196 protein-coding genes, 1 tRNA gene, 2 pseudogenes and 2 riboswitches (1 of these 201 only partly in view) are annotated in these 211,859 nt (G+C 65.5%); of the genes and pseudogenes, 91 read left to right on the forward strand and 108 right to left on the reverse strand.

Annotation, left to right across the window (positions count from 1 at the left end; translation table 11 throughout):
- The 5 genes from purB to DMX06_RS00860 form a co-directional block, all read right to left on the reverse strand.
- On the reverse strand, positions 1–77 hold the 5' end (the start) of the coding sequence (gene purB, locus DMX06_RS00840; RefSeq protein WP_110733629.1) for an adenylosuccinate lyase. Its footprint begins 1,294 nt before the window's first position; only the first 77 of its 1,371 coding nucleotides appear in the window; its start codon is at positions 75–77; its stop codon lies off the left edge, out of view.
- A gap of 245 nt (positions 78–322) precedes the next feature.
- Positions 323–949 carry a high frequency lysogenization protein HflD gene (gene hflD, locus DMX06_RS00845; protein WP_110733631.1) on the reverse strand — a complete coding sequence of 209 codons (627 nt, stop codon included), beginning with the start codon at positions 947–949 and terminating at the stop codon, positions 323–325.
- Positions 946–2,070, reverse strand: a complete 1,125-nt coding sequence (gene mnmA, locus DMX06_RS00850) for a tRNA 2-thiouridine(34) synthase MnmA (protein ID WP_110733633.1) — start codon at positions 2,068–2,070, stop codon at positions 946–948. Before mnmA ends, hflD begins: the two co-directional genes overlap by 4 nt.
- A gap of 59 nt (positions 2,071–2,129) precedes the next feature.
- Entirely contained in the window at positions 2,130–2,570 is a 441-nt protein-coding gene (locus DMX06_RS00855) for an NUDIX hydrolase (RefSeq protein ID WP_110733635.1), read from the reverse strand.
- Between the two features lie 220 nt (positions 2,571–2,790).
- Entirely contained in the window at positions 2,791–5,016 is a 2,226-nt protein-coding gene (locus DMX06_RS00860) for an NADP-dependent isocitrate dehydrogenase (protein ID WP_110733637.1), read from the reverse strand.
- Positions 5,017–5,466: 450 nt separating this feature from the next.
- On the opposite strand from DMX06_RS00860, the gene icd reads away from it, so the two are divergent.
- Positions 5,467–6,723: an NADP-dependent isocitrate dehydrogenase gene (icd, locus tag DMX06_RS00865; RefSeq protein ID WP_110733639.1), complete on the forward strand. Its 1,257-nt coding sequence runs from the start codon at positions 5,467–5,469 to the stop codon at positions 6,721–6,723.
- Positions 6,724–6,799: 76 nt separating this feature from the next.
- Here the strand turns inward: icd and cspD are convergent, their stop codons facing one another.
- Positions 6,800–7,054 carry a cold shock domain-containing protein CspD gene (gene cspD / locus DMX06_RS00870; RefSeq protein WP_110733642.1) on the reverse strand — a complete coding sequence of 85 codons (255 nt, stop codon included), beginning with the start codon at positions 7,052–7,054 and terminating at the stop codon, positions 6,800–6,802.
- 231 nt (positions 7,055–7,285) lie between these two features.
- On the opposite strand from cspD, the gene clpS reads away from it, so the two are divergent.
- Entirely contained in the window at positions 7,286–7,660 is a 375-nt protein-coding gene (gene clpS / locus DMX06_RS00875) for an ATP-dependent Clp protease adapter ClpS (protein WP_023630410.1), read from the forward strand.
- Positions 7,661–7,690: 30 nt separating this feature from the next.
- The gene (gene clpA, locus DMX06_RS00880; RefSeq protein WP_110733645.1) at positions 7,691–9,961 is read left to right on the forward strand and encodes an ATP-dependent Clp protease ATP-binding subunit ClpA; all 2,271 of its coding nucleotides are present in this window, start codon (positions 7,691–7,693) and stop codon (positions 9,959–9,961) included.
- Positions 9,962–10,129: 168 nt separating this feature from the next.
- On the opposite strand, the gene infA is transcribed toward clpA, so the two are convergent.
- From infA to aat, 3 genes are all read right to left on the reverse strand, one after another.
- Entirely contained in the window at positions 10,130–10,348 is a 219-nt protein-coding gene (infA, locus tag DMX06_RS00890; RefSeq protein WP_002553999.1) for a translation initiation factor IF-1, read from the reverse strand.
- Between the two features lie 104 nt (positions 10,349–10,452).
- Positions 10,453–11,160, reverse strand: a complete 708-nt coding sequence (locus DMX06_RS00895; RefSeq protein WP_110733649.1) for an arginyltransferase — start codon at positions 11,158–11,160, stop codon at positions 10,453–10,455.
- 57 nt (positions 11,161–11,217) lie between these two features.
- Complete coding sequence (gene aat, locus DMX06_RS00900; RefSeq protein ID WP_110733651.1) at positions 11,218–11,898, reverse strand: leucyl/phenylalanyl-tRNA--protein transferase; 681 nt, start codon at positions 11,896–11,898, stop codon at positions 11,218–11,220.
- 425 nt (positions 11,899–12,323) lie between these two features.
- Between aat and DMX06_RS00905 the strand changes: the two genes are divergently transcribed.
- The 6 genes from DMX06_RS00905 to cysG all read left to right on the forward strand — a co-directional run bounded on the left by DMX06_RS00905 (position 12,324) and on the right by cysG (position 19,866).
- Complete coding sequence (locus DMX06_RS00905) at positions 12,324–14,768, forward strand: DNA translocase FtsK (protein ID WP_181427760.1); 2,445 nt, start codon at positions 12,324–12,326, stop codon at positions 14,766–14,768.
- Between the two features lie 62 nt (positions 14,769–14,830).
- Positions 14,831–15,454: an outer membrane lipoprotein chaperone LolA gene (lolA, locus tag DMX06_RS00910; protein WP_110733655.1), complete on the forward strand. Its 624-nt coding sequence runs from the start codon at positions 14,831–14,833 to the stop codon at positions 15,452–15,454.
- A gap of 12 nt (positions 15,455–15,466) precedes the next feature.
- Entirely contained in the window at positions 15,467–16,792 is a 1,326-nt protein-coding gene (locus tag DMX06_RS00915) for a replication-associated recombination protein A (protein WP_110733657.1), read from the forward strand.
- On the forward strand, positions 16,789–17,163 hold the full coding sequence (gene crcB, locus DMX06_RS00920) for a fluoride efflux transporter CrcB (protein ID WP_110733660.1): 375 nt from the start codon (positions 16,789–16,791) through the stop codon (positions 17,161–17,163). The genes DMX06_RS00915 and crcB overlap by 4 nt, the downstream gene beginning before the upstream one ends.
- Positions 17,164–17,193: 30 nt before the next feature.
- Positions 17,194–18,474 carry a serine--tRNA ligase gene (gene serS, locus DMX06_RS00925; RefSeq protein ID WP_110733662.1) on the forward strand — a complete coding sequence of 427 codons (1,281 nt, stop codon included), beginning with the start codon at positions 17,194–17,196 and terminating at the stop codon, positions 18,472–18,474.
- The gene (gene cysG, locus DMX06_RS00930) at positions 18,475–19,866 is read left to right on the forward strand and encodes a siroheme synthase CysG (protein ID WP_110733665.1); all 1,392 of its coding nucleotides are present in this window, start codon (positions 18,475–18,477) and stop codon (positions 19,864–19,866) included.
- A 109-nt stretch (positions 19,867–19,975) separates the two neighbouring features.
- Here cysG and DMX06_RS00935 read toward each other — a convergent pair whose 3' ends face one another.
- The 8 genes from DMX06_RS00935 to DMX06_RS00970 all read right to left on the reverse strand — a co-directional run bounded on the left by DMX06_RS00935 (position 19,976) and on the right by DMX06_RS00970 (position 25,781).
- Positions 19,976–20,938, reverse strand: a complete 963-nt coding sequence (locus DMX06_RS00935; RefSeq protein ID WP_110733668.1) for a glutathione S-transferase family protein — start codon at positions 20,936–20,938, stop codon at positions 19,976–19,978.
- A gap of 97 nt (positions 20,939–21,035) precedes the next feature.
- Complete coding sequence (locus tag DMX06_RS00940) at positions 21,036–22,019, reverse strand: glycosyl transferase family protein (RefSeq protein ID WP_181427764.1); 984 nt, start codon at positions 22,017–22,019, stop codon at positions 21,036–21,038.
- A gap of 29 nt (positions 22,020–22,048) precedes the next feature.
- A complete protein-coding gene (locus tag DMX06_RS00945; protein ID WP_110733673.1) occupies positions 22,049–22,384 on the reverse strand; it encodes a TusE/DsrC/DsvC family sulfur relay protein in 336 nt (111 codons plus the stop codon).
- Positions 22,381–22,677: a sulfurtransferase complex subunit TusB gene (gene tusB, locus DMX06_RS00950; protein ID WP_110733675.1), complete on the reverse strand. Its 297-nt coding sequence runs from the start codon at positions 22,675–22,677 to the stop codon at positions 22,381–22,383. Before tusB ends, DMX06_RS00945 begins: the two co-directional genes overlap by 4 nt.
- Positions 22,677–23,036: a sulfurtransferase complex subunit TusC gene (tusC, locus tag DMX06_RS00955; RefSeq protein WP_110733677.1), complete on the reverse strand. Its 360-nt coding sequence runs from the start codon at positions 23,034–23,036 to the stop codon at positions 22,677–22,679. Before tusC ends, tusB begins: the two co-directional genes overlap by 1 nt.
- A 1-nt stretch (position 23,037) precedes the next feature.
- Entirely contained in the window at positions 23,038–23,430 is a 393-nt protein-coding gene (gene tusD / locus DMX06_RS00960) for a sulfurtransferase complex subunit TusD (RefSeq protein ID WP_028692375.1), read from the reverse strand.
- An 86-nt stretch (positions 23,431–23,516) separates the two neighbouring features.
- Positions 23,517–24,896, reverse strand: a complete 1,380-nt coding sequence (locus tag DMX06_RS00965; protein ID WP_110733680.1) for a nucleobase:cation symporter-2 family protein — start codon at positions 24,894–24,896, stop codon at positions 23,517–23,519.
- Between the two features lie 213 nt (positions 24,897–25,109).
- A complete protein-coding gene (locus tag DMX06_RS00970; protein WP_028692373.1) occupies positions 25,110–25,781 on the reverse strand; it encodes a Bax inhibitor-1/YccA family protein in 672 nt (223 codons plus the stop codon).
- Between the two features lie 147 nt (positions 25,782–25,928).
- Here DMX06_RS00970 and DMX06_RS00975 point away from each other — a divergent pair.
- Positions 25,929–26,016: transfer RNA gene (locus DMX06_RS00975), tRNA-Ser, on the forward strand.
- A gap of 111 nt (positions 26,017–26,127) precedes the next feature.
- Here DMX06_RS00975 and DMX06_RS00980 read toward each other — a convergent pair.
- Together DMX06_RS00980 and DMX06_RS00985 are read right to left on the reverse strand one after the other, a co-directional pair.
- A complete protein-coding gene (locus DMX06_RS00980) occupies positions 26,128–27,189 on the reverse strand; it encodes a tyrosine-type recombinase/integrase (RefSeq protein ID WP_110733682.1) in 1,062 nt (353 codons plus the stop codon).
- A 1-nt stretch (position 27,190) separates the two neighbouring features.
- Entirely contained in the window at positions 27,191–27,433 is a 243-nt protein-coding gene (locus tag DMX06_RS00985; RefSeq protein ID WP_110733684.1) for a DUF4224 domain-containing protein, read from the reverse strand.
- A 190-nt stretch (positions 27,434–27,623) separates the two neighbouring features.
- Here DMX06_RS00985 and DMX06_RS00990 point away from each other — a divergent pair, with 190 nt between their 5' ends.
- Positions 27,624–28,421: an HNH endonuclease gene (locus tag DMX06_RS00990; protein WP_258378783.1), complete on the forward strand. Its 798-nt coding sequence runs from the start codon at positions 27,624–27,626 to the stop codon at positions 28,419–28,421.
- Positions 28,422–28,686: 265 nt separating this feature from the next.
- Here the strand turns inward: DMX06_RS00990 and DMX06_RS00995 are convergent.
- Positions 28,687–29,352 (reverse strand): annotated as a pseudogene (locus DMX06_RS00995) (DNA cytosine methyltransferase); the annotation flags it as partial.
- A gap of 48 nt (positions 29,353–29,400) precedes the next feature.
- Between DMX06_RS00995 and DMX06_RS26050 the strand changes: the two are divergent.
- On the forward strand, positions 29,401–30,048 hold the full coding sequence (locus tag DMX06_RS26050; RefSeq protein ID WP_146232176.1) for a hypothetical protein: 648 nt from the start codon (positions 29,401–29,403) through the stop codon (positions 30,046–30,048).
- A 376-nt stretch (positions 30,049–30,424) separates the two neighbouring features.
- Here the strand turns inward: DMX06_RS26050 and DMX06_RS01005 are convergent, their stop codons facing one another.
- The gene (locus DMX06_RS01005; RefSeq protein ID WP_146232177.1) at positions 30,425–30,919 is read right to left on the reverse strand and encodes a hypothetical protein; all 495 of its coding nucleotides are present in this window, start codon (positions 30,917–30,919) and stop codon (positions 30,425–30,427) included.
- Positions 30,920–30,967: 48 nt separating this feature from the next.
- On the opposite strand from DMX06_RS01005, the gene DMX06_RS01010 reads away from it, so the two are divergent.
- Positions 30,968–31,621 carry a hypothetical protein gene (locus DMX06_RS01010; protein ID WP_110733694.1) on the forward strand — a complete coding sequence of 218 codons (654 nt, stop codon included), beginning with the start codon at positions 30,968–30,970 and terminating at the stop codon, positions 31,619–31,621.
- Here the strand turns inward: DMX06_RS01010 and DMX06_RS01015 are convergent.
- Positions 31,614–31,853, reverse strand: a complete 240-nt coding sequence (locus DMX06_RS01015; protein ID WP_110734040.1) for a phosphoadenosine phosphosulfate reductase — start codon at positions 31,851–31,853, stop codon at positions 31,614–31,616. The two genes, DMX06_RS01010 and DMX06_RS01015, sit on opposite strands and share 8 nt — an antisense overlap.
- A 273-nt stretch (positions 31,854–32,126) precedes the next feature.
- Between DMX06_RS01015 and DMX06_RS26055 the strand changes: the two genes are divergently transcribed.
- Positions 32,127–32,561: a hypothetical protein gene (locus tag DMX06_RS26055; RefSeq protein ID WP_146232178.1), complete on the forward strand. Its 435-nt coding sequence runs from the start codon at positions 32,127–32,129 to the stop codon at positions 32,559–32,561.
- Between the two features lie 4 nt (positions 32,562–32,565).
- Positions 32,566–33,018, forward strand: a complete 453-nt coding sequence (locus DMX06_RS26060) for a hypothetical protein (protein ID WP_146232179.1) — start codon at positions 32,566–32,568, stop codon at positions 33,016–33,018.
- 167 nt (positions 33,019–33,185) lie between these two features.
- Here DMX06_RS26060 and DMX06_RS01020 read toward each other — a convergent pair whose 3' ends face one another.
- The 4 genes and pseudogenes from DMX06_RS01020 to DMX06_RS26495 form a co-directional block, all read right to left on the reverse strand.
- Positions 33,186–33,503: a hypothetical protein gene (locus DMX06_RS01020; RefSeq protein WP_110733696.1), complete on the reverse strand. Its 318-nt coding sequence runs from the start codon at positions 33,501–33,503 to the stop codon at positions 33,186–33,188.
- A gap of 20 nt (positions 33,504–33,523) precedes the next feature.
- Complete coding sequence (locus tag DMX06_RS01025; RefSeq protein ID WP_110733699.1) at positions 33,524–33,907, reverse strand: helix-turn-helix domain-containing protein; 384 nt, start codon at positions 33,905–33,907, stop codon at positions 33,524–33,526.
- A 3-nt stretch (positions 33,908–33,910) separates the two neighbouring features.
- Positions 33,911–34,486, reverse strand: a complete 576-nt coding sequence (locus DMX06_RS01030) for a ParB/RepB/Spo0J family partition protein (protein ID WP_258378784.1) — start codon at positions 34,484–34,486, stop codon at positions 33,911–33,913.
- A pseudogene (locus tag DMX06_RS26495) lies at positions 34,408–34,581 on the reverse strand (integrase); the annotation flags it as partial. The gene DMX06_RS01030 and the pseudogene DMX06_RS26495, both read right to left, overlap by 79 nt.
- A 413-nt stretch (positions 34,582–34,994) precedes the next feature.
- Here DMX06_RS26495 and DMX06_RS01045 point away from each other — a divergent pair.
- The gene (locus tag DMX06_RS01045) at positions 34,995–36,107 is read left to right on the forward strand and encodes an acyltransferase family protein (RefSeq protein ID WP_181427761.1); all 1,113 of its coding nucleotides are present in this window, start codon (positions 34,995–34,997) and stop codon (positions 36,105–36,107) included.
- A 238-nt stretch (positions 36,108–36,345) separates the two neighbouring features.
- On the opposite strand, the gene DMX06_RS01050 is transcribed toward DMX06_RS01045, so the two are convergent.
- On the reverse strand, positions 36,346–36,675 hold the full coding sequence (locus DMX06_RS01050) for a DHCW motif cupin fold protein (RefSeq protein WP_110733704.1): 330 nt from the start codon (positions 36,673–36,675) through the stop codon (positions 36,346–36,348).
- A gap of 108 nt (positions 36,676–36,783) precedes the next feature.
- Positions 36,784–37,599, reverse strand: coding sequence for an alpha/beta fold hydrolase (locus DMX06_RS01055; protein WP_110733706.1), 816 nt, complete (start codon positions 37,597–37,599; stop codon positions 36,784–36,786).
- Between the two features lie 65 nt (positions 37,600–37,664).
- Here DMX06_RS01055 and DMX06_RS01060 point away from each other — a divergent pair, with 65 nt between their 5' ends.
- On the forward strand, positions 37,665–37,967 hold the full coding sequence (locus DMX06_RS01060) for an ArsR/SmtB family transcription factor (RefSeq protein ID WP_196590202.1): 303 nt from the start codon (positions 37,665–37,667) through the stop codon (positions 37,965–37,967).
- Positions 37,968–38,690: 723 nt separating this feature from the next.
- Here DMX06_RS01060 and DMX06_RS01070 read toward each other — a convergent pair.
- Together DMX06_RS01070 and DMX06_RS01075 are read right to left on the reverse strand one after the other, a co-directional pair.
- A complete protein-coding gene (locus DMX06_RS01070) occupies positions 38,691–39,734 on the reverse strand; it encodes a purine-nucleoside phosphorylase (RefSeq protein ID WP_110733711.1) in 1,044 nt (347 codons plus the stop codon).
- A 23-nt stretch (positions 39,735–39,757) separates the two neighbouring features.
- Complete coding sequence (locus DMX06_RS01075) at positions 39,758–40,714, reverse strand: nucleoside-specific channel-forming protein Tsx (RefSeq protein ID WP_110733714.1); 957 nt, start codon at positions 40,712–40,714, stop codon at positions 39,758–39,760.
- A 502-nt stretch (positions 40,715–41,216) separates the two neighbouring features.
- Here DMX06_RS01075 and DMX06_RS01080 point away from each other — a divergent pair.
- Positions 41,217–42,836, forward strand: a complete 1,620-nt coding sequence (locus tag DMX06_RS01080) for a carboxylesterase/lipase family protein (RefSeq protein WP_110733717.1) — start codon at positions 41,217–41,219, stop codon at positions 42,834–42,836.
- Between the two features lie 81 nt (positions 42,837–42,917).
- Here the strand turns inward: DMX06_RS01080 and DMX06_RS01085 are convergent, their stop codons facing one another.
- From DMX06_RS01085 to DMX06_RS01095, 3 genes are all read right to left on the reverse strand, one after another.
- On the reverse strand, positions 42,918–43,103 hold the full coding sequence (locus DMX06_RS01085) for a hypothetical protein (protein WP_110733720.1): 186 nt from the start codon (positions 43,101–43,103) through the stop codon (positions 42,918–42,920).
- 297 nt (positions 43,104–43,400) lie between these two features.
- Positions 43,401–44,429, reverse strand: coding sequence for an alpha/beta fold hydrolase (locus DMX06_RS01090; protein WP_110733722.1), 1,029 nt, complete (start codon positions 44,427–44,429; stop codon positions 43,401–43,403).
- A 297-nt stretch (positions 44,430–44,726) separates the two neighbouring features.
- Positions 44,727–45,656 (reverse strand): LysR substrate-binding domain-containing protein, encoded by a 930-nt coding sequence (locus tag DMX06_RS01095; protein WP_110733725.1) that lies wholly within the window; start codon positions 45,654–45,656, stop codon positions 44,727–44,729.
- A gap of 103 nt (positions 45,657–45,759) precedes the next feature.
- Between DMX06_RS01095 and DMX06_RS01100 the strand changes: the two genes are divergently transcribed.
- From DMX06_RS01100 to DMX06_RS01110, 3 genes are all read left to right on the forward strand, one after another.
- Complete coding sequence (locus DMX06_RS01100; protein WP_062573566.1) at positions 45,760–46,464, forward strand: SDR family oxidoreductase; 705 nt, start codon at positions 45,760–45,762, stop codon at positions 46,462–46,464.
- 78 nt (positions 46,465–46,542) lie between these two features.
- A complete protein-coding gene (locus tag DMX06_RS01105) occupies positions 46,543–47,034 on the forward strand; it encodes a GNAT family N-acetyltransferase (RefSeq protein ID WP_110733728.1) in 492 nt (163 codons plus the stop codon).
- Positions 47,035–47,081: 47 nt separating this feature from the next.
- Entirely contained in the window at positions 47,082–47,435 is a 354-nt protein-coding gene (locus DMX06_RS01110; RefSeq protein ID WP_110733732.1) for an SH3 domain-containing protein, read from the forward strand.
- 2 nt (positions 47,436–47,437) lie between these two features.
- Here DMX06_RS01110 and DMX06_RS01115 read toward each other — a convergent pair whose 3' ends face one another.
- Positions 47,438–48,004 (reverse strand): cysteine hydrolase family protein, encoded by a 567-nt coding sequence (locus DMX06_RS01115; RefSeq protein WP_110733735.1) that lies wholly within the window; start codon positions 48,002–48,004, stop codon positions 47,438–47,440.
- A 597-nt stretch (positions 48,005–48,601) separates the two neighbouring features.
- Between DMX06_RS01115 and DMX06_RS01120 the strand changes: the two genes are divergently transcribed.
- Positions 48,602–48,793 carry a hypothetical protein gene (locus tag DMX06_RS01120; RefSeq protein WP_110733737.1) on the forward strand — a complete coding sequence of 64 codons (192 nt, stop codon included), beginning with the start codon at positions 48,602–48,604 and terminating at the stop codon, positions 48,791–48,793.
- Between the two features lie 121 nt (positions 48,794–48,914).
- Here the strand turns inward: DMX06_RS01120 and DMX06_RS01125 are convergent, their stop codons facing one another.
- Positions 48,915–49,832 (reverse strand): LysR family transcriptional regulator, encoded by a 918-nt coding sequence (locus tag DMX06_RS01125; protein ID WP_110733739.1) that lies wholly within the window; start codon positions 49,830–49,832, stop codon positions 48,915–48,917.
- 103 nt (positions 49,833–49,935) lie between these two features.
- Between DMX06_RS01125 and DMX06_RS01130 the strand changes: the two genes are divergently transcribed.
- A complete protein-coding gene (locus DMX06_RS01130; RefSeq protein WP_110733742.1) occupies positions 49,936–50,697 on the forward strand; it encodes a sulfite exporter TauE/SafE family protein in 762 nt (253 codons plus the stop codon).
- Position 50,698: 1 nt separating this feature from the next.
- Here the strand turns inward: DMX06_RS01130 and DMX06_RS01135 are convergent, their stop codons facing one another.
- From DMX06_RS01135 to DMX06_RS01150, 4 genes are all read right to left on the reverse strand, one after another.
- On the reverse strand, positions 50,699–52,126 hold the full coding sequence (locus DMX06_RS01135; protein WP_110733744.1) for a GGDEF domain-containing protein: 1,428 nt from the start codon (positions 52,124–52,126) through the stop codon (positions 50,699–50,701).
- A gap of 115 nt (positions 52,127–52,241) precedes the next feature.
- Positions 52,242–54,071 carry an SLC13 family permease gene (locus DMX06_RS01140; protein WP_110733746.1) on the reverse strand — a complete coding sequence of 610 codons (1,830 nt, stop codon included), beginning with the start codon at positions 54,069–54,071 and terminating at the stop codon, positions 52,242–52,244.
- A gap of 243 nt (positions 54,072–54,314) precedes the next feature.
- Entirely contained in the window at positions 54,315–54,695 is a 381-nt protein-coding gene (locus DMX06_RS01145; protein ID WP_110733749.1) for a glycine zipper domain-containing protein, read from the reverse strand.
- A gap of 74 nt (positions 54,696–54,769) precedes the next feature.
- Positions 54,770–54,949, reverse strand: a complete 180-nt coding sequence (locus DMX06_RS01150) for a hypothetical protein (RefSeq protein WP_028691840.1) — start codon at positions 54,947–54,949, stop codon at positions 54,770–54,772.
- A gap of 177 nt (positions 54,950–55,126) precedes the next feature.
- Here DMX06_RS01150 and DMX06_RS01155 point away from each other — a divergent pair, with 177 nt between their 5' ends.
- Positions 55,127–55,477: a hypothetical protein gene (locus tag DMX06_RS01155; protein WP_110733752.1), complete on the forward strand. Its 351-nt coding sequence runs from the start codon at positions 55,127–55,129 to the stop codon at positions 55,475–55,477.
- A gap of 19 nt (positions 55,478–55,496) precedes the next feature.
- Here DMX06_RS01155 and DMX06_RS01160 read toward each other — a convergent pair whose 3' ends face one another.
- Entirely contained in the window at positions 55,497–55,949 is a 453-nt protein-coding gene (locus DMX06_RS01160) for an Lrp/AsnC family transcriptional regulator (protein WP_110733754.1), read from the reverse strand.
- A gap of 112 nt (positions 55,950–56,061) precedes the next feature.
- On the opposite strand from DMX06_RS01160, the gene DMX06_RS01165 reads away from it, so the two are divergent.
- Together DMX06_RS01165 and DMX06_RS01170 are read left to right on the forward strand one after the other, a co-directional pair.
- Positions 56,062–56,676 (forward strand): LysE family translocator, encoded by a 615-nt coding sequence (locus tag DMX06_RS01165; RefSeq protein ID WP_110733757.1) that lies wholly within the window; start codon positions 56,062–56,064, stop codon positions 56,674–56,676.
- Between the two features lie 61 nt (positions 56,677–56,737).
- Complete coding sequence (locus tag DMX06_RS01170; protein ID WP_110733760.1) at positions 56,738–57,205, forward strand: FAD/FMN-containing dehydrogenase; 468 nt, start codon at positions 56,738–56,740, stop codon at positions 57,203–57,205.
- Between the two features lie 78 nt (positions 57,206–57,283).
- Here DMX06_RS01170 and DMX06_RS01175 read toward each other — a convergent pair whose 3' ends face one another.
- Positions 57,284–58,033, reverse strand: coding sequence for an SIR2 family NAD-dependent protein deacylase (locus tag DMX06_RS01175; RefSeq protein WP_110733762.1), 750 nt, complete (start codon positions 58,031–58,033; stop codon positions 57,284–57,286).
- Positions 58,034–58,161: 128 nt separating this feature from the next.
- Between DMX06_RS01175 and DMX06_RS01180 the strand changes: the two genes are divergently transcribed.
- From DMX06_RS01180 to DMX06_RS01200, 5 genes are all read left to right on the forward strand, one after another.
- On the forward strand, positions 58,162–58,374 hold the full coding sequence (locus DMX06_RS01180; protein ID WP_028691834.1) for a PLDc N-terminal domain-containing protein: 213 nt from the start codon (positions 58,162–58,164) through the stop codon (positions 58,372–58,374).
- 110 nt (positions 58,375–58,484) lie between these two features.
- Positions 58,485–58,904, forward strand: a complete 420-nt coding sequence (locus tag DMX06_RS01185) for a RidA family protein (protein WP_110733765.1) — start codon at positions 58,485–58,487, stop codon at positions 58,902–58,904.
- Between the two features lie 87 nt (positions 58,905–58,991).
- Positions 58,992–59,492: a GNAT family N-acetyltransferase gene (locus DMX06_RS01190; RefSeq protein WP_110733767.1), complete on the forward strand. Its 501-nt coding sequence runs from the start codon at positions 58,992–58,994 to the stop codon at positions 59,490–59,492.
- 140 nt (positions 59,493–59,632) lie between these two features.
- Entirely contained in the window at positions 59,633–61,732 is a 2,100-nt protein-coding gene (locus DMX06_RS01195; protein WP_110733770.1) for a putative bifunctional diguanylate cyclase/phosphodiesterase, read from the forward strand.
- A gap of 277 nt (positions 61,733–62,009) precedes the next feature.
- Complete coding sequence (locus DMX06_RS01200) at positions 62,010–62,888, forward strand: DMT family transporter (protein ID WP_110733773.1); 879 nt, start codon at positions 62,010–62,012, stop codon at positions 62,886–62,888.
- Between the two features lie 12 nt (positions 62,889–62,900).
- Here the strand turns inward: DMX06_RS01200 and DMX06_RS01205 are convergent, their stop codons facing one another.
- Positions 62,901–63,809: an AraC family transcriptional regulator gene (locus DMX06_RS01205; protein WP_110733775.1), complete on the reverse strand. Its 909-nt coding sequence runs from the start codon at positions 63,807–63,809 to the stop codon at positions 62,901–62,903.
- Between the two features lie 102 nt (positions 63,810–63,911).
- Between DMX06_RS01205 and DMX06_RS01210 the strand changes: the two genes are divergently transcribed.
- Genes DMX06_RS01210 through DMX06_RS01230 form a run of 5 tightly spaced genes read left to right on the forward strand, consistent with a single transcriptional unit; the run spans position 63,912 to position 68,349 of the window.
- Positions 63,912–64,472: a carboxymuconolactone decarboxylase family protein gene (locus DMX06_RS01210; RefSeq protein WP_110733777.1), complete on the forward strand. Its 561-nt coding sequence runs from the start codon at positions 63,912–63,914 to the stop codon at positions 64,470–64,472.
- Positions 64,473–64,519: 47 nt separating this feature from the next.
- Entirely contained in the window at positions 64,520–65,584 is a 1,065-nt protein-coding gene (locus tag DMX06_RS01215; protein ID WP_110733779.1) for an acyl-CoA dehydrogenase family protein, read from the forward strand.
- Complete coding sequence (locus tag DMX06_RS01220) at positions 65,581–66,402, forward strand: ABC transporter ATP-binding protein (RefSeq protein ID WP_110733781.1); 822 nt, start codon at positions 65,581–65,583, stop codon at positions 66,400–66,402. Before DMX06_RS01215 ends, DMX06_RS01220 begins: the two co-directional genes overlap by 4 nt.
- Positions 66,389–67,594 carry an ABC transporter substrate-binding protein gene (locus DMX06_RS01225; protein WP_110733784.1) on the forward strand — a complete coding sequence of 402 codons (1,206 nt, stop codon included), beginning with the start codon at positions 66,389–66,391 and terminating at the stop codon, positions 67,592–67,594. The genes DMX06_RS01220 and DMX06_RS01225 overlap by 14 nt, the downstream gene beginning before the upstream one ends.
- On the forward strand, positions 67,594–68,349 hold the full coding sequence (locus DMX06_RS01230; RefSeq protein WP_110733787.1) for an ABC transporter permease: 756 nt from the start codon (positions 67,594–67,596) through the stop codon (positions 68,347–68,349). The genes DMX06_RS01225 and DMX06_RS01230 overlap by 1 nt, the downstream gene beginning before the upstream one ends.
- Before the next feature lie 290 nt (positions 68,350–68,639).
- Here the strand turns inward: DMX06_RS01230 and DMX06_RS01235 are convergent, their stop codons facing one another.
- The 3 genes from DMX06_RS01235 to DMX06_RS01245 all read right to left on the reverse strand — a co-directional run bounded on the left by DMX06_RS01235 (position 68,640) and on the right by DMX06_RS01245 (position 72,991).
- Complete coding sequence (locus DMX06_RS01235; protein ID WP_110733790.1) at positions 68,640–70,805, reverse strand: TonB-dependent siderophore receptor; 2,166 nt, start codon at positions 70,803–70,805, stop codon at positions 68,640–68,642.
- 105 nt (positions 70,806–70,910) lie between these two features.
- Complete coding sequence (locus DMX06_RS01240; protein ID WP_110733792.1) at positions 70,911–71,780, reverse strand: TIGR03915 family putative DNA repair protein; 870 nt, start codon at positions 71,778–71,780, stop codon at positions 70,911–70,913.
- Complete coding sequence (locus DMX06_RS01245) at positions 71,771–72,991, reverse strand: putative DNA modification/repair radical SAM protein (protein WP_028691821.1); 1,221 nt, start codon at positions 72,989–72,991, stop codon at positions 71,771–71,773. Before DMX06_RS01245 ends, DMX06_RS01240 begins: the two co-directional genes overlap by 10 nt.
- 530 nt (positions 72,992–73,521) lie before the next feature.
- Between DMX06_RS01245 and DMX06_RS01250 the strand changes: the two genes are divergently transcribed.
- The 3 genes from DMX06_RS01250 (at position 73,522) to DMX06_RS01260 (ending at position 79,286) form a co-directional block, all read left to right on the forward strand.
- Positions 73,522–74,724 carry a TolC family protein gene (locus DMX06_RS01250; RefSeq protein WP_110733794.1) on the forward strand — a complete coding sequence of 401 codons (1,203 nt, stop codon included), beginning with the start codon at positions 73,522–73,524 and terminating at the stop codon, positions 74,722–74,724.
- 173 nt (positions 74,725–74,897) lie between these two features.
- Entirely contained in the window at positions 74,898–76,124 is a 1,227-nt protein-coding gene (locus DMX06_RS01255; RefSeq protein WP_110733797.1) for an efflux RND transporter periplasmic adaptor subunit, read from the forward strand.
- A 15-nt stretch (positions 76,125–76,139) separates the two neighbouring features.
- Positions 76,140–79,286, forward strand: a complete 3,147-nt coding sequence (locus tag DMX06_RS01260; protein ID WP_110733799.1) for a CusA/CzcA family heavy metal efflux RND transporter — start codon at positions 76,140–76,142, stop codon at positions 79,284–79,286.
- 72 nt (positions 79,287–79,358) lie between these two features.
- On the opposite strand, the gene DMX06_RS01265 is transcribed toward DMX06_RS01260, so the two are convergent.
- From DMX06_RS01265 to DMX06_RS01285, 5 genes are all read right to left on the reverse strand, one after another.
- Positions 79,359–79,856 carry an HvfX family Cu-binding RiPP maturation protein gene (locus DMX06_RS01265; protein ID WP_110733802.1) on the reverse strand — a complete coding sequence of 166 codons (498 nt, stop codon included), beginning with the start codon at positions 79,854–79,856 and terminating at the stop codon, positions 79,359–79,361.
- 128 nt (positions 79,857–79,984) lie between these two features.
- Positions 79,985–80,716, reverse strand: coding sequence for a sel1 repeat family protein (locus DMX06_RS01270; protein ID WP_258378785.1), 732 nt, complete (start codon positions 80,714–80,716; stop codon positions 79,985–79,987).
- 92 nt (positions 80,717–80,808) lie between these two features.
- A complete protein-coding gene (locus DMX06_RS01275) occupies positions 80,809–81,909 on the reverse strand; it encodes a hypothetical protein (RefSeq protein WP_258378786.1) in 1,101 nt (366 codons plus the stop codon).
- A 26-nt stretch (positions 81,910–81,935) separates the two neighbouring features.
- On the reverse strand, positions 81,936–82,568 hold the full coding sequence (locus tag DMX06_RS01280) for a LysE family translocator (RefSeq protein WP_110733804.1): 633 nt from the start codon (positions 82,566–82,568) through the stop codon (positions 81,936–81,938).
- A 2-nt stretch (positions 82,569–82,570) separates the two neighbouring features.
- Entirely contained in the window at positions 82,571–83,347 is a 777-nt protein-coding gene (locus tag DMX06_RS01285) for a YqcI/YcgG family protein (protein WP_110734046.1), read from the reverse strand.
- A gap of 186 nt (positions 83,348–83,533) precedes the next feature.
- Between DMX06_RS01285 and DMX06_RS01290 the strand changes: the two genes are divergently transcribed.
- On the forward strand, positions 83,534–84,454 hold the full coding sequence (locus tag DMX06_RS01290; protein WP_110733807.1) for a LysR substrate-binding domain-containing protein: 921 nt from the start codon (positions 83,534–83,536) through the stop codon (positions 84,452–84,454).
- On the opposite strand, the gene DMX06_RS01295 is transcribed toward DMX06_RS01290, so the two are convergent.
- The gene (locus tag DMX06_RS01295) at positions 84,435–85,346 is read right to left on the reverse strand and encodes a LysR family transcriptional regulator (protein ID WP_110733809.1); all 912 of its coding nucleotides are present in this window, start codon (positions 85,344–85,346) and stop codon (positions 84,435–84,437) included. The genes DMX06_RS01290 and DMX06_RS01295 overlap by 20 nt on opposite strands.
- A gap of 114 nt (positions 85,347–85,460) precedes the next feature.
- Here DMX06_RS01295 and DMX06_RS01300 point away from each other — a divergent pair, with 114 nt between their 5' ends.
- The 7 genes from DMX06_RS01300 (at position 85,461) to DMX06_RS01330 (ending at position 96,757) form a co-directional block, all read left to right on the forward strand.
- Complete coding sequence (locus DMX06_RS01300) at positions 85,461–86,666, forward strand: MFS transporter (protein WP_110733812.1); 1,206 nt, start codon at positions 85,461–85,463, stop codon at positions 86,664–86,666.
- Positions 86,667–86,773: 107 nt separating this feature from the next.
- Positions 86,774–89,140 carry a DNA polymerase II gene (locus DMX06_RS01305; protein ID WP_110734048.1) on the forward strand — a complete coding sequence of 789 codons (2,367 nt, stop codon included), beginning with the start codon at positions 86,774–86,776 and terminating at the stop codon, positions 89,138–89,140.
- An 89-nt stretch (positions 89,141–89,229) separates the two neighbouring features.
- Positions 89,230–93,750 (forward strand): NEL-type E3 ubiquitin ligase domain-containing protein, encoded by a 4,521-nt coding sequence (locus DMX06_RS01310; RefSeq protein WP_110733814.1) that lies wholly within the window; start codon positions 89,230–89,232, stop codon positions 93,748–93,750.
- 159 nt (positions 93,751–93,909) lie between these two features.
- The gene (locus tag DMX06_RS01315) at positions 93,910–94,476 is read left to right on the forward strand and encodes a DUF4174 domain-containing protein (protein WP_110733816.1); all 567 of its coding nucleotides are present in this window, start codon (positions 93,910–93,912) and stop codon (positions 94,474–94,476) included.
- A gap of 167 nt (positions 94,477–94,643) precedes the next feature.
- A complete protein-coding gene (locus DMX06_RS01320; RefSeq protein ID WP_110733818.1) occupies positions 94,644–95,135 on the forward strand; it encodes an HvfA family oxazolone/thioamide-modified RiPP metallophore in 492 nt (163 codons plus the stop codon).
- Between the two features lie 94 nt (positions 95,136–95,229).
- The gene (locus tag DMX06_RS01325) at positions 95,230–96,063 is read left to right on the forward strand and encodes an HvfB family MNIO-type RiPP peptide maturase (protein WP_110734050.1); all 834 of its coding nucleotides are present in this window, start codon (positions 95,230–95,232) and stop codon (positions 96,061–96,063) included.
- On the forward strand, positions 96,056–96,757 hold the full coding sequence (locus DMX06_RS01330) for an HvfC family RiPP maturation protein (RefSeq protein ID WP_110733821.1): 702 nt from the start codon (positions 96,056–96,058) through the stop codon (positions 96,755–96,757). Before DMX06_RS01325 ends, DMX06_RS01330 begins: the two co-directional genes overlap by 8 nt.
- 12 nt (positions 96,758–96,769) lie before the next feature.
- Here DMX06_RS01330 and DMX06_RS01335 read toward each other — a convergent pair whose 3' ends face one another.
- The 3 genes from DMX06_RS01335 to DMX06_RS01345 form a co-directional block, all read right to left on the reverse strand.
- On the reverse strand, positions 96,770–97,975 hold the full coding sequence (locus DMX06_RS01335) for an NAD(P)/FAD-dependent oxidoreductase (RefSeq protein ID WP_110733824.1): 1,206 nt from the start codon (positions 97,973–97,975) through the stop codon (positions 96,770–96,772).
- A gap of 132 nt (positions 97,976–98,107) precedes the next feature.
- Complete coding sequence (locus DMX06_RS01340; RefSeq protein ID WP_110733826.1) at positions 98,108–99,163, reverse strand: GlxA family transcriptional regulator; 1,056 nt, start codon at positions 99,161–99,163, stop codon at positions 98,108–98,110.
- A 90-nt stretch (positions 99,164–99,253) separates the two neighbouring features.
- A complete protein-coding gene (locus DMX06_RS01345) occupies positions 99,254–101,380 on the reverse strand; it encodes a TonB-dependent receptor (protein ID WP_110733828.1) in 2,127 nt (708 codons plus the stop codon).
- A gap of 109 nt (positions 101,381–101,489) precedes the next feature.
- Positions 101,490–101,694, reverse strand: a riboswitch (cobalamin riboswitch).
- 160 nt (positions 101,695–101,854) lie between these two features.
- Between DMX06_RS01345 and DMX06_RS01350 the strand changes: the two genes are divergently transcribed.
- Positions 101,855–102,601 carry an outer membrane beta-barrel protein gene (locus DMX06_RS01350; protein WP_110733831.1) on the forward strand — a complete coding sequence of 249 codons (747 nt, stop codon included), beginning with the start codon at positions 101,855–101,857 and terminating at the stop codon, positions 102,599–102,601.
- A gap of 115 nt (positions 102,602–102,716) precedes the next feature.
- On the opposite strand, the gene DMX06_RS01355 is transcribed toward DMX06_RS01350, so the two are convergent.
- The 3 genes from DMX06_RS01355 to lpxO form a co-directional block, all read right to left on the reverse strand.
- A complete protein-coding gene (locus DMX06_RS01355; RefSeq protein ID WP_110733833.1) occupies positions 102,717–103,286 on the reverse strand; it encodes a GNAT family N-acetyltransferase in 570 nt (189 codons plus the stop codon).
- A gap of 79 nt (positions 103,287–103,365) precedes the next feature.
- On the reverse strand, positions 103,366–103,710 hold the full coding sequence (locus DMX06_RS01360) for a carboxymuconolactone decarboxylase family protein (protein ID WP_110733836.1): 345 nt from the start codon (positions 103,708–103,710) through the stop codon (positions 103,366–103,368).
- Positions 103,711–103,868: 158 nt separating this feature from the next.
- Complete coding sequence (lpxO, locus tag DMX06_RS01365; protein WP_028691801.1) at positions 103,869–104,768, reverse strand: lipid A hydroxylase LpxO; 900 nt, start codon at positions 104,766–104,768, stop codon at positions 103,869–103,871.
- Positions 104,769–104,983: 215 nt separating this feature from the next.
- On the opposite strand from lpxO, the gene thpR reads away from it, so the two are divergent.
- Positions 104,984–105,529: an RNA 2',3'-cyclic phosphodiesterase gene (thpR, locus tag DMX06_RS01370; protein WP_110733839.1), complete on the forward strand. Its 546-nt coding sequence runs from the start codon at positions 104,984–104,986 to the stop codon at positions 105,527–105,529.
- Positions 105,530–105,536: 7 nt separating this feature from the next.
- On the opposite strand, the gene DMX06_RS01375 is transcribed toward thpR, so the two are convergent.
- The 4 genes from DMX06_RS01375 to DMX06_RS01390 form a co-directional block, all read right to left on the reverse strand.
- A complete protein-coding gene (locus DMX06_RS01375) occupies positions 105,537–107,954 on the reverse strand; it encodes a TonB-dependent siderophore receptor (RefSeq protein ID WP_258378787.1) in 2,418 nt (805 codons plus the stop codon).
- Positions 107,955–108,045: 91 nt separating this feature from the next.
- Positions 108,046–109,023 carry a FecR family protein gene (locus DMX06_RS01380; protein WP_110733843.1) on the reverse strand — a complete coding sequence of 326 codons (978 nt, stop codon included), beginning with the start codon at positions 109,021–109,023 and terminating at the stop codon, positions 108,046–108,048.
- Positions 109,020–109,526: a sigma-70 family RNA polymerase sigma factor gene (locus DMX06_RS01385; RefSeq protein WP_110733846.1), complete on the reverse strand. Its 507-nt coding sequence runs from the start codon at positions 109,524–109,526 to the stop codon at positions 109,020–109,022. Before DMX06_RS01385 ends, DMX06_RS01380 begins: the two co-directional genes overlap by 4 nt.
- A gap of 122 nt (positions 109,527–109,648) precedes the next feature.
- Positions 109,649–110,248, reverse strand: a complete 600-nt coding sequence (locus DMX06_RS01390; RefSeq protein WP_110733849.1) for an NAD(P)H-dependent oxidoreductase — start codon at positions 110,246–110,248, stop codon at positions 109,649–109,651.
- A 93-nt stretch (positions 110,249–110,341) separates the two neighbouring features.
- On the opposite strand from DMX06_RS01390, the gene DMX06_RS01395 reads away from it, so the two are divergent.
- Complete coding sequence (locus DMX06_RS01395; protein ID WP_110733852.1) at positions 110,342–110,938, forward strand: TetR/AcrR family transcriptional regulator; 597 nt, start codon at positions 110,342–110,344, stop codon at positions 110,936–110,938.
- A gap of 303 nt (positions 110,939–111,241) precedes the next feature.
- Here DMX06_RS01395 and DMX06_RS01400 read toward each other — a convergent pair whose 3' ends face one another.
- Positions 111,242–112,147 carry an AraC family transcriptional regulator gene (locus DMX06_RS01400; RefSeq protein WP_110734052.1) on the reverse strand — a complete coding sequence of 302 codons (906 nt, stop codon included), beginning with the start codon at positions 112,145–112,147 and terminating at the stop codon, positions 111,242–111,244.
- Positions 112,148–112,325: 178 nt separating this feature from the next.
- On the opposite strand from DMX06_RS01400, the gene DMX06_RS01405 reads away from it, so the two are divergent.
- Positions 112,326–113,378 carry an NAD(P)-dependent alcohol dehydrogenase gene (locus tag DMX06_RS01405; RefSeq protein WP_110733854.1) on the forward strand — a complete coding sequence of 351 codons (1,053 nt, stop codon included), beginning with the start codon at positions 112,326–112,328 and terminating at the stop codon, positions 113,376–113,378.
- Between the two features lie 39 nt (positions 113,379–113,417).
- On the opposite strand, the gene DMX06_RS01410 is transcribed toward DMX06_RS01405, so the two are convergent.
- Both DMX06_RS01410 and DMX06_RS01415 read right to left on the reverse strand, forming a co-directional pair.
- Positions 113,418–114,077: a DUF3313 domain-containing protein gene (locus tag DMX06_RS01410; RefSeq protein ID WP_110733856.1), complete on the reverse strand. Its 660-nt coding sequence runs from the start codon at positions 114,075–114,077 to the stop codon at positions 113,418–113,420.
- On the reverse strand, positions 114,074–114,412 hold the full coding sequence (locus DMX06_RS01415; protein WP_110733858.1) for a hypothetical protein: 339 nt from the start codon (positions 114,410–114,412) through the stop codon (positions 114,074–114,076). The genes DMX06_RS01410 and DMX06_RS01415 overlap by 4 nt, the downstream gene beginning before the upstream one ends.
- A gap of 154 nt (positions 114,413–114,566) precedes the next feature.
- Between DMX06_RS01415 and DMX06_RS01420 the strand changes: the two genes are divergently transcribed.
- Together DMX06_RS01420 and DMX06_RS01425 are read left to right on the forward strand one after the other, a co-directional pair.
- Positions 114,567–115,280 (forward strand): response regulator, encoded by a 714-nt coding sequence (locus DMX06_RS01420; protein WP_110733860.1) that lies wholly within the window; start codon positions 114,567–114,569, stop codon positions 115,278–115,280.
- On the forward strand, positions 115,277–116,611 hold the full coding sequence (locus tag DMX06_RS01425; protein ID WP_110733862.1) for an ATP-binding protein: 1,335 nt from the start codon (positions 115,277–115,279) through the stop codon (positions 116,609–116,611). The genes DMX06_RS01420 and DMX06_RS01425 overlap by 4 nt, the downstream gene beginning before the upstream one ends.
- 5 nt (positions 116,612–116,616) lie before the next feature.
- On the opposite strand, the gene DMX06_RS01430 is transcribed toward DMX06_RS01425, so the two are convergent.
- Both DMX06_RS01430 and DMX06_RS01440 read right to left on the reverse strand, forming a co-directional pair.
- On the reverse strand, positions 116,617–117,924 hold the full coding sequence (locus DMX06_RS01430) for a phosphate ABC transporter substrate-binding/OmpA family protein (protein ID WP_110733865.1): 1,308 nt from the start codon (positions 117,922–117,924) through the stop codon (positions 116,617–116,619).
- 326 nt (positions 117,925–118,250) lie between these two features.
- Positions 118,251–119,648 (reverse strand): purine-cytosine permease family protein, encoded by a 1,398-nt coding sequence (locus DMX06_RS01440; protein WP_110733870.1) that lies wholly within the window; start codon positions 119,646–119,648, stop codon positions 118,251–118,253.
- 262 nt (positions 119,649–119,910) lie between these two features.
- Here DMX06_RS01440 and DMX06_RS01445 point away from each other — a divergent pair, with 262 nt between their 5' ends.
- Positions 119,911–120,798: an EamA family transporter gene (locus tag DMX06_RS01445; protein WP_110733873.1), complete on the forward strand. Its 888-nt coding sequence runs from the start codon at positions 119,911–119,913 to the stop codon at positions 120,796–120,798.
- Between the two features lie 16 nt (positions 120,799–120,814).
- Here the strand turns inward: DMX06_RS01445 and DMX06_RS01450 are convergent, their stop codons facing one another.
- The 4 genes from DMX06_RS01450 to DMX06_RS01465 all read right to left on the reverse strand — a co-directional run bounded on the left by DMX06_RS01450 (position 120,815) and on the right by DMX06_RS01465 (position 123,926).
- Positions 120,815–121,399: a LysE family translocator gene (locus DMX06_RS01450; RefSeq protein ID WP_110733875.1), complete on the reverse strand. Its 585-nt coding sequence runs from the start codon at positions 121,397–121,399 to the stop codon at positions 120,815–120,817.
- Between the two features lie 49 nt (positions 121,400–121,448).
- The gene (locus tag DMX06_RS01455) at positions 121,449–122,279 is read right to left on the reverse strand and encodes an AraC family transcriptional regulator (RefSeq protein WP_110733877.1); all 831 of its coding nucleotides are present in this window, start codon (positions 122,277–122,279) and stop codon (positions 121,449–121,451) included.
- A 77-nt stretch (positions 122,280–122,356) separates the two neighbouring features.
- On the reverse strand, positions 122,357–122,971 hold the full coding sequence (locus DMX06_RS01460; RefSeq protein WP_110733880.1) for a LysE family translocator: 615 nt from the start codon (positions 122,969–122,971) through the stop codon (positions 122,357–122,359).
- 34 nt (positions 122,972–123,005) lie between these two features.
- Positions 123,006–123,926: a LysR family transcriptional regulator gene (locus DMX06_RS01465; protein WP_050706153.1), complete on the reverse strand. Its 921-nt coding sequence runs from the start codon at positions 123,924–123,926 to the stop codon at positions 123,006–123,008.
- A 103-nt stretch (positions 123,927–124,029) separates the two neighbouring features.
- On the opposite strand from DMX06_RS01465, the gene nfsB reads away from it, so the two are divergent.
- A complete protein-coding gene (nfsB, locus tag DMX06_RS01470; protein ID WP_110733882.1) occupies positions 124,030–124,683 on the forward strand; it encodes an oxygen-insensitive NAD(P)H nitroreductase in 654 nt (217 codons plus the stop codon).
- 187 nt (positions 124,684–124,870) lie between these two features.
- Here the strand turns inward: nfsB and DMX06_RS01475 are convergent, their stop codons facing one another.
- The 3 genes from DMX06_RS01475 to DMX06_RS01490 form a co-directional block, all read right to left on the reverse strand.
- Complete coding sequence (locus DMX06_RS01475) at positions 124,871–125,503, reverse strand: LysE family translocator (protein ID WP_110733884.1); 633 nt, start codon at positions 125,501–125,503, stop codon at positions 124,871–124,873.
- Positions 125,504–125,771: 268 nt separating this feature from the next.
- Entirely contained in the window at positions 125,772–126,779 is a 1,008-nt protein-coding gene (locus tag DMX06_RS01485) for an aldo/keto reductase (RefSeq protein ID WP_110733888.1), read from the reverse strand.
- A gap of 89 nt (positions 126,780–126,868) precedes the next feature.
- A complete protein-coding gene (locus DMX06_RS01490; RefSeq protein WP_110733891.1) occupies positions 126,869–128,401 on the reverse strand; it encodes an FAD-dependent oxidoreductase in 1,533 nt (510 codons plus the stop codon).
- A 182-nt stretch (positions 128,402–128,583) separates the two neighbouring features.
- Between DMX06_RS01490 and DMX06_RS01495 the strand changes: the two genes are divergently transcribed.
- The 3 genes from DMX06_RS01495 to DMX06_RS01505 are packed head-to-tail and all read left to right on the forward strand — an operon-like array spanning position 128,584 to position 134,273.
- The gene (locus DMX06_RS01495; RefSeq protein WP_110733893.1) at positions 128,584–129,726 is read left to right on the forward strand and encodes a MexC family multidrug efflux RND transporter periplasmic adaptor subunit; all 1,143 of its coding nucleotides are present in this window, start codon (positions 128,584–128,586) and stop codon (positions 129,724–129,726) included.
- Between the two features lie 15 nt (positions 129,727–129,741).
- Positions 129,742–132,870: an efflux RND transporter permease subunit gene (locus tag DMX06_RS01500; protein ID WP_110733895.1), complete on the forward strand. Its 3,129-nt coding sequence runs from the start codon at positions 129,742–129,744 to the stop codon at positions 132,868–132,870.
- Positions 132,870–134,273: an efflux transporter outer membrane subunit gene (locus DMX06_RS01505; RefSeq protein WP_110733898.1), complete on the forward strand. Its 1,404-nt coding sequence runs from the start codon at positions 132,870–132,872 to the stop codon at positions 134,271–134,273. Before DMX06_RS01500 ends, DMX06_RS01505 begins: the two co-directional genes overlap by 1 nt.
- A gap of 117 nt (positions 134,274–134,390) precedes the next feature.
- Here DMX06_RS01505 and mobA read toward each other — a convergent pair whose 3' ends face one another.
- On the reverse strand, positions 134,391–134,966 hold the full coding sequence (mobA, locus tag DMX06_RS01510) for a molybdenum cofactor guanylyltransferase MobA (RefSeq protein ID WP_110733900.1): 576 nt from the start codon (positions 134,964–134,966) through the stop codon (positions 134,391–134,393).
- Between the two features lie 220 nt (positions 134,967–135,186).
- On the opposite strand from mobA, the gene DMX06_RS01515 reads away from it, so the two are divergent.
- On the forward strand, positions 135,187–135,426 hold the full coding sequence (locus DMX06_RS01515; protein WP_110733902.1) for an HU family DNA-binding protein: 240 nt from the start codon (positions 135,187–135,189) through the stop codon (positions 135,424–135,426).
- 56 nt (positions 135,427–135,482) lie between these two features.
- Entirely contained in the window at positions 135,483–135,755 is a 273-nt protein-coding gene (locus DMX06_RS01520) for an HU family DNA-binding protein (protein WP_110733904.1), read from the forward strand.
- Between the two features lie 69 nt (positions 135,756–135,824).
- Here DMX06_RS01520 and DMX06_RS01525 read toward each other — a convergent pair whose 3' ends face one another.
- Positions 135,825–138,947, reverse strand: coding sequence for an efflux RND transporter permease subunit (locus tag DMX06_RS01525; protein WP_110733905.1), 3,123 nt, complete (start codon positions 138,945–138,947; stop codon positions 135,825–135,827).
- 11 nt (positions 138,948–138,958) lie between these two features.
- On the reverse strand, positions 138,959–140,134 hold the full coding sequence (locus tag DMX06_RS01530) for an efflux RND transporter periplasmic adaptor subunit (protein WP_110733907.1): 1,176 nt from the start codon (positions 140,132–140,134) through the stop codon (positions 138,959–138,961).
- Between the two features lie 158 nt (positions 140,135–140,292).
- Between DMX06_RS01530 and DMX06_RS01535 the strand changes: the two genes are divergently transcribed.
- Both DMX06_RS01535 and DMX06_RS01540 read left to right on the forward strand, forming a co-directional pair.
- Positions 140,293–140,994 carry a response regulator transcription factor gene (locus tag DMX06_RS01535; protein WP_062360827.1) on the forward strand — a complete coding sequence of 234 codons (702 nt, stop codon included), beginning with the start codon at positions 140,293–140,295 and terminating at the stop codon, positions 140,992–140,994.
- Between the two features lie 6 nt (positions 140,995–141,000).
- Positions 141,001–142,299, forward strand: coding sequence for an ATP-binding protein (locus tag DMX06_RS01540; protein ID WP_110733909.1), 1,299 nt, complete (start codon positions 141,001–141,003; stop codon positions 142,297–142,299).
- A 70-nt stretch (positions 142,300–142,369) separates the two neighbouring features.
- Here the strand turns inward: DMX06_RS01540 and DMX06_RS01545 are convergent, their stop codons facing one another.
- The 5 genes from DMX06_RS01545 to wecB form a co-directional block, all read right to left on the reverse strand.
- Positions 142,370–143,458: a GGDEF domain-containing protein gene (locus DMX06_RS01545; RefSeq protein WP_110733911.1), complete on the reverse strand. Its 1,089-nt coding sequence runs from the start codon at positions 143,456–143,458 to the stop codon at positions 142,370–142,372.
- Positions 143,459–143,705: 247 nt separating this feature from the next.
- Positions 143,706–144,551 (reverse strand): DUF4434 family protein, encoded by an 846-nt coding sequence (locus tag DMX06_RS01550; RefSeq protein ID WP_110733913.1) that lies wholly within the window; start codon positions 144,549–144,551, stop codon positions 143,706–143,708.
- Positions 144,551–147,553, reverse strand: coding sequence for a phage receptor (locus DMX06_RS01555; RefSeq protein ID WP_110733915.1), 3,003 nt, complete (start codon positions 147,551–147,553; stop codon positions 144,551–144,553). The genes DMX06_RS01550 and DMX06_RS01555 overlap by 1 nt, the downstream gene beginning before the upstream one ends.
- Positions 147,550–149,724 (reverse strand): cyclic di-3',5'-guanylate-activated glycosyltransferase NfrB, encoded by a 2,175-nt coding sequence (gene nfrB, locus DMX06_RS01560; RefSeq protein WP_110733918.1) that lies wholly within the window; start codon positions 149,722–149,724, stop codon positions 147,550–147,552. The genes DMX06_RS01555 and nfrB overlap by 4 nt, the downstream gene beginning before the upstream one ends.
- On the reverse strand, positions 149,721–150,875 hold the full coding sequence (gene wecB / locus DMX06_RS01565; RefSeq protein WP_110733920.1) for a non-hydrolyzing UDP-N-acetylglucosamine 2-epimerase: 1,155 nt from the start codon (positions 150,873–150,875) through the stop codon (positions 149,721–149,723). The genes nfrB and wecB overlap by 4 nt, the downstream gene beginning before the upstream one ends.
- A 315-nt stretch (positions 150,876–151,190) precedes the next feature.
- On the opposite strand from wecB, the gene DMX06_RS01570 reads away from it, so the two are divergent.
- Both DMX06_RS01570 and DMX06_RS01575 read left to right on the forward strand, forming a co-directional pair.
- Positions 151,191–151,628 carry a PACE efflux transporter gene (locus DMX06_RS01570; RefSeq protein WP_110733922.1) on the forward strand — a complete coding sequence of 146 codons (438 nt, stop codon included), beginning with the start codon at positions 151,191–151,193 and terminating at the stop codon, positions 151,626–151,628.
- Between the two features lie 89 nt (positions 151,629–151,717).
- Entirely contained in the window at positions 151,718–152,470 is a 753-nt protein-coding gene (locus DMX06_RS01575; protein WP_110733924.1) for an AraC family transcriptional regulator, read from the forward strand.
- On the opposite strand, the gene DMX06_RS01580 is transcribed toward DMX06_RS01575, so the two are convergent.
- Entirely contained in the window at positions 152,440–153,870 is a 1,431-nt protein-coding gene (locus DMX06_RS01580; RefSeq protein ID WP_110733926.1) for an efflux transporter outer membrane subunit, read from the reverse strand. The genes DMX06_RS01575 and DMX06_RS01580 overlap by 31 nt on opposite strands.
- 16 nt (positions 153,871–153,886) lie before the next feature.
- On the reverse strand, positions 153,887–154,639 hold the full coding sequence (locus tag DMX06_RS01585; RefSeq protein WP_110733928.1) for a helix-turn-helix transcriptional regulator: 753 nt from the start codon (positions 154,637–154,639) through the stop codon (positions 153,887–153,889).
- A gap of 418 nt (positions 154,640–155,057) precedes the next feature.
- On the opposite strand from DMX06_RS01585, the gene DMX06_RS01590 reads away from it, so the two are divergent.
- Positions 155,058–161,402 (forward strand): non-ribosomal peptide synthetase, encoded by a 6,345-nt coding sequence (locus DMX06_RS01590; protein WP_110733930.1) that lies wholly within the window; start codon positions 155,058–155,060, stop codon positions 161,400–161,402.
- Positions 161,403–161,550: 148 nt separating this feature from the next.
- On the opposite strand, the gene DMX06_RS01595 is transcribed toward DMX06_RS01590, so the two are convergent.
- Positions 161,551–162,195, reverse strand: a complete 645-nt coding sequence (locus DMX06_RS01595) for a helix-turn-helix transcriptional regulator (protein ID WP_110733932.1) — start codon at positions 162,193–162,195, stop codon at positions 161,551–161,553.
- Positions 162,196–162,505: 310 nt separating this feature from the next.
- Here DMX06_RS01595 and DMX06_RS01600 point away from each other — a divergent pair, with 310 nt between their 5' ends.
- From DMX06_RS01600 to ribD, 7 genes are read left to right on the forward strand one after another with little or no spacing between them, the layout of a single operon-like run.
- The gene (locus tag DMX06_RS01600) at positions 162,506–163,549 is read left to right on the forward strand and encodes a methyltransferase (protein ID WP_110733934.1); all 1,044 of its coding nucleotides are present in this window, start codon (positions 162,506–162,508) and stop codon (positions 163,547–163,549) included.
- Entirely contained in the window at positions 163,549–164,442 is an 894-nt protein-coding gene (locus tag DMX06_RS01605) for a VOC family protein (protein ID WP_110733936.1), read from the forward strand. Before DMX06_RS01600 ends, DMX06_RS01605 begins: the two co-directional genes overlap by 1 nt.
- Before the next feature lie 56 nt (positions 164,443–164,498).
- Positions 164,499–165,509 (forward strand): formylglycine-generating enzyme family protein, encoded by a 1,011-nt coding sequence (locus tag DMX06_RS01610; RefSeq protein WP_110733938.1) that lies wholly within the window; start codon positions 164,499–164,501, stop codon positions 165,507–165,509.
- A gap of 34 nt (positions 165,510–165,543) precedes the next feature.
- A complete protein-coding gene (gene ribA, locus DMX06_RS01615; protein WP_028691687.1) occupies positions 165,544–166,140 on the forward strand; it encodes a GTP cyclohydrolase II RibA in 597 nt (198 codons plus the stop codon).
- A 23-nt stretch (positions 166,141–166,163) separates the two neighbouring features.
- On the forward strand, positions 166,164–167,855 hold the full coding sequence (locus DMX06_RS01620) for a WD40 repeat domain-containing protein (RefSeq protein WP_110733940.1): 1,692 nt from the start codon (positions 166,164–166,166) through the stop codon (positions 167,853–167,855).
- Between the two features lie 12 nt (positions 167,856–167,867).
- Positions 167,868–168,527, forward strand: a complete 660-nt coding sequence (locus tag DMX06_RS01625) for an SAM-dependent methyltransferase (protein WP_050705865.1) — start codon at positions 167,868–167,870, stop codon at positions 168,525–168,527.
- The gene (ribD, locus tag DMX06_RS01630) at positions 168,524–169,438 is read left to right on the forward strand and encodes a bifunctional diaminohydroxyphosphoribosylaminopyrimidine deaminase/5-amino-6-(5-phosphoribosylamino)uracil reductase RibD (protein WP_110733943.1); all 915 of its coding nucleotides are present in this window, start codon (positions 168,524–168,526) and stop codon (positions 169,436–169,438) included. Before DMX06_RS01625 ends, ribD begins: the two co-directional genes overlap by 4 nt.
- A 156-nt stretch (positions 169,439–169,594) precedes the next feature.
- On the opposite strand, the gene DMX06_RS01635 is transcribed toward ribD, so the two are convergent.
- Together DMX06_RS01635 and DMX06_RS01640 are read right to left on the reverse strand one after the other, a co-directional pair.
- Positions 169,595–170,323 carry a class I SAM-dependent methyltransferase gene (locus tag DMX06_RS01635; RefSeq protein WP_110733945.1) on the reverse strand — a complete coding sequence of 243 codons (729 nt, stop codon included), beginning with the start codon at positions 170,321–170,323 and terminating at the stop codon, positions 169,595–169,597.
- Complete coding sequence (locus DMX06_RS01640) at positions 170,320–171,747, reverse strand: MFS transporter (RefSeq protein WP_110733947.1); 1,428 nt, start codon at positions 171,745–171,747, stop codon at positions 170,320–170,322. Before DMX06_RS01640 ends, DMX06_RS01635 begins: the two co-directional genes overlap by 4 nt.
- Before the next feature lie 134 nt (positions 171,748–171,881).
- On the opposite strand from DMX06_RS01640, the gene DMX06_RS01645 reads away from it, so the two are divergent.
- The 3 genes from DMX06_RS01645 (at position 171,882) to DMX06_RS01655 (ending at position 173,051) form a co-directional block, all read left to right on the forward strand.
- On the forward strand, positions 171,882–172,202 hold the full coding sequence (locus tag DMX06_RS01645) for a heavy metal-binding domain-containing protein (protein ID WP_110733950.1): 321 nt from the start codon (positions 171,882–171,884) through the stop codon (positions 172,200–172,202).
- A 140-nt stretch (positions 172,203–172,342) separates the two neighbouring features.
- Positions 172,343–172,531, forward strand: a complete 189-nt coding sequence (locus tag DMX06_RS01650) for a hypothetical protein (RefSeq protein ID WP_028691681.1) — start codon at positions 172,343–172,345, stop codon at positions 172,529–172,531.
- A gap of 205 nt (positions 172,532–172,736) precedes the next feature.
- A complete protein-coding gene (locus tag DMX06_RS01655; RefSeq protein ID WP_110733952.1) occupies positions 172,737–173,051 on the forward strand; it encodes a hypothetical protein in 315 nt (104 codons plus the stop codon).
- A 53-nt stretch (positions 173,052–173,104) separates the two neighbouring features.
- Here the strand turns inward: DMX06_RS01655 and DMX06_RS01660 are convergent, their stop codons facing one another.
- The 3 genes from DMX06_RS01660 to ampC form a co-directional block, all read right to left on the reverse strand.
- Positions 173,105–173,437 carry a hypothetical protein gene (locus tag DMX06_RS01660; protein ID WP_110733954.1) on the reverse strand — a complete coding sequence of 111 codons (333 nt, stop codon included), beginning with the start codon at positions 173,435–173,437 and terminating at the stop codon, positions 173,105–173,107.
- Positions 173,438–173,744: 307 nt separating this feature from the next.
- The gene (locus tag DMX06_RS01665) at positions 173,745–174,368 is read right to left on the reverse strand and encodes a glutathione S-transferase family protein (protein WP_110733956.1); all 624 of its coding nucleotides are present in this window, start codon (positions 174,366–174,368) and stop codon (positions 173,745–173,747) included.
- A 1-nt stretch (position 174,369) separates the two neighbouring features.
- Positions 174,370–175,509 carry a class C beta-lactamase gene (gene ampC / locus DMX06_RS01670; protein ID WP_110733958.1) on the reverse strand — a complete coding sequence of 380 codons (1,140 nt, stop codon included), beginning with the start codon at positions 175,507–175,509 and terminating at the stop codon, positions 174,370–174,372.
- Positions 175,510–175,651: 142 nt separating this feature from the next.
- On the opposite strand from ampC, the gene DMX06_RS01675 reads away from it, so the two are divergent.
- On the forward strand, positions 175,652–176,647 hold the full coding sequence (locus DMX06_RS01675; protein ID WP_110733960.1) for a bile acid:sodium symporter family protein: 996 nt from the start codon (positions 175,652–175,654) through the stop codon (positions 176,645–176,647).
- 29 nt (positions 176,648–176,676) lie between these two features.
- Here the strand turns inward: DMX06_RS01675 and gspI are convergent, their stop codons facing one another.
- On the reverse strand, positions 176,677–177,036 hold the full coding sequence (gene gspI / locus DMX06_RS01680; RefSeq protein WP_110733962.1) for a type II secretion system minor pseudopilin GspI: 360 nt from the start codon (positions 177,034–177,036) through the stop codon (positions 176,677–176,679).
- A gap of 148 nt (positions 177,037–177,184) precedes the next feature.
- Here gspI and gspG point away from each other — a divergent pair, with 148 nt between their 5' ends.
- From gspG to gspF, 7 genes are read left to right on the forward strand one after another with little or no spacing between them, the layout of a single operon-like run.
- Positions 177,185–177,631 (forward strand): type II secretion system major pseudopilin GspG, encoded by a 447-nt coding sequence (gene gspG / locus DMX06_RS01685; protein WP_110733964.1) that lies wholly within the window; start codon positions 177,185–177,187, stop codon positions 177,629–177,631.
- A 24-nt stretch (positions 177,632–177,655) separates the two neighbouring features.
- Positions 177,656–178,588, forward strand: a complete 933-nt coding sequence (gspK, locus tag DMX06_RS01690) for a type II secretion system minor pseudopilin GspK (RefSeq protein WP_258378788.1) — start codon at positions 177,656–177,658, stop codon at positions 178,586–178,588.
- Positions 178,585–179,505 carry a GspL/Epsl periplasmic domain-containing protein gene (locus tag DMX06_RS01695; RefSeq protein WP_110733968.1) on the forward strand — a complete coding sequence of 307 codons (921 nt, stop codon included), beginning with the start codon at positions 178,585–178,587 and terminating at the stop codon, positions 179,503–179,505. The genes gspK and DMX06_RS01695 overlap by 4 nt, the downstream gene beginning before the upstream one ends.
- Positions 179,495–180,016 carry a type II secretion system protein GspM gene (gene gspM / locus DMX06_RS01700; protein ID WP_110733970.1) on the forward strand — a complete coding sequence of 174 codons (522 nt, stop codon included), beginning with the start codon at positions 179,495–179,497 and terminating at the stop codon, positions 180,014–180,016. Before DMX06_RS01695 ends, gspM begins: the two co-directional genes overlap by 11 nt.
- The gene (gene gspD, locus DMX06_RS01705; protein ID WP_110733973.1) at positions 180,013–182,382 is read left to right on the forward strand and encodes a type II secretion system secretin GspD; all 2,370 of its coding nucleotides are present in this window, start codon (positions 180,013–180,015) and stop codon (positions 182,380–182,382) included. Before gspM ends, gspD begins: the two co-directional genes overlap by 4 nt.
- Positions 182,379–183,800, forward strand: coding sequence for a type II secretion system ATPase GspE (gene gspE / locus DMX06_RS01710; RefSeq protein ID WP_110733975.1), 1,422 nt, complete (start codon positions 182,379–182,381; stop codon positions 183,798–183,800). The genes gspD and gspE overlap by 4 nt, the downstream gene beginning before the upstream one ends.
- On the forward strand, positions 183,800–185,005 hold the full coding sequence (gene gspF / locus DMX06_RS01715; protein ID WP_110733976.1) for a type II secretion system inner membrane protein GspF: 1,206 nt from the start codon (positions 183,800–183,802) through the stop codon (positions 185,003–185,005). Before gspE ends, gspF begins: the two co-directional genes overlap by 1 nt.
- Here the strand turns inward: gspF and DMX06_RS01720 are convergent.
- Positions 184,986–185,912 carry a LysR family transcriptional regulator gene (locus tag DMX06_RS01720; RefSeq protein WP_110733979.1) on the reverse strand — a complete coding sequence of 309 codons (927 nt, stop codon included), beginning with the start codon at positions 185,910–185,912 and terminating at the stop codon, positions 184,986–184,988. The genes gspF and DMX06_RS01720 overlap by 20 nt on opposite strands.
- 87 nt (positions 185,913–185,999) lie before the next feature.
- On the opposite strand from DMX06_RS01720, the gene DMX06_RS01725 reads away from it, so the two are divergent.
- Complete coding sequence (locus tag DMX06_RS01725) at positions 186,000–186,305, forward strand: putative quinol monooxygenase (RefSeq protein WP_110733981.1); 306 nt, start codon at positions 186,000–186,002, stop codon at positions 186,303–186,305.
- Positions 186,306–186,319: 14 nt separating this feature from the next.
- Positions 186,320–187,165: a type 1 glutamine amidotransferase domain-containing protein gene (locus tag DMX06_RS01730; protein ID WP_110733983.1), complete on the forward strand. Its 846-nt coding sequence runs from the start codon at positions 186,320–186,322 to the stop codon at positions 187,163–187,165.
- Positions 187,166–187,242: 77 nt separating this feature from the next.
- On the opposite strand, the gene DMX06_RS01735 is transcribed toward DMX06_RS01730, so the two are convergent.
- On the reverse strand, positions 187,243–187,731 hold the full coding sequence (locus tag DMX06_RS01735) for a signal peptidase II (protein ID WP_110733985.1): 489 nt from the start codon (positions 187,729–187,731) through the stop codon (positions 187,243–187,245).
- 193 nt (positions 187,732–187,924) lie between these two features.
- Between DMX06_RS01735 and DMX06_RS01740 the strand changes: the two genes are divergently transcribed.
- Positions 187,925–188,971 (forward strand): class I SAM-dependent methyltransferase, encoded by a 1,047-nt coding sequence (locus tag DMX06_RS01740; protein ID WP_110733987.1) that lies wholly within the window; start codon positions 187,925–187,927, stop codon positions 188,969–188,971.
- Positions 188,972–189,040: 69 nt separating this feature from the next.
- Here the strand turns inward: DMX06_RS01740 and DMX06_RS01745 are convergent, their stop codons facing one another.
- Positions 189,041–190,285: a saccharopine dehydrogenase family protein gene (locus DMX06_RS01745; protein WP_028691662.1), complete on the reverse strand. Its 1,245-nt coding sequence runs from the start codon at positions 190,283–190,285 to the stop codon at positions 189,041–189,043.
- A 30-nt stretch (positions 190,286–190,315) separates the two neighbouring features.
- Positions 190,316–191,413, reverse strand: a complete 1,098-nt coding sequence (nspC, locus tag DMX06_RS01750) for a carboxynorspermidine decarboxylase (protein ID WP_110733989.1) — start codon at positions 191,411–191,413, stop codon at positions 190,316–190,318.
- Between the two features lie 506 nt (positions 191,414–191,919).
- On the opposite strand from nspC, the gene katG reads away from it, so the two are divergent.
- Entirely contained in the window at positions 191,920–194,166 is a 2,247-nt protein-coding gene (gene katG / locus DMX06_RS01755) for a catalase/peroxidase HPI (RefSeq protein WP_110733991.1), read from the forward strand.
- Positions 194,167–194,276: 110 nt separating this feature from the next.
- Here katG and DMX06_RS01760 read toward each other — a convergent pair whose 3' ends face one another.
- The 6 genes from DMX06_RS01760 to DMX06_RS26245 all read right to left on the reverse strand — a co-directional run bounded on the left by DMX06_RS01760 (position 194,277) and on the right by DMX06_RS26245 (position 199,689).
- Positions 194,277–195,611 (reverse strand): MFS transporter, encoded by a 1,335-nt coding sequence (locus tag DMX06_RS01760; RefSeq protein ID WP_110733993.1) that lies wholly within the window; start codon positions 195,609–195,611, stop codon positions 194,277–194,279.
- Positions 195,612–195,761: 150 nt separating this feature from the next.
- Positions 195,762–196,331, reverse strand: a complete 570-nt coding sequence (locus DMX06_RS01765) for a hypothetical protein (protein WP_110733995.1) — start codon at positions 196,329–196,331, stop codon at positions 195,762–195,764.
- Positions 196,328–197,107 (reverse strand): DNA/RNA non-specific endonuclease, encoded by a 780-nt coding sequence (locus DMX06_RS01770; RefSeq protein ID WP_181427762.1) that lies wholly within the window; start codon positions 197,105–197,107, stop codon positions 196,328–196,330. The genes DMX06_RS01765 and DMX06_RS01770 overlap by 4 nt, the downstream gene beginning before the upstream one ends.
- Positions 197,108–197,262: 155 nt before the next feature.
- On the reverse strand, positions 197,263–198,846 hold the full coding sequence (locus tag DMX06_RS01775; RefSeq protein ID WP_258378789.1) for a sensor domain-containing diguanylate cyclase: 1,584 nt from the start codon (positions 198,844–198,846) through the stop codon (positions 197,263–197,265).
- A gap of 149 nt (positions 198,847–198,995) precedes the next feature.
- A complete protein-coding gene (locus tag DMX06_RS01780) occupies positions 198,996–199,475 on the reverse strand; it encodes a hypothetical protein (protein WP_110734000.1) in 480 nt (159 codons plus the stop codon).
- Positions 199,476–199,533: 58 nt separating this feature from the next.
- The gene (locus DMX06_RS26245; protein ID WP_181427763.1) at positions 199,534–199,689 is read right to left on the reverse strand and encodes a hypothetical protein; all 156 of its coding nucleotides are present in this window, start codon (positions 199,687–199,689) and stop codon (positions 199,534–199,536) included.
- Between the two features lie 167 nt (positions 199,690–199,856).
- On the opposite strand from DMX06_RS26245, the gene DMX06_RS01785 reads away from it, so the two are divergent.
- The 3 genes from DMX06_RS01785 (at position 199,857) to DMX06_RS01795 (ending at position 201,314) form a co-directional block, all read left to right on the forward strand.
- On the forward strand, positions 199,857–200,228 hold the full coding sequence (locus DMX06_RS01785) for a GFA family protein (protein WP_110734002.1): 372 nt from the start codon (positions 199,857–199,859) through the stop codon (positions 200,226–200,228).
- A 222-nt stretch (positions 200,229–200,450) separates the two neighbouring features.
- Positions 200,451–200,885: a bleomycin resistance protein gene (locus DMX06_RS01790; RefSeq protein ID WP_110734004.1), complete on the forward strand. Its 435-nt coding sequence runs from the start codon at positions 200,451–200,453 to the stop codon at positions 200,883–200,885.
- Positions 200,886–200,993: 108 nt separating this feature from the next.
- Positions 200,994–201,314 (forward strand): hypothetical protein, encoded by a 321-nt coding sequence (locus tag DMX06_RS01795; protein WP_110734006.1) that lies wholly within the window; start codon positions 200,994–200,996, stop codon positions 201,312–201,314.
- Between the two features lie 299 nt (positions 201,315–201,613).
- Here DMX06_RS01795 and DMX06_RS01800 read toward each other — a convergent pair whose 3' ends face one another.
- The 5 genes from DMX06_RS01800 to DMX06_RS01820 all read right to left on the reverse strand — a co-directional run bounded on the left by DMX06_RS01800 (position 201,614) and on the right by DMX06_RS01820 (position 206,950).
- The gene (locus DMX06_RS01800) at positions 201,614–202,399 is read right to left on the reverse strand and encodes an ABC transporter ATP-binding protein (RefSeq protein ID WP_110734008.1); all 786 of its coding nucleotides are present in this window, start codon (positions 202,397–202,399) and stop codon (positions 201,614–201,616) included.
- The gene (locus DMX06_RS01805) at positions 202,396–203,412 is read right to left on the reverse strand and encodes a FecCD family ABC transporter permease (RefSeq protein ID WP_110734010.1); all 1,017 of its coding nucleotides are present in this window, start codon (positions 203,410–203,412) and stop codon (positions 202,396–202,398) included. The genes DMX06_RS01800 and DMX06_RS01805 overlap by 4 nt, the downstream gene beginning before the upstream one ends.
- Positions 203,409–204,422 carry an ABC transporter substrate-binding protein gene (locus tag DMX06_RS01810; protein ID WP_110734012.1) on the reverse strand — a complete coding sequence of 338 codons (1,014 nt, stop codon included), beginning with the start codon at positions 204,420–204,422 and terminating at the stop codon, positions 203,409–203,411. The genes DMX06_RS01805 and DMX06_RS01810 overlap by 4 nt, the downstream gene beginning before the upstream one ends.
- Before the next feature lie 114 nt (positions 204,423–204,536).
- A riboswitch (cobalamin riboswitch) is annotated at positions 204,537–204,734 on the reverse strand.
- A gap of 27 nt (positions 204,735–204,761) precedes the next feature.
- The gene (locus DMX06_RS01815) at positions 204,762–205,931 is read right to left on the reverse strand and encodes a DUF1624 domain-containing protein (protein ID WP_110734014.1); all 1,170 of its coding nucleotides are present in this window, start codon (positions 205,929–205,931) and stop codon (positions 204,762–204,764) included.
- Between the two features lie 98 nt (positions 205,932–206,029).
- Complete coding sequence (locus DMX06_RS01820) at positions 206,030–206,950, reverse strand: LysR family transcriptional regulator (RefSeq protein WP_110734017.1); 921 nt, start codon at positions 206,948–206,950, stop codon at positions 206,030–206,032.
- A 112-nt stretch (positions 206,951–207,062) separates the two neighbouring features.
- Here DMX06_RS01820 and DMX06_RS01825 point away from each other — a divergent pair, with 112 nt between their 5' ends.
- Positions 207,063–208,250, forward strand: a complete 1,188-nt coding sequence (locus tag DMX06_RS01825) for an MFS transporter (protein WP_110734019.1) — start codon at positions 207,063–207,065, stop codon at positions 208,248–208,250.
- 101 nt (positions 208,251–208,351) lie between these two features.
- Here DMX06_RS01825 and DMX06_RS01830 read toward each other — a convergent pair whose 3' ends face one another.
- The 3 genes from DMX06_RS01830 to DMX06_RS01840 all read right to left on the reverse strand — a co-directional run.
- Complete coding sequence (locus tag DMX06_RS01830) at positions 208,352–208,606, reverse strand: PAAR domain-containing protein (protein WP_110734021.1); 255 nt, start codon at positions 208,604–208,606, stop codon at positions 208,352–208,354.
- Positions 208,607–208,621: 15 nt separating this feature from the next.
- Positions 208,622–209,515: a hypothetical protein gene (locus DMX06_RS01835; RefSeq protein ID WP_110734023.1), complete on the reverse strand. Its 894-nt coding sequence runs from the start codon at positions 209,513–209,515 to the stop codon at positions 208,622–208,624.
- Between the two features lie 2 nt (positions 209,516–209,517).
- Positions 209,518–211,859: T6SS effector BTH_I2691 family protein (locus DMX06_RS01840; RefSeq protein WP_110734025.1), on the reverse strand; the 2,342-nt coding region annotated here is incomplete at its 5' end.

The following is a 211,859-nucleotide window of genomic DNA, read 5'->3' on the forward strand; positions in this document are numbered from 1 at the left end:
ATGGGGCGCAAGGCCTGGGTTTTGCCGGCATAACGGCCGTCTACAGGGGAAACCGCAGTGAGCGAGGAGAGCTGCATGGGGTGTTCTCGGACAGTCAGGCTTTTGGAAGGGCGCATATCATACATGAAAAACGCGCCCGAGTCGGGTGGCTGACCAAAGGTCGGGCCAGTATTCAGCAAACCGTGGGCCCTGTGGGAGCGGCCTTGTGTCGCGAAAGGGCTGCGCAGCAGCCCCAACAATATTGAGTCAAGTCGAGCCCCTAGGACCGCGTTGCGGTCCATCGCGACGCAAGGCCGCTCCCACAGGGGCCGATATGCGCCCGTCAATCAGCGGTACGCATCATCCCGTACAGTTCATTGAGCAACTTGCGTCGGCTGAACACCAACTGCCAGCGATGCCCGCCCAACTGGCGCCACAGGCGCGCGGCGCGGATGCCGGCCAACAGCAGGGCGCGGATCTTCGAGGCATTGCTGGCCTGCTGCAGGAAACGCATGTCGCCGTGCACCTGGATGCGCTGGCGCAGGGTGCTCAGGGTGTCCTGGTACAAGGCTCCGCTGGAAGCGATGACGTTTTCGTGAACCAGGCCGAAATGCTCGGCCTGGGACTGGATCTGCGGCAGGCGGTTGCCGATGGTGTCAAGCAGGTCGCCACGCTTGTTCAGCTGGCGCTCCAGGCCCAGCATCGACAGGGCGTAGCGCAGCGGTTCGCGCTGCAGGCTGCTGGGGTCGCGTTCCAGGGCGCCGACCAGCGCGCGGTAGCCGTCGCGCAGGTTGAGGTCGTCGCCGCCGAACACCTCCAGCGTATCCTTCGGGTCGCGCACCAGCAGGCTGCCGAGCATGCAGCCGATGTTGGCTTCGCTGGCCTGGCCGGTGCGGGCGATGCGGTCGACCAGCACCGCGGCCTGGAACACGCCGCCCAGGGCGACCAACTGCTCCTGAAGGTTGTTCATCGACGCGGGCTCCACGGCTCGGCGTTCTCGATCACGCCGCCGCCCAGGCATACCTCGCCGTCATAGAACACCACCGACTGGCCCGGGGTGACGGCGCGCTGCGGCTCGTCGAACACGGCGCGGTAGCCGCTCTCGGTGCGTTCCAGGGTGCACTGCTGGTCACCCTGGCGGTAACGCACCTTGGCGGTCAGGCGGCGCGGGCTGGACAGGTCGACCGGGTTGACCCAGAAGATCTCCGAGGCCAGCAGGGCGCGGGAGAACAGCCACGGGTGCTCGTTGCCCTGGCCGACCACCAGTACGTTGCGCGAGAGGTCTTTCTCCAGCACGTACCACGGCTCGTCGCCGGCGTCCTTCAGGCCGCCGATGCCCAGGCCCTGGCGCTGGCCGATGGTGTGGTACATCAGGCCATGGTGCTGACCGATCACTTCGCCCTCGGTGGTCTGGATCTCGCCGGGCTGGGCCGGCAGGTACTGCTTGAGGAAGTCGCTGAAGCGGCGCTCGCCGATGAAGCAGATGCCGGTGGAGTCCTTCTTCTTGGCGGTGGCCAGGCCGTGTTTCTCGGCGATGGCGCGTACCTCGGGCTTTTCCAGCTCGCCCACCGGGAACAGGGTGCGGGCGATTTCCTTGCCGCCGACGGCGTGCAGGAAGTAGCTCTGGTCCTTGTTCGGGTCCAGGCCCTTGAGCAGTTCGGTCAGTTCACCGGTGTCGCGACGGCGCACGTAGTGGCCGGTGGCGATCAGGTCGGCGCCCAGGGACAGGGCGTAGTCGAGGAACGCCTTGAACTTGATCTCGCGGTTGCAGAGGATGTCCGGGTTGGGCGTGCGGCCGGCCTTGTACTCCTCGAGGAAGTGCTCGAACACGTTGTCCCAGTATTCGGCGGCGAAGTTGGCGGTGTGCAGCTTGATGCCGATGCGGTCGCACACGGCCTGGGCGTCGGCCAGGTCTTCGCGGGCGGTGCAGTATTCGGTGCCGTCGTCCTCTTCCCAGTTCTTCATGAACAGACCTTCCACCTGGTAGCCCTGCTCGATGAGCAGAAGGGCGGAGACGGAAGAGTCCACGCCGCCGGACATGCCGACGATGACGCGGGTCTTGGCGGGGTCTTTGAGTGCTGGGCTGGTCATGGCTACCGGTGTGTATCAGAGGGGAAAAACGCCGATTCTATCAAACCCGCGGGCTGGCGTCAGTCGCGCAGCAGATCGAGGCTGTGCAGCGGGCCTGCCAGGTAGTCGTCGAGGCAGCGCGGTACCAGCTCGCTGCGCCAGCGCGACGGCTCGGCCAGCAGCTCGTCGCGGGTCAGCCACACGGCGCGGACGATGTCGCTGTCCAGCGCCAGGTCAGCGTGATGGCGCACGGGGCGGGCGGCGAAGCAGATGCGCTGGTAGGTGACGCCGTTGCTCGGGGCGGTATAGAGGTAGATGCCGACCACTGCGGTGAGTTCGACCTCCCAGGCGGTTTCCTCGAGGGTTTCGCGCAGGGCGGCCTGGGCGATGGTTTCGTTGGCTTCGAGGTGGCCGGCGGGCTGGTTGAAGACGTGCTGGCCGGCTTTGAACTCTTCGACGAAGAGGAACTTGCCGTCGTGTTCGACAACGGTGGCGACGGTGATGTGGGGTTGCCAGGTCATATGCGATTCCTATGGTAGGCGCGTGCCTTGTAGGAGCGGCCTTGTGTCGCGAAAGGGCCGCAACGCGGCCCCGGCAATTTCCGCTGCGAAGCTGAAATCCTGGGGCCGCTTCGCAGCCCTTTCGCGACACAAGGCCGCTCCTACAGGGGTTGAGGCTGTCCTTCAGAAAGCACAAACCCCGGTGCGTGGCCGGGGTCTGTGCTGTTACGTCAAGCGAACCTTACAGTGCGGCGATGGCGCTGTTCAGGGTCTGGCTCGGGCGCATCACCTTGGCGGTCAGCTCGGCATCCGGGGCGTAGTAGCCACCGATGTCGGCCGGCTTGCCCTGGACGGCGTTGAGCTCGGCGACGATGGTCGCCTCGTTCTCGCTCAGGGTCTTGGCCAGTGGGGCGAAGCGCGCCTGCAGGGCGGCGTCGTCGGTCTGGGCGGCCAGGGCCTCTGCCCAGTACAGGGTCAGGTAGAAGTGGCTGCCACGGTTGTCGATACCGCCGACCTTGCGCGAAGGCGACTTGTTGGTGTCGAGGAACTTGCCGGTGGCCTGGTCCAGGGTATTGGCCAGGACCTTGGCGCGCGGGTTGTCGTAGGTGTTGCCCAGGTGCTCCAGGGAGGCGGCCAGGGCCAGGAACTCACCCAGCGAGTCCCAGCGCAGGAAGTTCTCTTCGACCAGCTGCTGCACGTGCTTCGGTGCCGAACCGCCGGCGCCGGTCTCGAACAGGCCACCGCCGTTCATCAGTGGGACGATCGACAGCATCTTGGCGCTGGTACCCAGCTCCATGATCGGGAACAGGTCGGTCAGGTAGTCGCGCAGCACGTTGCCGGTCACCGAGATGGTGTCCTTGCCTTCGCGGATGCGGGCCAGGGAGAACTTGATGGCGTCGACCGGGGCCAGGATGCGGATGTCCAGGCCGGAGGTGTCGTGATCCTTCAGGTACTGCTGCACCTTCTCGATCATCACGCCGTCGTGGGCACGGGCCGGGTCCAGCCAGAACACCGCTGGGGTGTTGCTCAGGCGAGCGCGGTTGACGGCCAGCTTGACCCAGTCCTGGATCGGCGCGTCCTTGGTCTGGCACATGCGGAAGATGTCACCGGCCTCGACGTTCTGTTCCAGAACGACCTGGCCCTTGCCGTCGACCACGCGCACGACGCCGTCGGCCTTGATCTGGAAGGTCTTGTCGTGGGAACCGTACTCTTCGGCTTTTTGCGCCATCAGGCCGACGTTCGGCACGCTGCCCATGGTGGTCGGGTCGAAGGCACCGTTGGCCTTGCAGTCTTCGATGGTGGCCTGGTAGATGCCGGCGTAGCAGCGGTCCGGGATGATCGCCTTGGCGTCCTGCAGCTCACCGGCGGTGTTCCACATCTTGCCCGAGTCGCGGATCATCGCAGGCATCGAGGCGTCGACGATGACGTCGCTCGGTACGTGCAGGTTGGTGATGCCCTTGTCCGAGTTGACCATGGCCAGGGCCGGGCGAACGGCATACAGGGCCTGGATGTCGGCTTCGATCTGGGCTTGCTTTTCAGCAGGCAGGTCCTTGATGCGGGCGTACAGGTCGCCGATGCCGTTGTTGGCGTTGAAGCCCACTTCGGCCAGGGCTGCAGCGTGCTTGGCCAGCACGTCGTTGTAGAACTCTTCGACGATCACGCCGAACATGATCGGGTCGGAGACCTTCATCATGGTGGCTTTCAGGTGCACCGACAGCAGCACGCCGGAGGCCTTGGCATCGGCGATCTGCTCGGCGATGAAGGCTTTCAGGGCCTTGCGGCTCAGGGTGGCGCAGTCGATGACTTCGGCGGCCTTGACGGCGGTCTTTTCTTTCAGGACGGTGGTGCTGCCGTCCTTGCCGACCAGTTCGATGCGCAGGCTGTCGTCAGCCTCGATCAGCGCGGCTTTTTCGCTGCCGTAGAAGTCGCCCTGGGTCATGTGGGCAACGTGCGACTTGGAGTCGGCGGCCCAGGCGCCCATCTTGTGCGGGTGCTTGCGCGCGTAGTTCTTGACCGACAGCGGGGCGCGGCGGTCGGAGTTGCCTTCGCGCAGGACCGGGTTCACGGCGCTGCCCTTGATGCGGTCGTAGCGGGCGCGGGATTCTTTTTCCTCGGCGCTGGCCGGCTCGTCGGCGTAGTCGGGGATGTCGAAGCCCTTGGCTTGCAGCTCCTTGATCGCGGCCTTCAGCTGTGGAACCGACGCGGAGATGTTCGGCAGCTTGATGATGTTGGCTTCAGGGGTGGTGGCCAGCTGGCCCAGTTCCGCCAGATGATCGCCTACCTGCTTACCTGCACCCAGTTGCTCCGGGAAGGCGGCAAGGATACGGCCGGCCAGGGAAATGTCGCGGGTTTCGACGGCGATGTCGGCCGAAGCGGTGAAGGCCTCGACGATCGGCAGCAACGAGTAGGTGGCGAGGGCGGGGGCTTCGTCGGTGAAGGTGTAGATGATCTTGGAACGGGTGGGCATGCGGGTTAACTCTCTATGTGCTGAGCGTACTCGAGTCTCGAGGTGCGCAGGGTAGGCGCTTCGCCCTGGCGACGCCATGAGCGGAAAGTCGAGAGGCTGCGAGCGGTGATGGTGGATGCATCAGTCGAGCGTCAAGTGCTGGGCCGCGGTAACAACCCAGGCTTTGCGGTCATTCATGACCAAGGGCGAGCCGCATTTTCCTAGGGTTCGCCCCGATGACCCTATGGTCGCGCCGGAGTATATCAAACCCTTTGGGCTATTCAGCAAGGCGAAGTGGTATCAGCGCATTTATAAGACCAAAGACGTAGGAGCAATGTGGCGTGTTGCCGCAGGCCTGGGCGGTGCTTTTTCGCGAGTCCTAGCCTGCCGCCTTGCGCGTGGGCGGATGTGGTTTAGGCTCAGTGGATCGCACGATTTCCAATCACCCCAGGAAAAGCGGAGTAGTGCAGCATGGGATACCAGAAAATCCAGGTTCCGGCTGATGGTGCCAAGATCACTGTCAATGCAGACCATTCGCTCAACGTTCCCGACAACCCCATCATTCCCTACATCGAAGGCGACGGCATCGGCGTGGATGTCTCGCCGGTGATGATAAAAGTGGTCGATGCCGCCGTGCAGAAAGCCTACGGCGGCAAGCGCAAGATTGCCTGGATGGAAGTGTACGCCGGCGAGAAAGCCACCCAGGTCTACGACCAGGACACCTGGTTGCCCCAGGAGACCCTGGATGCGGTGAAGGATTATGTGGTGTCGATCAAGGGGCCGCTGACCACCCCGGTCGGTGGCGGCATCCGCTCGCTCAACGTGGCCCTGCGCCAGCAGCTCGACCTTTATGTCTGCCTGCGTCCGGTGGTCTGGTTCCAGGGCGTGCCGAGCCCGGTGAAAAAACCGGGCGACGTCGACATGGTGATCTTCCGCGAGAACTCCGAGGATATCTATGCCGGCATCGAATGGAAGGCCGGCTCGCCCGAGGCGAACAAGGTGATCAAGTTTCTCAAGGAGGAGATGGGCGTCACCAAGATCCGCTTCGACCAGGATTGCGGCATCGGCGTCAAGCCGGTCTCGAAGGAGGGCACCCAGCGCCTGGTGCGCAAGGCCCTGCAGTATGTGGTGGACAACGACCGCAAGTCGCTGACCCTGGTGCACAAGGGCAACATCATGAAGTTCACCGAAGGGGCCTTCAAGGACTGGGGCTACGAAGTGGCGCGCGACGAGTTCGGCGCCGAACTGCTCGATGGCGGCCCGTGGATGAAGTTCAAGAATCCGAAGACCGGCCGTGGGGTGATCGTCAAGGACGCCATCGCCGACGCCATGCTCCAGCAGATCCTGCTGCGCCCGGCCGAGTACGATGTGATCGCCACCCTCAACCTCAATGGCGACTACCTGTCCGACGCCCTGGCGGCGGAAGTGGGTGGGATCGGTATCGCGCCGGGGGCCAACCTGTCGGACACCGTGGCCATGTTCGAGGCCACCCACGGCACTGCGCCGAAGTACGCCGGCAAGGACCAGGTCAACCCGGGGTCGGTGATTCTGTCGGCTGAGATGATGCTGCGGCACATGGGCTGGACCGAGGCGGCCGACCTGATCATCAAGGGGGCCAATGGCGCCATTGCGGCCAAGACCGTGACCTATGACTTCGAGCGCCTGATGGACGGCGCGACCCTGGTCGGTAGCTCGGGCTTTGGCGAGGCGCTGATCAAGCATATGTAAGCGGGGCAAAAAACCGGTCGCCTCTTCTATTAAAGGGGCGACCGGTTTTTTCGTTTACCGGCAGACAGGTCGGGGATCAGACTTCGACAGTGTTGCCCGGGTTCGTCGCGCTGGCATGGACACTGCTGGTGGCGCTTCTGATGTCGGTCGCGTGCAGCCCTTTGGGGCCCTGGATGATCTCGAAGTTCACGGCTTGGCCTGCTTTCAGCGTTTTGTAACCGTCCATCTGGATCGCTGAATAATGGGCGAACAGATCATCAGTCTTGCCGTCCTCGTTGATGAATCCGTAGCCCTTGGCATTGTTGAACCACTTGACTTTACCGCTTGCCATCCCTATGTCCCTCTGCAAAGGACTCCATCACTGGAGTATCATCCACTTCATCCGCATACGAACCTTGCGAGAAAATCTGGTTGACTGCGCGGATCTTTATCGACCACGGTGGGTTCTTATTGGTTGTAACACCGTTTTGCCGATAGTCAAGGTCAGCCGGCGCCCGCGCCGGGACAGGCCTGCGCGGTCAACCCACAACCTTAACTTGTCGATCATGATGAAATTCTTTCCATGCATGTACTCAGTGAGATTCGACTAACATTCAATCAGGATCGCCCCCAGTCGCATGAGGACGGGCATGAGGACGATGGCGCGGGCCTTGCTGTCCAGGAGGCCAAGCCGATCCTGCAGGCACCGCCGATGTACAAGGTGGTTTTGTTCAACGATGACTACACGCCGATGGATTTCGTCGTCGAAGTGCTCGAGACGTTCTTCAATCTGAACCGCGAGCTGGCGACCAAGATCATGCTGACCGTCCATACCGAAGGACGGGCAGTGTGCGGATTGTTTACCCGGGACATCGCCGAGACAAAGGCCATGCAGGTCAACCAATACGCCAGGGAAAGCCAGCATCCGCTACTCTGTGAAATCGAGAAGGACGGTTAATCGCCGACCACTTGGGTATGAGGTGAAGCTATGTTAAACCGCGAGCTCGAAGTCACCCTCAATCTGGCCTTCAAGGAGGCCCGTTCGAAGCGTCATGAGTTCATGACTGTCGAACACCTGCTGCTGGCACTCCTTGACAATGAGGCTGCCGCGACCGTTCTGCGCGCCTGTGGCGCTAATCTCGACAAACTCAAGCACGACCTGCAGGAGTTCATCGATTCGACCACCCCGCTGATCCCCGTGCATGACGAGGACCGCGAGACGCAACCGACCCTGGGCTTCCAGCGTGTGCTGCAGCGTGCCGTGTTCCACGTGCAGAGTTCCGGCAAGCGCGAAGTGACCGGTGCGAACGTGCTGGTGGCGATCTTCAGCGAACAGGAAAGCCAGGCGGTGTTCCTGCTCAAGCAGCAGAGCGTGGCGCGCATCGACGTCGTCAACTACATCGCCCACGGCATCAGCAAGGTGCCGGGCCACGGCTCGCACAGCGAAAGCGAGCAGGACATGCAGGACGAGGAGGGCGGCGAAGCGTCGTCCTCCAGCAACCCGCTGGATGCCTATGCCAGCAACCTGAACGAGCTGGCCCGGGCCGGGCGCATCGACCCGCTGGTCGGGCGCGAGCAGGAAGTCGAACGCGTGGCGCAGATCCTTGCCCGCCGGCGCAAGAACAACCCGCTGCTGGTTGGCGAGGCCGGCGTGGGCAAGACCGCCATTGCCGAAGGCCTGGCCAAGCGCATCGTCGACGGCCAGGTGCCCGACCTGCTCGCCCAGAGCGTGGTCTACTCCCTGGATCTCGGCGCGCTGCTGGCCGGCACCAAGTATCGCGGCGACTTCGAAAAGCGCTTCAAGGCGCTGCTCGGCGAGCTGAAAAAACGTCCGCAGGCCATCCTGTTCATCGACGAGATCCACACCATCATTGGCGCCGGCGCGGCTTCCGGTGGCGTGATGGATGCGTCCAACCTGCTCAAGCCGCTGTTGTCGTCCGGTGAGATCCGTTGCATCGGCTCCACCACCTTCCAGGAGTTCCGCGGCATCTTCGAGAAGGATCGCGCCCTGGCGCGGCGCTTCCAGAAGGTCGACGTCACCGAGCCGTCGGTGGAGGACACCGTGGGCATCCTGCGCGGGCTCAAGGGGCGCTTCGAAAGCCACCACAACATCGAGTACAGCGACGAGGCCCTGCGCGCCGCCGCCGAACTGGCCTCGCGCTACATCAATGACCGGCACATGCCGGACAAGGCCATCGACGTGATCGACGAGGCCGGCGCCTACCAGCGCCTGCAGCCGGAAGCCAACCGGGTCAAGCGCATCGATGTGCCGCAGGTCGAGGACATCGTTGCCAAGATCGCGCGGATTCCGCCGAAGCACGTCACCAGCTCCGACAAGGAGCTGCTGCGCAACCTCGAGCGTGACCTGAAGCTGACCGTGTTCGGCCAGGATGCGGCGATCGACTCGCTGGCCACCGCCATCAAGCTGTCCCGTGCCGGTCTCAAGGCGCCGGACAAGCCGGTCGGCTCGTTCCTGTTCGCCGGCCCCACCGGGGTGGGCAAGACCGAGGCCGCCCGTCAGCTGGCCAAGGCCCTGGGCGTTGAGCTGGTGCGCTTCGACATGTCCGAGTACATGGAGCGGCACACCGTGTCGCGCCTGATCGGTGCGCCGCCCGGCTATGTCGGGTTCGACCAGGGTGGTCTCCTGACCGAGGCCATCACCAAGCAACCGCACTGCGTGCTGCTGCTCGACGAGATCGAGAAGGCCCACCCGGAAGTCTTCAACCTGCTGCTGCAGGTGATGGACCACGGCACTCTGACCGACAACAACGGGCGCAAGGCGGACTTCCGCAACGTGATCCTGATCATGACCACCAACGCCGGTGCTGAAACCGCCGCGCGGGCCTCGATCGGTTTCACCCACCAGGACCACTCGTCCGATGCGATGGAGGTGATCCGCAAGAGCTTCACGCCGGAGTTCCGCAACCGCCTGGACACCATCATCCAGTTCGGCCGCCTGTCCCACGAGACGATCAAGAGCATCGTCGACAAGTTCCTCATCGAACTGCAGGCGCAGCTGGAAGACAAGCGTGTGCTGCTTGAGGTCACCGACGCCGCTCGTGGCTGGCTGGCGGCCTCGGGCTACGACGTGCAGATGGGCGCGCGGCCGATGGCGCGGCTGATCCAGGACAAGATCAAGCGGCCCTTGGCCGAAGAGATCCTGTTCGGTGAGCTGGCCGAGCACGGTGGCGTGGTGCACATCGACCTGCGCGATGGCGAGCTGGTGTTCGACTACGAGACCACGGCTGAAATCGCGTAAGGCTGGGGCCGCTGGGCGGCCCTTTCGCGGCGCAAGGCCGCTCCTACAGGGGATTTCATATTTCTGTAGGGGCGGCCTTGTGCCGCGAAAGGGCTGCAAAGCAGCCCCGCTTTATGAGGACCCACAAAAAAGCCCGGCACATTGGCCGGGCTTTTTCATGGCTGGAGCTTAGCGCGCACGGTAGGTGATGCGGCCCTTGCTCAGGTCGTACGGTGTCAGTTCGACGCGGACCTTGTCGCCAGTGAGAATACGGATGTAGTTCTTGCGCATCTTGCCAGAGATGTGCGCGGTAACGACGTGCCCGTTTTCCAACTCCACGCGGAACATGGTGTTGGGCAGGGTGTCGACGACAGTGCCTTCCATTTCGAAGCTGTCTTCTTTCGACATGCAGTAAAGCCCTCGGTATCCAGTGATGGCCCGACGCACGACTGCACCGGGCAAAAAAAGTGGCGTGGATTATGCCCGAAATTTGTGTTTCAAGCCAATGTCTTTCAGTTGAGGGTGACCCAGCGCTGGTTGATCAGCAGTTCAATGGGGCGGTACTGGGTCTTGTAGTTCATCTTCTTGCAATTCTTGATCCAGTAACCGAGGTACACCGCCTCGAGGTCCTGGCGCAGGGCCTCGGTGATCTGCCAGAGGATGGCATAGCGCCCCAGGCTGCGGCGTTCCTCCTCGGGTTCATAGAAGGTGTACACCGCCGACAGGCCGTTGGGCAGCAGGTCGCACACCGCCACGGCCAGCAGCCGGCCCTCCAGGCGGAACTCGTAGAACCAGCAGAACGGCAGGTCGCGGACCAGGAAGGTGGAGAACTGGTCGCGGCTGGGCGGGTACATGTCGCCGTCGGCGTGGCGCTGTTCGATATAGCGCCGGTACAGGTCGAAGTATTCTTCCTTGAAGCACGGTCGGGCGGCAGTGACGGTCAGGTCGGCGTTGCGCTTGAGGATACGGCGTTGCTGGCGGTTGGGAATGAAGCGCGCCGCCGGGATGCGCGCTGGCACGCAGGCGTTGCATTGCTGGCAATGGGGGCGATAGAGGTGGTCGCCGCTGCGGCGAAAGCCCATTTCCGACAGATCGGCATAGACGTGCACGTCCATCGGCTGACTCGGGTCGAGAAACAGCGTGGTCGCCTGCTCGTCCGGCAGGTAGCTGCAGGAGTGGGGTTGAGTGGCATAGAACTTCAACCGCGCCAGCTCTGTCATGATCAACCCCTTAGGTGAGACGTTGTCTCTAAGTGTAAGCCAGCTCCGGGAACTCGCCTAGGCAACCCAGCGGGCGCCGCTGGGCTGGTCCAGGTACTGCGCCAGATGGCTGGCGAAGTCGGCCCGGCTGATGGCGCGCGCGCCCAGGCTGTGCAGGTGGTCGGTGGGCATCTGGCAGTCGATCAGCACGAAACCGGCCTGCCTGAGGTGCTCGACCAGGGTCACGAAGCCCACCTTGGAGGCGTTGTCGGCGCGGCTGAACATCGACTCGCCGAAGAACAGCCGGCCCATGGCCAGGCCGTACAGGCCGCCGACCAGCTCGCCGTCGCGGCGCACCTCCACCGAATGGGCGATGCCGCGGTGGTGCAGCTCGCAGTAGGCGGCACGCATGTTGTCGGTGATCCAGGTGCCGTCGGCATAGTCCCGCGGTGCGGCGCAGGCGGCGATCACCGCCGCGAAGTCGCTGTCGAAGCTCACCTGGTAGCGGCCCTGGCGGATCAGCTTGGCCAGCGAGCGCGAGACGTGCAGCTCGTCCGGGAACAGTACGGTGCGCGGGTCGGGCGACCACCAGAGGATCGGCTGGCCGTCCTGGTACCAGGGGAAGCAGCCATGACGATAGGCCGCGACCAGGCGGTCCGGGGTCAGGTCGCCGCCGGCGGCGAGCAGGCCATTGGGGTCGTGCAGGGCCTTTTCCAGGGGCGGGAAGGTCAGCGAGTCGCGGGTCAGCCAGGTGAGCATGGGGTTCTTGAGCGGCGGAGGAGGGGAGAGGGCAGCATGGCGTGCGTGCCTGGCAGGGTCAACTGCTGTGGCGCCTTCGCGGGTAAACCCGCTCCCACAGGCGTGCCGATAACCCTGTGGGAGCGGGTTTACCCGCGAAGGCGCCGGATCAGGCGAAACCCTTGGTAATTGCCCTGCCATTGACAGGTCACTTGGCACCATCTGGCGCTTTTGCTGTCACACCTGTGCAAAAACACAGCATAAGCCTTTGTCACAAAAGAAAATGCATGCTCAAATTGCAGCTATATGAAAGTAGCCCCCGTTCACGCTCCACACGGCGTGCCGCCATGGCGGCTGGTGGGCAGTAATGTTAAAAGTAGTGGTTCATTGGCCAGTGACCGGCCAATCACTATTGGACGCGCACCACGCGCAGGAATAGACGCGTTTTGAAGAAATCCACCGCAACCCCAGCCCCCTTGCCAGTGCCCCTGTGGCGGCAGCAGCTGCACTACCGCCTGAAGGAAGGTGCGCTGATCGCCGTCGGTGCCCTGTGCCTGTACCTGTGGATGGCACTGGTCACCTACGACACCGCCGACCCGGGCTTCAGCCACACCAGCAACGCCGAGCAGGTGCAGAATGCCGCTGGCCGCGCCGGGGCCTATTTCGCCGATATCCTGTTCATGGTGCTCGGCTACTTCGCCTATATCTTCCCGCTGCTGCTGGCGATCAAGACCTGGCAGATCTTCCGCGAACGCCACCAGCCCTGGCAGTGGAGCGGCTGGCTGTTCTCCTGGCGCCTGATCGGCCTGGTGTTCCTGGTGCTGTCGGGCGCGGCGCTGGCGCATATCCACTTCCATCCGCCGGCGAGCATGCCGTTCTCCGCCGGCGGCGCCCTGGGCGAGAGCCTGGGCGACCTGGCGCGCAACCTGCTCAACGTGCAGGGCAGCACGCTGATGTTCATTGCCCTGTTCCTGTTCGGCCTGACGGTGTTCACCGACCTGTCGTGGTTCAAGGTGATGGACATCACCGGCAAGATCACCCTGGACCTGTTCGAGCTGGTGCAGGGCGCCGCCAACCGCTGGTGGGAGGCGCGCAACGAGCGCAAGCGCCTGGAAGCCCAACTGCGTGAAGTCGACGATCCGGTCTTCGACCTGGGCGGCAAGAGCGACAAGCGCGAGCCGGCCAAGCCGCAACCGCGCGAACGCGCCGAGCCCGTGGTGATGCGCGACGAGCCGCCGGCCCGCCCGGTCGTGCCGCGCGAAACCGTGGTAGCTCGCACGCAGCCCGTCGCCCCGGTGATCATCCCGCCGACCGCGGACAAGGCGCCGGAGCCGAGCAAGCGTGTCATGAAGGAAAAACAAGCTCCGCTGTTCATCGACAGCGCAGTGGAAGGCACTTTGCCGTCGATTTCCATCCTCGACCCGGCCGAACAGAAAAAGATCGAGTACTCGCCGGAGTCTCTGGCCGGTGTCGGCCAGTTGCTGGAGATCAAGCTCAAGGAATTCGGCGTGGAAGTCGCGGTCGACTCCATCCATCCGGGCCCGGTGATCACCCGCTACGAGATCCAGCCGGCCGCGGGCGTCAAGGTCAGCCGTATCGCCAACCTGGCCAAGGACCTGGCGCGCTCGCTGGCGGTGACCAGCGTGCGCGTGGTCGAGGTCATTCCCGGCAAGACCACCGTGGGTATCGAGATCCCCAACGAGAACCGCCAGATGGTGCGTTTCTCCGAGGTGCTGTCGTCGCCGCAGTTCGACGAGAACAAGTCGCCCGTCACCCTGGCCCTGGGCCACGACATCGGCGGCAAGCCGGTGATCACCGACCTTGCCAAGATGCCGCACCTGCTGGTGGCCGGTACCACCGGTTCCGGTAAATCGGTGGGCGTGAACGCGATGATCCTGTCGATCCTGTTCAAGTCGGGCCCGGAAGACGCACGGCTGATCATGATCGACCCGAAGATGCTCGAACTGTCGATCTACGAAGGCATCCCGCACCTGCTGTGCCCGGTGGTCACCGACATGAAGGACGCCGCCAACGCCCTGCGCTGGAGCGTCGCCGAGATGGAGCGCCGCTACAAGCTGATGGCGGCCATGGGCGTGCGCAACCTGGCGGGCTTCAACCGCAAGATCAAGGACGCCCAGGAAGCCGGCGAGATCATCCACGACCCGCTGTATCGTCGCGAAAGCATGGATGACGAGCCGCCAGCGCTGAAGACCCTGCCGACCATCGTGGTGGTGGTCGACGAATTCGCCGACATGATGATGATCGTCGGCAAGAAGGTCGAAGAGCTGATCGCCCGTATCGCCCAGAAGGCCCGTGCCGCCGGTATCCACCTGATCCTGGCCACCCAGCGTCCGTCGGTGGACGTGATCACCGGCCTGATCAAGGCCAACATCCCAACCCGCATGGCGTTCCAGGTGTCGAGCAAGATCGACTCGCGGACCATCATCGACCAGGGCGGCGCCGAACAGCTGCTCGGCCACGGTGACATGCTCTACATGCCGCCGGGCACCAGCCTGCCGATCCGGGTGCATGGCGCGTTCGTTTCCGACGACGAGGTGCATCGCACGGTCGAGGCCTGGAAACTGCGCGGCGCGCCGGACTACAACGACGACATCCTCAACGGTGTCGAGGAGGCCGGCAGCGGCTTCGACGGCGGTGGCGGGGGGGGCGGCGATGGCGACGACCCGGAAGCCGACGCCCTCTACGACGAAGCCGTGCAGTTCGTCCTGGAAAGCCGCCGGGCGTCGATCTCGGCGGTACAACGCAAGCTCAAGATCGGCTACAACCGCGCCGCGCGGATGATCGAGTCGATGGAGATGGCCGGCGTGGTCACGCCGATGAACAGCAACGGTTCGCGGGAAGTGATTGCCCCGGGCGGCCCGCGCGACTGATGAACAACCTGCCGGGCGCCATTGACGGCGTCCGGCCCCTTCACTGTGCAATGAGGATTTCCATGCGCGCGATTCGCATGCTGTTGGTTTCTGCCCTGGCCGCGGCCAGCCTGCCGGCCCATGCCGGCGAACAGGACGTCCAGCGCCTGACGCAATTGCTGGAAAAGTCGCAGACCATCGAGGCCAATTTCTCCCAGCTGACCCTGGATGCCGGCGGCACCAGCCTGCAGGAGACCAACGGCAAGATGACCGTCAAGCGCCCGGGCCTGTTCTACTGGCACACCGACGCGCCCCAGGAGCAGGTGGTGGTGTCCGACGGCAAGAACGTCACCCTGTGGGACCCTGACCTGGAACAGGCCACCGTCAAGAAGCTCGATGTGCGCCTGAACCAGACCCCGGCGCTGCTGCTGTCCGGCGATGTGTCGAAGATCAGCCAGAGCTTCGACATCACCTCCAAGGAACAGGGCGAAGTGATGGACTTCACCTTGAAGCCCAAGACCAAGGACACCCTGTTTGACTCGCTGCGCGTGTCGTTCCGCAGGGGCCTGATCAATGACATGCAGCTGATCGACAGCGTCGGCCAGCGCACCAACATCCTGTTCAATGGCGTGAAGGCCAACCAGGCGGTGCCGGACAGCAAGTTCCAGTTCGACATCCCCAAGGGCGCCGATGTCATCAAGGAGTAAGCGGAGCCTGTGATGGACCTGTTTCGAAGCGAACCCGTCGCCCAGCCCCTGGCCGCACGCCTGCGTCCGTCCAACCTGGACGAGTATGTCGGCCAGGAGCACCTGCTGGCGCGCGGCAAGCCGCTGCGCGAGGCGCTGGAGCAGGGTGCGCTGCACTCGATGATCTTCTGGGGGCCGCCGGGGGTGGGCAAGACCACCCTGGCGCGGCTGCTGGCGCAGTTCTGCGATGCCCACTTCGAAACGGTGTCGGCGGTGCTGGCCGGGGTCAAGGAGATCCGCCAGGCCGTCGAGGTGGCGAAGCAGCAGGCCGGCCAGTATGGCCGGCGCACCATCCTGTTCGTCGACGAGGTGCACCGCTTCAACAAGTCGCAACAGGACGCCTTCCTGCCCTACGTGGAGGACGGCACGCTGATCTTCATCGGTGCCACCACCGAGAACCCGTCGTTCGAGCTGAACAACGCGCTGCTGTCGCGGGCGCGGGTCTATGTGCTCAAGAGCCTGGACGAGGCCGCGCTGCGCAAGCTGGTCGATCGCGCCCTGAGCGAGGAGCGCGGCCTGGGCAAACGCAACCTGCGGGTGGGCGACGAGGCGTTCAAGATGCTCATGGCCGCCGCCGACGGCGATGGCCGGCGCATGCTCAACTTCCTCGAGAATGCCTCGGACCTGGCCGAAGACGGCGGCGAGATCGGCGTCGAACTGCTGCAGAGCCTGCTCGGCGACAGCCGCCGACGTTTCGACAAGGGCGGCGAGGCCTTCTACGACCAGATTTCGGCGCTGCACAAGTCGGTGCGCGGCTCCAATCCGGACGGCGCGCTGTACTGGTACGCGCGCATGCTCGACGGTGGCTGCGACCCGCTGTACATCGCCCGGCGCGTGGTGCGCATGGCCAGCGAGGACATCGGCAATGCCGACCCCCGCGCCCTGAGCCTGTGCCTGGCGGCGTGGGACGTTCAGGAGCGCCTGGGCAGCCCCGAAGGTGAACTGGCGGTGGCCCAGGCCATCACCTACATCGCCTGCGCGCCGAAGAGCAACGCGGTGTACATGGGCTTCAAGGCGGCCATGCGCGAGGCTGCCGAGCACGGCTCGCTGGAAGTGCCGCTGCACCTGCGCAACGCGCCGACCAAACTGATGAAGCAGCTGGGCTATGGCGAGGAGTACCGCTACGCCCACGACGAGCCGGATGCCTATGCCGCCGGCGAGGACTATTTCCCCGAACAGCTCGAGCCGCGCCAGTACTACCAGCCGGTGCCGAGAGGGCTCGAGCTGAAGATCGGCGAGAAGCTCAAGCACCTGGCCGAGCTGGACCGCAACAGCCCCCGCCAGCGGAGAAAACCGTGATCGCACTTATCGCTGCCGTCAGCGCCGGCGGGGTTGCCGGCACGCTGCTGCGCTTCGCCACCGCCAACTGGGTCGCGGCCCACTGGCCACGGCACTTCTATGCCGGTACGCTGGCGGTCAACCTGGTCGGCTGCCTGCTGATCGGCCTGCTCTACGGCTTGTTCCTGCACAAGCCGCTGGTGCCGGTCGAGCTGCGCGCCGGGCTGATCGTCGGCTTTCTCGGCGGCCTGACCACCTTTTCCTCCTTCTCGCTCGATACCGTGCGCCTGATGGAAAGCGGGCAGGTCCCGCTGGCCTTGGGCTATACCATTATCAGCGTGGTAGGCGGCCTGCTCGCGACCTGGGCCGGCCTGTCCCTGACCCGATTCTGAACCAACATCTACACATAACGAGAGAACGACATGCTCGATTCCAAACAGTTACGCACTGAACTTCAGGTAGTGGCGGAGCGCCTGGCCACCCGTGGCTTCAGCCTGGATGTCGCGCGCATCGAATCGCTGGAAGAGCGCCGCAAATCGGTGCAGACCCGCACCGAGCAACTGCAGGCCGAGCGTAACGCCCGTTCCAAATCGATCGGCCAGGCCAAGGCCAAGGGCGAGGACATCGCGCCGCTGATGGCCGACGTCGAGCGCATGGCCAATGAGCTGGCCGCCGGCAAGACCGAGCTGGATGGTATCCAGGCCGAGCTGGACGCGATCCTGCTGACCATCCCCAACCTGCCGGACGCCAGCGTGCCGGTCGGCGCCAGCGAAGACGACAACGTCGAAGTACGCCGCTGGGGCACCCCGGCCAGCTTCGACTTCGAGATCAAGGACCACGTCGCCCTGGGCGAGGTCAGCGGTGGCCTGGACTTCGAAGCCGCGGCCAAGCTGTCCGGCGCCCGCTTCGCCGTGCTGCGCGGCCCGATCGCCCGCCTGCACCGCGCCCTGGCGCAGTTCATGATCAACCTGCACACCGGCGAGCACGGCTACGAGGAGCACTACACCCCGTACCTGGTGCAGGCGCCGGCCCTGCAGGGCACCGGCCAGCTGCCGAAGTTCGAGGAAGACCTGTTCAAGATCAGCCGCGAAGGTGAGGCCGACTTCTACCTGATCCCGACCGCCGAAGTGTCGCTGACCAACCTGGTGGCCGGCGAGATCCTCGACGCCAAGCAACTGCCGCTCAAGCTGGTTGCCCACACCCCGTGCTTCCGCAGCGAAGCCGGTGCCTCAGGCCGCGACACCCGCGGCATGATCCGCCAGCACCAGTTCGACAAGGTCGAGATGGTGCAGATCGTCGAGCCGGCGAAATCCATGGAAGCCCTGGAAGGCCTGACCGCCAACGCCGAGCGCGTACTGCAGCTGCTGGAACTGCCGTACCGCGTGCTGGCGCTGTGCACCGGCGACATGGGCTTCGGCGCAGTGAAGACCTACGACCTGGAAGTGTGGGTGCCGAGCCAGGACAAGTACCGCGAGATCAGCTCCTGCTCCAACTGCGGTGATTTCCAGGCGCGTCGCATGCAGGCCCGCTGGCGCAACCCGGAAACCGGCAAGCCGGAACTGGTGCACACCCTCAACGGTTCGGGCTTGGCCGTCGGCCGTACCCTGGTGGCGGTGCTGGAGAACTACCAGCAGGCCGACGGTTCGATCCGTGTGCCGGAGGTGCTCAAGCCGTACATGGGTGGCGTCGAGGTCATTCGCTGAATGGACTACCTGCCGCTTTTCCATAAGCTGCAGGGCGGCCGCGTGTTGGTCGTCGGCGGCGGCGAGATCGCCTTGCGCAAGGCGCGCCTGCTGGCCGATGCCGGCGCCGCGCTGCGGGTGGTGGCGCCGGAGGTCGACGGCCAGCTGACCGCGCTGGCCCGCGAGGGCGGTGGCGAGGTACTGGTGCGTGGCTACCAGGCGAGCGACCTGGAGGGCTGCCGCCTGGTGATCGCGGCCACCGACGACTCGGCGCTCAACGCCCAGGTCTCGGCCGAGGCCCAGGCGCGCAGCCTGCCGGTCAACGTGGTGGATGCCCCGGCCCTGTGCACGGTGATCTTCCCCGCCATCGTCGACCGTTCACCCCTGGTGGTGGCGGTCTCCAGCGGTGGCGACGCCCCGGTGCTGGCGCGCTTGATCCGCGCCAAGCTGGAAGCCTGGATCCCGTCCGCCTACGGCGAGCTGGCCGGGCTGGCGGCGCGTTTCCGGCACAAGGTCAAGGCCTTGTACCCCGACGTCAACCAGCGCCGTGGCTTCTGGGAGAGTGTGTTCCAGGGCCCGGTCGCCGAGCGCCAACTGGCCGGGCAGGGCGCCGAGGCCGAACGCCTGTTGCAGGCGATGGTCGATGGCGCGCCGGTGCAGCAGGGCGGCGAGGTGTACCTGGTGGGCGCGGGGCCGGGCGATCCGGACCTGCTGACCTTCCGTGCCCTGCGCCTGATGCAGCAGGCCGACGTGGTGCTGTACGACCGCCTGGTGGCCCCGGCCATCATCGAGATGTGCCGGCGTGATGCCGAGCGTATCTATGTCGGCAAGCGCCGCGCCGACCACGCCGTGCCACAGGACAAGATCAACCGCCTGCTGGTCGACCTGGCCCGTCAGGGCAAGCGCGTGCTGCGGCTCAAGGGTGGCGATCCGTTCATCTTCGGCCGGGGTGGCGAGGAGATCGAGGAGCTGGCTGACGAGGGTATTCCGTTCCAGGTGGTGCCGGGCATCACCGCGGCCAGTGGTTGTTCCGCCTATGGCGGGATTCCGCTGACCCACCGCGATTATGCCCAGTCGGTGCGCTTCGTTACCGGTCACCTTAAGGATGGCACCAGCAACCTGCCCTGGGATGACCTGGTGGCGCCGGCCCAGACCCTGGTGTTCTACATGGGGCTGGTTGGTTTGCCGACCATCTGTGCCGAGTTGATCCGTCATGGGCGCGCGGCGAGTACTCCGGCAGCCCTGGTGCAGCAGGGGACCACGCGTAATCAGCGGGTGTTCACCGGCACCCTGGCTGATCTGCCGGAGCTGGTGGCGCGGCATGAAGTGCATGCGCCTACCTTGGTGATCGTTGGAGAGGTGGTGCAACTGCGCGAGAAGCTGGCGTGGTTTGAAGGGTCGCAGGACGCCTGAGCCGTTGATCCACGTGGGAGCGGGCTTGCCCCGCGATGGCGCCAGATCAGGCAACAATGTTGCCGCCTCTGACGCCATCGCGGGGCAAGCCCGCTCCCACGTTGGGTCTTCATCCTCTCTGCCAGATCCCTTTCCCCGACAACCGCTCCCGATCATGCGGCAAGCCAAAATCCTGCAACGGCCCCTTGGGCACGATCCCGTTTGGGTTGATGGTCTTGTGGCTCATGTAATAGTGCTTCTGGATATGCTCCATGTTCACCGTGCCCGCCACCCCCGGCCACTGGTACAGCTCGCGCAGCCAGTTGGACAGGTTCGGGTAGTCGCTCAACCGGCGCAGGTTGCACTTGAAGTGCCCGTGGTACACCGCGTCGAAACGCACCAGGGTGGTGAACAGGCGCACATCGGCCTCGGTCAGGTACTCGCCGGCCAGGTAACGCTGGCGGCCCAGTAGCCCCTCCAGATGATCCAGTTCGTTGAACACCTCGTCGAAGGCGGCCTCGTAGGCGTCTTGCGAGGTGGCGAAGCCGGCGCGGTACACGCCGTTGTTCACCGCCGGGTAGATTCGTTCGTTGAGCGCATCGATGGTCGCCCGCAGCGGCTCGGGATAGAGATCCAGGGTATTGCCGGTCAGCTCGTCGAAGGCGCTGTTGAAGATGCGGATGATCTCGGCCGACTCGTTGTTGACGATGCGCTTCTCCTGCTTGTCCCACAGCACCGGCACGGTCACGCGCCCGGTGTAGTGCGGGTCGTCCTGGGTGTAGCGCTGGTGCAGGTACTGCAGCGCGTCCAGTTGATCGCCGCTGGAGCCCTGCTGCTGGTCGAAGGTCCAGCCGTGCTCGCCCATCAGCCAACTGACCACCGAGACATCGATCAATGGCTCCAGGCCCTTGATGGCGCGGAAAATCAGGGTGCGGTGCGCCCACGGGCAGGCCAGCGACACGTACAGGTGATAGCGGCCGGCCTCGGCGGCGGGCAGCGGGTTGCGCCGCTGGGCGTTCTCGCGCTGGAAGGCGCCGTCCTTGCTGCTCTGGTACCACTGGTCATGCCAGCGGCCATCGATCAAAAGGCCCATCTCGGAGCTCCTCGAAACACAATCGTTTGTCGTTGGAGCTCAGTCTAGGGCAAAGCGTTCGAAGAAATAGCGCAAAGACTGCCCTATTCCTATCGGTTTATTCGATGTCTTTACGGGCGGCCCAGTAGGCGCGGGCATTGCCGAACGCCTGCTCGCGATCCTGGCCGAGCCCGCGCAGGGCCAGGGCCATGGTCGCGACCACGGCCAGTTCGCCATAGCTGTCCTGCGCCTCGCCGCGCCACACCGCCAGCAGGTGCTCGGGCTGCAGGCTTGCCGGCTTCACATGGCGCTGGGCGCTGAGCGCCGGCCATTCCTCGTCCCAGGCCTCGCCGGCCGAGGTGCCGTACAGGTGGCTGATGACATCCGGGTTGACCTCGATCTCGCCACCGTCGCCCTTGATGACCACGGCATGATCGCCGAGCAGGCGGCTGGCTTCGCGGTGCACGGCCTGGTAACCGGGGTGGAAGATGCTCTGCAGGCCGCAGCGCGCGGCAAGCGGGTTGAGCACCCGGGCCAGCGAGTGGATGGGCGAGCGCAGGCCCAGGGTGTTGCGCAGGTCGATCATGCGCTGCAGTTGCGGCGCCCAGTCCTGCAACGGGAAGAAGGCTAGCCGGCGGCTGTCCAGGGCCTGCTCCACGGCCGTCCAGTCACGGCAGAGCGGGATATCCAGCAGGTCGAGCAGTTGCTCGGTGTACAGTCTTCCTGCCGTATGGGCGCCGCCACCATGCATCAGGATGCGCACGCCATTGCCTGCCAGGCATTTGGCCGCCAGCAGGTACCAGGGCAGGTGGCGCTTCTTGCCGGCGTAGCTCGGCCAGTCGAGGTCGACGGCGATGCGCGGCGCCTGCAGGTGGGCGCGCAGGGCCTCGGTGAAGCCGGCCAGCTCCTCGGCGCTTTCTTCCTTGTGCCGCAGCAGCATCAGGAAGGCGCCCAGCTGGGTGTCCTCGACCTTGCCCTCGAGCAGCAGGGTCATGGCGGCGCGGGCCTCCTCGCGGGTCAGGCCGCGGGCGCCGCGCTTGCCCTTGCCGAGGATGCGCACGAATTCGGCGAACGGGTGTTCGGCCGGGGTTTCCAGGGTCAGCGGGCGGATGTCATTCAGCTGTGGCTCGGTCATATGCAGTTGGTCGGCTTGGGCAGGCCCGCCAGCTTGGCGGCAAGTTTGGCGGGAGTGCCGTTGAACAGGCGGTTCAGGTGCGGGCTGTTGCCTTTTTCCGCACCGAGCTTGAGCGCGGTGTACTTGATCAGCGGGCGGGTGGCCGGCGACAGCTGGTACTCCTGGTAGAACTGACGCAACAGCTCGAGGATTTCCCAGTGGTCCGCGGTCAGGGCGATGCTTTCGCGGGTGGCGAGGGCCTCGGCGACTTCGTGGGACCAGTCCTGCAGCTCGACCAGGAAGCCGTCCTTGTCCAGGGCGATGTGGCGATCGCCGACAATCAGGGTACTCATAGCCAGCTGTTGACCTTGTCGTGGTGCAGGGAGAGCTCGACGAAGGCGGCGTAGTCCACGGCCTTGGCCAACTGGCTGTCGAGGGCGCGGGCCTGCAGGTCTTCGGCGAGGGCGAACAGGCGCGCGCCGAGGTTGGCGGCCTGCAGGGCGGCGAACGGCTCGCTGCCGGCCTTGAGCGCGTAGGTGGCGTCGCCGCACAGCAGCAGCGCGTCTTGCGGGCCCAGCAGGCGCAGGCAACTGGCCAGGCGCTCGTCGCCGAAGGGCGAGTGGGCGATTACATGCAGGGTTGTCATCAGAGCGTCACCACCTGGTCGAAACGGGCAATCAGCGCGGTCAGCGCACTATCGTCGAGCACCTCGACCGGCAGCGCCAGGGCGTCGCCGTCCAGCCCACGACGGGCCAGGCTGTAGCCGCAGGCGAACAGTTCCTCGACCCCGAACATCGGCAGGGCCTGGAGGTTGGCGGTCAGGTTCTTCTGCTGCAGGACGTCGGGTTGCTGGGCGGCGGCGAGCTGGAACACGCCGTCATCGAGGAACAGCATGCCCAGCGGCAGGTCGAAGGCGCCACCGGCCAGGGCGATGTCCAGCGCCTCGCGGGCGGACGGGCCGCTCCACGGCGCCTGGCGGCTGATGATCAGCAAGGACTTGGCCATCTCAATCACCTCCGAAGCAGACCAGGCGGTCGGCCAGTTGCGCGGCTTCGTGCAGTTGGCCCAGGCCGGACAGCTCCCACGGCATCGGCAGGTTCACCGCCGGGCGCTGGTAGCGGTTGGCCTCGGTGTCGTCGAGCACGCCCCGGCGCAGGGCCGCGGCGATGCACACCACAGCGTCCAGCCGATGGTCGCTGACGAAGGCGCGCCACTGCGCGGCCACGTCGAGTTCGTCCTGGGGCGTGACGATATTGGCCGAGGCGCTGTGCACCCCGTCCTGGTAGAAGAACAATCGGGCGATTTCATGCCCGCCGGCCAGCACCGCCTCGGCAAAGCGCAAGGCGCGGCGCGAGGAGGGCGCATGGGCCGGGGAAAAGACCGCGATGGCGAATTTCATGGAAGGCTCGTGCAAATGAATGCGGCCATGATAAAGCAAAAAGCCCGCGCTGGTGGGCGCGGGCTTTGTGCTCAGGCGGGTACGGCTCAGGCCTGTTCCTTGCCCTCAGGCAGGAACCAGTTGAGCAGCAGGGCGCAGATGCCGCCAGTGGCGACGCCCGACTCCAGCACGTTGCGCAGTGCCGCCGGCATGTGCGCGAGGAACTCCGGCACCTGGGCCACGCCCAGGCCCAGCGACAGCGACACGGCGATGATCAGCAGGGCGCGGCGGTCGAGGCGGGTGCTGGCGAGGATATTGATGCCCGAGGCCGCCACGGCGCCGAACATCACCATGGCCGCGCCGCCGAGCACCGGCTCCGGCACCGCCTGGATCACCCCGGCGACGCTGGGGAACAGGCCCAGCAGGATCAGCATGACGGCGATCCAGATGCCGATATGGCGGCTGGCGATGCCGGTCAGCTGAATCACGCCGTTGTTCTGGGCGAAGATCGAGCTGGGGAAGGTGTTGAACAGGCCGGCCAGCAGCGAGTTGGCGCCGTTGACCAGCACCCCGCCCTTGATCCGTTGCATCCACACCGGGCCTTCCACCGGCTGGCGCGAGACCTTGCTGGTGGCGGTCACGTCACCGATGGCTTCCAGTGAGGTGACCAGGTAGATCACCAGCATCGGGATGAACAGCGACCAGGAGAAGCCCAGGCCGAAGTGCAGCGGCGTCGGCACCTGGAACAGCGCTGCCTGGTGCATGCCGGTGAAGTCCAGGCGGCCCAGGTAGCCGGCCAGGGCATAGCCCACGGCCAGGGCGATGACGATGGCGCAGCTGCGCATCCACACCACCGGAATGCGGTTGAGGATGACGATGATCGCCAGTACCACGCCCGACAGCAGCAGGTTCTCGCCATCGGCGAAGGTGCCGTTGGCCATGGCGCCGAAGCCGCCGCCCATGCTGATCAGGCCGACCTTGATCAGGGTCAGGCCGATCATCAGCACGACGATGCCGGTGACCAGCGGGGTGATCAGGCGCTTGACGAAGGGCAGGATGCGCGACACGCCCATTTCCACGAACGAGCCGGCGATGACCACGCCGAAGATCGCCGCCATCACGCTCTCGACCGGCGTGCCCTGCTTGACCATCAGCGCGCCGCCGGCGATCAGCGGGCCGACGAAGTTGAAGCTGGTGCCCTGGACGATCAGCAGCCCGGCGCCGAACGGCCCGAAGCGCTTGCACTGGACGAAGGTGGCGATACCCGAGATCACCAGCGACATCGACACGATCAGGTTGGTGTCACGCGCCGACACGCCCAGCGCCTGGCAGATCAGCAGGCCCGGCGTGACGATCGGCACGATGATCGCCAGCAGGTGCTGCAGTGCCGCCAGCAGGCCGATCAGCAGGCGAGGCTTGTCCTCGAGGCCAAGGACCAGTTCATTGGCAGGCGCCGCCGCGCCTGGGCCGTGTTCGTGTGAACTCATGGGAAAATGCCGCCCCGGAAGAAAAAAGGAGCGCATTCTACGGGCAGAAAGCCCATAGGGGTAGAGGCAAGCACGATGGCCGCACAATCGCGGCGCAATGGGGTAATAAGCTGACTTTTAAGTCAATCTTCGTCGGCTTTGCTACTGCTGTTCAGCAGGCACGAAAAAGCCCGCCGAAGCGGGCTTTTTGTGAGGCGGTGCCGACCGATTCGATCAGTCGTCGCGGCCCATGATGCCGAACAGCTGCAGCAGGCTGACGAACAGGTTGTAGATCGACACGTACAGGCTGATGGTGGCCATGATGTAGTTGCGCTCGCCGCCATGGATGATGGCGCTGGTCTGGAACAGGATGCAGACCGACGAGAACAGTACGAAGCCAGCGCTGATCGCCAGTTGCAGGCCGCTGATCTGGAAGAAGAAGCTGGCCACCACGGCACCCAGCAGGACGAAGAAGCCGGCGGTGATGAAGCCGCTGAGGAAGCTCATGTCCTTGCGGGTGATCAGCACATAGGCCGACAGGCCGCCGAACACCAGGGCGGTCATGGCGAAGGCCGAGCTGACCACTTCGGCGCCACCGGCCATGCCCAGGTAGCGGTTGAGGATCGGGCCGAGGATGAAGCCCATGAAGCCGGTGAGGGCGAAGGTGGACACCAGGCCCCAGGCCGAGTCACGCAGCTTGTTGGTGAGGAAGAACAGGCCGTAGAAGCCGATCAGCACCACGAAGATGTTGGGGTAGCCGACACGCATCTGCTGGGCGACGAAGGCCATGATGCCGCTGAAGGCGAGGGTGAGGGCCAGCAGGCTGTACGTGTTGCGCAGGACCTTGCTGACCTCCTGCTGCTCGACCTGCTGGCCGTGTTGGACGGCGTAATCCTGTTCGCGCATGGCGCACTCCTTTGGGGTGAGACCGCGGTTCGGGACCGGCGGTAGTGGAACGTATGAGGCAGAGCATATCAGAGCTGTCGCAGGGCGCGACACAGAGAGTTTGACAGCTTGTTACATTACGGTATGATTGCCGCCGCAAAACAAGCTGGAAGCGTGGCCGAGTGGTTTAAGGCAACGGTCTTGAAAACCGTCGATGGGCAACTATCCTAGAGTTCGAATCTCTACGCTTCCGCCACATTCAAAGCCCTGATTTTTCAGGGCTTTTTGCGTTTTTGGGGCATAGTAAAACCACCCATGGGAACGCCCTTGGGAATGGTATTATTTGTCAGCGCTGGCAAAACTTTCCCTATTTGGTGGGTTTCGCCAGAGCTCCAACGCGGCGGTAGACCCGTTCGGTGATGTCGCCCTTGGTGTGCCCGAGCAGCAGGCTGGCGTGGTCGATGTCAGTGATTTCCGACGCAGCTTTTGGGCGGATGTCTCGGAACTGGAACTGGCTGATCCGGCCGGCCAGGACCTGGTCACCGGCTGCGACTGCTTCCTTCACAGCTTCCTCCCTGGCATCGTCCCATCGATGGCGAAGCATGGCCGCCGAGACCCGTTTGCCTGAATCAGTCAACAGCAGGTAGGGCGATCCATGGGGTGTGTTCCGCTCCAGAATCTTTCTGATCAGGCTGCCCAGGCCACTTTCCACTCCATCCACCTCGAGCATGATCCGCAGCTTCTTGTTGGTTTTCTTCTGTTTCACGCCGAGGGCATTGCCCTCGATGTCGTCCCGCCTCATCACCAGCACGTCCGCCGGCCGCTGGCCCGTCAAATACGCTAAGTCCATGGCGTCCTTCAATTCACAAACCGCTTTCGCGTAAACCGCGCTCCAGATTGCGTCGTTCGCGTAGAAGTCTCGCGGCACCTCCTTATTCTTGCGTACACCCTGGCAGGGGTTCTCCCGGTTGGTCAGGCCCCATTCACGGGCGATGTTGAAGATGTGCGACAGGGTGGCGATCTCTCGGTTTGCCCGGACCGGCGCCGTCCTGGCGTCGCGGTACTTCGCTACGTGAGCGGGCGTGATGCCGTCGATTGGAGCCTTCTCGAAGTAGCTGCGCAACTGGCGTATCTCCGCCAGGTTGTCTTTCTGAGTGCGCGGCGCCTTCTTCGGGATGATGTCGCGCTCGTATCGGTCAAAGATCGCACCCATGGTGACCAGGTCCTTGGGTTTCTCCTTGGCTTCCAGCTCGGCCCACTTCAGCCTTGCCAGATTCAGGTCAGTACCCAGCGGTACCGGCTTCCCAGACTTATCCAAGTAGAAGTAGCTGATCCACTCCTTGCCAGGGTTTTTCTTGCTCTTACTAGTGCGCTTGCGCCGGTACATGCCGGGCGGCAGGTCACGGTTCTCAGTCTTCCTTGGGCGCATTTCACCTCACCTTCGAAATGTCAGGTGTCCACGCAGGGACTACTGGTGGTGGCGACGCCGTTGGCATTATTCCAAGGCCCACGCCCAGCTTCATACGGACGTAGTAGCGGCCAACCAGTGGCCGCCCGCTGTGGGTTTCGACGAATGTCCAGCCGCGCTCTTCAAGCCAGCGGCGCTGGTAGCTCCTAGCTTTGTAGCCGGTCAGTTCGGCAAGTTCTTCATCCGAGAGAATTTCGGTCTTCATGGAGTGCTCTCCGAGCCGCCGAAGCGGTAGTGTTTGTCGCCTTTGTGATGCTCAACTGACTGCTGAGGAAAGAAGGCTTTATTTATTGAACTATTCTGTTAGCGTTGTTGGTTGAGTTGGTCATGCCTGCAGGCCACCAGAGCTTGAGGCATTGCGAAGTGTGATGATCTGTTTGTATTGGGGGTGGGTCGTGGAAATAAATTTTCTTGATTTGATGGACGCTGATGTTAGGGGGCTGATTCCGAAGAGAGATGTATACACTTTGGTTAAGATGTCTAAGGTTCATGGTTCCGATTGGTGGCATGGGGAACATCTAAAAATCGGCAATACGCCGCAGCAGGGAATAAACTGGGTTGGCCAGTTTCCTTCATTAACGGGGGTGATAGTCAAGGTGTGGGAGGGCAGCTATAAGGATGACGGATGGATAAAGGATAGGGAGTGTTTTAGATATTCGCTGAAGGCTGTTAAGGGAGTGATTTCCTTAACCGAAAAAGCGAATAGAGCGCTTATACAGCAACCTGCTTTCTCCTACCCAATCGCGTTACTGACTGAAAGAGGTGCTTTCTGGCGTTTCGAGGGTGTATTTAGGGTTTCAAGTGTTAGTTCCAGTTACGTCGAGCTTTCGCGTTTTGAACTGAATGGCCGTAAGGGTCGAAAAGTTGATGTAAGTGGCTTTGAGGAAGGGTCTAGGCGGTATGTCGAGCATCTAACTGTTGAGCGAAATAAGGAGGTTGTTGCACTGTTAAAGTCCAGAGGGGGCTGTGTGTGTGATATTTGTTGTGTGGACTTTGAGGCTAGATATAAGGTTAGCTACATCGAGGCTCATCACAAAGTTCCTATTTCGGCTTGTGAAGGCAATAGAGTTGTTACGGTAGATGATTTTGCACTGCTTTGCGCTAATTGCCATTCTGCGGTCCATCTGCATATGCGAGATACCCCATGCTATGAGCAGGTCAAATCCCTGATTCAATCTCATATTTTTGACTAATAATGCTCTGTATTCGTAGACCTACCCAGCGAACGATAGGCACAGCTTTACTGTTCCCTAGTGCTCGATAGCGGAGGCCGTCGGGGCAGTGAGCGGGGGATTTTCCGCGCCAAGAAATTTGGGTGTAGTTATCTGGTAATCCTTGGCATCGCTCCCATTCTGTAGGGGTTGTTCGACGTATTCCGTCCGCTTCCAGTACATATGCCTCTCTGTCATCGAGAGCGCCTCCCCCCTGGGCCGTGAGAGTAGGATGAAGTGCGAACTCCTCCGGCCGTCCCGGCGGGCTATTCCGGCGAGGGCTTTCTCGCTCAAAAAGTACTTCAAGCGGATCGAACCTTGCTCGAGCACTTGCGACAACGAACACACGGCGGCGTCGTTGGGCCAGGCCGAAATATTGGGCATTCAGAATCCGCCATGCAACTGTTCGCGTGGGTCCATACACACAACCAGCGTCCTTCCATTTGCCCCCTGGCGGTTGGAGTTCTTCGGATTCGCCCACCAGGGCGCCGAGGAAGCAGCCAAACGCGTTGCCTTTGTCGGAGAGGACTCCAGGGACGTTTTCCCAGAGGCAGACGGCCTCGGGCTCGCCGCGCATGGTTCGAACATGGTCAATTGCATCAAGCAGCTCCACGTATTTGATGGTGAGGGCGCCTCGGGGGTCGGCCAGGCCTTCGCGCATGCCAGCCACGCTGAAGGCCTGGCAGGGCGTGCCGCCGACCAGCGCGTCGGGCGCCGGGATTTTGCCGGACAGCACCATGGCTGCTAGGCGGGTCATGTCGCCGTGGTTCGGCGTGTCGGGGTAGTGGTGAGCCAGCACCGCGCAGGGGAATGGCTCGATTTCGGCGTACCAAGCGGCACGCCAGCCCAGCGGGTGCCAGGCTACGGTTGCAGCTTCAATGCCGCTGCAGACGCTTCCGTAAGTGATGGGCATGATGGCTCCTGGCCGGTATAGTTTGTCTTCTACAGGAGGATGGGTCGAATGGATATTTGCTTTGCAATTACTGATGCTGACTTTGGACTGACGAAAGATGTGTTTGGGTTGGCGTTCTCTGGAATTGCTGCGGTTGCAGGACTACTTGCGGCCTGCGCCGCAATACGGGGTGTCAATACTTGGAGAAAACAATTGCGTGGCCAAGCGGATTATCAGCTTGCTGAAGAGATGTTGATTGCAATCTACAAATATCAAGAGCTCTTGGAAGTGTCGTGGCAGGTAGCTGAACATGCAGTTCATAAGATTGAGAGTGACGGTTGGATGGGGGGCGAGGACAATGGGCTTCCAGAAAGCTACTTCACTCATTGGCTGTGCGAAATGAAAAAAGTACGATCAGAGTTTGATCTAACGGCTACAAAATGCGCTGCACTTTGGCGTGGGAATTTTAAGGGTGGATTTAAGTGGTTGCATCACTTTGAGTATTACTGCTCTAACGCTATAAGTACATGTGTTGAGTTGTATGATGGGTCTGGATACAAACCTGAGAAAGAATATGAGGCTGATCGTGTGTCTGCGAGCTGGCTTGCTCTTGGGAATAAAATTAATTCGATTGATAAGGATCCAAATTCTTACCTTGCAAGACTTTTCCTTCCTCTGGTCACTGATTTGGACGAAAAACGTAATGTTAGGAATTAAGGTTGACTGATTGCCCGATCTTACAATCAAGGCTGGTTTTTGGATACTCGTATCCGCCGGTTTAAGCCCATCCCCAGCTAGAGTTGAGCGCCGGTTTGAGTATTTTTTGAGGCATGACGATTCCTTGGCCGCCATATCGCGGCAGTGAATAGAGGGGAGAGGGGGTACAGCTGGGTGGAGTACAAATGTGCTCTTTCCGATTTAACGACCAGCACGGTGTGCTGGCCGCCCAGACCGTCGAGCACTACCGCTAGCGCATCGTCAGCTTCGAGCGCCAAACAACTGCTTGGAGCAAGCCATGAAGCGAACAACCGAAGTGATCCACCTGGCGACTGCTGTCGTTTTTCTGATCGATGCTCTTGTGCGTGCTGGCCGGCTAGGCGCTGGCGGATAGGGCTTTGATCCGGGGAACGAGATCAGCAGGCAGATCGAAATCGGCGCCGGACCAGTGCCGCTTCTCGATCTCAGTCAGCAGCACATCCCGCTCGGCAAGCTGGGCGCGCAGGCCTGATATCACCTGCATCTGTTCATCGGCCACGGCTTTCCAGCGGACGTTAGGATCGGCGTGCTGGTAAAGCGGAACGCTGTAGTCGCTTGTATCCCAGCCTTGTCGATCGCTTAACGCTTTCATCTTGGCGTGGGTGGCACTCAGGCCATTTTCGGTCATATACCACGCCGGCTCGCCCTGGTGCTGCTCGACTGGCTGGGCCAGAAGGGCGCGTAGCTTCTGCGGGATATCGACCCATGCAGCAGCTGAAACGGCCGACACGTCATCAGCCAATAGGTCATCGATTGCATCGGCAGCCATTTGGGTCAGCTCACGCGGCACGCTGACCATCTCTGTGTTGCTGGATCGGTTTTCTGTGGGCATAGGGATACCTCGCGGTTATAGTGCGGCCAAATTTCCAAGGAGGGCGAAATGTCCATTTGCTTTGCGATCACGGATGCGGACTGGGCACTTACGAAGGATGTGTTCAGCATCATTAGCACAGTCGTTAGCGCGATAGGTGTGGGGTTGGGAGCCTGGGTCGGATTCTCTGGTCTTGCGACATGGCGCAGACAGAACAAAGGTACTTCAGATCATGACCTGTCCCGGCGGCTGCTGATTGACCTGTATAGGCTTCGCGATGGGATTAGCCATGTTAGAAATCCAGTAATTTTGAGCGGTGAAGGGGGAGCACAGGAGCAGGATAAGAACCTTACCTTTAACCAAAGGAACTACAGAGATACTGCCAAGGCCTATCAAAATCGATTTTCTCTGATTGATGAGGTGCGAGCGAGGCTGAATGCCGCTCTGTTGGAAAGCGAGGCTTTATGGGGCGAGGAGGCAAAGTCTCTATTCCACTCCATATTTAAGCTTCAGCATGAGCTCTGGAATAATGTGCGAACTTACTTGGTTACAATTAATCCGGATGAAAAGGATGATATAGTCCAGTCTTATGAGCGGATCCTGAAAAAGCGTCGAGACGTTCTGTACGAATCTCCGCTTGATGAGGGAGATGCCTTTAAAAACGAACTCGATACCGCTTTAGTCCGAGTCGAAGAATATCTTCGCCCAAAGCTCATCACGTGATCCGCTCGCATAGCCCATATGCCGATGAGCACTGTTGGCTGCTGTCGGCTTGAGCGATGAGGTCGATCATGTCGAACTGGCGCCCGCTGTGGCTGGTGTTCGCCCATTCGACCATGCGGTCGATGCCGTGGGTGGAGGCGCTAACCTTGTCGTCAGTCCTCGCGGTGGGATCTGTCACTGTGGCGAAGAAGGTCGCAGCGCCTCGTTTGCTGGCGATGTTGAAATCGGCCATCGCGTAGTCGTTGCGCGCAGGCGCCACCCGCGCCGGGGTGGCGTGATTCCTTGAAGTGGGGTATTGGTATACTACTCCGAGTGGAGTGGAGCTAAGGATTCTTGATGCTTACAACTTTGTTGACTAAAATTGCTAATTTTGTGGGGTGGCGACGTCGCCCAGAGGGTGCCTCAGCGTACGACCTATCTTGATAGAGGGCTCTGCGTAGATATATTGGGCTTGAATTTTTATAGATTCTTAGTATATTGCAATTTTAGATTTAGGGGTTTTGCAGTGGAGACTGATAAGGTTGTTGCTTCTGATGAAAGAGTTTCGTCAAAGTATGAAGCATTGCTAAAGGCTGCGGGTTTCGAAATTGTACATGTGTGGGAGGAGGTTATCTATTTTAAGCTGATTAGTTATGTTTACGCACTTCGTTTTGATGCCGGCTCAATGGAGTACATTTCTTTCAATCTTGGTGCTTCTATTGATCCGGAAAAGAGTAGGGATGTTTCTCGTCGATACGAGCTGGTGCAGTTTGTGAACTCGAACTATAAGTATGTTAAGTGTACATTTGATTTCGACGAAGATGGCGGTGATAGCATACAGTTTGCCTGTGATTTGATGTTTGTGAAAGATAGTGATTTTACGCGATGCGTTCACACCACTGTCCGCTCTTTAGATAATGCATATATCTCTGTGAGTGCCAAATATCCTGAACTGGTCTGAGTGAATGATGGGCAAGGAACGCGGTGATAAAGTACTCTCAACAGCCGATGCGTGCGCCGGATTTGTAGGTGCTGTATTCTTGTTTTTTATTCAAAAGCTTCCAGATGGTAGTGATGCAAAACAGCTTTTGCTTTATTCAATGACTGTGGTGGCACTTGCTGCTAATAATTTTCTCGCGATCATCTTCGCTTGGGGGCAGCGAAAATGGGAGCGGCACACGCTTAAAACACAGCATAGCGATTTGGAAGTTGGGCTGGCTGAATATTCTAAAAAGGAAAATCCAGATCCAGAAGTTATGGAGGGCTATAATGCGGCTTTGAAGAAAACGCAAATGGCTTTGTTGCATAATATTACATCTCGAGCAGATGAGGTTGTCACCTCCTCCGCTGGCTTGAAGAAAAGCCCTTCAAAAAACAAAATGAATAACAAGGCGAAAGTAAATGGCGTAGATGCTTAAAATTAGGGGTGCATGTGCGAGGATTGTCTAAGTTTGCAATGGCTCCTTGCGAGCCGTTGTGTGGTATTCAAGTTTGGCGCACTCTGGTCTGCTTGAAGTGTCCCAATTGAGCCGCACCTGATAGCCTCTGGGCACAAAGTTAACCACGGCTGCTTGGTTCGCCGTGATCAGAGCTCTACAGATTCGCTCCGTTGTGCAATTTGCGCTTCCTCATTGGCTGGGCGCGTGCCTGTCTTGCTTGCTGCCCCGGCCTCCATTGCATCGACGAAGCGCAGGGCTGTGCGGTAGCTGTAGGCGAACCCCTGCACAGCGCCGGTGGCGATCTCGACCACATCCCAGGTGCCGCCATGGCCTGAGGCCTGGTAGCGGGGACTTCCTTTCTCAGCCTTTGCGCGGGCTTCGTCTCGAACCGCCTGACTGCGTTCGAGCAGTGCCGCGAGCACGGCGAGATTCGCCTCGAAGGCGGGATGCATTGCTGTTTGCATGGAGCGTTCCTCGTGGGGAATCAGGCGTTGTATTCGAAGGCCTCGGCCTTGCGCACAATGCGAATCTGAGTAGTGCGCCGCTCTGGCGCCCTGCGGTCGCGGCGCAGTGGATCGCCGTCATCGATGACCGCATGCATAGCGATCAGGCCGGCGAGGGCGATGCACAGCGGGCTGATGATCTGCCGACGCATGGCTTCGGCTACTGCTGCGGCACGGCGGGCAACGCCGAGTTTGAACATTGCGTTCTCGATGCGGTTGGCGACTGTGCCCGGGGTGATCTGCATCTGCTGGGCTATCTGTTTGGCGGTCATGCCCTGGGCGACGCCAAGCAGCGCCTCCAGCTCGCGGGGAGCCAGCCCTTTGCCAAGGTGGCCTGTCCATGTGCCGCAGGTAATCGTTTCCATGAGTTATCTCGGTAGAGCGCCTTCTAGGGCTTTGCGCAGCTCAAGAACCAGCGCAGTCGGCAGGGTGAGGTGTCCGCTGTCCTCGTCAATGGAGTCCAGCGATGCAATCAAATTGCATGAGGCGGTGTGCACGGCCACGAGCCTGGGTTTCGGAATAGTCGGGCCTTTCATCGTGCCCGCCGTGACTTTCTTCTTTCCTTTGGCCTGAGCTTTTTCCAGCTCGGCGCCTAGCACTTTGCCGGCACGGTCTCCGTGCTCGCGGACAACCTGGGCAGCTGTCGTCGCCGATACATGTCCCGCTGCTACGAGGTTCTGCACGTCGGTGTTTGCATTGCCTACGGTAAGCACCTGCTCGACATGCTGCCGTGTCTTGCCGACCTTCTTGGCTATCTGCTCGGGCGTCCATCCGAAAGCTCTCAATCGCTTGTAGCCCTCGGCCAGCTCAAGAGGGGAAAGCTTTTCGTTTTCCTGGCTGGTGATGATCCGCGCTACTCGATCCGCATCACGTGCGCCGGACGCTGGCCTGTCATATATGCCAAATCCATAGCGTCCTTCAGTTCGCCCACCGCCTTCACACATACCGCGCTCCAGATCGCGTCGTTCGCATAGAAGTCCCGCGGCACCTCCTTGTTCTTGTGCGCGCCTGGGCTCGGGTTTTCGTCGGTAGTGAGCCCCGATTGAAGTTGACGCCGGAACCGTTGCCGCCCAGGGCTGTGGTGGTGGATGGGGCCCTATACGCCCAGCTTGACCCTGCGCATGTTCGAAGAGTTACCGCCATTTCCGACGAAGGCGATCGGGGGCTGACCGCGCTCCAGGCTTGTCGGGCCTAAGTGCGCGAGGTCACAAAGTAATCGCGCGGCGAGCCGGGAGGATGCGTCAACATCCAGCGCGGCCCGCCGAACAAGAAGGCCTTTTCTGCACCCAGCTGTGACCGCCGTCTTGTGCGCAGTGCGCGACAGGATGCCACCATCGACGTATGGAGCGACGCAATTGGCCGGCTTCCTTGATGAGCTATTGCCTTCCATATTGTGCTACAGATTTGTATCATTCCCGCGCACAGGATGTTCCGGATGGCCCAGGTCTTAATATGAAAGTTCCGCTGTATGCTTTAACATCTCTTCGTTTTTTTGCTGCGCTTATGGTTTTTCTCAGTCATTTGGACTTTTTTGAGAATAGTGATTCAGCATTTTTGGTTGATTTTTTTGGCTCGGTCATGAAGGAGGGCTACATAGGCGTCACGTTCTTCTTCGTGCTGTCTGGCTTTATCCTGTCGTACGCGTGCCAAGGGCGTGAAGTATTGCGGGGTGGGTACCTTGATTTTTTGATTTCTCGTATTTCCAGAATATATCCGCTCCACTTTATTACCTTTATCGCTGTGATTCCGTTCGCGGTAATGGCAACCTTGAAACGTGGTGAGACGTGGGATTTTATTGTCGGGCTCTTTGCCAATATCACGCTGACGCAAGCTTTTTTTTCAAGTGGTGATATTTATTTTTCTTTCAATGCGCCAGCTTGGAGTCTGTCGGTTGAGCTGTTTTTCTATGCGGTTTTTCCAGTGCTCCTGGTAATGACTACTCGGGCCTTGCTGTTGTCGGTGGTTGCCGTAATTTTGCTCAAGGCTCTGCTGGCGAGCTACGGACTCGCTAATAACGGACATTTCCTACTCTACATTTTCCCGCCGCTCAGACTTGCCGATTTCATGGTGGGGATCTTGCTGTTCAGATGTTTCAGTGCCAGGTGTGACATTTCAGATCTGAGCGCCACTTTACTTCAGGCTGGTTCAATTGCGGGGCTGGCGGTTGCTTGTGTGCTCGCCCCGTATGTACCTCAAGGTTATCGTTATGATGTCTATTATTTACTGCCCATGGCGGCTATTGTTCTGTCCTTCGCGTACAATAATGGACTGGCTGCAAGGCTGCTAAGTTTTCCTCTGTTGATTCTCTTGGGTGAGGCAAGTTTTGCATTCTATCTGGTGCATCAGCGTGTTATTCAAGTTGGTCAGATGGTGAGGGCGAAATTTGGGCTGCTCGGCTTTGCCTACTGGGATATTGTCTTCTCAGTGGGGTGTTTCTTCGTTGCCTTGGTTGTCAGTGTACTTTTGTACAGGTACTTCGAGATTTCGGCAAAAAAATGGACGGTTAGTAAACTCACGGCAATAAGTTCAGTTCTCCGGAATAGGGGCGGCGCGGTCAGTTCCTGATGATGGCCTGTTCTTGGATCCGTATTGAGTTGTTTGAGTAGCTGCTTAGCGTGGCGAGCTCTGCCTCAGACGGCATGGCTCTCCACGTCGGGTGCTTAGCGAGCGGTGCGGGTCTTGAATAGGACCGGTAGGTGTTTCGGCGACAATATTTCTTAGGTGTACGTTCCCTTTCCTTGGAGTGCCAGATTCAGTCCGCTTCGATTTTCTTCATGTTGCTCCCCTGCATAGACGCATCTGTTCAGTCCACAATGAAGAGTTTGGCCCCGGTAGGCGTTGATGACCGGTGTGCTTCAGCGTTGTCCCCCACTTGATAGCTCATGCCCGGCTGCAGGGTGAAAGTCCGACCATCCTCCAGCTCGGTGTCCAGCCGACCTTCCAGGCAGAACAGAATATGACCCTTCCGGCACCAATGATCGGCTACATATCCTGGGGTGTACTCAACCCATCGAGCCCGAACGTCCCCAAACAGACAGGTACGCCAATACGCCGTACCGTTTTCGCCCGGATAAGCGACAGGATCGATCTTTGACCAGTCCGTGGTACCAAACGGGATTGCTGTCAGCTCCATGACAACCTCGCAGAAACAGTGAGGCCTGAACCGTACCGATGAAATCGCTCTGCCGATAGGCACAGACCGCTGGGAATTTGGACATACAGACAGTCCAGCGAACCTGCCTCAGGGGCCAAGCTGCTTCAAGACCGCCGCCACAATCGCTTCCGGCCTGTCTTCCTGCATCAAGTGGCCCGAGTTCTCTACGCGCACGCAGGGCTGTCGGGAGATAAGCCCAGCAAGACGCTCCCCTTGGGAATAGGGAATCCAGGCGTCCTCCGAGCCCCAAAGCACCGATACGGGGCAATCCAGCTTCCCGTAGAGCGGTTCGATTTCGTCGGTGTAGCGCTGATCCATCTGTGCGATTTGCCTGTAGAAGGCCGCCTGGCCAATCGGCCCCAGCCATGGAGCGCTGTAGGCTTGCAGGGCTTCGTCACTGAGGGGATTGGCCGCTGCGGTTTGCAGATAGGCTGCCAGCAGCGCTCGGTGCATGTAGTCGGGCATCCCGGCAAAGGCGGCCTCATGTTGACGGACATGCTGAACGAAAGGAGAGCCCCAGGGTGCCAGGGCCACGGCATCGAAAATGGTGAGGGACGCATAGCGCAGACCGTTCAGGTAGTAGGCGCGCAGCGCTGTCGCGCCTCCAAAGTCATGGGCCAGGGCGTCAGGGCGCTCGATGCCCCATTCCTCGAAAAGCGCAGCCATGACGTTGTTCTGCATCGCCAATGAAACGTCCTGGCCTTCCCTCATTTCAGACAGGCCATAGCCAACCAGGTCGAAGTAATACACGGTTCTGCGGTCAGTGAGATGAGGTATGACACGCCGCCATACCTGCGAAGAGAAGGGGGTGCCATGGATGGCGACCAGCGGCGCGCCTGTTCCCATTTTTCCCCATCTGACGGTGTTGCCTTCGATGCTCGATGCGTAGGGTAGATCCAACATGGCTCACCTCACATTGTCATTTAGCTAAATGACTATATGATGCAGGCATGGACAGATCAATACAGATGAAAGCGATGAGCAGTGAGGTCCGCATGGCGATCCTTCGCCTGCTCGCAGCGCCTCGTGACCACTTCGCTGAACAATGGTCGGCAGACCCCGTCGAGTTCGGCGTCTGCATGACCCTTATCGCAAGTGCGCTGGGTATCGCCCAGCCAACAGCGAGCCGGCACCTTGAGATTCTCAAGCAGGCGAGGTTTATCTCGGTTTCAAAGCAGCAAAAATGGTCGTACTGCAAGCGTAACGATGCCGAGATTCTCGAGTACCTGGAGTGGCTCAGGATTGAGTTGTCGCCGGGTGGATGTGTCTAGCAATTTTGGTTCGCTGGTGCCTAGCAGCACCGCAGGCGATCCGCTTCACCGCAAACCAAACAAGGAGAGTGAGTGCCAATGGGCAAAAGGTTGGAAAAGGTCCGAGAGTGGCTCACGCCACGCAGACGCATCTGGGCAGGCGTAGGTCTGTTAGCCGCGTTTTTTTTGATTCCGGCAGTCAGTTCAGGAACGACGGTGGATTGGCTGATAGGGCCAGCAGCCGTTTTCCTCATAGGCGGCCTCATGCCCGAGGCGACCAGGAGACAATGAGGCGCTGACGGACAGTGCAGCGAGTCGAAGGAGGGCAGCAGGCATTTTTCGCCGCTGCCCTGTCTGTCGTTGCTTACCGCGAGGCTTGCCAGCATCACTGCGCTTATCACGGACTTGGCCGTCCTTGTTGCGAGAGCATGGTTGTTCACTACCGCCAGGTGTGGAGCTTTATGGCCTTTCCCGAATCAAGGAAGCGATAGCGGCAGATGCAAAAGAGGGAAGGGTTGGGCGACCACCATTTGGGCTTGAGGACCAGCCCTTTCAAGGTGTTGAGAATGGGCGTTCGACTTGGGCTTGCCGGGGTCGCTTTGCGACCCTTTCGCGACACAAGGCCGCTCCTACAGGTGACCGCGCCATCCTGTAGGAGCGGCCTTGTGTCGCGAAAGGGCTGCAAAGCAGCCCCGGCAATCTTGAATTGAAGTGGCCATCTCCTAGCCGGCCGGGGGGTGATGCTCAAACCTCCGGAACCCCTTCCTCCCAAACCGCCCAATTCTTCAGAATCTCCTGTACCAGCGGATTGGCAGTCCGATAGAGATTCTCCAGCGCCGGAACAAAACCGCCCTGGTCGGCATACTCGAGCAGGTTCTCAACCTCGCTGCCCCCCGGCTCAGGCCGATCAAAATCAGACCCCGCCCGCACCACCGCCACCCGCTGCACATCCACCAACCCTTCACGACTGGCCCGCAGCAGCGCTTCATAGGTGGAGTTATCTTCCTGCTGGGTCGTGCAGTACTCCCCCTCGTTATCCGTCAGCAACCGAGTCCAGACCTCGGCCCGCTCACTCAAGCGCGTCCCGGAAAACCAGGTGTTGCCCGCCACGGTGTCGCACCGGGTCACCACCGGCGGCTGGTTGGCCGGCGCCATCGGGTACTTGAGCCGCCAGGCCGTCGATTCCTTGCTTTCGCTCAGGCTCACCCCGCGTGACAGGGCATAGGCCTTGGCCTGCAGCTTCGGATTGAGCTCGAAGACCTCGGTCTTGTAGTCCAGCGGCGGCTTCTCGTTCGGCCCCTTGGTGTTGATCCCCAGGTAGCCCGTCGGCCAGTCCTTGGGCGCATCCCGCGAGTCCAGCTCCCACTGGGTGCCGAACTCCACCAGGTAATGGGCCCAGGCGGTGGTGCCGAGGGTCCCGTGCTTCGGGCTGATCCCGGCAATCCCCGCGACCAGGAAGTAGCTCTTGCGCAAGTCGAACTTCGGCGACAGCGCCAGTGCCAGGGTCGAGGCCGCAGCGTTGGTCTGGCCCATGCCGGTCACCAGCAGGCAGACGTCCTGGCTGTTGCAACGTATCACCGGATACTCCGCCGACAGGCCCGGTACACGCACCTCCTGCTTCAGTTCCAGGCGCTCGATCCAGTGCTGGGCCTCGGGGGCGAACATGGTGATGAGCATCACCTTGGGCCTGATAGGCGGCGCAGCCGTCTCGCCGGCTTGGGCCGTCGAGGTGAGCAGGATGCCGCAGGCCAGGCCCGCGGCGAGGGAAAGACGGTGCATCGGGTGCATGCGAGCCTCCATGGCGCAAGTGATCAGAACTGGTACCCAACCCCGGCGTAATACCCCCAGCCATCGGAGCGGCCGCGGAAATCCCCATCACCGAAATTCAGCTGGCTGCCATCCTGCCAGTTGCCGCCATTGTGGAAATGGCGGCCCACCAAGGTGAAGCGCAGGTGGGTAAAGGCGTACAGCAACACGTTGGTAGATACCGTGGCATTGGCCGTGCGGTTGGGGTTGTCCTTGTGCAGGTCCGAGCCGAAATCGAAGTTGGTGAAGCCGATGTAGGTCAGCGAGGCGCCGTTGTCGAACTTGCCGAGGGGCACGATGTACTTGAGCTGGGCCCGGTAGCCGTCCCACGAGTACTCGTTGCTGGCGCCATAGTTTTCCCATTGGTAGCGGCCATAGAAGTTGGCCGACAGGTTGACCCGCGACTGGGTATCGATGTCGGTGCCCAGGCCGCTGTACAGGGTGTTGGCGCGGTTGGCGCTGTTGCTGCCGTGGTCGTAGATCCAGTCGAAGGCCACATACCACTCCTTGAACGGGCCGACGGCCAGGCTGCGGCCGGCCAGGTAGTCGATGGAGATCCGCGGCTCGTGTTCCATGAACAGCGGCGAGCCGTGGTCCCACGCGCCCTTGTCATGGCTGTTGCCGATGTCGAGGATCTTCGGGATGTCGATGTAGCCGTACAGCTCGAACGGCCCCTTGCGGCCGAAGTACTCGTATTCGAGGTAGATATCGTCGACAGGGCGGGGGCCGAAACTGATGTCCTTGGTGCCGATCAGGGTGAAGTTCTGGTTGTACCAGTCCGACAGGTAGGGCCCCGATTTGGCCGGTGCGGCGGCCGGACTCAAGGTCTCGCCCTGGGCCGACTCGCTGGGGGGATTGTCTTGGGCGTGGGTGGTGACGCTGAGTAGTCCCGTAACAGCGCCCAGTAGCAGTTTGGCAGCCAGGGAGGCGCGGGCCGTTGCGCAGAAAGACGGTCGGTGCATTGAAAATCCTTGTTCATGCGGGGGTAAGCCCCTGGGGGCTGCGATGTGTCGAGAGTTGCGGCGATTGTTCGTTCAATGGCTCTGAGCAAACGTTTGCATAGTCTGTACCAAATCACCCAAGGTCGTTGAAATAAAAGCCGATTCGGCGTTTGAGTTGATCCTTTGGTTAGAAAAGCGCCCTGAAACCGGGCATGGCACGCACGCATGAGCGAATTGAGGGGCCTGATCTTCCTGCCTCGCAACAATCCGCTCGATTGAAATAATCCAGCAAAAAATGGGTTCTAGCATGGCCGCCGCCCAAGGAAGGCATGTGTGCCCAAGGAGGAAACGAGCGGGTCGAGGCCGCGCTGGGCCTCGCTTGCCACCAGGGAGGTATCCATGACAGGGATGCCCCGCGGCTTCGGCCGTGGGGCAGTTTCCCAGGCTGTCCGATCCCCTGACCAGGCCGCTGCCGAGTTGCACCATTTGAGTCTCTCAAGGAGAGCGCAGGATGAGATCGACCATGATCAAGAGATTGCACTTGGGGATACTGACTGCTCTATTGGCGGTATCGGCAGAGTCCGTCGCGCAGGTGCTTGTCCAGGCACCGGCAGGGCCGGTCCAGGGTGTCGTCATCGACAACGTGGCCGCCTACAAGGGCTTGCCCTACGCCCAGGCGCCTATCGGCCCGCTGCGCTGGCGGGCGCCGGTGGCCCTGGCGGCCTGGACGCAGACGCGTGTCGCGGACGATTTCGCCGCCGCCTGCCCTCAGCCAAGGCCGGCCGGCCCGAGCCTCTATGCGCCAACGCTGCCCAAGATGTCCGAAGACTGCCTGTACCTCAACATCTGGACGCCGCCAAAGGTCGAGAAGGCGCCGGTCATGGTCTGGATCCACGGCGGCAGCCTGATGGCCGGCGCCGGCAATGATGGCCTTTATGAGGGTGCGGCGTTGGCCGCCCAAGGCTTGGTTGTAGTGACGATCAACTACCGTCTCGGCGTGCTGGGCTACCTGGCCCATCCTGAACTGAGCGCCGAGAATCTTGAGGGCGTTTCGGGCAACTATGGCTTGCTGGATCAGATCCAGGCGCTGAAGTGGGTGCGCGACAATATTGCGGCTTTTGGCGGCGATCCGTCCAATGTGAGCATCGTCGGGGAGTCCGCCGGTGGTCTCAGCGTGCTCTACCTGATGGCTTCGCCCCAGGCGCGAGGGCTGTTCCACAAGGCGGTGGCGCAGAGCGCCTACATGATCTCCACGCCTGAGTTGCAGCGCTCCAGCCATGGCGATGTGCCGGCGCAGGAGAGTGGTCGGCGATTGGCGCAGCGCCTGAAGCTGGATATCGCGGGCCTGCGCAACATGGACGCGATGGCGTTGGTCAGGGCCGCCGAGGCCATCCGTTTCATGCCATCGGGGACTGTCGATGGCAAGATTCTGCCGCGCCAGTTGGTCGATACCTTCAACCGTGGCGAGCAGGCACCGGTACCGGTGCTGGCGGGCTTCAATGATGGCGAGATTCGTTCGTTGCCGTTCCTGGCGCCTCCGGCTCCGGCCACAGCGCAGGCGTATGAGGCCACCATCCGCGCACGGTATGGGGATCTTGCCGATACGTTCCTGGGTCAGCATCCGTCATCCGCGATGACAGAAAGTGTCCAGACTGCCGTGCGGGACGCCATGTACGGTTGGACGGCCGAGAAGCTGGTGCGCAGACAGACCGAACTCGGCCAGCCTGCCTACTTCTATTACTTCGATCACGCCTACCGGGCGACGAACGAAGCCAAGCTTCATGCGTTCCATGCGGCGGAAATCCCCTACATTTTCGCGACTTTCGACCGCACGCCGGCCGCTTGGCCGCGCCCCCCGCTGACCCGGGGAGAAGCGCGCTTGAGCGAAGCCATGAGCCAATACTGGGTTTCGTTCATCCGCACGGGCCAGCCGCGGGCCGAGGGGCAGGCGCAATGGTTGCCCTATGGGCAAGACCGCAATTACCTGGCCTTTGAAGACGTTCCGCGAACAGGCCGTCATCTGGCGCCGGGCATGTTCGAGTTGAACGATGAGGTGGTGTGCCGTCGCTTCAAGGAGGGCGGCGTACCCTGGAGCTGGAACGTCGGATTGCGGGCGCCTTCGGCAATGCCGCCTGGCTGCTGACCTGCGCTTGGGGCTGAGCGATGGGGTTGCGGTGTGTCTGGATGAGCGCCGCCTATCCATCGCCATTTGCCGGGGATCACTTCACTGCAACGTCTCGGGCTTCTTCCCCTTGGAGGCCTCCTTCAACCCCTGTTCCATCCGCCCGATCACCTGCGCCAGAATCGCCGCTCTTTCCAGCTCTCCCGACGCCTTCATCCGTGCATGATCCCGCCGCAGGTTCAGCAGGCATTTCTGCAATCCAAGCGCCGAGCTGTCGTAGTTGTCCATGTCGTTCTCACAAGCCGTGGGCATCCGTGCCGTTGTAGGAAAGGCTCGACGGTATCAGGTCAATTCCCCCGCCAATACTGATTATTCATACACTGGCTCACAAAGCAGTAGAAACGTCCTACGACGACAAAAGAGGGGTCTTACAAAAAGACAAGGGTGAATGTTTCGGCATGATTCCGCTCATTTTGCGGCAGGCCCCGGAGTACAAGGCCTGCCGCAGAACAGACGGGTCGCAGAGATAATCCATGCATCCCGGCACCCGACACGCGCTACTGAAACGATATGTTGCAATTGCCCTTACAGATGGTCCGCATCCAGCACCGCTTTGACGAACGCCTCGGGCGCCTCTTGCGGCAGGTTGTGGCCCACGCCACCGCTCACCAGGCGGTAGGCGTACTTGCCGGTGAAGCGCTTGGCGTAGGCCTCGGCCGGTGGATGCGGTGCACCGTTGGCATCGCCTTCGAGGGCGATGGTGGGCACGCCGATGGTGGGGAAGGTGGCCAGCTTCGCTTCCAGTGGGTCGTAGCGGGTCTCGCCCTGGGCCAGGCCGAGCCGCCAGCGGTAGTTGTGCACGGTGATGGCGACCTGGTCGGGGTTGTCCAGGGCCTTGGCGCTGCGTTCGAAAGTGGCGTCGTCGAAGGCCCATTGCGGCGAAGCGGTCTGCCAGATCAGTCGGGCGAAGGCGTGACGGTTGCTGTCATAGCCGGCGCGGCCGCGCTCGGTGGCGAAGTAGTACTGGTACCACCACTGCAGTTCGGCGCTGGGCGGCAGCGGGGCCCTGGCGGCTTCCTGGCTGCTGATCAGGTAGCCGCTGACCGACACCAGCGCCTTGACCCGCTCGGGCCACAGGGCCGAGACGATATCGGCGGTGCGTGCGCCCCAGTCGAAGCCGCCGAGCACGGCGCGCTTGATCCCCATGGCGTCCATGAACGCGATGACGTCGCTGGCCAAGGCGGTGGGCTGGGCATTGCGCGGGGTGTTCGCTGAGAGGAAACGAGTGTCGCCGTAGCCGCGGGCGTAGGGCACCAGCACCCGGTAGCCCTGGGCGGCCAGTTGCGGCGCCACCTGCTCGTAGCTGTGGATGTCGTAGGGCCAGCCATGCAGAAGGATCACCACCGGACCGTCGGCGGGGCCTTGTTCCACGTAGGCGACATCCAGCACGCCGGCCTGGACATGCTTGAGCGGGCCGAAGGGAGTGGCCTGACGGGCTGCGGCAGGCGTGCGGGTTTCCTCGGCCTGGCCTGGGGAGGCGGCCAGCAGGGCCAGGGGCAGCAGGGTGCAGGCGAGCAGGGCTGAGCGGTTGAGGCGGTTGGCGGTGGCGAACATGGTGCATCTCCTTGGCGGGCCATCGGTGTGGGCTGGATGGCGTGTAGTTAAGGAGGTGGCTGTGTCCGGGGTGTGTCGGGTGCTGGCGGGGTGGGCGTTTGTGTGTATCTGAAGGCGGTTGGTACACAGAAAGCTACAAAAGGGCAGGGGTTTGTTGGCGGCTGTCTGGTTATTCGGATTGCGTTGCAAGCTATCAGCGTGGCAGCGGGCTTGTCCCGCGATGCAATGGATGGCACCCGCCAGGCCGGGGATCGCGGGGCAAGCCCGCTGCCACGCTGATCTCGTCAGTCCGCTAGATCAGAGATTTGGGCGTCCTTGAGCATCATCGTTCGCCTGGGCCTGCAGCCAGCGCACCACCTGCTCGGCCGCCGAACCTGCCTGCGGAGCATGGCCGGCGAGCAGGTGGAAGCCGGCATCGCTGTGCAGCTCATGACCCTCCAGGGCCAGCACCAGGGTGCCGGCCTTGAGGGCATTCGCCACCAGCAGGCGGGGCACCAGGGCGATGCCCATGCCTTGCTCGGCGGCCTCGATGGCGAGGATGGTCTGGGAGAACACCGGGCCGCTGAAGCGCGTGCCGGGTAGCGCGTAGTGGTCGAACCAGCGCTTCCAGTTGTTGTGGCTGTCGGAGATCAGCGGCTGCTGCGCCAGATCCGTGGCTTGCCGCCAAGGGTGTTCGCCGCGCAACGCCGGCGCGCACACCGGTACCGCCACGCCGGGCAGCAGGGGCAGGGCGTAGGCGTCGGCGAAGGGCGGCGCTCCCCAGCGCACGGCAAGGTCCACGGCGCCCTTGCCGCTTAACGGGCGGGTGCTGTCGGAGGCGTCGATCATCAGGGCCACCTGCGGGTGGGCCTGGGCCAGCAAGCCCAGGCGCGGGATCAGCCAGCGGCTGGCGAAGGCGGGGGTGGTGCTGAGCAGGATCTGCCGGGGATCGCGCTGGCTGTCGCGCTCCAGCAGTTCGCCGGTGGCGTCCTCGATGATGTCCAGGGCCAGGCGCACGCGGGTCAGGTAGTCGGCGCCGTCTGGGTTAGGCCGCAGGCCCCGGGGCAGGCGCTCGAACAGCGGGCGCCCGAGCTTGTCCTCGAGGGTGCGCACCTGCTGGGCGACGGCGCCGGGGGTGACGTGCAGTTCGTCGGCGGCGGCGCGGAAGCTGCCCAGGCGGGCGGCGGCCTCGAAGGCCACCAGGTGATTGACGATGGCGGGGGCGTTGCGTCGCGTGGGCGCGCTCATCCAGTAGATTTCCTGCAGGCTGCTGCCAGTATTTGTGATTGGTGCGATAAGCCGGATTCTGGCTTCATGGGCCTACTTGATCAACTCCCAGAAGGAGCAGCATATGTCTTCCCAGAAAGTTGCAATCATCACCGCAGGCGGTAGTGGCATGGGTGCCGAGGCCGCGCGGCGGCTGGCCGCCGATGGCTTCAGGGTGGCGATCCTGTCGTCGTCCGGCAAGGGCGAGGCGCTGGCGGCCGAGCTGGGCGGCATCGGCGTGACCGGCTCCAACCAGTCGGTAGAAGACCTGCAGCGTCTGGTCGACACCGTGATGCAGCAGTGGGGCCGGGTCGATGTGCTGGTCAACAGCGCCGGCCACGGCCCGCGCGCGCCGATCCTCGAACTGAGCGACGACGACTGGCACCGTGGCATGGAGGTGTACTTCCTCAACGTGGTGCGCCCGACCCGGCTGGTGACGCCGATCATGCAGCGCCAGGGCGGCGGCGCCATCATCAACATCTCGACTTTCGCCGCCTTCGAGCCGGATCCGGCGTTCCCGACCTCCGGGGTGTTCCGCGCCGGGCTCGCGGCCTTCACCAAGCTGTTCGCCGACCGTTACGCGGCCGAGAACATCCGCATGAACAACGTACTGCCGGGATTCATCGACAGCCTGCCGGAGAAAGAGGAATTCCGTAACCGGATTCCGATGGAGCGGTACGGCAAGTCCGAGGAGATCGCGGCCACTGTCGCCTTCCTGGCCTCCGAGGGCGCGGGCTACATCACCGGGCAGAACCTGCGGGTCGATGGCGGTATCACCCGCTCGGTTTGACTGGCGTGGCGGGCATACTGCTGGGCGGCGACTTCCGTTAGCATGTCGCCCCTGTTTCCCGCTATCCGGATCCGCCCCATGAGTACCCCGATGTTCCGCCAGGCCACGGCAACCGACGTGGACCGCTGCTACCAGATCGAAACCAGTGCCTACGAAGGCGACGAAGCCGCCACCCGGGAGAAGATCGCCACGCGCATCGCCCAGTACCCGGAGGGCTTCCTGGTGCTGGAGGCCGATGGCCAGGTGATCGGCTTCATCAACAGCGGCTGCGCCGACCAGGTGGTGATGTCGGACGAGGCCTTCAAGGAGTTGGTCGGGCACGACCCGCAGGGGCCCAATGTGGTGATCATGTCGGTGGTGCTCGACCCGGCGTACCAGGGCCTGGGCCATGCCAGCCGGTTGATGGCGCGCTTCGTCGAGCAGATGCGCGAGCGCGGCAAGGCGACTATTCACCTGATGTGCAAGGAGCGGCATGTCGGGCTGTACGAGAAGATGGGCTACGCCTATGTGCGCCCGTCGGCGTCCGACCATGGCGGCATGGCCTGGCACGAAATGATCATGGTGCTCTGAAGGGCCTTCGACTAGCATCGACGCTTTTCGCAGCCAGGGAGAGGCCTGTGAACTACGTCGTGATTGCCGTACACCGCAGTGAGTACCCTGCGCCCATCACCTTTGCCCGGGGCGCGCTGCTGGACATCGGCCAGCGGTACGAAGGCGACGAGCACTGGGAGGACTGGTACCTGTGCAGTTGCCAGGGCCAGGAACCAGGCTGGGTGCCCGGCCAGCTCATCGAGCGGCTTGGCGTCGGCCGGGGCAGGGCGGTGGAAGCCTATTCGGCCCATGAGCTGGATGTCGACCCCGGCCAGTCGCTGGAGGGCCTGCGCCCCCTGAACGGCTGGCTCTGGTGCCGTCGTGCAGGCAACGGGGAGCTTGGCTGGGTACCGCTGGCGAAGCTGCGCCAGCTGGACTGACCTCAGGCTACAGCTACCGCCAGCACGGTCGCGCTGTCGAGAATCCGCGCATAGTCCATGGCCAGGTTGCCCAGGGCCAGGGCATGGACGTCCTCCGCCGGCCACAGGCGGCCCTGCAGGTCGTGCTGGTCGAAGGTGTAGCAGGCATCGGCCACCACCACCGTATCGAACCCCAGGTTGCCCGCCGAGCGCGCGGTCGACTCCACCGAATTGTTGGTGATCACGCCGACGATGACCAGCTGGCTGATGCCGCGCTGGTGCAGCCAGCGTTCAAGGCCACTGTTGCAGAAGGCGTCGGGCACGTGTTTTTCGAACACGTTCTCGCTGGCCTGCGGGGTGAAGGCGGGCTGGAACTCGCAACCGGGCTGGCCAGGCCAGAACACTGAATCCGGATCGCGGGAGATGTGGCGCACGTGTATCACCGGACGGGTGCTTGCACGCCAGACAGCGAGGAGTTCGCTGATCCGTTGCTCGGCTTCGGGATTGTTGCGACGGCCCAGGCGAGGGTGACTGATGCCGCTCTGCATGTCGATGATCAGCAGGGCGGCGTTGTTGGCGAGCGCGGTCATACCCGGTAGTTCTCCTTGTCTGGGCTTCGGACCGTAGCACAGGTGTGTTGCCTGCGCGGATGTCATCGCGGGGCAAGCCCGCTCCCACGCCGATCGCGTTGGCCTTAAGGTATGCGCCCCGCGATGGAAGGAATCACCATCTGATCCGCTTTTTTTCCGCGAACCTGAATCTGTAACCGTATCAGCCGCTGCCGGAAAATACGTCCAGGCCCAGCCTTCCAACCCGGTGTGCGCTGGGCAGGTTGCCCCGCTGCACTGCCGCAGCGGCCAGCCCCGCCGTTACGACATCACACTGTAGAGGTTCCGATGGGCAAGCTCGCGCTGTTTCTGGGTGGTTTTCTGCTGCTGACTATCATGATTGGCCTGTTGGGCACCATCCCGCCAAGCTGAGCCGCAACTTTTTCCTGTCCCGGCCCGCCTGGCACAATGGCGGGCCAGACCCTTCCCCCAGGTTTTCCCCGCCCCCTGGCCGTAGTCGTCTAGACAAGCGGTAGCTGCAAGTCGTTCTCAAGTACAAGTCGCTCGTGTAATCTCGCGCCCCCAATCCCAGGGCCCGGGCACACGGGCCGTTTACTTGCCTTGGAGACAATACACACTATGGAATGCAAGAAAGGCACTGCAGCGATGCTGGAGTGGCGCGGTCGTTTTCTCGGTGAGGGCATGCTCCACGAAGAGGACTACGATCAGGCACTGCGCCGTGCCGAAGAGTTGGAGCGTTCCGGTGTGATCAGCGCAAGCGAATGGATCGAATTGGTCAAGCTGGCCAATGCAGCCTTGCTGCGCTTGTAAAGATTCCTTCAAGGCTTGCAGAAACTGTCCACAAAAATCGTGGGTAGGTCTGTGGATAAAGCGCTACAGGCCAGGGTTTCCAAGGCCTCTGTCAGATTGAGCATAAATTGAGCAGCCCAATTCAGGGCTGTTCCCCACTCCTCGGACCGGCCTCGCGCAGGGCCTGCAGCAGTTCGCGAACCTTTGCCGGCAGGTCGCCGGCCGGGTACACGGCGTGCATCTGCGGGTCCTGCCCGGTGCTGGATGTCAGGTGGTAGTCGGGGCAGACCCGCACCAGGCGTCCGGCGCGTACCTCCGGCTCCCCCAGCCAATCAGCCAGCCGGGCGATACCGGCTCCCGCCAGGGTGCCCTGCAACACCGCCACCCCCGAGCCCAGGCGCAGGCGTGGCCGCGGGCGCAGGCTCACGATGCGTCCGTCCCTGCTGAAATGCCAGGCCTTGAGGATGCGCGGCGCGGTGTGCAGGATCAGCGCATGCCGCTCCAGATCTTCCAGTGCCTGGGGCGTGCCGGCCTGCGCAAGGTACTGGGGGCTGGCGTAGAGATGGCGACGGTAATGCCACAGGGGGTAGCCGATCAGCTCGCTGGATTGCGCGAAGGCGCCGCGGATCACGAAATCCAGCTTGCCCTGCAGCGGGTCGAAGGCCTGGTCGCTGTACTGCACATCGAGGGTGACGTGAGGGTGGCGCCGGGAAAACCCAGCCAGCACTGCCGGCAGTACCTGCTGGGCCAGTACCTCGGGCGCGGCCAGGCGGATCCAGCCTTGGGCGTCGCCGGTCAGCGCGGCCAGTTCGTCGGCAGCGTCCCGTTGCACATCCAGCAAGCGTTCGGCGTGGGGCAGCAGCCGCTCGCCGGCCTCGGTCAGCGCCACCGAGCTGGCGCTGCGGTTGAACAGCTTGGCGCCGCTGTTATCTTCCAGGGCCTGTACGGCCCGAGTAACTGCGCTGGGCGAGCGGCCCAGGGCGCGGGCGGCGCTGACGAAGCTGCGCTTGTGCGCGACGGTGACGAACGCCTGTATTTCTCGCAGCATGTCCAGGGCCATCGAGGGGGATTCCTTGTTGCGCTTTTCGCAATATGGCATTTCAACACAAGCGCGGCGCTTTGATTAGTCTGGCAGCCTGTTTTATGCCGCCCGGACCCTCGAGATGATGGATATCGCCCTGCTTTCGCTGTTCGCCTTCGCCGCTGGCCTGATCGACGCTGCCGTGGGAGGCGGCGGGTTGATCCAGATCCCGGCGCTGTTCAACGTGCTGCCCAACGCCCAGCCGGCGGCGTTGCTGGGCAGCAACAAGCTGGCTTCGGTGTGCGGCACCACCTTTGCGGCGCGTTCGTTCATCCGCAAGGTCAAGCTGGACTGGGGGCTGATCGTGCCGGCGGCGCTGAGCGCCTTCGTGATGTCGTTCTTCGGCGCGGCCACCGTGTCGCTGGTGCCGGCGAGCGTGATGCGGCCGATGGTGCTGGTGCTGATCGTGCTGATGGCCATCTACACCTTCTGCAAGAAGGACTTCGGCACCTTGCACAAACCCAGGGTGATCGGCCGCAAGGAACAGTGCCTGGCGGTGCTGATCGGTGGCGCCATCGGCTTTTATGACGGATTGTTCGGGCCAGGCACCGGCAGCTTTCTGATTTTCCTGTTCATCCGCTTCTTCGCCCTGGATTTCCTGCATGCCTCGGCTTCGGCCAAGCTGGTCAACATCGCCACCAACCTGGCCGCGCTGGTGTTCTTCATCCCGTCGGGCAATGTGCTGTGGGCCATTGCGTTGCCGATGGCGTTGTTCAACATCCTCGGTGCGCTGACCGGTACCTGGCTTGCGGTGCGCAAGGGGGCGGGGTTCGTGCGCGGGCTGTTCCTGGTATTGCTGTGCGTGCTGATCGCCAAGCTGAGCTGGGACCTGCTGGTTGGCTGAGTCACAGCACCTGGCGCTGCCCCTCGGCCTGCTCGACCCGGTTGCGGCCTTGGGCCTTGGCCCGGTAGAGCGCTTGGTCGGCGCTGGCCAGCAGTTCGTCGAGGCTCGGCGCCGGGGTGTCGGCGGCGCAGCCGGTCAGGCCGATGCTGACTGTGACCCGTAGCACCTGCTCTGGCCGGGCGATATGCAGGTCCTGCACTGCCCGGCGCAGGCGCTCGGCGGTAAACCTGGCCAGCTCTGGCGCCAGCCCCGGGACGATGATGACGAACTCCTCACCACCCAGGCGGGCGAACAGCTCGCCGTCGTGCAACTGGTCCTGCAGGGTCATGGCGAACTGGCGCAGCACCTGGTCGCCGACCCCGTGGCCATGGCGGTCGTTGATGGTCTTGAAGTGGTCGATGTCGAGCATCATCAGGGTCAATGGCAGCTGTAACGTGTGCTGGCGGCTGTCCAGCAGGGCGTTGGCGCGGCGGGTGAAAGCACTGCGGGACAGGGTGCCGGTGAGGTGGTCGATGGTTGCCTGATGCGCCAGGCGCGCCATCAGGCTGCGGTTGGCGCTGCTGACGCAGGCCAGCACCAGCGGGCCGAGCACCAGCATGGCGATGCCCAGGCGCGCCGACATCAGGGTGGTGACCCCCGACTCGCTCTGCGGAATGCTGAAGTGCATGAGGTTCTGGGCCACGGCGACGATCAGCGTGCTGCCCGCGGTGAGGGCCAGCAGCGCCACCAGGAACGGTGAATAGCTGAGCGCGCACCACAGCAGCGCGGCGATCGGGAAGGCGATGGCCCCGGGGCCGCCGAAGACGATGCTGACTGCCAGCGAGGCCAGCAGCACCAGCAGCGGCGCCAGGCGGATCGGCTGGCTGGCGCTGCCGTGGCCGCTCAGGGCGCGTGGCGAGGGGGCGGTGAGCAAAACGGGCAAGACCAGCACGCTGGTGGAGAACTGTTCGCTGAACCAGGCAAGCCAGGTGGCGCGCAGCGATTGTTCGAACCAGGGCGTGGCCATCACGCAGGCCAGGCTGGCGGCGACCATGGCACCGACCGCGCAGGCGCCGAACAGGCGCAGGGTGCCATGGGGCGTACGCAGGCGTCGATGTACGCGTGGCAGGCGGGCCATCAGGTACCAGATGCTGACGATGGCGCCGAGGTTGCACAGGTTGAACCACAGGGCCGGTTTCCAGGCACTGCCGCAGCCTAGGTCGGCGACCACCATGGCCAGGTAGATGAGGGCGAATCCGGAGGGGGTGGCCTGGCGCGGATTGCGCAGCAGCACCCCGGCGAGCACCGCGTTCACCGGCCAGAACAGCGACAGCGATTCGATGGGACGGGCGAGGATGCCGGCCAGGGTCAATGCCAGGGTCAGGCCGAACAGGATCAGCGGGGGCAGCAGGCGTGACGGGGCTGGTGACACCATGGGCTCGACCGACAAGCGAAGACAGAATCCAGGAAAACGGCCGTAGGCACCTGGGACGATAGTCTGTGAGTGTCTTTCAACTGCCCGATTGATGTCAATTCGCCGCAAATTGCCTGGATCGTACCGCCGACTACAGGCCGAATACCCACGGCACCATCAGCACGGTGACCAGCATCACCAGCAGGGTGAAGGGCACCCCGACCTTGACGAAGTCGGCGAACTGGTACTGGCCGGGGCCCAGCACCAGGGTGTTGACCGGCGATGACACCGGCGTCATGAACGCCGCCGATGCCGCCAGGGCCACGGTCATGGCGAACGGGTAGGGCGACATGCCCAGCTGCTGCGCGGTGCTGACTGCCACCGGGGCCATCAGCACCGCCGTCGCGGTGTTGGAGATGAACAGGCCGATCACGGCAGTGAGGGCGAACAGGCAGGCGAGGATCACGCTCGGCCCGGCACCGCCGAGGGCGCCGACCAGCGCGCCGACGGCCAGATCGATGCCGCCGGTCTTCTGCAGGGCCAGGGCGAAGGGCAGCATGCCGACGATCAGCACCAGGCTCTGCCAGTGGATGGCGCGGTAGGCGCTGTTCATGTCGATGCAGCGGCCGGCGCCCATCAACAGGCAGCCGATCAAGGCGGCGATGACGTTGGGCACCAGGCCGCTGACCATCAGCCCGACCATCACCGCCAGGCTGATCAGGGCGTAGGGCGCGCGGGCGCGGGCCGGGGCGACCTGATCGATTTCCGCCGGCAGGCTCAGCACCAGGAAGTCGCGGGGTTTGCCCTGCAGTTGGCGCACCGCCTTCCATGGGCCGACCACCAGCAGGGTGTCGCCCAGGCGCAGCTTCTCTTCCACCAGTTGCCCTTCGATTGCCTGCTGGTCGCGGCGCAGGCCGACCACATTGAGGTCATAGCGGGTGCGGAAGGTCAGCTCGAGGAGGGTCTTGCCGATCAGTTGCGAACCCGGGGGCAGCGAGATCTCGGCCATGCCCACTTCCTGGGACTGGTCGATGAAATAGGCTGCCTTGAAGTGCAAGGGCTCGAGCAGCATCGACTGGCACAGGCTGCGCAGGTCGTCGCGGTTGGCGAACAGGTCCAGCAGCAGCACGTCATCCTGTTGCAGCAGGGTACCGGAGTCGGCGGGCATCACCCGGGTGGTGAACTTGTGCTGGCGTTCGATGCCGATCACGTTGGCGCCGTGGCGGGTGCGTAGCTCCAGCTCGCCGAGGGTGTGGCCGATCAACGGCGAATGGGGGCGGATACGCAGGCGCCGCTCGCGGCCGCTGAGCTTGTAGTCCAGCACCAGGTCGAGCAGGGTGCGGCGGCTCTCGACGCGCCCGTCCTTGCGCACTTCGCCGTTGAGCCAGTGGCGGGTCAGCAGCATGTAGCCGATGCCCAGCACCAGCACCACCAGGCCGAAGGGGGTGAAACTGAAAAAGCCGAAGCCGCTTTCGCCATGGCGCACCAGTTCGCTGTGCACCACCACGTTCGGCGGGGTCGCCACCAGGCTGAGCATGCCGCTGATCAGGCCGGCGAAGCTCAGCGGCATCATCAGCCGGCTGGGCGAGAGCTGCAGGCGCGCGGCGATGCTCAGCACCACCGGGATGAAGATCGCCACCACGCCGGTGGAGCTCATCACCGAGCCCAGGCCGGCCACCGCCACCATCAGCAGCACCAGCAAACGCGCCTCGCTGTTACCGGCGCGCTCGCTCATCCATTCGCCGATGCGATAGGCGATACCGGTGCGCACCAGCCCTTCGCCGATCACGAACAGTGCGGCGATCAGCACCACGTTGGGGTCGCTGAAACCGGCCAGGGCCTGTTCCACGGTGAGAATGCCGGACAGCGGCAGCGCGAGGATCACCAGCAAGGCGACCACGTCCATGCGCGGACGGTTGATGATGAACAGGACGACGACGACGGCCAGCAGGCCTAGGACCCAGAGCAGCTCATGGTTCATGGGGAGGGGATGTTCCTTCACACAGGGGCACGAAAGGCGATGGCCCTAGTGTGGCAGCTTGACGCGAATGCGTCGTTGACGTGCTGCAGTGTTTTGCCGGGGATTGCCCAACCCTGTGGGAGCGGGTTTACCCGCGAACACCAGCAAAGCTGGTGCAAGGCACCGCGGTGCTTGTTTCGCGGGTAAACCCGCTCCCACAGGGGGCGTGAAGCCGCTCGTAGGGCTGGGCGATCGCCTGTAGGATCAGTGGCGATGCTTGTGCTTGCGGTTGTTGTCGCCCATGTGGTTGCCGATCGCGCCGCCCGCGGCGCCGCCCAGGCCTGCGCCGATGGTCGAGCCGCTGGAGCCGCCGAGCTTGCCGCCGATCAGCGAGCCACCGGCCGAACCCAGGCCGCCGCCGATGGCGGCTTCGGCCCGGTTGCCCTTGCGTGCGCCCACCGCGCTGCCGGCCGCGCCGCCCAAGCCCGCGCCGATGGCCGCGCCGGTGCTGCCGCCGATCTGTTTGCCGACGACGTTGCCCAGGGCGCCGCCCAGGCCGCCGCCGATGGCTGCGGTGCCGTCACCGGCGAAGGCGCCCTGGCAGAGCAGCAGGCCGAGGGCGAGGGAAGGCAGAGTCAGACGCATGTTGTGAACCTCAGGGGAGTCATCAGGGGTAAGGTGCCGCGTGGTTGGCGGCGAGTCAGGGTTTGAAAGACGCTTCAGCGGTAGTAGCGGTCACGGTACTGGCGGTCGTCATCGTCACGGTCGTGGCGATGGTGATGACGGTGGCCGCGGTCACGGTCGCGCCAGCCGTCGTCATCGTCGTGATAGTGGTTGCTGTAGCAGCCGCCAAGCAGCAGCAGGGTGGCGATCATCGAAAGGCTGGCAAAGCGTTTCATCACGTTATAGGTCCTTGATCCGCAACGGTTTACGCGGTACCTCCTGAGACCTGTGGCGATCGATTTGGTTCTTTGTCGCGCAAACTTTTATCGCGTCGGCGATGAGCGGCAGCGACGATTCCCCGGCCGGCCCGGCAGTGCTAGAGTCACCTTCTTTTTTTGTCCCGAGGATGGAACATGCGAGCAATTCTGCCGATCACCGTGGCGCTGCTGCTGGCGGGCTGTGCATCGTCGACCATGGAAGCGGCGCGCAACGGCTCGCCTGCCGCACGCCTGGATTCGCACAAGACGCCGGACCTGGTCGCCCAGTGCATCCAGTTCAGCTGGCAGGAGGAGAACACCTTCGGGGTTGATGCCAGCGGTTACCTGGAGGCGCGCAAGCAGGGCGGGTTCACGGTGTATACCCGGGAGGCGGAGTCGTTCGTCGATGTCTATGCCCAGGCCGGGGGCACCCGCGTGGACTACTACGCGCAGAAGGACGACCAGATGGCCCTGCGCCGTCGTGCGGCGGCGGCGACCTGCCTGTAGGGCCATCCCCCGCTGGTGGTTACATTGGCAACAACCTGTCCTGAATCACTTCTTTCATCACCAGTGTTGAGCTCAGCCGCTTGACATTGGGGATGCTCGTCAGCTGTTCGTCGTACAGTTTCTGGAACGCCGGCAGGTCCTTGGCCACCACGTGCAACAGGTAGTCCGGATCGCCGAACAGGCGCTGGGCCTCGACGATCTGCGGAATGTCCCCGAGCGCCGCCTCGAAGTCCGCCACCGGCTGGCGGGTCACTTCGCGCAAAGTCACGAACACCAGTGCGGCGAAATTCAGGCCCAGGGCCGCTGGGGCCAGGCGGGCGTGGTAGCCGAGGATGGCGCCGGATTCCTCCAGCGCCTTGAGGCGGCGGTGGCAGGGCGACAGGCTCAGGCCCACGCGGTCGGCGAGTTCGGTGACCGACAGGCGCCCGTCTTTTTGCAGTTCGGCAAGGATCTTTCGATCGGTTCGATCCATGGGGGAGAATCTTCCAGTATTCGGCTTGGTAGAGGGAATATACGAAAGAAAATCCCCGGCCGATATCCGTAGCCTTTCTTTCACCGAAACCTGTGTGAAAGGAAGGCTCGAAATGGCCATGAGTGTATTGGCGGCGTTCTGGGCCGTCTCCCTGCTGTTCGTGATCACCCCCGGTGCCGACTGGGCCTATGCCATCTCCGCCGGTATGCGCGGGCGCTGGGTGGTGCCGGCGGTGGCCGGCATGCTGTCCGGGCATTTCCTGGTCACCCTGGTGGTGGCGGCCGGGGTCGGCAGCCTGCTCGCCGGGCATCCGCTGGCGCTGACCCTGTTGACCCTGGCCGGCTGCCTCTACCTGCTGTGGCTGGGCGGCAACCTGTTGTTGAGCCCGGCGGTGCCCGAGGCGGGCGAAGGCGGCGAGCGAGACTCGGGGTCGCGCTGGGCGATCAAGGGCCTGTGCGTCAGTGGCCTCAACCCCAAGGTCTTCCTGCTGTTTCTGGCGTTGCTGCCGCAGTTCACCGATCCGCAGTCGAGCTGGCCGCTGCCGTTGCAGATCCTGCTGCTGGGGCTGGTGCACCTGGGCAGCTCGCTGGTGATCTACCTGATGGTCGGCTACGGCGCCAAGGCCGTGCTGCGCACCCGGCCCGCGGCGGCGCGGGTAGTGGGGCGGCTGTCAGGCGGCGTGATGATCCTGATCGCCGTGGGGCTGATTGCCGGGCAATTGCGCTGAACCTGTCAACGGCGGCGGCTTGGGCTATGCTGACGGCCCTCATGAACCGGACTCGACAACCATGAAATACGCCGCCGCACTCCTGCTCAGCCTGCTTCCTTTGCTGGCCCACGCCGTGCAGACCGGGGAAACCCTCGCGCCCTGGACCCTGCTCGACCAGTATGACCAGCCCTACAGCCTGGGCAGCGACACCCGCATTCTGCTGGTCGCCCGTGACATGGACGGTGCCAAGCTGATGAAGGCGGCCCTGGCCGAGCAACCCAAGGGCTATCTGGAGGCACGCAGTGCAGTGTTCGTCGCGGATATCCAGCGCATGCCGGCGCTGATCAGCAAGCTGTTCGCCATACCGGCCATGCGTGACTACAGCTACCGGGTGCTGCTGGACCGGGATGGCCAGGTCGCCAGTCGTTATGCCGGGGAGGAGGGCCAGGTGCTGTGGCTCTCGCTGGACAAGGGTGTATTGGTCGGGCAGAAGACCTATACCGCTGCCGATGACCTGAAAGCGGCACTGCAGCAGGCCAGCCGCTGAACCGATGGCCCTGTGGGTGCGAGCCTCGTGGGAGCGGGCTTGCCCCACGACAGGGCCGTCATTGACAGCACGGCAGATTCAGGAAAACCCCTGACGCATCAACTCAGGCAACACTTCGCCCGCCTTGCCGGCCAATGCGAACTCCCGCGGATGCCCCTCGCTCGCAGGCTGCGGATTGACATGCACCACCGTCGCCCCCGCGGCCAGCGCCAGGCGTGGAATCGAGGCCGCAGGCTGCACCACGCCGGACGTTCCCACCGACAACAGCACATCGCAGTGCTGCGCGGCGTCGAACGCCCGCTCCAGTGTCTGCTCCGGCAACATCTCGCCAAACCACACCACGCCCGGTCGCAGCGGCCCGGCGCAGCGGCTGCAGCGCGGCGGCTCGATGCGGCGGCCCTCGAGGGCGTCCCCAGGCAGGGCCACAGGCCCGTCGACCGGGTGCGCGCAGTCCAGGCAGCGGAACGTGTCCAGTCGCCCATGCAAGTGCAGCACGTCCTGGCTGCCGGCGCGCTCGTGCAGGTCGTCGACGTTCTGGGTCACCAAGGTCAGCTTCGGCACCCGCGCCGCCAGCGCGGCGATGACCAGGTGGGCGGGGTTGGGCGTGGCCTGGGCGATCCCGGCGCGGCGCATCTGGTACCAGCCCCAGACCAGCGCCGGATCGGCGCGAAAGCCCTCGGCGCTGGCCAACTGCGCCGGGTCGAAACGCTCCCACAAACCGGTCAGCTTGTCGCGGAAGGTGGCAATGCCACTTTCGGCGGACACCCCGGCACCGGTGAACACCACCACATGGTGGGCTTGGGCGAGCAGTGTCGGATCGAACGGCATGGAGGCTCCACTGCGCGGGTGCTGGGCGGCTGACCACTGTGCCAGCCGGTGGCACGCCGGACAAGATCCGAATGAACCCTCGGTGCATGCGGCGACCCAACCCAGTACATGCCAATAGGAGAGGACTCATGGAAATCGGAACACTCTGGTTCGTCGTCGCGCTCGTGGTCATCCTGCTGGAGCTCTGGGCCATCTGGCATATCATCGGCAGCGACCGACGCGCCGAACGCAAGATGCTGTGGGTGGTGTTTGTGGTCTACGCGCCGTTTCCCGGCCTGTTGATCTGGGCCTGGCGCGGGCCGCGAGCGGTGAAGGGGCGGGCGGTGCTGCACGAAAAATAGAGGCGTTGGATATTCAGAGGGGGCACGATCTGCGGTGGTTTGAAGGGCTTGACCTCGACTTAACCTGAGGTTTGATACTCGGCCGCTCATTCCATCGACGGAGCGATACCATGACCCAGCCAGCCGCCTTCGCCCTGAGCAACCCCGAAGGCCTCTACGACCCCAGTGGCAATGCCTATTCCCATGTCGCCGAAGTACGTGCCGGCAGCCGCCTGCTGTACATCGCCGGGCAGGGCGGCGAAGATCTGCAGGGCAACCTGTCGGCGCGTTTCGACGAGCAGGCGCGCCAGGCCCTGGTGAACCTGAAGATCGCCCTGTCTTCCCGCGGGGCTACTCTCGAGCACGTGTTCAAGCTCACCTTGCTGGTGGTCGACCATTCCGAGGCGCGCCTGAGCCAATGGGTGGCCGAGGCCGAGCGCGCCTGGGGTGGCAGGATGACGCCGACCTGCACGCTGATTCCTGTCCCACGCCTGGCGCTGGACGGAATGCTGGTGGAAGTGGACGCGGTGGCGGCATTGCCCGAGGCGTGATCGATCGCGGGGCAAGCCCGCTCCCACAGGATGCGGGCTCGGCGCAGGAGGGGCTGGTAGACTTGCGATTTGCCTCGAGCCTGCCCCATGACCGCCCCTGTCGAACTGCTCCAGACCGGCCCCGAGCATGCCGAACTGGTCCGCAACCTCTACCAGTTCTATGCCTACGAATCCTCCGACTGGGAACAGGAGGATGTGGAGGTGGACGGGCGTTTCTATATCCACGAGCCGCACTTCGCCCGCTACTGGCAAACCCCCGGCTGGAGCGCCAGCCTTATCCTGGTGGACGGCTTCATCGCCGGCTTCATGCTCATCGAGCGCAGCGAACTGCCCGGCATCGAGGCCAGCGAGCTGGCCGACCTGTTCATCCTCAAGAAGTACCGCCGCCAGGGCGTGGGCCTGGCGGTGGCTCGGCAGACGCTGTGCGAAGGCGACAGCGACTGGCTGGTGCGCTGCTATCCCGAGGATGCCCCGGCCCTGGCATTCTGCCAGGCAGTGCTGGCGGACCTGCCGCGTCCGGTGCGGGAGATCGCGCTGGATGATGAACCGCCACTGCGCAACTTCCTGGTGACCCGGCAGCGGCACTGATGCCTTGCAGATTTTTTGTGATGCACTTCACAAAAACCCCTCATCGAGCGGCATAATGCCAGCACTTCGTAATTTCGGACTGTTCCGACGTACGGTCCGGAGGCTTCCTATTCCTGCTGTGAAGGATTCAGGTCATTCCCATGCCGCTCGCCGCCAATCCCGACATGATGTACCGGTTGCTGATCCAGAGCGTGGCGGACTACGCCATCTACCAGCTCACCCCTGAGGGCATCGTCGCCAACTGGAACCCGGGCGCGCAGCGGGCCAAGGGCTACCAGGCCGAGGAAATCATCGGCCAGCACTTCTCGGTGTTCTATACCGACGAGGACCGCCATGCCGGCCTGCCGGCACTCAGCCTGGACACCGCGCGTAACGAGGGGCGTTTCCAGGCCGAAGGGCTGCGCCAGCGCAAGGACGGTTCGCACTTCTGGACCAGCGTGGTGATCGAGCCGATCCAGGATGAACACAGCGGCCAGCTGATCGGCTACGCCAAGATCACCCGCGACATCTCCGAGCGCCGCCAGCATGAGCTGGAGTTGCTCAAGGCCAAGGAGCTGGCCGAACAGTACAGCCAGGAGATGACCACCCTCTCGCAGTTCCTCGACTCGGTTATCGCCAACATCCCCGCCAGCGTCATAGTCCAGGACTTGCAGAGCCAGCAGATCCTCCTGGCCAACCAGCAGGCCGAGCGCCTGTTCGGCCGTCAGGGCACACGCATGGTCGGCCAGCTGCCGGGCCAGTGCCTGGTGCCGGCGGCCGTCGACTACCTCGAACAGCAGCTGGCGCGCGGGGCGCGCAGCACCAAGGGCTACGCCGCCGAAACCCGGGTCGACACCGCCACGGGGCCGCGTACCTTGCGCAGCCGGGCCACGCTCTGCGACAACCGTGAAGGGCAGGGGGACTACGTGCTGTTCGTCGCCGAGGACGCCACCGAGGAGCTGGCCGCCCATGCCCAGATCCACCACATGGCCCATCACGACGCGCTGACCGGGCTGCCCAACCGCACCCTGTTTCACGAGCGTCTCAAGCAGGCGCTGCTGCGCGGTGAGGACAGCGGCAAGCTGACCGCCGCCCTGTGCCTGGACCTGGACAACTTCAAGAACATCAACGACACCCTCGGCCACGCCTTCGGCGACAAGCTGCTGCGCGCCCTGGGCAAGCGCCTGCGCCGCGAACTGCGCGAGCACGATACCCTGGCCCGTCTTGGTGGCGACGAGTTCGCCGTGGTGCTTTCGGGCCTGGAGACCGGCGATGCCGCGCGCAATACCGCCCAGCGCCTGATCGAGGCGATCTGCCCGCCGTTCCACATCGAAGGGCACCAGTTCAGCGTGGGGGTGAGCATCGGCGTGGCGGTCGCGCCCGACGACCACGACCAGGCCGAGCAACTGCTGGGCTACGCCGACATGGCCCTGTACGAGGCCAAGCGCAACGGCCGCAACCGCTACGAGTGCTTCCATGTCGAGCTGGATGTCGCCGCCCGCCAGCGCCGCCTGGTCGAGACCGACCTGCGCACCGCGCTGCACCTGGGCCAACTGCAGTTGCACTACCAGCCGGTGGTGGATCAGCAGAGCGCCAGCGTCACCGGCTACGAGGCCCTGCTGCGCTGGGAGCACCCCAGCCGCGGCATGATCATGCCCATGGACTTCATCCCCATCGCCGAGGAGACCGGCCTGATCCACGAGATCGGCGCCCGGGCGCTGAACCTGGCGTGCCAGGAGGCGGCCAGCTGGGGCACCGAGCAGACGGTGTCGGTCAATCTCTCGGCGGTGCAGTTCAAGAATGCCAACCTGGTCCATACCGTGGCCCTGGCCCTGGCCGACTCGGGCCTGCCCGCCACGCGCCTGGAGCTTGAGATCACCGAGTCGGTGCTGCTGGGCAACAGCGAGGACAACGTGCGCACCCTGCGGGCGCTGAAGGACCTGGGGGTGTCGATTTCCCTAGACGATTTCGGCACGGGATATTCTTCGCTGGGCTACCTGCGTTCGTTCCCGTTCGACCGGATAAAGATCGACAAGTCGTTCGTCCACGACATGTGCGAGAGCCGCGAGGCGATGTCGATCATCCGCGCGATCACCGAGCTGTCCAACAGCCTGATGATCAAGACCACCGCCGAAGGCGTGGAGTCGGCCGAGCAGATGGAGCGCCTGCTGGCCGAAGGGTGCTCGCATTTTCAGGGCTACCTGTACGGCCGGCCGGCACCGGCGAGCGAGCGCTTGACGCAGGTGATGCCGCGGTCCTGACGGGTTCTGCACGCCCTTGTAGGAGCGGTCTTGTGCCGCGAAAGGGCCGCAAAGCGGCCCATGCGATCTTTGCAGCAATGCTGAATCCTGGGGCTGCTGCGCAGCCCTTTCGCGGCACAAGGCCGCTCCTACAGAATCCGCACGGCATTCGGCAAAAGTGGTCGATCAGCGAACAAAATGTACCGGTTGGACCACAAGGCTTTGTCGCGCCCACGGGTTCTCTTCTAGAATCCGCCCATGCCCCGGCACCATGCCGGGGCCATCGCCCGAGAGCCTCATGAGTTCCAGTTCGCCGCTGTCCGGAGTCAACCAGCCGCTGCGTGGCATCGCCCTGGTGGTGGTGGCCACCTTCCTGTTCGCCAGCCATGACGCACTGTCGAAATTCCTCGGAGGGATCTACCCGATCATCATGGTGGTCTGGGTGCGTTACCTGGTGCATACCCTGCTGATGGCCGGGATCTTCCTGCCCAAGGCGGGCCTCGCGGTGCTGCGTACCCGCCGGCCGTTGCTGCAGACGCTACGCGCGCTGAGCCTGCTCAGCACCAGCCTGCTGTTCACCGCCGGGCTGCAGTACCTGCCGTTGGCCGAGGCGACCTCGGTCAACTTCCTCGCGCCGGTGCTGGTCACCGCGCTGTCGGTGCCACTGCTTAAGGAGCGGGTGACGCCGGGGCAGTGGCTGGCGGTGGTGATGGGCTTTGTCGGCGTGCTGGTGGTGGTGCATCCGGGCGGGGCGATGTTCACCCCGGCCATCCTGTTTCCCTTCGGCTCGGCGCTGGCGTTCTGCTTCTACCAGTTGCTGACGCGCAAGCTGGCGGCCCATGACAGCCCGACCACCAGCAACTTCTACGTAGGGGTGTGCAACACCCTGATCCTGACGGCGCTGGTGCCGTTCTTCTGGCAGGTGCCGCAATGGTCCCATGTGCTGCTGATGCTGGCATTGGGCGCCTTCGGGATGACCGCGCACCTGTTGCTGACCCAGGCGTTCCGCCATGCCGCGCCGGCGTTGCTGGCGCCGTTCAGCTATTGCCAGATCGTGTTCGCCGGGCTGCTGGGCCTGGTAGTGTTCGGCCAGGTACCGGACGGCACGAGCCTGGTCGGCATCGCGGTGATATGCCTCAGCGGCCTGGGGGCGGCCTGGATGCTGCGACGGGCCTGAGGGACATGCCCCTTATCCCGTACCCTGCTGTTTGCGATAAGCCCCCGGTTGTACACCGACCGCCTTGGCGAACGCCCGGGTAAAGGCCGCCACCGATTGATACCCCGCCTGCGCGCCCACCTGTTCGACGGTATTGCCCGCCTTGAGCAACTGGCAGGCATGGCGCATGCGCAGTGCCAGCAGTACCTGCCCGGGCGATTGCCCGGCCAGCTCGTTGAAGCGCTTGAAGAAGGCCGAGCGCGAAAGCCCCGTGCAGGCCGCCATGCTCTCCAGCGTCCAGGCCTGCCCCGGCGCCTCGATCAAGCGTTCCAGCAAGCCGGCGAAGGCCGGCTGGCGGGCGAGGGCGACCAGCCCGCCCAGCGACTGGCCGGCGTGCACCTGCTGGCGTAGTACATACAGGAACAGCAGGTGGGTGAGGCGTTCGAGCAGCGCCTGGGAGGGCTGCGGGCGACGGCATTCCTCGAGGATCAGCCCGAACAGCACCCGCGCCGCGCTGCCGGCCGGCTCGTTGGCGCGCAGCAGGATCCAGTCCGCCAGCCCGTCGATGATCAGTGACGACAACCCCGACTGGAAGTGGAAGAACCCGCACACCAGCCCCACGCCGTCTCCGGCCTCCAGGTCCAGCGCCTGCATGCTTCGGCGCGGCTGGGCGCAGGCGTCGGCGGCATGCTCGTCGCCGGACAGCCGATAGGCCAGGTCACGCAAAAGGAACACCGCATCACCGCTCTCCAGGCGCAGCGGCTGCGCCTGGCCATCGATATGCAGCCAGCAATGGCCCTGCACCACCAGGTGGAAACTGGCCCGGCCCATGCCCTGCGTGCTGGCGTGCCAGCCCCCGCAGTAGCGGCCGACATGGAACAGGCTGGCGTCGAGCTCCAGGCTCTCTAATAACCAATCGACGAGGGGGCTGGAAGAAATCATCTAATGCAAGGACTCTGGAGCAAGGAAAGGCGACTGATGAATATGGATGCTACTTCTTATAACCAACAGACTGTAGCGACCTACATCAAAGGAGACCACTCCATGTCCGCACGCATCACTTTACACAGCCTGCAGACCGCCCCGGAAGCCGCCCGCCCGTTCCTCGAGAACGCGCAGAAGAACTCCGGCTTCATCCCCAACCTGCTGGGCATCCTGGCCAACGCGCCAGCGGCGCTGGAAACCTACGTCACCGTCTCGGCGCTCAACGGCAAGTCCGAGCTGACACTGGCCGAGCGCGAAGTGGTGCAATTGATCGCCGCCACCCAGCATGGCTGCGATTTCTGCGTCGCCGGACACACCGCCGTGGCCCTGAACAAGGCCAAGCTGCCCCAGGAAGTGGTCGATGCCCTGCGTGCCCGTGGCGAGCTGCCCGATGCCCGCTACGAGACCCTGGCCGCCTTCGCTCGTGAGGTGATCGCCACCCGTGGCAACGTCTCTGACGCCACCTACCAGGTGTTCCGTGATGCCGGTTTCAGCGAAGGCAACGCCCTGGAAGTGATTCTCGGCGTGAGCCTCGCAACCCTGTGCAACTTTGCTAATGTGTTCGCCCAGACGCCGCTCAACGACGAGCTCGGCAAGTACCGCTGGCAGCCTTCGGCCTGATCGGGGCCTGATGCCGGCGCGTCCGGCGTTTCAACAGGAGTAGGGACATGCTTGATCATGCATTTCGACAATGGCTGGATGCCAATGCCGAGGCCATCGACCAGGGCCAGTGCGATCCACACCTGGTACTGGCGCATATCGCCGAATCGCAACTGCTGCGCATTGGCGTCGATCCGGCCCTGGGCGGCTCGGGTGACGACGTCACCGCGGCGGTCGAGGCCATCGCTGCCATCGCCAGCCGTTCACTGGCCGCGGCCTTTGTCTGCTGGGGCCAGCGCGCCTTCATCGAATACCTGCTGCAAAGCCCAAACCAGGCGCTGTGCGAGCGGCTGTTGCCCGACCTGCTGAAGGGCGAGCTGGCCGGGGCCACCGGCCTGTCCAACGCCATGAAGTTCCTTTCCGGCATCGAGGCCTTGCAGGTGCGTGGCCGCGCCGCGAGCGACGGCTGGAACCTGGAAGGGCGCCTGCACTGGGTGACCAACCTGCGCAAGAGCGGCTTCGTGGTGGCCGCAGCCATCGAGGATGATGCCGGCGGCGCGCCGTTCGTGGTCGCCATCCCGTCGAACGCGCTGGGCCTTGAGCGCTCCGACGACCTGCAACTGATGGGCCTGCAGTCGAGCAACACCGCGGCGCTGGCTTTCCACCAGGTGCCTTTGGCCCGCGACTGGCTGCTGCACGATAACGCCCGCGAGTTCCTGCCCAGGGTGCGTCCGGCGTTCCTGGCGCTGCAGTGCGGCATGGCCATTGGCCTGGCCCGCCGCGCGCTGGAGGAGGCGCAGGCACACCTGCAGGGGCGTGGCGCGTTTCTCGAAGAGGCCCGCCAGGTGCTCGCCGAGCGCCTGGAGAACACGGTCGCCGAACTCAAGCAGGGGCTGCTCGACGGCCGCTTCCAGGGCCAGCCGGCTGCCTTGTTCAAGCTGCGTATCACCCTTGCCGAATGCGCCGCCGACGCCGTGCAGTTGGAGCTGCAGGCCAGCGGTGGCAAGGCCTACCTGAGCGCCTATGGCGAGGGCTTCGCCCGCCGCTGGCGCGAGTCGGCGTTCGTGCCGATCGTCACCCCGAGCCTGGTGCAGCTGCGCGCCGAGCTGCAACGCCAGGCGGCCTCTGCATGACCGAGGTGCTACTCGAAGCCCGTGACATCAGCCTGGGCTACCCGCGCGAGGGTGGCTGGCAGGCGGTGCTGGAGCAGTTCGACCTGGCGCTGGCGCCGGGGGAGGTGGTTACCATCCTCGGCCCCAGCGGGGTCGGCAAGTCCAGCCTGCTGCGCGTGCTGGCCGGCCTGCAGCAGGCCCGTGGCGGCAGCGTGCAGTTGCACGGCGAGCCGCTGCAGGGGCCGCATCCGCGCCTGGCGGTGGCGTTCCAGGACCCCAGCCTGCTGCCCTGGCTGACCCTTGAGAAGAACGTCGCCTTCGGCCTCGACTTCGCTCGTCAGCCCAAGCTGCCGGCGGCCGAGCGACGCGCACGGATCGACCACGCCATTGACGCGGTGGGCCTGGCCCACGCCCGTGGCCAGTACCCGGCGCAGTTGTCCGGCGGCATGGCCCAGCGCACCGCGCTGGCCCGCTGCCTGGCGCGCCAGCCCGAGGTGCTGTTGCTGGACGAACCCTTCGGCGCGCTGGACGAGGTAACCCGGGCCGACATGCAGCAACTGCTGCTGCAGCTGATTGCCACCCACAACACCGCCGCCGTGCTGATCACCCACGACATCGACGAAGCCCTGCTGCTGTCCGATCGCGTGCTGCTACTGGGCAACCACCCGGCGCGCACCCTCGGCCAGTGGTACATCGACCTGCCGCAGCCCCGTGCGCAGCGGGTCGAGGAACTGGGCGCGCTGCGCATCGAGATACTGAAAACCCTTCGGCGGGCAAGCCGCACAGCCGAACCCACTCCATTCCCCTTGCCCTCGGAGGCTGTCCATGTGCATGGATGACTGCTGTTCCACGACGTCCCGTCGCGACTTTCTCAAGCTGAGTGCCATGCTCACCGCCGCCGGCGCCGTGCCGCTACTGTCGAGCCTGCAGGCCCGCGCCGCCGCCGAGCCGGACGCGCCGGTGCGCATCGGCTACCTGCCGATCACCGACGCCACGCCCTTGCTGGTGGCGCACAACAACGGCCTGTTCGAGGCCGAGGGCATCAAGGCCGAGCGCCCGGTGCTGCTGCGCAGCTGGGCGCAGGTGATCGAGGCGTTCATTTCTGGCCAGGTCAACGTCATCCACCTGCTGTCGCCGATGACCGTATGGGCGCGCTATGGCAGCAAGGTGCCGGCCAAGGTCGTGGCCTGGAATCATGTCGGCGGCTCGGGCCTGACCGTGGCCCCGGACATCACCGAGATGAAGCAGCTCGGCGGCAAGACCGTGGCGATTCCGTTCTGGTACTCGATCCACAACGTGGTGCTGCAACAGATGCTCACCGACAATGGCCTCAAGCCCGTGTCCAAGCCGGCCGACGCGCAACTGGCGGACAACGAGGTCAACCTGCTGGTGCTGCCGCCGTCGGACATGCCACCGGCCCTGGCCAGCAAGCGCATCGCCGGCTACATCGTTGCCGAGCCGTTCAACGCCCTGGCCGAGAACCTCAAGGTCGGCCGCGTGCAGCGCTTCACCGGCGATGTCTGGCGCAACCATGCCTGCTGCGTGGTGTTCATGCACGAGCACGACCTGAACAACCGCCCTGAGTGGTCGCAGAAGGTGGTCAACGCCATCGTCAAGGCCCAGCAGTGGACCCGCGAACACCGTGCCGAGGCCGCAGCCCTGCTGTCCAAGGCCGGCCCCAACAAGTACACCCCGCACGAGCCGGCGGTGCTGACCAAGGTGCTGGCGCCTTCGGCCGAAGACCGCGCGGGCTACATCGCCAGTGGCGCGATCCAGCACCAGCAGTGGGACGAGAAGCGCATCGACTTCCAGCCTTACCCGTTCCCCAGCTACACCGAGGAACTGGTCAAGCGCCTGAAGAACACCCTGATCGTCGGCGAGAGCGATTTCCTCGCCGCCCTGGACCCGGCGCAAACCGCCCGTGACCTGGTGGACGAGCGTTTCGTGCGCAACGCCATCGCCGCCGTCGGTGGCCCGGCCGCGTTCGGCATCGCCGAGAACTTCCAGCGTAGCGAGGAGTTTGCGGTCTGATGCGCAGGCATGTCGTGCATGGCGCCCTGGGCCTGGCGGGCCTGGCGGCGCTGCTGTTGCTGTGGTGGGCGGGCGTGCGCCTGTTCGGCGCCGCCGATGGCCTGTCGGCGCGCTTCGCGCCCCAGGCCACGTTGCAAAGCCTGGTAGAGCTGCTGGGGCAGGGCGAGGTCTACGGGCATATCTGGGTGAGCCTCAAGCGCATCCTCGTCGGCCTGCTGCTGGCGCTGCTGATCGGTGTGCCACTGGGTCTGCTGGTGGGTAGCTACCGGCACCTGGAGGCGGCGACCACGCCGGCGTTCCAGTTCCTGCGCATGATCTCGCCGCTGTCGTGGATGCCGGTGGTGGTGATGCTGATGGGCGTGGGCGACCAGCCAATCTACTTCCTGCTGGCCTTCGCCGCGCTGTGGCCGATCCTGCTCAACACCGCCGCCGGGGTACGCCAGCTCGACCCGCGCTGGCTGCAGTTGAGCCGCAGCCTCAGCGCCACGCGCTGGGAGACCTTGTGCAAGGTGATCATCCCCGGGGTGATCGGCCATGTGCTGACCGGCGTGCGCCTGGCCATCGGCATCCTATGGATCGTGCTGGTGCCGTGCGAGATGCTTGGGGTCAGCGCCGGGTTGGGCTACTTCATCCTCGACACCCGCGACCGGCTGGCCTACTCGGAGCTGATGGCGATGGTGCTGCTGATCGGGGTGCTGGGGTTCATGCTCGATGCCCTGGCGCGTGGGCTGCATCGGCGTTGGGTGCATGCCTGAAGCCTGTAGGGGATCGCCCAGCTCGTCGGGCTGCGCTGTCGTGCAGGGAACTGTCCCCCTGTGGGAGCGGCCTTGCGTCGCGATAGGGGCGCGCAGCGGCCCCAGGTTCTGAGCCACCATTGAAATTGCCGGGGCTGCTGCGCAGCCCTTTCGCGACGCAAGGCCGCTCCCACAGAGTCAAGCTAAATCAATAAGTTTCGGTTTGTTCCATGAGAGCGGCCTTATGCCGCGAAAGGGGAGGCGCGTAAGGCCTGAAAATGGATGGTTGGCGCATCCCTGCGCGCTGGGACTCAGAAACTGTACTTGGCCGTCAGCATCAGGTTGCGTGGATCACCGAAGGTGTCGCTACCATAGTTCACCGACTTGGAGATCGACGAGTAGTACTTGCGGTCGAACACGTTGTTGGCATTGAGCTGCAGGTCCAGGTGCTGGTTGACCGCGTAGCCGGCCATCAGGTCGGTGACGGCGTAGGCGCCCTGTTCGAGGCGGTAGCTGCTGCCGTCGGCCACGGTGAAGTCGTTGTACATGCGGCTCTGCCAGGTGACGCCGCCACCGACCCGCAGTTTTTCCAGCAGGCCCTGGAAGTGGTAGGTGGTGAACAGCTTCAACTGGTGCTGCGGCGTGTTGGATTCGAAGGGCTTGTTGACCTTTTCCGGATTCTTGGCGTCCTTGACCGTGTGCACGCGGGCATAGGTATAGCCGGCGCCGATCTGCCACTGCTCGGTCAGCGCGCCCTGCACCTCGAAGTCGATCCCCTGGCTGCGCACTTCGCCTGACGCTTCGTAGCAGGCGAACTGGCCGGCCCGGCACAGGCTCTTGTCCACCTCGACCGCACGGTTCTGCTGGTCGATGCGGAACACCGCGAGGCTGGCGTTGAGCGCGCCGTCGAAGTACTCGCCCTTGATGCCCACCTCGTAGTTCTTGCCTTCGATCGGCCGCACCGGCGTGCCGCTGGGGTCCTTGCTGTCCTGGGGCTGGAAGATGTCGGTGTAGCTGGTGTAGAGCGAGTGGTGCTCGTCCAGTTCATAGATCAGGCCGGCGTAGCGGGTGACGTTGCGGGTCACCTTGTAGTCGCCCTCGTTATTGTCGCGCTGGTCGTAGTCGTACCAGTCCAGGCGCCCGCCGAGGATCAGCTTGAGTGGGTCGGCCAGGCTCAGGCGGGTGGTGGTGTACACGCCTTCCTGATTGATCAGGTAGCGGCTGCTGCCGGTGTGCAGGAAGTTCGGCTTGCCGCCGTCCAGGGGATAGTCCAGGTCGTAGGGGCTGTAGTTGCGCTCGGTCATGTCGTAGATGCGCTTGCTGGCACCGACCACCAGCTCGTGGGTGCGGCCGAAGGCCTCGAACGGGCCGCTGGCGAAGGTGTCCAGACCCAGCTGGTTCTCGTCGTGGGCCGCCTGGTAGACCGTTCGGCTCAGCGGCTTGGCCAGGTCCCAGCGTGACTGGTACGAGCCGCGGAACAGCGCGTTCTGCTCGCTGTAGATGGCGTTGACCTGCAGCTTCCAGTCATTGGCCAGGCGCTGGCGCAGCTCGGCGAACAGGGTGTTGATCTCTTGGTCCTTGACCTCCCAGTCGGTGGCCGGGTTGTACGAGCGCGGCAGGTCCTGGTGGTGGCCGTTGAGGTCGGTGGGGATCGCGCCCCAGAACACGTTGGTCTTGTCCTTCTGGTAAGAAAGACCGAGGGTCAGGGTGGTGTCCTCGCCAAGGTCGGCCTCGGTGATCGCGTAGAACAGCCCGTGGTCTTCCTGCTGCCCGTCACGGAAACCGTTGGCGTCGCGGTACGAGGCCACCACGCGGCCGCGCAGGGTGCCGCTGTCGTTGAGCGGGCTGGAGGCGTCGAGCTCGCCGCGGTAGTTGTCCCAGCTGCCGGCGGCGCCAGTGAGGGTGACCTTCTGCTCCGCCAGCGGGCGCTTGCGCACCAGGTTGATGGCCGCCGACGGCGTGCCGGAGCCGGTGACCAGGCCGGTGGCGCCACGCACCACCTCGACCCGGTCGAACATCGCCAGGTTGGGCTGGGCACCGACCACCCAGCCGGTGTAGGCGCTGGGGATGCCGTCGTACATGATGTTGTCGACGTCGAAGCCGCGAGCCTTGTAGGTCTGTCGGCCCGGGCCGTTGGACTGGTTGAGGAACAGCCCAGGCGTGTACCTGGCCACGTCGTTGATGCTGGTCATGCCTTGGTCGTCCATGCGCTGGCGGGTGATCACGGTCACCGCCTGGGGCGTTTCGCGCATGGTCAGCGGCAGCTTGGTGGCGGTGGCCATGGAGCCGGTGGTGTACGACTTCGACCCCTCGGTGGTGCTGCCCAGGCTGCTGTCGTTGATAGCCGTGGCACCCAGTTCGATCACGGCCGGCGCTTGTTCCTCGGCCAGCGCCGGGGTGAGGGTCGCCATGCAGATGGCCATGGCCAGCAGGTTGCGGGTGGGCGTGAAGCGGTGAGGGGAGACGTGCGGTGACATACCGGGCCTATCCTTATTGCTAGTGCTTATGAGAATAATTAGCAATAAGTTTGTCGGATTGTCAGTCTCGCAACAATGCATTTGAAGTTGAAAATGATGAATTTCTCACAAATTCAATTCGTTTGGTCTGATTGACGGGCCCGCTGAGGCAATCCGCTTGCCACGTTGGCGCCCGACCTCCAGCGCCTGTCCGTCGCGCTGCTTGCCATGTCGCGCCTGGCCGACCAGCTCAGGGATCAGCGGGCCCTCCGGCAGGTGACGCCAGAAGCGCCCGGGCAGGTGCTGGCGCAACGCGCCGGGGTTGAGCCGGGTGGGGTTGAAGGTGTGCCGGTAGTAGGCCAGCCAAAGCTCGACGCCGGGGTCCTCGGCGTTGCGCGCCCATTGCCGCCATTCCTGCGGGCACTGGCGCCGGTAGTCCAGGTGCTGGCCGTCGAAGCGCACGCCATCGAGGGGCGTGGCGATCAGCCAGCGCTGGCGCCCCAGGCGATCGGCGAAATGCCCGCAGGCGCTGTCGAGGATGTCGTGGGCCGGTTCGTGGTAGGCCACCAGGTCCAGTTGCAGTTGTTCGGCCAACACCTCGGGCAGTGGCACGAAGCGCACGAAGGCATGCAGATGATGGGCTTCGCGGCCGACCTGGCGGATGCGTCGCTGCATCTCGCTGCCCAGGCGGTCGCCGGCGAGCATGGCGGTGCGATCGCCATGGGCGACACGCCAGAGTACTTCGTACAGCAGGTTCCAGCGCTGCTCGCCACGGTAGCGCCCGGCCTGTTCCAGCTGGGCCAGCAGCGCCGCCGGCACGCGGGCGCGGAACGGGCCGGGGCCGGCGGGCAGGGGCGTGGGCACGGCCAGCAGGTCGTCCATACGTGCCTGGCCCCAGGTCACCGTAGCCGGGTCGATGCCATGGCCGAGCAGTTGCCGCGCCTGGTCGCGCCAGGTGGCGAAGTCGTCACCGCAGTCCAGCGCAATCATCCCCACAGGCCCATCTGCACCGGTGCCTGGGGTTCGCGCAGGCGGGCGCGTAGCAGGCCACTGCGCAGCTCGGCCTGGGCCGGGCGGTAGTCGCTGGTGACGATGAACGGGCGGGCCTTGTCCAGCACGCAACGCAACTGGATCAGGTCGTCGTAGCGGATGCGCCGCTCGCGACGCAGGGCCACCAGGCGCTGCACGCTGCGCAGGCCGATACCGGGGATGCGCGCCAGCAAGGCTGGCTCGGCGCGGTTGACGTCGAGCGGGAACACCTCGCGGTTGGCCAGCGCCCAGGCCAGCTTGGGGTCGATGTCCAGGGCCAGGTTGCCGGTTTCGCCCAGCAGTTCGCCGGCTTTGTAGCCGTAGCCGCGCAGGAGAAAATCGGCCTGGTACAGGCGGTGCTCGCGCAGCAGCGGCGGGGCGGCCAGGGGCACGCTGGACGGGCTGTCGGGGATCGGGCTGAAGGCGGAGTAGTAGACGCGCCTGAGGCCATAGCCCTGGTACAGCGATTCGGCGTTGCGCAGCAGGGCGCTGTCGTCGGTGGCGTCGGCGCCGACGATGACCTGGGTGCTCTGCCCGGCGGGGGTGAAGCGGGGTGCCCGTGGTTCACCGGCGACGGCCTGCTGGCCGTGGTGGATCACGCCCATGGCCTGGCGGATGGTGCTGGCGCGTTTTTCCGGGGCCAGGCGTTCGAGGCTGGCGTCGGTGGGCAGCTCGATGTTCACGCTCAGGCGGTCGGCCAGGCGCCCGGCTTCCTCGATCAGCAGCGGATCGGCGTCGGGGATGGTCTTGAGGTGGATGTAGCCACGAAAGCCATGCTCCTCGCGCAGCAGACGGGCCACCCGGATCAGCTGCTCCATGGTGTAGTCGGCCGAGCGGATGATGCCGGAGCTGAGAAACAGGCCGCTGATGCAGTTGCGCCGGTAGAAGTCCAGGGTCAGGCGCACCACCTCCTCGGGGCTGAAGCGCGCCCGCGGCACGTTGCTGGAGCGGCGGTTGACGCAATACTGGCAGTCGTACAGGCAGAAGTTGGTCAGCAGCACCTTGAGCAGGGATACGCAGCGCCCGTCCGGGGTGTAGCTGTGGCAGATGCCCATGCCGTCGGTGGCGCCGAGGCCGTCGCGACCGCGTGAGCTGCGCTTGGGAGCGCCGCTGCTGGCGCAGGATGCGTCGTACTTGGCGGCGTCGGCGAGGATGCCGAGCTTGGCGATGAGCTGCATGGGGTTGTCCGAATTAACTGTCTATTCATACAGTATTTCGGCATTGGCCTGATGGCAAGTGTTTGCAGGTGGTTTTGATGGCGTGATGGCGCAGAGGTGCCTGGCGAAAGTGTTGCAGCGTCTATGAGATCGAGCGCCGCCCGCGCGGCGCATCGCGACGCAAGGCCGCTCCCACATTTGTTTCGGGCCAATTATTCCTGTGAATGAGGCGGCGCCCGCCTTGGTGCATGCCTCAAGTCGTGCGGAGCGGCAGTGGTGCCCATGCTGAAATTTCGTCGGGCCAACAAGGCGGACCAGGTAGTGGCACAGGATTGACTGGCCCGAAACAGATGTGGGAGCGGCCTTGCGTCGCGATGCGCCGCGCGGGGGCGCTCGATCTCAAAGGCGCTGCAGCCCTGTCGTCGAACACCCTGAAAGGCCCACCTCCCCGGATTACAAAATTGTAATCTTCCCGCCACCCCCCCGATAACCACCGCTGCCTAAAGTCCCTCGCCAAAGCATTCCGCCGCTTGTCGACGAGGACTTCCGCCGTGCCCATCCCCCGCAAGATCGCCTTGCTCTGCCTGTTGCTGGCCGGCCCTGCCGCTGCCCAGGGCCTGAGCCTTGACCAGGCGCTCGACGCCGCCTTCGCCCAGAACCCGGACTTCGCCGCCATCGGCCGCGAGATCGGCATCGCCGAGGGCGAGCGCCGCCAGGCCGGGCTGATCCCCAACCCCGAGCTGTCCTGGGAGGTCGAGGACACCCGCCGCGACACCAGCACCACCACCGTGACCCTCAGCCAGGCCCTGGAACTGGGCGGCAAGCGCGGCGCGCGGATCGAGGTGGCCGAGGCCGGCCAGGCGATCGCGCGGCTGGAGCTCGAGCGCCAGCGCAACAGCCTGCGCGCCGATGTGATCCAGGCCTTCCATGCCGCCTTGCGGGCACAGACAGCGCTGGAGCTGGCGCAACAGTCGCAGGCGCTGACCGAACGCGGCCTGCGGGTGGTGGAAGGGCGGGTGCGGGCCGGGCAGTCCTCGCCGGTGGAGGCCACCCGCGCCCAGGTCCAGCTGGCCCAGGCCGAGGCGGCGGTGCGTCGGGCCCGTACCGAACGTGGCGTGGCCAACCAGGCCCTGGCGCGCCTGACGGGCAGTGCCGAGGCCCGTTTCGACCGGCTCGACGCGAGCAACCTTTCGCCCGGCCCGGCGCCGCAGACCGAGCGCCTGCTGGCCAAGGTCGAGCAGACCGCCGAGTGGCGCCTGGCCGCGGCGCAGATCGAGCGTGGCGATGCCAGCCTCGGCTCCGAGAAGGCCCAGCGCATTCCCAACCTGACCGTCAGCCTCGGCAGCCAGTACAGCCGCGAGGACCGTGAGCGGGTCAACGTGGTCGGGCTGTCGATGCCGCTGCCGCTGTTCGACCGCAACCAGGGCAACGTGCTGGCCGCCGCCCGCCGCGCCGACCAGGCCCGCGACCTGCGCAACGCCGTGGATCTGCGCCTGCGCAGCGAAACCCGCAGCGCCCTGGAGCAGTGGGGCACGGCCATGGGCGAGGTCCAGGCCTACGACCGCACCATCCTGCCTGCCGCCCAGCAGGCGGTGGACACCGCCACCCGCGGCTTCGAGATGGGCAAGTTTGCCTTCCTCGATGTGCTCGATGCCCAGCGCACGCTGATCGAGGCGCGCGGGCTGTACCTCGAGGCGCTGGCCCAGGCGACCGATGCCCGGGCGCAGGTGGAACGCATCTACGGCGAGCTCTAGAGCGAGCTGAGAAAGGGGGCTGCTGCGCAGCCCATCGCGACACAAGGCCGCTCCCACAGGGAACGCGCAGAACTGACGATCAATGCAAAACCTTGTGGGAGCGGCCTTGTGTCGCGGTGGGCCGCACAGCGGCCCCGACGAGGTAACGCCCAAGCCTGGAATCAGGAGCAACAATGACCAACCCACGCAAGCTCGCCATCCTCGCCGCTGCCCTGGCCGTTTTCGGCCTCGGTGGCGCGGCCTGGACCGGCACCTTCGGCAAGGCCGGCAGCGGCCAGGCCCAGCACGACGACCACGGCGAAGCCGGCCATGGCCACGACGAAGAGAAGGACGACGGCCATGGCCACGGCGAGTCCGCAGGCGAGGGCCATGCTGACGAGGAGGGCCAGCTGCACCTCTCCGCCGAGCAGATCCAGGCCGCCGGCGTGCAACTGGCCACTGCCGGCCCACGAAGCCTGGGCACCGCCATCAGCTTCCCCGGCGAGATCCGCTTCGACGAGGACCGCACCGCCCATGTGGTGCCCCGCGTCCCCGGCGTGGTCGAGTCGGTGCAGGCCGAGCTGGGCCAGACGGTCAAGCGTGGCCAGGTGCTGGCGGTGATCGCCAGCCAGCAGATCTCCGAACTGCGCAGCGAACAGCAGGCCGCCCAGCGTCGCCTGGAGCTGGCCCGTCTGACCTTCGAGCGCGAGAAGCAGCTGTGGCAGGAGCGCATCAGCGCCGAGCAGGACTACCTGCAGGCCCGCCAGGCACTGCAGGAGGCCGAGATCGCCGCTGCCAACGCCGGGCAGAAGGTAGCCGCCGTGGCACCGGCCGGCCAGGGCAACCGCTACGAGCTGCGCGCGCCGTTCGACGCGGTGGTGGTAGAGAAGCACCTGACCGTGGGTGAGGTGGTGGACGAGACCAGCAACGCCTTCACCCTGTCCGACCTCAGTCGGGTCTGGGCCACCTTCGCCGTGGCCCCACGCGACCTTGACAAGGTGGTCAGCGGCCGTGGCGTCAGCGTCAGCGCGCCGGACCTTGGTGCCCAGGTGGAGGGTACGGTCAACTACGTCGGCAGCCTGCTCGGCGAGCAAAACCGTGCCGCCACCGTGCGCGCCACCCTGGCCAACCCCAATGGCGCCTGGCGCCCCGGGTTGTTCGTAAACATCGCGGTCACCGTCGAGCGCTTCGACGCCGCCGTGGTGGTGCCGGAAAGCGCCCTGCAGACCTGGGAGGAGCAGACCGTGGTGTTCGCCCGTACCGACGAGGGCTTCGAGGCCCGCCCGGTGAAGACCGGGCGCCGCGACGCCGGCCAGGTGGAAGTGCGCGAGGGGCTGGCCGCCGGTACCGTGGTCGCCGCCGCCGGCAGCTTCGTCCTCAAGTCCGAGCTGGGCAAAGGCTCGGCCGAACACAGCCACTGATCGGGGACGCCTTTCATGTTCGAACGTATTATCCAGTTCGCCATCGAGCAACGCCTGGTGGTGATGCTCGCCGTGGTGCTGATGGCCGCCGTGGGCATCCACAGCTATCAGAAGCTGCCCATCGACGCCGTGCCCGACATCACCAACGTGCAGGTGCAGATCAACACCGCCGCGCCCGGCTACTCGCCCCTGGAGACCGAGCAGCGCATCACCTTCGCCATCGAAACCGCCATGGCCGGCCTGCCGGGCCTCAAGCAGACCCGTTCGCTGTCGCGCTCGGGGTTGTCCCAGGTGACAGTGATCTTCGATGACGGCACCGACATCTTCTTTGCCCGCCAGCTGGTCAACGAGCGCCTGCAGGTGGCCCGCGAGCAGTTGCCCGAGGGAATCGAGGCGGCCATGGGGCCGATCTCCACGGGCCTTGGCGAGATCTTCCTGTGGACGGTCGAGGCCAAGGAGGGCGCGCTCAAGGATGACGGCACGCCCTATACCGCCACCGACCTGCGGGTGATCCAGGACTGGATCATCAAGCCGCAGCTGCGCAATGTGCCGGGCGTGGCCGAGGTGAACAGCATCGGCGGCCATGCCAAGCAGTACCTGATTGCCCCCGAGCCCAAGCGTCTGGCGGCCTACAAGCTGACCCTCAACGACCTGGTCGCGGCGCTCGAGCGCAACAACGCCAACGTCGGTGCCGGCTACATCGAGCGCAACGGCGAGCAGTTGCTGATCCGCGCCCCGGGCCAGGTGGCCTCGGCCGAGGACATCGCCAACATCGTCATCTCCAGTGTCGATGGCACGCCGATTCGCGTCAGTCATGTGGCCCAGGTCGGCCTGGGCCAGGAACTGCGCTCCGGCGCTGCCACCGAGAATGGCCGCGAGGTGGTGCTGGGCACGGTGTTCATGCTGATCGGCGAGAACAGCCGCACGGTGTCCCAGGCGGTCGCGGCAAAGCTCGAGGAGATCAACCGCAGCCTGCCCGAGGGTGTGGTGGCGATCACCGTCTATGACCGCACCAACCTGGTCGAGAAGGCCATCGCCACGGTGAAGAAGAACCTCATCGAAGGCGCGATCCTGGTCATCGCCGTATTGTTCCTGTTCCTGGGCAACATTCGCGCGGCGCTGATCACCGCCATGGTCATCCCGCTGTCGATGCTGTTCACCTTCACCGGTATGTTCAGCAACAAGGTCAGTGCCAACCTGATGAGCCTGGGGGCACTGGACTTCGGCATTATCGTCGACGGCGCGGTGGTGATCGTCGAGAACGCCATCCGCCGCCTGGCCCATGCCCAGCAGCACCATGGTCGCATGCTGACCCGCTCCGAGCGCTTCCACGAGGTGTTCGCCGCCGCCCGCGAGGCGCGCCGCCCGCTGATCTACGGGCAGCTGATCATCATGGTGGTGTACCTGCCGATCTTTGCCTTGACCGGGGTCGAGGGCAAGATGTTCCACCCCATGGCCTTCACCGTGGTGATGGCGCTGTTGGGGGCGATGATCCTCTCGGTGACCTTCGTCCCGGCGGCTATCGCGCTGTTCGTCACCGGCAAGGTGAAGGAGGAGGAGGGCGTGGTCATGCGCACCGCCCGCCGCCGCTACGCCCCGGTGCTGGACTGGGTGCTGGGCCGACGCAACCTGGCCTTTGCTGGCGCCGCCACCGTGGTGCTGCTGTCCGGCGTGCTGGCCAGTCGCATGGGTAGCGAGTTCATCCCCAGCCTCAGCGAGGGCGACTTCGCCCTGCAGGCCCTGCGTGTGCCGGGCACCAGCCTGTCGCAGTCGGTGGATATGCAGCAGCGCCTGGAGAAGACCATCATCGCCCAGGTGCCGGAAGTCGAGCGGGTGTTCGCCCGCACCGGCACCGCCGAGATCGCCTCCGACCCGATGCCACCGAACATCTCCGACGCCTACGTGATGCTCAAGCCCCGTGAGCAATGGCAGGACCCGGGCAAGCCGCGCGATGAGCTGATCGCCGAAGTGCAGCGCGCCGCCGCCAGCGTGCCGGGCAGCAACTACGAGCTGTCGCAGCCGATCCAACTGCGCTTCAACGAGCTGATCTCCGGAGTGCGCAGCGATGTCGCGGTGAAGGTGTTCGGCGACGACATGGAGGTGCTCAACCGCACCGCCGCGCAGATCGCCGCCAGCCTTCAGCAGGTGCCGGGAGCCTCCGAGGTGAAGGTCGAGCAGACCACCGGCCTGCCGGTGCTGACTATCGATATCGACCGTGACAAGGCGGCCCGTTACGGCCTGAATGTGGGTGACGTACAGGACGCCATCGCCATCGCCGTGGGTGGTCGCACTGCCGGCACCTTGTACGAAGGCGACCGTCGCTTCGACATGGTGGTGCGCCTGTCGGAAACGCTACGCACCGATGTCGATGGGCTGTCCAGCCTGCTTATCCCGGTGCCGGCCAGCGCCGCCGCCGGAGCCTCGCAGATCGGCTTCATCCCGCTGTCGCAGGTGGCCACCCTGAACCTGCAGCTGGGCCCCAACCAGGTCAGCCGCGAGGATGGCAAGCGTGTGGTTGTGGTCAGCGCCAACGTGCGTGGGCGTGACCTGGGGTCGTTTGTCGAACAGGCCTCGCAGACGCTGATCGACCAGGTGCAGATCCCGCCGGGCTACTGGACCCGCTGGGGCGGGCAGTTCGAGCAGCTGCAGTCGGCGGCCGAGCGCCTGCGGGTGGTGGTGCCAGTCTCGCTGCTGCTGGTCATGGCCTTGCTGCTGATGATGTTCAACAACCTCAAGGATGGTCTGCTGGTGTTCACCGGCATCCCCTTCGCCCTGACCGGCGGGGTGCTGGCGTTGTGGCTGCGGGATATCCCGTTGTCGATCTCGGCGGGGGTGGGCTTCATCGCGCTGTCGGGCGTGGCGGTGCTCAACGGCCTGGTGATGATCGCCTTCATCCGCAACCTGCGCGAGGAAGGTCGAGGCCTGCGCGCCGCGGTGGAGGAGGGCGCGCTGACCCGCCTGCGGCCGGTGCTGATGACCGCGCTGGTGGCGTCGCTGGGGTTCATCCCCATGGCCCTGGCCACCGGCACCGGCGCCGAGGTGCAGCGGCCGCTGGCGACGGTGGTGATCGGCGGGATCCTGTCGTCGACGGCGCTGACCTTGCTGGTGTTGCCGGCGTTGTATCAATGGGCGCATCGGCGGGATGAGCCAGGAGTAGCGTAAGCCCCTTTCGCGGGGCAAGCCCGCTCCCACGAAGCGACATCTTCGTGGGAACGGGCTTGCCCCGCGATGGCTTTAGCGCCGCCGCCACAGCCAGTGATCCAGGCTCAACCGTCCAGCCCCTTTCAGCAGCAACGGCAGCAACGCCACCAGGTAGATCAGCGGCAGCTTGAAGTTGCCAAAGCCCTGGTCGGTGATCGCATACCCCCGCCCCAGTTCCGCCAGGCTCGACCACTGGCTCGGCCAGTGCACCGCGGCAATCGCCACTACCGTCACCACCATCAGCACCGCCGAAGCCAGACGGGTGCCGAGCCCCAGCAGCAGGAGCAGCGGGCAGATCAATTCGGCCCACATCGACAGCTGCCAGTTGAGGCCTGCCGGCAACAGGTCGAACGGGAACGGAAAGCTGCCTTGCAGGTCGGCGAACCAGTTGGCGCCGTTGAGTTTCTCCAGGCCCGATTCGAAGAACTCCCAGGCCAGGAACAGACGTAGCGGCAGGTCGGCGCTCCAGTTGCCGGTGTGATCGAGGACGTTGAACAGCTTCCAGTCAGAGGACAGTGGCGCAGCTTTCATGAGCAGGGTTCCCGGTGTATACGGCAACGGCAGGGGGCCGTTGCGCTGTCGTGGCCGGGAGTGTGCGGTGGCAGGGTATCGGCAGTGTGTCGGCGATGACGGGTATATGTATCGCTGTGTAGCGAGGTTCAGCGGTTGCTGGTCAGGCGTTGTTGCGCCGTCGCGCAGCCGTTGATGTCCACCGCCTTCTGCAGGAAGGCCTGGCGCTGGCGTGGGTCGAGCTCACCGAGCAACCGATAGATCTCGGCCTGGTAGTCGCGCTGGCGCCCCCACTGCAACTGCAGGCCCTGCGGGCGGGTACGGTTGCAGGCCAGGCGGGTGGCCGGCTGCGGGTAGTAGGCGGCGTACAGGGTGGCCATGCTGGGCACCGCCTCCAGGGCCTCGCGGTAGGCGGGGCTGGCATTGTAGGGTGAACACCAGTGGGCGATGGCCAGCGCGGGCGGGGCGAAGCCCTGCTTGAGGCTGGCCTCCAGCAACGGGCAGGCGGCTTCGGCGATCTGTCCTGCCGGCAGATAGGTGGTGTAGTACAGCGCAAGGCGATACTGCGCCACTGGGTGGCCGAGTGCCACGGACTTTTTCAGCAGGGCCACCGCTGTGGGCAACGTGTGCGCCATGGCCTGGCCCTGGCGGCTGAGCTCGGGGTCGCCGCTGGCGGTGCGCAGCGGGCTGGCGCTGTCGTCCTGGCTGTCGGCCTGCTCCAGCAGAGGCAGTGCCTGGCGATACAGCAGGTCGGCATGGGGGTCGATGCTCACCTCCAAGGCCTGGGCGCTGGCGGCGGTCAGCAGCAACGGCAACGACAACGACGCGGCCAGGCAGGTGCGGGGGCGGGCCAGAAGCGAGGGGACGGCTGGGATGGTCATGGCAGTTACGCGGTTGCCTCGGGCGAATCAGGAGCGACGACGGCCTATTCTATCCGTCCGCGTGCCTTCCCCGAAAGCCCGGCGTCCGCTCATCAGACCAGCTTGATCGGCGCGACCTTGCGCAGGGCCTGTCTTTCCTGAGCCAGCCCCAGCTTGGCGGTGATCACCTTGGCCAGCGCATTGTTGCCCAGGTCGTTGAAATGCAGGCGGTCGACGAACAGGTGCTCGGCGAACACCGGCGAGCTGCTGAGCATGCTGTTCATGTCGTAGCAGGGCACCGGGTCGGCCTGGCTCTTGATGCGGCGAAAGAAGGCCATATGCAGCTGGCTGTCGAAGGTGTCGCCGAGCAGGCGGTCGAAGTTCGACGGCTGGCGCTCGAGCTTGGCGAGCATGGCCTGTTCTGTCTTGGGCAGTGCCTCGCGACACCAGGGCAGCAGCGGCTGCAGGATAAAGGTGAGGGTGGTGTGGCCGTCGGCCATCAGGCGGTCCCATTGGCGCAGGGTGCGGCCCACGGCATCGGCGGCGCGGATCAGGCGCTTGTCCGGGCTTGATAGCGGCTCCACTTGCGGCCAGTGCGTTTCCCGGGCCGGTGTCAAGAGCTGGCCCAGGCGCTGCCAGAACGACTCGCGGCGTGCCTCTCCGGGCGCTTGCACGCCTTCGTTGAAGCGATTGAGAAAGTCCTGGTAGGCCTGCGCCCGGTGTGGGTCCTGCGCACCGGCGAGGACCTCGGCAAGGGCTTCCTGGGCCAGCGTGTTAAGGCCGCTGAGTATCACTACGTGGCCGATCTGGCCGAAGCGGTGCTGGTGAGTGAGGAACATCAGCAGTTCCTGAGTGGCGTTCAGGCCGCAACCTGCGAGGCTCAACCAGATCTCGCCGGTCAGCACCGACAGGTACGAGGCCACGGTGTGCTCGTCGGAGCTGGCGCCGATGCCCATGGCGGTGGAACCGCCCACCAGCAGGTTGACCCGCGCCGCGCCGCCGCGCTCGGCCACCGAGAAACGCTTGCCGGCGCAATGGCTGTAGCGCATGCCGAGGGCATCGGTGTTGATGGTGCCGGAGCGATAGCCGCGCTCGTGCACATACAGCGTGTGCGGTGCGCGGCGGCTGCCCAGCTGCAGGAAACACTGGTAATCCTGCGCCAGGGGGTCGGGCGCGCCCATACTGCCGGTGGCGGCGGGGTCGATCGGGGTCATGGGCGCTCCTTCTTGTCAGGCTTGGCTCAGGCGGCCAGTTCCTTGAGGTTGTAGGCCAGGCCGGCGGCGGCGATCAGCAGCAGGGCGACGCCCGAGGCCAGGCTGATCAGACGGTTGCTGCGCGGCGAGGCGATCTTGCCGATGGCGAAGATGTACAGGCTGAGCACGGCGAAATCGATGGCGATCCACAGCAGCGACAGCACCACCATGCTTTTGCCGAACGACTCGGTGATCTGGATGAACTGCGGGAAGAAGGCGATGAAGAAGATGATGTCCTTGGGGTTGGAGATACCGACCATGAAGCCCTGCAGCAGGCCCCCGCGGCCCGCTTGCGTGCTGGCCGGGGCCTGCGGGGCGCTGTCGACCGGGGCCTGCAGCGCTTCGCGCAGGGTGCCCAGGGCGATGTAGCCGATGAACAGGCAGCCCAGCAGGCTCATGGCGCTGAGCCAGGCCTTGTCGATGGCCGCGCTGGTCAGGATGATCCAGGCGGCCGCGCCGATCAGCACCAGCGATGCCCAGTTGGTGCCGACCGCGGTGAACAGGGCCTTGCGCGAGCCCGAGGCGGCGGCGGTGTTGACGATCAGGGCCACCACCGGGCCGGGCGTGGCGATCAGCAGCAGGACGGTAAGGGCGTAGGTGGCGGTCAGTGCGGTATTCACGATCAGTTCTCGGTGAGGGTTTCAGCGGTTGCGTGGGCATGGAACGGGCAGCGCGCCGGACTCGGCGAACCGGGCTCCTGCAGTTGGTACTGCTTCCATTCGAAGTTGTCGTCCTGGCCGAAGAAGCCCAGGGTCTCGGGCATTACCCCGTCGTTGTAGTGGCGCACCCGTTCGCGAATGCGTGCGCGGATGCGCTGGCCGCTTTCGGTACTGGCGCTGGCCACTTCGTCGAAGCTTTCCCGCGGGTTGATGACGAAGGCAATGTGCCGGCCCAGGTTGCGGCTTTTCATCAAGCGGTGGGCGGGGAAGCTCATGTTGATGAACAGCGGCATGCCGGCGAAGCAGAACGACCAGCGCGTGTCGTGCGGGTCCTGCGGGACCTCTTCGGGCCAGGGCTGCCGGTCGCGTGCATGGACCTGGTTCAGCACATCCCAGGCCAGTGCCTGTTGCGCCTGCAGCGTTGTGTCGGGCGCCGTCTCGAGGAACACCAGTAGCGGGTTGCCGATGCGCTGCTTGAGCGGAATCGGCTCGATGGTGCGGATGTAGTCACCCAGGCCCCGGGCAACATCGTCGGCCAGCCGTTCGGCACGGGCGAAGACGATGTGGCAGGTGCGCGCATTGACCGCCTTGCGCCCGAACAGGCACGGGAAGTCGGGGTTGGCGAGGGTTTCCTTGAAGTGTTCTATGGTCTTGTGCGTCCAGTGGTGGCGGTTCTGGACATGTTCATCGGCGAGCTCCAGCGCATCCAGGCGGTAGCAGTTTCCATAACCCGTAAACATGATTTCCCCAGGCATATCCGTATGCGTTTAATAGAGTTTCTCGTTTAATAGAACTTTTTCGGCATATTCCAGCAGGTTGGCTATATGTAATTGTTATTTACAGGCATTTTCCGAGATGGTCCCCGCGTTGTAAAACGCCTGGATCTATGACCTACTATTAGCCTCACTCATGCTCTGGAAGGTGCCATGTCGGAACGGATTCAAGCCTTGCACGCCCTGCGCGCCTTCGAAGTGGCCTCGCGCTATGGCTCCTTCACCCGCGCGGCCCAGGAACTGGCCCTGACCCAGGGGGCGGTCAGCCACCACATCAAGACCCTCGAAGCCCTGTTCGGCTGCGACCTGTTCGAGCGCCGCGGCCCCAAGCTGCGCCTGACCGAGCATGGCCGGCTGCTGGCCCAAGAGCTCAAGGTCGGCTTCAAGATCATCGAGAACGCCTGCGCGCTGCTGCGCCAGGACCGCTACGGCGTGCGCCTCAAGGCCCCGTCCACGCTCACCGTGCGCTGGCTGCTCAGGGCCCTGGACGGCTTCAAGAAGGTCGACAACAGCTGTTCGGTGCAGTTGTCCAGCGTGTGGATGGACATCGACGCGGTGGACTTCTATTCCGAACCCTATGATTGCGCCATCCTGCTGGGCAACGGGCGCTTCCCGGCGGATGTGCAGAGCCTGAAACTGTTCGATGAGTGGCTGATCCCGGTGTGCCACCCGACCTACCTCGAGCAAGCCCGTCCTGAGCTGTCGGTGCTCTCCGGCTGCGAGTTCCTCCACCCCTCGCCGGACCGCCGTGACTGGCGGCGCTGGCTGGCGCGCATGGACGCGCTGGACATCAGCATCGACCAGGGCCAGGTGTTCGATACCCTCGACCAGGGCATCTCGGCCGCGCAGCAGGGGTTGGGTATCTCGGTGGTCGACCTGGTGCTGGCCAGCGCCGACCTGGCTGCGGGCAACCTGGTCACGCCGTTCCCCCACGCGGTGGCCACCGGCGACGGCTACTACATGACCTGGCTCAAGGCCAGCCCCAAGGCCCACCAGATGCACAAGCTGCGCGATTACCTGGTGGCGCAGGTGCCGCCGCTGTCGCACAAGGACATCAGCTACCTGTACGGCTGAGGTCGGTGGCGGGCAGTACGCGTTCGAGCATGAAGTCGATGAAAACCCGTAGCTTGGGCGGCATCTGCCGTCCCGACGGCCACAGCAGGTAGAAGCTGCCGCGCCGCTCCATGAAGGGTTCGAGTACGCTGACCAGGCTGCCGGCCGCCAGTTCCTTGCGCACGCTGAAGTCCGGCAGGCAGGTGATGCCGCGGTGGTTGAGGGCGAAGCAGATGCGTGTCTCGACATGGTTGCAGACCATCGAGATGGGAATCGCGTAGTCCTGCTCGGGATGTTCCCGGCGCAGCGGCCAGGTTTCCAGCTTGCCGCTGCTGGGGAAGCGGTAGTGCAGGCAACTGTGCCCGGCGAGCTCACGGGGATGCTGCGGCGTGCCGCGTTCGCGCAGGTACGCGGGGGACGCCACCAGGCGATGCTGGAAGTGCCCGAGGAACTTGGCGTTGAGCCGCGAGTCCAGCGGCTGGCCACCGCGCATCACCACGTCGAAGCCCTCGCCGACGATGTCGACCATGCGGTCGCTGAAGTCCAGGTCCAGCTCGATCTCGGGGTAACGCGCCATGAACTCGGCCAATGCCGGCATCACCAGTCCGGTCACCTGCGGCAGGCTCACCCGCAGGCGCCCGCGGGGCGCGCCGCTGGCCTGGGACAGTTCCTGCTCGGTGGCTTCGATCTCGGCAAGGATGCGCCGGCTGCGTTCGAGGAACAGCGTGCCCTCGGCGGTCAGGGTGATGCTGCGCGTGCTGCGGTGGAACAGGCGCACCCCAAGACGTTCCTCCAGCCGCGCCACGCGCTTGCCCACGGCGGACGCGCTGATCCCCAGCGACTGGCCGGCGGCGACGAAACTGCGGGTTTCGGCGACCCGGTTGAAGACCATGAAACCGCTGAGGCTGTCCATGTTGCACTCCGATTGCGGACATCGATGTCCTGACTGATCGGAATTGTACCCGGCTTTTTCCGTAATGCCCCAGCAGCGCACCATGCCTGCCTTGATCGATAGCCGGAGACAACCATGCATTCACCTTCCCCGGCGGCGAGCGTCGCCGCATCCCCCGCCAGCACCGCGCGCTTGCCCCTGAGCGGTCTGCTGGCCCTGGCCCTGACCGGTTTCATCGCCATCCTCAGCGAAACCCTGCCGGCCGGGCTGCTCGACCAGATCGCCGATGGCATGCAGATCAGCCAGGCCATGGCCGGGCAGTGGGTCACGGCTTATGCCCTGGGCTCGCTGCTCACCGCCATTCCCCTGGTGACCCTGACCCAGGGCTGGTGGCGGCGCCGCGCGCTGTTGCTGGCCATCGCCGGTTTCATTCTGTTCAACGGCCTCACCGCACTGTCATCTGACAACACCCTGACATTGTGCCTGCGCTTTCTCACCGGCGCCGCCGCCGGCCTGGCCTGGGGCCTGATCGCCGGCCATGCGCGGCGCATGGTGGCGCCGGCCCAGCAGGGCAAGGCCATGGCGGTGGCGATGCTCGGGCAACCCATCGCGCTGTCGCTGGGCCTGCCCATCGGCACCTGGCTGGGGGCCGCACTGGGTTGGCGGGCAACCTTCGTGGTGGTGACCCTGGCCGCCTTGCTGCTGGCCGGCTGGGTGGTGCGGGCGGTGCCGGACTTTCCCGGCCAGGCCGCCGGCAAGCGCCCCGCGGCGTTGGCCGTACTGCGCACACCGGGCGTGGCGCGGGTGTTGCTGGTGATCCTGGCGTGGATCCTCGGCCACAACATCCTCTACACCTACATCGTGCCGCTGCTGGCGGCGGCGGGGATGGCGGGCGAGGTGGGCCAGGTGCTGATGACCTTTGGCCTGGCCTCGCTGGCCGGCATTGTGCTGGTGGGCCTGGGTGTCGACCGTCATTTGCGCAGGCTGGTATTGCTGTGCCTGGCCGGGTTCGCCCTGGCGACCCTGATGTTGGGTCAGGCGCAGGGGGCCGCATGGCTGGTGCATGTCAGCGTGGCGCTGTGGGGGCTGACCTATGGCGGTGCGCCGACGCTGTTGCAGACCGCTTGCGCCGATGCGGCGGGCGAGGGTGGCGATGTGGCGCAATCGATGCTGGTGACGGTGTGGAACAGCGCGATCGCCTTGGGTGGGGTCGTTGGCGGGCTGCTGCTGGTCGGTGTCGGGGTCGGGTCGTTTGGCGTGGTGGTGCTGGGGCTGGTGGCGCTGGCGTGGCTGCTGGTGGTCAGCGGGAGGCGGGCCGGATTTGTGGCCGGTGCCCGCTAGCCTGATTGGATGCCATCGCGGGGCAAGACCTGCAAACACCCCTTTATGCCAAGAGGAACGGTACAATCCGCCTATGTGAGAAACGAATGCGATCCGAGGTCCCCGCAGTGCCGTTGCAACAAGGCTTCGTCTTGACCCGCCACTGGCATGACACGCCCGAAGGCACCTGCGTGGAATTCTGGCTGGCCACCGACCTGGGCCCACGGCGTCTGCGCCTGGCCGCCCAGCCCTCGGTGGCGTTCATTCCCGTGGCCCATGCCGGCCACGCCCGGGCGCTGCTGGCCGGCGAACAGGGCGTCGAACTCAAACCGTTGCAACTGCGTGACTTCGACCTGCGTCCGGTGATGGGCCTGTACTGCCGCCAGCACCGCCAGTTGATGGCCCTGGAAAAGCGCCTGCGTGCCGCCGGTGTCGAGGTGTTCGAAGCCGACATCCGCCCCCCGGAGCGTTACCTGATGGAGCGCTTCATCACCGCCCCGGTACGCTTCGATGGCCGCCCCGACAGCCAGGGCGTCCTGCACGATGCCCAGCTCAAGCCCGACCCGGACTACCGCCCGCCATTGCGCCTGGTGTCGCTGGATATCGAGACCAGCGAACGCGGCGAGCTGTACAGCATCGCCCTGGAAGGCTGCGGCCAACGCCAGGTCTATATGCTCGGCCCGGCCAACGGCGAGGCGGGCGCGCTGGATTTCGACCTGCACTACTGCGCCGACCGCGCCGAGCTGATCGTCTGCCTCAACCAGTGGCTGGCCCGCCACGACCCCGACGCGATCATCGGCTGGAACCTGGTGCAGTTCGACCTGCGCCTGCTGCACGAGCATGCCCAGCGCCTGAACGTACCGCTGTGCCTGGGCCGCGACGGCGCGCCGATGCACCTGCGCGAGCACGGCAGCCGCAGCCACTTCTTCGCCGAGGCGCCGGGCCGGCTGCTGATCGACGGCATCGAGGCCTTGCGCTCGGCGACCTGGAGCTTCCCCTCGTTCAGCCTGGAAAGCGTCGCGCAACAGTTGCTGGGCGAGGGCAAGGCCATCGACACGCCGTACCAGCGCATGGACGAGATCAACCGCCGCTTCGCCGAGGACAAGCCGGCCCTGGCCCGCTACAACCTCAAGGACTGTGAGCTGGTGACGCGGATCTTCGCCCGTACCCGCTTGCTGGAGTTTCTCCTCGAGCGCGCCTCGGTCACCGGCCTGGCCGTGGACCGCAGCGGCGGATCGGTTGCTGCGTTCTGCCACCTGTACATCCCGCACATGCACCGCCTCGGCTATGTCGCGCCGAACCTCGTCGGTGGCGAGGGAGAGGCCAGCCCGGGCGGTTTCGTCATGGAATCGCGGCCCGGACTGTACGATTCGGTGCTGGTGCTCGACTACAAGAGCCTGTACCCGTCGATCATCCGCACCTTCCTCATCGACCCGGTGGGCCTGGTCGAGGGCTTGCGCCAGCCGGATGACGCGCACTCGGTGGAGGGTTTTCGCGGTGGCCGTTTCTCGCGCAGCCAGCATTGCCTGCCGGCCATCGTCGAGCGCGTCTGGCAGGGCCGCGAGGCGGCCAAGCGCGCGGGCAACGCGCCGCTTTCGCAGGCACTGAAGATCATCATGAACGCCTTCTACGGTGTGCTCGGCTCCAGTGGCTGCCGCTTCTTCGACCCACGCCTGGCCTCGTCGATCACCATGCGCGGGCACCAGATCATGCGCCAGACCCGGGCGCTGATCGAGGCGCGGGGCTATGACGTGATCTACGGCGACACCGACTCCACCTTCGTCTGGCTCAAGGGGGGCCACGACGAAGCGGCTGCCGCAGGTATCGGTCGGGCGCTGGTGGCCGAGGTCAACCAGTGGTGGCGCGAGAACCTGCGTCATTCCATGGGTCTTGAGAGCGCGCTGGAACTGCAGTTCGAAACCCACTACCGACGCTTCCTGATGCCGACCATCCGTGGCACCGACGAAGGCAGCAAGAAGCGCTACGCCGGCATGGTGCGGCGCAGCGACGGCCAGGATGAAATGGTCTTCAAGGGGCTGGAGTCGGTGCGCACCGACTGGTCGCCGCTGGCCAGGCAGTTCCAGCAGGAACTCTATGGCCGGGTATTCCGCGGCCAGCCTTACCGTGACTATCTGCGCGCATACGTGCAGCGCACGCTGGCGGGTGAACAGGATGAGTTGCTGGTGTATCGCAAGCGCCTGCGTCGCCCGCTAGCCGATTACCAGCGTAACGTGCCACCGCATGCGCGCGCGGCGCGCCTGGCCGACGAACACAATCGCCAGGTTGGGCGCCCCACGCAGTACCAGAACGGCGGCTGGATCAGTTACATGATCACCACTGCGGGGCCTGAGCCCTTGGAGAGCCTGCGCTCACCGGTCGACTACGAGCATTATGTGACCCGGCAACTGCAACCCGTGGTGGACGCCATCCTGCCGTTCGTGCTGGGACACACGATCGACCTGGGGCAGATGGACCAGTTGGCCTTCGACTTCTGAGCCGGCAGAAACTGGGTGCTATCTATCTAGCGATCGACGTTCCGCCGAAGCCCATACGCTCCTGTCTTTACCCACAGCAGAGACGCGCCATGGACAGCAACGAGCAGGACTTGCCCCGCACCCCGGCAGTGACAGGACACGAAACGTTCCAGGATGCCCTCATCGCCGCCCGCTTGCCGACCTGGCTGCGCTCGACCAGCCCCGCGCAAGTGGCGGCGCTGCACGAGGCCCTGAGTCTCAGCTGGTATTTCCGCGAGCGCGTGAGCGCCGTGCTGGCCAAGGTCGAGAACATCGACAGTTTTGCCTTGCCGTTGTTGCAGCAGACCCTGGCGCTACATGCCTCCACTGCTGATGTGGCGGCCTTGCGCTTTCGTCAGGGCCGGCGCGAACCGGTCATCAATGAGGTACCCGTCGGCAGCCACCTGACCACGGTGGTTTACCAGCATGTGCCCTTGCTTGCGGCGGCGCTGGGCAATTTCGACGACGATCAGGCCCGCGCCGATGGTCAACCTGCCGGCAATCGCCTGGAAGGTCCTGCCGACCAGAAGTTGGTGCTGCCAAGTGCGTCGGCGTTTGCACGCCTGTGTCGCGAGCTCGATCTCGGGCGGCGTTACCAGGCGCACCTGGCGTCGGTCCTGCAGGCGCCGGATGCCCGGGTAGCGTCATTGATTTCCCGCGCGCAACGCTACGCCATGCTGGTTGACGCGCATGTGGCGCGGATCCGTGGCCATGTCAGTGATGATGAACACCAGCTGCTGGTCGAATTCTGTGGTCTGCGCGGGCAGTTGCAGTTGCAGGGGCGCAGCGTGCAGGTCAAGCGCCTGAGCCTGCTGGGGGTGACCCTCGAGCAGATCGTAGTGCTCGACGTGCGTGATGAGCGTTTCGACCCGCTGTACAGCTCCACCTGGCGTGTGCTGGTTCATGTGCCCGGTGACCCTCAGGGCGCGTGGCGAGTGTTCCCCGACCTGCGCCATTTCGCCAATGCCCTGGGCAAGCACCTGCGTACTGCACCTTACCAGCGTTTCTTCAGCCGCTTCGTCCGGCGTCGCGACAGCCAGCATTTCTTCGGCGCCGTGATGGCGGGCTACACCGGGGTTTCGGACCTGGCCAACATCGCTCTGGAGGAGCATCTGCAACCCTGGCCGAAGGCGGTGTTCGACAGCCTCGGGGAGGCGCGTATCGAGCAGATCAGGGACGACGCGGCAATGATCGCGGTACCGACCGCCGAGGTCGACGCACAGGTGCGTCGGGCTCACGAGCAACGCCTTGAAGCCGAAGGCTGGGCGTTGCTCAATCTGGCCGGGATGTTCGTGCCGGTCATCGGGGCCAGTTTGCTGGCAGTGACTGCCTGGGAGCTGCTGGGAGAGGTCTTCCATGGCGTCGAGGCCTGGCACGAAGGTGATACCAGCGCGGCACTGGACCATGTGCTCAATGTCGCGGGTGATCTTTGCGCCATGGCGCTGACTGCAGCGGGCGTGGCCGTGGTTCGTAACGCCTGGGCGCGGTCGTCGGTGGTTGACAGCCTGGTTCCGGCAGAGCTGGAAGACAATACGATACGCCTTTGGAATCCAGACCTCGCGGCGTTTCGCAGTGAATCCCTGCCGGCCGCAGCGGTACGCGATGCCGAGGGCCTGCAGCGTCTGGATGAACAGACCTGGGTCGAAATGGACGGGCATTGCTATCCGGTCACCCAGCAAAGCACTACTGGCGGATGGCGCTTGGCGGCACAGGCGGGGCATGCCCCGCGGCTGAGTCACGATGGTGCCGGGGCCTGGCGGCTGTGGTACGAGCAGCCCGCGCAGTGGGCTGATCCACGTACGTTGTTCCGGCGTCTTGGCGGCGACTTTGCCCTGCTCGATGACGAGCAGATCGATCAGGTGCTGATCGCCCATGGGCTAGATGGCGATCAGCTGCGGGCCTTGCATGCACAGGGGCAGGCGCCGGATGCGGGGCTGTGCGATGGTGTTCGGCGTTTTCGCCTGGACGCCCGAATTCGGCGCACGGTAACGCAGCTACGTGCTGGTGAAGTGGTCAGCGACGTCACGGTGCTTGATCACATTCGCGCATTGTCGGACACCGCCGGACTGAGCGACCCGGCACTGGCGGAGCGAGCCTGGGCGCAGCGCCGGGTACTGTTCGAGCACCTCTATGCAGCGGCACAGGACAGTGAGGCGAGCGATGTGGCGGTGTTACGCCGGCAATTCCCGCGGCTGCCGAACGCTGTGGCAGCGGATATGGTCGCTGCCGCGCGCACCGCGGATCGCCAGCGACTGCGCGACAGCGGACGGGTCGCGCTGCGCCTGGCGACGACCGCCAGAGCAGCGCAGCGCCAGGCGCGCCTGGTTCGCGTGTACGAAGGGCTTTTCCTCGATACACCGCAGGACGCTGACTTGGCCAGGGCCGTGCTGGGAATGCTCGAACATCTGCCTGGACAAGGAGCTGCGATTCGCTGGCGTCTGTATGAGGGCGGCAGCGATGGGCCGCTACTGGTGGGGGATGCCGAAACTGGCGATTTCGACCTGATTCATCTCAATGGGCGATTCCAGTTGCTGGACAACAAGGGGCAGAGTATTGGCGAGCCCGGCGAGTTGTTCGAGGTCATAGCCAGTGCCTATGACAATGGTCGGCGTCAGACGCTTGGCCTGGGTGATCCGTTTGCCCATAACCTGAGGGTGACGGTAGGGCGTCTGGCCACCCGACAACGTGCGATGCTGGACCAAGCGCTGGGGCACCGCGATGTGACAGGCTGGTTCCAGCCACCACGACGTCTGCGTGACGGACGCCTTGGTTACCCGCTGAACGGACGAAGTCCCGGCAGCCCCCGGCGACGGGCTCGCGCGCTGTCCGCGGTATTGCGCGAGATCTATCCGTCGTTCACCGACAGCGAGATCACGACCTGGATGAACGAAGTCCAGCAGAGCGGGCGCAGGCTCGAGGACGAGATCACCAGCCTGCGCCGCGAGCTGCAAGCACTGGAAACTCATCTGGAGAGCTGGACACGACTGGCCGGCACTAGCGTACAGCGTGTCGAACGGCGCTACTTCAGGAACACGCTGGTCAATTGCTGGCAGCGCAGGCAGACCCGGGCCAGCGGTGACAATGCGCCCTCGATTGGGTTTCGCCTGAGCGTATGGTCGTTGAACTTGCAGGTATTGCCTGACTTGCCCGAGTCGGTGAGTTTTGCCCATGTGCGGGAGCTGTCGCTGATGGGGTTGGGGCTGCGGGAAGTGCCCCCTGGCTTCCTGCAGGCGTTTCCACGCCTGCGCACCCTGGAGCTGTCCAGCAACCAACTCACCAGCGTGCCGGCGGAGCTGGTGAACCTGGGCAATCTTCGCGAGCTGGACCTATACGGCAACGCCATCGTGCTTGATGCCTCCCAGGCCATGACGCTGGGTAACTGCGCTTCGCTGGAGTACATCAATCTGTCGTACAACCCGCTGGGGCGCACTTTCCCGCTTTACCGGCTGGAGAGACTGAGTCGCTTGCATATGCGCAACACCCGGATCAGAGAACTGCCGCCGGCGCTGATGGACCGCATGGAGCTGATGATCGCCGACCTGCGTGGTAACCAGATCACCGAGCTGCCTATGCGCTTCTTCCGTTCGCCGGCATGGGTCGGCAGCCGCGTGCTGTTGGCGGACAACCCGCTGTCGGCGCAGGCGGCGCAACGCCTGCAAGTGTTCCAGCGACTGGATGGCGCCGTGTTGCAGGGCCCGGCCGTCGGAGGCGAGATATCCTTGCGCCAGGCTTGGCTCGATGCCGCCGACAGCGCGTCGCGTGCTGAACAATCGACGGCCTGGGACGAGCTGGAGGGCGAGAACGAAGCGGAGGATTTCTTCCGGCTGCTGGGCAGACTGCAGGAAACATCGGACTACCAGCATCAGCGTCAGCGTCTGGCCAGCCGAGTATTCAGCATGCTGATCGCCATGCGTGACCATCCTGCGCTCGCTCGGGCACTGTTCCAGCGCGCCACCGACGACCTGACGTGCCAGGACAGTGTCGCGTTGTGCTTCAGTAACCTTGAACTGTACATGCTGGTGTGGCAGGCACGCATGGAGGCCCAGCCAGGCGAGCAGCAGGATGCGCTGCTGCGGCTGGGCCGGCGCCTGTGGCGCCTGGACGAGGTGGATCGAATCGCCAGCGAAGACATCCAGGGACGCAGGGCGCAGGGGGCCAACCCCGATGAGATCGAGGTGAGGCTGGCCTATCGATTGGGGCTGCGCGATGACCTCGAGTTGCCGGCACAACCAGACGATATGCTGTTCGCAGAGGTGGCCGGTGTACAGGCGCGACAGCTGGAGCAGGCCCGCGCGCGGATACAGGAAGCCGAGACTACGGATCGCCTGGCACAGTCGCTGGTGGCACGGGATTTCTGGGAGCGGCACCTGCTGGGCGTCCACGGTGAGCGCTTCGCGGCGCTCGACAGGCCGCTTCAGGAACGCTCCGCGATGTTGCTGGAGAACGCACAGAGCATGACCGACAGTGATTTCGCGGCGGAGCAGGAGGCCTTGCGTACGCAGCGCGAGAGCGGGCGGCAAGCACTGCTGCTGGAGCTGACGCGCGCTGCGCTGGAGCCTGGCACCGTGGCCGATGGTCAGGCACGACCCTGAGTGCGCTCGGTGTCCTTGGACTATGCTCTGGTCAGGTGTGGGACATGCCCGGTTACTTTTGCCGCGAGCAGTTGCCTGGCCAGTTGGTTTAGGCTCCACGCCGGATCTTTCTCCCTGATCCGCAGTCTTTAGGTTTATCGAGAAAACAAGGAGATGCGCATGCTCGTTCGGTCACTGACCCTCGCTACCCTGCTCGCCGTGGCTAGCCCGCTGATTGCCGCAGACAGCGATGCACCGTTGGCCAAGGAACTGGGCAAGGCACGGCCACTGGTGGTCATTGCCCCGAGTTCGGCCGACCCGACCCTGCGCGGCCTGGAAGAGGCATTGAAGGACTCGGCCACCCAGGCCGGGTTCAAGGAGCGTGGCCTGGTGCTGTACAGCGTCGCCAACATGATGGGCAAGCGCGAGGACAAGAACCTCGAGCAGCAGACCACCATGGCCCTGATCCGCGAGCTCAAGCTGGGGGCGAGCAAGGGCACCAAGGTGATCCTGGTGGGCAAGGACGGCGAGCGCCATGTGCTCAAGGACGACGACAGCGGCGAGAAGCTCGACCCGCAGGTGATCTTCAAGGCGGTCGACGAACTGCCTGCCAGCGAGAAGGCAGTCACCGCGCCCGAGCCCGTCGCCGCCGCACCCGAGGAGCCCAAGGCCAAGGACAGCAAGACCAAGGACAGCAAGGCCAAACCTGCCAAGCCTGCCGCGCCGCCCAAGCCGCTGGAGGACTGACCGCTCTGTCACGGCCCTCTGCGCAATCAGGGGGCCGTTCATGTATCACTGTGTATCTGTGCTTCGCCGCGACCCATTGGCATACAAAACATCGTCTGCCTCGATACATCCGCGACACACCATTGCGGCTCAATGGCTCCACTTTCCAACCACAGTGGAGCGACACCATGAAAACGACCCGTCAAACCCTCGGCCTGCTCGGCGCCACCCTGCTCGGCGGCATGGTCCTGGGCAACAGCGCTTTCGCCGTAGAACCCCTGGCCCAGGGCTACCAGCTGGCCGCCGCCAAGACCCCGGGCGAAGGCAAGTGCGGTGAAGGCAAGTGCGGTGCCGGTGGCAAGGCCACGCAGAGCGAGGGCAAATGCGGCGAAGGCAAGTGTGGCGCCAGCGCCAAGGCCGGGGCCGAGGGCAAGTGCGGTGAGGGCAAGTGCGGCGACGCCTCGTTCGCCCGCACTGACAGCAACCACGACGGCAAGGTCTCCCGCGAGGAGTTCCTGGCCGTGGCCAAGGACCGGGCGGCCGACTTCGACAAGATCGACCGCAATCACGACGGCTTCATCTCCGAGCAGGAGGCCCACGATCACCTGGCGGCGATCTACAAGGCCAATGGCAAGGCCATGCCCGACGGGCTGTTCAGCCACCTGACCGGCAAGTCCTGAAGCCTGTCGCGGGACCAGCCCGCTCCCACGATGTCATGCGTGGGAGCGGGCTGGTCCCGCGATGCCGTTCAACGCCCCACGGAGCCCTGTGATCATGCCCCAACCCCAATTGCACACCGGCCTCGGCCTGCGCCGTGGCCTGCTGCCCGACCTGCTGGCGATGGAGGCGGGCGCGGTGGACTTTCTCGAGTGCGCCCCGGAAAACTGGATCGGCGTCGGCGGCGCCTTCGGCCAGGGCTTGGCGCGCCTGGCCGAACGCTTTCCCATCGCCTGCCACGGCCTGTCGCTGTCACTGGGCGGCATCGCGCCGCTGGACCACGGGTTCCTCGAGCGCACCCGCCAGTTTCTCGACCGTCACCAGGTGCGGATGTACAGCGAGCACCTGAGCTATTGCAGCGACGACGGCCACCTCTACGACCTGATGCCGATCCCGTTCACCGAAGAGGCCGTCCACCATGTGTCCGCACGCATCCGCCAGGCCCAGGACATGCTTGGACGGCGCATTGCGGTTGAGAACATCAGCTACTACGCCGCGCCGTACCAGGCGATGTCCGAGCTGGACTTCGTCCGCGCCGTGCTCGACGAGGCCGACTGCGACCTGCTGCTGGACGTGAACAACGTTTTCGTCAATGCCTGCAACCATCGCTACGACGCCCGCGCCTTCCTCGCCGGCATACCCCAAGAGCGGGTGGTGGGCATGCATGTGGCCGGTCATTACGACGAGGCGCCGGACCTGAAGGTCGACACCCACGGCACGCCGGTCAAGGAGGACGTCTGGGCGCTGTTCGCCGAGGCCTGCCGGCGCTTCGGGGCGCAGCCCACCGTGCTCGAGCGCGATTTCAACTACCCGCCGCTGACCGAGCTGCTGGCCGAGACGGCGCGGATCCGCAGCCTGCAACGTGCCCACGGAGTGCCAGGCCATGACTGAGACCCTGCGCACCCAGCAGTTCACCATGGCGCGCCACCTGCGCGACCCGGCCGCCAATCCGCCGCCGCCCGGCATCGAGGCACGGCGCCTGAAGGTCTATCGCGAGCTGTTCTACGGCGCCATCGAAGGGCTGCTGGCCGGCAGCTTCCCGGTGCTGCGCCGAACCCTGGGCGACCAACGCTGGCATGCGCGGGTGCGCGACTTCTACGCCCATTACCGCAGCCAGACGCCGCTGTTCACCGAAGTCGCCGAGGCGTTCATCGACTACCTGCAGGGCATCGAACCCGATACCCCTTGGCAGCTGGAACTGGCGCACTATGAGTGGATCGAGGCGCAGCTGTACCTGAGCAACGCCGAGGACCCGCCGCACGACCCGGATGGCGACCTGCTCGAAGGCGAGCCGCTGCTGTCGTGCGTGGCGCGGGTGCTGGCCTATCGTTGGCCGGTGGAGCGCATTGGCCTGGACCACCAGCCAGGCGAGGCGCCCGTGCAACCCACCTTGCTGCTGGTGTACCGCGACGCCGACCTGCAGGTGCGTTTCGCCCGCCTGGCACCGCTGGCCTGGCAATTGTTGGTGGGCCTGCCGGGTAGTGGGCGCGAGCGCCTGCGCGCGCTGGGCGAGCAGCACCAGCAGGCGGGCCTGGAGCTGCTGCGCCAACTGCGTGCGCAGGGCATCATCGTTGGCACCCGCTGAGGCAGCAGGTTGTCAGGCCACCGGTATCAGCGGATCGGCCGCCGCCAGTGCTGTCGCCCGGTCCGCGGCCGGCGGATAGATCCACACCGAGTTGATCTGGTGCTTGAGCTGCTTGGCCTCGGTCTTGTCGGTCGGTGGCGAGACCGTGCGCTCCCAACCCTCGGTGTACACCGCGCCCCAGGCACCGAGGTCCAGGCAGGTGACGTACTTGGGCTGGCTGTAGGTCATCGGCGCCACGCCGATCAGCTCGGCGGCGGCGTTGTTGCCGGCGTATCGACCCAACGGGATGGCGTGCTGGCAGGACATCACGGCAAAGTTGCCGACCTCGTCGCAGGCCGCGTAGGCAACATCGCCCGCGGCATACACGTCCGGGTTGCCGATGACCTTGAGCTGGCCGTCCACATGCAGGCGACCCTGGCGGTCGCGTTCGCCGGTGATCTGCTCGGTCAGCGGGTTGGCCTTGAAGCCGACGGTCCAGACCACCGTGTTGGTAGCGATGCGTTCGCCGTTATCGAGCAGCACGCCGCCGGCATCCACCGAGGCCACCGTGGCGCCGCAGACCCATTCGATGCCCAGCGCCGCCGAGGCCTGCTCGATGGCCGGGCTGATACCGGCGCCCAGGGCAGCACCGATCTTCGCCCCACGGTCGACCACGACGATGCGCGGCGTGACCTTGTCGCCGAGGATCGCCCGCAGCCGGCTGGGCAGCTCGGTGGCGGTCTCGATGCCGGTGAAGCCGCCACCGGCCACCACCACGGTGTTGCGCGCCGGGCTGTCGGGGCGGGTGGCCAGGGACTTGAGGTGCTCTTCCAGGCGGGTGGCCGACTCGATCTTGTCGACGTCGAAGGCGTGGCGGTCGAAGCCTTCCAGCGCCGGGCGGTTGAGCAGGCTGCCGCAGGCCATGATCAGGCGGTCGTAGCCCAGCTTCGCGTCGATGCCGCCGGGCTGGCGGTACGCCACTTCACGGCTGGCCTGGTCGATGTGGTAGGCGCTGCCTTTGACGAAGCGCACGTTGACCGCGTCGAACAGCGCCTGCAACGGCGCGGCCATGGTGTGCACGTCAGGTTCGTAGAAGCGTGGGCGGATGTGCAGCTCTGCCTGGGGGGCGAGCACGGTGATCAGCACGTCGTCGCGTTTGTGCTGGTCGAGCAGGCGGGCGGCGCCGAGGGCGCTCCACAGCCCGGCGAAGCCTGCGCCAATGATCAGGATCTGTTTCATGAGGGGGCTCCTGGATGCCGCGATTATCGATGTTGTCGCTGCGGCAGTGGAAAAAGGGTACGCCTTGCGGGAGGACATGGACCGTGCCCCGACAGGCGTGGTGCAGATGCTAAGCGCGCCCCCGGTTTACCCCTAGGCCAATGAACCCTGGATTTCGGCCAGCGGCACGCTGCGGGCAAAGCGTGCCCGGTAGTCCCGCGGGGTCACCGCCAGGTGGCGCTGGAATGCCAGGCGCATGCGCTCCTCGCTGCCGAACCCGCAGTGGCGGGCGACCTGCTCGATGTGCCGGTCGGAGTTTTCCAGCAACCGGCGCGCCGCCTCCAGGCGGAACACTTCGATGGCCTTGGCCGGGGTGCGGCCAGTCTTGCGCTTGTACACCCGGGTGAAGTTGCGCAGGCTCATGCGCGCCTGCTCGGCCAGCCGCTCGACCGTCAGGCGTGGGTCCCCCAGGTGTTCGTTGAGCCACAGGTGCAGGGTCTCGAAGGCGGCGCGGTCCTCGCCCTGGGCCTTGAGCAGCTCGCTGAACTGCGCCTGGCCGCCGGGGCGCTTGAGGAACACCACCAGCTCGCGGGCCACCTGCATGGCCACCTCGCGGCCACAGTCGGCCTCGACCAGGGCCAGCGCCAGGTCGATGCCGGCGCTGACCCCCGCCGAGGTCCACACCTGGTCCTGTTGCACGAAGATCGACTCGGCATCCACCTCGATGGCCGGGAAGCGTCGATGCAGGGCATCGCACATCGCCCAGTGGGTGGCGGCCCGACGACCATCGAGCAGGCCGGCGGCGGCCAGCAGGAAGGTGCCGCTGCACACCGAGGCGGTGCGTCGGGCTCGTAGGGCGGCCTGGGCCAGCCAGGCGACCAGCTCGGCGTGATCGGGGAGGGTGCGGACGATCTCCGGCGCGCCGGGCACCACCAGCGTGTCGAATGGCTCGTGCAGCCAGGGCGCCAGCGGCTCGGTACTCACGGCCAGGCCTTCGGCGGTGGGCACCAGGCCGCCTTCAAGGCTGGCGGTGACCAGGCGGTAGCCCGGCAATCCGCGCGCGGCGCGGGCCTTGGTCGCGGCCCAGAACACCGTCTGCGCGCCGCTGAGATCGAGCAGGCCCATCTGCGGGTAGGCGAGGAACAGCAGTGTGCGCGCTTGATCCTGCGCGTGCACCGGCGGGGTGGGGATCTGCGGGATGTCGGTCATGGCGCGCTGCTTGTGATGAAGGCGTAGGCCCTAGTCGAGCAGGTGGCACGGTGCTGATCAAGCACCGTGCGACGAACGCTGGAGTCTGCCTCAGAAGCTGTAGTCGACCGTGGCGAAATACGAGCGCGGCGCGCCCAGCAGCCATTGCTCGCCGCTGAAGCTGGACTGGGCGTACTGGCGGTCGAACAGGTTGTTCAACTGCAGGCCCAGGCGCACGTCGGGCAGCACCTGCCAGCCCAGGTTGGCGTCGACCACCGTGTAGCCCGGCACGCGCTGGTCGTTGGCCGCGCTGGAGTAGCGCTCATCCACATAGCGCAGGCCGATGCCGGCATCTACGGTCTGGCTAAAGCCCTTGCTCAGCCACAGGTTGGCGGTGCGCCGCGGCACATCCTGCGGGCGGTTGCCGGCGCGGTCGTGGACCGTGCCGTTGTTGCCTTCCTCAAGGAAATCGTCGTACTTGGCCCGCACCAAAGCGGCATTGGCCGAGAGCTGCCACTGGTTGCCCAGCGCCAGTTCCAGGCTGGCCTCCAGGCCATCGGAGGTCTGTTGGCCGGCCTGCTGGCTGTCGTGGGTGAGCGGGTTGTACACCGGCAGCTTCTTCTTGACGATGTGATAGGCCGCCAGCGTCCACTCGCCACGGGTATCCCAGAAGCGTTGCTTGAGGCCGATCTCGGTCTGCTTCGCTTCGGTCAGTTCCAGGCGCTTGTTCGGGCGCTGGGTGAGCAGGTCGCCGACGCCATCTTCGCTGGTGGAATACTGCCCGTACAGCGACAGGTCGTCGGTGAGGGCGAACACCAGCCCGGCGCGCCAGTTGCCGCCTTGCAGGCTGCGGTCGCTGCGGGCGTTGTTGACCAGGTCGTCACGGTCGATGTGGTTCTGGTCGCGGCGGATGCCGGTGACCAGTGCGAGACGGTCGGTCAGCTGGGTGCGGTTTTCGGCGAACAGGGCGAAGGTGTCGACCTTGGACAGCGTCTGCGCGCGGGTCGGGCTGAGGCTATGGAAGCCGCCCGGAGCCGGATGCCACGGGTCGAGCGGGTCGCTGCTGCCATCGCTGTAGGGCGAGTTGCTGTCGACGTTGAAGCGGATCCGGTTGTATTCGGCGCCGACCACGGTCTTGCTGGCCAGGCCGAACAGGCCATGGTCGAAGGTGAAGCTCTGGCGATCGCCGAGCTGCTCCTGGTTATGGCGAATCTCGAAGAAGCTGGCGCGCTGGATCACGCCGTTGGCGGCGTCCCAGGTGTAGGACTCGGCGTTGCGCCACTGGCGGCGGCTCTTGATGTAGTACAGCTGGTTGCTGGCGCTGACGCTGTCGCTGAGGGTCCAGTCGGTGGTCAGGCGCGTCCACTCGTCATGGTAGCGCTGCTCGTCGTTGCTGACGTTGTAGTTCTTGCGGCGCACGCTGCTGCGCAGGTGCCCGTTGATCAGCGGGGTGCCGTAGTAGTTGGCCGGTTGCGCATCGCCGCGTTCGTGGGCGAGAGTGAAGCTCAGGTCGTCGCTGGCATCGAAGCGCAGGGCGGCGCTCAGGGCCAGGCTGCGCGAGTCGGTGCGGTCGACCCAGCCGTTGCCGGCCTGCTGGTTCAGGGTGACGCGGTAGCTCAGGCGCTCGCTCAGGCTGCCGCCGCTGTCCAGGCCCAGCTGCTGGCGGTCCCAGGAGCCGTAGCCCAGGCGCAGGTGGTTGCGGATGTCGCCGGCGAACGGCTTCTTCGGCACCACGTTGACCACCGCGCCGGTGGCGCCTTCGCCATACAGGACCGAGGCGGGGCCGCGGATCACATCGATGCGTTCGACCATCCACGGATCGACCGGAAAGGTCAGGGTGCCGGCGCCGGCGTAAAGGCGCGAGCCGTCGAACAGGGTCATCACCGAACTCTGCCCGGTGAAACCGCGGGCCGACAGGCCGGTACCGCCGTCGCCGGGCGTACCGATGAAAGTGAGGCCCGGCGAGCGGGTCACGGCGTCCTGCACGGTGAGGTTGTTGCGCTGCTGGATCTGCGCCTCGGTCAGGCTGCTGGTGCTGGCCGGGGTGTCCAGGGCGCTGAGGTTCAGGCGCGAACCGGCCGGGGTTGGCGTGGCCAGGTCGATGGCATGTGGCTCGCGGGTGTCGGTGATCGCCGTGGAGGGCAGGGTGAGGGGTGCCACTTCATTATCGTCGGCCAGCGCCGGCAGGGACACGGCCAGGCAGGCCGCCAGGGTGTGAAGCTTGTTGAATCGGGACATGTCGTTCCACTGCTGCAGGAAGAAATGGATCCCGGTGGAAAACACGCAACGGCGAAGCGCGAACGCAGGCGCGCACGCGGATACCGGCCTGCGCCCGCCCACCGCGGGTTGCCAAGTAAGGCTTCAGGCCGGTCTCCGGGCTTGCGAGGGGCGTGAAGCCTTCACCTTCCCATGCGTGCGCACAGTGGTTTGTCGAAGGATTCGCTCGCTTACCGTTGCGGGGGCAGCGCCGGACTTGTCGTGACAACGACGCACCGGCTTCCCGTTTCACCCTGCGCACGGCGGCGCAGGACACCTGAAACTGGCGCGCATCTGACCATTGAACGGGCAGTGAGTCAATCGTTCGAGTGGGTGGAGAAACTGTGACGGACATGGCGGTTTAGAGCGGTTTGCCGAATTTTTTCGAACTTTTGCCAAGCCCGTTGTCTCGAACCGGTCGTTCACCATTCATTCACGTCATGGAGACTTTTGCGAATGTCTACCCGTAACCTGTTGCGTCACTCCTGCCTGCTTGCCCTGCTCGGTGCCCCACTGGCCGCCACGGCGGCACCGAGCACCGACCCGCTGTTCACCCTCGGCTTGCTGGGTTCCTACGACAAGTTCAAGTTCGAGGGAGGAAGCGAGTCGGACAAGGAACACATGGGTCAGGGCGGTGTGTTCGCCACGTTCGGCAACAAGATGACCGCCGAATCCGGGTTCATCTACCAGATCGGTGCCGAGGCCAAGTACGGCAAGAAGAACGACAACAAGCTCAAGGAAGCCCAGGCCGATCTCGACCTGGGCTGGCGCGCCGCACTGGATGCGCGCAACTTCGTCGACCTGACAGTGGGCGGCGGCTACAGCTGGACCCGCTTCGAGCCTGAGATCAACGATCTCGATACACGGCTGACCTACAAGTCGCCGTTCGCCAAGGCAGCGTTGGGCTACAATCACCAGTTCGATGCGTCGACCCTGCGTGTGGAGGTGGGCGCGCGTCACACCATTGATGGCCGCGCACGGCTGAAAGTCGATGATTTCGGCAGCGACAGTGTCGACATGAAGGACCGCACCAATCCGTATGCGGAGGTCACCCTGCTGATGAACCAGCAGGGTGGCATGCCGGTGCAGGTGGGGGCGTACTACACCCGTACCGAGTACAAGCTGGACGAGGACACTCCGGTGGCCGACAACACCAAGCTCAAGCGCGACGAGTTTGGGGTGAAGGTGGGGTTGGCGTTCTGACCGGTTGAACCTGCGCTGAATCCGTCGCGGGGCAGGCCCGCTTTCACGCCCTACTCACCCAAACGGACGGGCATGGCGTGGGAGCGGGCTTGCCCCGCGATGACATCAACGCTGTCTAGCGTCCACGCCGGCGCGACACTCGCGCCTCGATGTTCTTGCGCCCGATCAGCAGCGCCGGTTTTTCCACTACCGGCTCATCGGCGAGCCACTTGTACATCACCAGGCAGTCCACCAGGCCCAGCTCGGCATGGCGGTAGGCCCTGGGCAGGCGCCCGACGGTCTCGAAGCCGAGCTTGTGCCACAGCGCCACGGCCACCTCGTTGCTTGCCACCACCGAATTGAACTGCAGGGCCAGGAAGCCCTCCTGGCGCGCCAGCTTCTGCGAGTGCTCGCACATCAGCCTGGCCACGCCCTGACCACGGGCCTGCGCGCAGACCATATAGCCGCAATTGCCGACATGCCCGCCGGGGCCGGCCGCATTGGCCTTGAGGAAGTAGGAGCCGAGCAGCACGCCGTCCTCCTCGGCCACCAGTGTGCGCAGCGGGGTTTCCAGCCACAGCCGGCGCGCCTGGTCAACGTCCAGGGCAGGGTCGAAGGCGTAGGTCTGGCGGGCCTGGACAATGGCCTGGAAGGTCGGCCAGAAGCGCTCGAAGTCTTCCGGGGTCATGGGGCGGATCTGGATCATGGCGGTTCCTGCACGGGCTGAGGCGCCAAGTCTGGGTGTCGCGGCGCCCGTGCGCAAGGGCGCTGGCGCCGCAACCTGCTCAGGAATCGGTCTTGCCCACGGCGTCCAGCGCCCTGGCCGAGTAGACCAGCGCGGCACCGGCGTTCATCGCCACCGCCACGCCCAGGGCCTCGGCGATCTCCTCGCGGGTGGCGCCGTGCTTGACCGCTTGCTGCGAATGCACGGCGATGCAGCCGTCGCAGCGCGTGGTGACGGCCACGGCCAGAGAGATCAGCTCGCGGGTCTTGGCGTCCAGGTGGTTGGTCTTGGCCCCGGCGCCGCTGGCGGTCATGTAGCCGGCCACGGTATCGGGTGAGAGTTGCTTGAGATCGCCGATGCCGGCCATCAACTGCTTACGGTAGGCGTCCCAGTCCATCATGCTCATCGTCTTCACCTTGTCAGGTTGGCAACAGGAGCTATCAGGCTAGTCGATGTTCGGCGGGACGAGGAGGCACAGGTGATCTTGGTAGGAGATCGCCCAGCCCTTTCGCGACACAAGGCCGCTCCCGCAGGAGCATGGAGCGGCCGATAGACAGTGGCAGGTCAGATATAGATGAACACCAGCACCAGCGCCGCGACCACCGCCCACTTCTCCAGGTAGTAGCGGGTGCGGTTGCGTTTCTTCATCGCCTTGCCGCGCTCGCGGATCTTGTAGATGCGGGTGAACAGGCGGTTGATGCCGCCGGTCTTGTCGCTGGCATCGTTGGGCGCGGCGGCGGCGGCCATGACGTTGCGGCTGAACCAGCGGTTGAACGCCGCGGCCCAGCGGTACTTGAGCGGACGCTCGACGTCGCAGAACAGGATGATGCGGTTGTGCTCGGTGGTGTTGGCCGCGTAGTGGATGTAGGTCTCGTCGAACACCACGCCCTCGCCGTCACGCCAGGAGTACTTCTCGCCGTCCACGTCGATGTAGCAGCCATCGTCGTTGGGCGTGTCCAGGCCCAGGTGGTAGCGGTAGGAGCCGGCGTACGGATCACGGTGGCGCACCAGCTTGGCGCCCGGCGGCAGGGTGGCGAACATCGCCGCCTTGACTGTGCCGATGCCGGCGAGCAGCTCGGTGGTGCGCGGGCACAGGGTCATCGCCGACGGGTGGCTCTCGCCGTACCACTTCAGGTAGAAGCGCTTCCAGCCGGTCTTGAAGAACGAGTTGAAACCGACGTCGTCATAGTTGTCGGATTTCTTGATCTCGCCGGCCTGCAGCAGCTGTTGCCCTTCCTTGCGGATTTCCTGCCAGTGGTCCTGCAGCACCTGCAGCTCGGGGAAGGCGCTGACCGGCAGATACGGCTTGGCCGGATGCTTGGAGAACAGATAGAGGAAGGCGTTGACCGGGGCCAGGAAGCTGGAGTGGTCGCCCAGCTGGCGGGTCAGCTTGTGACGAACCCGACCGCGCAGGTGAACATAGGCGATCGAGAGGACGAAGATCAGTACGAGTGCAATTTTCATGGACGTTTACTTGTCGAAAAATGGCCATGCGCCATGGCGTAAGCCCGCCAGCATAAACAATCGTGGCGCGGGTTTGTACTTATTGTTACGTCTTGTCTGACCGACTTAGGTGCAATGGCTGACAGGTTGCGCAAACGATTCAACAGCTTATGCAGATGTTCAGGTCGGGTAAACCGCTACACTCGATGGCTCGAACCGCTGTCAGGGAGAATCGAATGATCCAGGATCCACGCCCCAGCGGCGCTCCGTTCAAACGGTTGTTCTTCGCCTTGCCGGTAGGCGACGAACAATGCCGCGCCCTGGCGCAGTGGCGACGAGGGCTGAACCTGCGCAGCGGCAAACCGGTGCCGGCGGAGAATTTCCACGTCACCTTGCTGTTTCTCGGTGATGTGGACGCCGAGCAGGTGCCGGCGATCTGCGCGGCGGTCGATCAGCTCAGGCGGCCGGTCGCAGCGCCACGCTTGCTGCTCGACCGCCTGCAGGTCTGGCCGCGGGCCAGCGCGCTGGTGCTGGAGGCGCATCAGGCGCCTGTGGCGCTGCTGCAACTGGTGTATGGCCTGCAGCAGGCGCTGTTGCCCGTGGGCGTGGAGACGGCAAGCCGTGAGTATCGCCCGCACCTGACCCTGGCCAGGGACTTTCGCGGCCAGCCGCCAGAGGCCGGCACGGCGCCGGAGTTCTTCCTTGCCGCCCGGCACTTCACGCTCTACGAATCGCGCAAGGGCCGTTACTGGCCCTTGGCGCAATGGCCGTTGAGCGCGTGAGCGGCGATCAGAACTCAGGCGTGTACTTGACCGAGAACATCAGGTTGCGCGGCTCGCCGTAGTTGTTGCTGCCGTTGAGCTGGTTGAAGCCTGCCACCCAGTACTTCTTGTCGAACAGGTTGTAGGCGTTGACCGCCAGACTCACTTCCGGTGTCAGCTGGTAGGCCAGGCGAGCATTCCATACGGTGTAGCCGGGTACCTCGTAGGTGCGCTCGTAACCCAGGGTGTGGCTCTGGCTGGTAAAGCCCAGCCCGGTGCTCCAGCGCTGGCCGTCCACGGGCAAGGTGTAGTCGGCCCAGGCGCGCAGCATGTGCTTGGGGGTCCATTGGCTGAACACCCGTCCCTCGTTTTCCGGATCGTCGAGGAACTTGGTGGTGTTGTAGGTGTAGCCGGCGAACAGTTGCAGGCCGCTGAGCACTTCGCCGCTGACCTCGGCTTCGATCCCCTGGCTGCGCACCTTGCCCGCGGCATTGGAGCAATACCAACCGTCACAGGCAAAACCTGAGGCGGTGTCGGTGACGGCGCGGTTCTCCTGGTCGTAGCGGAACACTGCCAGCGAGGCATTGACGCGGCCATCGAGAAGCTCGCCCTTGAAGCCGGTTTCGTAGTTGCTGCCGATCACAGGCTTGAGCGGCACATTGCCGACACCGCGTTCGGTCTGCGGGGCGAACACATCGGTGTAGCTGGCGTACCAGGCCCATTCGCGGGTCAGGTCGTAGACAAATCCGGCGTACGGTGTGACTTCGCCCGACTCGGTCATGCGGCTGGTGGGGTTGACCTGGCCCGGGTTGAGCCCCCGATAAGTGGTGCTCGCGTAGCTGTAGTCGTACCAGCTGACGCGCGAGCCGAGAATCAGCGTCAGGCGATCGGTCGGCTTGACGCGCCAGGCGCCATACAGGCCTTTCTGGCGAATGTCGTAGCCGCTGTGCTCATGCCGACCGGTGGGCGCGGCGAGCAGCCCGTCGCGGCTGGGTTCAGGGCGGTCATGGTCAATGTCGAAGATGTTGTCGTTGCCGCCAAAGGTGCGCCAGTACTCATCATCTGAAGTCAGCTTGGAGTAGTTGCCGCCCACGGTTACCTCATGCGCCACCGCACCGGTATCGAAGTGGCCGACCAGGTTCATGTCCAGGCCCAGCTTGGTATTGTGGAAATCGGTGATCCAGTTGGCGTACTCGACGCCGCTGCCGTCCGCTTCCAGGCCTTCGCCGACGGTCTGGGTGCGCTGGTGGATGGAGGTGTTGGTCTCGTCCATGCGCACGGCGGCGGCCTTGAACGTCCAGTCGTCGTCGAAGCGGTGTTCGAGGTCGAGGTAGTAGGTGGTGACGTCGGTTTGCGCACGGTTCCAGCGCGCGCCGGTGAAGGTCGAACGGGGCAGGTCGACCGCCTTGCCGTTGGCGTAGCGTGGAATGCCGCGCAGCATTGGCCGCGACTGCTGGCGGTTGTAGCTGATGCCGGCACCAACGGTGGTGTCGTCGCTCAGGTCGATATCCAGCGCGCCGTACAGGGAGTGGGACTTGCTCCAGGCATAGTCGATAAAGCTGTCGCTCTGGTCCTCGTCGGCGACCATCCGCCCGCGCACCCGGCCGTCGGCGGTCAGCGGGCCGCCGGCATCCAGTTGCAGGCCATAGTGGTCCCAGGAGCCGGCCTTGCCGGTGACGGTGACGGTCGGTGCGGCCTGGCCGCGCTTGCGCACCAGGTTGATCGCTCCGCCCGGGCTGCCGGTGCCTTGCAGCAGGCCGGAGGCGCCGCGCAGGACTTCCACCCGGTCGAAGAACACCAGGTCCTGGGTCGCCCAGTTGCCCAGCGAGTAGTTGTTGCGCGGGATCGGCACGCCGTCGTACTGCCAGTCGTCGATCTGGAAGCCTCGCGAGGTCACGACCACGCCCGGGCCGATGCCCTGGGCGCCGACCAGGCCGGTGGTGTGGTTGAGCGCATCCTGAAGGTCGGTGATGCCCTGGTCGTCCAGCTGCTTGCGGGTGATCACCGTCACCGACTGCGGGATCTCCTTGAGGGTGTGCACGCCCTTGCCCAGGGTCACCGCCCGCGCCGCGTAGGAGCCACTGCCTTCGCTGGTGGCGTCCAGGTAGTTGTCGGTGATGCTGGTGCTGCCCAGCTCCAGCACCTCATCGCCCTGGCTGGCGGGGGCCACGCTGAAGTGGCCGCTGCCGGTGATGCGCAATTGCAGGCCACTGCCGGCCAGCGCGGCCTGCATGGCTTGCTCGGCGCTCATCTGGCCGACCACGGCGGGGGCCTGCTTGCCGCGCACAAGCCCTGGCTCCAGGGCGATGATGGTGCCGCTCTGGCTGGCGATGCGGTTGAGGGTGGTTGCCAGGCTCGCGGCGGGCAGGTCGAACGACAGGGTCTGTGCCTGGGCGAACAGGCTGAAGCTGGTCAGGACGGCGGCAATGGGCCAGGGGTTGCGCACGGAAATCTCCCGGATATTGTGAGTTGTCAGGAGATAGGTGGGCCGAGAAATGAAAACCGGACACCTTTGCGAATGATTTTCAAAAAAAGTTTCACGTAGCCGTTTTTGGGCCGATCAAGGTCAGCCAGGGGCCGAAGTGCTCGATGCTGACCGGCAGGGTTTCGGCCAGTGCCGACAGGGCTTGTTGCGGCTGGTCGAGCGGGAACACGCCCTGTACCCGCAAGTCGCGCACCGCCGGAGCGAGGCGCATGTAGCCGCGCTGGTAGGGGCGCAGGGCGTCGACCACCACATGCAGCGGTTCGTCGAGCACTTCCAGGCGGCCCTCCACCCAGGCCGCGCGCTGTTGTTGCTCGCTGCCCAGCCGCTCGATGCCGTTGTTGCGCAGCAGCGCCGCCTGGCCTTGTTGCAGGTCTTGCCAGCGCCCGTCGGGCAGGCTCAGGCGCACGCTGTGTTCGAGCACCACCACGCGGGTGGCGGTGTCTTCCTGGCGGACCAGGAAGCGGGTGCCGAGGGCCTGCACCTGGCCCTGCGCGGTACGCACGCGCAGCGGTCGTGCGGCGTCGGCGGCGACCTGGATGACCAGCTCGCCGCGGCGCAGCAGGACCAGGCGTTGGCGAGCATCGAAACGCAGGTCCACGGCGCTGGCGCTGTTGAGGCTCAGCCGGCTGCCGTCGGCCAGGGTGAAGCTGCGCCGCTCGCCGCTGGCGGTGTGCAGGTCGGCCAGCCAGCCCTGGGTGGCGTCGCTGCGCCAGCCGCCCCAGAGCGCCCCGCCGAGCAGGCCGAGGCTGGCCAGGGCACCCAGCACTTCGCGACGTGAATGGCTCGGTTGCAGCAGCACCCGGCGCGCCTCGGCGGCCTGTCCGGGGGCCCGTTGCTCAAGGGTGCGCAAGGTCGCGCAGGGCTTGCCCAGACGCTGTTGCAGCCGGTCCCAGGCCTGCTGGTGCGCCGGGTCCTGGCGCAGCCACTGCTCCAGCTGGTGCAACAGCGCATCGTCCGGCGCGCGGGCATTGAGCGCCACCATCCAGTCGATGGCCTGCTCGCCGATCGGGTCCAGGCTGCGGGCGCTCATGGTTGTACTTCGCACAGGTAGCATTGGCGCAGGGCCTGCTTCATGTAGCGGCTGACGGTGCGTTCGCAGATCTGCAGGCGGGCGGCGATCTCGACATAGCTCATGCCGTCGAGCTGGCTGTAGAGGAAAGCGGCCTTGACCATGGCCGGCAGGCCGTCGAGCACCTGGTCGATGGTCACCAGTGCTTCGATCAGCAGCAATTGCTCTTCGGTCGATGGGGCGACTTGTTCAGGCAGCAGCGCCAGGCGCTCGAGGTAGGCCAGTTCCAGTTGACGGCGACGGTGGCGGTCGAAGATCAGCCGCCGGGCGATGGTCGACAGGTAGGCGCGTGGTTGCTGGATGCTGTCCGGATCGACCTGCGCGCCCAGCATCTGGCAGAACGCCTCGGCGGCGGTGTCCTCGGCGTCGGCGCGGTTGCGCAGGCGTTTGTGGATGTGTTGGAGCAGCCAGCGATGGTGGTCGCTGAAGAAGAAGCCCAGCTTGCGGGTCGAGGTGCTGTCCAACGGTGGCTATCCAGTTGTGAGTGTGAATCGTTCTCAATGGTAGCCGGGAGGTTCGTCGTCTCGCAATGGGGCATGGCACAACAATTCGCGCCGCTGCCTGCGCAGCGGCGCGCGCTGGCGCATCAGGCCGCAGCTTCCTGGCCCGCGAACAGGGTCAGCCCCAGTTGGCGGGCTTGCGGCAGGAGGCTGGCGGGGGCTGCGCCTTCACTGTCGGTGAACAGGGTCGAACTGATGACCCGGGCACCGCAGTAGTCGAAGATACCGTGCTCGATCTGCACGCGCATGGCCTCGCCGTAGCCATGGCGCTCGAAGGTGCCGGCATCGGCGCCGGCCACGCCGACCAGGTGCGCGGTCATCCCGTGCAGCAGCTTGGTGGTGCTGCCGTCGGCGGCCTGGTCGAAGGCCCAGCCGTTGCTGAATACCCGCTCGACCCAGCCCTTGAGCAGGGCCGGCAGCGACCACCAGTAGATGGGGTAGACCATGACCATGGTGTCGGCCCGCTCGATGCGCGCCTGTTCGGCCAGTACATCGGCTGGGGGCTTGCCAAGGCGCCGGTGCACGGCGTGGTCGGCCAGGCTGAAGCGTGGGTCGAAGCCTTCGCTGGCCAGGTCGGCGAACTCGCTGGTATGACCGGCCGCGCGCAGGCCTTCGGCGACCTGCCGGGCGAGGGCGTGGGTGAGGGAGTCGGGGTCGTGGTGACCGATGACGATCAGGGCATGCATGGTGGAATCTCCAGAATCAGGATGCAGGGATACCGGGAGCGTTATATACTCGAGGTAAGTTACGCTTAGTAAGTTACTTTTGGTAGGTAATCGATGTCAAGCGAGGAAAAGACCGCGCGGCGCAAACGCCTGTCCCGCGAGGAGCGCCGGCGCCAGTTGCTGGATGTGGCCTGGCGGCTGGTCCGCGAGGAGGGCACCGATGCCCTGAGCCTGGGGCGTCTGGCCGAGCAGGCCGGGGTGACCAAGCCGGTGGTGTACGACCATTTCGAGACCCGCAACGGCTTGTTGCTGGCGCTGTACCAGGAATACGACGCCCGCCAGACGGCCATGCTCGACAAGGCCCTGGCCGGCTGCCCGGCGGGCCTATCGGAGCGGGCCTGGGTGATTGCCGAGGCCTATGTGGACTGCGTGGCCACCCAGGGCCGGGAGATCCCCGGGGTCAGCGCCGCGCTGGCCGGATCGCCGGAGCTGGAGGCGCTCAAGCGTGGTTATGACGGGCCGTTCATGGACAAGTGCCGTGAAGCGCTGCTGCCATTCGCGCCGGGTGGCGATATCGGCGTGGCCGGGTTGTGGGTGCTGGTGGGGGCGGCGGATGCGTTGTCCCTGGCGGCAGCGGCCGGAGAGCTGACGGCAGAAGCGGCCAAGTGCGAGCTGCAGGCGACCATCGTGGCGATGGTCCTGCGGCAGTAGGCGATCATCCTGCAAGTGATTTTTGTAGCGGATCCCGTGACCCGCTCTCATGGAGTAAACGTAACTTATTGATTTATCCAGGCCCTGTGGGAGCGGCCTTGCGTCGCGAAAGGGCTGCGTAGCAGCCCCCTGCAATTTCAAAGGTGGCTCGGAATCTGGGGCCGCTGCGCGCCCCTTTCCGACCGGTCCGACGCCTCGGCAAGGCCGCTCCCACAGAGGGACAGTTCCCTTCGCGACAATGTAGCCCAAAGGGCTGGGCGATTTCCTACGCATCCAGCTCTTGCAATCAGCTACGACGACCCCTCAGGCCGGCAGGCTCTGGTACGGTTGTTCCTCGCCCGGGCTGCGGGCGAACTGGCGCTTGTACTCGCGGCTGAACTGCGAGGTGCTCTGGTAGCCGACCCGATGCGCCACCTGGGCCACGCCGAGGCCTTCGCCGATCAGCATCTGCTGCGCCTTGAGCAGGCGCAGGCGCTTGAGGTACTGCATCGGCGCCAGGTCGGTGCAGCGCTTGAAGTGTTCGTGGAAGGTCGACACGCTCATGTTCGCCCGGCTGGCCAGTTCATCGACGCCCAGCGGCTCGGCGTAGTGCTCGCGCAGGTAGGCCAGGGCCGAGCCGATCCGGGCGAAATGCCCCTGTTGCTCGACCAGCGCCCGCAGCACGCCGGCCTGAGGCCCGCGCAAGGCGGTGTAGAGCACCTCGCGCACCCGCGCCGGCCCCAGCACCTTGGCATCCAGCGGGTCCTGCAGGCACTGCAGCAGGCGTTCGACGCTGTCGCGCATGGCCGTGTCCAGCACCGCCGAAGTCATCGACTGTGGCGTCTGTGCCTGCACCGCGGCATCCGGCGCCAGGTCCATGCTTTGCACCAGCTCGCCGAGCAGGGCGCGGTCGATGTCCACCGCCACGCCCAGCAGCGGCGCCTGGGGCGTGGCGAAGGTCTCGCACATGAACGGCACCGACAGCGCCTGCACCAGGTAATGCCCGGCGCCGTACTCCAGGGTGCGCGGGCCCAGGCGCGCCAGTTTGCTGCCCTGGGCGAGGATGATCAGGCTGGGTTCGTAGATTTGCGGGGTGCTGGCCACGTAATGGTCCCAGGTCAGGACCTGGACCTGGGGCAGGAGCGTGGGCACGAACCCCGGGCCTGTGGCGAGGGCGCGGATCAGCGAGCAGAGCGTGGCATTGGCATCCACATGGCGAGTCAGGTGCATGGTGAACCCGGGCAGAGAATCGGACATTGGCATCTTCGCAGATTCGCGGGTTCATGCCAGAGGCAGGCGGCAAGGTCCGGAGAATCAGGCATGCATGCCGGAGAATCGGCGGTGGGCGAGGCTGATTCTGGCGCGCAGAATGCGCCGACTAAATCGTTTCACTTGCACGAGGTACCCCATGTACACCGCCATCGGTTACGCCGCCCAATCGCCCACCAGCCCCCTGGCCCCCATGACCTTCCAGCGCCGCAGCCCGCGGCCCGACGATGTGGTCATCGAGATCCTCTACTGTGGCGTGTGCCATTCCGATATCCACCAGGCCCGCAATGAATGGGGCATCGCCGCGTACCCGCTGATGCCGGGCCATGAGATCGTCGGCCGGGTCAGTGCAGTGGGCGCGCAGGTCAGCCGTTACCAGGTCGGTGATCTGGTCGGCGTCGGCTGCATGGTCGATTCCTGCCGTCACTGCGAGGCCTGTCGCCAGGACGTCGAGCAGTACTGCCTGGAAGGCCCGACCATGACCTACGCCACCCCCGACCGGGTCGACGGCAGCAACACGATGGGCGGCTACTCCAGCAGCATCGTCGTCAGCGAGCACTTCGTCCTGCGCATTCCCGAGGGCATGGACCTGGCCAGTGCGGCGCCGATCCTGTGCGCCGGCATCACCACCTATTCGCCCCTCAAGCACCATGGCGTGGGCCCCGGGCACAAGGTGGGCGTGCTGGGCATGGGTGGCCTGGGCCATATGGGCATCAAGCTGGCCAAGGCCCTGGGTGCGCAAGTGACCCTGTTCACCCGCTCCGCGGCCAAGGCCGAGGAAGCCCGTCGCCAGGGCGCCGACCATGTGATCGTCTCCACCGATGCCGAACAGATGCGCAGTGCGGCGAGCCGTTTCGATTTCCTGCTCGACACCATTCCGGTGCAGCACGACCTCAACCCCTACCTGCAAACCCTGAAGTTCGGTGGCGTGCACATCCTGGTCGGGCTGATCGAGCCGGTCGACCCGCCGGTGCATGCGGCCAACCTGGTGATGCAGCGCCGGGTGCTGGCAGGCTCCCTGATCGGCGGCATCGCCGAAACCCAGGAGGTGCTCGACTTTTGCGCCGAGCACGGAATCAGCTGCGATATCGAAATGCTCGACATCCGCAACATCAATCACGCCTACGAGCGGATGATCGCTGGCGATGTGAAGTACCGCTTCGTCATCGACATGGCCACGCTCAAGGTCTGATCCTGTCGTGGGGGCGGGCTTGCCGGGCGACGCGCAGCGCTACCTGAGCGGCGCCGCATACCCCTGGCGCAGGTCCACGGCCCAGCCGTCGAGCACGGCCTTGACGTTGTCGGCCGTCATCACCTGGCGGTCGTTGTCCAGCGGCACGCCGGTACCTGCGAGCATTGCCTCGCCGACTACCTTGCCGCTTGCGCCCGACTCGAACGACAGCTCGCTGGCGATCAGGCTGTCCCGGTCGCGAATGCCCGCGGCGCTGCTCACCCCGGCCGCGACCAGGGTAATCGGCAGCCACTCGTAGAAGCGCAGGCCCTGGGTGTCGGCGCTGATACGGGTGATTGCCGGCCTGACCACCAGGGTGTTCGGGCCGGGCCTGTCGACCACCGTCATCACCTTGCCCAGTTCGTTGCGCAGTACCGCATCGTAGTAGTGGGTGATGCTGGCGAGGGTGGCCTGGGGGATGCGCGAGCTCGGCTCGGGAGCCGGGTAGAACCGGCTGGGAGCCAGGTAGACCTCGATGTAACGCCCCTTTGGCCATTTCGGGTCGGCCCAGCTGAGCACGGTCCCGCCTGAGGGTGCCTGGTGCGGTGTGAGTAATCCGTAATCCTTGAGATAACCGGTCGGTGCCGGCTTGTTGCTGCCGCACGCGGACAGGCCCAGGGTGGACGTCAGCACCACTGCCAGAAGGTGACGCCGACTCATGGGTGGCGAACCTCGCGCCGGGTCGGGAGGGCCGCTTGCAGGTGGGGCACGTCCTGCGATGTCTGGATGCGCAGCTGCCCGCGCGCCATCAGCCAGTGAACGAGGTCACGGACCGGAACGGTGTGGCTGTACTCGACCCATTCGCCAAAGGTCGGGTCGTAGTGTTCGAAATACCGACGCAGGGTGACGTAGCCCTGTTCGTTTGCCAGCTCCAGGCTCTCCTGCTGCACGATCAGGGAACCCGATTGTCCGCGCTGGGTGTTGCGCTGGCTGAGGATCAGGGACGCGGAACCCTCATGCCCATCGGTGCTGTTGCGGCTGTCGACTATCTTCATGGGGAACCCTCGGTAATGGAAGGCTGGCAGGGTGAAGGGTCATCGTTGCCGGGTGATGTCCGCTTTGTGTCGTGCATGACGAAATGTTGCGCGATTGAAATATATGACCCGCGTGGCGCAATGGTTTTAGATACGCCTTTTTTCCCGGATCGGTATGACCGTGAGCAGATTGTTGATCGTCGATGACGACGTGGAAATCCTCGCCTTGCTGAAGCAGTTCTTCGTCCAGCACGGCTACGAGGTAGACCTGGCCGCCGAGGGGCAGGCGATGTGGGCCGCCGTCGCCCGGCAGCGCCCGGATGCGATCATCCTCGACCTGATGCTGCCCGGCGAAAGTGGCCTGGGCCTGTGTCAGAAGCTGCGTGCGCAGCTTGGCGTGCCGGTCATCATGCTCACCGCCATGGCCGAGCTGAGCGACCGCATCATCGGCCTGGAACTGGGCGCCGACGACTATCTGACCAAGCCGTTCGACCCGCGCGAACTGCTGGCCCGCCTGCGCGCCGTGCAGCGCCGGGTCGGCGAGCAGCCGCCGCGTGGCGAGGCGGCGCGGCCGGTGATCGGCTTCGCCGGCTGGCAGCTGGACATCACCTGTCGCGAGCTGCGCTCGCCCGAGCGGGTGATGGTGCCGCTGTCCGGCGCCGAGTTCGATTTGCTGGTGGTATTTCTCGAGCATCCGCAGCGCATCCTCACCCGCGAGCAGTTGATCGACCTGACCCGTGGCCACGGCCATGACGCCTTCGACCGCAGCATCGACGTGCAGGTCAGCCGGCTGCGGCGCAAGATCGAGCCCGACAGCAAGCGCCCGGACCTGATTCGCACCGTGCGCAATGGCGGCTACCTGTTCAGCGCCACGGTGACCCGCTCGTGATCCGTCGCCTGCTGGGTCGCGACACCCTGCGCAAGCGCATCGCCCTGACCATTTTCACCGCGCTGCTCGCGTCCTTGGCGTTCAACGCCTTGTTCGTCCAGGTTGCCGGCAGCTGGGCCCGCCCGCCCATCGAGCGCACCGGCCTGCTCGAACAGATCGCCGTGACCACCCGAGTGATCGAGACCGCGCCGGCGACGCTGCGCGGGCAGCTGGCCGAGGCGGCGAGCACGCCAACGCTGCGGGTGACCTGGAGTACCCGGCGTGACGACTTTGGCCTGCCTGGCCCGGGCACCATGCTCAATTCCGGGCAGGTGCCGGCGATGGCCCAGCTGCTGGGGCCCTCGCGGCCGATCGAAGTGTACAACCCGGATGACTGGCCCATGGGCAGCGCCGAGGCGCACTACGTGGCGCTGGTCGCGCTGGCTGATGACAGCTGGCTGCTGTTCGTGCCGCCGGAGCGCAGCTGGGGCATGAGCGTGACGGCGCGCCTGGCGGTGGTCATCGGCCTGGGGCTGGTGGCGACGTTGCTGGTGGCCTGGCTCGCCACCCGCCAGCTGGCCGCGCCGCTGCAACGCTTCGCCAGTGCGGCGCGGCGTTTCGGCGCTGACCTGCAGGCGCCGCCCATCGCCATCGAGGGGCCCGAGGAAATTCGCCAGGCAATCATCGCCTTCAACACCATGCAGGCGCAGATCCAGCACTTCCTCCGCGAGCGCACCCACATGCTCGCGGCCATCTCCCACGACCTGCGCGCGCCGTTGACGCGCATGCGCCTGCGCAGCGAGTTCATGGAAGACCTGGACCACCAGCGCAAGCTGATCCGCGACGTCGACGAGATGCAGACGATGATCAACGAGGCCCTGGCGTTCTTCCGCGAAGGCACGCAACTGGAGCAGCGCACGGCCTATGATTTGTCGGAGCTGTTGCAGACCCTGGTCGACGACTACCGCGACCAGCATCTGGACATCGCCTTCAAGGGCCCGGCGCACCTGGTGCATGACGGCCGCCCGCTGGCGACCAAGCGGGTGGTCGTCAACCTGGTGGAAAACGCCATGAAGTATGCCCGCGATCCGCAGATAACGCTGCGCCGCGCCGCTCACCTGATCGTCATCGAGGTTCGCGACAGCGGGCCAGGTATTCCCGAGGAGGCCCTGCAGCAGGTGTTCGAGCCGTTCTACCGGCTGGAGGGCTCGCGCAACCGCGATACCGGCGGCGTCGGCCTCGGCCTTTCGGCCGCCCGTGCCAGCGTGCGCGAGCAGGGCGGCGAGCTGACCCTGCGCAATCGCGTTGGCGGTGGGCTGGTGGCGCGGATCGAACTGCCCGATGGCGGCTGAGCGGGTCAGTACACCCAGACCTCGACCCGGCGGTTGCGCAGGCGCCCCTGCTCCAGGTCGTTGCCGGCCACCGGCAGTTCGTCGCCCATGCCCGCCACGTCCCTGACCTGCACCCCGGCGCGGGCCAGCTCGCGGCGCACCGCCATGGCCCGCAGGCGCGACAGCAGCGCGGCGCGGCCCGGTGTCTCCTTGGGATCGCCGAAGCCCACCAGCACCACCTTGCCCTGTAGCTTGCCGGCCTGGCGCAGGTAGTCGCCGACCCGCTGCACATCGCGCAGGGCCTTGTTGTCGAGGCCGGCGCTGCCTTCCTGGAAGCGGAAGTTCACGCTCAGGCGCTGGGCCTCGCCGGCCAGTGTCCGATAGCGTGGCGGCATGTCGCCCTGGGCCGCGATCTGCTGTGGCTTGATCTGCTGGGAAACGAAACCCTGCTCGGCGACGATGGCCTGGCCGGCGGGACTTTGGGCAAACTCGGCGAGCGCCTTGGCCAGCGGCGTGGGGTGGGCGGGGAGGTAGAAGAACAGGCGACGCGACAGCGGGTAGTCCTCGCTGGCCACCAGGGCACGGCTGGGTGGCAGCGCCGGTGCATCGCCCTCGGCCACGGCCAGTGCCTTGGTCCGGTGGACCGTGGCCAGGCCGCTGAAACCGATGGCCTGGCGGTCGGCCATGACCTGGGCAGCCAGTTCGTCGGCGGACTCGAAGCGCCGCGCCTGGGTGGCCAGTGTCGCTTGCTGAGGGGTAAGCACCAGGGCCTTGAAGGTTTCGAAGGTGCCGGAGCGATCATCGCGGGCATACAGGTGGATCGCCCCGCCGGGCACGCCCAGCTGTTCCCAGCGTTGCAACTGGCCGGAGAACACCTGGGCCAGTTGCTCGGTGCTCAGTTGCGTGAGCGGGTTGTCCGGGTGGACGATCACCGCCACGCCATCCAGGCCGATCACCTGTTCCGAGCCCGCGCCGCGCAGGTTGCCCAGGGCCTGCAACTGTTGCGCCTCGCTGTCGCTGATCGGCCGCGAGGCCGCGGCCAGGTCGGCCTCGCCCCGGGCCAGCGCGACAAAGCCGGTGCTGGTGCCGTGGGCGGCAATCTCGATGCGCACGGGCTGGCCGTTTGCATCGCGGGCGTGGACCTCGGTCTCGTTGGCCGTGGCGCCGGGCCGGTGCTCGATGGCGCTTGCGCCCTGAGCCTGCAGCAGCCCCTGCACCAGGGCCGGGCCAAGGGCCGCGCCGATGGTGTTGGAGCCCTGGATACGCAGTTGCGCGGGCCCGGCGCAAGCCAGGCCCGGGAGCAGGCACAGCAGAAGGAGAAGCAGGCGAGGCATGCCGAAGACCCGTGGCACAGAGTTGCGCCGCAGATTACGACAGTTGCTTGACCGAAAGATGACAGTGTCCCGTAAGAGATCGCCCAGCCTATCTGGCTGGGCCGGCGGGCAGAGAACCTGTGGGAGCGGGTTTACCCGCGAAGCCGACACCGTGGTGGATGGCACGGGCTTCGCCCGTGTTCGCGGGCAAGCCCGCTCCCACAGGGATCGCGCCAGATTCTAAAAATTAGCAAGACAGTTGCTCCCACAGGGACACCATTTCATGTGCGACAGCCCAGCCCGAGGGGCTGGGCGATCTCATGCAGGATATGTGTGAGCAACCCGGCTCAGCGCCCCTCCGGCACGATGATCCCGGCCGGCGCCTCGGCCGCCCGACGGCGGGCCACGCAGTAGTACAGCACGCTCGGCACCACCAGGCCGATCAGCCACGACACGTCCACACCACCGAGGTGCGCGACCATGGGCCCGGTGTACAGCTTGGTGTCGATGAACGGCATCTGCACCAGCACGCCGAAGGTGTACACGCCGATGCCCGGCCAGTTCCAGCGCCCGTAGCGGCCGTCAGGGTCGGCCAGTGCCGGGATGTCGTAGCGTTCCTTGGTGATGAAGTAGTAGTCCACCAGGTTCACCGCGCTCCATGGCACGAAGAAGGTCAGCAGGAACAGGATGAACGACTTGAACGCAGTGAGGAACGAATGCTGGCCGAGCAGGGCGACCAGGGTCGCGGCGCCGACGATGCCAAGCACGAACACCAGGCGCTGAACCCGACTGATCTGCAGGTGACCCCGGAAACCGCTGATGATCGTGGCGATGCACATGAAGCTGCCGTAGCTGTTGAGGGTGGAGATGGTCACCTTGCCGAAGGCGATGCAAAAGTACAGCAGCGCCGCCGTGGTGCCGGCCCCGCCCAGGCCGACGATGTAGGCTACCTCGCGCCCGGAGAACTGGCCACCGGCGATGGCCGCGGCGAACACGCCGAGGATCATCGAGGCCTGGGCGCCGATCACCGAGCCCAGGCCGGCGGCGAGGAAGGTCTTGAGCGGCGAGGTGTGGCTGGGCAGGTAGCGCGAGTAGTCGGCCACGTACGGGCCGAAAGCGATCTGCCAGGACGCCGCCAGCGACACCGCCAGCAGGAAGCTGGCCCAGCTGAAGTGACGGTTGTCGAGCAGCTGGCCGATGTCGGCGAGCATCAGGATGCGGCTGAACAGGTAGACGAAGGCGATGATCCCGAGCACGCTGGCCAGGCGGCCGATCCAGTGGATCACCCGGTAGCCGGCCAGGGTCGCCAGCACGATCACCCCGGCGAAGATCAGAATGCCGGCGCTGTCGCTGATGCTCAGCAACTGGCCGATGGCCTGGCCGGACAGCACCGTGCCGGTGGCGGTGAAGCCCAGGTACATCAGGCACACCAGGGCCATGGGGATGGCCGCCCCGTACACGCCGAACTGCACGCGGCTGGAGATCATCTGCGGCAGCCCCAGGCGCGGCCCCTGGGCGGCATGCAGGGCCATCACCGCGCCGCCGACCAGTTGCCCGAGCAGCAGGCCGATCAACGACCAGAACACATCGCCGCCCAGCACCACGGCCAGGGCGCCGGTAACGATCGCGGTGATCTGCAGGTTGGCTCCCAGCCACAGGGTGAATTGGCTGTAGACGCGTCCATGGCGTTCAGACTCGGGGATGTAGTCGATCGAGCGGCGCTCGATCACGGGTTTGCTGGACATCGGGGAGGGCTCCGCTTCGTTGTTTTTGTGAAAGGCGGCGGCTATCGGCGGGACGCAGGGCGGATGGCCGAAGCCCGATATGAGCATGTATATACAAGTCTGGTCAAGTGAAGCTTGCGCGGGGTTTTCTTCGCTGTTACGAGGCCATCACAGCCGACTGTTGTGCAAGGCTGGCGCGCAACTGTACTGGTCCGCGGCGGCGCGATGCCCTTATGCTGTAACCAAATATGTCTATAACAAGCCTGAAGAAGGAATGCGTGCAATGCCACTCAAGGACCTGCTGATCGCCCTGGTGGTGATCATCGCCTGGGGCGTCAATTTCGTGGTCATCAAGGTGGGCCTCGACGGCCTGCCGCCGATGCTGCTCGGGGCATTGCGCTTTCTGCTGGTGGCCTTCCCGGCGGTGTTCCTGATCAAGCGTCCGAACCTGCCCTGGCGCTGGTTGATCGCCTACGGCGCGACCATCTCCCTGGGCCAGTTCGCCTTCCTGTTCCAGGCCATGGCCAGTGGCATGCCGCCGGGGCTGGCTTCGCTGGTGCTGCAGTCCCAGGCGTTCTTCACCCTGGGTTTCGCCGCGCTGTTCCTTGGCGAGCGGCTGCGCCTGGCCAGCGTGCTGGGCCTGCTGGTGGCCGCCGGCGGCCTGGCGGTGATCGGCAGCGAGGACAGTGGCCACGTGCCGTTGCTCGCACTGGTGCTGACCCTGTGCGGCGGCGCCATGTGGGGCATGGGCAACATCATCACCCGGCGCTTCGGCAAGGTCGACCTGGTCGCCCTGGTGATCTGGGGCGGGCTGATCCCGCCGCTGCCGTTCCTGGCACTGTCCTGGTGGCTGGAAGGGCCCGAGCGCATCGGCCATGCCCTGGCCAACATCGGCTGGAGCTCGGTGCTGGCCCTGGCCTACCTGGCCTTCGTCGCCACCATGGTCGGCTACAGCCTGTGGAGCACTCTGTTGTCGCGCCACCCGGCGGGCAAGGTGGCGCCGTTCTCGCTGCTGGTGCCAGTGGTCGGCCTGAGCTCCTCGGCCGTGTTGCTGGGCGAGCGCCTGAGCGAGGCCCAGGGCTGGGGCGCGCTGCTGGTGATGCTCGGGCTGCTGATCAATGTGTTCGGGCCGCGCCTGGGGCTGCGTCTGCGCACGGCCGGTGCGCGCTGATATCGAGTGCGTACCGTCACACCAGCAAGGCCGACCACGCCGACACCAGCAGCAGTCCGGCCAGACCCTGGTTGAACACCCGCAGCGCCCGTGACGAGCTTAGCCAGCGTGCGCTGCCGATGCCCATCAGCGCCCACGCGGTCATGCTCGGCAGGGCGATCAGCAGGAACACCAGGCTCAACCACCACATCGGCAGTGCCGGGCCGGCAAACAGGCCGACCATCGCCACCGCCGTCACCCACACCTTGGGGTTGACCACCTGCAGGGTCGCCGCGCTCAGTGGGCCAAGGCCGCTATCGTTGCCCGCCTGCAGCGGCGCACCGGCGCTGCGCAGCATCTTCCAGGCCAGCCAGCTGAGCCACAGGGCGCCCACCCAGCTCATGGCCTGCTGCGCCAACGGGTAGCGCAGCAGCAACTCCCCCAGCCCCATGCCCACCAACAGCACCACTGCCGCCGCCGCGCAGCAGGCCGTCACGATGGGCGCCAGGCTGGCGCGCAACCCGCGCCGGGCGCCGTGGGCGAGGATCAGCAGGTTGGTCGGCCCGGGGCTGATGCTGGCGGCCAGGGCGAAGAGGATGAAGGGCAACAGCGTATGCGACATGGTCAAGGCTCCGAGTGATCGAAGCACCATGGTCGCGGCGGGCGCCGGTTCAGTCTGGAAGGTTTGAGCAGCGCTTGCGGTAGTCCGCCGGGGTCAGCCGGTAGGCGCGACGGAACCAGCGGCCCAGGTGGCTCTGGTCGGCAAAGCCCAGGGACGTGGCGACGCTGGCCGGCGTTTCACCCTGGGCCAGCAGCCGCCGCGCACGGGCCAGGCGCAGCTGGATCAGGTAGGCATGCGGCGCCAGGCCAAAGGCCGCCTTGAATGCCCGGGTCAGGCGGAAACGGTCGATGCCGCACACCTGCGCAAGCTCGATCAGGCCGATGTCCTGGTCCAGGTGCGCGTGCAGGTAGTCACGGGCGATTTGTGCACACAGCGGCAGGCGCGGATCGGGGTCCAGGCGCTTGCGCCAGTGCAGGTGGTCGGTGAGGCAGGCCAGCAGGTCGTCCAGGGCGGTCTGGCGGACGATGCGCGGATCGTTGTAATGCACCGTCTCGAAGGCCCGGGCGGTGGCCCCGGCCAGGCGCGGATCCTGGTGCAGCAGGGTGCCGAAGCTGGGCAGGGCGCCCGAGGGCGCGTGCTCGAACAGGGCGCGCAGCTCGGTTTCCAGCCAGTTGGCATCCAGGTACAGGGTCGAGTAGGTGAAACCCTCAACGGTGGGGGCATGGCCGTCGTGCAGGTCGCCCGGTTCGAGCACGAACACCTGGCCAGGGGTGCTGTTGTGGCGTGCGCGGCGGCAGTTGAACTGCTGCACGCCCTGTTCGGTCACCCCGACCAGGAAGCTGTCGTGCCAGTGCGGGTCGTAGGCATGGCCGGTGAAATGGGCGCGGACCGACTCGATGCCGGTGTCGGCGTCCTGTCTGAGGTCGATCCAGTTGCTCATGGGCGCGGGCCGTGTGGGTGTCGGTAGACGACCTTAACGCACAAACGGCCCGGGCGTTTAGAACGATTGTGCAGCCGTCAGCGCTGGGCGAATGCCAGGTTGATGCCGAGCCCGGCGAACGAGGCGGCGAAGCTGCGGCGCAGCCAGGCCTGTACCTGGGGCGAGTCGATCACGGCGCGGCGGAACAGGTGGGCGAGCAGGCCGTAGATCACGAAGACGACGAAGGTCATGGCCATGAACACCGCGCTCAGGCCGAGCATCTGCAAGGTCGCGGAACCGGCCTGGGGGCTGATGAACTGCGGCAGGAAGGCGAGGAAGAACAGTGTCAGCTTGGGATTGAGGATGTTCAGCAGGCAGGCCTTGAGTACCAGTTGGCTGGCGGCGGCAGGGGTGGCCTGGGTGTCCACGGCGAAGGCTGCGCGGTCGCGCCAGGTGGCATAGGCCAGGTACAGCAGGTAGGCGACGCCGGCGAACTTCAGCCCCTGGAAGGCCAGGGCACTGGTGTGCAGCAAGGCCGAGAGGCCCAGCACCGAGGCCAGCAGGTGCGGGACGATGCCCAGGGTGCAGCCGGTGGCGGTCCACAGGCAGGCGCGGCGCCCGGCCACCAGGGCGCTGGAGACGGTGAGAATGACCCCGCTGCCGGGAATCAGCACGATGATCAGCGCGGTGACGAGAAACTCCAGGCTCGGCATGAATGACAGCTCCTTGCAGTCGGGGGTGGATGCACTATACGCCCGGCGACAGCGGCTGCAACATGCCCTCCGGGCGCAGCGTGGCGAAGCGCTCGCGCAGCCACAGGTGCAGCTGGGCCACCGCCGGGGTGAGCTGCTTGCGGTGCGGGCACACCAGGGTCACCGGGGTCAGTTCGCCGGGGTGTTCGGGCAGCAGGACTTCCAGCTCGCCGGCGGCGACGTTGGCGCTGACATCCAGCCACGACTTGTAGACGATGCCTTCGCCTTCCAGCGCCCAGCGCCGCACCACGTCGGCGTCGTCGCTGAACAGCGGCCCGCGCACCTGCACGGTGCGGTTGCCCAGCCGCCATTTGTCGTAGACCCGGCTCTGCTGCAGGTACAGCAGGCAGTCGTGCTGCTGCAGGTCGTCGGGGCTGCCCGGCCGGCCATGACGGGCCAGGTAATCGGGGGAGGCCACCAGCACCCGACGGTTCCACGGTGCAAGGGGCAGGGCGATGTAGTTGGCGTCCTCGTTCTGGCCGTAGCGGATGGCGACATCCACCGGGTCGCGGTAGAGGTCGGCCAGCTGGTCGGAGAGAAAGAACCGCAGGCCGAGCCCCGGATGCTCGCGGCGAAACGCACTGAGCCAGGGTCGCAGCAGGTTGCGCCCCATGTCCGAGGGCGCCGCCACCTGCAGCACGCCGCGCAGGCAGCTGTGGCTGCCGTGCAGGTCCTCGCGGCCCTGGCGCAGGGCATCCAGCACGCGCTGGGCGGTGGGCAGGTACAGCTCGCCCTCGGCGGTCAGGCGCAGGCTGCGGGTGGTGCGGGCGAACAGGCGCACATCCAGTTCGCGCTCCAGGCGCTTGATCGCCGCCGCCACCTGGCCGGGCAACAGGTCGGCCTCGTGGGCCGCCGCGGTGAAGCTGCCCAGGGCGCTGGCACGGGCGAACAGTTCGAGGTCGTTGATGCGCAGCATTTTCACTCCAGCGATGAAAGTGTTGCTGCATTGTGCTGGTTTTTCTTTACCGCCGGGAAGATAAGATGCGCTTCATTCACGATCCCTTGAGGAATTGCCGTAGATGGATACCGTTGCCCTCGCCAAACGCCGTTACACCACCAAAGCCTACGACGCCAGCCGCAGGATTCCCCAGGCCACCATCGATGCGTTGCTCGAGCAGCTGCGCCACAGTCCGTCCTCGGTCAACTCGCAGCCCTGGCACTTCGTCGTGGCCGACAGCGCCGAAGGCAAGGCGCGCCTGGCCAAGGCCACCGACGAGCGTTTCGCCTACAACAGCCCGAAGCTGCGCGATGCGTCCCATGTGATCGTGTTCGCCGCCCGCACCAACATGACTGAAGCCCACCTGCAGGCGGTGCTGGCGCAGGAGGCTGCGGATGGGCGCTTCCGCACCGAACAGGCTCGCGATGGCCAGGACCAGACCCGCCGCGGCTACGTCGACCTGCACCGTCATGACTTCAAGGACCTGCAGCACTGGATGGAGAAGCAGGTCTACCTGGCCCTGGGTACCGCGCTGCTGGGCGCCGCCGCCCACGGCCTGGACGCCACGCCGATCGAAGGCTTCGACGCCAAGGCCCTGGACGCCGAACTGGGTCTGCGCGAGCAGGGCTTCACCAGCGTGGTGCTGCTGAGCCTGGGCTATCGCAGCGAGGAGGATTTCAATGCCGGGCTGAGCAAGTCGCGGTTGGCGGCGGCTGAGGTGTTTACCTTTCTGTGATGGACGGTAGGTAGGCTGTACCCTGCCACTGTCAGGCTAGCAGCCGTGCCTCGGCTGCCACGGCCTCCATGGCGACCGAGATCTGCTTGGTTCTACGGCTGATTGATACTATCGGCGCCACGGGGCGTATCTTCTCGGCATCAATGGCCGTACCGTCGTGCAGGCCCATGGATGGCTGTTGCAGGGCCTACACCGCCCGGGTGTTGAGCAGGCGCACGCCCAGGCCGATGAACAGCGCGCCGGTGGCCCGCTTGAACCAGACGGCCAGGGGCGATGCCTTCAGGCGCAGACCGAAGCGCCAGGCGGTGAAACAGTAGAAGGAGTGCACCAGGCAGACGATCAGCGAGCCGCTCAGGTACATCGCCGCGAACTGGCCGAAGATAGGCCGCCCAGGCTCGAGGAACTGCGGCAGGAAGGCGCAGAAGAACACCAGGGTCTTGGGGTTGCTCGCCGAGACCAGGAAGGCCTCCACCGCGATCCGCCATTGCGTCTGGGGTGGCGTCGCGACCACCTGGGGCGCCGCAGCGGCGGAGCCTCCTTTACCCAGCAACTGGCGCAGGCCGAGGTAGATCAGGTAGCCGGCGCCGGCCAGCTTCAGCACCAGGAACGCCGTGGGCAGCGAGATCAGCAGGGCGCCCACGCCCATGGCCACGGCGGTGATCGTCAGCAACTGCGCGGCGAGGTTGCCGAACAGGGTCATGCCCATGCCGGAAGGGCCATGGCGCAGGGCGTTGCGCACCGTCAGCAGGACGTTGGGGCCGGGGATCAGCGAGGTGAGCAGGTAGGCGAAGGAGAAGGTCAGCCAGAGGTGCAGGGCCATGGGAGCGCGTCCTTTGCGCGGGGAAAGCCGAACAATGCCAGCAATCGGGGCGGACCGCCATGGGTACTACGCCAACCTGTAGGAGCGGCCTTGTGTCGCGAAAGGGCTGCGCAGCAGCCCCGGGATCTCAGCGTTGTTGCAAAGATCGCCGGGGCCGCTTTGCGGCCCTTTCGCGACGCAAGGCCGCTCCTACAGAGATCAGGCCAGTTGAGAAGTCTCAGCAAGACAGTTGATACCACGCTCTACGTCCCAGGCTCAGACTCAGGTATCAGCGCGGCAGACGCCCGCTGACGAAGTGCGCCACATCGTTGAACCCGGGCGTCGAGGCATGCCCCGGCGTCACCAGCGAATCGATGAACGCTTCATCTTCCGCCGTGATCTTTACTTCCAGCGCGCCGGCATAGGTGTCCCACTGCGCCTCGGTGCGCGGTCCGACGATGGCCGAACTGACCAGGCGGTTGTTCAGCACCCAGGCGATGGCGAATTCGACGATGCCCACGCCCTTGGCCTCGGTGTAGGCATGGATCTTCTGGGCGATGGCCAGCGACTCCTGGCGCCATTCCACCTCCATGATGCGCTTGTCCTGGCGGCCGGCGCGGCTGCCTTCGGTCGGCGTCGAGCCGGGCGCGTACTTGCCGCTGAGCACGCCGCGGGCCAGCGGGCTGAACGGCACCACGCCCAGGCCATGGTAGGCGGCGGCGGTCAGTTGCTCGGGCTCGGCCTGGCGGTTGACGATGTTGTACAGCGGCTGGCTGACCACAGGCTTGGCCACGCCGAGTTTCTCTGCCAGGTTGCAGATCTCGGCGATGCGCCAGCCGCGGAAGTTGGACACGCCCCAGTAGCGGATCTTGCCCTGGGCCAGCAGGTCACCGATGGCGCGCACGGTCTCTTCCAGCGGCACCGTGTGATCCTCACGGTGCAGGTAGTAGATGTCCAGGTAGTCGGTGCCCAGGCGCGTGAGGCTGGCCTCGATGGCATTGAACAGGTGCTTGCGCGACAGGCCGCTGCGGTTAGGCACACCATCGACCGGACCGTAGCCGGCCTTGGAGGCGATGATCCAGTCGTGGCGGTTGCGCGCCACCGCCTCGCCGACGATCTCCTCGGAACGGCCGCCGTTGTAGACGTCGGCGGTGTCGACGAAGTTGATGCCCTGGTCCCAGGCCTTGTCGATGATGCGCAGCGAGTCTTCGGTGCCGGTCTGCTCACCGAACATCATGCTGCCCAGGGTGAGGGCCGAGACGTGCAGGCCGGAGCGGCCGAGGGGGCGGTAGATCATTGCAGATAATCCTTTTCTGACGCCTTGAGAGGGGTTTCCCTCTTTTACACAGTTCCGTCCGGCATTGAAAGCGTGCGGCGGGCGCCGTTTCAATCCGGCCAGGCATCGATCAGGTCACGCGCCTCGCGGCTCGACAGCGGCCGTTTCAGCCGCTGCGACAGCACCGCCATGGCCCGCGCGTGGCCCTTGGCGATCACCGCCTCGACCTGGTCGTCCAGGCACTGCAGGGCGATGAAGTCGCCCTGTTCCGGCGTGCCGACGTACTCGATGCGGTTCCAGCCGCTGGCATGCCCGAGCACTTCGTAGGTGCGGCCGTGCTGGTAAGTCCAGAAGAACGGCACGTCGTCGTAGCGGCGGCGCTCGCCGAGCATGTTGGCGGCGGCGATCACCCCATGCTGCTGGGCCAGGCGCCAGTGCTCGATGCGCACCGGGCGGCCGGCCAGGGGAAAGGTGGCTATATCGCCGGCCGCCCACAGGCCGTCGGCGGCCTGCAGATGGGCGTCCACCGTCAGCGAGCGGTCCTCGGCCAGGGGCAGGTTTTGCAGGTAGTCGGTGGCCGGGCTGACGCCGGTGCCGAGCAGCACCAGCGGGGTTTCCAGGCGCTCGCCATTGGCCAGCAACACGGCCTCGACCCGCTCCCGGCCTTCGAAACCGCTCACCTCGGTCGGCCCGTGGAAGACCACGCCCTTGCGCTCGTGCAGCTCGCGCAGGGTCTGGCCGATGCGCTCGCCCAGCTGCCGGGCCAGCGGGATGGGGTGGCGCGTGACCACATGCACCTGCAGGCCGTACTTGCGCAGGGCGCTGGCGGCCTCCAGGCCGATGAAACCATCGCCGACGATCACCACCGGCTGGCCCGGCTCGGCCAAGTCGAGCAACTGCGCGGCATCCGTGCGAGAGCGCAGCACGCAGATGCCGGGCAACTGCACGCCGGGGAGCTCGGGGCGCCTGGGCTTGCCGCCGGTGGCCAGCAGGGCGGCGTCGTACTTCAGCCTCTGGCCGTCGGCCAGGGTGATCACGCGCTTGCCGGCGTCCAGCGCGCGTACCTTGCCGTGCAAGCGTTGCAGCTGGCCGCAACGCAGGGTGTCCTGTGCGAGCAGGGTCGGCACTTCGTCCACCGGCATCTGCCCGGCGATGACGAACTTGCTCAGGGCGGTGCGATCGTATGCGCTCGGCTGCTCCTGGTCGATCCATATCAGGCGGCCGGCAAAGCCATGGTCGAGCAAGGTGGCGATGGCGGCCGAGCCGGCGGCGCCGGCGCCCACCACGACGAAGGTACGGGCGTCGCTGTGGCGCGGCGGTTCGGTCTCCGGCAGCGCCTGATCGTCGACCCAGACCTGGCCGTCCCTGACCTCTACGGCATGACGGCGCAGGCCGGTGAGCGCCGGGGGTTCGCATACCGCCCCCTCGTCCACGGCGAAGGCGGCCTTGTGCCAGGGGCAGACCAGCAGCCCGCCACAGACTGCGCCTTCTTCCAGTGGCGCGCCCTCATGGGGGCAGTTGGCCTGGTATGCGCGGACCAGGTCGCCCTGGCGCACCAGCACGATGTCCTCGGTGCCGGCCTGGACGCGCAGGGGGCGGTGTTCCTCGAGCTGGTCGAGGCTGGCCACGGCGTGCAGGGTCATGGCGGATCTCCTCAGGCGTAGTGTTTCATTTGACGCCTGTCGTGAGCCCGGACTGCTACGAGCCGACGATCGGAGGTGGCCATTACAACTTTTCACAAAAACTTCAAATGAGACTAAATTGACTCAAATCGAATATGTAAGTACCATTCGCGCCAAATTTAGTTAACGGCTCGGGTGAGATCATGAGCAATTTGCGTGCAATAGGAGTGGCCAGCTGGCTGGCGGTGGCTGTGGCCTTGGCCGGCTGTGGGGCGGCCGACGATCAGCATGCCGCGGCTGAAACGGCGTTTGCGGTGGAAATCGTGACCGTGGCCGCCGAGCCACTGGCCTTGGCCTCGACCTTGCCAGGTCGGGTCGAGCCGATGCGGGTGGCCGAGGTGCGTGCCCGGGTGGCCGGTATCGTCCTGCACAAGCGTTTCGAGGAAGGTGCCGACGTCAAGGCCGGCGACGTGCTGTTCCAGATCGACCCGGCGCCGTTCAAGGCCGCCCTGGCCCGCGCCGAGGCCGACCTGGCCCGGGCACAGGCCGTACAGCAGGAGGCTCAGGCGCGGGTAAAGCGCTATGAGCCGCTGGTGAAGATCGAAGCGGTCAGCCAGCAGGACTTCGACAGTGCCACCGCCGAATTGCGCAGTGCCCAGGCCGCCGTGCGTTCGGCCCAGGCCGACGTGCAGACCGCGCGCCTGAACCTCGGCTATGCCACGGTCACCGCGCCGATCTCCGGGCGCATCGGTCGCGCCCTGGCCACCGAAGGCGCGCTGGTCGGGCAGGGCGACGCCACGCTGATGGCGCGCATCCAGCAGCTCGATCCGATCTACGTCGACTTCACCCAGTCCGCCGCCGACGCCCTGCGCTTGCGCCAGGCCCTCAAGGATGGCGCCCTGGGTGGCGGCGACGACAAGGCGCTGACCGCCCAGGTGGAAGGCACCGACTACCAGCGCCAGGGCGCGCTGATGTTCACCGATGTAGCGGTCGACCGCGGCACCGGCCAGGTCACCCTGCGCGGGCGCTTCGACAATGCCGACGGCATCCTCCTGCCGGGCATGTACGTGCGCGTGCGCACCCCGCAGGGCACTGACCAGCAGGCCATCCTGGTGCCGCAACGGGCGGTGCAGCGCGGCAGCGACGGCGAGGCGCGGGTGATGGTGGTGGGCACCGGCAGCCTGGCCGAGGCACGCAGCGTGCGCACCGGCGTGATGCAGGGTTCGCGCTGGCAGATCGTCGAAGGCCTGCGCGGCGGTGACCAGGTCATCGTCGGCAGCCCGGCCGGCCTGGCCCCGGGCATGCCCGTGGTGCCGGCACAGGCGCAGCCGGTCGCGGCGAAATAAGGCGAGGGTAGCGAGATGTCCAAGTTCTTCATCAATCGGCCGAACTTCGCCTGGGTCGTGGCGCTGTTCATTTCCCTGGCCGGCCTGCTGGTGATCCCGGCGTTGCCGGTGGCCCAGTATCCCAGCGTGGCACCGCCACAGATTTCCATCACCGCCAGCTACCCGGGTGCTTCGGCCAAGGTGCTGGTGGAGTCGGTGACCAGCATCATCGAAGAGTCGCTCAACGGCGCCAAGGGCCTGCTGTACTACGAGTCCACCAACAACTCCAACGGCGTCGCCGAGGTGCTGGTGACTTTCGAGCCCGGCACCGAGCCGGACATGGCCCAGGTCGACGTGCAGAACCGCCTGAAGAAGGCCGAAGCGCGCATGCCCCAGGCGGTGCTGACCCAGGGCCTGAAGGTGGAGCAGGCCAGCTCCGGCTTCCTGCTGATCTACGCCCTGACCAGCAAGGCCGGCGACAGCGGCGATACAACGGCCCTGGCCGACTACGCCGCGCGCAACATCAACAACGAACTGCTGCGTGTGCCGGGCGTGGGCAAGCTGCAGTTCTTCGCCTCGGAAGCGGCCATGCGGGTCTGGGTCGATCCGCAGAAACTGGTGGGCTATGGCCTGTCCATCGACGACATAAACAACGCCATCCGTGGCCAGAACGTCCAGGTGCCGGCCGGCAGCTTCGGCAGCACGCCGGGTGCCAGCGAGCAGGAGCTGACCGCGACCCTGGCGGTGCAGGGCACCCTCGATACCCCCGAGGCCTTCGCCGGTATCGTTTTGCGCGCCAACCCGGACGGCTCCAGCGTGCGCCTGGGCGATGTCGCGCGCCTGGCCATCGGCAGCGAGAACTACAACCTGTCCTCGCGCCTGGACGGCCACCCGGCCGTGGCCGGTGCTGTGCAGCTGGCGCCCGGCGCCAACGCCATCCAGACCGCGACGCTGGTCAAGGAGCGCCTGGCGGAGCTTGCGCAGTTCTTCCCCGAGGGCGTCGAGTACTCGGTGCCCTACGACACCTCGCGTTTTGTCGACGTGGCCATCGAGAAGGTGATCCACACCTTGATCGAAGCCATGGTTCTGGTGTTCCTGGTGATGTTCCTGTTCCTGCAGAACGTGCGCTATACCCTGATCCCGTCGATCGTGGTGCCGGTGTGCCTGTTGGGCACGCTGATGATCATGAAGCTGCTCGGCTTCTCGGTGAACATGATGACCATGTTCGGCATGGTGCTGGCCATCGGCATCCTGGTGGACGATGCCATCGTGGTGGTGGAGAACGTCGAGCGGCTGATGGCCGAGGAGGGCCTGTCGCCGGTGGACGCGACCATCAAGGCGATGGGGCAGGTGTCCGGGGCGATCATCGGCATCACCCTGGTGCTGGCGGCGGTGTTCCTGCCGCTGGCGTTCATGTCAGGTTCCGTGGGGGTGATCTACCAGCAGTTCTCGGTGTCGCTGGCGGTGTCGATCCTGTTCTCAGGCTTCCTCGCCCTGACCTTCACCCCGGCGCTTTGCGCCACGCTGCTCAAGCCGGTGCCCCATGGCCACCATGAGAAGAGCGGTTTCTTCGGCGCCTTCAACCGCGCCTTCGCCCGGGTGACCGAGCGCTACTCGGTGATGAACAGCGCCCTGGTGGCCCGTGCCGGTCGCTGGATGCTGGCCTACGTCGGCATCCTGGTGGTGCTCGGTTATTCCTACCTGCGTCTGCCGGAGGCCTTCGTGCCAGCGGAAGACCTGGGCTACAGCATCGTCGACGTGCAACTGCCGCCGGGCGCCAGTCGGGTGCGTACCGACCACACCGCCGAGGTGCTGGAGCAGTTCCTGATGTCCCGCGAGGCGGTGGCCAGCTCGTTCATCGTCAGCGGTTTCAGCTTCTCGGGCCAGGGTGACAACGCCGCGCTGGCGTTCCCCACCTTCAAGGACTGGTCCGTGCGTGGCCCCGAGCAATCGGCGGAGGCGGAGACCGCGGCGATCAACGCCCAGTTCGCGGCCAATGGCGACGGCACCATCACCGCGGTCATGCCGCCGCCGATCGACGGCCTGGGCAACTCCGGTGGTTTCGCCCTGCGCCTGATGGACCGTGGCGGCCTGGGGCGCGAAGCGCTGCTGGCGGCCCGCGACCAGCTGCTGGCCCGTGCCAACGGCAACCCGGTGATCCTCTACGCGATGATGGAAGGCCTGGCCGAGGCGCCGCAGCTGCGCGTGCAGATCGACCGCGAGAAGGCCCGCGCCCTGGGCGTGAGCTTCGAAACCATCAACAGCACCCTGGCCACCGCCTTCGGTTCGGCGGTGATCAACGACTTCACCAACGCCGGGCGCCAGCAGCGCGTGGTGGTGCAGGCCGAGCAGGGCGAGCGCATGACCCCGGAAAGCGTGCTGCGCCTGTATGCGCCGAATGCCGGAGGCGAGCAGGTGCCGTTCAGTGCCTTCGTCACCACCAAATGGGAAGAGGGCCCGGTGCAGTTGGTGCGCTACAACGGCTACCCGTCGATCCGCATCGCCGGTGACGCCATGCCCGGCTACAGCACCGGCCAGGCGATGGCCGAGATGGAGCGTCTGGTCAGCGAGCTGCCGCCCGGCATCGGCTATGCCTGGACGGGCCTGTCGTACCAGGAGAAGGTCTCCAGCGGCCAGGCCACGGCCTTGTTCGCCCTGGCCATCCTGGTGGTGTTCCTGCTGCTGGTGGCGCTGTACGAAAGCTGGGCGATCCCGCTGACGGTGATGCTGATCGTGCCGATCGGCGCCTTGGGCGCGGTGTGGGCGGTGATGCTCACCGGGCTGCCCAACGATGTGTACTTCAAGGTCGGCCTGATCACCATCATCGGCCTGGCGGCGAAAAACGCCATTCTCATCGTCGAGTTCGCCAAGGAACTGTGGGAGAAGGGCTACAGCTTGAGCGACGCCGCCATTGAAGCCGCGCGCTTGCGTTTCCGCCCGATCGTGATGACCTCCATGGCCTTCATCCTCGGCGTGGTGCCGCTGGCTATAGCCAGCGGCGCCGGCGCGGCCAGCCAGCGCGCAATCGGCACCGGGGTGATCGGCGGCATGCTCAGCGCCACCTTGCTGGGCGTGGTGTTCGTGCCGATCTGTTTCGTATTCGTGCTGAAGCTGCTCAAGCGCAAGCCGGCCTCCGTGCAACACGCTGTCGAGGTGACGAAGTGATGCTCATGCGCAATCTTGCAATCCCGTTCGCGCTGGCCGTCATGCTGGCTGGCTGTTCCCTGGCGCCGACCTACCAACGCCCCGAGGCGCCGGTGGCGACCGCGTGGGGCGATGCCGCCGGACACCAGGGGCCAACGGTGGAACAGTTGGAGTGGCAGGCGTTCATCGTCGATCCTGCGTTGCGCGAGCTGGTTGGAACCGCGCTGGGGAACAACCGCTCGCTGCGCCAGACCCTGCTGGATATCGAGCAGGCCCGCGCGCAGTACCGTATCCAGCGTGCCGACCGAGTCCCGGGCTTGAATGCCGGGGCCACCGGCAACCGCCAGCACTTGCCGGCCGACTTGTCGAGCAATGGCCGCGAGGGTGTCGGCAGCACCTACCAGGTGGGTTTGTCGCTACCGGAATACGAGGTGGACCTGTTCGGTCGGGTCAAGAGCCTCAGCGACGCGGCCCTGGAGCAGTACCTGGCCACCGAGGCGGTCGGGCGCGCGGCGCGCATTGCCCTGATCGCCGAGGTCAGCCAGGCCTACCTGACCCTGGACGGCGCCGAGCGGCGCCTGGCGCTGACCCGCCAGACCCTGGGCAGCCGCGAGGATTCGCTGGCCCTGGTCGGCCAGCGGCGTGGCGCCGGCACGGCCACTGCGCTGGATCACCAGGAGGCGTTGGGGCTGGTCGAGCAGTCGCGGGCCGAGCTGGAAGGCATCGTGCGCGAGCAGCGCCAGGCCTACAACGCCCTGGTGTTGCTGCTGGGTAGCGTGGACGCGGCCAAGGCGATTCCGGTAGAGCGCAGCGAGGCGCCGATGGTCCTGCAGGACATCGCCCCGGGCGCGCCGTCGGCGCTGCTCGAGCGCCGCCCGGACATCCTCGCCGCCGAGCACCGGCTGCGGGCGCGCAACGCCGATATCGGTGCGGCGCGGGCGGCGTTCTTCCCGCGGATCAGCCTGACCGGCAGCTTCGGCACCTCCAGCGCGCAGATGTCCAGGTTGTTCGACGGTGGTTCGCGCAGCTGGAGCTTCATGCCGCAGCTGTCGCTGCCGCTGTTCGATGCCGGGCGCAACAAGGCCGGCCTGAGCCTGGCCGAGGCGCGCAAGGATTCGGCGGTGGCGGCGTATGAAGGCACGATCCAGACCGCTTTTCGCGAAGTGGCCGATGCCCTGGCCGCCACCGACACCCTGCGCCGCGAGGAAGCGGCGCGCCGGGCCCTGGCCGACACCAGCCGGGCGACCGTGGCGCTGGCCAAAGCGCGCTACGAGGGCGGCGTGGACAGCCACCTGCGCTACCTGGATGCGCAGCGCAACGGTTATGTCAACGAAGCGGCCTTTATCGAGGCCAGCACCCAGCGCCAGCTGGCGTTGATCGATCTGTTCCGCGCCCTGGGCGGTGGCTGGCCGGACAAGGGCTGAAACCAACTCCTTTGGTTGGGGAATCCAACCGCTCGGCCCCGGGGGATTTTTGCCCCGGGGCTTTTTTTGCCTGTAAGGATGGGGTAGGCAGGGCCGACGTCATCGCGGGGCAAGGTGTTAATCGTGCAGCAGATCCGGGCTGTTGAAGTTACTCAATCGCGGATCGTCCTCGACACACTCCAGCCCCAGTACGCTCGCCTGCAACAACGCCTTCTGCAAACTCCGCTCCCCCTCCAGCCAGGCTTGCTCCAGCAGCGGCAACAACCGCCGCGGCAACACACTGAACATCGGCTGCCAGTAACCACCCTGACGGACCATGGCCGGGCTGTCATGGCTCACCGCCAATGCCAGCAGAGCTTCGATCAGTGCCCGATCGATCAGCGGCGCATCGCAGGCCAGCACCACCACCCATTCATGCCGCGCCACCTTGAGCCCGCTGATGACCCCGGCCAGAGGGCCGGGAAAGTCCGCTTCGGCATCGCCGACAAGCTGGTCGGCATACGCCGCATAGGCCGCCTGGTTGCGATTGCAGGAAATCACCAGGTTATCGCTCAGCGCCCGCACGGCGCGTTGCACATGCGCCACCAACGGCTCGCCGCGCCAGGGCACCAGCCCCTTGTCGCGCCCGCCCATGCGTTGGCCACGGCCGCCGGCGAGGATAAGGATGGAGCAGGGGGGAAGAGTGTTTGGCATCAAGGTGAGCTCTACCAGCAGCTGGCAGTTACAGCCAGTAGGGAGGGGTGGTTAGCAACCCTCCCATCTCATCGGCGGGTTGTCCAGTCATCGGGACTCATTCGAGACCCGTATCAATAGTAATGTCACCTAACATTTTTGCTAGTTGCGTGAGCCGGTGGGTTTGCAGCTAATTATCGAGGGGGCCCGTAGAAGATACTCATTGGGTGAGGGACGGAATATGAACAAGGCGCAATTGATACGTGCCGTTGCCAAAAACACCGGTATCAGTGTGGCCAAAGCTGGATTGGTGGTGGAAGCTTTCATGAAGTCAGTCATCCAGGCACATGAAGACGGTGACGATACAGGCCTTTCAGGCATCGGCTCGTTTTCAACCGAGTCTGCCATCGAGGTCGTATCGATGTGTAGCTTCGAAGAGCCTGCTGCTGACACAAGCCATTTGAAAGCTACCTGGCACTGAAGGGAAGCCAGTACAAACCCGTTAGGCAATTTGATCTTTAATCATGGAGTGTGACGATGAACAAAGGCGAACTGATCGATGCGATTGCGTCAGCGGCAGATGTAAGCAAAGTACAGGCTGCACGTAGCCTGAATGCTTTCCTTGAGGCTGTGACCGCTGCGTTGAAGAGTGGCGACAGCGTTACACTGGTGGGGTTTGGCACATTTGCGGTAACAGATAGGCCAGAGCGTACCGGGCGTAACCCGCAGACTGGTAAGAAACTGAAAATTCCGGCAGCGAAGAAGCCTGGATTCAAAGCCGGCAGTCATTTGAAAGAGGCCGTCAACTGAAAGGTCAAGTATTGGCTAATGCTTAGGAGGCATCGCTGCCTCCTCAATTCCATTTTCAAGTATCTCCGATCAGGGTGCCGAGCGTTCCGACTCAAGCCGAGCCACCTTGCCATGCCCGGCCAGGCGCATTACCACGACGAAGAATACCGGCACGAACACCACGGCGAAGGTGGCGCTGAGCATGCCGCCGATCACCCCGGTGCCGATGGCCTGCTGGCTGGCCGAGCTGGCGCCGCTGGCGATGGCTAGCGGCACTACGCCGAGGATGAACGCCAGCGAAGTCATCACGATCGGGCGCAGGCGCAGACGCGCGGCCTGGATCGCCGCGTCCGCCGCATCGACGCCCTGGTCCACCAGGTCCTTGGCGAACTCGATGATCAGGATGGCGTTCTTCGCCGACAGGCCGATCAGGGTGATCAGGCCGACCTTGAAGAACACGTCGTTGGGCATCCCGCGCAGGGTCACCGCGAGCACCGCGCCAAGCACGCCCAGCGGCACCACCAGCAGCACTGCGGTGGGGATCGACCAGCTCTCGTACAGCGCGGCCAGGCACAGGAACACCACCAGCAGCGACAGCGCCATCAGCAGTGGCGCCTGGCTGCCGGACAGGCGTTCCTGCAGCGACAGGCCGGTCCACTCCAGGCCGGCACCTGCCGGCAACTGCGCCACCAGGCGCTCGATCTCGGCCATGGCCTCGCCCGAACTGTAGCCGGTCGCCGGCTCGCCGGAAATCGACACCGCCGGGTAGCCGTTGTAGCGGGTCAGTTGCACCGGGCCGGACTGCCAGCGGGCGCTGACGAAGGCGCCCAGTGGCACCATCTTGCCGCTGCTGTTGCGCACGTGGATCTTCAGCAGGTCTTCAACCTGGCTGCGCCGGTCACCTTCGGCCTGCACCACCACCCGCTGCATGCGGCCCTGGTTGGGGAAGTCGTTGACGTAGTTCGAGCCCACCGCGGTGTCGAGCACCGCGCCGATATCGGCAAACGACACGCCCAGGGCATTGGCCTGGCGCCGATCGACCTGAAGCTCCACCTGGGGGCTTTCCGCCAGCGAGGCTTCGCGTACGTTGACCAGCACCTTGCTCTTGCGCGCCGCGTCCAGCAGTTGGTCGCGGGCCTCCATCAGCCCGGTGTGGCCCATGCCGCCGCGGTCCTGCAGGCGGAACTCGAAACCGGTCGACTCGCCCAGGCCGTCCACCGGCGGCGGCAGTACCGCGTAGGCGATGGCGTCCTTGAGCTGGGTGAAGGCCAGGGTGGCACGGTCGGCGATGGACTGCGCGCTGTCGTCGCCACCGCGTTCGGACCAATCCTTGAGCGTGGTGAAGGCCAGCGCCGCGTTCTGCCCGCTGCCGGAGAAGCTGAAGCCGAGGATCAGCGTGGTGTTGGCCACGCCCGGTTCTTCGGCGTTGTGCGCCTCGATCTGCTGGCCCACCTCGATGGTGCGCGCCTGGCTGGCGCCCGGCGGCAGCTGGATGTCGGTGATGGTGTAGCCCTGGTCCTCGGTGGGCAGGAAGGCGGTGGGCAGCTGGCTGAAGCCGTAGCCGAGCACTGCCAGCAGCGCGGCATACACCAGCAGGTAGCGGCCGCTGCGGGCCAGGGCATGGGTCACCCAGCGCTGGTAGCCGTTGCTCATGCCCTCGAAGCGGCGGTTGAACCAGCCGAAGAAGCCTTTGCGCTCATGGTGCTCGCCCTTTTCCAGCGGCTTGAGCAGGGTGGCGCACAGGGCTGGGGTCAGGCTCAGGGCGAGGAACGCCGAGAACAGGATCGACACCGCCATCGACACCGAGAACTGCTGGTAGATCACGCCCACCGAGCCCTTCATGAAGGCCATCGGCAGGAACACCGCCACCAGCACCAGGGTGATGCCGACGATGGCGCCGCTGATCTGGCCCATGGCCTTGCGCGTGGCTTCCTTCGGCGGCAGGCCTTCCTCGGCCATGATCCGCTCGACGTTCTCCACCACGACGATGGCGTCGTCGACCAGGATGCCGATGGCCAGCACCATGCCGAACAGGGTCAGCACGTTGATCGAGAAGCCCAGCGCGTTCATCACCGCGAAGGTGCCCATCAGCGCCACCGGCACCACCAGGGTCGGGATCAGGGTGTAACGGAAGTTCTGCAGGAACAGGAACATGACCGCGAACACCAGCACCATGGCCTCGACCAGGGTGTTGATCACCTGCTTGATCGACACCTTGACGAACGGCGAGGTGTCGTAGGGGATGTCGTACTTCACCCCGGCCGGGAAGTAGCGCGCCAGCTCGTCGAGCTTCTGCTTGACCAGGCCCGCGGTTTCCATGGCGTTGGCGCCGGGCGACAGCTTGACGCTGAAGGCACTGGTGGCCTTGCCGTTCAGGCGGGTGCCGTACTGGTATTCCTGGGCGCCGATCTCGACCCGGGCGACATCGCCGACGGTGACGGTCGAGCCGTCGGTGTTGGCGCGCAGGACAATGGCGGCGAATTCCTCGGGGGTGCTCAGCTGGCCCTTGACCACCACGTTGGCGGTGATTTCCTGGGTGGGCCGGCTGGGCAGGTCGCCGATGCTACCGGGGGCGACCTGGGCGTTCTGCGCGGCGATGGCCTCGGCCACATCGTTGGGCGTGAGGTTGAAACCGACCAGCTTGGCCGGGTCGATCCAGATGCGCATGGCCCGCTCCGAGCCGTACAGCTGTGCCTTGCCGACGCCCTTGATGCGGCGGATCTCGTTCATCACGTTGCGCGCGAGGATGTCCGACAGGGCGATCTCGTCGAGGCTGCCGTCCTCGGAGGTGAGGGTGGCCAGCAGCAGGAAGCCGGTGGACACTTTCTCCACCTGCAGGCCTTGCTGGGTCACCGGGCGTGGCAGGCGCGACTCGATCACCTTGAGGCGGTTCTGCACATCGACCTGGGCCATGTCCGGGTTGGTGCCGGGCTGGAAGCTGGCGGTGATGGTGGCGCTGCCCAGGCTACTCTGCGACTCGAAGTAGAGCAGGTTGTCGGCACCGTTGAGCTCCTGCTCGATGATGCTGACCACGCTTTCGTCCATGGTCGCCGCCGAGGCGCCCGGGTAGACGGCGTAGATTTCCACCTGCGGCGGCGCCACGTCGGGGTACTGGGCCACCGGCAGCTGCGGGATGGCCAGGGCGCCGACCAGGAGAATGAACAGGGCGACCACCCAGGCGAATACCGGGCGGTCGATGAAGAACTGCGGCATGGATCAGGCCCTCATTGGCCGGTGTGTTGGGCGACCGCGGAGGCGCCCGGTTGCTCGTCGACCTGGACCTGGTCGCCGGCCTTGACGTGTTGCAGGCCCTCGACCACCACGCGGTCGCCCGGGGCCAGGCCCTCGCTGACGATCCAGCGATCACCCTGGGCGCTGCCCAAAACCACCTGGCGTTCGCTGATGCGCTCCTGCGGGTCGACCAGCAGCACCTTGGGCACGCCGGCGCTGTCGCGCAGGATGGCGCGCTGCGGCACGCTGATGCCCTGGGGCTGTACGGCCTGGTCCAGGCGCACGCGCACGTAGCTGCCGGGCAGCAGGTCGAGGTCGGGGTTGGGGAACTCGCTGCGCAGGGTGATCTGGTTGGTGCTCGGATCGACACTGATATCCGAGAACAGCAGCTTGCCGGCCAGCGGGTAGGCGCTGCCGTCATCCTGGATCAGCGTGGCCTTGACCTGGCCCTGGCCGACCTGCTGCAGCTCGCCTGCGCGCAAGGCGCGGCGCAGGGCATTGAGCTCGCGGGTCGACTGGGTGACGTCGGCATGGATCGGGTTCAGCTGCTGGATGGTGGCCAGCGGCGTGGTCTCGCTCTGCCCGACCAGCGCGCCCTCGGTCACCAGGGCGCGGCCGATGCGCCCGGAGATCGGCGCGGTGACGGTGGCGTAGCCCAGGTTCAGGCGTGCACGTTCCAGCGCCGCCTTGGCTTCGCCGACCGCGGCGTCGGCCTGGAGGAAGGCGGCGCGGGCGTTGTCGTACTCCTGGCGGCTAACCGCCTTGTCGTCGACCAGCTCGCGGTAGCGCTGTTCCTGCAGGCGGGCCTGGTACAGGGTCGCCTCGGCCTTGGCCAGGGTGGCGCGGGCGCTGTCGAAGTCGGCCTTGAACGGCGCCGGATCGATCAGGAACAAGACGTCGCCTTGCTTGACGTCGCTGCCTTCGCGGTACACCCGCTTGAGCACCACGCCGGCTACCCGGGCGCGGACCTCGGCGGTACGCGGCGCGAGGATGCGGCCGCTCAGTTCGGTGCTGATCGCCAGTGGCTGCACGGCCAGGGTCTCGACCCGGACCTGGGAAGGCGGGGTCTGTTCTTCCTGTTCGGCGGCGTCGTTGCAGCCGGCCAGGGAAAGGGTCATCAGCGCCAGCAGCGCCAGGGGGCGCAGGCGCGAAGGGCAGGGAATGGACATACGGATCTTCCAAGTTTGATCCAGCGTATGCTAAAGCAGCCGTTCGGGTGGCGGCTGTTAAGCTGTGTTGGGCGTGTGTGAAAAAGTGTGAACAATCGGCGGTGGCCCGCGCGGGATTCTATATCCTGCCTTACTTCAATCTTTCGTCAAATCCCCTTATGCCGAACATTCTCCTGGTCGAAGACGACAGCGCGTTGTCCGAACTGATCGCCAGCTACCTGCAACGCAACGATTTCCATGTCCGGGTGATCGCCCGCGGCGACCATGTGCTGGACGAGTTCCGCCGGCAGAAACCGGACCTGGTGATCCTCGACCTGATGCTGCCGGGCCTCGACGGCCTGCAGGTGTGCCGCCTGCTGCGCCAGGAGTCCCAGGGCCTGCCGATCCTCATGCTGACCGCCCGTGACGACAGCCACGACCAGGTGCTGGGGCTGGAGATGGGCGCCGACGACTACGTCACCAAACCGTGCGAGCCCCGGGTGCTACTGGCCAGGGTGCGCACGCTGCTGCGCCGCAGCAGTGTAAACGAGCCGCGCCTGGACAGCGACCTGATCCAGGTCGGTGGCCTGCGCATCGACCTGGCCGAGCGCACGGTCAGCTGGCGCGGCGAGGAGGTGGAGCTGTCCAGCGGCGAGTACAACCTGCTGGTGGTGCTGGCGCGCAACGCCGGCGAGGTGATGAGCCGCGACCGTATCCTGCAGCAGTTGCGCGGCATCGAGTTCAACGGCACCGACCGTTCGGTGGATGTGGCCATTTCCAAACTGCGCCGGCGCTTCGACGACAGCGCCGGCGAGGCGCGCAAGATCAAGACCGTGTGGGGCAAGGGGTATCTGTTCAGCCGGGTCGAGTGGGAGTACTGACAGGCCATGCTCAAGATCCTGGTGCGGTTGTACCTGGTGATCATCGTCGCCTACGCCGGGGCGATCGCGCTGATCCCCGACACCATCGTCGGGCTGTTCCATGAGCGTTTCATGGCCTACAACCTCGAACAGGCCAAGGGTGTGCAGACCTTGATCGTGCGCCAGTTCCAGCAGGCGCCGCGGGAACAGTGGCCGGCGGTGGAGCAAGACTTGGCCGGGGTGTTCAAACCGCTGCAAGTGCGCCTGCTGCGCATGGACGAGGCCGAGTTGAGCAGCGAGGAGAAAGCCCGGCTCGAGCATGGCCTGTACGCAGTGCGCATGGCCGACTGGGGCTATTACGAAACGGTGCTGGCGCCGCTGGATTCGCAATGGCTGGTGCGCCTGCATTCGCCGGACGACCCGCTGGACATCAACGTGCTGTCCTGGGGCGTGACCGTGCTGATCGGCGCGGCCATGCTCGGTTGCCTGTTGTTGTGGGTATGGCCGCACTGGCGCGACCTCGAACGGCTGAAGGACACTGCCCGGCGTCTGGGGCGCGGCGAGATGACAGAGCGTACGCATATCTCGCCACGCTCGAACATCGGCGAGCTGGCCGGGGTGTTCGACACCATGGCCAGCGATCTGGAACGCCACGTCAACCAGCAGCGCGAACTGCTCAACGCGGTCTCCCACGAGCTGCGCACGCCGCTGACCCGCCTGGACTTCGGCCTGGTGCTGCTGTTCGACGAGGTACCGCCGGCCAGCCGCAAGCGCCTGCTGGGGCTGGTGGGTCATGTACGCGAGCTGGACGAGCTGGTGCTCGAACTGCTGTCCTACAGTCGCCTGGAAAGCGCCGACCAGGCCCGCGAACGGGTCGAGGTATCGTTGCTGGAACTGGTGGACAGCGTGCTCGGCAGCTTCGCCGAAGAACTCGACGACCGTGGTATCCAGTGGGAAGTGCGCTGCGAAACCGACCTGCCGCGTTTCGTCCTCGACCCGCGGCTGACCGCCCGTGCGGTGCAGAACCTGGTGCGTAACGCCATGCGCTACTGCGATGAGAGCCTACTGCTGCGCCTGTGCCGGGAAGAAGACGGCGCCTGCCTGGTGACCGTGGAGGATGATGGCATCGGCATCCCGGCCGAGGAGCGTGAGCGGATCTTCCAGCCGTTCTATCGCCTGGACCGCAGCCGTGATCGCAATACCGGTGGGTTCGGGCTGGGGCTGGCGATCAGCCGTCGGGCCATCGAAGGGCAGGGCGGCACGCTGACGGTGGCGCAGTCGGCGTTGGGCGGGGCGCAGTTCAGGATTCGCCTGCCCGCTGGTTGATGCAGCGGCCTGGGCCTGCCTCATCGCGGGGGTTGGAGGTTTGCGTGGAAGCGGGCTTGCCCCGCGATGTTCATTGTCCAGACAGGCTTGCCGACCAGGTCACGAAGCGGTTCTTGCCCGTGTGCTTGGCCTCGTACAACGCCTGGTCCGCCTTGATCAGCGCCATGCTCAGGGTATCGCCGCTGTCGATCCGGGCCAGGCCGATGCTGATGGTCACCGGGTGCGCGCCGAGGTCGTCGCGTACCCGTCGGCACAGCGCCGCGACCTGCTGCTCGGCGCCGGCCTCGTCCAGCCCCTGGAAGAAGATCGCGAATTCCTCGCCGCCCAGCCGGGCGATCTCGTAGCCGATCATCGCCGCCTTGATATGCGCCGCCACGCGCTTGAGCACTTCGTCACCGATGTCATGGCCGAAGCGGTCGTTGACCTGCTTGAAGTTGTCGATGTCGATCATCGCCAGGAACTGCCCGGAATCCATCTGGCGCAGCTGCTTTTCGGCCTTGGCCATGAACGAACGGCGGTTGGGGATTTCGGTCAGGGCGTCGATGTAGGCCTGCTCCAGCAGCACCTTGGTCAGGTAGAAGTTGTGCAGCTTGGCCTGGCGGATGCGCAGGTAGCTGTAGACCACCAGGCCGCTGAGGAACACCGCGTAGCTGATCAGCATCGCGCCCTCGAGCTTCAGGGCCTCGATGCGGGTGTGGTAGAAGGGGTTGAGCATGAGCCAGGTGATGCCCAGGGCGCAGAAGAACGACCAGCGCCGCACCGGCAGCACCGACACGGTGTACAGCACGGTCGAGACTCCGAGCACCAGCCACACCGGTCGCAGAACGATCGGGATGCCCTCGATTACCAGGCGCATGGCCAGGGTGATCACCGCCACGAACAGCAGGTTGAGCACGTCGAAATGCTGGCTCTTGCGGGTGAAGCCCAGGACGACACAGAGGCTGCACAGCAGGGCGATGAACATCCCTGACAGCCAGGTGAAACCCTGGCCGCCGAGGTAGCTGACGATCAGGTCGAAGATCAGCCAGATGGCGATGCCGATGCAGAAGATCAGCAGGCAGAAGCGGCGCATGGCCTCGAATTCGTGCTGGCGGAACTCGGCGCGCAGGGCGGCGGGGGCGACCTGTTGGCGGATGTGGGCTTCGAGGGTTTTGTACATGGAGTCGGTGGTGGCCTTGAAATTGTTTTCTGTTATGCCTTCCAGGGCTGTGTGGTCTTTCGGGCTACGCTGTCGCGCAGGGAACCGCCCCTGTGGGAGCGGCCTTGCGTCGCGAAAGGGGCGCGCAGCGGCCCCAGGTTTAAAGTCACCCTCATAATTGCCGGGGCTGCTGTGCAGCCCTTTCGCGACGCAAGGCCGCTCCCACAGGGATCGCGCTAGCTTTAGCAGTTGAGCAAGACAGTTGCTCCTACAACGAGCCTGGTTTCAGCACATCTCTGGCCCAGGGCCGGTAGCGCAAGGAGAACACGGCTTCGGCGTGGCAACCTCCGCTCAGTGCCGGCTGCGCCGGTTCCGCGCGGAACGGTTGCCCAGGCGGGCTGACCTGGCGAAACGCCTCGCGCACGATACCCACCCGACAGGGCAGGGCCTGTTCGTAGCCCTTTCGCACCAGCGGCGCCAGGCGACCGGTGCCGGCACCATCCTGCCACCACAGGTTCAGGCCAAGACTCGCCAGTTGATCCAACCACGCGCCATTGACCCGAGGCGACAGCTGGCCGGCGCTGAAGGCGCTGATATGCAGGGGCTTGTCCAGTTGCCGGTTGAACGCCTGCAACTGCGTGTAGAGCGCATCGCGCCTGGTCGCATCGCGAAAGTGCAGGTCGTCCAGCTCAAGCGGCAGGTACCAGCCGGCCACCGGCAACGCCCAGTCAGCCTTGAGCTGCTGGTATTGGGTAAGCGAACGGCCCAGCTGCGCCTTGAAGTAGCTGTTCAGGCCTTCACCGTCGAGCTGTTCGAGCCGTTGGTAGTAGGCCGGGTCCATGTACAGCCCCAGCACTAGTTCCAGCCCCTGGGCCTGCGCTTCGCGCAGGCTGCCGGCGAGCCAGCCGTTGGCGCCGCCGAAGTCGCTGTCGCCGTAGGCGCTCCATTGCACGATCAGGGTCTTGCCACCCTGGGCCACGGTGGCGCGCCACAGTTGTTGCCACTGGGCCGGCGTGACGCTGGCATCACGGTTGAGCGGCTGATAGAACAGGCGTTGGTCGGCCTGGGCGGGCAGCCACAGAGCGAGCAGGCAGAGAGCCAGGAAGGTACGCATCAGAAGTTCATCTCCACACCCAGCAGCACGCCGTTGGCGCGCTCGTAGAGGTTGCCGCCCAGCGCCTGCTGGTACTCCGCGCGCACTTTCAGCGAACCACGGTAGGCGTTGTAGCGGTCGTCGTCGAACCACCACTGCCAGCGCACGCCGACCCCAGCGCGGGCGTCCTGGCGCCAGTCGTTGCTTGGGTCTTGGCTTGAGAACTCGAGAAAGCCGTAAGGCATGAGGGTCTGCGGCGACTGGCTCGGCAGTTTCCAGGCATGGCCCTGCTGGAAGCGCGACAGCCAGGCATGGTCGCCGGCCCGGGTCCACCAGGCGGCGTCGAGGTAGAGGAAGCGTTCGTCCCAGTCGTCCTCGTCGATGCGCCAGTCGTTGCGATACCGGCCCTGGTCGAGGAAAGACGCGGTGGCGCGCAGCAGCAGGTCGTTGCTCGACTCGGCGTTGTGGCGCAGGTCGCCCCAGTTGCCGCCGACCTTGGCCGGACTGAGCAGCTCGCCCAGGCTCAGGCCGCTGTAGTGTGTGCTGTCGATCTGACGCTGGTGGTACAACTCGGCGTACAGGTTGAGGTTGGCCTGGCCGAGTGGCTTGTAGCGCAGGCCCACGCCGGTGCCCATGCTCTGGGCGTAGTCGGTGCGGCTCTGGCCACCGAACAGCACGCGGCCATACACCGACAGGGTGCTGCCGTTGCGGCTAGGCTCCTCGCCCAGTGCATGGTCCCACATCGCCAGTTGCACGTTCTGCGATTGCGCCCGGCGGGAGCTGCCGGCGCGTGCGCCGTTGTCGAGGAACTTGTCGTTGGTCGAGGTACCGGCCGGCGACCAGGTGCTGGCCAAGGTGATGCTGTCGCGGCGCGACAAGGTCTCATGGGCGCGGCGCTGGCGGTACTTGCGTGCCTCGAGGCTGCCGTACTCGTCGTCGCCGTCGACCAGGTTGTGCTCCACGTCCAGTACCCGGCGCAATTCGCGGCGGGCCGAGGCGCTGTCCTCGGCCTCGTCGTAGCGCAGGGCCAGGGTCTCGCCCAGGCGGTAGTCCTCGGGGAAGTCGCGGGTGGCGCGTTCCAGATAGGGTATGGACTGGCGGCGTTGCTGCTTGTCCGCCGAGCCGGCCAGGCGCATGCCGTAGTCGGCGCGGTAGCGCGGCTGATCCGGCGCCAGGCGCACGGCCTCGGCCAGCCAGGCGGTGCTCTGGGCGCTGTCGCCGGCCTGCTGGGCGGTGCCGGCGGCGGCGTAGTAGTGATCGGCGCGCGGGGTGTGGCGCAGGGCTTCGCGCTGGAAGGCCAGGGCCTGCTGGGCGTCGCCCTGGCGTTGGGCGATGGCGGCGCCCAGGGCCCAGTCGTCGGCGTTGCGGTGCGCGGCCGCGTCCCAGTGGCGGCGGGCGGCGTCGGCATCGCCGGCGTTCAAGGCACCACGCGCCGCGGTCAGGCGAGCATTGTCGGTCCAGGCGTCGGTCGGCAGGCTGTTCCAGATCGGCAGCGCCGCCTCGGAGTCGCCCGAGGCCTCCAGCGCGTAGGCCAGGGGCAGGCGGCTGGCGGTGTCGCCCAGGCGTTCGGCGGCCTGGTAATAGACCACGGCTTCGCCGGGCTGGTCGGGCATGGCGCAGCGGCCCAGGGCGCGATACTGGCCAGCTTCGCTCGGGTTGGCCGGGATGGCCTTGCGCACGGCGTCGCACTGGCCGGCCTCGGCCAGGCGGGCGAGCAACTGGCCGCGGGTGGCGGCATCGACCCGCGGCACCAGGGCGAGCATGCGCGGGGTGTCCAGCGGACCGTCGTTGCGCGCATAGAGGTTGCCCAGGCGTTGTAGCAGCGAGGGCGTCAATCGGCCCTGGCGGCGGTCGTAGGCGTTCTCCAGCAACTGCCGGGCATGCTCGGTCTGACCACGTTCGAGCAGCATGAACGTGGCTTGCTCCAGCGCCGCGAGGTCGCCGGTCTGGCGGTAGCGTTGTTCCCACTGCGCCGCCGTGCGCGGTTGTGGCGGTTGAGCGGGCTCGCCATACAGGCGCTGCTTGAGGATGGCGTAGCTGCGCGGATTGTCGCGGGCCTCGCACTGGCCGAGCTGCTCGCGGGCCAGCTTCAGGTCCTTGTGCGACAGCCAGTCGACGGTCTCCAGGCACGGACGCTGCAGTTCGTTGCTCAGCTGGCGCACCAGCGCCGCGTCGTCGCCCTCGCGGGCCAGCTCCCAGAGTTGCCGACGCTGTTCGGGATGTTGCAGTTGTTCGGCGGGCAGGCTCTGCAGCCAACGCTCGGCCTGCTGGTTGTGGCCCATGGCGATGGCGCGGTTGGCCATGGCCAGGCGGGCGTGGGTCGCCGCCTCCTGGGAGGGCGCGCTGGCCAGCAGCTTGTTCAGGCCTTTTTCATCGACCTGCTGGATGTAGGCGTTGGCCAGCCGCTGCCAGTCCTGCGGCGGCAGTTCGCCCTTGTCGGCCAGGGGTTGCAGTTGGTCGATGGTCTCGCCCCAGTTGCGCAGTTGCTCGGCGAAGTTGGCCCGGGTCATGCGCAGCACCATGCCGTCGTCGCGCACCGGCAACTGGTTGAGCCATTCCAGGGCCTTGGCCGCGCCACCGAACTTGGCCAGGCTGACGCTATAGGCCTGCCACAGGCGCACCCGCTGCTGGCCCTGGCTGTCGGCCAGCCACGCCTCAACCTGGCTCGCCGCGGGTGGGTCCTGCTCGATCCAGGTCAGGCGCAGTTCGAGCAGGGCGTCGGCGTGCTCGGGGTTGTCGTCGAGGTCCTCGGCGATCGCCTCGGCCTCCTTGTAGCGACGCTGATGGGCCAGAGCCGCGGCCAGCAGGGCGCGGGCCTCGTTGTTGTTGGGCACGCGCCCCAGCACGTGGCGGGTCAGGCGCTCGACCTCCGCCCAGTTGTCCTTCTGCGCTTCCCGGTAACCACGCTCCATGAACGGGTAGCTGGTGAAACGCTGGAAGTCGGTCATCGGCTTGGTCGGCGCGGCCAGGGTGGAAGAGCACAGCAGCAGGCTGGCGAGGGTCAGGGAAAGACGGGGCGTCATGCCACCTCCCGGGTCAGTTCATAGGCGGCCTGTTGTTCGCTTGCCTGCTCGGCGAGGGCTTGCTGCAGCACCTGCTCGGTGATGATGCCGCGGGCGATCAGGTGCTCGCCAAGGCTCTGCTGCTCGGGGTTGAAGTCGATCAGCGCCTGGTTGAACAGGGTCGCCGGCACCATGCCGCGCACCTGCAGCAGGGTGCCGAGCATCACCTGGTGGACGCCGACCTGCTCCAGCAAGGTGGCGTCGTCCTGATGGCGCTCGAGTACCGCGAGCATTTCCCGGGTATCGGGCTTCTGCCAGGGACTCGGGTAGTGGTAGCGCAGGCCGAGGGTCACCCGCCCCTGCGGGGCCAGGCGGGCGCGCACCGGGCGCTTGAGTTGGCGGCTGATCACGCCGAGCGACACCTGGCTGACCGGGCTCTCGCTTGCCAGTACCAGGGTGTCGCCGTCTTCGTCCACCGGCAGCACGCCGTAGTGGGTGGCGAGCTTGCGCGGCAGCTTGGCGATCAGCGCAGGCTCAATCTTGAACGGGTTCAGCGGCGCCCAAGGCAGGTCCAGTTGCTCGGCCAGGGTCTGGACCAGTTGCTCGCTGCTCAGCCAGCCGCGTAGCAGCAGCTCGCGGCCCAGACGTCGGCGGACCGGGCTGGTGATGGCCTGTTGCAACTGGGTCTCGCTGATCAGGCCCTTTTCCACCAGGCGCTGGCCCAGCGGTGTGCGGGCCGGCGCGGCGAGGGCGGGGAACTCGTGGGTGGTCTTGTCCCAGGCCACCCGCCGCGAGTCGCCCATTTCCATCACCTGGCGCAGGGCGCGCAGGTTGGCGAAGAAGTTGACGAAGTTGCTCCACATCATCCGTGGCGCCGACAGCAGGCCTTCAAAGATGCCGTAGTAGCGGGTGACGAACCAGAAGCGCTGGAACAGGCGGTTGAACAGCAGCAGGCCGTTGAGCCACAGCAGCGCGCTCAGCAGCTTGCTGTCGCTGAGAATCGACATGAAGCGCCACGACTCGGGCGCGATCACCGTCACCAGCCACATCGCAAGCAGCACCAGCAGCAACAGGTTGACCAGAAAACTCAGCAGGTAGGCGAACAGCCCGCGGCGGTCGCGCCAGAGGAAGTAGTTGAGCGCGCCCTTGCGGCTCCAGCCGAGGTTGCTGGTGCCCTGGAACACGATGCCGACGATCCACCGCGACTTCTGCCGGATGGCGTGCTGCCAATCACGGGGGAAGTGCTCGCGCACGCAGATCACCTGGGCGAACTCGCGGCTCATGCCGGGGCGCCAGTCCTGCTTGAGGGCCAGCGCCGGGTCGGTGATGGAGTAGCGGGCGAAGATGCACTTCATGCCCTTCTGCTTGAGGCGAAAACCAATGTCGTAGTCCTCGGTCAGGCTCTGCACATCGAAGGCGATGCCGTCGCCGTCCTCGAGCAGGGCGCTGATCGCCCGGCGGCTGAAGCAGGTGCCGACCCCGGCGCTGGGCACCTGGCCGGTGAGCGCCTCGCGCACGATGACGTCCTTGCCGTGGTTTTCGGCGAACTCGTCGACATAGTGGCCGGCGGTGAAACCTTTCCACTCCGGTGCGTAGGGGTACACCGGAATCTGGATCATGTCCTTGTTCGGCAGCAGGTAGTTGAACAGGCGCAGTTCCATGGGCGAGATGACGTCCTCGGCGTCATGCAGGATGAAACCGGCGAACTCGATGCGTGCATCCTGCTGGAAACGCAGGATGGCGTCGATGATGTTGTTCAGGCAGTCGGCCTTGCTGGTCGGGCCGGGACGGGCGCAGACCACCTTGTGCACGTTGGGGTAGTGCAGGCACACGGCGTCGACGTCGGCTTGGGTCTGCGGGTCGTTGGGGTAGGTGCCGACGAAGATCTGGTAGTTCTCGTAGTCGATGGTCGAGGCGGCCAGGCGCGCCATCTCGCCGACCACGCCGACCTCGTTCCAGGCCGGCACCATGATCGCCAGGGGCTTTTCCGGCACTTCGAACAGGCGCTTCTCGTCGGCCTTCTCGAACTTGTCGTAGATACGGAAGCGCCGGATCAGCTTGCGGCCCCAGTAGCACAGGTCGATGAACAGGTCGTCCAGGCCAAGCACGAACATCAGTGTCGCCAGGATGATGGCAAGGATCTTCAGGCCGAACAGGACATAGGTGAGGAAATCGATGAAGGCCAGGCTCATGCGTTGTCCCGTGCGGCGGATTGCTCGGCGAACCAGCGGCTCAGGCGTTCGGCGATGCGCTCGCTGGCGTGGCCGTCGCCAAAGGGGGTGAACACCTGCGCCATGCGCGCGTACGCGTCCGGGTCGTCGAGCAACTGGCTGGTCTCGTGGACGATGCGCTCGGTCAGGGTGCCGACCAGCTTGACCGTGCCGCCCTTGAGCACGGCGGGGCGCTCGGTGACCTTGCGCAGCACCAGCACCGGCTTGCCCAGCGCGGGCGCCTCTTCCTGCACGCCGCCGGAGTCGGTGAGGATGATATGGGCGCGATTCATCAGCCAGACGAAATGCGGGTAGTCCTGGGGCGCGACCAGGTGAATGTTGTCGCGGCCGGACAGCACGCTGTACACCGCGTGCTGCACCTGCGGGTTGAGGTGCACGGGGTAGAGGAACTGCACGTCCGGGTAGCGCAGGGCGAGCTCCGCCAGGGCCAGGCAGATGCGTTCGAAACCGCTGCCGAAGTTCTCCCGGCGGTGGCCGGTGATCAGCACCATGCGCTGGTCGTCGCGCAGCACCTTGAGCGGGGATTCGGGGGCGGGTCGCCAGTTGTCCCGGTGCAGCTTGTCGCGCATCCACAGCAGGGCGTCAATCACCGTGTTGCCGGTGACCTCGATATGCTCGGGCGGCACGCCTTCGCGAATCAGGTTGGCGTCGCAGTCGCGGGTGGGGGTGAAATGCAGGTCGGCGAGCACGCAGGTCAGGCGCCGGTTGGCTTCCTCGGGCCAGGGCTGCTGCAGGTTGCCGGTGCGAAGGCCAGCCTCGACATGGCCGATGGGGATATGCCGGTGGAAGGCCGCCAGCGAGGCGATGAAACTGGTGGTGGTGTCGCCGTGGACCAGGACGATGTCCGGCTTGACCTGCTCGTAGGCGCGGTCGAGCTTGTCCAGCAGGTCGCGGGACAGGCCGTTGAGGGTCTGGTTCTGGGTCATCACCTGAAGGTCCTGGTCGACCGCAAGGCCGAAGGCGGTGAGGACCTGCTCGAGCATTTCGCGGTGCTGGCCGGTGGAGCAGATATGCAAGTCGACCTCGGGCCAGTCGCGCAGGACGCGAGCCAGCGGGGCCATCTTGATCGCTTCGGGGCGGGTACCGAATACCATCATCACGGTGTAGGCCATCGTGTAGTTCCTCGTTCGATTCCCTGGACGAAGTTGTACGACGTGTCGCTGCTTGCCAGTCATAAATACAAGCAGTCGATCGCGGGGTTGTCCAATGCTTGGCCTGCGCCAGACGGTGTGGTACAGGCCCTGGCGGAAGTGCCACGGAGGCAGGGGTCGTGTCGGCACTGGGGGAGCCGGACGCCAGGGAGGGGTGGTGCGGAAACGTTTATGCTAGCTTTTATTGATTGAACGTTCAGTCAATAAAGTATTTCCGGCTTTTTCTTGCAGCCTTCTTCTTGTAGCTTTGTAGGTCTTTTCTTCTGGGAGCTGAACATGCAAGGCAAGGCGCGCAAGGTCGTCCAGGCCATCCTTTACGAGGCCATCGCCGTGGCCTGCGTGGCACCGGCACTGGAGCTGGCGTTCGGTGCCGGCATGGCCCAGTCGACCGTGCTGTCGATCCTCATGTCGGGCATCGCCATGAGCTGGAACATGGCCTACAACTGGGCGTTCGAGCGCTGGGAGGCGCGCCAGCGCCAGCGCAGCCGCACTTTCCTGCGGCGCCTGCTGCATGCCCTGGGCTTCGAGGGCGGGCTGGTGCTGATCCTGCTGCCCCTGGTGGCCTACTGGCTGGACATCGGGCTGTGGGCGGCACTGGTAACCAACCTGGCGTTGTTCGTGTTCTTCTTCGTCTACGCGTTCGTGTTCCAGTGGGGATTCGACAAGGTCTTCGATGTGCCGGTGTCGGCGCAGGAAGTGGCCAAAGGGTGCTGATTCGGGGCTTGTTCCCACAAGCCACCGGGATTCCCCTTTGTTCCCCGCATCGCCAATAATCCCCATTCACCCTTGCCAGACCTGCATCGATGCCGCGCCCGATCATCCTGCCGCTTGCCGAGAACTACCGCCATGGCGAGTACATCGCACCGCACTGTCATGACCGCGCCCAGCTGATCCACGCGATCAGCGGTGTGGTCACGGTCAGCGCCCGCGAAGGCAGCTGGGTGGTCCCCCCCGGGCGCGGGGTGTGGGTGCCGGCGGCGGTCGAGCACGAGCTGCGCATGGCCGGTGTGGTGCGCATGCGCACCTTGTTCGTCGAACCCGGCGCGCGCCCGGACCTGCCGCGCCAGTGCCAGGTGATCGAGATCTCGCCACTGTTGCGCGAGCTGATCATCCGCGCCATGGACATCGCCCCCGACCATCCGGCCCAAGGCCGAGAGGCGCGGATCATGCAACTGATCCTCGACGAACTGCGCGTACTGCCGGTGTTCGCCCTGCATGTGCCCAGTCCGCATTCGGCGCACCTGCAAAGCCTGTGCGAGGCCCTGCGCCAGGCACTGTCCGAGGACTGGAGCCTGGCCCGCGCCGCGGCCCACAGCGGCCTCAACCCGCGCACCCTGACCCGTGCCTTCCAGCGCGAGACCGGCCTGAGCCTGGTGCAATGGCTGCGGCGCATGCGCCTGCTGGCCAGCCTCGATGCCCTGGCGGCCGGGCAGTCGGTGCTGGAGGTGGCACTGGACCTGGGCTATGACAGCCCCAGTGCCTTCAGCGCCATGTTCCGTCGCACCCTCGGGGTATCGCCATCGGTCTACTTCGGCAGGGCCGTGGAGCGCTGGTAGGCCAGCCCCGGCGCCTCGTCCCAGCCGCCGCCCAGCGCGGTGAACAGGTTAACTTCGGCCAGCAACTGCGCCAGGCGGTCGCTGATCAGGCCCTGCTGGGCACTGAACAGCGAGCGCTGGGCGTCGAGGAAGGTCAGGCTGCTGTCGATGCCAGTGCGGTAGCGGTTCTCGGCCAGGTCGTGGTAGCGCTGGCTGGCCTCGACCAGGTCGCGCTGGGCCCGCAACTGCTGCTGGTAGGTGCTGCGCGCCGCCAGGCCGTCGGCCACTTCCTGGAACGCGGTCTGGATCGACTTCTGGTAGCGCGCCACCTGCATGTCCTTCTGCAACTTGGCGTAGTCGAGGCTGGCGCGCAGGCTTCCGGCGTTGAACAGCGGCAGGTTGACCTGTGGCTGGAACAGCCAGGTGCCGGTGCCGGCGTCGAACAGGTCGGCCAGCTCGCGGCTGCTGCTGCCGGCGTTGGCGGTCAGGCTGATGCTTGGGAAGAACGCTGCCCGCGCCGCGCCGATATTGGCATTGGCGGCCTGCAGCTGGTACTCGGCCTGACGGATGTCCGGACGGCGTTGCAGCAGGTCGGCGGGCAGGCCGGCGGGCACCCTGGCAATCTGCTCGTCGGCCAGCGGCAGTGCCGGCAGGTGTTCGTCGACCTGCGTGCCGACCAGGCGCTGCAACTGGTTGAGGTCCTGGGCGGCCAGGCGGGTGTAGCGCGCCACGGCGGCGCGGGTGCTGTCGACGCGGGTGGTGGCCTGGATCTGGTCGAGCGCCGACAGCGTGCCGGTGCGGCGTTGACGCTGGGTCAGGCGCAGGCTCTTCTCGTCGGCCTGCAGGGTCTGGCGCGACAGGGCCAGCAGCTCCTGGTCGGCACGCCAGGTCAGGTAGGCGCCGGCGACGCTGCTGAGCAGGCTGAGCTCGGCGCCACGCCGGGCCTCGTCGGTGGCCAGGTAGTTGAGCAAGGCCTGGTCGCTGAGGCTGCGCAGGCGGCCGAACAGGTCCAGTTCGTAGGCACTGATGCCAACGGTGGCCGATTGCTGGGTGCTGATCATGCCTTCGCCGCCGGTGCGCCGCCGCGGTAGGTACTGGCGCGTGCCCTGGGCGTTGGCGGCGATCTTCGGCAGCAGTTCGGCGCGCTGGATGCGGTACTGGGCGCGGTAGGCCTCGGCGTTGAGCACGGCCACGCGCAGGTCGCGGTTGTTGGCCAGCGCGGTATCGAGCAACTGGCGCAGCACCGGGTCGTGGAACACCCCGCGCCAGTCGCCGGGCACGTCCGTGGCGGGTGGCCCGCCCCGATAGGCGACGCCCGTGGGGTACTGCTCGGCGCTGGGCGAGGGCGGGCGCTGGTAGTCGGGGGCGAGGCTGCAACCGGTCAAGACGAGAGCAAGCAAGGGCAGGGCGATTCGCGGCATGGCAGGGTCTCTGGGATCAGGTGCCGGCCATCCAGCGGGCCAGGCCATGGCGTCCGCTGACGCCGAGCTTGGCGGTGGCGCGTTTCAGGTAGGTCTCGATCGAGCTGTTCTTCACATTCAGGCGCTGGGCCATCTGTGGCACGGTCGCTCCGGTGAGCAGGCCGATGCACACTTCTTGCTCGCGGGTGGACAGGCGGATCGCCTCCTGCTCCAGACGCTCGGTGAAGACCTGGCGCAGCGAGCCGGCCTCATCCGCCTGCAGGCTTCCCGGGCGGCGCTGGGCCGCCTGCAGGAACAGCTGGGCATGGTGCTCGACCAGTGGCAACAGGGTGTCGGACAGGCGCTTGAGCAGCGACAGTTCGGTCAGGGAGAACATCCGTTCGCTGCGCTGGCGGTGGCAGCAGATGACCCAGCGCCGGTCGCCGCTGCGCGACACCAGGTTGCATTGGTGCGCGGGGGCGTTTATCTGGATCAGCAACGGGTCTTCCATGCGCATGATGCTTTGCAGCAGGGGATGGCGCAGCTGCGCTTGCGCGGGCGTCGCCTCGGGCAGGCCGGCGCTGCCCAGCACCTTGACCTGGCGGATGCTGGCCTGGTCACTGTCGAGGGTCCACTCGCTGAGGTCGAGTCGATGGATCGGCACCTGGTCGTCGATCAGCTGGAACATCTGTTCGGCGAAGGTGGCATCGCCAGTGCTGGCAACCAATGCCCCCAATTGCAGGTACAGGTGCGGGTCGTGGCGGTGTTCGAGGCTGTCGATCAGCTTCATGTCGTCGTCTTCCTTGATCCGGTAACGCGGTGGGTCTCGCGGTCGAGTCCTCTCTGTGGTGGGGCTTGGCGCTATTGAATAGCAGGCTCCGAGCCTGCGTCTGTAGCGGAAAGCGGGGACAGGAAATGCCAAATTATCCGACAAGAAAAGTCGGTATTTCTCCGGACTCATGCAGCCTTAATCGAAGGATTGTCGGACAATTGGCGCCAGAAACCGGCCAGATCGGCGGCGATTGCCACGCCGGCTGACAGGGGTAGGCAGGTACCGGCTGCCGACTATCGTCAATGTCCTACAAAAGATTCAGCAGGCTCAGGCGGAGCGAAAACGTACTGGCCAATGTCCGGGTTTGGGGGGCCATACAGGGCACGGGGTGGGTGCTTGAATCCGCGGACGATCCCGTTTCAAGGAAGACCCGCCTATGTCCGTCGCCGATAGCTTTCCCCTGACCTGCGCCCAGCGCGACATCTGGCTGGACCAGATCAGCCACGGCGACTCGCCGCTCTACAACGTCGGCGGCTATCTCGAATTCGACGGCGCCGTGGACAGTGGCCTGTTGCGGCGCGCGCTGGCGCACCTGGTCGCGCTTCACGACGGGTTGCGCACGGTGCTGGTGCGCGAGGCGGGGGACGATGGCGTGGCCCGCCAGCGTTTCGTGGCCGGATTGCAGGTGCCGCTGGACGAGCACGACCTGCGCGGGCAGGCTGAACCATTCGCCGCTGCGCAGCGTCTGGCCAAGACCTTGTTGCAGCAGCCCTTCGCCCTTGAAACCGGACCGTTGCTGCGCATGGCATTGCTGCATGTGGGTGCCGGGCGCAGCCTGCTGATGCTGCAAGCCCATCACCTGATCCTCGACGGCTGGGGCCTGGAGCAGTTGCTCCACCAGTTGGGTCGGTACTACGGCCTGCTCGAACAGGGCCTGGCGCTCCCGGACACGGCCCCGTCCTATCGGACGTTCATCGAGGATGACCTGGCCTATCAGGGGTCGCCCCGCCAGCAGCGTGATCTTGCCTATTGGCAAGGCCGCTACCCGCAGCTTCCGGATGCGCTGCTGAGCCCCAGGGAACAGGGCCTGCCGCCAGGTGCCACGCCCAGCCATGCGCTGGAGCGCAGTTTCGACGGCGAACTGCTGGCGCGTATGCAGCAACTGGCTGGCGAGCTGCAGGGATCGATCGCCCATGTGCTGCTGGCGGCCTTGCACGTGTGCTGTGCCCGGGCCTGGCAGCGGGACGACTGGGTGGTCGGCCTGCCCGTGCGCAACCGCGGCAATGCCCGGGCCAAGGCGACGCTGGGCATGTTTGTCCAGGTCAATGCCTTGCACATGGACTTCGGCCGGAATTTGAGCTTCGCCGAGCTGGTGCGCGGTATCGGCGATGCCCTGCGGCGCGACCTGCGCCACCAGCGTCTGCCGCTGAGCGATCTCAACCGGGCGTTGGGGCTATCCCGGGAGGCCCGGGGGCAGTTGTTCGAGATCACTGTGTCCTACGAGGAAGAAGGCCACGACCTGCGCTATGGCAGCCTCGGCGCCCACAGCGTGAAGGTATGCAACGATCACGAGCCGACGCCGCTGTCGATCTACCTGCGCAGCAACCCGCACAATGGCAAGGCCTGGCTGCACCTGGTGCATAACCAGGCCTGGCTGTCCCCCGAAGAGGTCGAGGTGTTCAGCGCGCGGCTGTTGCACGTTCTGGCCCAAGGGCTGGAGCGGCCGCAGGCGGGCATCGACGACTACGACCTGCTTTTGCCCGACGAGCACCATCGCCTGCGGCTGTGGAACGCCACCGCCCGCGCCGCCCAGGGCCCGTCCCTGATCCATCGACGCATCGAGGCCCAGGCCGCTCTGCGCGCCGAGGCGACGGCCGCGATCCACGAGGAGCAGCGCCTGAGTTATGCCGAGCTTAACAACCGCGCCAATCAGCTGGCCACGCAACTGCAGGCCCTGGGCGTGGTGCCGGAGCAGCGGGTGGCCGTAGTCGCTCGGCGTGGCCTGGACACCCTGGTCGGCCTGCTGGCGGTGCTGAAAGCCGGTGCGGCCTATGTACCGATCGATCCGGCGCACCCGGGGGAGCGCCTGCGCTACCTGCTCGATGATTGCGCGCCGAGGGTGGTGCTGACCCAGTCCGGCCTGCGCGAGCGCCTGCCTGACCTCGATGTGCCGGTGATCGAGTTGGACCGTTTGCCACTGCCCACGACGGCGTTCGCCGACCTCGAGGTACCGGGGCTGTCGGGTTCAAGCTTGGTCTATGTGATCTACACCTCCGGTTCGACCGGCCAGCCCAAGGGCGTGATGATCGAGCACCGCATGCTCGCCAACCTGGTCGACTGGCACTGCGACGCCTTCGACCTCCATCCGGGCAGCGCCACCTCCAGCCTGGCCGGTTTCGGCTTCGATGCCATGGCCTGGGAGATATGGCCGGCCCTGTGTGTCGGCGCCACCCTGCACCTGGCACCGGTGGGCGAGGGTGGCGAGGACATCGACGCGCTGCTGCGCTGGTGGCGTGCCCAGCCGCTGCAGGTCAGCTTCCTGCCCACGCCGGTGGCCGAGCACGCCTTCGCCCAGGGCGAGGCGCATCCCACCCTGCGCACCTTGCTGGTCGGCGGCGATCGCCTGCGGCGGCTGGCCCGAGAGCGTGGCTGGCGGATCATCAACAACTACGGGCCGACCGAGGCCACGGTGGTGGCCAGCGCGGGCGAAGTGCACCCGGGCCAGATGCTGCATATCGGCGCGCCGGTGGCCAATACCCGCCTGCACGTGCTCGATGCCCAGGGCCGGCAACTGCCGATAGGCGCTGTCGGTGAGCTGCATATCGGCGGTGCAGGTGTCGCCCGCGGCTATCTGAACCGCCCCGAACTGACTGCCGAGCGCTTCCTCGACGACCCGTTCGCCCAGCAGCCCGGCGCCCGTATGTACCGCACGGGGGACCTGGTACGCTGGTTGCCCGATGGCACCCTGGAGTACCTGGGGCGCAGCGACGACCAGGTGAAGATCCGCGGCGTGCGAGTCGAGCTGGGCGAGATCGAGAGCGCGCTGGCCAGCCACCCGGCCGTGCGCGAGGCGCTGGTGCTGCTGCGCAACGGCCAGCTGGTGGCGTGGTACCTCGGCGAACAGGCATCGACCCCGTTGCAGTTGCATGAGCACCTGCGCAGCCGCCTGCCAGCCGCCTTGCTGCCGAGCGCCTATGTGGCGATGGCGGCCTGGCCGTTGACCGCCAATGGCAAGCTCGACCGCCGCGCGTTGCCCGCACCGGGCAACGAGGCCACGGTACGGCGCGCCCACGAGCCGCCCCAAGGCGAGCTGGAGCAGCGCCTGGCCGCGCTTTGGGCCGAGTTGCTGGAGGTGGAGCAGGTCGGACGGCACGATCACTTCTTCGAGCTGGGCGGCCATTCGCTGCTGGCGGTGCGCCTGATCGAGCGCATGCGTCAGGCAGGGTTGCAGGTCGATGCCCAGGTCCTCTTTGGCCAACCGACCTTGGCGAGCCTGGCCGCGTCGCTTGGCGGCGCCCCCGTGCAATCGGTAGCGGCCAATCGCGTGGCGCCGGGTTGCCGGCGGATTACTCCCGAGATGCTCGCCTTGACCCGCCTCGATCAGGCCTGCATCGACCGCATCGTCGACAGGGTTCCGGGCGGGGCGGTCAATGTGCAGGAAATCTACCCGCTGGCACCACTGCAGGAGGGGCTGCTGTATCACCATCTCACCGAAGACCGTGACCCGTACCAGCAACAGGCGCTGTTCGCCTTTGACAGCCGGGCGGCGCTTGAGTCATTCAATCAGGCCCTGGCCCGGGTCATCGAACGTCATGACATCCTGCGCACCAGTCTGGCCTGGGAAGGCCTGGCGCAGCCGCAACAAGTGGTGTGGCGCCAGGCCTGGCTGCCGCTGGCGGTGCTCGAGCCCGGTCCGGGCGAGGCGGTCACTTTGCTGCGTGAGCAGAACCTGCGGCTGGACCTGCGCCAGGCACCGATGATGGCCCTGGTCTGTGTCGAGGACAGCGCGCGGCAGCGCTGGCTGGGCCTGTTGCACTTCCACCACCTGGTCAACGACGCGGTCTCGGTGCAGGTGCTGCTGTCTGAACTGGCGGTGCTGATGGCGGACGAAGGGCATGCGTTGCCCATGCCGGTGCCTTACCGCAACTACGTCGCCCTGAGCCGCGACGAGTCCCGCCAGGCGAGTCATGAAGCGTTCCTGCGCGAAGCCCTGGCCGGGGTGCAAGCGCCGCCGAGGCTGGCCGGTATGGGCGAGGGCGTGCACGCGCTGGCGAATGTCGAGACCTGCAACCTGACTGTTCCTGAGGGCTTGGCCACGGCCCTGCGCCAGCGCGTGCGCCAACACGACGTTGGCCTGGGCAGCCTGATGCACTTGGCCTGGGCCCAGGTGCTGGGGGCCTTGGGTGGGCGCGATGAGGTGGTGTTCGGCAGCGTGCTGCTGGGCCGGGTGATGGCGGGCGAGGGGGCTGATCGGGCGCTGGGCATGTTCATCAACAGCCTGCCACTGCGGGTGTCGCTGGCCGGTCGCGACGTAGGCCAGGCGCTGGTTGGTGTCCACGGCCAGCTGGCGGCGCTGCTCGGGCACGAGGATGCACCGTTGGTGCTGGCCCAGCGCTGCAGCGGGCTGCCCGCCGGCGTGGCGCTGTTCGACAGCCTGCTCAACTATCGACATGGCGCCGCGCACGACAGCGTGGCACTGCCCGGCGTGACCCTGCTCGATGCCAGCGAGGTGCACAGCCATGCACTGGTGCTGACCGTGGACGAGCAGGGCGACAGCCTGCGCCTCAGTGTTCGGGCGCCCCGTGAGCTGGGCGCCGAGCGGGTGCTCGGGCACGTTTGCTGTGCCCTGCAGGCGCTGGCTGAAGCACTGGCCAGCGAGGGGCCGGTGGCGCTCGAATCGCTGTCGACCTTGCCGGAGGCGGAGCGCGTCTATCTGTTGGAAACCCTCAATGCCACCGAGGTCGCGCTGGATCCCGCGTATCCGCATCTGCCGGCGCTGTTCGCCGCCCAGGTGCGTCGCACGCCGGACGCCGTGGCGCTGCAGAGCGAAGACACGCAGCTCACCTACCGTGAACTGGACGCCCGGGCCAACCGCCTGGCCCATCACCTGATCGGCCTCGGCGTTCGGCCCGACAGCCGGGTCGCCGTGTGCCTGGAGCGCGGTGCGTCGCTGATCGCCGGCCTGCTTGGCGTGCTCAAGGCCGGTGGCGCCTATGTGCCGCTGGACCCCGGCTATCCCGACGATCGCCTGCACTACATGCTCGCCGATAGCGCGCCGTTGGCGGTCCTGGTACAGGGGGCCACCCGTGGTCTGTTCGAGGACCAGCCATTCACGTTGGTCGATCTGGATCACGGCGGCTGGCAGGCGCATGGCGACCACGCGCCCGAGTTGCCTGAGCTGGGCGGCGGGCACCTGGCCTATGTCATGTACACCTCGGGTTCCACCGGCACGCCGAAGGGGGTGATGGTCGAGCACCGCGGGCTGTGCAACCTGATGCGCTGGGGCAGCGACCTGTGCCCGCCGCAAGCCGACGACGCGTTGTTGCAACGGGCGCCGTTCAGCTTCGACGGCTCGGTGTGGGAGTTGTTCTGGCCGCTGTGCGCCGGCTTGCGCCTGGTACTGGCGCGCCCCGACGGGCACCGCGATCCGGCCTACCTGGTACAGCTGATCCAGGCGCGCCGGGTGACCACCGTCAAGTTTGTCCCGGCCCTGCTGCAGGCGTTTCTCGACACCCCGGGCGTCGAGCGCTGCACCAGCCTGCGCGATGTCTTCTGCGGTGGCGGCGAGCTGACCCTGGCGCTGGCGCAACGGGTACGCAAGTGCTTGCCCCAGGTGCATCTGCACAATGTTTATGGCCCCACCGAGGCCACCGTGGACAGCACCGCCTGGACCCTGGAACCGCAGCAGCCGTTGCCCGATTTCGCCCCGCCTATCGGGCGGGCGATCGGCAACACCCGCCTGTATGTGCTCGACGCCCATGACCGTCCGGTGCCCGTTGGGTGCGCCGGCGAACTGCATATCGGCGGTATCGGCGTGGCCCGCGGCTACCTGGGGTTGCCGGCGTTGCAGGCCGAGCGTTTCATTGCCAGCCCGTTCGTGGCCGGCGACCGCCTGTACCGCACCGGCGACCTGGTGCGCTACCGCGCCGATGGCGAGCTGGAGTTCCTGGGGCGCAACGACTTCCAGGTCAAGCTCAACGGTCTGCGCATCGAGCCGGGCGAGATCGAGGCGCTGTTGGCGGCTCATCCGGACCTTGGCCAGGCAGTGGTGCTGGTGCGCGAGGAGCGTCTGGTGGCCTATGCCAGCTGTCGCGCCGGCCATGCCGTGCCGACGCTGGAAGCGCTGCGCGCCTACCTGCTGGCGCGCCTGCCGGTCTACATGGTGCCCTCGGCCTATGTGCTCCTGGCCGAGTTGCCGCTGAGCCCCAATGGCAAGGTCGATCGTCGCGCCCTGCCAACACCGGGCGCGGAGGCGGTGATCAGCCGGACCTATGAGGCGCCCCGCGACGAGCTGGAACAGGCCCTGGCGCAAATCTGGACCGAGGTGCTGAAGATCGAGCAGGTCGGCCGCGACGACAACTTCTTCGAGCTGGGCGGGCATTCACTGCTGGCGGTCAGCCTGGTGGCGCGCATGCGCCAGGCCGGGCTGCACGCCGATGCGCGCCTGCTGTTCAGCCAGCCGACCCTGGCGGGCCTGGCGGCCAACACCCGGCGCGAGCAGGAACAGGTGGCGATTGCGCAGACCACCATTCCGGCGCTGAAGGGCAGGCGACGGATCTGATGAACAGGCAAAGGGGTAACCTTGAGTCATGCGCACCCCCTGTGGGAGCGGCCTTGTGTCGCGAAAGGACCGCGCAGCGGTCCCGGCAATTTCTGCCTCAGCGCTAAGCGCCTGGGGCTGCTACCAGCCCTTGTGCGGCACAATCCTCCTATTTCGGCGAAATGCGATAGACGCAGCGCCGATCCCCCGAGATCAGGTGCTCGCAACGCTCCACCAGCCCCTGTGCGCCGATCGCCGCCTGGAACACCTGCAACTCGCTGCGGCAGAACCCCTGGCAGCGGGTAGCGGCGATGCAGATCGGGCAGTGGTTCTCGACGATCAGCCAGTCGCTGCCGTCGGCCTGCATCTCGGCCATGTAGCCGGCGCGCTCGCGCAACTGCACGAGGATGCGCACCTTGTCTTCCAGGCTCTGGCCATCGGCGCAGGCCTGCTGGTACTCACGGCTGTTGCTGTCTTCCATGCGGCTGATCAGGCGGTCGACCCCGTCGCTGCCGAACACCTGCTCGACGCTCTCGATCAGTTGCAGGGTCAGCACGCTGTGGGAATCGGGGAAGCGGCGCTGGGCCGTGGCGGTCAGCGCCCATTTTTGCGAAGGGCGCCCGGCGCCCTTGGCCGGCACGCTGATGCCACTGACCAGGTCGGCCGCCTGCAGTTTCTGCACCTGCTGGCGGGTGGCTTCGAAGGTGATGGCGAGCAGTTGGGCCAGGTCGGCGGTCTTGAGCGGCCCGCGGGTCTTGAGCAGGAACAGGATGCGGTCGGCGGTGCAGTTGGTATCAACGGTGGTCGAGGTCATGGAGCGCTGGAAACCGGGCGTGAATGAACGGATCGGGCACTCTCCTGGGCCATCCTTTGCGCAGGCAAGTGGGCGAAGGATAGCCCGGATTCGCGGTGAATTGTGCAAGAGTAACGATTATCGATAAGAAAATTTATATGCGATAAAAATATAAAAGGTATTAGTTGTATTTATTGGGTCCGCGTCTAGGCTGATTTGCGGAGCCTGTGCTTGCCGGTCCCAGGGAGGGGTGCGTGCAAGTCCGTCGTCACCTTGCTGGCAAATACCGGGCATGGGCTCACCCACAATAACTCGACAGGGATGTGAGTGCATGAATGCCCAGAAACCCGTGACCATCTACGAACACGCCGACGAACTGAACAGTCTGCAAGGCGTGGTCGACCTGGTGAAGCTCTCCGACCAGTACCGCCAGTCCGCCATCCTGCATTCGGCGCTGGCCCAGCGTGTGTTCGACCACACCCGCCAGCCGGTCAGCGCCCAGGCCCTGAGCGATGCGCTGGGTTGGGTGCCGAACAAGGGCCGCATCTTCCTCAACGCGCTGGTGGCCATGGGCCTGTTGAAGCGCACCGCGCAAGGTTTCGAGAACCTGCCGTTGAGCCAGCGTTTCCTGGTCAGCGACAGTGCCGAGTTCATCGGTCCGATCATCGACCACCAGCGCCTGCAGTGGCACAACTGGCCACGCCTGGACGAAGTGCTGCGCAGCCGCACCTCGCTGGATTTCCAGCAGGAAAACCGTTTCAAGCACGACCTGGCGGCCCGCGACGCCTTCAACGATGCCATGGTCCGTTTCAGCCAGCCCATGGTCGACGTGCTGCGCGACCTGCCGCTGTTCGACAAGGCCCGCCGGGTGATCGACCTGGCCGGTGGTCACGGCACCTACCTGGCCGAGATCGCCAGCCGAAATCCGCAGGTCAAGGGCGAGGTCTGGGACCTGGAACCGACCCGCGAGGCAGCTGCGGCCACCTTCGCCAAGTACCGTCTCGACGACCGCCTGGGCTTCCATGCCCGCAACCTGCTGGACCTGGCGCAGTACCAGGGCGAACAGGCCGACGTGGTGATGCTCAACGACTGCCTGCACTACTTCACCCGCGAGCAGGTGCGCACCCTGATCGCCGGCGCCGCCGGCATGGTCGAGGGTGACGGCGCGCTGCTGGTGCTGAGCATGGCCCTGGAGGATGACGAGATCCATCCGGCGCTGTCGGCCGACTTCTCCCTGCACATGATGCTCAACACGGTCAACGGCGAGCTGCACCCGACCCGTTACCTGATCGACAGCATGGCTTCGGCGGGGCTGAGCGTGGAACAGGAGCCGATAGGCCGCTACACCCTGCTGATCGGCCGGAGGGCTGCCTGATGCTGCGCTTGTTGGCATTGCATGCCGCGCCGCTTGGCGACGCGGCGGCCCAGGCCCTGGACAGCCTGGGCAGCGCAGCGGCGGCGGCGGGTTTCAGCCTGCAGGTCAGCCAGAAGCCGGCCGGCCAGGGGCCTGTGGACGCGGTCTGCCTGCTGCTCGACAGCGCCACGCCACCGGCGGCGTTGAACACGCTGCTCAACGAGGCCAGCGGGCTGTGCCGCAACACCGCGCTGGTGCTGCTCCGTGTGCAGGGTGCACTGGCGCAGTTGCCGCCCGCCAGCGGTGTGATCGCCCAGTGGCAGCAGGCGAGCCAGGGCTTCCTCTATCCGTACTCGCTGGATATCGGCGCCGGGCAGGCGCCGGAACTGGCGATCAAGGACTGGCTGGCAGGCTTCGCCAAGTTTGCGGCCGCGACCAAGCTGTGGCGTTCGCTCGACGGCCTGGGGCTGGACGAAGCAGCACGGGCCGCGCAGCGCCCCGAGCTGAACCACGTCAATATCCTCACTCGCGACCTTGAAGCCTCGAAGGCGTTCTACAGCGACATCCTTGGCGCCAACTACTGCTACAACCTGGGGCCGCGCAAGGCCGTGATGGAGCTCAACGGCTTCGACTTCTTCATCGAGCAGAGCGAGTCGTTCAGCTACCCGGCCGGCTATCACATCGGTGTGCGGGCACTGCCCGAGGATGTGCGGCGTATCGCCGAACAAGTCAGCGCCGCCGGCACCATCAAGCTGGTCAAGGGCAACGGCCCGGCGCCGGGCTACCACCATGGGCCGGACAACGTGCGCAGCGCGGTCTACTTCGAGGACCCGGATGGCCTGGTGATCGAAGTCTACAGCGCTGAAGTGGAGATGATCGAAAGCAACCCACGGTTGCTCCTCGACCGCCTCTGACCCCACGTCGTCGCAGGTCTGCCGCCAGGCAGGCCTGTGCCCAGGCAGGTATTTGCATGAATAGCTACAAACAGTGGCATTGGCCACGGCTGCCCAGCCCGCTGCCCAAGGATGTCAGTGACCGGGCGTTGATGGGTTACCCGCAACATTACCAGGAGCACCCGTTGCAGGCGCAGGTCGCCACGGCGCTCGACGATCTGCTCCAGGCGCCGCTGGATGTCCTGCTGACGCTGCTCGAGCAGCCGCGCCAACCCTTGGCCCGGCGCATCGCCGCCGGCGAAGTGCTGGCATTGCGCGGCGATCCACGCATCGACATCTTCGCGCCGCAGATGATCGACATCCCCGCCGCGCGGGCGCACATCGGCCTTGACCCGCGCGCGGTCGAGCAGGTGATGGACCAGTTCGACGGGCTCGGCCTGGACCGCAGCTGGATTGACAAGGAGACCCCGCGCCACGCAGTGGAGCTGGCGGCGTTTCGTATCGCTCGCTTCCCGGTGACGCACCAGGAGTACCGCCAGTTCCTGCTCGACAGCGGGCATGCCGGCATCCCCGACGGCTGGGCGTTCGGCCGTTACCCGCGGCACCACGCCAACCATCCGGTGTACAGCGTCTCGGCCAGTGACGCCGACGCCTACGCCCGGTGGCTGAGCGAGCGCACCGGCCGGTGCTTCGCCCTGCCCAGCGAGGCGCAATGGGAATATGCCGCGGCCGGCCCCGAAGGCCGCCAGTTCCCCTGGGGCGACGCCTACCAGGTCGAGCAGGCCAACACCGCCGAGCTGGGCTACCTGGACAGCACGCCGGTCGGCGTGTTCGTCGACGCCGCCTCGCCCTTCGGGGTGCTGGACATGGCCGGCAACGTCGAGGAGTACGTGGCCGAGGATTACCGGCCATACCCCGGTGGCCCGCAGATCGAGGACGACCTGGTGCTCGATGTCGGCACCCATCGCGTGGCCCGCGGTGGCAGTTTCACCCGTTTCCGCGACCTGGCGCGCACCGCGCGCCGCCACGGGCGTTACCCACGACCGATCTACGTCATGGGTTTTCGCCTGGTTGAAAACCACAACTGAGTTGTTCCGTCTTCCGTGCAAGAGGTCTGATTCCATGAACAAGGATGTTTCGCTTCACACCATCGTGCCGATTTCCATCCTCGGCGGCGATGTCGACGCCCATTTCTTCGGCTTCCACGGCTTCGAACGTGACCAGGAGCACTTCGCCGTCGGCATCGGCCGCGAGCAGTGCGACGTGCCGTTGGTGCGGGTGCACTCCGAATGCATCACCGGCGATGTCTTCGGCTCGCAGCGCTGCGATTGCGGCCCACAGTTGCAGGAGGCGCTGCGCACCCTCAAGGAAGTGGGCGGCTACCTGATCTACCTGCGCCAGGAAGGGCGCGGCATCGGCCTGTACTCCAAGTTCGAGGCCTACCTGCTGCAGGACAAGGGCCTGGACACCTACGAGGCCAACCTGCGCCTGAACCACCTGGCCGACTCGCGCTCCTTCGACCCGGCCGTGCAGATCCTCCGGGCCCTGGGCGTTGACCAGTGCCGGTTGCTGACCAACAACCCGGAGAAGGTCGCGCAGCTGCGCGCCGGTGGCATCGATGTGATCGAACAGGTGCCCACCGGGGTGTTCCTGACCAATCACAACCGCAACTACCTGCAGGCGAAGGCGGTCAAGTCCAGCCATTCGATCAAGCTCTGACTCCAGCGAAAAAGGATCTTTCGATGAAACACATTGGCCCTATCAGCGGTATCGCCGCCCATGCCGCGCGCTTCGTCGCCACCGCCGGCTACGACAACCAGGTGATCCTGTGGAACGCCGCCACCGGCGAGCCGATCCACCGCGTGCACCACGACCACCTGGCCAACCAGTGCGCCTTCAGCGGTGACGGCAAGCACCTGGTCAGCGCCAGCAGCGACTACACCGCGCGCATCTGGGAAGTGCCGAGCATGCGCCTGAAAGCCGTGCTGCAGGGGCACAACGACGATGTCGAGATGGCAGTGTTCTCGCCTGACAGCCAGCGCGTGGCGACCTGCTCGCGCGATCACGTGCTGCGCATCTTCGATCTCGACGGCGTGCAGTTGCAGGCGTTCCACGGCCACCAGGCCGACGTCATCTCGGTGGTCTGGTCGCCGGACGGCCAGCGCCTGATCTCCAGCAGCGACGATGGCACCGTGCGCCAGTGGGACACCCGCAGCGGCGAGCAATGCGACGAGGTGGACATCGGCGGCGTGGAGACCGACACCATCGCCATCACCCGCGAAGGCGTGGTGTTCGCCGGGGATGACGAGGGGCGCATCTCGATCATCGCCCAGGGCCAGGTGCAGACCGTGCCGGCCCACGCCGCGGGGATCAAGCGCATCGTCTGGAACGACGACAAGCGCCTGCTGGTGAGCCTGAGCTACGACCGTTCGGCGATCCTCTGGACCTTCGACGCCGGGCGCAACCTGGTCAGGCGCCGTAGCACCGCGCTGCCGAGCATCGTCTGGCCGCGCAGCTGCGCCTTCGTCGGCGACGAGCAGCTGGTGTTCGCCACCTTCGGTTCGCGCTATGCCACCTGGAACTACGAGCAGGACCAGTGGCAGGTGTCGGGCATCGAGCCGGCGGTGAGCATCAACGCCGTGGTGCGCAGCGACGAGCGCCAGTACAGCATCGGCGACGCCGGCATCCTGCACCGTGACGACCAGCCGGTGACCGCGGTGGGTAGCCTGTGCAACTTCCTTCTGCCGTTCGGTCCGCTGCTGCTGACCGGTGGCCAGATGGGCCAGGTGTTCGACGGCCTGTCCGGGCGCATGCTGTACCAGCACCGTTCGCCGCTCAACTGTGGCGCCACCTTCGTCAAGAATGGCGAGGACCTGGCGCTGATCGGCACCTACACCGGCGAGGGCCTGGTGTTCGGCCACGATGGCCACGGCGGGCTGCGCCTGGTGGCGTCGATCCCGATGCACGACAACGCGATCAAGGGCGTGGCCGCCGACGAGCGTCACCTGTTCAGCGTGTGTGCCTCGGCCGACGCCGCGCTGCACAGCATCGCCGACTTCAGCTGCGTGCGGCATATCGAGGGAGCGCATACGCGCATTTCCAACGGCTGCTGCCCGATCACCGGCGGCTTCGCCAGCATCGGTCGCGACCTCAAGCTGCGCCTGTGGCTGGAAACCGGCGACGAGGTGTTCGACTCGCCGCACCAGCACTCGATCAAGTGCATCGCCGCCTCCGGCGATGGCCGGGTGATCGCCACCGCGGCCTACAACGGTACCGTGGCGCTGTTCGACCTGGCCTCGCGGCGCTGGCTGCCCATGCAGCGACCGACCGCCAGCGGCATTTCCTGCCTGACCCACGACGCCGTCCGCGACGCCTTTTTGGCCAGTTCCTATGACGGGCGTATCTACGGCATCGACGCCCGCCTCGCGTCCTGAAGGAGCAGCACGATGAGCAAGCAAGCAAGCGACTTCATGGCCCAGGGTGATTACCGCAAGGCCCTCGACACCTCGTTCGTGCACCGCTACAGCCATGGCGAGGACGAGTGGTCGTGGGACATCGGCATGATCCAGGCGGCCCAGGCCTTCCTTGAGCGCCTGGACCCACGGGCCGACCAGCATGTGCTGGACATCGGCGTGGGGCGTGGCCGTGATGCCTCCACCTTCATCCTCGCCGGACACCGGGTCACCGGGCTGGATATCGTCGAGAACTCCAGCTGGCCTTTGTTGCGCAAGCGTTGGGGCGATCGCCTGGACCTGGTGAACAAGGCCATGCAGGACTGGCAGCCGGCGCCGGGCACGGTGTTCGACGCGGCCCTGGACAATGGCTGCTTCCACCACCAGCACCCGGATGAGTGGGCTGCGTACCTGGGCCATGTGCGCCGCCTGCTGCGCCCCGGCGCGCTGGTGGGGCTGAACGTGTTCGGGGTCGACGCGGCCCATCCGCAGCCAGGCTGGCGCGAAATGGACAACCAGCGCCAGGGTTACTTCTTCACCGACGACGGCATCCGCCAGACCCTCGAGGCCCATGGTTTTACCTGGCAGGGGCTGGAGGTGATCGAGCGCCAGCATGGCGAGGCCCGCTACCTGCTGGCCCTGGTCCGCACGTGAGTGCGATCGACCGTCACTACCTGGACATGGCCCTGGCGCTCGCCAGCCAGGGCCTGTACAGCACCATGCCCAATCCGCGGGTTGGCTGCGTGATCGTCAACGCGGGGCAAGTGGTGGGGCGCGGCTGGCACCAGCGCGCCGGCCAGGCCCACGCCGAAGTGCACGCCTTGCGCGAGGCGGGCACGGCGGCGCGGGGGGCAACCGCCTATGTGACCCTGGAGCCCTGTGGCCACCATGGGCGCACACCGCCGTGCGCCGATGCCCTGGTGGCGGCGGGGGTGCGTCGGGTGGTCACGGCCAGCGGCGACGTCTCGCAGAGCATCGGCGCGGATCGCCTGCGCGAGGCAGGCATTGCGGTCGAGGCATTGCCTTGCCCGCGGGCGCGGGCGCTCAATCGCGGGTTCTTCTCGCGCATCGAGCGTCAGCGCCCGTGGGTGCGGGTGTTGCGTCCGGCGGCGCTGGAGATAGGGGCGTTGGGCGAGGGCGCAATGTTCAGCCACTGCGACGAACAGGCGCCCCTGGCGCACTGGCGGGGCAGGGCCTCGGCGGTGTTGACCACCTGTGACTGGGTGAAGGCCGGCGACACCTCGCTGATGGCACAGGTGGCCGAGCAAAGGGCCGAGCCGGTGGTGCCCTTGCGGGTGCTGATCGACCAGGGGCTGGACTGCCCGGCTTCGGCCAAGGTGCTGGATGGGCGGGCGCCGACGTTGGTGCTGCATGGCGCGCAGGCGTGGCGGGACGGGCGCTATGCACGGGTCCGTTGCCAGGTGCTGGAGGATCTTGGTGTCCTGCAGGTGTTACACGCGCTGCATGAGCTCGACTGCAACGAAGTCCAGGTCGAGGCCGACCCGGCCTGGTGCGAGGCCCTCGCGCGTCAGGGGCTGGTGGACGAATGGCTGGTGCAGGTCTGAGGCCTTCGTGAGCGCTGTACTATCCCTGTGGGAGCGGCCTTGCGTCGCGAAAGGGCCGCAAAGCGGCCCCAGCAATTTCAGTGTTTCACCACAATAGGGGCTGCTGCGCAGCCCTTTCGCGACGCAAGGCCGCTCCCACAGGGAAATTCGATGATCCTAGCGACTGCAGATCAACCCGACCTGCAGGCTGTTCTGCTCGAACAGATCCCAGTACCCCGGTGGATGCGCCTTCTTGCGGATCCCGCTGATCAGCGGTGCGATCCAGCGCACGTTATGCAGGCCGACATCGTGGGCGGCTTGTTCGTAGACCGACTTGTGCCAGCGGTAATAGGTGAAGTCCGCAGGCGGCGTGCTCATGAACTGGCCCCGGCAGCGCAAGCCGCCTTCCACCGGTTGTTCGTCCAGCACACGGATGCCGTACTCGGTGAAGTTGCCCCGGGCCAGGTCGAAGGCAGGATTTGCCGTGTAGGCGATCAGTTGCCCGGCCGGCTTGAGGTTAAGGGCGACGCTCTCGAACATGCGCCGCAGCTCCTCGACGCTGCCGGCGTAGTTGAACAGCCAGGCGGCGGTGACCTTGTCGAACTGGCCGATGCGGCCCATCTGCGCGACGTCGCGCACTTCGTAGGCGATGCCGTCGTTGGCCTGGCGCGCCTGGTGGATCATGCTCGGCGAGATGTCCACGCCGTGTACCCGCGCCGCGCCCCAGTCCTTCAGGCGCCGGCTGAAGAAACCATGGCCGCAGGCCAGGTCGAGGATCTCCTCGCCGTTCACTTCGCCGGCCATGTAGCGGAAGGTGTCGACTTCGACCCCGCGCTGGCTGGCGTGGCTGGTGAAGTCTTCGAACTGCTCGCTGATTCGCTCGTAGACTTCCTTGGATTCCTTCATGGGCACTCCTTGCGTTCAGAGGTGAGGCGCAGCGCCAGGGGTAGAGCCAGCAGCGGCGCGCAGGCAAATACGGCGAACAACCACAATGCGGCCTGGCGCGCGCCTTCGACGCCGCCCGGCTCGACCAGCCCGGCACTGTTGGCGACCAGCCCGGCCAGAGCTGCGGCCAGTGCGGTGGCGTACAACTGCACCGTGGTGATCGACGCCGAGGCGAGGTTTTCCTCGCCGGGACGCGCCGCCTGCAGCACCCGGGTGAGCAGGTGCGGCCAGCCCAGGCCGATGCCAAGGCCCACACCGGCCAGGGCCAGGGCGAATAGCGCCAGGCCAGGCGCGCTGGCGATCCAGGTCGGGGCGGGGGTCAGCAGGGCCAGTGCCAGCAGCGCCACGGCGACCACCAGCGGCCCGCTGCGGATCTGCCAGGCGCCGCCATCGCGGTCGCGCCCGGCGCTGGCCAGGGCGCCGACCGTCCAGCCCGCGGCCATCACAGCGGTCAGGTAGCCGGCGGCCAAGGGGCCGAAGCCATGGATGCGCTGCAGGAAGTAGGGCACATAGATTTCGGTGGTGATGGCCGCCACCAGCAGGCACATCATGGCGAACAGCGCGCCCATCGGCTGCTTGAGGCTATAGGCCCCGGTGGGCAACAGATGATGACGCGCCCGGGGATCGAGGCGGGCGATCAGCGCGGCGATGGCCAGGCCCGCGACGATGCCGGCCAGGTTGATCCACAGGGTGTCGGCCAGGCTGGCCGCACAGATCGCCAGTACCGAGGCCACCAGGCAGGCGATCAGCCCGTAGGCCGGGCGCGCGCCATTGTCGTCCAGGGCCTGGCGTGCCGGCAGGCGCAGGCAGACGATCAGTGCCAGGGCGGCAGCGACTGGCAACAGCGACCAGAACGCCCAGCGCCAGTGCCCGCCTTCGGCGAACACCCCGCCCACGGCCGGGCCGCACAGCGTGGCCACGCCCCACATCGCCGAGACCAGGGCCATGGCGCGGGGCCACAGGCGGCTGTCGAACACCAGGTGGATCAGCGCATAGCTCAGGGCGAACAGGATGCCGCCACCCAGACCCTGCACGCTGCGCCCGAGCAGCAGCATCGGCATGTTCCCGGCCTGGGCGCAGAGCATCGAGCCGATGGCGAACACCAGCAGCGCCAGCAGGTAGGCGACCCGCGGTCCGCCACGGGCCAGCAGGCGGGTGGAGAGGGTGGAGCCGATGATCGAGGCGACCACGAACAGGGTGGTGTTCCAGGCATAGAAGGCCAGCCCGCCGATCTCTTCGATCACGGTCGGCAGCAGGGTGGTGACGATGTAGACATTGATGGCGTGCAGGGCGACGCCGCCGGCCAGGGCGATCGAGCGTAGCGCGTTGCCGCCGCTGAGCAGTTCGCTCCAACGGGCCGGTGGCTGTTCGGGGATGGCGGTCATGTACGCTCCTTGCGTGGTCCTGCGCTGGGAGTCTAGGAGCCGGAAAATCATTATTCAAGAAATTGCTTGTGTAATTTGGTCGCGGTGGATTTGTTAGGATCGTGCTCTTTTGTCTTGTTCCAGGAGCGACATCCATGATCATCAGCACCACCAGCCAGCTCGACGGCCGCCCGATTGCCGAGTACCTCGGCGTGGTCAGCGCCGAATCGGTGCAGGGGATCAACTTCGTGCGCGATTTCTTCGCACGCTTTCGCGACTTCTTCGGCGGCCGCTCGCAGACCCTGGAGGGCGCGCTGAAGCTGGCTCGCGAGCAGGCTACCGAGGAACTCATCGCGCGGGCACGGCAGTTGCAAGCCGATGCGCTGGTGGGCGTGGACTTCGAGATCAGCATGCCGTCGGTACAGGGCGGCATGGTCGTGGTGTTCGCCACCGGCACGGCGGTGCGACTGAAGTAAGGCCAGTTGCCACTGGTCGGGCCAGGAAATTTTGTCCGACTGGTCCGCAAATGACCGGCTAGTCTCATTTCAACGGACCGCCGCTTCACTAGGCAGGCGCATTGCCTGCCGGCACGGTCGCCATTGGAGGGAGACAGGGCATGAGCGAATCCTATTTCGAAGACCTGAACGATGCGTTTCCGATCAACAGCCAGGTACGCTGCGGCCAGGCAGCCGTGCGCCTGGGCTTTGCCAACATGACCTTGGACGAGTCGGAGCAACTGCAACCGGCGCACCTGCAGCGCGCCAAGAAGGGGCGTTTCACGCCACGCGTCCCGTCGAAGAAGTGAACCTGTACTGACCCCATAAGCCCGCTCCCACAACAGGAGCGGGCATGCCTCGCTTCATGTTTGATCAATCAACACGAAACCGCCCGACGGCACGCTTTTCCCGCCATTTCTTGACCCCGCTCATGGTATCGGCTCGTCCCCCTCGCCGACGGCCCGAGGCTGTGCTTTTCTTGCGCGGCATTTCAGACACGGAGTATCGACTTCAATGCGAATCAGGGAAGAGACCTACTGGCAGTGGGCCGATGCGCAGTTGCACAGCCGCTGTCACGACGAGGAACTGAGCGACGGCACCAGCATCGATGTGCAGGTGCGCCTGTCCAGGGTCGGTGCCACGCAGTTGTTTCTCGGGCTGTATGCCCGAAGCGGCAAAGCCTTGCTGGAGGAGTACTACCCCTCGCGACCGGGCGAGACCATGACCCGGGCGCTGGTCTGGGGTGTGGATCGCGCCCGTGCCTTGGCCACCGGTGCGCTGCCGTTGCCGGAGCAGATACCGCGCAAGCTTCAGGCCAGGCGCGCATGAAAAAGCCCGGCCTTTGCGGGCCGGGCTCAAGCAACGGTGGACTGCCGAAAGATTCAGTTCAGCGAGTCGATCACCTTGATTGCCTGCCGCTCGCGGGCGGCGGGCCATTCTTGTTGCAGGGTCTCCAGTACGCGACCGACAAAGGTGGTGTCGGCGGCGGCCTTCCTGCCGACGTAGCCCTGGCCACGGCGGTAGACCTTGAAGCGGGCGCGCATGCTGGGCATGTGCGATTCGAATTCGGCTTCGACCGTGTTCGGCGGCAGGCGATCCAGGCGGACCTCGCCGGACTGGCTTACCCACAGCAGGTGGTCGTCGAGGCTGTCCTTGCGCGCGGCGAACAGCTGGGCCAATTGGTAGACGGTTGGATTGTTGTTCAAGTTCATCATAAAGCCCCCATTACTCTCATTCGTTGGTGAAGTTCGGCTGAAGTTCACATTCGGCGCCACACCATGTAGCGCGCTAACCAAGGCTGCTACAGCAGCTTCGCAACAGGGGCTTTCTCACGCTGCCTTCTGGGCAGTTTCCCTCTCCACGGACGGCCTGCGTTACCGCGCAGGCCGTCTGGAACACCCTTGCCACCGCTCCCGATCGGGGAGACGGCCTCATCATGCACAAGGCGCGGGAAGGGCGTCAACCGTTTTGTAGTGATTATTTTTAGTCACTACATCTTGTCGGACAATCCTGCCGGTTCTGTCACGCGAGGCCGTTGTCGCCGTGCTCGAGGTAGCCGGGGCGTTGACGCAGCCGCTCATGATAGGCCTCCAGCGCCGGCAGTTGCGGGTGCTCCATGGGCGTGCGCCGCCAGCGGTTGAGGGACAGGCCGATGGCCACGTCGGCGAGGCTGAACGCGTCGCCGGCGACATAGGCGCCGGTGGCCTGCAGGCGTGCTTCGAGCAGGCGCATCCTGGCCGTCCACTGGGCGTTGCTGGCGGCCAGCAGCGCGGGGTCCTGGTGCGCCGGCGACTGGCGCACCAGCGACATGAACGGGTAGCGCCAGGCGTCATTGAGGTCGGTGGCTTGCCAGTCGAGCCACTGGTCGACCGCGGCGCGGGCGCGGGGGGCTGCGGGGTAGAGCGACTCGCCGCCGTACTGGTTGACCAGGTAGCGCAGGATGGTATTGGACTCCCACAGCACGAAGTCGCCATCGACGATCACCGGCACCATGGCGTTGGGGTTCAGCGCCAGGAACTCGGGTGTATCGGTGGCGCGAAAGCCGCTGCCCCAGTCTTCGCGCTGGAACGGCAGGTTCAGCTCGGCGCAGGTCCACAGCACCTTGCGCACGTTGATCGACGAGGCCTTGCCAAGGATCTTCAGCATGTCACGGCTCCAGGCTGGAAAGGATGCGTTGCGCGGCGCGCACGCGTTCTTCGTTGGGATAGTTGCGGTTGGCCAGCAGCACGATGCCCATCTGCCTGGACGGCACGAACGCCACGTAGGCACCGAAGCCGCCGGTGGCGCCGGTCTTGTTGTACCAGGCGGCAGGGTCGGCGGGCAGCGCCGGGTTCAGCGCCTGGATCGGGTTTTCCCCGCGGATGATCTTGGCGCCGTTGTATTCCAACAGGGTGTCGAGGCTGACCGGGTAGGGGTAGCGCTCCCAGCCCAGACCCTGGGTCATCGCGCCGACCTGGAAGTAACCGGACTGGGTGATGGCGATGGCCTTGCGCATGGCCGGGTCGAGGGTGTCCGGTTGCAGTTGCAACTGCACATAGCGCAGCAGGTCGCTGGCACTGGTCTTGATGCCATAGGCCTGCTCGGCATAGGGGCCCGGGTTGACCCGCACCGGCTTGTCCTTGGCGTCGTAGCCTTGCGCGTAGAGCCCGCGGGCGCTGGCCGGCACTTCCAGGTAGGTGTGCTTGAGCCCAAGGCGGGGCAGTACCTGTTGGGTCATCAGCTCGGCGAACGGCCGTTGCTGGGCACGGGCCGCCAGGTCGCCGAACAGGCCCAGGCTCGGGTTCGAGTAGCAACGGTAAGTGCCGGGTGCGAAGCGGGGCTGCCAGTGCTGGAACCAGGCCAGCGTCTGGGCCGGGGTCTGCACCTCATCGGGGAACTGCAAGGGCAGGCAGTCGCCGCTGTAGGCCCCCAGTTCCAGCACGCTGGCCTTGCCGATCGAGGCCTTGGCCAGGGCCGGCTGGTAGCGGCTGGCCGGGGCCTGCAAGTCGAGTTTGCCTTCGGCGCTGGCCAGGGCGGCGAGGGTGGCGGTGTAGGTCTTGCTCACCGAACCGACCTCGAACAGCGTGTCGCGGCTCACCGCCTGGCGGCTGGCCTTGTCGGCCAGACCGTAGTTGAAGTAATGCGACTGGCCGTTGGCATATACCGCCACGGCCATGCCGGCGATGCCTTGCTCGCGCATCAGCGCCGGGATCACGTCATCGACGGTAGCTTGCAGGTCGTTGGCCAGCAGGGGCGGGGCGGCAAGCGTCAGGGCAGTGGCCAGCAGCAGGCGTGGGGGGCGTTTCATGGTGGGGCGTTCCTTGTCGTGGATCAGGGGCGTTGCGAAGCGAGGTGTCCGTTGGGCGACACCGACAGGGGTTCCGGCGTTAGCGGCACAAAGGCCAAGACCTTATCGTCCAGGCTTGCACAAAGACAAGACGGGAACTGTGATGAGATATCTACGGATGCTGTTCGACAACTTCACCCTGGCCCTGCTCGGGGTGGTGTTTATCGCCACCGTGCTGCCGTGCGCAGGCGAGGGCGCGGTGCTGTTCGGCTGGCTGACCAACCTGGCCATCGGCCTGCTGTTCTTCCTGCACGGCGCCAAGCTGTCGCGCGAGGCGATCATCGCCGGTGCCGGCCACTGGCGCCTGCACCTGCTGGTGTTCACCTGCACCTTCGTGCTGTTCCCGTTGCTGGGGCTGGCGTTCAAGCCGCTGTTCGTGCCGCTGGTGGGCAATGAGCTGTACCTGGGCGTGCTGTACCTGTGCGCCTTGCCGGCCACGGTGCAGTCGGCGATTGCCTTCACCTCGCTGGCCCGGGGCAACGTGCCGGCGGCGATCTGCAGCGCGGCGGCCTCGAGCCTGCTGGGGATCTTCCTGACACCGTTGCTGGTGATGCTGCTGCTGGGCGCCTCGGGCGACACCGGTTCCGGGCTGGATGCGGTACTGAAGATCACCCTGCAGTTGCTGGTGCCCTTCGTCGCCGGGCAGATCGCCCGCCGCTGGATCGGCGCCTGGGTCAAGCGCAATGCACGCTGGCTGAAGGTGGTGGACCAGGGCTCGATCCTGCTGGTGGTGTACACCGCGTTCAGCGAGGCGGTGGTCACCGGACTGTGGCACACGGTGTCGCCGCAGCACCTGGCCGGGCTGTTCGCTGTGTGCGGCATCCTGCTGGCGGTGGTGCTGCTGGGCACGCGACTGCTCGGACGGGTGCTGGGGTTCAATGTCGAGGACCGCATCACCATCCTGTTCGCCGGTTCCAAGAAGAGCCTGGCGACGGGCGTGCCCATGGCGCAAGTGTTGTTCGTGGGTGGTGGCATCGGGGCGATGATCCTGCCGTTGATGCTGTTCCATCAGATCCAGCTGATGGTCTGTGCGGTGCTGGCGCAGCGATATGCGGCGCGGGTGGAGGAGGGGCATCCTGAGGTGCGCGCGTCATTGTAATGAAATGATGCGATGGGCGCGTGGCGCGTTCACTGGCCAACCAGCGTTTGCAGTCGCGCCAGCGCCGGCCCTTCGCGTTGGCGATCGAAGACCTGTAGCGATACCTCCAACATCGCCCCCGGCGCACGCGACAGGCGTTGCTCACAGCGCAAGCGCAAGCGCCCCTGGTCACAGTCGAACTGCTTGATGCCTGGCTTCGCGCCGCCCTCCAGGCGCAGTTCGGCCAGGCGCCCCTGGGCCGCCAGCAGGGCCAGCCCCTTGTCGCGCAACAGCCCGTTGCCCTGGGTCATCAAGCCGGTGGCGCGCACGGCGGCGGCCATGGCAACAGCCACGATGGTCAGCGCCACCAACACTTCGATCAGGGTGAAACCGTCCTCGGTGGTGCGCACGGGAGCTCCATTCGCGCAGGGCAAAGCGGCATTCTAGAGCGGCGCGATGACGGTTTGACGACGCCGACTCCCGAGCTTTTTCAATATCCGTGACATACCCGCTTGCCACAATCGGCCCCCGATTCGAACTCACGCAAGGAATGCCGAGATGCAGATCGCCCGCCGCAACATGCCCGCCCACCGTGTCCGCCAGCAGGGCTTTACCCTGATCGAGATCATGGTGGTGGTGGTGATCCTCGGGATTCTCGCGGCGATGGTGGTGCCCAAGGTACTCGACCGGCCCGATCAGGCCCGCGCCACCGCGGCGCGCCAGGACATCGGCGGGCTGATGCAGGCGCTGAAGCTGTACCGGCTGGACAATGGCGCCTACCCCAACCAGAACCAGGGCCTGAAGGTGCTGGTGGAAAAGCCGGCCCAGGCCAAGGACGGCCAATGGCGTGCCTACCTTGATCGCTTGCCAAACGACCCCTGGGGGCGCCCGTACCAGTACCTGAACCCGGGCGCCAACGGCGAGGTCGATGTGTTCTCCCTGGGCGCCGACGGCCAGGCCGGCGGCGACGGGGTGAATGCCGATCTCGGCTCCTGGCAGTTGTGACCGGCCATGGCGCGCCAGGAGGGTATGGCCGTGATCAGTGCATTGCTGATCGGCGCAGTGGTGGCGGTGATCGCCGCCGGCATGATCGAGCGTCAGGGGTTGCTGACCCGTCAGGTGGAGAACCGCCAGCTGGCATTGCAGGGCCAGTGGGCCCTGGAAGGCGGCCTTCAGTTCAGCCGCCAGGTGCTGCTCGAACAGCGCCTGCGCGACCCGCTGGTGCGCGGCGGTCAGCCCTGGTCCCGGCCGATGCGCGATGTGCCCTCCGGCAGCGTGCGCTTCGACGGTCAATTGGAGGACGAACAGGGCAAGTTCAACCTGCGCAACCTGGTGGTCGATGGCCAGGTGGATATCGAGGCGCTGGCGACCTTTCGGCGCCTGTGCGTGTTGATCGGAATCGATGAGCGCCTGGCCACGGCCATTGCCGGACAGGTGATCGACAGCTACCCACAGCGTCCGCTGGCCACTCCCGCCAATGCAGGCTTGGGCCTGGCCAGCGGCCGTGCGACTTCACCGGCCAGCGCCGACGCAGTGTTGCCGGCCAGGCGCCCGATGCTGCGCAGCGTCGAGGCGCTGGCCGGGCTCAAGGGCATGGATGGCGAAGCCCTGGCGCGCCTGCGTCGGTTCGTCACGGTGCTGCCGGCGCTGACCTGGGTCAACGGCAACACCGCCAGTGCCGAAGTGCTTGCCGCTCAGGTACCGGGCCTGTCGTTGCAGCAGGCCGCGGCGTTGGTGGCTGAGCGCGATGGTGGCCGTTGGTTCATCAATCGCGGCGATTTCGTCAATCGCCTGCGCATGCCGTCCCTGGCCATGGCCAACGTGCGGGTGGGGATCAACAGCGACTGGTTCCGCCTGCGCGGCCTGGCGCGCCTTGGCAGTCGCGAGCTTCCCCTGCAGGCGCTGCTGCGCCAGCGCGAGGGGCAGTTGCCGGATGTCATCTGGCAGCGGGTGGGCGCATGAGTACCTTCATGGAAGTCTGGCTGGCACCGCTGGCCGAACTGGATGAAGCTTCGCTGCTGGAGTATCGCCTGGCCGACAGGCGTGGGCAGGCCAACCGTGGGCAACTGCTTCGGGAGGCCAAGGGCGCGTCCTGGCGTCTGCACCTGCACGAGCAGGATAGCCTGGCCTTGGACATCGCCATGCCGCCTCTGACCGGCAAGCGCCTGACGGCGGCAGTGGGCTGCGCGGTGCAGGGGCTGGTGCTCGGGGATGCCGGGCAGGTCCATGTGGCCCACGGGCCGCGTCGGGCCGATGGGCAGGTCGCGGTGGCCTGGCTCGGTTTGACGGAGCTGGCACGGCTGCAGGCGTGGCTGCAGGCTGAGGGAGTCAGGCCAGTCGGGTTGTACGCCTGCCAGGACGCTGCACCGTCGGTGGCGGATCTGTCCGGCGGGTTGGCCGGCCCGGCGAAGCCGATGGCTTGGGGGCGCACGCTGGGCATCTGGGTGGCGGCGACGCTGGTCTGGTGCCTGGGCCTGAACCTTTACGCGGCGCACCTCGCCCGCGAGGGCGAAGCGTTGCGTACCCGCATGGTCGCCCAGGTGCGCCTGGCCTTCCCGCAATTGCCGGTGGTGCTCAACCCGTTGCAGCAGGCGCGCCAGCAGTTGCAGGGCGGACAGGGCAGCGCGGCGCCGGGGCTGGTGGCATTGCTGGAGGGCGCCGGGCAGGTCATGCCGTTCCTGGCCGGCAATGTCGAGGCCATGGATTACCAGGATGGCCTGCTGCGCATCACGCCCCTGGCCGATGGCGGCAAGGCCCCGGCGGGCAGCGCCTGGCAGGCCGATCTTGCCGCCCGTGGTATCGATGGCCAGGCCAGCGGGCAGGGCTGGACACTGCGCGCGGCCAAGCCGTCCGGCGAGGAGCTGGCCCATGTCGATTAAGGCGCGCCTGGCTACCCTGCGTGCGCAGGGGCGGCAACGCTGGCAGGCCCTGGCCGCGCGGGAACGTCGCGCCGTCGCCCTGGGCGGCGGTCTGCTAGGCGTGCTGTTCTGCTGGCAGGTGCTGGTCCAACCGGCGTTGACCAGGATCGACCACTGGCAGGCCGAGACACCCAAGCTGCGTGGCCAGGCACAGGCGCTCGACGCCCTGCTCGGCGAGCGACTGGCGCAGCGCCCAGCAGACATAGCCCTGGCATTGCGGCAAAGCCTGGAGCAGGCAGGCCTGCAAGAACACTCACAACTCGATGCCGACGGCGATGCCTGGCACCTGAGCTGGCAGCGAGCCCCCGCCGAAGCGGCGATGGCCTGGCTGCAGGGCGTACCGCTGCGGCTGGGACTTGGCATCGGTCAGCTGGCGCTGCGCCGCGACCCGGCTGCCGAACCGGGCAGCCCGGTGACCTTCTCCGGAACCCTTCGCATGGATCAGGCGCATGGCGCTAAGGACCCTTCATGACGTGCCTCCGTTCATCGCGACTGCCGTTCGCGCCCTTGCTCCTGGCCCTGGCGCTCAGCGCCTGTGCCAGCGCGCCGAGCGTGCAACGCCCCCTGGCCAGCAGCGAGCTGGGCCGCCCGCTGGCCGAGGCCGGCGCCTCGACGGGCGTGCCGGATCATCGTGCACAGCCCGAGCCGCAGACACGCCCGGCAGCGCGCCAGTCCGCCCCGCGGGTCGGCCAGCGCCACAGTCGCACTGTGGCATCACCGGCCCCGGCCAACCCGCTGGGTGATCAGCCGGTGCAGTTGAACTTCGTCGATGCTGATATCCAGGCGGTGGTGCGCGGCCTGTCCCGCGCCACCGGCCGGCAGTTCCTGGTCGATCCGCGGGTCAAGGGCCAGCTGACCCTGGTATCCGAGGGCGAGGTTCCCGCCAGCAAGGCCTACGCCATGCTGCTGTCGGCCCTGCGCATGCAAGGTTTCAGCGTGGTCGACGTCGGCGGCGTGGCCCAGGTAGTACCTCAGGCCGATGCCAAGCTGCTCGGCGGCGCACTGGTGACCGGGGACCGCGACGCCGGCAACGGCATGGTCACCCGCACCTTCCGCCTGCAGTACGAGAACGCCGTCAACCTGATCCCGGTGCTGCGCCCGATCGTCTCGCCCGACAACCCCATCAATGCCTACCCCGGCAACAACACCCTGGTCGTCACCGACTACGCCGAGAACCTCGAGCGGGTGGCGCAGATCCTCGACCGGGTCGACATTCCCACGGCCATCGACACCGACGTGGTGGCGATCAACAACGGGATCGCCAGCGACATCGCCGGCATGGTCAACGAACTGCTCGACAGCCAGGGCAGCGACCCGACCCAGAAGATCAGTGTGCTGGGCGACCCGCGTTCGAACAGCGTGGTGATCCGCTCCGGCAGCCCCGAGCGCACCCAGCTGGCCCGTGACCTGATCTACAAGCTCGACAACGCCCAGAACAGCGCCGGCAACCTGCATGTGGTGTACCTGCGCAATGCCCAGGCCGACAAGCTGGCGCAGAGCCTGCGCGGGCTGCTGACCGGCGAGAGCGACACTGCCGGCAACGACACCACGCGTGCGCTGCTCAGTGGAGGCGGCATGCTCACTGGCGGCAGTAGCAACGGCGCCAATGGCAATGGCAGCAGCACGCAAGGCAACAGCGCCAACAACAACGCCAGCAGCAGCCGTGGCAGCAGCCAGGGCGCCGGCACGACACCGAACAGCTATGGCAGCACCACCCAGCAGAACGACCAGGGCACCGCGTTCTCCGCCGGTGGCGCGACCATCCAGGCCGACAAGACCACCAACACCTTGCTGATTTCCGCGCCCGAGCCGCTGTACCGCAGCCTGCGCGAAGTCATCGACCAGCTCGACCAGCGCCGCGCCCAGGTGGTGGTGGAAAGCCTGATCGTCGAAGTCGGTGAAGACGACGCCAACGAGTTCGGCATCCAGTGGCAGGCCGGTAACCTCGGCAAGAATGGCGTGTTTGGCGGCGCCAACCTCGGCGGCAGCGGCTTGGTCAAGGGACCCAGCAGCATCGACGTGCTGCCGAAGGGGCTGTCAGTGGGGGTGGTCGATGGCACGGTGAAAATCCCGGGCATCGGCGAGGTGCTCGACCTCAAGGTGCTGGCCCGTGCGCTGACGAGCAAGGGTGGCAGCAACGTGCTGTCGACACCCAACCTGCTGACCCTGGACAACGAGGCGGCGAGCATCTTCGTCGGCCAGACCATCCCCTTCGTCAGCGGCCAGTACGTCACCGACGGCGGCGGCAACAGCAACAACCCGTTCCAGACCATCCAGCGCGAGGAGGTGGGGCTGCGGCTGAACGTGCGTCCGCAGATCTCCGAGGGCGGTACGGTCAAGCTGGACGTCTACCAGGAGGTCAGCAGCGTCGACCAGCGCGCCTCCAGCGCCGCCGGCACGGTGACCAACAAGCGCGCCATCGACACCAGCATCCTGCTCGACGATGGCCAGATCATGGTCCTGGGCGGCCTGCTGCAGGACGGCTACACCCAGACCAACGAGGGCATTCCGTGGCTGTCCGGGCTGCCGGGGGTCGGTGCGTTGTTTCGCAGCGAGCGCCGCGCCAGCAACAAGACCAACCTGATGGTGTTCCTGCGCCCTTACATCGTGCGCGATGCGGCGGTCGGGCGCAGCATCACCCTGAACCGCTACGACTTCATCCGCCGCGCCCAGGGCAGCCTCAAGCCCGAGCATTCCTGGGCCTTGCCGGACATGGACATGCCGCTGTTGCCGCCAGTGGAGCAGGGCGTGCCCGACCAGGGCCGCGCCCAGCCGGCGGCGCTGCGCGCACCACGGGCCGCGATCCGCGCGGTGCCGGTGGACGAGGTGGCGCGTTGAGCCGCTTGCCATACGCCTGGGCCAAGGCCCAACGCCTGGTGCTGCAGGTGGATGGCGAGGCCGGTGCGGTGCTGTCGCGCTGCCCGTCGAGCCCGGCCTGGGCAGTGGCCGAGGTGCGCCGGCGCCACGGCCAGGTGCTGGTCGAGCCGCTCGACGATGCGCAGATGGACGCGCTGCTGGTCAGCGCCTACGCCGACACCGGCAGTGCGGCGGCGGTGGTGGGCGCGGCGGAGAACGAGGTGGACCTGGATCGCCTGCTGCAGGACATCCCGGAAGTCACCGACCTGCTCGAGGCCCAGGACGACGCGCCGGTGATCCGCATGATCAACGCCTTGCTCACCCAGGCCGCGCGCGACCAGGCCAGTGACATCCATATCGAGCCGTTCGAGAGCCATTGCCTGGTGCGCTACCGGGTCGACGGCACCCTGCGCGATGTGGTTTCGCCACGCAAGGCACTGCACGGCGCGCTGGTGTCGCGGATCAAGATCATGGCGCAGCTGGATATCGCCGAAAAACGCCTGCCCCAGGACGGCCGCATCGCCCTGCGCGTGGCCGGGCGACCGATCGATATCCGCGTGTCCACCGTGCCAACCGGCCATGGCGAGCGGGTGGTGATGCGCCTGCTCGACAAGCAGGCCGGACGCCTGCGCCTGGAGGCGCTGGGCATGGACGCCAACCTGCTGGCGCGGCTCGACCAGCTGATTCGCCAGCCCCACGGCATCGTGCTGGTCACCGGCCCCACCGGCTCGGGCAAGACCACCAGCCTGTACGCGGCCCTGGCGCGGCTGGATGCCAGCGTCAGCAACATCCTCACCGTCGAGGATCCGGTGGAATATGACTTGCCGGGCATCAGCCAGATCCAGGTCAACGCGCGCATCGACATGAGCTTCGCCGTGGCCCTGCGCGCCATCCTGCGCCAGGACCCCGACGTGATCATGATCGGCGAGATCCGCGACCTGGAGACCGCGCAGATCGCCGTGCAGGCGTCGCTTACCGGGCACCTGGTGCTGGCCACCCTGCACACCAACGACGCGGTGTCGGCGGTCAACCGCCTGATCGACATGGGGGTCGAGCCGTTCCTGCTGGCCTCGGCGCTGCTCGGGGTGCTGGCCCAGCGCCTGGTGCGCCGATTGTGCCCGCACTGCCGCGAGCCCGATCCGGCCTCGCCCGGACAGTTCCGCGCGGTGGGCTGCGCGCATTGCAACCATTGCGGCTATAGCGGCCGCACCGGTATCCACGAGTTGTTCTGCGTGGATGACGAGGTGCGCAGCCTGGTGCACCAGGGCGCAGGCGAACAGGCCCTGCGCGCCGCCGCCCGGCGCAACGGCATGCTGAGCATGCGTGAGGACGGCCAGCGCTGGGTCGACAGTGGCAGCACTTGCCTGGAAGAGATCCTGCGCGTGACACGGGACGCCTGATGAACCGCTATCGCTATGAAGCCGCCGATGCCCAGGGCCGGGTGGTCAAGGGGCTGCTCGAAGCCGACAGTCCGGGGGCGGCGATGACCCAGCTGCGCGCCCTGGGCCTGACCACCTTGGAGGTCGAGGTCCAGGCTGCGGCCGGGCAGGGCAGTGGCCTGTTCGGCGCGAAACTGTCCGACGGCGACCTGGCCTGGGCCACGCGTCAGCTGGCAAGCCTGCTGGCCGCCGGCCTGCCGCTGGAGGCGGCACTGGGGGCGACCCTGGAGCAGGCCGAGCGCAAGCATGTGGCGCAGTTGTTGGGCGCGGTGCGCGGCGATGTACGCAGCGGCATGCGCCTGGCCGATGCCCTGGCCGAGCGGCCGCGGGACTTCCCCGAGATCTACCGGGCGCTGGTGGCGGCGGGCGAGGAGTCCGGCGACCTGGCCCAGGTGATGGAGCGCCTGGCCGACTATATCGAGGACCGCAACACCCTGCGCGGCAAGATCCTCACGGCGTTCATCTACCCTGGCGTGGTGGGGCTGGTGTCAGTGGGCATCGTCATCTTCCTGCTCAGCTACGTGGTGCCGCAGGTGGTCAGTGCCTTCACCCAGGCGCGTCAGGACCTGCCCGGGCTGACCCTGGCCATGCTGGCGGCCAGTGACTTCGTGCGCGAATGGGGTGTGCTGTGCTTTGCCCTGATGGCCGGGGCGGTCTGGGGCTGGCGGGTCTACCTGCGCGCCCCGGCGGCGCGCCTGGCCTGGCATGGGCGGGTCCTGCGGCTGCCGTTGTTCGGGCGCTTCGTGCTGGGCCTGAACACGGCGCGTTTCGCCTCCACGCTGGCGATCCTCGGCAGCGCCGGGGTGCCGCTGCTGCGGGCACTGGAGGCGGCGCGCCAGACCTTGGGCAACGACCGCCTCGACCAGTGCGTCAACGAGGCCACGGCGCGGGTGCGCGAGGGCGCCGGGCTGGCCTCGGCACTGGCGGTGGAGAAGGTCTTTCCGCCGCTGCTCATCCACCTGATCGCCAGCGGCGAGAAGACCGGCAACCTGCCGCCGATGCTCGACCGTGCCGCCGACAGCCTGGCCAAGGACATCGAGCGCCGCGCCATGGGCATGACCGCGCTGCTGGAACCGTTGATGATCGTGGTCATGGGCGCAGTGGTGCTGCTGATCGTCATGGCCGTGCTGATGCCGATCATCGAGATCAACCAGCTGGTGCAGTGACCTGCTGCGCCACCTCCCGCACCTGCTGGCGGAACCAGCGGCGCAAGGGATCGGCGTGGGTGCGCGCATGCCAGATCTGCATTACCTCGACCCGCGGCAGCACCAGGGGCAGGGCGTGCAGGCGCAGGCTGGGATCGCGCTCGACTGCCTCCATGGCCAGCGAGCGCAGGCAGGTCAGCAGCAGGTCGGTGCCGCGCACCAGGCGCGTGGGGGCGATGAAGCTGGACAGACCGGCCACCACCCGGCGTTGCTGGCCGAGGGCCCGCAGGGCCTGGTCGACCCGGCCGTCGAGATCGCCGGTCAGGGTCGTCAACAAGTGGTCGCAGGCCACGAATGCTTCCAGGGTCAGGCCGTCTTTCAGATGCGGGTTGTCGGCCGCGGCCAGCACCACGAAGTCCTCGCCGAGCAGGCGCTGCTGGTGGAAGGTGTCCGGCAGGTCGCTGTAGAAGCCGGCGATGGCCAGGTCGCAGGTGCCTTTCTCCAGCGCCTCGCGGGGCAGCTCGCCACGGGTGTTGTGGGTGACCAGGGTCAGGTTCGGCGCCTGGTCACGAAGAATCGGCAGAAGCCCGGGCAGCAAGGTCTGCTCCAGGTAGTCGGTGCTGTACAGGTGCAACTGGACCGGGCGTTCGAGAAAGTGCTCGCCGTCGCAGCGGCTGAAGAAGTCCTGCAGGTGCCCGACCAACTGTTGCACTTGTGGTGCCAGCTCATGGGCCCTGGGGGTGGGCGTGAGGCCGCGTGGCGCGCGCACGAACAGCGGGTCGCCGAACTGGTGGCGCAGCTTGTTGAGCTTGTGGCTCAGGGCCGGCTGGCTGAGCGCCAGGCGTTGCGCCGCACGGGAGGCGCTGCGCTCTTCGTAGAGCACCTGGAACAGGTGCAGCAGGTTGAGGTCCTTGTTGCCGATATTCATAACTTGAATCGCAGGAATAAATGCTTTCGAATTATCGAATCATAGCGCGATGGTTAGGATGGGCCCAACCTGTTGAGGGAATCGCCTATGACCATCGCCATTTTCGCCACCATCCAACCCCTTCCCGAATACCGTGGCGCCACCGAGCAGGCCCTGCGCCGGATGGTCGAGCAGACCCGTGCCGAGCCCGGCAACCTGCGCTATGACCTGTTCGTGCGCCAGGGCGGGGCGCTGGCGTTCGATCTGTTCGAGCTGTACGTCGACGAGACTGCCGTCCAGGCCCATCGCGACAGTGCCCATTACCAGGCCTACCGCGCTACCACCGCCGAGTGGCTGGCCGCACCGACCCAGGTGCAGCTTTCCCGCCCGCTGGATATTGCGCCATTCAACTGAATCAGGAATCGATCATGAACAAGATTGCTCCCGTTGCGCTGGCGCTGGCCGGCGCATTGCTGAGCGGCCATGCCGCTGCTGCCGCTAAAGGCGAGGTGCTGGTGTTGCTGTCCAGCGAGAACCAACTGCAGCTCAAGGACGGCAAGCCATACCCCACCGGCTATTACCTCAACGAGTTCGGCGTGCCCGCCGACCGCTTGCTCAAGGCCGGCTACAAGCTGGTGCTGGTGACGCCCAAGGGCAATGCGCCGAGTGTCGACGAGCGCTCGGTCGACCCGATGTACTTCGGCGGCGATGCCAGCGAGATGCAGCGTATCCGCCAGGTGGTCAATAGCCTGCCGGACATCGACGACACGCTGTCGGTGAAGGAGGTGCTGGCGGGCGATCTGGATCGTTACGCCGGGATTTTCATCCCGGGTGGCCATGCGCCGCTGATCGACCTGGCCAACAACCCGGACGTCGGCACCTTACTGCGCCATTTCCACCAGGCCGGCAAGCCTACGGCCGCCATCTGCCACGGTCCTATCACGCTGCTGTCGGCGCAGCAGGACCCGGCCGCCTACCGCGCCGCATTGGCACGCGGCGAAACCCCGGCGGCCCGCGACTGGACCTACCAGGGTTATCGCATGACCATCTTCTCCGATCCGGAGGAGCAGGTGTTCGAAGGTTCGCTCAAGGACCAGCGCCTGCAGTTCTATCCGGCCAAGGCCATGGCCGGCGCGGGCGGCAATATGAGCTATGCCGAGGCCTGGCAGCCTCACGTGGTGGTCGATCGCGAGTTGATCACCGGGCAGAACCCGTTCTCCGACAAGGCATTGGCCGAGGCGTTGCTGGAGCGGTTGGAGGCTGCAGGGCAATAGCGAATCAGGTGCTTGGCGAAACAGGTATAGCACCTATGAGATCGAGCGCCGCCCGCGCGGCGGGCACTTGGTAGCTTTCATGCGATGGCCGGTTTCTTCCAGGCACCCAACGCCAGCACCAGCGCACCCGCCATGATGGCGATGTCGGCAAGGTTGAACACGCCAGTATGCAACGGCCCGAGGTTGAGCACGAGGTAGTCGACCACATGGCCGTCGCGCAGTACCCGGTCGATCAGGTTGGCCAGGCCGCCCATGGCGATGAAGTAGGCCGCGCCGGCCTTCACCGGTGTCGCCTGCCAGTGCCTGAGCGCCCAGGTCACGGCCCAGCAGCACGCCACACCCACCGCCGCCACGAAGATCAGTTGCTTGAGGCCCGGCGACAGACTGGCGCCAAGGCTGAGGAATGCGCCCGGGTTCAGGCTCAGGGCCAGGTCGAGCCAGACGAGCTGGTTGCCGAAGACATAGCTGTGGTTGTTCAGGGCGACCAGGGCGATCAGTTTCACCCACTGGTCGAGCATGATGAAAGCGACGCCGAGGATCAGGACAAGGGTACGGCTGGAGAGCATGCAGGCAATTCCTTCGCTGCGCGGGTGCGGCCGTCCGGTATTGGCGGGGCTGCCGGCAGCGCGGCGAAGATAGCGCAGGCGGGTCTAGACTTAAAGCCTGGACCGGCTTCAAAGCGGTCCGATCATCCATCCGACCACCGCCCCTGGACCTGACGTCGCCGACGGTGGCCTTCTGGCAAGAGGAGGGCAGGTCATGGACGAGGCACGGCTTCATGAATTCATGGGCAAGCTGGTGGGCGACATGGGCGCGGCGGCGACGCTGGCCAATGTCATCCTTGGGGATGAGCTCGGGCTGTACCGGGCCATGGCCGACAGCCAGCCGATCACGCCCCAGGTACTGGCCGAACGCACCGGCTGCCAGCCACGACTGGTGCGTGAATGGCTCAACGGCCAGGCGGCGGCGGGTTACCTGGTGCATCGTGACGGACAGTTCACCTTGCCTGAGGAGCAGGCCATGACGCTGGCCCTGGAAGACTCACCGGCCTACATGGCCGGCGGCGCCTCGGTGCTGGCGGCGCTGTTCCATGACAAGGACAAGCTGGTCGCGGCCATGCGCGGCAACGGCGCACTCGCCTGGGGCGATCATCATCCCTGCATGTTCAGTGGTACCGAGCGTTTCTTCAGGCCGGGTTACCGGACCTTCCTGGTGGCCGACTGGCTGCCGGCCCTGGAGGGTGTGGTGGCCAAGCTGCAGGCCGGCGCCCTGGTGGCCGACGTCGGTTGTGGCCATGGTGCCTCGACCATCGTCATGGCCGAGGCGTTCCCGGCCTCGCAATTTACTGGCTACGACTACCACGCGCCGTCGGTGCTCACCGCCACCGAGCGGGCCCGCGAGGCGGGGGTGGCCGACCGGGTCAGCTTCCAGCAGGCCTCGGCCAAGGACTATCCCGGCCGTGACCTGGACCTGGTGTGTTTCTTCGACTGCCTGCACGACATGGGCGATCCGGTCGGGGCGGCGCGACATGCCTATCGGGCACTCAAGGACGACGGCACGGTGATGCTGGTGGAGCCGTTTGCCGAAGATACGCTGGATGCCAACATCAATCCGGTCGGCAGGCTGTTCTATGCGGCGTCCACCTTCATCTGCACGCCGAATTCGCTGTCTCAGGAAGTGGGGCTGGGACTGGGGGCGCAGGCAGGGGAGGCGCGGTTGCGGGCGGTGTTCGAAGAGGCAGGGTTCAGGCAGTTCCGCAGGGCGACGCAGACGCCGTTCAACCTGATACTGGAGGCCAGGAAGTAGCGATCTGCCTGTGATGGCTCTTTCGCACAAACAGAAGGGGCGCCATCTGGCGCCCCTTCGTCGTGCAGCTTAGGCTTCAGCGTCCCATGGACGATCGCCTTTTTCATCCTTGACGCGGGTCGGCAGGCCCATCACGTCCAGCGCCTTGAGGAACGGCTCGGCCGGCAGCTCCTCGACGTTGACCATGCGCCCGGCGTCCCACTCGCCACGGGCGACCAGCAGCGCGGCGGCCACCGGCGGCACGCCGGCGGTGTAGGAGATGCCTTGGCTGTCGGTCTCGGCGTAGGCTTCTTCGTGATCGGCCACGTTGTAGATGAACACCTCGCGCGGCTGACCGTCCTTGGTGCCCTTGACCAGGTCACCGATGCAGGTCTTGCCGGTGTAGCCCGGAGCCAGCGAGGCCGGATCCGGCAGCACGGCCTTGACCACTTTCAGCGGTACCACTTCCAGGCCTTCGGCGGTCTTGACCGGTTGCTCGGAAAGCAGGCCAAGGTTCTTCAGCACGGTGAACACGTTGATGTAGTGCTCGCCGAAGCTCATCCAGAAGCGCACGTTCGGCACGTTCAGGTTCTTCGAGATCGAGTGCACCTCGTCGTGACCGGTCAGGTACAGGTTCTGCGAACCCACCACCGGCAGGTCGTCGGTACGCTTGACCTCGAACATGGTGTTGCTGGTCCACTGGCTGTTCTGCCAGCTCCACACCTGCCCGGTGAACTCGCGGAAGTTGATTTCCGGGTCGAAGTTGGTGGCGAAGTACTTGCCGTGGGAACCGGCATTGACGTCGAGGATGTCGATCGAATCAATGCGGTCGAAATACTGCTGCTGCGCGAGTTTCGCGTAGCTGTTCACCACACCCGGGTCGAAGCCGACACCGAGAATGGCGGTAATGTTCTTCTGCTGGCATTCCTCGAGGTGTTTCCACTCGTAGTTGCCATACCAGGGCGGGGTTTCGCAGATCTTGCCCGGTTCTTCGTGAATCGCGGTGTCAAGATAAGCGACACCGGTATCGATGCAGGCACGCAGCACCGACATGTTGAGGAAGGCGGAACCAACGTTGATCACGATCTGCGATTCGGTCTCGCGGATCAGTGCCTTGGTCGCCTCGACATCGAGGGCGTTGAGCGAGAAGGCCTGGATGTCGGCGGGTACCTTGAGGCTACCCTTGGCCTTGACGCTGTCGATGATGGCCTGGCATTTGGAGATGTTCCGTGACGCAATCGCAATACGACCCAGTTCGTCGTTATGCTGTGCGCACTTGTGGGCCACCACCTTGGCGACACCTCCTGCACCAATGATAAGAACGTTCTTCTTCAATTCAGCTTCTCTCCTTCATGAAAGCCTGTCTTACGACAGGCTCGAAACGTAGTCTTCGAACCCGAACTCGCGAACCAGCTCGACGCTGCCGTCGAGTTGCTTGACCGCGATGGACGGCATTTTCAGACCGTTGAACCAGTTTTTCTTGACCATGGTGTAACCGGCGGTGTCGATGAACGACAGGCGGTCACCGATCTGCAGCGGCTTGTCGAACTGATACTCGCCGAAGATATCGCCGGCCAGGCACGACTTGCCGCAGACCATGTAGGTGTGCGCGCCGTCGTTGGGCGCCATCTTGGCGTTGAGGCGATAGATCAGCAGGTCGAGCAGGTGCGCCTCGATCGAGCTGTCGACCACGGCCAGGTGCTTGCCGTTGTACAGGGTGTCGAGCACGGTCACTTCCAGCGAGGCGCTGTTGGTGATGGCCGCTTCCCCCGGCTCCAGGTAGACCTGCACGCCGTACTGTTGCGAGAAGGCTTTCAGGCGCGCACAGAACGCGTCCACCGCGTAGTCTTCGCCGGTGAAGTGGATGCCGCCACCGAGGCTGACCCACTCGACCTTGTGCAGCAGGTGGCCGAAGCGCTCCTCGATGTGCGTGAGCATCTTGTCGAACAGGCCGAAGTCGCCGTTCTCGCAGTTGTTGTGGAACATGAAGCCGGAGATCTTCCCGATCACCTTCTCGATCTTTTCCGGGTCCCACTCACCGAGGCGGCTGAACGGGCGTGCCGGGTCGGCCAGCAGGTAGTCGGAGCTGCTCACCTGCGGGTTGACGCGCAGGCCGCGCACCTTGCCCTCGGACTGTTCGGCGAAGCGTTCGAGCTGGCCGATGGAGTTGAAGATGATCTTGTCGCAGTTCTCGAGCATCTCTTCGACTTCATCGTCAGCCCAGGCCACGCTGTAGGCGTGGGTTTCGCCGGCGAACTTCTGGCGACCGAGCTTGAGCTCGTAGAGCGAGGAGGAGGTGGTGCCGTCCATGTACTGCTGCATCAGGTCGAATACCGACCAGGTGGCGAAGCACTTGAGGGCGAGCAGGGCCTTGGCCCCGGACTGCTGGCGCACGTAGGCAATCTTTTCCATGTTGCCCAGCAGTTTCTGTTTGTCGATGAGGTAGTACGGCGTCTTGATCATTTAAAGGCCCCCGGCCAGGCCGGCCAAAAAAAGGACACGCATTGTGCCTTCACTTGCCGCGGTACGAAAGGGCGTGGGGCGCATTTCGTCCGAGTCGCACGCGCACTTCGCTATTGAAGTGCCATCTGGCCCGTGATTGCGCCTTCCCTGGCGCTGGTTCGGCCGGTATCGCAAGGACCGGCCAAATGTGCTTTTTCATCGGGGCGAGCCCAGTTGAACAGATCAATGTGACGATCCTGATCTGCCACTGGGCCTTGGCAAGTGGGGATGCGACGCCACTGGCTGACAGAGCCAGGCTATCACCCCCCAATAGCGCCTCTATTAGACCTCTGCCCAGGCTCGGCTAGTCTTTGTGCTGGTTCCGCGAAAAGCCGGTGCACAGGCGTGCCCGGCCACAACTGATGAGCAGAGGGCGTGCTTGCGGGCGCGCCTGTTCCGAGACCTGGCAGCAAAAATACAAGAACGCCCGGAAATCTGAATTGAACCGACCCAAAAGGTAGAAGCAGATGGCGAACGAATCGAAATGCCCGTTCCACCAGACCGCCGGTGGCGGCACCAGCAACCGTGACTGGTGGCCTGACCAGCTCAACCTGAAGATCCTCCACCAGCACACCAGCAAGTCCGACCCCATGGACCCGGACTTCGATTACGCCAAGGCGTTCAAGAGCCTCGACTTCCAGGCCTTGAAAAAAGACCTGAGCGCCTTGATGACCGACTCCCAGGACTGGTGGCCGGCCGACTTCGGCCACTATGGCCCGTTGTTCATCCGCATGGCCTGGCACAGCGCCGGCACCTACCGCATCGGTGACGGCCGTGGCGGTGCCGGTTCCGGCCAGCAGCGTTTCGCCCCGCTCAACAGTTGGCCGGACAACGTCAGCCTGGACAAGGCCCGGCGCCTGCTGTGGCCGATCAAGCAGAAGTACGGCAACAAGCTCTCCTGGGCCGACCTGATCGTGCTCACCGGCAACGTCGCCCTCGAATCCATGGGCTTCAAGACCTTCGGTTTTTCCGGTGGCCGCGCCGATGTGTGGGAGCCCGACGAGGACGTGTACTGGGGCTCGGAAAAGGTCTGGCTGGGTGGTGACACCCGCTACGGCAAGGAACAGGTCAAGGCCCAGCCGCCCGGCCAGGGTGACCTGGTGGCCGAGCCCGCCAAGCATGGCGAGGAGCAGAACCGCGACCTGTCTGCCGAGCGCAACCTGGAAAACCCGCTGGCCGCTGTGCAGATGGGCCTGATCTACGTCAACCCGGAAGGCCCGGAAGGCGAGCCCGATCCGGTGAAATCGGGCAAGGACATTCGCGAGACCTTCGGCCGCATGGCCATGAACGATGAAGAGACCGTGGCGCTGATCGCCGGCGGCCACGCCTTCGGCAAGACCCACGGTGCCGGCCCCGCCGACAATGTCGGCGCCGAGCCGGAAGCCGCGGGCCTGGAGCAGCAAGGTTTCGGCTGGCACAACAAATTCGGTACCGGCAAGGGCGGCGACACCATCACCAGTGGCTTGGAAGTGATCTGGACCTCGACTCCGACGAAGTGGAGCAACGAGTACCTCAACAACCTGTTCAACTTCGAGTGGGAACTGACCAAGAGCCCGGCGGGTGCCCATCAGTGGCGACCGAAGGATGGCAAGGGCGCGGGTACCGTGCCCGATGCCCACGACCCCGGCAAGAAGCACGCCCCGTCGATGCTTACCTCCGACCTGGCATTGCGCTTCGACCCCGTTTACGAACCCATCGCCCGGCGTTTCAAGGACAACCCCGAGCAGCTCGCCGATGCCTTTGCCCGTGCCTGGTACAAGCTGATCCACCGCGACATGGGGCCGCTGGCCCGCTACCTCGGGCCGGAAATGCCCAACGAGGAACTGCTGTGGCAGGACCCGCTGCCCAAGTCAGGCCCTCAGCCCAGTGAAGCCGATATCGCCGCGCTCAAGGCCAAGGTGTTGGCTTCGGGGCTGACTGTCGCCGAACTGGTTGGTGTCGCGTGGGCCTCGGCCTCGACCTTCCGCGGCTCCGACAAGCGCGGTGGCGCCAACGGCGCCCGCTTGCGCCTGGCTCCGCAGAACGGCTGGACGGCGAACCAGGGCCTGGACAAGGTGCTGACGGCACTGGAGCAGATCCGCAGCGAGGGCGGTAACAAGATATCCCTGGCCGACCTGATCGTGCTGGCCGGCAGCGTGGCGGTGGAGAAGGCGGCCAAGGATGCCGGGCACAACATCAGCGTACCGTTCCATCCGGGGCGTGTGGATGCGTCGCAGGAACAGACCGATGTCGAGTCGTTCGCCGTGCTCGAACCACTGGCCGACGGTTTCCGTAATTTCAGCAAGGCCCGCTACAGCGTCAAGGCCGAGAAGTTGCTGTTGGACAAGGCCCAGTTGCTGACGCTCACCGCACCGGAGCTGACCGTGCTGATCGGCGGCCTGCGGGTGCTGGGCGCCAACCATGGCGGCAGCAAGGATGGCGTGTTCACCGACAGGGTCGGCGTGCTCAGCAATGACTTCTTCCGCAACCTGCTGGACATGGGCGTGGAGTGGAAGCCGACGTCGGTGGACAACGAGGCGTTCGAAGGCCGTGACCGCAAGACCGGTCAGGTGAAATGGACCGCCAGCCGGGTCGACCTGGTGTTCGGCTCCCACGCGCAACTACGTGCCTTGAGCGAGGTGTATGGCAGTAGCGATGCCAAGGACAAGTTCGTCAAGGACTTCGTGGCGGCTTGGGTGAAGGTGATGGAGCTAGATCGCTTCGACCTGGCGTGACGAAAGGCATGGGGCAGCGTTTCGTGGGAGCGGGCTTGCCCCGCGATGAGGCCATTCAGGCCATCATCGCGGGGCAAGCCCGCTCCCACGAGAAGCCCCAGGGCAATCAGCTACAGGTCTTGCGATACCCCAGGCTGATCGTTGCCCGGGGTTTCCTCATGCAATGAAGCCTGTGAGGTCTCCGGCAACGCCAACCCGCCCAGCAATGCCAGCAAGGCAATCACCACCAGGTAGAACGCCGGCGCCAGGCGGCTGCCGCTCTGTTCGATCAGCCAGGTCGCCACCAGCGGCGCGGTGCCGCCGAACAGGGTGTAGGCGACGTTGTAGGTGATCGCCGAGGCGGTGTAGCGGCTACGGGTGGGGAAGCATTCCGACAGCAGCGCGGCGGTGACCACGCCGCTCACCAGCGCGCCGATGGCCAGCAGGATCACCCCCAGCAATGCTCCCGACAGCGAACCGGAACTGGCCAGCCAGTAGGCAGGGAACACCGCGAGCATCACCCACAGGCAGGTGAAGCCGATGGTCCGGCGCCGCCCGACACGGTCGCTGAAGGCGCCCGCCAGCGGGCAGCCGGCGGCGGCGAATAGCAGGGCCACGGTCGAGACCAGCAGCGCCTGGGCGCGGCTCAGGTGGCCGACCGTCTGCAGGTAGGTGGCGAAGTAGGTGGTGAACATGTAGAACGACAGCGCGGTCAGCGAGATGAACGCGCCGAGGTTGCGAATGGTGCGGCCATGGTGGCGCAGGGTATCGCCCAGCGGCGAGTGCGCGTGGGCCTTGCCTTCGGCCAGCGCCTGGCGAAACGCCGGAGTCTCCTCCATGCGCCAGCGCAGGTACAGGCCCACCAGGCCCAGGGGCGCGGCGACCAGGAACGGCACGCGCCAGCCCCAGCTGTTCATCGCCTCGGACGTCAGGCTGGCCTCCAGTCCGTAGGCGATGACCGCCGCGCAGGCGAAGGCGCAGAAGGTCGAGACCGGCACGAAGCTGCCGTAGAACGCCCGCCGGCCTCGTGGCGCGTGCTCCATCAGGTAGGCGCAGGCTCCGGCATATTCACCACCTGCGGAAAACCCCTGCAAGCAGCGGGCGAGGGTGAGCAGTACCGGAGCCAGCACGCCGATGCTGGCGTAGGTCGGCAACAGGCCGATCAGGGTGGTGGAACCGGCCATCAGCAGGATGGTCAGCGACAGGATGCGCTTGCGCCCGAGCCGGTCGCCCAGCGCACCGAACACGATGCCACCCAGCGGACGCAGGGCGAAGGCCACGGCGAATACGGCGAAGGTCTTGAGCAGGGCCACGCCTGCGTCTTCGCTGGCGAAGAACTGGCTGGCGATCAGCGTGGCGAGAAAACCGTAGACGGCGAAGTCGAACCATTCGACGAAATTGCCGATGGCCGAGGCGGCGATCACCCGGCGCAAGGTGGCGGGCGGGACCTCGTGGGCGGTGGACATGGGGTGCTCTCCGGTGGTCTTGGCAGCCTGGGCGGATGCGGCGCGCTCGGGGCGCGCCGTCGTTGTTCTCGGGCCAGTAGACAAGCGGCAGGGCGAGCAGGCTTTGTCGAGGGCGACCTCCGGATATCCGTTAGCACCGCCCCCGAGACCTCATGGCCGCACAAGCGATCTCGGCATGTGAGGCATTAGTATCAGGGGGGCGACCACCTCGACCTGGTCGTCCTCGAACAAGCCCTCCGGTACGGGCGGGTAGGTGGTTTGCCAGCATTGGCGCTCGACCAGTTGCGCCAGCTGTTTGAAGTCGGAAGTTACGGTCAGCGGGGGCAGCTGGCTTTGGACGGCGGGAGAGCTGCGCATGGCCTTGCACGCGGTGGGTTGATTGTTTCGGTCCAGGGTGAGCTTGAGCGTGACCACGCCAACCAGGGTGCCCTGGTTGGCGGCAGCGATCCGGTTGATGAGCGCGCTCTGCATGGCAGCCGTGAAGCTGGCCATGGTGATGGCGTCGACTTTCGCGTTTACCTGGGGAGGGGCGCTGCAGGCCATGAGGGTCGCCAGGCCGAAAGCGGCGAGGGGTAGCAGGGTGAGACGGTGGATCTGCGACACGGGAACGTCCTTGGTTGAGAGCTTCGGTACTTTCGTGTACCGGGTTGGAAAAAGGGATGAGGCCCGCTGGATGAACGTGGCGGGGTCGATGATCTTCAGGGAACAGGTTGCGGTCATTCCCGATCGCAACGTGCGGGTACTGGCCATGTGTGCGATGCGCGCAGGTCCTTGAGCGACTCGGGGACATCGATCGGCAGCTCGTCAGGACCGAGCAACGCCTCGATTTCACGAACGCTGCGCAGGTACGGGTCGAGGTCGGTGCCCAGCCCGGCCTGGTGCGGGATCCACCAGGCGATGACCTGGGGCTGGCCGTGGTCATCCTCGGTCAGCAGCACCTTCCAGAACACCTCGGGCGTGGCGATGCCGTGGGAGGTGACGAAGGCATCGTTGTCCAGGGCAGCGCCGGCATGGCCGAACACTACGCCACCGATCACCGTCACCGGGTGCAGGTCGCGGTAGCACTCGGTCAGCAGTTCGGTCTGGTACCAGGTGCGGCTGTTGTGCGAAGCCAGTTGTGGAACGATGTTGCTCATCAGGTTGGAGGCATCCATCGCCGCGCGGTCGTCGTCGAAATGATTGTTGGCCGCCAGGTGGCCGCGATGATAGCCCTTGGGGATCGAATAGGCCTTGGCCGAGCGCTGACCCTTGCAGCCTTCCGGGAGGCTGCGCTCGAGACGGAAGTTGTCGATGCGCTGCAGGTGGCCCTGGTCTTGGTCGAGGGTGAAGGCGAAGCGGTGTGGTTCGCCGCGCTGGCAGTCGTACCAGAGCTGGAAGCGGCCGTGGTCGAGCAGGGTGAGCGGCGTGGTTGCGGGTTCGGGCGCCGGCGGGGAGGGCAGGCGCGGGGCGCAGGAGGTCAGGCTGAGGGCCAGCAGCAGGAACAGCAAACGGCGCACGGCGCGTCTTCCTTGAGCAAAAGCGCGGAATCTTACAGCACTTTGCGCGGGCAGGTTTGCCTTGTGGAAACGGCCCTAGGCGCGGACGGCGTTCCCGCTTCATTGATCCGGACGGCCATCGGCAGGTGCTGTGGGCGGCCGATGCCGCGCAGGTGTCAGGCCGGGCTGTCGATGCAGACGCGGTTGCGCCCCTTCTGCTTGGCCTGGTACAGCGCCTTGTCCGCCCTGGCCAGGGCATCGGCTGGCGCGTCAGCGTCGCGGGGCTGCCAGCTGGCCACGCCTAGGGAGATGGTGACCGTGCCGATCGGTGCAATCGGGGTGTGCTCGACCGTCAGGCGCAGGTGGCCGGCGATGGCTGTCGCCACCTCCAGGCCGGCGCCCGGCAGCAGCATGAGGAACTCCTCGCCGCCGGTACGGCACAGCACGTCGCCTTCGCGGCAGGTCCCGCGCATCAGCCCGGCCAGCTGCTGCAGCACACGGTCGCCGGCATCGTGGCCGTGGCTGTCGTTGATCCGCTTGAAGTGATCAATGTCCAGCACCACCACGGCAAACCCACACTGCTCGGCCTGTTGCACCCGCAGTGCCTGTTGCAGCCCGCGCCGATTGACCAGCCCGGTCAACGGGTCGGTCTGGGCATCGCGGTTGAGCCGGCCGATGCGTTCCTGCAGCAGGTTCACGCCGAACAACAGGGCACGCTTGAGCTCCGCGGCCTCGGCGTACCAGGCGCGGACCTGGTGGATGCGTTCGGTGGTCTGCTGCTGGCCCATGCCCCGGGCAACGCTGGTCAACTGCCGCAACGGGTGGGCGATGACTTGCGTGAGCCAGTACAGCAGCAGGCAGCCGAGCAGCGCCAACGGCGCGGAAATCATCACTACATTGAGGATCAGCTGGCGCAGCGGAGCCACGGTTTGGCGCAGTGGCTGCTGGGCGACGATGGTCCAGCCGGCGCTGGGCACCGTGGCAAAGCCGGCAAGCATCTCGACACCCTGGCTGTTGACCAGGCGCCGGGTGCCATGGTCGAGGTTCGGCAGGTCGTCGAGCAGCGCGTTGTCGCCTACCAGGGTGCCGACCCGTTTGCTGTCGGGGTGAAACAGCAACCGGCGGTTGCGATCGACGACATAAAGGTACGAGCCGTTCTGGTAGAAGTGCGTGCCCAGCAGGCTGTTGAGCAGGTTGCGCTCGCGCAGGTAGAGGCTGCCGCCGATGTAACCGTGGTAGTGGCCGTTGGCGTCGAAGATCGGTTGCGAGAGCACCACCAGCAGGTTGTCGGCCGCCGACAGGAAAGGCGTGGAGACCAGCGTGCGGTGTTCGCGCAGTGCTTGCTGTGCGCCAGGTGAAGTCGCCTGGCTGCCGGCCAGGTGCTGCAGCGGGGCGGGCGAGAGCGAGCGCACGGTCCCCTGGGCATCGACCCGCAAGGTGGAGTTGAACAGGTTGCCCTGCTGTTGCAGGCGGTCGATTTCATCCTGTACCAGGCTGTCGTCGTTCGGGTGCAGGCCACTTTGCCGGGCGCCGTAGGCCAGTTGCTGCAGGGCATTGACCAGGGTGGTTTCGGTCACGGCGGCCAGCTTGGCGGCATAGGCCCGATTGGCCTCCAGGGCGCTGTCGATCAGCAGTTGCCGTTGTACTCGGTAGCTGGCGAAGTAGCTGGCCAGCAGCATGACCAGGGCCGTGGTGGCGCAAAGGGCGAGTATGAGGGTGCGCAGGTCCGGGCGCAGTCCGTGCGGGGTGAAATATCGCAATCCTTGGCCTCGTCGGATACAACGGAAAACGCACCTTACGCGCTTGGCGCAAAGTGGACCATGCTTGAGCGCAATTGCAGGGTTGGAGGACAAGGGGGGGTCCGGTTTCCCACGGGACTCACGGAATTATCCTCCCTTGTTATCTCCGTTCAGGGTGCAGCCTGCTCCAGTGTCCGCAGGTCATCCTCGACCTGTTGCATGCGCTCCTGCACCAAGGCTTGGACCTTGGCGTCACTGGCGCTTTCGCGCATCAGTGTGGTGAGTTTCTCACTCAGGCGCTTGCCTTCCTCGCTCTGGCCCAGCGCCCTGGCCATGGCCGGATCGCGGGTGGCCTGAGTGATGAGGTCGAACTCGGCATCACTGAAGTGCTCCTCGCTATAAAGCCTGAACAGGTCCTGGCGCTGGTCGTCGACGGTCAGGTGCTTGCGCAGCACCTCCTTGATCTTGTCCTGGGGCACCTGCGCATGGGTCATGGCCAACAGCCCGGCCATGCGTTCTATGTTGTGGTCGTAGGCTTCCTGCAGGGGCAGGTTGGCGAGGATCTTTTCCTCGCGGCTGGGTTTCTGGTCGCAGGCGGCGAGGGCGGCGAGCAGCAACACGGGGAGCAGTAGACGGGGCAGGCGGGGCATGGTGGGGCCTTGGGCACGGTAAGGCCTGGGAGTGTACTGCAAACCCGTGGCGGAAGAATCAGCGTTGCAGCGGATTGCGCAGGCGTACCCAGAGGAGCGCCGGCAGGGCCATCAGCAGCCATTTCAGGTAGCGGTTCACTTCGTAGTGTTCACAGGCCACGCCGATGAGGGTGCAGACCACCACTACGGCCACGAACTGGATCATTCTTTCCATCAGCAGGTTTCCATCATTGCAGGGGCCGGAAGGGCCGCGGGGCGCACTGTAGCAGGAGTCGCAGGCGCCGCAGGCCGGCATGCCACACGGCGTAACACTTTTGCGCCGCCGTTGGGTGCCAGGTTGGCTATTGTGCGGCAATCCCGCCAGCCAAGGAAGGTAACCCCATGACCCTCTACAAAGGTGGCTGCCTGTGCGGCCGTATCCGTTTCAGCGCCAGCGGCGAGCCGCGTTTTCCGCATACTTGCTCGTGCGGGCAGTGCCAGCGTCATTCCGGCAGCCTGACCCTGTGCTGGGTGGAGTTTGACAAGGCCATGGTCGCCTGGACCGGGGAGGGTGGCCTGCCTGCGCTGTATCGCTCGTCCGAGGGCTCCAGTCGTGCGTTCTGCGCCACCTGCGGCAGTTCCCTCGGCGCCATTGACGATGCGCCGACGGTGGCCTTGCTGCTGGGCTGTTTCGATGCCAAGGGCGCCCAGGCCCTGCGCCCGACCTCGCATTCGTTTCGGGTTTGTCGGCCGCGCTGGTGGAAGGTTGGGTGATGGTGGGGATTTTGGGGAGGCTGACAGGTGTCCGGCGAGGGCCTTGCAGCGCCTGGCAGATCGAGCGCCGCCCGCGCGGCGCATCGCGACGCAAGGCCGCTCCTACATCAATTGCAACGTGCCGAACCTGTAGGGCCATGGTTGCCCGCCTTGGCGCATGACCTGAGATTAGGTAAGGGATATCATGCGCGCCATTTCCCCATGCCGCTCAAGGACGATTGCATGCTGCAGCGCAACAAGATGGTGCCCGAGCTTATCGTCAGCAACCTCGACCGTAGCCTGGAATTCTGGGTTTCGCTGCTGGGGTTCGAGATTGCCTACCAGCGCCCTGAACAGGGCTTCGCCTACCTCGACCTGCAGGGCGCGCAGGTCATGCTCGAGCAGTTCGACGCCGAGGACCACTGGCTCACCGGACCCTTGGAAAAGCCCTTGGGGCGGGGGATCAATCTGCAGATCGACGTCGCAGCGGTCGCACCGCTGCTCGAACGGCTCGAGCGCCATTGCTGGCCGCTGTTCCAGGCGTGCGAGGACGTCTGGTACCGCGCCGATTTGGTCGAGGTGGGGTTGCGGCAGTTTCTGGTACAGGATCCGGATGGTTATCTGCTGAGGCTGGCGCAACGGATGGGTGAGCGCCCTGCGCAAGCGCATCGGCGCTAGAATCCGCGTCGTCTGACAGATCATTCCATCACTCAACACCGTGTTCATTTCCATTCCTGCCACAATCACCTACCGTCTCCTTCCACCCCCATCACAAGGAGAGCACGCATGCCCGAGCTTGCGTTGTACAAGGTGAAACTGCTGGACGAATTCGAGGCCCGCGAGGACGACTGGAGCTTCAGCCACTTCGAGCGCCGCCTGACCCAGGTCAAGCCCGCCGCCAACTACCAGGATGCCAAGGGCATCATCAAGGCCGCCCACCTGGCGAACAACTGGCCGAACACGGTCAGGCGCTACCTGCTGACCAACTACCGGGCGCACGGCAATGTCAGCAGTGAGTTGACCGAAACCTTCGTGCAGGTGCTGGCGGGCATGACGCCGCTGGAGTTGCAGGCGTGGAAATTATCGCGGGAGGGGCATTTGACCTGAGGCATCAAACCGAGAACCTTCAAACTGTAGGTAATCGCCCGGTTGGCAGGTCGTCACCATCGCCAGCGTTGGGGCGGGCTTGCCCCGCGATCACCGACGTAGCCGGTGCCATCTTGAGCGAACACCTGTGGAAGCCGGCTTGCCGGCGATGCGCCGCATCAGCGGCGCTCTAGGGTCTTGGGACCAGTCCTTTCAAGGTCTTGGACGCGGGGTTATTGACTGCACCTGGTGGCCTTTATGCAGTCAATAACCCTCGAGTCCAAAGACCTAGAAAGGGCTGTGAAGCAACCCCAGCCGTTTCAGGCACGAAACCGCAGCACCCGCGCCCCATCATACGGATCGACCAGATAGCGAGCCTGCACCCCAAACGTCCCCAGTAACCGCTCCGGCGTCAGCACCGCTTCAGGCTTCCCCAAGGCAACCAACCGCCCTTGGTCCAGGACAGCCAACCGGTCACAAGTCAACGCCTGGTTCAGATCATGCAAGGCCACCAGGGTCGTCAACGGCAGCGCTTGAACCTGCCGCAACAGACTCAGCTGATGCTGGATATCAAGATGATTGGTCGGCTCGTCCAGCAGCAGCACCTGCGGCCGCTGGGCCAGGGCCCGGGCGATGTGCACGCGCTGGCGTTCGCCGCCGGACAGCTCGCCCCACAGGCGCTGACGCAGGTGCCCGGCATCGGCGTCGGCCAGGGCCTGCTCGACGATGGCACGGTCATCCGCGCCGAACGGCGCCAGGGCCGACAACCAGGGTGTGCGGCCGAGGGCCACGGCGTCGTAGACGCTGATGGCGTCCAGGGTGTCGGCCTGCTGTTCGACCAGCGCAAGGCTCTGCGCAACGCGCCGACGCGGCATGCGCTCCAGCGCTTCGCCCAGCAAACGCACGCTACCACTGCTGGGCGTGCGCAGGCCAGCGAGCAGCTTAAGCAGGGTGGACTTGCCCGAGCCGTTGGGACCGACCACGCCGAGGGTTTCGCCGGGCATCACGCTGAGGTCGATGTCCTGCAGCACTTCGCGGCCGCCCAGGCGCAGGCCCAGGCCCTGGCAGGCGAGCGGGGCGTTGGCGAGGGTGGTCATCACGGTCATGGACGCCCCCGGCGGCTGACCAGGATAAGTGCGAACACCGGAGCGCCGATCAAGGCGGTGACCACGCCCACCGGGATCACCTGGCCGGCGATCAGGGTGCGCGAGAGGATGTCGGCGACGATCAGGAACAACGCACCACCCAGCGCGCTGGCCGGCAGCAGGCGGCTGTGCCCGGGGCCGAGCAAAAGGCGCAGGGCATGGGGGATGACCAGGCCGACGAAACCGATGGCGCCGACGATCGAGACCATCACCGCAGTCACCAGCGCCGTGCAGCTGATCAGCAGCAGTTGCGTGCGCCGTACCGGCACGCCCAGCGAGGCCGCCGAATCGGCACCGAAGGTGAACGCGTCCAGCGCCCGGCGGTGCCACAGGCACACCGCCAGCCCGACCAGGGCCACCGGCAGCGCCAGCCACACTGCCGGCCAGCGCACGCCGCTGAGGTTACCCAGCAGCCAGAACAGGATGCCCCGGGCCTGTTCGGCGGTAGCCGACTTGGTGATGAGGAAGGCTGTCAGCGCGTTGAACAGCTGAGAGCCGGCGATGCCGGCGAGGATCACCTGGGCGTTGTCGTGGCGACTGCCGCTGGCCCGCGACAGCACCAGCACCAGGGCGAACGCGGCCAGCGCGCCGATAAAGGCACCGGCCGACAGCGACAGCACCGCGCCACCCAGGCCGAACAGGCCCACTGCCACGGCGCCGGTGGAGGCGCCTGCCGACAGGCCCAGCAGGTACGGTTCGGCCAGCGGGTTGCGCAGCAGCGCTTGAAGGATCACCCCGCAGGTGGCCAGCCCCGCGCCGCAGGCGGCGGCCACCAGGGTGCGCGGCAGGCGGTAGTTCCAGACGATGCCGGCGTCGATCGGATCAAGGGCATGACCGGCCTGCCACAGCTGGTTGGCCAGCACCTGCCAGACCACCTCGGCGCTGATCCGCGTCTCGCCAATGGCGATGCCGGCGAGCATGGCCAGGCACAGGGCGAGCAGCGCGAACGCGCCGATGGGCAGCAGGCGGTTCATGGTTGTGGCGCTTTACCGCTGGCGAAGGCGCTGGACAGCACTTCCAGGCCACGGAACAGGCGGATGCCGGCCTGCATGGCGTCGGCGTCGAGGACGATGATCCGGCCCTGCCTGACCGCGTCCATGTTGCGGGTCACCGGGTCGCTGCGCAGGAACTCGAGCTTTTTCCGGTAATCGTCGGCGGGGTAGCGGCGACGGTCCATGCGGGCGACGATCAGCCAGGTGGGGTTGGCCCTGGCCAGGGTTTCCCAGCCCACCGCCGGCCATTCCTCGCTGGACTCGACCACGTTGCGCACGCCGAGGGTCTGCAGCATGAAGTCGGCCACGCCCTGGCGGCCGGCGACGTAAGGGTCGACCTTGAGGTCGGCGCTGGAGAACCAGAACAGGGCGCTGGTGTGGCTCAGGTCCTGGCCGGCCAAGCGTTGCCGGGCCTGGTCAAGCTGGCCCTTGAGCTCGGCATTGAGGCGTTCGCCGCGATCCTGCACGTCGAAGATCTCGGCCAGCTGGCTGACGCTCTTGTAGATGGTGTCGACCTTGAACGGCTGCAGGCGGGTACCGTCGGCGCCCACCAGGTTGTCCTTGCCTTCGCAGTCCGAGGGCAGCAGGTAGGTGGGGATGCCCAGCTCCGCGAACTGTTCGCGGGTGCCGACCGCGCCCTGGGCGCCGACCATCCATTCGAACTGCGCCGTCACCAGTTGCGGGCGCTTGCCGACCACCGCCTCGAAGCCCGGTTCGTTGTCGGCCAGGCGCTCGATCTTGTCGTTCTGCGCCTTGAACTCGGGCAGCACGTTGTTGAACCACAGCGAGGTGCCCGCCAGTCGCTCGCCCAGGCCCAGGGCATAGAGCAGCTCGGTGCCGGCCTGGCCGATGGTCACCACGCGCTGCGGGGCCTGGGCGAAGGTCTGCGGCAAGCCGCAGTTGTCGACGGTCAACGGGTAGTGGGTGGCGTCGGCGTGGGCCAGGCCCGCCAGTGACAGGCCGGCGAGCAGGGTGGCGAGGCGGTGCGGCATGGTGGGGCGATCTCCTGTCGGGTGGTGCACGGAATGGCCCACGGACAGGCATCGCCAGGCGTCGTGCGGCAAGCACGCGGCCAGGAGCGGATGACCATCCCGGACACCCCGCCGGTTGGTGAATGCGTGCCGGCAGGTCTCCTGACTGGTGCGTCCTGGCCGGCGCCGGCCTTCCCGGGTCGGCAGACCCAGTGGCATCGATGGCGCAGGCTCGGCACCTACAGTTGCGGGGGCAGTTCCCTTTGGCTCGCCCTCGGCGCGCCCGGGATTCCCTTTTGATTCCGTGTGGAAACCGGCGGGCGGCATGGTAGACCATCGGGCCATCGGGTGAAAACGCTTTTACAGGTACTTGAGCCAGGCGATGTCGCGCCGCCGCGCCTTGAGCCGGGCGAAGCCGCGCACCGGCAGGTACAGGGCGATCGCCAGCAGCACCGCGACCAGCCACACCGCGCCGATGCCGTCGAAGCCGAAATGGCTGCCCTGGTTCAGGCCGAACAGCGCCACGCAGGCCACATACAGCAGCTTGAGCACATACAGGTGCAGCAGGTAGAAGAACATCGGCGCGGCGCCGAACACCGCCAGCGGGGTGATCCAGCGGGCTTCGCCGGCACGCTCGAAACCGCGTAGCAGCAACAGGCCGACGCCCAGGGTCAAGGCCAGGAACAGCAGCGACGGCGGGTATTTGGTGATGTTGAAGAAGCTCATCAGCGTTTGGCCGACGCTGGCGTAGAAGGTCCACGGCGCCTCGCCATAGCCGTTGCAAAGACGCAATACGACAAAGCCGAGCAGCAGCATCACACCGCCGAGCAGCAGGCGGTGTTGGCGCTCGCCGGCATCGCTGGTGCGGCTGAACCAGGGGCCGAGCCCGTAGCCGAGGGCGATCACGCCGATCCACGGCAGCACCGGGTAGGAGGTGCGCAGGCGCAGGCTGTCGGACAGCTCCAGCCAGCTGCGCTCGTGCAGGATCGCCCACGGCACATGCAGCGCCGATTGCGCAGCGAAGTGCAGGCCATCGAGCAGGTTGTGGCCGGCGACGATCAGCGCGCCCAGGGCGAGCAGCAGCGGGCGTGGCAGCCACACCAGCAGCGACAGGGCGATCATGCTCAGGCCGATGGCCCAGATCACCTGCAGGTAGATCACGCCCGGCGGCAACTGGAAGGTCCAGGCGAAGTTGACCAGGGTAAGTTCCAGCAGCACCAGGAACAGGCCGCGCTTGAACAGGAACGCCGCTACATCGCTCCGGCCCTGGTGCTTTTCGCCGTAGAGCCAGGCCGACAACCCGGTGAGCAGCACGAACACCGGCGCGCACAGGTGCGCCAGGGTGCGGCTGACGAACAGGCTGGGTTCGGTGGCGTCGATCGCATCGATGGTCATCGGGTCGCTGACCTGGCGGTGCAGGAAGAAGGTTTCGCGCACGTGATCCAGCAGCATGAACAGGATCACCAGCCCGCGCAGGGCGTCGATGCTGTGCAGGCGTTGGCTGGGGAGGGCGGTTGGGAGGCTGGTCATCGAAGAGGGTCGCGGGCCGGAATATCATTCAAATGAAACGTTATTTTATTTCATTTGTTTGTGCCTGGATACGGCCATATGTTGGCGTTCAACCTGGATCAGCCCTGAATCAACGGCTCCAGCCGTTCGGCCAGGGCCTGGACCATTGCACTGACCTTGGGCAGATGCCCGCGGTTGCGACGCCAGGCCAGGTTGATCGGCAACCCTTCCATCGCATACTCCGGCAGCACCTGCTGCAACGTCCCGGCATCGAGCTGGCGCTGCACCAGCCAGGTCGGCAACTGGGCGATGCCGTGTCCGGCGCTGATGGCCAGGGCCTGCCCCTCGGCATCGCCGATGGCCAGGCGGCCCGGCATCGGCCGCAGCTGCGCCAGGCCCGGGCGGGCGCCAGCGAAATGCAGGGCCGGCGTGCTGCCGTCGGCGCAGGCGTAGAGTACGCAGCCCTGGGCCTGCAACTGCTGCAGGTCGCGGGGCGTGCCATGCCGGGCGAGGTAGGCGGGGGCGGCGCAGAACACCAGGCGCTGGCTGCCCAGGTAGCGGTGCTCGATGCCCGGCTGCCAGGCCTGCGGCCCACCGATGCGCACGACGATGTCGATGCCGTCCTCGGCCAGGTCGACGAAGCGGTCGGAGAGGGTGATGTGCGGTTGCAGGCGCGGATGCCGGGCGGCGAAGTCGAGCACGGCGGGCAGCCCGTGCAGGCGGCCGAAGGTAGCCGGCAGGTCGATGCGCAGCTTGCCGCAGGGGGTCTTGTGCTCGTCGTTGAGGGCCAGTTCGGCCTCTTCGATCTCCGCCAGCACGCGGGTGCAGGTGCGGTAGTAGTCGGTGCCGCTGTCGGTCAGGGCCAGGCGTCGGGTGGTGCGCTCGAACAGGCGCACCTGCAGGCGTTTCTCCAGGCGGGCCACGCCCTTGCTCACGGCGGAGCTGGTGAGGTTCATGCGCTCGGCGGCGGCAATGAAGCTGCCGGCGTTGGCCACGCTGACGAAGAAATCGATGTCTTTCAGGCGTTCCGAGGCGGACATGGCGGGGGCTCGCGATTACTGAATCTGATTCACTTGATACGGGAATATCTACCAGTAATCGGAACAACATTCCAGATTAAGCTGGCCTGCCATTCATCGAGGATCGCAGTAGATGTCCACCTCCAGCTTGACCCATGCCACCCTGACGCGGCCGGCACCGCGCGCGGGGCTGTCGATCGGCTTGTTCGCCGTCGGCGGTTTCGCGGTGCTGACCACCGAATTCCTGATTCTTGGCCTGCTGCCCGCGCTGGCCCGCGACCTTGGACTGTCGGTCGCAGGCGCGGGCCAGTTGGTCACCCTGTTCGCGGTGACCGTGATGCTGTTCGGGCCGCCGCTCACCGCCTGGCTGTCGGCCCTGCCACGCAAGGGGCTGTTCATCGCCATCCTGCTGTTGTTCGCGGCATCCAATGCGTTGTCGGCGTTGGCGCCGAATGTCTGGGTGCTGGCCCTGGCGCGGTTCCTTGCCGCGCTGGCCCTGCCGGTGTACTGGGGCACCGCCAGTGAAAGCGCCGGGCAACTGGCCGGCAAGGGACGCGAGGGTTGGGCGGTGTCGCGGGTCTACCTGGGGATCACGGCGGCGTTCGTCTTTGGCATCCCGTTGGGCACCCTGGCCGCCGGGCTGGTCGGTTGGCGCGGCAGCTTCTGGTTGCTCGCCGGGCTGTGTCTGCTGGTGGCGCTGCTCATGTGGGCCTGGCTGCCGCCCCTGCCGACGGTCCCGGCCCGCGCCGCGGGGGAGCGGCAGACGGTGATCCTCAAGGATCGTCGTTTCATCGCCCATGTGCTGCTTTCGGCGCTGGTGTTCACCGCCATGTTCACTGCCTACACCTACCTGGCCGAGATCCTCGAGCAGCTTGCCGCCGTGCCGGCCAACGCGGTCGGTTGGTGGTTGATGGGCTTTGGCCTGGTGGGCATGCTCGGCAACGCCCTGGCCGGGCGGATCGTCGATCGCAGCCCGCTGCGAGCCACGCTGCTGCTGTTGGCGATGCTGGCCTTGGGCATGGGCCTGGTCACGCCGGTGATCGGCAACCCGCTGTTGCTGGTGGGCGCCCTGGCCCTGTGGGGCATCGCCTACACGGCGCTTTTCCCGGTGTGCCAGGTGCGGGTGATGCGGGCCGGCGCCAAGGCTCAGGCCCTGGCCGGGACCCTCAACGTGTCGGCGGCCAACGCGGGCATCGCCGCCGGTGCCGCGCTGGGGGGCGCGGCGATCCAGGGGCTTGGTCTGGCTGCACTGGGTTATGTGGCCTGTGGGTTTGCGGTGTTGGCGTTGATGGCGGCGCTGGTACTGCAACGGGGTGAGTGAGGCCTGTTCCACCGTCCAGCCAAGGCGTGTTCATACCTTGGATGGGACGGTTGCCGGGTTTGAGATGACTGCAGGGCGGCTTGTTGCAATCCTGCCGATCCTTATTCGATCAGCCAGGCAGGGTCGCCTTCGATCAGGACACCGCCATGGCTGGTCTTGTCTCCCTGGCGCGCCGCAGGGCTGCCCTCAATGAGCGTATGCGCGGCACCGGTCTCGATGACCGCACCGCAGCTGAGCTCATCCCCCATGCGTGCGATTGCACGACCATTCACGGTGGCATTGGCCGCGCCACTGATGACAGTGCCTTCCCCGTGGAGAGGGCAAAGGTGGCGATGGTCGACTCGGGCGGTGACCAACGAGTCAGTTGACCCTCATTTGCGCTTCCTTTTACTTGGCTGGACAGGGGCTTGCTCGAAGGCCTCCGGCGGAGGAGGTGCAGCACGGACGTTGAACAGGTGGCAGACGATGTACCAACAGACGGCGAGAGTGAAGTTGTAAGGAAACAGCACTGCCCAAAACGGTAACTGCCAATTTTTTTTGCCCTGCATTTCCCCAGGTTCGCCGGTTCGCCAAGGGGCGTAGTGACGCCAGGCTTCGCCCGGTGTCAGACAGATGGCGTGCAGAGGTTTGTGCCACCAGTTGGGTTCGCCGGGAGGTGGGAGTTTGGCCGGGCCGTGGTTCATGAACTGGCGAAGGTATTCCCAGACTTCGGCGACGTGCTTGATGCCGGATTCTGTGGGTTCGTTGCTGTCGACCCATAAGCAATCTTTCTGGTGCAGGCTGCCATCCTCCCGAGGCGGGGCGAAGGCGAGTGCATAACTGGTGCTGAAGGATGAGCCGCCGAATTCAGTGCGTTCGAATATGCCTCCGTATAAGTTTTTCCAGTTAAAGGTTATAAGTTTTTTGCCGCGCTGATAGTAAATTTTCTTGGTTGAGCAGTTGAAGTAAAATCCGGAGAGGTTCCTTATAAAATAGATTCGGTAAAGCAGAAAGGGGAGAAAAATTAAGGGTGAAATTGTCATCATGGCTATGAAGGCAAGATCGAAGGTTTCGATGTTCAATAATTTTATTGATAGTAGCTCTGGGTAGACAACAATCATTCCTCCGAGGATTAGTGCGGTATAAATTTTTCCCATAAATACGGAGTCTGTTACCCATGGGTTTCGTAAGCATAATGTGTTATTATATAATTTTACTATTTGCCCAGTAATTGCGGCTTCATTTCCGGATTTTGAGTTTGTACTAAACATCCATTTAACTGCCATGATCAACGCTCGAGACGAAAAATTGAATTAACCTCATTTCCTTCATTCAAGCCTTGATTGGAGCTGTAGGCTAAATACAGTGAGACATAATTTTGGTTGTTTATCGTGTTATTGAAATTCAGAATTAAGCCGGCGCCTATAACGTAGCAAACAGCAGCAAGTGGAAAGACGACCATTTCTCCGTCTTCACGAAGGCTGCTCAAGCTAGCTGACCATTCGCTTGTGCCTACGATAAAGCCCGGTAGGAATACTGTGAATTCCACGGTGGGTTGTGGGGTGGTGACTTCGTTGTGGGTGATGGCGGTCCAGTTTGCTGGTGCCCAATAATTATTTTCATGCCAACCGCTATCGACTCCGGTTATACCAAAGGATCGCGCCTCTTCTGCAGATATTAACCTTGGTCCGTAATGCACATCGTGCCAAGCTTTGAGTTCTTCTTGAATTGAAGGAAATGTTGGGAGTTTTTTTTCATGATCCAGAACGATTTCGGTATGCACCTCTCCATCGTTTTTACGATTGCCGAAAATGCTCCGTGCTGCCCAGAATTCAATAGGGGAGTGCAGGTGCGCATGTGCCTGGGCGTGAAGGTATAAGCCTCCGGCAATAATCGCTATTCCTAGAAGCACTAGCCCGGCTGCGGCCCATCCGGCAAAGGGCACTACTGACGTAGCTCCCGCAACTGCGAGTCCCGCCTCAAGGGCGACCACAGAACCAGCGGCTATGGTCAGTCCACCGCTAGCTGTATAAACAGCGGTAGTTAAATTACCGTTGTTGTACTGGCGCAACGTCCTTGAGAAATCAGAAAATAAGCCAAAGCCAATTGCGGGATATCCCGCTAAGCGCGCAAAGAGATTACTACTTAGGAACTTGATCACGCCGTTACCAAACGCCATCCCCGGCGCCGTCGAACTCAATCGCAGCATCACAGCCTTCTGCGTTGCCCGTACGCTGACCAATGTCGCCGCGGCCGCACCGATCACCCCGAAAATTGACGCCGCAAACCCCAAGGTGTATTCCGGCGCATCGCTTTTCTGCAGGCTGTTATAAGCCGTCTTCAGCGAGATCACGTTGAACCACAGCATCCCGGCGTTCAGACCACCGCCTCCGCCCGACGTAAGCAACCCGAGAAAGCTGGGTTTAACCCGCGCAGTGGTGGTCAACTCAACCGCCACCGTCCGATTGCCCGAAATACGCAGCTGCTTCATTTCCTCAACCTGCGCCATGCCGCTCTTCAAATACCGCTCCACCTCCTGGCTGAACGGGTTTTCCCGGATGACCTGGTCGGTGATCTGGTAACGCGCCGCCAACAGCCCCAGCGCTTTCTCGGCATTGGCCTCACGCGCCGCCAGCAGTACTTGCTGACGCAGGGTATGGCTGGCATCCCAGCGGGTGTGACCACGCAGGCGTTTGAGCACCACGGCGTTGACGGACTGGGCCGTGAGATCGGTGATGTCGGCAATGGCCGGGAAACGCCCGGCCAGCCCTTCGATGACATTGTCGCTGCCACCCAGCACACTGCCGGCCGCATCGGCTTTGTCCTTGAAGGGGTTGAACGGCGCCAGGGCGGTGTAGAGCGGGCTGTCGTGCTGGTCCAGCCACTGTTCCAGGCGTTTGAAGCGCCGGTCTCGGTCTTCGGTACCGGGTGTCGGCTGGCCCATCGGGTAAATCAGCAGGGCCAGGGTGATTTCCAGGCCACGGGCCGAGATGCGTTCGTTGCGGTCATAGCACGCCAGGGCGGCGGCGAGGCTGTAGGGGTCATCGATATGCGCAGCTTCGGCCGTGGCCAGCCACGCGTCGTGATCGTGACTGGCTTGCAGGGCAAGGTTGCGCAGGCCTGCAATGCGCTGCTCCAGCTCATCGCGTTCGGCGAGGAACTGCAGGTATTTGTCGGTATCGATGCGCAGTGCCAAACGCGCACCGTTCGGGGAATAGTCCTCGTGAGTGAGGGCCCGATAACGTGCCTCGGCCGGGGGGAGCAGGCATCCGGTGCGGGTGGACTGCAGCCTGATCTCGACCACTTCTGTAGCGGGCATATCCGCCGGGTATATCGTTTCCAGTGTTTTGTTCAGCAACAGGGCGACCAGGTTGCGATGGTGAAAATCGCGGCTCTGCTGGCTGAGCCGTTCGGCATCGAGCTGGTAGCATGCCGGTACGCCTGCCTGCTCGGAGCCTTGTGCAGGTTTGGTGTGTTCCAGCTGCTCGGCGGGCATCAGGTCGTGCAGTTGGTGCTGGTAGGCCGAGACCGACAGGCTCAGGTCCAGGGCCACGCCTTCAGCATCAGCCAGCGCCACCACCACCGGTATTTTCGGCTGGGTGCTGGGATAGTCCCGGGCAATGGCGTTGA

Source organism: Pseudomonas mosselii, from assembly GCF_003205295.1.
Taxonomy (GTDB): domain Bacteria; phylum Pseudomonadota; class Gammaproteobacteria; order Pseudomonadales; family Pseudomonadaceae; genus Aquipseudomonas; species Aquipseudomonas mosselii_B.

Coding starts and splice junctions, on each gene's coding strand:
- gspF (WP_110733976.1), top strand. CDS start 183,800: ATGAACCGCTATCGCTATGAAGCCGCCGATGCCCAGGGCCGGGTGGTC.
- DMX06_RS01580 (WP_110733926.1), bottom strand. CDS start 153,870: ATGCCGCGAATCGCCCTGCCCTTGCTTGCTCTCGTCTTGACCGGTTGC.
- serS (WP_110733662.1), top strand. CDS start 17,194: ATGCTCGATTCCAAACAGTTACGCACTGAACTTCAGGTAGTGGCGGAG.
- DMX06_RS00915 (WP_110733657.1), top strand. CDS start 15,467: ATGGACCTGTTTCGAAGCGAACCCGTCGCCCAGCCCCTGGCCGCACGC.
- DMX06_RS00970 (WP_028692373.1), bottom strand. CDS start 25,781: ATGCGCGAACAGGATTACGCCGTCCAACACGGCCAGCAGGTCGAGCAG.
- DMX06_RS01820 (WP_110734017.1), bottom strand. CDS start 206,950: ATGTCCGCCTCGGAACGCCTGAAAGACATCGATTTCTTCGTCAGCGTG.
- DMX06_RS01225 (WP_110733784.1), top strand. CDS start 66,389: ATGTGCATGGATGACTGCTGTTCCACGACGTCCCGTCGCGACTTTCTC.
- DMX06_RS01170 (WP_110733760.1), top strand. CDS start 56,738: ATGAAATACGCCGCCGCACTCCTGCTCAGCCTGCTTCCTTTGCTGGCC.
- DMX06_RS01810 (WP_110734012.1), bottom strand. CDS start 204,422: ATGCCGCACCGCCTCGCCACCCTGCTCGCCGGCCTGTCACTGGCGGGC.
- nfsB (WP_110733882.1), top strand. CDS start 124,030: ATGGATACCGTTGCCCTCGCCAAACGCCGTTACACCACCAAAGCCTAC.
- DMX06_RS01205 (WP_110733775.1), bottom strand. CDS start 63,809: ATGATTTCTTCCAGCCCCCTCGTCGATTGGTTATTAGAGAGCCTGGAG.
- DMX06_RS01095 (WP_110733725.1), bottom strand. CDS start 45,656: ATGAGCGCGCCCACGCGACGCAACGCCCCCGCCATCGTCAATCACCTG.
- DMX06_RS01215 (WP_110733779.1), top strand. CDS start 64,520: ATGCTTGATCATGCATTTCGACAATGGCTGGATGCCAATGCCGAGGCC.
- lolA (WP_110733655.1), top strand. CDS start 14,831: ATGCGCGCGATTCGCATGCTGTTGGTTTCTGCCCTGGCCGCGGCCAGC.
- DMX06_RS01275 (WP_258378786.1), bottom strand. CDS start 81,909: ATGACCCCGATCGACCCCGCCGCCACCGGCAGTATGGGCGCGCCCGAC.
- DMX06_RS01825 (WP_110734019.1), top strand. CDS start 207,063: ATGTCCACCTCCAGCTTGACCCATGCCACCCTGACGCGGCCGGCACCG.
- DMX06_RS01455 (WP_110733877.1), bottom strand. CDS start 122,279: ATGAGCAACTGGATCGACCTCAGACAGGACGCCGACACCGGCATCGAG.
- DMX06_RS01420 (WP_110733860.1), top strand. CDS start 114,567: ATGACCGTGAGCAGATTGTTGATCGTCGATGACGACGTGGAAATCCTC.
- DMX06_RS01290 (WP_110733807.1), top strand. CDS start 83,534: ATGTCGGAACGGATTCAAGCCTTGCACGCCCTGCGCGCCTTCGAAGTG.
- DMX06_RS01025 (WP_110733699.1), bottom strand. CDS start 33,907: ATGGAAACGATTACCTGCGGCACATGGACAGGCCACCTTGGCAAAGGG.
- mobA (WP_110733900.1), bottom strand. CDS start 134,966: ATGCCAAACACTCTTCCCCCCTGCTCCATCCTTATCCTCGCCGGCGGC.
- thpR (WP_110733839.1), top strand. CDS start 104,984: ATGATCCAGGATCCACGCCCCAGCGGCGCTCCGTTCAAACGGTTGTTC.
- gspK (WP_258378788.1), top strand. CDS start 177,656: ATGGCCGTGATCAGTGCATTGCTGATCGGCGCAGTGGTGGCGGTGATC.
- DMX06_RS01030 (WP_258378784.1), bottom strand. CDS start 34,486: ATGTGTGAAGGCGGTGGGCGAACTGAAGGACGCTATGGATTTGGCATA.
- DMX06_RS01465 (WP_050706153.1), bottom strand. CDS start 123,926: ATGCTGCGCATCAACGACCTCGAACTGTTCGCCCGTGCCAGCGCCCTG.
- DMX06_RS01315 (WP_110733816.1), top strand. CDS start 93,910: ATGCTCGTTCGGTCACTGACCCTCGCTACCCTGCTCGCCGTGGCTAGC.
- DMX06_RS00945 (WP_110733673.1), bottom strand. CDS start 22,384: ATGAGTACCCTGATTGTCGGCGATCGCCACATCGCCCTGGACAAGGAC.
- DMX06_RS01415 (WP_110733858.1), bottom strand. CDS start 114,412: ATGAAGATAGTCGACAGCCGCAACAGCACCGATGGGCATGAGGGTTCC.
- DMX06_RS01475 (WP_110733884.1), bottom strand. CDS start 125,503: ATGGCCCTGCACCTCTGGCTGACCTTCTCCTTCGCCTACCTGCTCACC.
- DMX06_RS01795 (WP_110734006.1), top strand. CDS start 200,994: ATGCCCGAGCTTGCGTTGTACAAGGTGAAACTGCTGGACGAATTCGAG.
- DMX06_RS00985 (WP_110733684.1), bottom strand. CDS start 27,433: ATGAAGACCGAAATTCTCTCGGATGAAGAACTTGCCGAACTGACCGGC.
- DMX06_RS01520 (WP_110733904.1), top strand. CDS start 135,483: ATGAACAAAGGCGAACTGATCGATGCGATTGCGTCAGCGGCAGATGTA.
- DMX06_RS00855 (WP_110733635.1), bottom strand. CDS start 2,570: ATGACCTGGCAACCCCACATCACCGTCGCCACCGTTGTCGAACACGAC.
- DMX06_RS01835 (WP_110734023.1), bottom strand. CDS start 209,515: ATGGCAGTTAAATGGATGTTTAGTACAAACTCAAAATCCGGAAATGAA.
- DMX06_RS01645 (WP_110733950.1), top strand. CDS start 171,882: ATGATCATCAGCACCACCAGCCAGCTCGACGGCCGCCCGATTGCCGAG.
- DMX06_RS01535 (WP_062360827.1), top strand. CDS start 140,293: ATGCCGAACATTCTCCTGGTCGAAGACGACAGCGCGTTGTCCGAACTG.
- aat (WP_110733651.1), bottom strand. CDS start 11,898: ATGCTCACCTGGCTGACCCGCGACTCGCTGACCTTCCCGCCCCTGGAA.
- icd (WP_110733639.1), top strand. CDS start 5,467: ATGGGATACCAGAAAATCCAGGTTCCGGCTGATGGTGCCAAGATCACT.
- cspD (WP_110733642.1), bottom strand. CDS start 7,054: ATGGCAAGCGGTAAAGTCAAGTGGTTCAACAATGCCAAGGGCTACGGA.
- DMX06_RS01595 (WP_110733932.1), bottom strand. CDS start 162,195: ATGACCTCGACCACCGTTGATACCAACTGCACCGCCGACCGCATCCTG.
- DMX06_RS01185 (WP_110733765.1), top strand. CDS start 58,485: ATGACCCAGCCAGCCGCCTTCGCCCTGAGCAACCCCGAAGGCCTCTAC.
- DMX06_RS01285 (WP_110734046.1), bottom strand. CDS start 83,347: ATGTTTACGGGTTATGGAAACTGCTACCGCCTGGATGCGCTGGAGCTC.
- DMX06_RS01295 (WP_110733809.1), bottom strand. CDS start 85,346: ATGGACAGCCTCAGCGGTTTCATGGTCTTCAACCGGGTCGCCGAAACC.
- mnmA (WP_110733633.1), bottom strand. CDS start 2,070: ATGACCAGCCCAGCACTCAAAGACCCCGCCAAGACCCGCGTCATCGTC.
- gspG (WP_110733964.1), top strand. CDS start 177,185: ATGCAGATCGCCCGCCGCAACATGCCCGCCCACCGTGTCCGCCAGCAG.
- DMX06_RS01045 (WP_181427761.1), top strand. CDS start 34,995: ATGAAAGTTCCGCTGTATGCTTTAACATCTCTTCGTTTTTTTGCTGCG.
- infA (WP_002553999.1), bottom strand. CDS start 10,348: ATGTCGAAAGAAGACAGCTTCGAAATGGAAGGCACTGTCGTCGACACC.
- DMX06_RS01570 (WP_110733922.1), top strand. CDS start 151,191: ATGCAAGGCAAGGCGCGCAAGGTCGTCCAGGCCATCCTTTACGAGGCC.
- DMX06_RS01800 (WP_110734008.1), bottom strand. CDS start 202,399: ATGACCGTGATGACCACCCTCGCCAACGCCCCGCTCGCCTGCCAGGGC.
- DMX06_RS01200 (WP_110733773.1), top strand. CDS start 62,010: ATGAGTTCCAGTTCGCCGCTGTCCGGAGTCAACCAGCCGCTGCGTGGC.
- DMX06_RS01265 (WP_110733802.1), bottom strand. CDS start 79,856: ATGAAAGCTGCGCCACTGTCCTCTGACTGGAAGCTGTTCAACGTCCTC.
- DMX06_RS01160 (WP_110733754.1), bottom strand. CDS start 55,949: ATGGATCGAACCGATCGAAAGATCCTTGCCGAACTGCAAAAAGACGGG.
- DMX06_RS01020 (WP_110733696.1), bottom strand. CDS start 33,503: ATGCAAACAGCAATGCATCCCGCCTTCGAGGCGAATCTCGCCGTGCTC.
- DMX06_RS01695 (WP_110733968.1), top strand. CDS start 178,585: ATGAGTACCTTCATGGAAGTCTGGCTGGCACCGCTGGCCGAACTGGAT.
- DMX06_RS01485 (WP_110733888.1), bottom strand. CDS start 126,779: ATGATCTACCGCCCCCTCGGCCGCTCCGGCCTGCACGTCTCGGCCCTC.
- gspM (WP_110733970.1), top strand. CDS start 179,495: ATGTCGATTAAGGCGCGCCTGGCTACCCTGCGTGCGCAGGGGCGGCAA.
- DMX06_RS01805 (WP_110734010.1), bottom strand. CDS start 203,412: ATGAACCGCCTGCTGCCCATCGGCGCGTTCGCGCTGCTCGCCCTGTGC.
- DMX06_RS01735 (WP_110733985.1), bottom strand. CDS start 187,731: ATGCTCTCCAGCCGTACCCTTGTCCTGATCCTCGGCGTCGCTTTCATC.
- DMX06_RS01610 (WP_110733938.1), top strand. CDS start 164,499: ATGAATAGCTACAAACAGTGGCATTGGCCACGGCTGCCCAGCCCGCTG.
- DMX06_RS01015 (WP_110734040.1), bottom strand. CDS start 31,853: ATGGCCGATTTCAACATCGCCAGCAAACGAGGCGCTGCGACCTTCTTC.
- DMX06_RS01105 (WP_110733728.1), top strand. CDS start 46,543: ATGAGTACCCCGATGTTCCGCCAGGCCACGGCAACCGACGTGGACCGC.
- DMX06_RS01320 (WP_110733818.1), top strand. CDS start 94,644: ATGAAAACGACCCGTCAAACCCTCGGCCTGCTCGGCGCCACCCTGCTC.
- DMX06_RS01085 (WP_110733720.1), bottom strand. CDS start 43,103: ATGGACAACTACGACAGCTCGGCGCTTGGATTGCAGAAATGCCTGCTG.
- DMX06_RS01180 (WP_028691834.1), top strand. CDS start 58,162: ATGGAAATCGGAACACTCTGGTTCGTCGTCGCGCTCGTGGTCATCCTG.
- cysG (WP_110733665.1), top strand. CDS start 18,475: ATGGACTACCTGCCGCTTTTCCATAAGCTGCAGGGCGGCCGCGTGTTG.
- DMX06_RS01400 (WP_110734052.1), bottom strand. CDS start 112,147: ATGCACCTGACTCGCCATGTGGATGCCAATGCCACGCTCTGCTCGCTG.
- DMX06_RS01790 (WP_110734004.1), top strand. CDS start 200,451: ATGCTGCAGCGCAACAAGATGGTGCCCGAGCTTATCGTCAGCAACCTC.
- DMX06_RS01575 (WP_110733924.1), top strand. CDS start 151,718: ATGCCGCGCCCGATCATCCTGCCGCTTGCCGAGAACTACCGCCATGGC.
- DMX06_RS01515 (WP_110733902.1), top strand. CDS start 135,187: ATGAACAAGGCGCAATTGATACGTGCCGTTGCCAAAAACACCGGTATC.
- DMX06_RS26050 (WP_146232176.1), top strand. CDS start 29,401: ATGGATATTTGCTTTGCAATTACTGATGCTGACTTTGGACTGACGAAA.
- DMX06_RS01145 (WP_110733749.1), bottom strand. CDS start 54,695: ATGCGTCTGACTCTGCCTTCCCTCGCCCTCGGCCTGCTGCTCTGCCAG.
- DMX06_RS01460 (WP_110733880.1), bottom strand. CDS start 122,971: ATGCCGAGCCTGGAGTTTCTCGTCACCGCGCTGATCATCGTGCTGATT.
- katG (WP_110733991.1), top strand. CDS start 191,920: ATGGCGAACGAATCGAAATGCCCGTTCCACCAGACCGCCGGTGGCGGC.
- DMX06_RS01310 (WP_110733814.1), top strand. CDS start 89,230: ATGGACAGCAACGAGCAGGACTTGCCCCGCACCCCGGCAGTGACAGGA.
- DMX06_RS01100 (WP_062573566.1), top strand. CDS start 45,760: ATGTCTTCCCAGAAAGTTGCAATCATCACCGCAGGCGGTAGTGGCATG.
- nspC (WP_110733989.1), bottom strand. CDS start 191,413: ATGATCAAGACGCCGTACTACCTCATCGACAAACAGAAACTGCTGGGC.
- DMX06_RS01395 (WP_110733852.1), top strand. CDS start 110,342: ATGTCAAGCGAGGAAAAGACCGCGCGGCGCAAACGCCTGTCCCGCGAG.
- DMX06_RS01220 (WP_110733781.1), top strand. CDS start 65,581: ATGACCGAGGTGCTACTCGAAGCCCGTGACATCAGCCTGGGCTACCCG.
- DMX06_RS01780 (WP_110734000.1), bottom strand. CDS start 199,475: ATGCCCCGCCTGCCCCGTCTACTGCTCCCCGTGTTGCTGCTCGCCGCC.
- DMX06_RS00965 (WP_110733680.1), bottom strand. CDS start 24,896: ATGAGTTCACACGAACACGGCCCAGGCGCGGCGGCGCCTGCCAATGAA.
- ampC (WP_110733958.1), bottom strand. CDS start 175,509: ATGAAACGCCCCCCACGCCTGCTGCTGGCCACTGCCCTGACGCTTGCC.
- DMX06_RS01725 (WP_110733981.1), top strand. CDS start 186,000: ATGACCATCGCCATTTTCGCCACCATCCAACCCCTTCCCGAATACCGT.
- DMX06_RS01765 (WP_110733995.1), bottom strand. CDS start 196,331: ATGACCGCAACCTGTTCCCTGAAGATCATCGACCCCGCCACGTTCATC.
- DMX06_RS01650 (WP_028691681.1), top strand. CDS start 172,343: ATGAGCGAATCCTATTTCGAAGACCTGAACGATGCGTTTCCGATCAAC.
- DMX06_RS01005 (WP_146232177.1), bottom strand. CDS start 30,919: ATGCCCACAGAAAACCGATCCAGCAACACAGAGATGGTCAGCGTGCCG.
- DMX06_RS01010 (WP_110733694.1), top strand. CDS start 30,968: ATGTCCATTTGCTTTGCGATCACGGATGCGGACTGGGCACTTACGAAG.
- DMX06_RS01505 (WP_110733898.1), top strand. CDS start 132,870: ATGCTCATGCGCAATCTTGCAATCCCGTTCGCGCTGGCCGTCATGCTG.
- DMX06_RS01390 (WP_110733849.1), bottom strand. CDS start 110,248: ATGCATGCCCTGATCGTCATCGGTCACCACGACCCCGACTCCCTCACC.
- DMX06_RS01210 (WP_110733777.1), top strand. CDS start 63,912: ATGTCCGCACGCATCACTTTACACAGCCTGCAGACCGCCCCGGAAGCC.
- DMX06_RS01150 (WP_028691840.1), bottom strand. CDS start 54,949: ATGAAACGCTTTGCCAGCCTTTCGATGATCGCCACCCTGCTGCTGCTT.
- DMX06_RS01130 (WP_110733742.1), top strand. CDS start 49,936: ATGATGGATATCGCCCTGCTTTCGCTGTTCGCCTTCGCCGCTGGCCTG.
- DMX06_RS01665 (WP_110733956.1), bottom strand. CDS start 174,368: ATGCTGAAGATCCTTGGCAAGGCCTCGTCGATCAACGTGCGCAAGGTG.
- DMX06_RS00935 (WP_110733668.1), bottom strand. CDS start 20,938: ATGGGCCTTTTGATCGATGGCCGCTGGCATGACCAGTGGTACCAGAGC.
- DMX06_RS01545 (WP_110733911.1), bottom strand. CDS start 143,458: ATGTACAAAACCCTCGAAGCCCACATCCGCCAACAGGTCGCCCCCGCC.
- DMX06_RS01525 (WP_110733905.1), bottom strand. CDS start 138,947: ATGCCGCAGTTCTTCATCGACCGCCCGGTATTCGCCTGGGTGGTCGCC.
- DMX06_RS01055 (WP_110733706.1), bottom strand. CDS start 37,599: ATGTTGGATCTACCCTACGCATCGAGCATCGAAGGCAACACCGTCAGA.
- gspD (WP_110733973.1), top strand. CDS start 180,013: ATGACGTGCCTCCGTTCATCGCGACTGCCGTTCGCGCCCTTGCTCCTG.
- DMX06_RS01450 (WP_110733875.1), bottom strand. CDS start 121,399: ATGTCGCATACGCTGTTGCCCTTCATCCTCTTCGCCCTGGCCGCCAGC.
- DMX06_RS01600 (WP_110733934.1), top strand. CDS start 162,506: ATGAATGCCCAGAAACCCGTGACCATCTACGAACACGCCGACGAACTG.
- DMX06_RS01260 (WP_110733799.1), top strand. CDS start 76,140: ATGTTCGAACGTATTATCCAGTTCGCCATCGAGCAACGCCTGGTGGTG.
- tusC (WP_110733677.1), bottom strand. CDS start 23,036: ATGGCCAAGTCCTTGCTGATCATCAGCCGCCAGGCGCCGTGGAGCGGC.
- DMX06_RS26060 (WP_146232179.1), top strand. CDS start 32,566: ATGATGGGCAAGGAACGCGGTGATAAAGTACTCTCAACAGCCGATGCG.
- DMX06_RS01335 (WP_110733824.1), bottom strand. CDS start 97,975: ATGAAACAGATCCTGATCATTGGCGCAGGCTTCGCCGGGCTGTGGAGC.
- DMX06_RS01660 (WP_110733954.1), bottom strand. CDS start 173,437: ATGATGAACTTGAACAACAATCCAACCGTCTACCAATTGGCCCAGCTG.
- DMX06_RS01540 (WP_110733909.1), top strand. CDS start 141,001: ATGCTCAAGATCCTGGTGCGGTTGTACCTGGTGATCATCGTCGCCTAC.
- DMX06_RS01060 (WP_196590202.1), top strand. CDS start 37,665: ATGAAAGCGATGAGCAGTGAGGTCCGCATGGCGATCCTTCGCCTGCTC.
- wecB (WP_110733920.1), bottom strand. CDS start 150,875: ATGGCCTACACCGTGATGATGGTATTCGGTACCCGCCCCGAAGCGATC.
- DMX06_RS01635 (WP_110733945.1), bottom strand. CDS start 170,323: ATGAAGGAATCCAAGGAAGTCTACGAGCGAATCAGCGAGCAGTTCGAA.
- DMX06_RS01500 (WP_110733895.1), top strand. CDS start 129,742: ATGTCCAAGTTCTTCATCAATCGGCCGAACTTCGCCTGGGTCGTGGCG.
- DMX06_RS01440 (WP_110733870.1), bottom strand. CDS start 119,648: ATGTCCAGCAAACCCGTGATCGAGCGCCGCTCGATCGACTACATCCCC.
- DMX06_RS01405 (WP_110733854.1), top strand. CDS start 112,326: ATGTACACCGCCATCGGTTACGCCGCCCAATCGCCCACCAGCCCCCTG.
- DMX06_RS00980 (WP_110733682.1), bottom strand. CDS start 27,189: ATGCGCCCAAGGAAGACTGAGAACCGTGACCTGCCGCCCGGCATGTAC.
- clpS (WP_023630410.1), top strand. CDS start 7,286: ATGCATGTACTCAGTGAGATTCGACTAACATTCAATCAGGATCGCCCC.
- DMX06_RS01355 (WP_110733833.1), bottom strand. CDS start 103,286: ATGATCCAGATCCGCCCCATGACCCCGGAAGACTTCGAGCGCTTCTGG.
- DMX06_RS01340 (WP_110733826.1), bottom strand. CDS start 99,163: ATGACCGACATCCCGCAGATCCCCACCCCGCCGGTGCACGCGCAGGAT.
- DMX06_RS01590 (WP_110733930.1), top strand. CDS start 155,058: ATGTCCGTCGCCGATAGCTTTCCCCTGACCTGCGCCCAGCGCGACATC.
- DMX06_RS01585 (WP_110733928.1), bottom strand. CDS start 154,639: ATGAAGCTGATCGACAGCCTCGAACACCGCCACGACCCGCACCTGTAC.
- DMX06_RS01075 (WP_110733714.1), bottom strand. CDS start 40,714: ATGCACCGACCGTCTTTCTGCGCAACGGCCCGCGCCTCCCTGGCTGCC.
- DMX06_RS01730 (WP_110733983.1), top strand. CDS start 186,320: ATGAACAAGATTGCTCCCGTTGCGCTGGCGCTGGCCGGCGCATTGCTG.
- DMX06_RS01360 (WP_110733836.1), bottom strand. CDS start 103,710: ATGAGCATGATGGACTGGGACGCCTACCGTAAGCAGTTGATGGCCGGC.
- DMX06_RS00895 (WP_110733649.1), bottom strand. CDS start 11,160: ATGACAGAGCTGGCGCGGTTGAAGTTCTATGCCACTCAACCCCACTCC.
- lpxO (WP_028691801.1), bottom strand. CDS start 104,768: ATGAAAATTGCACTCGTACTGATCTTCGTCCTCTCGATCGCCTATGTT.
- DMX06_RS01125 (WP_110733739.1), bottom strand. CDS start 49,832: ATGGCCCTGGACATGCTGCGAGAAATACAGGCGTTCGTCACCGTCGCG.
- DMX06_RS01675 (WP_110733960.1), top strand. CDS start 175,652: ATGAGATATCTACGGATGCTGTTCGACAACTTCACCCTGGCCCTGCTC.
- DMX06_RS01050 (WP_110733704.1), bottom strand. CDS start 36,675: ATGGAGCTGACAGCAATCCCGTTTGGTACCACGGACTGGTCAAAGATC.
- DMX06_RS01270 (WP_258378785.1), bottom strand. CDS start 80,716: ATGACCATCCCAGCCGTCCCCTCGCTTCTGGCCCGCCCCCGCACCTGC.
- tusB (WP_110733675.1), bottom strand. CDS start 22,677: ATGACAACCCTGCATGTAATCGCCCACTCGCCCTTCGGCGACGAGCGC.
- DMX06_RS01550 (WP_110733913.1), bottom strand. CDS start 144,551: ATGCGTACCTTCCTGGCTCTCTGCCTGCTCGCTCTGTGGCTGCCCGCC.
- DMX06_RS01255 (WP_110733797.1), top strand. CDS start 74,898: ATGACCAACCCACGCAAGCTCGCCATCCTCGCCGCTGCCCTGGCCGTT.
- DMX06_RS01640 (WP_110733947.1), bottom strand. CDS start 171,747: ATGACCGCCATCCCCGAACAGCCACCGGCCCGTTGGAGCGAACTGCTC.
- DMX06_RS01140 (WP_110733746.1), bottom strand. CDS start 54,071: ATGAACCATGAGCTGCTCTGGGTCCTAGGCCTGCTGGCCGTCGTCGTC.
- DMX06_RS01625 (WP_050705865.1), top strand. CDS start 167,868: ATGAGCAAGCAAGCAAGCGACTTCATGGCCCAGGGTGATTACCGCAAG.
- DMX06_RS01070 (WP_110733711.1), bottom strand. CDS start 39,734: ATGCACCCGATGCACCGTCTTTCCCTCGCCGCGGGCCTGGCCTGCGGC.
- DMX06_RS01655 (WP_110733952.1), top strand. CDS start 172,737: ATGCGAATCAGGGAAGAGACCTACTGGCAGTGGGCCGATGCGCAGTTG.
- DMX06_RS01760 (WP_110733993.1), bottom strand. CDS start 195,611: ATGTCCACCGCCCACGAGGTCCCGCCCGCCACCTTGCGCCGGGTGATC.
- clpA (WP_110733645.1), top strand. CDS start 7,691: ATGTTAAACCGCGAGCTCGAAGTCACCCTCAATCTGGCCTTCAAGGAG.
- ribA (WP_028691687.1), top strand. CDS start 165,544: ATGAACAAGGATGTTTCGCTTCACACCATCGTGCCGATTTCCATCCTC.
- hflD (WP_110733631.1), bottom strand. CDS start 949: ATGAACAACCTTCAGGAGCAGTTGGTCGCCCTGGGCGGCGTGTTCCAG.
- DMX06_RS01330 (WP_110733821.1), top strand. CDS start 96,056: ATGACTGAGACCCTGCGCACCCAGCAGTTCACCATGGCGCGCCACCTG.
- DMX06_RS01720 (WP_110733979.1), bottom strand. CDS start 185,912: ATGAATATCGGCAACAAGGACCTCAACCTGCTGCACCTGTTCCAGGTG.
- DMX06_RS01380 (WP_110733843.1), bottom strand. CDS start 109,023: ATGAGCGCCCGCAGCCTGGACCCGATCGGCGAGCAGGCCATCGACTGG.
- DMX06_RS01120 (WP_110733737.1), top strand. CDS start 48,602: ATGGAATGCAAGAAAGGCACTGCAGCGATGCTGGAGTGGCGCGGTCGT.
- DMX06_RS01080 (WP_110733717.1), top strand. CDS start 41,217: ATGATCAAGAGATTGCACTTGGGGATACTGACTGCTCTATTGGCGGTA.
- DMX06_RS01785 (WP_110734002.1), top strand. CDS start 199,857: ATGACCCTCTACAAAGGTGGCTGCCTGTGCGGCCGTATCCGTTTCAGC.
- DMX06_RS01350 (WP_110733831.1), top strand. CDS start 101,855: ATGTCTACCCGTAACCTGTTGCGTCACTCCTGCCTGCTTGCCCTGCTC.
- DMX06_RS01195 (WP_110733770.1), top strand. CDS start 59,633: ATGCCGCTCGCCGCCAATCCCGACATGATGTACCGGTTGCTGATCCAG.
- DMX06_RS00860 (WP_110733637.1), bottom strand. CDS start 5,016: ATGCCCACCCGTTCCAAGATCATCTACACCTTCACCGACGAAGCCCCC.
- DMX06_RS01165 (WP_110733757.1), top strand. CDS start 56,062: ATGGCCATGAGTGTATTGGCGGCGTTCTGGGCCGTCTCCCTGCTGTTC.
- DMX06_RS01235 (WP_110733790.1), bottom strand. CDS start 70,805: ATGTCACCGCACGTCTCCCCTCACCGCTTCACGCCCACCCGCAACCTG.
- DMX06_RS01090 (WP_110733722.1), bottom strand. CDS start 44,429: ATGTTCGCCACCGCCAACCGCCTCAACCGCTCAGCCCTGCTCGCCTGC.
- DMX06_RS01490 (WP_110733891.1), bottom strand. CDS start 128,401: ATGACCCTGCACGCCGTGGCCAGCCTCGACCAGCTCGAGGAACACCGC.
- nfrB (WP_110733918.1), bottom strand. CDS start 149,724: ATGAGCCTGGCCTTCATCGATTTCCTCACCTATGTCCTGTTCGGCCTG.
- DMX06_RS01555 (WP_110733915.1), bottom strand. CDS start 147,553: ATGACGCCCCGTCTTTCCCTGACCCTCGCCAGCCTGCTGCTGTGCTCT.
- DMX06_RS01230 (WP_110733787.1), top strand. CDS start 67,594: ATGCGCAGGCATGTCGTGCATGGCGCCCTGGGCCTGGCGGGCCTGGCG.
- DMX06_RS01495 (WP_110733893.1), top strand. CDS start 128,584: ATGAGCAATTTGCGTGCAATAGGAGTGGCCAGCTGGCTGGCGGTGGCT.
- DMX06_RS01155 (WP_110733752.1), top strand. CDS start 55,127: ATGCGAGCAATTCTGCCGATCACCGTGGCGCTGCTGCTGGCGGGCTGT.
- DMX06_RS01175 (WP_110733762.1), bottom strand. CDS start 58,033: ATGCCGTTCGATCCGACACTGCTCGCCCAAGCCCACCATGTGGTGGTG.
- DMX06_RS01445 (WP_110733873.1), top strand. CDS start 119,911: ATGCCACTCAAGGACCTGCTGATCGCCCTGGTGGTGATCATCGCCTGG.
- DMX06_RS01430 (WP_110733865.1), bottom strand. CDS start 117,924: ATGCCTCGCCTGCTTCTCCTTCTGCTGTGCCTGCTCCCGGGCCTGGCT.
- tusD (WP_028692375.1), bottom strand. CDS start 23,430: ATGAAATTCGCCATCGCGGTCTTTTCCCCGGCCCATGCGCCCTCCTCG.
- DMX06_RS01115 (WP_110733735.1), bottom strand. CDS start 48,004: ATGACCGCGCTCGCCAACAACGCCGCCCTGCTGATCATCGACATGCAG.
- DMX06_RS01300 (WP_110733812.1), top strand. CDS start 85,461: ATGCATTCACCTTCCCCGGCGGCGAGCGTCGCCGCATCCCCCGCCAGC.
- DMX06_RS01530 (WP_110733907.1), bottom strand. CDS start 140,134: ATGTCCATTCCCTGCCCTTCGCGCCTGCGCCCCCTGGCGCTGCTGGCG.
- DMX06_RS01620 (WP_110733940.1), top strand. CDS start 166,164: ATGAAACACATTGGCCCTATCAGCGGTATCGCCGCCCATGCCGCGCGC.
- DMX06_RS01325 (WP_110734050.1), top strand. CDS start 95,230: ATGCCCCAACCCCAATTGCACACCGGCCTCGGCCTGCGCCGTGGCCTG.
- DMX06_RS01605 (WP_110733936.1), top strand. CDS start 163,549: ATGCTGCGCTTGTTGGCATTGCATGCCGCGCCGCTTGGCGACGCGGCG.
- DMX06_RS01815 (WP_110734014.1), bottom strand. CDS start 205,931: ATGACCAGCCTCCCAACCGCCCTCCCCAGCCAACGCCTGCACAGCATC.
- DMX06_RS01245 (WP_028691821.1), bottom strand. CDS start 72,991: ATGCAGCTCATCGCCAAGCTCGGCATCCTCGCCGACGCCGCCAAGTAC.
- DMX06_RS01740 (WP_110733987.1), top strand. CDS start 187,925: ATGGACGAGGCACGGCTTCATGAATTCATGGGCAAGCTGGTGGGCGAC.
- DMX06_RS26245 (WP_181427763.1), bottom strand. CDS start 199,689: ATGGAAAGAATGATCCAGTTCGTGGCCGTAGTGGTGGTCTGCACCCTC.
- DMX06_RS01410 (WP_110733856.1), bottom strand. CDS start 114,077: ATGAGTCGGCGTCACCTTCTGGCAGTGGTGCTGACGTCCACCCTGGGC.
- DMX06_RS01190 (WP_110733767.1), top strand. CDS start 58,992: ATGACCGCCCCTGTCGAACTGCTCCAGACCGGCCCCGAGCATGCCGAA.
- DMX06_RS01345 (WP_110733828.1), bottom strand. CDS start 101,380: ATGTCCCGATTCAACAAGCTTCACACCCTGGCGGCCTGCCTGGCCGTG.